The 230686-nt window shown below is 37.6% G+C and carries 208 protein-coding genes, 2 tRNA genes and 2 riboswitches (2 of these 212 cut by a window edge); of the genes, 110 read left to right on the top strand and 100 right to left on the bottom strand.

The window, feature by feature from the left end; translation table 11 throughout:
• Positions 1-169, bottom strand: partial view of a galactokinase gene (locus tag ACN1CD_RS06570; protein ID WP_419129534.1) — the 5' end (the start) only. Its footprint begins 983 nt before the window's first position; only the first 169 of its 1152 coding nucleotides appear in the window; it begins with the start codon at positions 167-169; the stop codon falls past the left edge of the window.
• A gap of 75 nt (positions 170-244) precedes the next feature.
• Between ACN1CD_RS06570 and ACN1CD_RS06565 the strand changes: the two genes are divergently transcribed.
• Both ACN1CD_RS06565 and ACN1CD_RS06560 read left to right on the top strand, forming a co-directional pair.
• Positions 245-1291: an aldose epimerase family protein gene (locus tag ACN1CD_RS06565; RefSeq protein ID WP_419129533.1), complete on the top strand. Its 1047-nt coding sequence runs from the start codon at positions 245-247 to the stop codon at positions 1289-1291.
• Positions 1292-1294: 3 nt separating this feature from the next.
• On the top strand, positions 1295-1690 hold the full coding sequence (locus ACN1CD_RS06560) for a DUF1398 domain-containing protein (RefSeq protein ID WP_419129532.1): 396 nt from the start codon (positions 1295-1297) through the stop codon (positions 1688-1690).
• Between the two features lie 46 nt (positions 1691-1736).
• Here ACN1CD_RS06560 and ACN1CD_RS06555 read toward each other — a convergent pair whose 3' ends face one another.
• The 4 genes from ACN1CD_RS06555 to ribD are packed head-to-tail and all read right to left on the bottom strand — an operon-like array spanning position 1737 to position 5142.
• Entirely contained in the window at positions 1737-2597 is an 861-nt protein-coding gene (locus ACN1CD_RS06555) for a nucleoside phosphorylase (RefSeq protein WP_419129531.1), read from the bottom strand.
• 25 nt (positions 2598-2622) lie between these two features.
• A complete protein-coding gene (locus tag ACN1CD_RS06550) occupies positions 2623-3237 on the bottom strand; it encodes an IMPACT family protein (RefSeq protein WP_419129530.1) in 615 nt (204 codons plus the stop codon).
• Positions 3224-4090, bottom strand: coding sequence for an EamA family transporter (locus ACN1CD_RS06545; protein WP_419129529.1), 867 nt, complete (start codon positions 4088-4090; stop codon positions 3224-3226). The genes ACN1CD_RS06550 and ACN1CD_RS06545 overlap by 14 nt, the downstream gene beginning before the upstream one ends.
• The gene (ribD, locus tag ACN1CD_RS06540; RefSeq protein WP_419129528.1) at positions 4087-5142 is read right to left on the bottom strand and encodes a bifunctional diaminohydroxyphosphoribosylaminopyrimidine deaminase/5-amino-6-(5-phosphoribosylamino)uracil reductase RibD; all 1056 of its coding nucleotides are present in this window, start codon (positions 5140-5142) and stop codon (positions 4087-4089) included. The genes ACN1CD_RS06545 and ribD overlap by 4 nt, the downstream gene beginning before the upstream one ends.
• Positions 5143-5222: 80 nt before the next feature.
• On the opposite strand from ribD, the gene prmC reads away from it, so the two are divergent.
• Positions 5223-6086 (top strand): peptide chain release factor N(5)-glutamine methyltransferase, encoded by an 864-nt coding sequence (prmC, locus tag ACN1CD_RS06535; RefSeq protein WP_419129527.1) that lies wholly within the window; start codon positions 5223-5225, stop codon positions 6084-6086.
• Here prmC and xerD read toward each other — a convergent pair.
• Positions 6061-6957, bottom strand: a complete 897-nt coding sequence (gene xerD / locus ACN1CD_RS06530; RefSeq protein WP_419129526.1) for a site-specific tyrosine recombinase XerD — start codon at positions 6955-6957, stop codon at positions 6061-6063. The genes prmC and xerD overlap by 26 nt on opposite strands.
• Positions 6958-7145: 188 nt before the next feature.
• Here xerD and aroQ point away from each other — a divergent pair, with 188 nt between their 5' ends.
• Both aroQ and ACN1CD_RS06520 read left to right on the top strand, forming a co-directional pair.
• Positions 7146-7568 (top strand): type II 3-dehydroquinate dehydratase, encoded by a 423-nt coding sequence (aroQ, locus tag ACN1CD_RS06525; protein WP_419129525.1) that lies wholly within the window; start codon positions 7146-7148, stop codon positions 7566-7568.
• Positions 7569-7572: 4 nt separating this feature from the next.
• A complete protein-coding gene (locus ACN1CD_RS06520; RefSeq protein ID WP_419129524.1) occupies positions 7573-8295 on the top strand; it encodes a TlpA family protein disulfide reductase in 723 nt (240 codons plus the stop codon).
• On the opposite strand, the gene ACN1CD_RS06515 is transcribed toward ACN1CD_RS06520, so the two are convergent.
• Positions 8281-9300, bottom strand: a complete 1020-nt coding sequence (locus ACN1CD_RS06515; RefSeq protein ID WP_419129523.1) for a glycosyltransferase family 2 protein — start codon at positions 9298-9300, stop codon at positions 8281-8283. The two genes, ACN1CD_RS06520 and ACN1CD_RS06515, sit on opposite strands and share 15 nt — an antisense overlap.
• Complete coding sequence (locus tag ACN1CD_RS06510) at positions 9297-10178, bottom strand: lysophospholipid acyltransferase family protein (protein ID WP_419129521.1); 882 nt, start codon at positions 10176-10178, stop codon at positions 9297-9299. The genes ACN1CD_RS06515 and ACN1CD_RS06510 overlap by 4 nt, the downstream gene beginning before the upstream one ends.
• 39 nt (positions 10179-10217) lie before the next feature.
• On the opposite strand from ACN1CD_RS06510, the gene ACN1CD_RS06505 reads away from it, so the two are divergent.
• The 5 genes from ACN1CD_RS06505 to mgtE are packed head-to-tail and all read left to right on the top strand — an operon-like array spanning position 10218 to position 13935.
• Complete coding sequence (locus ACN1CD_RS06505; protein WP_419129520.1) at positions 10218-10829, top strand: WbqC family protein; 612 nt, start codon at positions 10218-10220, stop codon at positions 10827-10829.
• Positions 10829-11950, top strand: a complete 1122-nt coding sequence (gene corA, locus ACN1CD_RS06500; protein WP_419129519.1) for a magnesium/cobalt transporter CorA — start codon at positions 10829-10831, stop codon at positions 11948-11950. The genes ACN1CD_RS06505 and corA overlap by 1 nt, the downstream gene beginning before the upstream one ends.
• 52 nt (positions 11951-12002) lie before the next feature.
• Positions 12003-12248 (top strand): type II toxin-antitoxin system ParD family antitoxin, encoded by a 246-nt coding sequence (locus ACN1CD_RS06495; protein ID WP_419129518.1) that lies wholly within the window; start codon positions 12003-12005, stop codon positions 12246-12248.
• Positions 12245-12538: a type II toxin-antitoxin system RelE/ParE family toxin gene (locus tag ACN1CD_RS06490; RefSeq protein ID WP_419129517.1), complete on the top strand. Its 294-nt coding sequence runs from the start codon at positions 12245-12247 to the stop codon at positions 12536-12538. The genes ACN1CD_RS06495 and ACN1CD_RS06490 overlap by 4 nt, the downstream gene beginning before the upstream one ends.
• Before the next feature lie 47 nt (positions 12539-12585).
• Entirely contained in the window at positions 12586-13935 is a 1350-nt protein-coding gene (mgtE, locus tag ACN1CD_RS06485; protein WP_419129516.1) for a magnesium transporter, read from the top strand.
• Positions 13936-14225: 290 nt separating this feature from the next.
• Here mgtE and ACN1CD_RS06480 read toward each other — a convergent pair whose 3' ends face one another.
• The 3 genes from ACN1CD_RS06480 to ACN1CD_RS06470 all read right to left on the bottom strand — a co-directional run bounded on the left by ACN1CD_RS06480 (position 14226) and on the right by ACN1CD_RS06470 (position 17683).
• Positions 14226-14636 (bottom strand): organic hydroperoxide resistance protein, encoded by a 411-nt coding sequence (locus tag ACN1CD_RS06480; protein WP_419129515.1) that lies wholly within the window; start codon positions 14634-14636, stop codon positions 14226-14228.
• A 183-nt stretch (positions 14637-14819) separates the two neighbouring features.
• Positions 14820-16979: an FUSC family membrane protein gene (locus tag ACN1CD_RS06475; RefSeq protein WP_419129514.1), complete on the bottom strand. Its 2160-nt coding sequence runs from the start codon at positions 16977-16979 to the stop codon at positions 14820-14822.
• A gap of 350 nt (positions 16980-17329) precedes the next feature.
• Entirely contained in the window at positions 17330-17683 is a 354-nt protein-coding gene (locus tag ACN1CD_RS06470; protein WP_419129513.1) for a response regulator transcription factor, read from the bottom strand.
• Positions 17684-17907: 224 nt separating this feature from the next.
• Between ACN1CD_RS06470 and ACN1CD_RS06465 the strand changes: the two genes are divergently transcribed.
• Positions 17908-18819, top strand: coding sequence for an alpha/beta hydrolase family protein (locus ACN1CD_RS06465; RefSeq protein ID WP_419129512.1), 912 nt, complete (start codon positions 17908-17910; stop codon positions 18817-18819).
• 63 nt (positions 18820-18882) lie between these two features.
• Here the strand turns inward: ACN1CD_RS06465 and ACN1CD_RS06460 are convergent.
• From ACN1CD_RS06460 to ACN1CD_RS06440, 5 genes are all read right to left on the bottom strand, one after another.
• Positions 18883-18972: transfer RNA gene (locus ACN1CD_RS06460), tRNA-Ser, on the bottom strand.
• 94 nt (positions 18973-19066) lie between these two features.
• Positions 19067-20056: a YihY/virulence factor BrkB family protein gene (locus tag ACN1CD_RS06455; protein WP_419129510.1), complete on the bottom strand. Its 990-nt coding sequence runs from the start codon at positions 20054-20056 to the stop codon at positions 19067-19069.
• 3 nt (positions 20057-20059) lie between these two features.
• Positions 20060-20473 (bottom strand): acyl-CoA thioesterase, encoded by a 414-nt coding sequence (locus ACN1CD_RS06450; protein ID WP_419129509.1) that lies wholly within the window; start codon positions 20471-20473, stop codon positions 20060-20062.
• The gene (mltG, locus tag ACN1CD_RS06445; RefSeq protein ID WP_419129508.1) at positions 20473-21528 is read right to left on the bottom strand and encodes an endolytic transglycosylase MltG; all 1056 of its coding nucleotides are present in this window, start codon (positions 21526-21528) and stop codon (positions 20473-20475) included. The genes ACN1CD_RS06450 and mltG overlap by 1 nt, the downstream gene beginning before the upstream one ends.
• Positions 21529-21543: 15 nt before the next feature.
• Positions 21544-22314: a PASTA domain-containing protein gene (locus ACN1CD_RS06440; protein WP_419129507.1), complete on the bottom strand. Its 771-nt coding sequence runs from the start codon at positions 22312-22314 to the stop codon at positions 21544-21546.
• A gap of 212 nt (positions 22315-22526) precedes the next feature.
• Between ACN1CD_RS06440 and ACN1CD_RS06435 the strand changes: the two genes are divergently transcribed.
• The 3 genes from ACN1CD_RS06435 to ACN1CD_RS06425 all read left to right on the top strand — a co-directional run bounded on the left by ACN1CD_RS06435 (position 22527) and on the right by ACN1CD_RS06425 (position 24629).
• Positions 22527-23513 carry a D-alanine--D-alanine ligase gene (locus ACN1CD_RS06435; RefSeq protein ID WP_419129506.1) on the top strand — a complete coding sequence of 329 codons (987 nt, stop codon included), beginning with the start codon at positions 22527-22529 and terminating at the stop codon, positions 23511-23513.
• Between the two features lie 26 nt (positions 23514-23539).
• Entirely contained in the window at positions 23540-24124 is a 585-nt protein-coding gene (locus tag ACN1CD_RS06430; protein ID WP_419129505.1) for a Crp/Fnr family transcriptional regulator, read from the top strand.
• Between the two features lie 97 nt (positions 24125-24221).
• The gene (locus ACN1CD_RS06425) at positions 24222-24629 is read left to right on the top strand and encodes a DUF983 domain-containing protein (protein WP_419129504.1); all 408 of its coding nucleotides are present in this window, start codon (positions 24222-24224) and stop codon (positions 24627-24629) included.
• Here the strand turns inward: ACN1CD_RS06425 and ACN1CD_RS06420 are convergent.
• From ACN1CD_RS06420 to ACN1CD_RS06385, 8 genes are all read right to left on the bottom strand, one after another.
• Positions 24616-25371 (bottom strand): lysostaphin resistance A-like protein, encoded by a 756-nt coding sequence (locus tag ACN1CD_RS06420; protein ID WP_419129503.1) that lies wholly within the window; start codon positions 25369-25371, stop codon positions 24616-24618. The genes ACN1CD_RS06425 and ACN1CD_RS06420 overlap by 14 nt on opposite strands.
• Before the next feature lie 2 nt (positions 25372-25373).
• Positions 25374-25898 (bottom strand): hypothetical protein, encoded by a 525-nt coding sequence (locus tag ACN1CD_RS06415; RefSeq protein ID WP_419129502.1) that lies wholly within the window; start codon positions 25896-25898, stop codon positions 25374-25376.
• A gap of 548 nt (positions 25899-26446) precedes the next feature.
• Positions 26447-27187 (bottom strand): copper homeostasis protein CutC, encoded by a 741-nt coding sequence (locus ACN1CD_RS06410; RefSeq protein ID WP_419129501.1) that lies wholly within the window; start codon positions 27185-27187, stop codon positions 26447-26449.
• Positions 27188-27192: 5 nt separating this feature from the next.
• Entirely contained in the window at positions 27193-28077 is an 885-nt protein-coding gene (locus ACN1CD_RS06405; protein ID WP_419129500.1) for a YegJ family protein, read from the bottom strand.
• A gap of 6 nt (positions 28078-28083) precedes the next feature.
• The gene (locus ACN1CD_RS06400) at positions 28084-29118 is read right to left on the bottom strand and encodes a N(4)-(beta-N-acetylglucosaminyl)-L-asparaginase (RefSeq protein WP_419129498.1); all 1035 of its coding nucleotides are present in this window, start codon (positions 29116-29118) and stop codon (positions 28084-28086) included.
• A gap of 22 nt (positions 29119-29140) precedes the next feature.
• Positions 29141-29944, bottom strand: a complete 804-nt coding sequence (locus ACN1CD_RS06395) for a nitrilase family protein (protein WP_419129497.1) — start codon at positions 29942-29944, stop codon at positions 29141-29143.
• A gap of 20 nt (positions 29945-29964) precedes the next feature.
• Positions 29965-31110, bottom strand: coding sequence for a methionine aminotransferase (locus ACN1CD_RS06390; protein WP_419129496.1), 1146 nt, complete (start codon positions 31108-31110; stop codon positions 29965-29967).
• Positions 31111-31292: 182 nt separating this feature from the next.
• The gene (locus tag ACN1CD_RS06385) at positions 31293-32519 is read right to left on the bottom strand and encodes a multidrug effflux MFS transporter (protein WP_419129495.1); all 1227 of its coding nucleotides are present in this window, start codon (positions 32517-32519) and stop codon (positions 31293-31295) included.
• A gap of 146 nt (positions 32520-32665) precedes the next feature.
• Here ACN1CD_RS06385 and ACN1CD_RS06380 point away from each other — a divergent pair, with 146 nt between their 5' ends.
• Both ACN1CD_RS06380 and ACN1CD_RS06375 read left to right on the top strand, forming a co-directional pair.
• Positions 32666-33436, top strand: coding sequence for a queuosine precursor transporter (locus ACN1CD_RS06380; RefSeq protein ID WP_419129494.1), 771 nt, complete (start codon positions 32666-32668; stop codon positions 33434-33436).
• Between the two features lie 28 nt (positions 33437-33464).
• Positions 33465-33920, top strand: coding sequence for a hypothetical protein (locus ACN1CD_RS06375; protein ID WP_419129493.1), 456 nt, complete (start codon positions 33465-33467; stop codon positions 33918-33920).
• A 79-nt stretch (positions 33921-33999) separates the two neighbouring features.
• Here the strand turns inward: ACN1CD_RS06375 and ACN1CD_RS06370 are convergent, their stop codons facing one another.
• The 3 genes from ACN1CD_RS06370 to ACN1CD_RS06360 all read right to left on the bottom strand — a co-directional run bounded on the left by ACN1CD_RS06370 (position 34000) and on the right by ACN1CD_RS06360 (position 37884).
• Positions 34000-35244, bottom strand: a complete 1245-nt coding sequence (locus tag ACN1CD_RS06370; RefSeq protein ID WP_419129492.1) for a homoserine dehydrogenase — start codon at positions 35242-35244, stop codon at positions 34000-34002.
• Between the two features lie 175 nt (positions 35245-35419).
• Complete coding sequence (locus ACN1CD_RS06365; protein WP_419129491.1) at positions 35420-36508, bottom strand: homoserine O-acetyltransferase family protein; 1089 nt, start codon at positions 36506-36508, stop codon at positions 35420-35422.
• A gap of 44 nt (positions 36509-36552) precedes the next feature.
• Positions 36553-37884: an O-acetylhomoserine aminocarboxypropyltransferase/cysteine synthase family protein gene (locus ACN1CD_RS06360; protein ID WP_419129490.1), complete on the bottom strand. Its 1332-nt coding sequence runs from the start codon at positions 37882-37884 to the stop codon at positions 36553-36555.
• A gap of 301 nt (positions 37885-38185) precedes the next feature.
• Positions 38186-38296: riboswitch (SAM riboswitch) on the bottom strand.
• 214 nt (positions 38297-38510) lie between these two features.
• On the opposite strand from ACN1CD_RS06360, the gene ACN1CD_RS06355 reads away from it, so the two are divergent.
• On the top strand, positions 38511-39518 hold the full coding sequence (locus tag ACN1CD_RS06355) for a hypothetical protein (protein ID WP_419129489.1): 1008 nt from the start codon (positions 38511-38513) through the stop codon (positions 39516-39518).
• 179 nt (positions 39519-39697) lie between these two features.
• Here the strand turns inward: ACN1CD_RS06355 and ACN1CD_RS06350 are convergent, their stop codons facing one another.
• Positions 39698-40813 (bottom strand): trans-sulfuration enzyme family protein, encoded by a 1116-nt coding sequence (locus ACN1CD_RS06350; protein ID WP_419129488.1) that lies wholly within the window; start codon positions 40811-40813, stop codon positions 39698-39700.
• A gap of 120 nt (positions 40814-40933) precedes the next feature.
• On the opposite strand from ACN1CD_RS06350, the gene ACN1CD_RS06345 reads away from it, so the two are divergent.
• From ACN1CD_RS06345 to ACN1CD_RS06330, 4 genes are all read left to right on the top strand, one after another.
• Complete coding sequence (locus ACN1CD_RS06345) at positions 40934-41428, top strand: hypothetical protein (protein ID WP_419129486.1); 495 nt, start codon at positions 40934-40936, stop codon at positions 41426-41428.
• 276 nt (positions 41429-41704) lie between these two features.
• Positions 41705-42898, top strand: a complete 1194-nt coding sequence (gene mqnE / locus ACN1CD_RS06340; protein WP_419129484.1) for an aminofutalosine synthase MqnE — start codon at positions 41705-41707, stop codon at positions 42896-42898.
• 121 nt (positions 42899-43019) lie between these two features.
• Entirely contained in the window at positions 43020-43643 is a 624-nt protein-coding gene (locus ACN1CD_RS06335) for a histidine phosphatase family protein (protein WP_419129483.1), read from the top strand.
• A gap of 43 nt (positions 43644-43686) precedes the next feature.
• Entirely contained in the window at positions 43687-44421 is a 735-nt protein-coding gene (locus tag ACN1CD_RS06330; RefSeq protein ID WP_419129482.1) for a menaquinone biosynthetic enzyme MqnA/MqnD family protein, read from the top strand.
• Positions 44422-44566: 145 nt separating this feature from the next.
• On the opposite strand, the gene ACN1CD_RS06325 is transcribed toward ACN1CD_RS06330, so the two are convergent.
• Entirely contained in the window at positions 44567-44881 is a 315-nt protein-coding gene (locus ACN1CD_RS06325; RefSeq protein WP_419129481.1) for an HPF/RaiA family ribosome-associated protein, read from the bottom strand.
• 276 nt (positions 44882-45157) lie between these two features.
• On the opposite strand from ACN1CD_RS06325, the gene mutS reads away from it, so the two are divergent.
• The 3 genes from mutS (at position 45158) to ACN1CD_RS06310 (ending at position 48918) form a co-directional block, all read left to right on the top strand.
• Complete coding sequence (gene mutS / locus ACN1CD_RS06320; RefSeq protein WP_419129480.1) at positions 45158-47773, top strand: DNA mismatch repair protein MutS; 2616 nt, start codon at positions 45158-45160, stop codon at positions 47771-47773.
• A gap of 60 nt (positions 47774-47833) precedes the next feature.
• Positions 47834-48337 (top strand): C40 family peptidase, encoded by a 504-nt coding sequence (locus tag ACN1CD_RS06315; protein WP_419129479.1) that lies wholly within the window; start codon positions 47834-47836, stop codon positions 48335-48337.
• Positions 48338-48450: 113 nt separating this feature from the next.
• The gene (locus ACN1CD_RS06310; protein WP_419129478.1) at positions 48451-48918 is read left to right on the top strand and encodes a TlpA disulfide reductase family protein; all 468 of its coding nucleotides are present in this window, start codon (positions 48451-48453) and stop codon (positions 48916-48918) included.
• 686 nt (positions 48919-49604) lie between these two features.
• Here the strand turns inward: ACN1CD_RS06310 and ACN1CD_RS06305 are convergent.
• From ACN1CD_RS06305 to ACN1CD_RS06295, 3 genes are all read right to left on the bottom strand, one after another.
• Positions 49605-50441 carry an SDR family oxidoreductase gene (locus ACN1CD_RS06305; protein ID WP_419129477.1) on the bottom strand — a complete coding sequence of 279 codons (837 nt, stop codon included), beginning with the start codon at positions 50439-50441 and terminating at the stop codon, positions 49605-49607.
• 36 nt (positions 50442-50477) lie between these two features.
• Entirely contained in the window at positions 50478-51311 is an 834-nt protein-coding gene (locus ACN1CD_RS06300) for an SDR family NAD(P)-dependent oxidoreductase (protein ID WP_419129476.1), read from the bottom strand.
• A gap of 82 nt (positions 51312-51393) precedes the next feature.
• Positions 51394-52305, bottom strand: coding sequence for a helix-turn-helix domain-containing protein (locus tag ACN1CD_RS06295; protein WP_419129475.1), 912 nt, complete (start codon positions 52303-52305; stop codon positions 51394-51396).
• A gap of 119 nt (positions 52306-52424) precedes the next feature.
• On the opposite strand from ACN1CD_RS06295, the gene ACN1CD_RS06290 reads away from it, so the two are divergent.
• Entirely contained in the window at positions 52425-53012 is a 588-nt protein-coding gene (locus tag ACN1CD_RS06290; RefSeq protein ID WP_419129474.1) for a TetR/AcrR family transcriptional regulator, read from the top strand.
• Positions 53013-53318: 306 nt separating this feature from the next.
• Positions 53319-54569, top strand: coding sequence for a beta-ketoacyl-ACP synthase II (gene fabF, locus ACN1CD_RS06285; protein WP_419129473.1), 1251 nt, complete (start codon positions 53319-53321; stop codon positions 54567-54569).
• 55 nt (positions 54570-54624) lie between these two features.
• On the opposite strand, the gene ACN1CD_RS06280 is transcribed toward fabF, so the two are convergent.
• Positions 54625-55275, bottom strand: a complete 651-nt coding sequence (locus ACN1CD_RS06280) for a YceH family protein (protein WP_419129472.1) — start codon at positions 55273-55275, stop codon at positions 54625-54627.
• A gap of 265 nt (positions 55276-55540) precedes the next feature.
• On the opposite strand from ACN1CD_RS06280, the gene ACN1CD_RS06275 reads away from it, so the two are divergent.
• From ACN1CD_RS06275 to ACN1CD_RS06260, 4 genes are all read left to right on the top strand, one after another.
• On the top strand, positions 55541-56164 hold the full coding sequence (locus tag ACN1CD_RS06275) for a (2Fe-2S)-binding protein (RefSeq protein WP_419129471.1): 624 nt from the start codon (positions 55541-55543) through the stop codon (positions 56162-56164).
• Positions 56161-57144, top strand: coding sequence for an FAD binding domain-containing protein (locus tag ACN1CD_RS06270; RefSeq protein ID WP_419129470.1), 984 nt, complete (start codon positions 56161-56163; stop codon positions 57142-57144). The genes ACN1CD_RS06275 and ACN1CD_RS06270 overlap by 4 nt, the downstream gene beginning before the upstream one ends.
• Before the next feature lie 3 nt (positions 57145-57147).
• Positions 57148-59271 (top strand): xanthine dehydrogenase family protein molybdopterin-binding subunit, encoded by a 2124-nt coding sequence (locus tag ACN1CD_RS06265; RefSeq protein WP_419129469.1) that lies wholly within the window; start codon positions 57148-57150, stop codon positions 59269-59271.
• Between the two features lie 156 nt (positions 59272-59427).
• Positions 59428-59661, top strand: coding sequence for a hypothetical protein (locus ACN1CD_RS06260; protein ID WP_419129467.1), 234 nt, complete (start codon positions 59428-59430; stop codon positions 59659-59661).
• Here ACN1CD_RS06260 and ACN1CD_RS06255 read toward each other — a convergent pair.
• The 4 genes from ACN1CD_RS06255 to ACN1CD_RS06240 form a co-directional block, all read right to left on the bottom strand.
• Positions 59646-61247: a S8 family serine peptidase gene (locus ACN1CD_RS06255; protein WP_419129466.1), complete on the bottom strand. Its 1602-nt coding sequence runs from the start codon at positions 61245-61247 to the stop codon at positions 59646-59648. The genes ACN1CD_RS06260 and ACN1CD_RS06255 overlap by 16 nt on opposite strands.
• 153 nt (positions 61248-61400) lie before the next feature.
• Positions 61401-61997, bottom strand: a complete 597-nt coding sequence (locus ACN1CD_RS06250; protein ID WP_419129465.1) for a DUF4142 domain-containing protein — start codon at positions 61995-61997, stop codon at positions 61401-61403.
• A 54-nt stretch (positions 61998-62051) separates the two neighbouring features.
• Complete coding sequence (locus tag ACN1CD_RS06245; RefSeq protein WP_419129464.1) at positions 62052-62507, bottom strand: GNAT family N-acetyltransferase; 456 nt, start codon at positions 62505-62507, stop codon at positions 62052-62054.
• Between the two features lie 68 nt (positions 62508-62575).
• A complete protein-coding gene (locus tag ACN1CD_RS06240; protein ID WP_419129463.1) occupies positions 62576-63067 on the bottom strand; it encodes a YajQ family cyclic di-GMP-binding protein in 492 nt (163 codons plus the stop codon).
• A gap of 75 nt (positions 63068-63142) precedes the next feature.
• On the opposite strand from ACN1CD_RS06240, the gene ACN1CD_RS06235 reads away from it, so the two are divergent.
• The 4 genes from ACN1CD_RS06235 (at position 63143) to ACN1CD_RS06220 (ending at position 67779) form a co-directional block, all read left to right on the top strand.
• Positions 63143-63778, top strand: coding sequence for a hypothetical protein (locus ACN1CD_RS06235; protein WP_419129462.1), 636 nt, complete (start codon positions 63143-63145; stop codon positions 63776-63778).
• Positions 63779-63877: 99 nt separating this feature from the next.
• Positions 63878-65938 (top strand): polyphosphate kinase 1, encoded by a 2061-nt coding sequence (gene ppk1 / locus ACN1CD_RS06230; RefSeq protein WP_419129460.1) that lies wholly within the window; start codon positions 63878-63880, stop codon positions 65936-65938.
• On the top strand, positions 65938-66825 hold the full coding sequence (locus tag ACN1CD_RS06225) for an exopolyphosphatase (protein ID WP_419129459.1): 888 nt from the start codon (positions 65938-65940) through the stop codon (positions 66823-66825). The genes ppk1 and ACN1CD_RS06225 overlap by 1 nt, the downstream gene beginning before the upstream one ends.
• Positions 66826-67110: 285 nt before the next feature.
• On the top strand, positions 67111-67779 hold the full coding sequence (locus ACN1CD_RS06220) for a hypothetical protein (protein ID WP_419129458.1): 669 nt from the start codon (positions 67111-67113) through the stop codon (positions 67777-67779).
• 101 nt (positions 67780-67880) lie between these two features.
• On the opposite strand, the gene pgl is transcribed toward ACN1CD_RS06220, so the two are convergent.
• The 4 genes from pgl to ACN1CD_RS06200 form a co-directional block, all read right to left on the bottom strand.
• The gene (gene pgl, locus ACN1CD_RS06215; protein WP_419129457.1) at positions 67881-68606 is read right to left on the bottom strand and encodes a 6-phosphogluconolactonase; all 726 of its coding nucleotides are present in this window, start codon (positions 68604-68606) and stop codon (positions 67881-67883) included.
• A gap of 62 nt (positions 68607-68668) precedes the next feature.
• On the bottom strand, positions 68669-70183 hold the full coding sequence (zwf, locus tag ACN1CD_RS06210; RefSeq protein ID WP_419129456.1) for a glucose-6-phosphate dehydrogenase: 1515 nt from the start codon (positions 70181-70183) through the stop codon (positions 68669-68671).
• 28 nt (positions 70184-70211) lie between these two features.
• Positions 70212-71627, bottom strand: a complete 1416-nt coding sequence (gene gndA, locus ACN1CD_RS06205) for an NADP-dependent phosphogluconate dehydrogenase (protein WP_419129455.1) — start codon at positions 71625-71627, stop codon at positions 70212-70214.
• 102 nt (positions 71628-71729) lie between these two features.
• On the bottom strand, positions 71730-72488 hold the full coding sequence (locus ACN1CD_RS06200; RefSeq protein ID WP_419129454.1) for an ROK family protein: 759 nt from the start codon (positions 72486-72488) through the stop codon (positions 71730-71732).
• A 160-nt stretch (positions 72489-72648) separates the two neighbouring features.
• Here ACN1CD_RS06200 and ACN1CD_RS06195 point away from each other — a divergent pair, with 160 nt between their 5' ends.
• The 7 genes from ACN1CD_RS06195 to ACN1CD_RS06165 all read left to right on the top strand — a co-directional run bounded on the left by ACN1CD_RS06195 (position 72649) and on the right by ACN1CD_RS06165 (position 83887).
• Positions 72649-73857 carry a sterol desaturase family protein gene (locus ACN1CD_RS06195; RefSeq protein WP_419129453.1) on the top strand — a complete coding sequence of 403 codons (1209 nt, stop codon included), beginning with the start codon at positions 72649-72651 and terminating at the stop codon, positions 73855-73857.
• Positions 73858-74393: 536 nt separating this feature from the next.
• Positions 74394-77654 (top strand): SusC/RagA family TonB-linked outer membrane protein, encoded by a 3261-nt coding sequence (locus tag ACN1CD_RS06190; protein WP_419129452.1) that lies wholly within the window; start codon positions 74394-74396, stop codon positions 77652-77654.
• Positions 77655-77664: 10 nt separating this feature from the next.
• Complete coding sequence (locus tag ACN1CD_RS06185; RefSeq protein WP_419129451.1) at positions 77665-79233, top strand: SusD/RagB family nutrient-binding outer membrane lipoprotein; 1569 nt, start codon at positions 77665-77667, stop codon at positions 79231-79233.
• A 10-nt stretch (positions 79234-79243) separates the two neighbouring features.
• A complete protein-coding gene (locus tag ACN1CD_RS06180; RefSeq protein ID WP_419129450.1) occupies positions 79244-80749 on the top strand; it encodes a DUF5689 domain-containing protein in 1506 nt (501 codons plus the stop codon).
• A 63-nt stretch (positions 80750-80812) separates the two neighbouring features.
• Entirely contained in the window at positions 80813-82222 is a 1410-nt protein-coding gene (locus ACN1CD_RS06175) for a calcineurin-like phosphoesterase C-terminal domain-containing protein (RefSeq protein ID WP_419129449.1), read from the top strand.
• Positions 82223-82257: 35 nt separating this feature from the next.
• Entirely contained in the window at positions 82258-83166 is a 909-nt protein-coding gene (locus ACN1CD_RS06170; protein WP_419129448.1) for a glycerophosphodiester phosphodiesterase family protein, read from the top strand.
• Positions 83167-83197: 31 nt separating this feature from the next.
• Positions 83198-83887, top strand: coding sequence for a GDSL-type esterase/lipase family protein (locus ACN1CD_RS06165; protein ID WP_419129447.1), 690 nt, complete (start codon positions 83198-83200; stop codon positions 83885-83887).
• Between the two features lie 546 nt (positions 83888-84433).
• Here ACN1CD_RS06165 and ACN1CD_RS06160 read toward each other — a convergent pair.
• Together ACN1CD_RS06160 and ACN1CD_RS06155 are read right to left on the bottom strand one after the other, a co-directional pair.
• Entirely contained in the window at positions 84434-84886 is a 453-nt protein-coding gene (locus ACN1CD_RS06160; protein WP_419129446.1) for a hypothetical protein, read from the bottom strand.
• A gap of 76 nt (positions 84887-84962) precedes the next feature.
• Positions 84963-85739: an XRE family transcriptional regulator gene (locus tag ACN1CD_RS06155; protein ID WP_419129445.1), complete on the bottom strand. Its 777-nt coding sequence runs from the start codon at positions 85737-85739 to the stop codon at positions 84963-84965.
• A gap of 132 nt (positions 85740-85871) precedes the next feature.
• Between ACN1CD_RS06155 and ACN1CD_RS06150 the strand changes: the two genes are divergently transcribed.
• Positions 85872-86222: a GIY-YIG nuclease family protein gene (locus ACN1CD_RS06150; protein ID WP_320465884.1), complete on the top strand. Its 351-nt coding sequence runs from the start codon at positions 85872-85874 to the stop codon at positions 86220-86222.
• Between the two features lie 81 nt (positions 86223-86303).
• Here the strand turns inward: ACN1CD_RS06150 and bla are convergent, their stop codons facing one another.
• The 3 genes from bla to ACN1CD_RS06135 form a co-directional block, all read right to left on the bottom strand.
• A complete protein-coding gene (gene bla, locus ACN1CD_RS06145) occupies positions 86304-87161 on the bottom strand; it encodes a subclass B3 metallo-beta-lactamase (protein ID WP_419129444.1) in 858 nt (285 codons plus the stop codon).
• A gap of 54 nt (positions 87162-87215) precedes the next feature.
• Positions 87216-90389 carry a peptidase MA family metallohydrolase gene (locus ACN1CD_RS06140; RefSeq protein ID WP_419129443.1) on the bottom strand — a complete coding sequence of 1058 codons (3174 nt, stop codon included), beginning with the start codon at positions 90387-90389 and terminating at the stop codon, positions 87216-87218.
• Between the two features lie 146 nt (positions 90390-90535).
• On the bottom strand, positions 90536-92983 hold the full coding sequence (locus tag ACN1CD_RS06135) for a transglycosylase domain-containing protein (RefSeq protein ID WP_419129442.1): 2448 nt from the start codon (positions 92981-92983) through the stop codon (positions 90536-90538).
• Between the two features lie 143 nt (positions 92984-93126).
• Between ACN1CD_RS06135 and ACN1CD_RS06130 the strand changes: the two genes are divergently transcribed.
• The 8 genes from ACN1CD_RS06130 to ACN1CD_RS06095 all read left to right on the top strand — a co-directional run bounded on the left by ACN1CD_RS06130 (position 93127) and on the right by ACN1CD_RS06095 (position 100949).
• Positions 93127-94005, top strand: a complete 879-nt coding sequence (locus ACN1CD_RS06130) for a polyphosphate kinase 2 family protein (RefSeq protein ID WP_419129441.1) — start codon at positions 93127-93129, stop codon at positions 94003-94005.
• A gap of 574 nt (positions 94006-94579) precedes the next feature.
• Positions 94580-94774: riboswitch (cobalamin riboswitch) on the top strand.
• A gap of 96 nt (positions 94775-94870) precedes the next feature.
• Positions 94871-96751, top strand: a complete 1881-nt coding sequence (locus ACN1CD_RS06125; RefSeq protein WP_419129440.1) for a TonB-dependent receptor plug domain-containing protein — start codon at positions 94871-94873, stop codon at positions 96749-96751.
• Positions 96752-96790: 39 nt separating this feature from the next.
• Entirely contained in the window at positions 96791-97390 is a 600-nt protein-coding gene (locus ACN1CD_RS06120; protein ID WP_419129439.1) for a DUF6580 family putative transport protein, read from the top strand.
• Positions 97391-97535: 145 nt separating this feature from the next.
• On the top strand, positions 97536-98477 hold the full coding sequence (locus ACN1CD_RS06115; protein WP_419129438.1) for an ABC transporter substrate-binding protein: 942 nt from the start codon (positions 97536-97538) through the stop codon (positions 98475-98477).
• 9 nt (positions 98478-98486) lie between these two features.
• Positions 98487-99170 (top strand): Sir2 family NAD-dependent protein deacetylase, encoded by a 684-nt coding sequence (locus ACN1CD_RS06110; RefSeq protein ID WP_419129437.1) that lies wholly within the window; start codon positions 98487-98489, stop codon positions 99168-99170.
• Positions 99163-99885, top strand: coding sequence for a diphthine--ammonia ligase (locus ACN1CD_RS06105; protein WP_419129436.1), 723 nt, complete (start codon positions 99163-99165; stop codon positions 99883-99885). The genes ACN1CD_RS06110 and ACN1CD_RS06105 overlap by 8 nt, the downstream gene beginning before the upstream one ends.
• Before the next feature lie 127 nt (positions 99886-100012).
• Positions 100013-100528 (top strand): YMGG-like glycine zipper-containing protein, encoded by a 516-nt coding sequence (locus ACN1CD_RS06100; RefSeq protein ID WP_419129435.1) that lies wholly within the window; start codon positions 100013-100015, stop codon positions 100526-100528.
• Positions 100529-100613: 85 nt separating this feature from the next.
• Positions 100614-100949, top strand: a complete 336-nt coding sequence (locus ACN1CD_RS06095; RefSeq protein ID WP_419129434.1) for a Dabb family protein — start codon at positions 100614-100616, stop codon at positions 100947-100949.
• A 448-nt stretch (positions 100950-101397) separates the two neighbouring features.
• Here the strand turns inward: ACN1CD_RS06095 and ACN1CD_RS06090 are convergent, their stop codons facing one another.
• Complete coding sequence (locus tag ACN1CD_RS06090) at positions 101398-101649, bottom strand: hypothetical protein (RefSeq protein ID WP_419129433.1); 252 nt, start codon at positions 101647-101649, stop codon at positions 101398-101400.
• Position 101650: 1 nt separating this feature from the next.
• Complete coding sequence (locus ACN1CD_RS06085) at positions 101651-102376, bottom strand: DUF3291 domain-containing protein (RefSeq protein ID WP_419129432.1); 726 nt, start codon at positions 102374-102376, stop codon at positions 101651-101653.
• A gap of 115 nt (positions 102377-102491) precedes the next feature.
• Here ACN1CD_RS06085 and ACN1CD_RS06080 point away from each other — a divergent pair, with 115 nt between their 5' ends.
• From ACN1CD_RS06080 to ACN1CD_RS06045, 8 genes are all read left to right on the top strand, one after another.
• Positions 102492-102971 carry a GAF domain-containing protein gene (locus tag ACN1CD_RS06080; protein ID WP_419129431.1) on the top strand — a complete coding sequence of 160 codons (480 nt, stop codon included), beginning with the start codon at positions 102492-102494 and terminating at the stop codon, positions 102969-102971.
• Positions 102972-102981: 10 nt separating this feature from the next.
• A complete protein-coding gene (locus ACN1CD_RS06075) occupies positions 102982-103593 on the top strand; it encodes a DNA-3-methyladenine glycosylase (protein ID WP_419129430.1) in 612 nt (203 codons plus the stop codon).
• Positions 103594-103641: 48 nt separating this feature from the next.
• A complete protein-coding gene (locus tag ACN1CD_RS06070) occupies positions 103642-104130 on the top strand; it encodes a pyridoxamine 5'-phosphate oxidase family protein (RefSeq protein ID WP_419129429.1) in 489 nt (162 codons plus the stop codon).
• A gap of 65 nt (positions 104131-104195) precedes the next feature.
• Positions 104196-105482: a kynureninase gene (gene kynU / locus ACN1CD_RS06065; protein ID WP_419129428.1), complete on the top strand. Its 1287-nt coding sequence runs from the start codon at positions 104196-104198 to the stop codon at positions 105480-105482.
• A 10-nt stretch (positions 105483-105492) separates the two neighbouring features.
• Entirely contained in the window at positions 105493-106359 is an 867-nt protein-coding gene (locus ACN1CD_RS06060; protein ID WP_419129427.1) for a bestrophin family protein, read from the top strand.
• Positions 106352-107257 carry a histone deacetylase gene (locus tag ACN1CD_RS06055; RefSeq protein WP_419129426.1) on the top strand — a complete coding sequence of 302 codons (906 nt, stop codon included), beginning with the start codon at positions 106352-106354 and terminating at the stop codon, positions 107255-107257. The genes ACN1CD_RS06060 and ACN1CD_RS06055 overlap by 8 nt, the downstream gene beginning before the upstream one ends.
• A gap of 86 nt (positions 107258-107343) precedes the next feature.
• Positions 107344-108027 (top strand): pseudouridine synthase, encoded by a 684-nt coding sequence (locus ACN1CD_RS06050; protein ID WP_419129638.1) that lies wholly within the window; start codon positions 107344-107346, stop codon positions 108025-108027.
• A 39-nt stretch (positions 108028-108066) separates the two neighbouring features.
• Positions 108067-108801, top strand: a complete 735-nt coding sequence (locus ACN1CD_RS06045) for a hypothetical protein (RefSeq protein ID WP_419129425.1) — start codon at positions 108067-108069, stop codon at positions 108799-108801.
• 186 nt (positions 108802-108987) lie between these two features.
• Here the strand turns inward: ACN1CD_RS06045 and ACN1CD_RS06040 are convergent, their stop codons facing one another.
• From ACN1CD_RS06040 to ACN1CD_RS06030, 3 genes are all read right to left on the bottom strand, one after another.
• The gene (locus ACN1CD_RS06040) at positions 108988-110373 is read right to left on the bottom strand and encodes an MATE family efflux transporter (protein ID WP_419129424.1); all 1386 of its coding nucleotides are present in this window, start codon (positions 110371-110373) and stop codon (positions 108988-108990) included.
• 491 nt (positions 110374-110864) lie between these two features.
• Positions 110865-111500, bottom strand: a complete 636-nt coding sequence (locus ACN1CD_RS06035) for a helix-turn-helix domain-containing protein (RefSeq protein ID WP_419129423.1) — start codon at positions 111498-111500, stop codon at positions 110865-110867.
• 9 nt (positions 111501-111509) lie between these two features.
• Positions 111510-111995, bottom strand: coding sequence for a DUF4442 domain-containing protein (locus ACN1CD_RS06030; protein WP_419129422.1), 486 nt, complete (start codon positions 111993-111995; stop codon positions 111510-111512).
• A gap of 303 nt (positions 111996-112298) precedes the next feature.
• Here ACN1CD_RS06030 and ACN1CD_RS06025 point away from each other — a divergent pair, with 303 nt between their 5' ends.
• From ACN1CD_RS06025 to hemF, 3 genes are all read left to right on the top strand, one after another.
• Positions 112299-112511 (top strand): coproporphyrinogen III oxidase, encoded by a 213-nt coding sequence (locus tag ACN1CD_RS06025; protein ID WP_419129420.1) that lies wholly within the window; start codon positions 112299-112301, stop codon positions 112509-112511.
• A gap of 100 nt (positions 112512-112611) precedes the next feature.
• Positions 112612-113844, top strand: a complete 1233-nt coding sequence (locus ACN1CD_RS06020) for an MFS transporter (protein ID WP_419129419.1) — start codon at positions 112612-112614, stop codon at positions 113842-113844.
• A gap of 144 nt (positions 113845-113988) precedes the next feature.
• Positions 113989-114885 carry an oxygen-dependent coproporphyrinogen oxidase gene (gene hemF, locus ACN1CD_RS06015; protein ID WP_419129418.1) on the top strand — a complete coding sequence of 299 codons (897 nt, stop codon included), beginning with the start codon at positions 113989-113991 and terminating at the stop codon, positions 114883-114885.
• Here hemF and ACN1CD_RS06010 read toward each other — a convergent pair.
• The 3 genes from ACN1CD_RS06010 to ACN1CD_RS06000 all read right to left on the bottom strand — a co-directional run bounded on the left by ACN1CD_RS06010 (position 114882) and on the right by ACN1CD_RS06000 (position 118792).
• A complete protein-coding gene (locus ACN1CD_RS06010) occupies positions 114882-115580 on the bottom strand; it encodes an endonuclease V (protein WP_419129417.1) in 699 nt (232 codons plus the stop codon). The genes hemF and ACN1CD_RS06010 overlap by 4 nt on opposite strands.
• 178 nt (positions 115581-115758) lie before the next feature.
• Positions 115759-116196 carry a hypothetical protein gene (locus ACN1CD_RS06005; protein WP_419129416.1) on the bottom strand — a complete coding sequence of 146 codons (438 nt, stop codon included), beginning with the start codon at positions 116194-116196 and terminating at the stop codon, positions 115759-115761.
• A 175-nt stretch (positions 116197-116371) separates the two neighbouring features.
• A complete protein-coding gene (locus ACN1CD_RS06000) occupies positions 116372-118792 on the bottom strand; it encodes a TonB-dependent receptor domain-containing protein (RefSeq protein ID WP_419129415.1) in 2421 nt (806 codons plus the stop codon).
• A 209-nt stretch (positions 118793-119001) separates the two neighbouring features.
• Between ACN1CD_RS06000 and ACN1CD_RS05995 the strand changes: the two genes are divergently transcribed.
• Both ACN1CD_RS05995 and ACN1CD_RS05990 read left to right on the top strand, forming a co-directional pair.
• Positions 119002-119679, top strand: a complete 678-nt coding sequence (locus ACN1CD_RS05995) for a response regulator transcription factor (RefSeq protein ID WP_419129414.1) — start codon at positions 119002-119004, stop codon at positions 119677-119679.
• Entirely contained in the window at positions 119676-120929 is a 1254-nt protein-coding gene (locus ACN1CD_RS05990) for a sensor histidine kinase (RefSeq protein ID WP_419129413.1), read from the top strand. The genes ACN1CD_RS05995 and ACN1CD_RS05990 overlap by 4 nt, the downstream gene beginning before the upstream one ends.
• A 117-nt stretch (positions 120930-121046) precedes the next feature.
• Here ACN1CD_RS05990 and ACN1CD_RS05985 read toward each other — a convergent pair whose 3' ends face one another.
• The 3 genes from ACN1CD_RS05985 to gyrA form a co-directional block, all read right to left on the bottom strand.
• Positions 121047-122192 carry a tetratricopeptide repeat protein gene (locus tag ACN1CD_RS05985; RefSeq protein WP_419129412.1) on the bottom strand — a complete coding sequence of 382 codons (1146 nt, stop codon included), beginning with the start codon at positions 122190-122192 and terminating at the stop codon, positions 121047-121049.
• Positions 122193-122297: 105 nt separating this feature from the next.
• Positions 122298-123383, bottom strand: a complete 1086-nt coding sequence (locus ACN1CD_RS05980) for a tetratricopeptide repeat protein (RefSeq protein WP_419129411.1) — start codon at positions 123381-123383, stop codon at positions 122298-122300.
• Between the two features lie 32 nt (positions 123384-123415).
• On the bottom strand, positions 123416-126010 hold the full coding sequence (gene gyrA, locus ACN1CD_RS05975) for a DNA gyrase subunit A (RefSeq protein WP_419129410.1): 2595 nt from the start codon (positions 126008-126010) through the stop codon (positions 123416-123418).
• A gap of 299 nt (positions 126011-126309) precedes the next feature.
• Here gyrA and ACN1CD_RS05970 point away from each other — a divergent pair, with 299 nt between their 5' ends.
• Positions 126310-127521 (top strand): TCR/Tet family MFS transporter, encoded by a 1212-nt coding sequence (locus ACN1CD_RS05970; RefSeq protein ID WP_419129409.1) that lies wholly within the window; start codon positions 126310-126312, stop codon positions 127519-127521.
• Here ACN1CD_RS05970 and ACN1CD_RS05965 read toward each other — a convergent pair.
• On the bottom strand, positions 127518-128240 hold the full coding sequence (locus tag ACN1CD_RS05965) for a hypothetical protein (RefSeq protein WP_419129408.1): 723 nt from the start codon (positions 128238-128240) through the stop codon (positions 127518-127520). The two genes, ACN1CD_RS05970 and ACN1CD_RS05965, sit on opposite strands and share 4 nt — an antisense overlap.
• A 511-nt stretch (positions 128241-128751) precedes the next feature.
• Positions 128752-131370 carry an alanine--tRNA ligase gene (gene alaS / locus ACN1CD_RS05960; protein ID WP_419129407.1) on the bottom strand — a complete coding sequence of 873 codons (2619 nt, stop codon included), beginning with the start codon at positions 131368-131370 and terminating at the stop codon, positions 128752-128754.
• A 116-nt stretch (positions 131371-131486) separates the two neighbouring features.
• Here alaS and ACN1CD_RS05955 point away from each other — a divergent pair, with 116 nt between their 5' ends.
• The gene (locus ACN1CD_RS05955; RefSeq protein WP_088301709.1) at positions 131487-131822 is read left to right on the top strand and encodes a MerR family transcriptional regulator; all 336 of its coding nucleotides are present in this window, start codon (positions 131487-131489) and stop codon (positions 131820-131822) included.
• Between the two features lie 56 nt (positions 131823-131878).
• Here the strand turns inward: ACN1CD_RS05955 and ACN1CD_RS05950 are convergent, their stop codons facing one another.
• Complete coding sequence (locus tag ACN1CD_RS05950) at positions 131879-132319, bottom strand: hypothetical protein (protein WP_419129406.1); 441 nt, start codon at positions 132317-132319, stop codon at positions 131879-131881.
• Between the two features lie 166 nt (positions 132320-132485).
• Between ACN1CD_RS05950 and topB the strand changes: the two genes are divergently transcribed.
• Positions 132486-134339: a DNA topoisomerase III gene (topB, locus tag ACN1CD_RS05945; RefSeq protein WP_419129405.1), complete on the top strand. Its 1854-nt coding sequence runs from the start codon at positions 132486-132488 to the stop codon at positions 134337-134339.
• Here topB and ACN1CD_RS05940 read toward each other — a convergent pair.
• The 5 genes from ACN1CD_RS05940 to ACN1CD_RS05920 form a co-directional block, all read right to left on the bottom strand.
• Positions 134322-134684, bottom strand: coding sequence for a response regulator (locus tag ACN1CD_RS05940; RefSeq protein ID WP_419129404.1), 363 nt, complete (start codon positions 134682-134684; stop codon positions 134322-134324). The two genes, topB and ACN1CD_RS05940, sit on opposite strands and share 18 nt — an antisense overlap.
• Positions 134685-134860: 176 nt before the next feature.
• A complete protein-coding gene (locus ACN1CD_RS05935) occupies positions 134861-136774 on the bottom strand; it encodes an AAA domain-containing protein (RefSeq protein WP_419129403.1) in 1914 nt (637 codons plus the stop codon).
• A 42-nt stretch (positions 136775-136816) separates the two neighbouring features.
• Positions 136817-137200 (bottom strand): DUF3037 domain-containing protein, encoded by a 384-nt coding sequence (locus ACN1CD_RS05930; protein ID WP_419129402.1) that lies wholly within the window; start codon positions 137198-137200, stop codon positions 136817-136819.
• The gene (locus ACN1CD_RS05925) at positions 137178-137969 is read right to left on the bottom strand and encodes a HipA family kinase (protein WP_419129401.1); all 792 of its coding nucleotides are present in this window, start codon (positions 137967-137969) and stop codon (positions 137178-137180) included. The genes ACN1CD_RS05930 and ACN1CD_RS05925 overlap by 23 nt, the downstream gene beginning before the upstream one ends.
• Before the next feature lie 109 nt (positions 137970-138078).
• Positions 138079-138267: a hypothetical protein gene (locus tag ACN1CD_RS05920; RefSeq protein ID WP_419129400.1), complete on the bottom strand. Its 189-nt coding sequence runs from the start codon at positions 138265-138267 to the stop codon at positions 138079-138081.
• A gap of 110 nt (positions 138268-138377) precedes the next feature.
• Here ACN1CD_RS05920 and ACN1CD_RS05915 point away from each other — a divergent pair, with 110 nt between their 5' ends.
• Positions 138378-138758: a hypothetical protein gene (locus ACN1CD_RS05915; RefSeq protein WP_419129399.1), complete on the top strand. Its 381-nt coding sequence runs from the start codon at positions 138378-138380 to the stop codon at positions 138756-138758.
• A 346-nt stretch (positions 138759-139104) separates the two neighbouring features.
• Here ACN1CD_RS05915 and idi read toward each other — a convergent pair whose 3' ends face one another.
• The 4 genes from idi to ACN1CD_RS05895 all read right to left on the bottom strand — a co-directional run bounded on the left by idi (position 139105) and on the right by ACN1CD_RS05895 (position 141839).
• Entirely contained in the window at positions 139105-139614 is a 510-nt protein-coding gene (idi, locus tag ACN1CD_RS05910) for an isopentenyl-diphosphate Delta-isomerase (RefSeq protein WP_419129398.1), read from the bottom strand.
• A 5-nt stretch (positions 139615-139619) separates the two neighbouring features.
• The gene (locus tag ACN1CD_RS05905) at positions 139620-140456 is read right to left on the bottom strand and encodes a phytoene/squalene synthase family protein (protein ID WP_419129397.1); all 837 of its coding nucleotides are present in this window, start codon (positions 140454-140456) and stop codon (positions 139620-139622) included.
• On the bottom strand, positions 140453-141343 hold the full coding sequence (locus tag ACN1CD_RS05900) for a MerR family transcriptional regulator (protein WP_419129396.1): 891 nt from the start codon (positions 141341-141343) through the stop codon (positions 140453-140455). The genes ACN1CD_RS05905 and ACN1CD_RS05900 overlap by 4 nt, the downstream gene beginning before the upstream one ends.
• 229 nt (positions 141344-141572) lie before the next feature.
• Positions 141573-141839, bottom strand: a complete 267-nt coding sequence (locus ACN1CD_RS05895; RefSeq protein WP_419129395.1) for a hypothetical protein — start codon at positions 141837-141839, stop codon at positions 141573-141575.
• A 315-nt stretch (positions 141840-142154) separates the two neighbouring features.
• On the opposite strand from ACN1CD_RS05895, the gene ACN1CD_RS05890 reads away from it, so the two are divergent.
• From ACN1CD_RS05890 to ACN1CD_RS05865, 6 genes are all read left to right on the top strand, one after another.
• Entirely contained in the window at positions 142155-142889 is a 735-nt protein-coding gene (locus ACN1CD_RS05890; RefSeq protein WP_419129394.1) for a LytR/AlgR family response regulator transcription factor, read from the top strand.
• 92 nt (positions 142890-142981) lie between these two features.
• A complete protein-coding gene (locus tag ACN1CD_RS05885) occupies positions 142982-143344 on the top strand; it encodes a response regulator (protein WP_419129393.1) in 363 nt (120 codons plus the stop codon).
• Between the two features lie 4 nt (positions 143345-143348).
• The gene (locus tag ACN1CD_RS05880) at positions 143349-143978 is read left to right on the top strand and encodes a hypothetical protein (protein WP_419129392.1); all 630 of its coding nucleotides are present in this window, start codon (positions 143349-143351) and stop codon (positions 143976-143978) included.
• A gap of 126 nt (positions 143979-144104) precedes the next feature.
• On the top strand, positions 144105-145478 hold the full coding sequence (locus ACN1CD_RS05875) for an exonuclease domain-containing protein (RefSeq protein WP_419129391.1): 1374 nt from the start codon (positions 144105-144107) through the stop codon (positions 145476-145478).
• Between the two features lie 182 nt (positions 145479-145660).
• Positions 145661-146011 (top strand): MmcQ/YjbR family DNA-binding protein, encoded by a 351-nt coding sequence (locus ACN1CD_RS05870; RefSeq protein WP_419129389.1) that lies wholly within the window; start codon positions 145661-145663, stop codon positions 146009-146011.
• Positions 146012-146088: 77 nt separating this feature from the next.
• On the top strand, positions 146089-146505 hold the full coding sequence (locus ACN1CD_RS05865) for a VOC family protein (RefSeq protein ID WP_419129388.1): 417 nt from the start codon (positions 146089-146091) through the stop codon (positions 146503-146505).
• Positions 146506-146611: 106 nt separating this feature from the next.
• On the opposite strand, the gene ACN1CD_RS05860 is transcribed toward ACN1CD_RS05865, so the two are convergent.
• Together ACN1CD_RS05860 and ACN1CD_RS05855 are read right to left on the bottom strand one after the other, a co-directional pair.
• The gene (locus ACN1CD_RS05860; RefSeq protein ID WP_419129387.1) at positions 146612-147055 is read right to left on the bottom strand and encodes an NUDIX domain-containing protein; all 444 of its coding nucleotides are present in this window, start codon (positions 147053-147055) and stop codon (positions 146612-146614) included.
• Positions 147042-148028 carry a cation diffusion facilitator family transporter gene (locus ACN1CD_RS05855; RefSeq protein WP_419129386.1) on the bottom strand — a complete coding sequence of 329 codons (987 nt, stop codon included), beginning with the start codon at positions 148026-148028 and terminating at the stop codon, positions 147042-147044. The genes ACN1CD_RS05860 and ACN1CD_RS05855 overlap by 14 nt, the downstream gene beginning before the upstream one ends.
• Before the next feature lie 110 nt (positions 148029-148138).
• Here ACN1CD_RS05855 and ACN1CD_RS05850 point away from each other — a divergent pair, with 110 nt between their 5' ends.
• On the top strand, positions 148139-149335 hold the full coding sequence (locus ACN1CD_RS05850) for a pyridoxal phosphate-dependent aminotransferase (protein ID WP_419129385.1): 1197 nt from the start codon (positions 148139-148141) through the stop codon (positions 149333-149335).
• 821 nt (positions 149336-150156) lie between these two features.
• On the opposite strand, the gene ACN1CD_RS05845 is transcribed toward ACN1CD_RS05850, so the two are convergent.
• Positions 150157-151401 (bottom strand): ABC transporter permease, encoded by a 1245-nt coding sequence (locus tag ACN1CD_RS05845; protein ID WP_419129384.1) that lies wholly within the window; start codon positions 151399-151401, stop codon positions 150157-150159.
• A gap of 199 nt (positions 151402-151600) precedes the next feature.
• Here ACN1CD_RS05845 and queA point away from each other — a divergent pair, with 199 nt between their 5' ends.
• Together queA and ACN1CD_RS05835 are read left to right on the top strand one after the other, a co-directional pair.
• Positions 151601-152650, top strand: coding sequence for a tRNA preQ1(34) S-adenosylmethionine ribosyltransferase-isomerase QueA (queA, locus tag ACN1CD_RS05840; protein WP_320465828.1), 1050 nt, complete (start codon positions 151601-151603; stop codon positions 152648-152650).
• A 198-nt stretch (positions 152651-152848) separates the two neighbouring features.
• Positions 152849-153514: a 2-C-methyl-D-erythritol 4-phosphate cytidylyltransferase gene (locus tag ACN1CD_RS05835; protein WP_419129383.1), complete on the top strand. Its 666-nt coding sequence runs from the start codon at positions 152849-152851 to the stop codon at positions 153512-153514.
• Positions 153515-153612: 98 nt separating this feature from the next.
• Here ACN1CD_RS05835 and ACN1CD_RS05830 read toward each other — a convergent pair whose 3' ends face one another.
• The 6 genes from ACN1CD_RS05830 to ACN1CD_RS05805 form a co-directional block, all read right to left on the bottom strand.
• On the bottom strand, positions 153613-153771 hold the full coding sequence (locus tag ACN1CD_RS05830; protein ID WP_419129382.1) for a lmo0937 family membrane protein: 159 nt from the start codon (positions 153769-153771) through the stop codon (positions 153613-153615).
• 320 nt (positions 153772-154091) lie between these two features.
• On the bottom strand, positions 154092-154313 hold the full coding sequence (locus ACN1CD_RS05825; RefSeq protein WP_010603503.1) for a DUF2795 domain-containing protein: 222 nt from the start codon (positions 154311-154313) through the stop codon (positions 154092-154094).
• Between the two features lie 85 nt (positions 154314-154398).
• Positions 154399-154947 (bottom strand): cob(I)yrinic acid a,c-diamide adenosyltransferase, encoded by a 549-nt coding sequence (locus tag ACN1CD_RS05820; protein ID WP_419129381.1) that lies wholly within the window; start codon positions 154945-154947, stop codon positions 154399-154401.
• 74 nt (positions 154948-155021) lie between these two features.
• Positions 155022-155780 carry an ABC transporter ATP-binding protein gene (locus ACN1CD_RS05815; protein WP_419129380.1) on the bottom strand — a complete coding sequence of 253 codons (759 nt, stop codon included), beginning with the start codon at positions 155778-155780 and terminating at the stop codon, positions 155022-155024.
• Positions 155781-155881: 101 nt separating this feature from the next.
• Complete coding sequence (gene gatC / locus ACN1CD_RS05810; protein WP_419129379.1) at positions 155882-156172, bottom strand: Asp-tRNA(Asn)/Glu-tRNA(Gln) amidotransferase subunit GatC; 291 nt, start codon at positions 156170-156172, stop codon at positions 155882-155884.
• Positions 156169-156897 (bottom strand): lysophospholipid acyltransferase family protein, encoded by a 729-nt coding sequence (locus ACN1CD_RS05805; RefSeq protein ID WP_419129378.1) that lies wholly within the window; start codon positions 156895-156897, stop codon positions 156169-156171. Before ACN1CD_RS05805 ends, gatC begins: the two co-directional genes overlap by 4 nt.
• A 318-nt stretch (positions 156898-157215) precedes the next feature.
• On the opposite strand from ACN1CD_RS05805, the gene trpS reads away from it, so the two are divergent.
• The 4 genes from trpS to kdsB all read left to right on the top strand — a co-directional run bounded on the left by trpS (position 157216) and on the right by kdsB (position 160062).
• Positions 157216-158214, top strand: coding sequence for a tryptophan--tRNA ligase (trpS, locus tag ACN1CD_RS05800; protein WP_419129377.1), 999 nt, complete (start codon positions 157216-157218; stop codon positions 158212-158214).
• Positions 158215-158281: 67 nt separating this feature from the next.
• On the top strand, positions 158282-158920 hold the full coding sequence (locus tag ACN1CD_RS05795; protein WP_419129637.1) for a deoxynucleoside kinase: 639 nt from the start codon (positions 158282-158284) through the stop codon (positions 158918-158920).
• Positions 158921-158977: 57 nt separating this feature from the next.
• A complete protein-coding gene (locus tag ACN1CD_RS05790) occupies positions 158978-159178 on the top strand; it encodes a DUF5808 domain-containing protein (protein ID WP_419129376.1) in 201 nt (66 codons plus the stop codon).
• Positions 159179-159273: 95 nt separating this feature from the next.
• On the top strand, positions 159274-160062 hold the full coding sequence (kdsB, locus tag ACN1CD_RS05785; protein ID WP_419129375.1) for a 3-deoxy-manno-octulosonate cytidylyltransferase: 789 nt from the start codon (positions 159274-159276) through the stop codon (positions 160060-160062).
• Positions 160063-160160: 98 nt separating this feature from the next.
• On the opposite strand, the gene ACN1CD_RS05780 is transcribed toward kdsB, so the two are convergent.
• A complete protein-coding gene (locus ACN1CD_RS05780; protein WP_419129374.1) occupies positions 160161-160655 on the bottom strand; it encodes a GNAT family N-acetyltransferase in 495 nt (164 codons plus the stop codon).
• Between the two features lie 290 nt (positions 160656-160945).
• On the opposite strand from ACN1CD_RS05780, the gene ACN1CD_RS05775 reads away from it, so the two are divergent.
• The 5 genes from ACN1CD_RS05775 (at position 160946) to ACN1CD_RS05755 (ending at position 170058) form a co-directional block, all read left to right on the top strand.
• The gene (locus ACN1CD_RS05775) at positions 160946-161485 is read left to right on the top strand and encodes a hypothetical protein (protein WP_419129373.1); all 540 of its coding nucleotides are present in this window, start codon (positions 160946-160948) and stop codon (positions 161483-161485) included.
• Positions 161486-161913: 428 nt separating this feature from the next.
• Positions 161914-163530: a CTP synthase gene (locus ACN1CD_RS05770; RefSeq protein WP_419129372.1), complete on the top strand. Its 1617-nt coding sequence runs from the start codon at positions 161914-161916 to the stop codon at positions 163528-163530.
• A 19-nt stretch (positions 163531-163549) separates the two neighbouring features.
• Positions 163550-165346 carry a membrane protein insertase YidC gene (gene yidC / locus ACN1CD_RS05765; RefSeq protein WP_419129371.1) on the top strand — a complete coding sequence of 599 codons (1797 nt, stop codon included), beginning with the start codon at positions 163550-163552 and terminating at the stop codon, positions 165344-165346.
• Between the two features lie 346 nt (positions 165347-165692).
• On the top strand, positions 165693-168554 hold the full coding sequence (locus tag ACN1CD_RS05760; RefSeq protein ID WP_419129370.1) for a prolyl oligopeptidase family serine peptidase: 2862 nt from the start codon (positions 165693-165695) through the stop codon (positions 168552-168554).
• 232 nt (positions 168555-168786) lie between these two features.
• Entirely contained in the window at positions 168787-170058 is a 1272-nt protein-coding gene (locus ACN1CD_RS05755; RefSeq protein ID WP_419129369.1) for a nucleoside recognition domain-containing protein, read from the top strand.
• Between the two features lie 76 nt (positions 170059-170134).
• Here the strand turns inward: ACN1CD_RS05755 and ACN1CD_RS05750 are convergent, their stop codons facing one another.
• From ACN1CD_RS05750 to ACN1CD_RS05735, 4 genes are all read right to left on the bottom strand, one after another.
• Positions 170135-170314: a hypothetical protein gene (locus ACN1CD_RS05750; RefSeq protein WP_419129368.1), complete on the bottom strand. Its 180-nt coding sequence runs from the start codon at positions 170312-170314 to the stop codon at positions 170135-170137.
• Positions 170315-170476: 162 nt separating this feature from the next.
• Complete coding sequence (locus tag ACN1CD_RS05745; RefSeq protein ID WP_419129367.1) at positions 170477-170917, bottom strand: PaaI family thioesterase; 441 nt, start codon at positions 170915-170917, stop codon at positions 170477-170479.
• A 264-nt stretch (positions 170918-171181) separates the two neighbouring features.
• Positions 171182-173635, bottom strand: a complete 2454-nt coding sequence (locus ACN1CD_RS05740) for a TonB-dependent receptor (RefSeq protein ID WP_419129366.1) — start codon at positions 173633-173635, stop codon at positions 171182-171184.
• A gap of 87 nt (positions 173636-173722) precedes the next feature.
• The gene (locus ACN1CD_RS05735; protein ID WP_419129365.1) at positions 173723-174925 is read right to left on the bottom strand and encodes a GTP-binding protein; all 1203 of its coding nucleotides are present in this window, start codon (positions 174923-174925) and stop codon (positions 173723-173725) included.
• A gap of 82 nt (positions 174926-175007) precedes the next feature.
• Between ACN1CD_RS05735 and ACN1CD_RS05730 the strand changes: the two genes are divergently transcribed.
• From ACN1CD_RS05730 to ACN1CD_RS05695, 8 genes are all read left to right on the top strand, one after another.
• On the top strand, positions 175008-175391 hold the full coding sequence (locus ACN1CD_RS05730; protein WP_419129364.1) for a MerC domain-containing protein: 384 nt from the start codon (positions 175008-175010) through the stop codon (positions 175389-175391).
• 77 nt (positions 175392-175468) lie between these two features.
• Positions 175469-175621 carry a hypothetical protein gene (locus ACN1CD_RS05725; protein ID WP_419129363.1) on the top strand — a complete coding sequence of 51 codons (153 nt, stop codon included), beginning with the start codon at positions 175469-175471 and terminating at the stop codon, positions 175619-175621.
• A complete protein-coding gene (locus ACN1CD_RS05720) occupies positions 175618-176244 on the top strand; it encodes an ABC transporter ATP-binding protein (RefSeq protein ID WP_419129362.1) in 627 nt (208 codons plus the stop codon). Before ACN1CD_RS05725 ends, ACN1CD_RS05720 begins: the two co-directional genes overlap by 4 nt.
• The gene (locus ACN1CD_RS05715; protein ID WP_419129361.1) at positions 176244-177455 is read left to right on the top strand and encodes an ABC transporter permease; all 1212 of its coding nucleotides are present in this window, start codon (positions 176244-176246) and stop codon (positions 177453-177455) included. Before ACN1CD_RS05720 ends, ACN1CD_RS05715 begins: the two co-directional genes overlap by 1 nt.
• Positions 177455-177895: a hypothetical protein gene (locus ACN1CD_RS05710; protein ID WP_419129360.1), complete on the top strand. Its 441-nt coding sequence runs from the start codon at positions 177455-177457 to the stop codon at positions 177893-177895. The genes ACN1CD_RS05715 and ACN1CD_RS05710 overlap by 1 nt, the downstream gene beginning before the upstream one ends.
• Positions 177892-178341: a hypothetical protein gene (locus tag ACN1CD_RS05705; protein ID WP_419129359.1), complete on the top strand. Its 450-nt coding sequence runs from the start codon at positions 177892-177894 to the stop codon at positions 178339-178341. Before ACN1CD_RS05710 ends, ACN1CD_RS05705 begins: the two co-directional genes overlap by 4 nt.
• A 9-nt stretch (positions 178342-178350) precedes the next feature.
• Entirely contained in the window at positions 178351-178788 is a 438-nt protein-coding gene (locus ACN1CD_RS05700; RefSeq protein ID WP_419129357.1) for a Fur family transcriptional regulator, read from the top strand.
• A gap of 110 nt (positions 178789-178898) precedes the next feature.
• Positions 178899-178972: transfer RNA gene (locus ACN1CD_RS05695), tRNA-Arg, on the top strand.
• Between the two features lie 319 nt (positions 178973-179291).
• Here the strand turns inward: ACN1CD_RS05695 and ACN1CD_RS05690 are convergent.
• From ACN1CD_RS05690 to ACN1CD_RS05645, 10 genes are all read right to left on the bottom strand, one after another.
• Positions 179292-179639: a hypothetical protein gene (locus tag ACN1CD_RS05690; protein ID WP_419129356.1), complete on the bottom strand. Its 348-nt coding sequence runs from the start codon at positions 179637-179639 to the stop codon at positions 179292-179294.
• 105 nt (positions 179640-179744) lie between these two features.
• Positions 179745-179993, bottom strand: coding sequence for a hypothetical protein (locus tag ACN1CD_RS05685; protein WP_419129355.1), 249 nt, complete (start codon positions 179991-179993; stop codon positions 179745-179747).
• 347 nt (positions 179994-180340) lie between these two features.
• Positions 180341-180865 (bottom strand): hypothetical protein, encoded by a 525-nt coding sequence (locus ACN1CD_RS05680; RefSeq protein WP_419129354.1) that lies wholly within the window; start codon positions 180863-180865, stop codon positions 180341-180343.
• Between the two features lie 232 nt (positions 180866-181097).
• On the bottom strand, positions 181098-181268 hold the full coding sequence (locus tag ACN1CD_RS05675; RefSeq protein ID WP_419129353.1) for a hypothetical protein: 171 nt from the start codon (positions 181266-181268) through the stop codon (positions 181098-181100).
• Between the two features lie 292 nt (positions 181269-181560).
• Complete coding sequence (locus ACN1CD_RS05670) at positions 181561-182016, bottom strand: hypothetical protein (RefSeq protein ID WP_419129352.1); 456 nt, start codon at positions 182014-182016, stop codon at positions 181561-181563.
• Positions 182017-182201: 185 nt separating this feature from the next.
• On the bottom strand, positions 182202-182435 hold the full coding sequence (locus ACN1CD_RS05665) for a hypothetical protein (protein WP_419129351.1): 234 nt from the start codon (positions 182433-182435) through the stop codon (positions 182202-182204).
• Between the two features lie 690 nt (positions 182436-183125).
• Entirely contained in the window at positions 183126-184295 is a 1170-nt protein-coding gene (gene uxuA, locus ACN1CD_RS05660; RefSeq protein ID WP_419129350.1) for a mannonate dehydratase, read from the bottom strand.
• Between the two features lie 72 nt (positions 184296-184367).
• Positions 184368-185192 (bottom strand): SDR family oxidoreductase, encoded by an 825-nt coding sequence (locus tag ACN1CD_RS05655; protein WP_419129349.1) that lies wholly within the window; start codon positions 185190-185192, stop codon positions 184368-184370.
• 20 nt (positions 185193-185212) lie between these two features.
• The gene (locus ACN1CD_RS05650; RefSeq protein ID WP_419129348.1) at positions 185213-186682 is read right to left on the bottom strand and encodes a glycoside hydrolase family 30 protein; all 1470 of its coding nucleotides are present in this window, start codon (positions 186680-186682) and stop codon (positions 185213-185215) included.
• 209 nt (positions 186683-186891) lie between these two features.
• Entirely contained in the window at positions 186892-188721 is a 1830-nt protein-coding gene (locus ACN1CD_RS05645; RefSeq protein WP_419129347.1) for a glycoside hydrolase family 2 protein, read from the bottom strand.
• A 283-nt stretch (positions 188722-189004) separates the two neighbouring features.
• On the opposite strand from ACN1CD_RS05645, the gene ACN1CD_RS05640 reads away from it, so the two are divergent.
• Positions 189005-190021, top strand: coding sequence for a LacI family DNA-binding transcriptional regulator (locus tag ACN1CD_RS05640; RefSeq protein ID WP_419129636.1), 1017 nt, complete (start codon positions 189005-189007; stop codon positions 190019-190021).
• Positions 190022-190874: 853 nt separating this feature from the next.
• Here the strand turns inward: ACN1CD_RS05640 and ACN1CD_RS05635 are convergent.
• Positions 190875-192104 carry an MFS transporter gene (locus ACN1CD_RS05635; protein ID WP_419129346.1) on the bottom strand — a complete coding sequence of 410 codons (1230 nt, stop codon included), beginning with the start codon at positions 192102-192104 and terminating at the stop codon, positions 190875-190877.
• Positions 192105-192274: 170 nt separating this feature from the next.
• Here ACN1CD_RS05635 and ACN1CD_RS05630 point away from each other — a divergent pair, with 170 nt between their 5' ends.
• From ACN1CD_RS05630 to aqpZ, 12 genes are all read left to right on the top strand, one after another.
• On the top strand, positions 192275-192718 hold the full coding sequence (locus ACN1CD_RS05630; RefSeq protein ID WP_419129344.1) for a MarR family winged helix-turn-helix transcriptional regulator: 444 nt from the start codon (positions 192275-192277) through the stop codon (positions 192716-192718).
• 45 nt (positions 192719-192763) lie between these two features.
• Positions 192764-193594: an MBL fold metallo-hydrolase gene (locus tag ACN1CD_RS05625; RefSeq protein ID WP_419129343.1), complete on the top strand. Its 831-nt coding sequence runs from the start codon at positions 192764-192766 to the stop codon at positions 193592-193594.
• 882 nt (positions 193595-194476) lie between these two features.
• Complete coding sequence (locus tag ACN1CD_RS05620) at positions 194477-201511, top strand: SDR family NAD(P)-dependent oxidoreductase (protein ID WP_419129342.1); 7035 nt, start codon at positions 194477-194479, stop codon at positions 201509-201511.
• Positions 201512-201526: 15 nt separating this feature from the next.
• On the top strand, positions 201527-205762 hold the full coding sequence (locus tag ACN1CD_RS05615; protein WP_419129341.1) for a beta-ketoacyl synthase N-terminal-like domain-containing protein: 4236 nt from the start codon (positions 201527-201529) through the stop codon (positions 205760-205762).
• On the top strand, positions 205750-206049 hold the full coding sequence (locus tag ACN1CD_RS05610) for an acyl carrier protein (RefSeq protein ID WP_419129340.1): 300 nt from the start codon (positions 205750-205752) through the stop codon (positions 206047-206049). The genes ACN1CD_RS05615 and ACN1CD_RS05610 overlap by 13 nt, the downstream gene beginning before the upstream one ends.
• Positions 206037-206801, top strand: a complete 765-nt coding sequence (locus tag ACN1CD_RS05605; RefSeq protein ID WP_419129339.1) for an alpha/beta fold hydrolase — start codon at positions 206037-206039, stop codon at positions 206799-206801. Before ACN1CD_RS05610 ends, ACN1CD_RS05605 begins: the two co-directional genes overlap by 13 nt.
• A gap of 15 nt (positions 206802-206816) precedes the next feature.
• Positions 206817-208019, top strand: a complete 1203-nt coding sequence (locus ACN1CD_RS05600; protein WP_419129338.1) for a glycosyltransferase — start codon at positions 206817-206819, stop codon at positions 208017-208019.
• 11 nt (positions 208020-208030) lie between these two features.
• Complete coding sequence (locus ACN1CD_RS05595; protein ID WP_419129337.1) at positions 208031-209233, top strand: glycosyltransferase; 1203 nt, start codon at positions 208031-208033, stop codon at positions 209231-209233.
• On the top strand, positions 209233-210510 hold the full coding sequence (locus ACN1CD_RS05590) for a condensation domain-containing protein (protein ID WP_419129336.1): 1278 nt from the start codon (positions 209233-209235) through the stop codon (positions 210508-210510). The genes ACN1CD_RS05595 and ACN1CD_RS05590 overlap by 1 nt, the downstream gene beginning before the upstream one ends.
• Positions 210511-210514: 4 nt before the next feature.
• Positions 210515-211777, top strand: a complete 1263-nt coding sequence (locus ACN1CD_RS05585) for a phthiocerol/phthiodiolone dimycocerosyl transferase family protein (protein ID WP_419129335.1) — start codon at positions 210515-210517, stop codon at positions 211775-211777.
• On the top strand, positions 211770-212264 hold the full coding sequence (locus ACN1CD_RS05580; protein ID WP_419129334.1) for a hypothetical protein: 495 nt from the start codon (positions 211770-211772) through the stop codon (positions 212262-212264). The genes ACN1CD_RS05585 and ACN1CD_RS05580 overlap by 8 nt, the downstream gene beginning before the upstream one ends.
• Before the next feature lie 250 nt (positions 212265-212514).
• Positions 212515-213222 carry an aquaporin Z gene (gene aqpZ, locus ACN1CD_RS05575; RefSeq protein ID WP_419129333.1) on the top strand — a complete coding sequence of 236 codons (708 nt, stop codon included), beginning with the start codon at positions 212515-212517 and terminating at the stop codon, positions 213220-213222.
• Between the two features lie 348 nt (positions 213223-213570).
• Here the strand turns inward: aqpZ and ACN1CD_RS05570 are convergent, their stop codons facing one another.
• A complete protein-coding gene (locus tag ACN1CD_RS05570; RefSeq protein ID WP_419129332.1) occupies positions 213571-214086 on the bottom strand; it encodes a glutathione peroxidase in 516 nt (171 codons plus the stop codon).
• Between the two features lie 438 nt (positions 214087-214524).
• Between ACN1CD_RS05570 and topA the strand changes: the two genes are divergently transcribed.
• Positions 214525-217089, top strand: coding sequence for a type I DNA topoisomerase (gene topA, locus ACN1CD_RS05565; RefSeq protein WP_419129331.1), 2565 nt, complete (start codon positions 214525-214527; stop codon positions 217087-217089).
• Between the two features lie 90 nt (positions 217090-217179).
• Positions 217180-217584, top strand: a complete 405-nt coding sequence (locus ACN1CD_RS05560; RefSeq protein ID WP_419129330.1) for a hypothetical protein — start codon at positions 217180-217182, stop codon at positions 217582-217584.
• 350 nt (positions 217585-217934) lie between these two features.
• On the opposite strand, the gene ACN1CD_RS05555 is transcribed toward ACN1CD_RS05560, so the two are convergent.
• Positions 217935-218378 (bottom strand): nuclear transport factor 2 family protein, encoded by a 444-nt coding sequence (locus ACN1CD_RS05555; protein ID WP_419129329.1) that lies wholly within the window; start codon positions 218376-218378, stop codon positions 217935-217937.
• Between the two features lie 295 nt (positions 218379-218673).
• Between ACN1CD_RS05555 and ACN1CD_RS05550 the strand changes: the two genes are divergently transcribed.
• Positions 218674-224262 (top strand): alpha-2-macroglobulin family protein, encoded by a 5589-nt coding sequence (locus tag ACN1CD_RS05550; RefSeq protein ID WP_419129328.1) that lies wholly within the window; start codon positions 218674-218676, stop codon positions 224260-224262.
• A gap of 76 nt (positions 224263-224338) precedes the next feature.
• A complete protein-coding gene (gene pbpC / locus ACN1CD_RS05545; protein WP_419129327.1) occupies positions 224339-226720 on the top strand; it encodes a penicillin-binding protein 1C in 2382 nt (793 codons plus the stop codon).
• A 246-nt stretch (positions 226721-226966) separates the two neighbouring features.
• On the opposite strand, the gene ACN1CD_RS05540 is transcribed toward pbpC, so the two are convergent.
• From ACN1CD_RS05540 to ACN1CD_RS05525, 4 genes are all read right to left on the bottom strand, one after another.
• Positions 226967-227659: a lysoplasmalogenase gene (locus ACN1CD_RS05540; RefSeq protein ID WP_419129326.1), complete on the bottom strand. Its 693-nt coding sequence runs from the start codon at positions 227657-227659 to the stop codon at positions 226967-226969.
• Between the two features lie 74 nt (positions 227660-227733).
• Positions 227734-227931: a hypothetical protein gene (locus ACN1CD_RS05535; RefSeq protein ID WP_419129325.1), complete on the bottom strand. Its 198-nt coding sequence runs from the start codon at positions 227929-227931 to the stop codon at positions 227734-227736.
• 304 nt (positions 227932-228235) lie between these two features.
• Entirely contained in the window at positions 228236-229660 is a 1425-nt protein-coding gene (locus ACN1CD_RS05530; RefSeq protein WP_419129324.1) for a glycoside hydrolase family 125 protein, read from the bottom strand.
• Between the two features lie 13 nt (positions 229661-229673).
• Positions 229674-230686 carry the 3' portion of a glycoside hydrolase family 76 protein gene (locus tag ACN1CD_RS05525; RefSeq protein WP_419129323.1) on the bottom strand. It continues 64 nt past the right edge of the window, so 1013 of the gene's 1077 nt are visible here — the last part of the coding sequence; the start codon falls outside the window, past its right edge; its stop codon occupies positions 229674-229676.

Below are 230686 nucleotides of genomic sequence, written 5' to 3'. Positions count from 1 at the left end.
TTGGAGAGATGGCAAGCCATGTTCCAAGGGTGATTGCACAAGGCATTACCAAGCCTCCGTTATAATCAATATGTTCACCAATTAGATTTACGCGGCCCGGTGTTAAATAAACTGCATGAGGATTTGTACCGTATTGCTCCGCAAATTTTTGTTCTAGATTAATCTTCATTTGGCTAAAAATATTTATTAAAGGCAAGTAATAATAGTATGTTTGTTTCGGAAACAAAGCCCTAAGTTACAATTTATGAGCGTTCAGCAAATATCAACAGGTAAATTTATTGATGGCGAAGAAGTATTCGCAATCGAACTTATCAATAGCAAAGGCACTTACGTTAAGATATTTAATTATGGTGCAATCATTAACAAATTTATTGTCGAAAATATCCATGGCGAAAAGCAGGATATTGTACTTGGCTTTGATGAATTTGAGCAATACACTGACCCTGAATACCTGGTAAACTATCCTTATTTAGGTGCAGTAATTGGTCGCTATGCCAATAGGATTAAGGAAGGGAAATTTGAGATAGAGGGAGAAAGTTATCAACTGGCTTTAAATACGGATGATAGTACTTTACACGGTGGCTTAGTTGGATTTGACCGAAAGGTGTGGGATGTTATTGATTTTGATGAAGATCAGAGTGCCGTTACACTGGAGTATGAAAGCCTGGATGGAGAAGAAAATTTTCCTGGTAATTTAATAGTTGGTTTGACTTTTGAATTAACCGAAAACAATGAACTCATACTGACTTATGAAGCTGAAACGGATGCCGCGACACCAGTAAATTTAACACATCACGGTTATTTTAATTTGTCTCCAACTGGTGGAAATATCAGTAAACATAAACAACAAATATTTGCTTCAAACTACCTGGAACAAGATGAAGGCTATTCGGTAACCGGGAAATTATTACCAGTTTCAGGTACACCACTGGATTTTACAAGCTCTAAAGAAATAGCAAAGGACTGGAATGAAGATACTGGTTATGATCAATCTTTCGTACTGGATAAAATTTATGGCGATCTATCATTAGCCAGCAAAACAATTGAAGCAGAAAGCGGTTTAACTTTAAGTGTATACACCACCGAACCGATAGCACACTTCTATACTGCTAAATATTTAGAAGTTAAAAATGGCAAGGGCGGGAAAGATTATGTTGGTTTTGATGCCTTTTGTGTGGAAACACAACACCATCCGAATGCAGTGAATATTCCGGAGTTTCCAACCACTATACTGCAACCAGATGATTTGTATACGCAAACTACCATTTATAAAGTTTCCTTAAACAAATAAATTATGTTTACCAAAGAAGATATTCAGGCTGCAGAATCAAAAATTAAAACGGGTTCAGATTTTCCTCAATTTATAAAAGAGTTAAAGGAATTGGGTGTGGTTAGAAATGATGTTTATGTTTCAAACGGCTTATCTGCTTACTTTGCCAGTGAAGATGAGGTATTACAGGTGCGGCCTGATGAATATCCGGAATTGGTGATTAATGAGGAATCATCTATAGAAAAGTTAACCCATGCTTTAAAAATACATCAAACAGGAGAAACAGATTATATTACCTTTTGTAAGCAAGCTGCTGATGCAGGTGTGGAGAAATGGATTACTGATTTAACCACCATGACTTGTACTTATTTAGATACTACGGGGAATGAGTTAGTAAAAGAAACAATCGCTGCTGTTTAATTCCTTAATATTTAACCTCATCAGTTTTAAACTGATGAGGTTAAATCTATATCCTTTCCAAAACCAATCTGATCGCCTCATCTACTATTTTCTGTGGCTCATTGCTAAACTCAAATTTAACACGACTAGCTAAAATTGCATTGATAGATAAGGCTTTATGGCCTAAAACATTTGCCAGCGCATAAATCCCTGCTGTTTCCATCTCCAGGTTGGTTATGCGGTACTGATTGCTGTTGAAACTATTAATTAATTCTATAAAATTAGGAATCGAATTCTTTGCCCTGACCAGTCTTCCCTGAGGTGCATAAAATCCTGGTGCAGTGATGGTAATTCCTTTAGGCAAATCCTTACCAATCGTATTTAATAAGGTAGGATCAGCTGCTGTTAAATATGGGTTGATGTTTTTAAGATGACCAAAGTGAGACTGAACAGCAATCATCAGGGCTTTTTCTTCTTCTGATGGATCGCTAACATAATAATTCATCAAAGCATCCATTCCGAGGCCATGTGATGAAGCTAAAATTGTCCCCATAGGGATATCTGGCTGTACCGCTCCGGATGTGCCTACACGGATGATATTCAAAGAGGTTAATGTTTTCTTAGCCTTCCTGGTTTCAAAATCGATGTTAACCAGGGCATCCAACTCATTAAAAACAATGTCAATATTGTCTGTTCCAATGCCCGTAGAAATTACTGTAACACGTTTTTTGCCTATATAGCCCGTGTGCGTGATAAACTCCCGTTTACCCTTCTTATATTCAATGCGATCGAAGTACTTACTTACATCGCCGACGCGATCTGGATCTCCAACCGTAATAACGTGGTCTGCGATATCTCCAGGCAACAAATTTAAATGGTAAATGCTCCCGTCTGGATTAATAATTAAGTCACTCTCCGCTATTTTCATGATTTGTTGATTTTAATTCCTTATGCTATACCGTTTCCAGGTATTTCAGTTTCACATCTGCAATCTTTTCAAATCTACCTAAAACCTGATTCAAATGAGACTTTCGTACTTCGAATTTTATGACACAATGGGTATCAAACTGTTGCGCTAAAACCTGCAGATTTTCATCTTTAATCAGTTTCATCACATCATTCATTTGCAGGTAATCGAAGCTTACCTCATAAACATCATTTACAGTTTTTGTGATGATTTTACAATCTTTAATGGCTTCTATACTAGCGCTTTTATAAGCATTAATTAAACCTGGTACACCTAATAGTGTGCCACCAAAATATCGTACAACCACTATTAAAACATTGGTAACGTCTTCTGATAATAAGCAATTCAAGATTGGCCTGCCCGCAGTACCAGATGGTTCGCCATCATCATTTACACGAAAAACAGAACGGTCAGGCGTTAAGCGATAAGCATAACAGAAATGATTGGCCTTACCATGTTCGGCTCTTAGTTTTAAAAGAATGGGTTTAATTTCAGCTTCTGAACGGATTGGATAGGCGTAGGCCAGAAACTTGCTTCCCTTATCACGGAAAATACCTTCTGCAGTATTTTCTATGGTTTTATACGAATCATCGAACAGCATGCTGTGATAATGTAATGAAGATAACTGCCACAAGGGCTAAAACAATACCAACGTAATTTAATTTGCTCAGCTTTTCTTTGAATACCACAATTCCAACTAAGCTCCCAACTACAATAACGCCTAAATTCATTGCTGCGAAAACAGTGGAAGGATTTTCTGACAAAGCTTTGTGGGCTTTCATGTAAAATAAAATGTTTCCAAAATTGAAAAACCCCAGAATTAACCCGCAAGCTAAATTAACCAGTTGTAGTTTTGTTTTTTTAGTGATCACCAGATAGATTACTATAGCCACTGATACTAAAAAAGCCATTGCAAAAACAGTGAAAAGAGAGGTGGTATACGGCAAGCTTTTATACAATGCAATTTGTTTAAAAAGTACATCAATTACTCCGAAACCTATAAATACAACGATTGGATAGATCCAATTATTTGATTTCTTTTCCTGGTCAGACTTACGGATAAAGGTGAGTAAAATAGCTAAAAACCCGATTCCAAGGCCGATTAATTTATATTGATTAAAACCTTCTCTGAAAATAAAATAAGCAGCTAAAATTGGAATAAATAAGGATAATCGCTGTGCAATGTCTGTTTTTACAATGCCCAGTTTTTTTACAGATGCGGCCAGCACTAAGAAAATGGAAGGTAATAAAATGGCTAGTGCGATGTAAATTGGCCAGGGTGCGGATGAAGAAAGCAAATTTACTTCAGGCTTGAAAAACAAAAAACACAAGGTTAAGGCAGTGAAATAATTTACCGTAACGGCCTGGATAATGCTAATTTCGTAACGCTTTGCCAGCTTTAATAATACGGCTACAATTACGCTGCAAAAAACACTTAAAACAATGTATATCATTTATTTGAATTGCTTATATAAATAGAAAGTTGATCTTTTCCAATTTGAATCTGTTCGGTCAGGTTGCCATTAATAGCGGGTGAAAGAACACCCTCGTCCCAGCTATTTGGAGCAGTGAAAATTCTGGCTTCATCCCACAAATCAGCTTCTAAAAATTGCCGTAAAATATGTGCGCCGCCTTCGATAATAACAGACTGGATATCCATTAGATAAAGTTGAAATGCAATTTTTTGAGCCAGATAGAAGTGCATATCTTCCATCTGAATATAATGAATATTGTCTACCACATCTGTTTTCACCTCATTGAATATGATTGTTTTTGCTGCTGAATTGTAAATGTTATTTGTATTGGGGATTTGCAGGTTTTTATCAATAACCAATCGAATTGGATTCTTACCTGGAAATTCCCTGCTGGTTAATTGCGGATTATCCATTAAGGCGGTTTGCTTACCAATTAAAATCGCATCTTCTTCGGTACGCCATTGGTGCGCCAATCGCTTTGCTAAAGCACCACTGATCCATTTTTGATGTCCATCTTTTGTGGCAAAATAGCCATTAGCAGTTTCGGCCCATTTTAAAATGATGTAAGGCCTTTTTTGTTCAATTCTGGTAAAAAAGCGGCGATTAAAATGACGACATTCTGCATCCAATACACCACTAACTATTTCTATTCCTGCGTTTCTAAGCTTTTCGATGCCTTTGCCATCTACTCCATCAAAAGGATCACAATTACCAATAACCACTTTTTTCAGTTGATGTTTAACAAACAGGTCTGCACAAGGCGGAGTTTTACCAAAGTGTGCACAAGGTTCCAGGTTTACGTAAGCAGTGGCTTGTTTTAATAGGTTTTCTGCATCAGCTCCATATTTGTCCATTACACTTTTTACTGCATTCGGCTCTGCATGTGCTTTACCAAACTGTTGATGATAGCCTTCGCCAATGATTTTTCCTTCGACAACAATAACGCAGCCCACCATCGGATTTGGGTTTACATTGCCTATTGCCAGTGAAGCCAGCTCCAAACATCTTTTAAGATAAAACTCATCGCTCATTAGCGCAAAAGTAGTAAAAAAAGCACGATCGATTCGGGTATGCAGCAATGATATGGTTGCAATTAAGTAATTTTACATCAATGAAAATCGGAGACTTAGCAGAACAATATAAAATAGAACTGGAATCGTTGTATGGCGAAGAAGAAGCAACTGCATTATTCGGATTATCTGCAGAACATGTTTTAGGTTTATCTCCAGTAAAACTGAAAATGGCTAAACACACTTTAGCCACCTTTGTAGATTTGCAAAAATTATTGAGCATTCTCAATGACTTAAAAATTGGTAAACCGATTCAGCATATTTTAGGTGTGGCTCATTTTTATGGTTCGGTGTTCCAAGTAAATGAAAATGTGCTGATCCCACGGCCGGAGACTGAAGAATTGGTCGATTGGATGATTAATGACCATGCAACTGTAAGAACGCAAAAGCTGAAAGTTCTGGATATTGGAACAGGTTCTGGCTGTATTCCAATTTCTTTAAAAACTTATCTGCCCGATTTTGATGTCGTGGGTCTGGATATTTCGCCTGAAGCGATCAGTGTTGCGAAAAGGAATGCTGATTTAATTGGTGCAGGAGTGGAGTTTATTGAGGCTAATATCCTGACTTATCAAACTGATACTAAATTTGATGTGATTGTGAGTAACCCACCGTATATCAGGGAACTGGAAAAGCAACAAATGCATAATCATGTTTTGGCTCATGAACCTCATCTTGCTTTATTTGTAACAGATGATGATCCATTAGTTTTCTATCAGGCAATCGCTGATTTTGCGTTAACAAATTTAAATCTTAACGGACGTTTATATTTTGAGATTAATGAATATTTAGGTGCAGAGATGATGGAGATGTTAGCGGGTAAAGGGTTTAAAAACATTGAATTACGCAAAGATATGCAAGGTAAAGATAGAATGATAAGGACTACGATCTCGGGTGGAATTGCGTAATCACTTCACGCAAATAATCACGATCAATATGCGTATAAATTTCTGTCGTGGTAATACTCGAATGGCCAAGCATCTCCTGTACCGCCCTTAAATCTGCACCACCTTCTATTAAATGTGTAGCAAATGAATGGCGCAAGGTATGCGGACTGATTGTTTTTTTTATGCCTGTGGTAATTGCAAGGCTTTTAATCAGGTTAAAAATGGAAATTCTGGAAAGTTTTGCTCCGAATCGGTTTAAGAAGATAAAATCTTCATTCCCTTTTTTGATGTTCATGTGCACCCTCACCTGGTTCATATAAAGATCTAAAAGCTTTAGAGCAACGCCCCCGATGGGTACTAAACGCTCCTTATTTCCCTTTCCAATTACTTTTATAAATTCTATTTGAGGGAAAAGACTGGAAATTCTTAACTCTGTTAATTCAGTAACTCTTAATCCACAACCATAAAGTACTTCCAGGATAGCCTTATTGCGCATTCCTTCAGGTTTGGAAGCGTCGATGGCATCAATCAGTTGGTTGATCTCGTAGATATTCAGGGTATCGGGCAATTTTCTGCTCAGCTTTGGTGCATCAATTAAAGCCATAGGATTATTTTGCACAATATCTTCCAATAAGAGATAAGTGAAGAAAGCTTTCAATCCAGAGATTACCCTGGCTTGTGTACTGGCCAGCATGCCCAATTCATTTAACCAGGAAATAAAGGCCTTTAAATCTGCTGTAGTAATTTCATTTAAATTTGGTGTAGAATTAATGGACTGGAAATATTGCACCAATTTTTCAATATCACCAAGGTAAGCCTCTACAGAATTGCCAGAGAGTGATCGTTCCAACTTTAAGTAAGACCTGAAACCTTTAATATAGGATTGCCACACAGTACCAGGATTAAATTAAAAGAGTCATCATTCAGCTTCAAAGATATAATGAAATTATAATACATCGAATTCATTTATTCGAAATGGATATATTTTTATAAGCATTCCGTATAATTGCAACACAATCTAAGCGATAACTCATTAAATCAGATATCAGCTTAGTGTTTTCCAAATCAATTGATACCAGCATGAAAGTACAAATTATAAATGGCCCGAATTTAAATCTATTAGGCGTTAGAGAACCATCAATTTATGGCAATACCAGTATTGAAGATTATGTAAAAGAGTTAAAAGCCATTTATACTGACATCACTATTGAATATTATCAAAGCAATGTGGAAGGGGAATTGATTAACAAACTTCATGAGGTTGGTTTCAGTTTAGATGGCATCATTTTAAATGCAGGCGGTTATACGCACACTTCTGTTGCGCTTGCAGATGCGATCGCGGCAATCAAAACGCCCGTAGTGGAAGTGCACATCTCCAATATTTACGCACGTGAAGAATACCGCCATGTATCCCTAACCGGTAGAAATTGCCAGGGTGTGTTAACTGGATTTGGAATGAACGGCTACCGTTTGGCCCTGGAGAGTTTATTGATCAAAAAATAAGGATATGTTAAAAAAGGCGCTTCTCTTAGTGTTAATGGTAAGTTCATTTGCTGTTAATGCTCAAACCACGAATACAAAACAAAATGTACTTAACGAAACATCGGTGGTTAGGGCAGAAGATGGGAATGTTTATCCATATTTGGTTTGGCAAAAATTAATGTCGACCGGTAAATATGGTTTAAAAACCAGGGGTACAAAAACAGAAAGTGGTGCAACAGAATATTTAATCTTTGAACTTTCTGAAGCTCAAAAGTTTAGCTACTTCGAAAAAATGCCTAAGCCACGACCAAGTGTTTCTTTTAAGGAGGGTGATGACTTTAAAGGTTTCAAAGCTACAGACATTAATGGCAATAAAATTGATTTACGAGAAGCGACAGGTAAGGTGATCGTTTTGAATTTTTGGTTTATTAACTGCCCCCCGTGCAGACAGGAGATTCCACAATTAAATGAGCTGGTGGCTGAATACAAAAATAATCCTAACGTCGTATTTCTTGCAATTGCCACAGACGAAAAATATGATTTACAAAAATTTCTAAAAACCACTCCTTACGATTATAATGTGGTTCATAATGGGCGCTATCTTGCCAGTAAATATTCGGTAACGTTGTATCCAACACACGCTATTATTGATAAGAACGGCAAGGTAAAGTTTAGCACGGTTGGCCTGGCAGCAAATACTATTCACTGGATTAAAAAGTCTATTGATGAATCTTTAGCTGCTAACTAAGTCTTTAAAATATTTAATTTTTTTGATAAAGAAAGCCCAAACTACGCTGTTATTGTAAACGCCTGCATGTTGTACATAAGGTGTCTGATTGGCCATCCTTTTAAGATTTGTTTTAGCGATAGACTTTAAGAAATGCCAGTGACCTTTGCTTACTGCTAAGGTGAATTTTGGTTTTCCACTCAATAAAAAGTGCCACCAGGCGATAAAATCGATACACATTCGAATAGAAATCCTGAAAACTGCATCAGCAGCCGGCAGGTTTTTCTGCATGATAATTAAGTTATTCCTGAAATTAAGGTAAGTTTTAAATGGATTCTCCGTTTGTAAGGTGCCACCACCAACGTGATAAACTTCCGCATCAGGGCAATACATCACTTTATAATTAAGGTTTTTTAATCGCCAGCAAAGATCAATTTCTTCCATGTGGGCAAAAAGGTCGGCATCTAAACCACCGGTCTCTTTCCAATATTTACTTTTGATAAAAAAGGCTGCACCACTGGCCCAGAAAACTTCAGATTTTTCGTCATACTGACCATGATCTTTTTCGTAAACATTAAACAGGCGCCCGCGGCAAAATGGATAAGCATAAATATCCAGGTAGCCACCTGCCGCGCCCGCATACTCGAATTGATTTTTATTTAGTTGCCATTTAATTTTTGGTTGTGCTGCTGCAATTTTTGTATCACTTTCCATTAGGGAGATTACCGGCTTAATCCAGTTAGGGGTAACTTCAACATCCGAATTAAGCAGAATATAATAATCTGCTTCCACACGTTCGAGTACTTTGTTGTAACCGCCAGCAAAGCCATAATTCTGATCGTTCTTAATAATTTCAACAGTTGGGAAATTTTGTGCTAAAAATGAAACAGAATCATCAGTTGAAGCATTATCACCTACAATAACCCGCAGGTTATCATATTCAGACAGTAAAACTCCTGGTAAAAATTGATTTAGAAATGCTTTTCCATTCCAGTTTAAAATAACAACGGCTACTGAAGGGTTCATTGGGGTAATTCGGGTTTAAATTTCCATCGTTTATGGCTCCAAAGCCAATATTGAGGCTGTTCTCTAATAATGTTTTCTAAAAATTTAAAGTGAAGGTTGGTGATTTCGTATTCCTTCGTATCTGATGGATTTAAACACATCGGTAATACTTCCACATGGTAATAACCTCGTTTAATCACGGTTACTTTGAAATAATAAATAGGTCGGTTGGTAGATTTTGCAATCTTTTCTACACCCAACAAAGCTGCTGTAGGTTGGTGAAGAAAATCTACGAAATACCTCGTTTCTTCACGGGTAGGCGCCTGATCGCTCGCAAAACACAAAAGGGTGGGTTCATTTTTATATGCGGCCACACCCCTCAGGGTTTGCCGCATCGCGATGAAGATATTGCCATATTTGGTTCGCATTTTATCAAACCAAGATTCAAAAACCTTATTGGAAAGTGGTTTAAAAATTACCATGGTTTTAGCAGAAATGCTTAAGCCCAATGCAAGTGTTCCCAATTCCCAGTTTCCATAATGGCCTGTACAGGCTAAAACGCTATCTCCAGCTTTAAAATGAGCTTCGAGCTGCGCTAAACCAGAAAACTTTACCCGTTTAAGTGCTTCCTCCTTAGAAATGGTACTCATTTTAATGATTTCAAAAATCAAATCAGATAAAAAGCGGAAGAATTTCTTTTCGATTTGAATAATTTCAGAGGCAGGTTTTTCAGGAAATGATTGGATTAAATTCTGGTGGACAACTTTTTTTCGATATCCAATTACGTAATAAAGCAGATAATATAGTAATCTTGCAAAAAAAAACAGCAAGGGTAGAGGGAGCAGCGAGATCAGGAATAAAAAAAATACGCCCAAATGCGCAAATCCTCTTTTAATCATTATTTTTAAAACGTTTCAGCTACAAACATAAATTTTCAAATGCAGAATACAGCAATACTTCCATTATTTTATCTTCCACCGGTTGGCTACTTCAGCTTATTACAGGAGGTAGGACAAGATTTTCTAATTGAAAAAAATGAACACTTAGCGAAACAAACTTATCGCAACAGGGCAAGTATTTATTCGCCAAACGGCAAACTGGATTTAACCGTTCCTATAGTAAAAGGTGCCAAAACGCATACAAAAATGAAGGATGTGCGGATTAGTTACGACTTCAAATGGCAACGACTGCATTGGTTAAGCCTGGAAACCTGTTACCGGAGCTCGGCCTATTTCGAATTTTATGAAGATGAACTGGCTCGTTTCTACAACGAAAAATTTGATTTCCTTTTTGATTATAATTTAGAATTACTGGCTTGGTTAACTAAAAAGCTAAAATTACCACATGAGCTAAAGGTTACGGAAAGTTACGAAGATGATATTCCGGAGGCTCTGGATCACAGGGGAATGATGAATCCAAAAAAAGCTGACCAAGTGGCAAACAATAAGCCTTACTATCAGGTTTTTGAAGACAGGTATCAGTTTTTGCCTAACTTAAGTATTGTAGACCTCTTGTTTAACCAAGGGCCGCAAGCCAAAAATTATCTATAATGGGAAAAAACAAACCACGTAATCGGCATAAGCACTATAAAGTACCCGAGCCAGGCACCAGTCCGGGGAGGTATGCTATAGATGAAAATGCGTTGAAACCTAAAATTACGCTTCATACTTACAATAGTTCCAGCTATAAAAAGGAGGAATTGGAGCATATCAATAATATTGATAAACTTATTCAGAATAAGGATTTTAACTATTGGTTTGATATTAAAGGCCTGGCAGATCCCAACATCTTTGAAACACTTTTTTCGAAGTTTGACATCAGCAGATTGGTATTGGAAGACATAACCAGTTCTTATCAGCGACCAAAGTTAGATGAATATGATAACGATAAATATTTGTTTTCAGTAAGCAGGCACTTGTATTTAGGCGAAGATGACGTTTTGTGTAATGATCAAATCTCATTCATTTTATCAGAACGTACCTTAATTACATTTCAGGAATCTTATGCTGACTGTTTTGAGCCCGTAAGAAAGCGATTGGAAATTGGTAAAGGTAATATCCGGATTGGCGGAAGCAGTTACTTAATGTATGCGATTATGGATGTAATCGTGGATAATTATTTTGCCTTATTGAATTTTTGGGGGGAGGAATTAGATGCCATTGAAGATCGGCTTTATGATCATCCCGATAGGCGGATTATGTACGATACGCAAGCAATTAAGCGATCATTGATTACCATTAGAAAGGTGGCCTGGCCGGAAAGAGATAAGCTTAATGATATTATTCGATCAGATAGTGCTTTAATTTCCGATCTGACCAAAACATACATGAAGGATGCTTATGATCATTGTATCCAAATTATCGATTTTATCGAATCGTTAAAGGAGATTGCATCGGCGAATATTGATATGAACTTATCCATCACCAGCAATAGGATGAATGAAATTATGAAGGTATTAACCATCATATCATCCATTTTTATTCCCCTCACATTTATTGCTGGTATTTACGGAATGAACTTTAGCCGTGAAGATCCGGTAACGGGAAAAGTATTGCCCGGTAATATGCCAGAACTTTATAGTCCACATGGTTACCTGTGGACCTGGATTGTAATGGGGGTAATTGCGATCATTCAGATCATTTATTTCTGGAGAAAAGGTTGGTTTAAATAATCTTTGATAGAATACCAATTTTTGGTAACTTTATTTATTCGAAAAAACTGACATGGGAAAAAATACATCAATAGCTTTAGGAGATCACTTTGAGAATTTTATTGATGAAAAAATTTCTGAAGGTCGTTTCAAAAATGCAAGTGAACTTATTCGTGCAGGATTAAGATTACTCGAAGATGAAGAGCAAAAAATTAATTTGCTCCGTTCTGCGCTGAAAGATGGAGAAAACGGTAAAAGAGTGGAAGGTTTTGATTTTGAATCGCATTTAGCAACCTTACATAAAAAACACGTACGGTGACAGCATTGATTTATAGCGAATTAGCGCTTGTTGATCTGGAAAATATTTGGCTTTACACTTATAACAACTGGTCTAAAGATCAGGCAGATCGATATTATTCAATCCTAATTGCAGAATGCCAATACATATCTCAAAACTTTAATCAAGGTAAAAATATAGATTTTGTTTTAAAAGGATATCGTTCCTGGCAGGTAAAATCTCACTTGATATTCTATAAGTTAAATGATGCAGGGAGCGTTGAAATTATCAGAATTTTACACAAAATGATGGACATTAAGAATAGGGTTTAATAAAGCTTTATTAGTAGCTTTAGCAGGTTTTAGGTTAGGTTAACAAGATGCAATCATTCGAAATAGATAAAAGCGACGTACTAAAGGTTAAAAATGCAATTTTAGCCGGGGATGAAATCCTGAAAGAGGTTTTAGATGATTATCACGCTTCAGAAATAGCGATTCTTTTTGAGCGTTTAGATAAATCTGAGCAGCAGCATATTATTAATTTATTGCCTGCTGAAATTGCTTCTGAGATTATTTCTGAGATGGATGAGGAGTCTCACCCTGAAGATTTACTTTTTCAGCTTCATCCTGATAAACGTACCGAGATTGTTGAAGAACTGGATTATGATGATGCAACGGATATCATCTCCCAGCTTGAAGATCATGAGCAGAATGAAATTCTCGAAGACCTGCAGGATGAGCATGCATCTGAAATTAGAAACCTTTTAACTTACGACGAAAAAACCGCTGGTGGTTTGATGAACACAGAACTGATCTGTGTGAACATCAACCTGACTAAAAAGGATGCAATAGACGAAATTATCAGGCAGAGTGAACAGATGGAAGAGTTTTATACCATCTATGTTGTCGATGATGAAGATGTTTTTAAAGGGATTGTTTCTTTAAAAGATATTATCAAAGCAAAACACGATGCAAAAATTACCGAACTGGTAAAAATTGATGCCGTTTATGTACATCCAAACACCGATCAGGAGGAGGTTGCCAACCTGATTTCTCAGTATAATTTAACCAGTATTCCAGTTATTGATGATCACCAGAAGCTTTTAGGTCGTGTAACATTCGATGATGTGATTGATGTAATGGAGGCGGAAAGTACGGAGGATATTTTGAAGATTTCCGGTGTATCTGAAGATGAGGAATTAAGCGGTAACTGGGTAGAGGCTGTGAAGTCTCGTCTTCCATGGCTGGTGATTAACCTTGGAACAGCTTTCTTGGCTTCTTCTGTTGTTCGTTATTTTGACCCTACAATCAAGTTAATTCCATCTTTAGCAGCATACATGACGATCATAGCCGGAATGGGTGGAAACGCAGCCACACAGGCACTTGCAGTAACGGTGAGGCGTATTTCACTTTACGACTTAACGGATAAACAAGCTTATAGAACGGTTTTGAAAGAATTTACTGTCGGATTAATTAATGGGGCAGTGAACGGCTTAATCGTGTTTCTGTTTGCTTTTTTCTTTGATGGAAACCCAATGCTTGGGCTTGTAATCTTCCTTGCAATGACAGGTAACTTGCTTATTGCAGGCATTACGGGTGCAGGAATTCCATTGATATTGAAAAGGGTGGGAATTGATCCTGCCATTGCCTCGTCGATTATCATTACTACATTTACCGATGTTTTCGGCTTCATGCTTATTTTAGGCCTGGCAAGTAAACTTTTATTATAGACTTACATGATGAGGATAGGTGAGGTATAAAAGCTCCTATCCGTCTAGTGGCACCGTTCCCCTGAAAGGGACAGGACGATGAAGAAAATATTTTTCGCACTATGCAATCAGTACAAATTCGATAAACCGTTTCGGTTGGTGAGCCACCAACCATGGATTTGGTGATGGCAAAATGGTTGATGAGCCACCAAACCATGGTTTCGCTATACATCAACGAACGTTGCCTGCATTAAAACAAAAATTCCCGTCATTCTTACGAAGACGGGAATCCTATAAAACTTAATATAGCCTTAAACAGCTGTAACCCTTACATCAATATTGCCTTTAACCGCTTTAGAATATGGACAAGCCCTGTGTGCTTTATCTGCGATAGACTGCGATTCTTCTAATGAAATCCCAGGGATATGAACATCCAAATCTGCTGACAGAACGAATGCATTGTCATCTTTATTGAAGGATACTAAAACTTTAACATTAGCCTCACTCACATCAACACCTGCGCGTTCTGCAACTGAACCCAATGCGCCAAGATAACATGGTCCCCAAGCTGCTGCAAATAATTCTTCTGGATTTGTTGCACCACCCTGACCGCCAAGTTCTTTTGGTTTTCTTAATTCGAAATCTAAAATTCCATCACTTGATTTAACGTGTCCATCTCTGCCGCCTGTAGCTGTAACTTCAGCTGTATATAACTTTTCCATGTCTAATATTTCTTTAGTAAGTAAGCTTAACAAACCAAAGCAGTCATTGTTTGCTATAGCCGATATAGGTGGCCATTATACAAGATCAAGAACCAGTGATGTCAATGATCTTCAATCTTGAAAATATGATGCCTTCCGGTGCATAGGAATACGAATTGAGCCTTCCGATTAAATGATCAGCAACTAAATCTTAATCTTTCCAGTTAGTTTATAAATGTCATAAGCCACTTTCTGAATTAAATCAAATTGTTCCGGTACCAGATCTTGTCCCTTGTGAATTTGAAAGCCGGTGTCTGCAACGCGGATCAGTGGTACATTATCTAACGTTTCTTTATTTTGCTCCAAATTCTCAATCGTCATATCGAATAGGTAATCTGTATTATTCGACATTGGTTTCAAGGCCTCAAAGCTTTCAAAAGTAAATTCGTGTTCCTTATTATACAAAGAAAGCGTGGCAACGTATGAGGATAATAAATGGTTAAGCGTGGTAAACTGGTGCACTTCTTTAATAAATAACTGTTTACTCTTCGGTTCAGAAAACATTCTCTGAAAAAGAGAAGCCAGATTTGCTGTGCTTACATATACCTCTTTTCTAGCCAACTTATATTCTGTTCTGTTGTAATTTTTTTCAAAATATAATGTCGCCACCTGAGCATAGTATGCCTTATTAGCTTTAATAATATTTAACATGGCCTCTTTCAATTTCTCATATTCCCAGGTAGGGAAAAGGGAATAGCTGGCCAAAAGCGCAATTCCAGAACCAATGAAAGTGTCATAAATTCTTTCTCTGGCCAGTGCAATAGATCCCATTCCCAGAAAATCGAAAAGAATTAGGATATAAGGTGTCATGAAAAGTACACTTACTACATAGTTTTTTCTTTGAAAACTGTAACTTCCTATCATACAAATCAATAGAATGCCAAAAAGCGTATGTCGGTCGTGTATGTAAGTCAGCACGCCCATACCTACAAAAGCGCCGACAGTTGTTCCGATTAAGCGTTGATAGTTGCGTTCTTTAGTGAGACTAAAACCTGGTTTGGAAATCACCAGAATAGTGAGTAGAATCCAATAACTGTGAGAAAAATTTAAGATCTCGGCAACAACGAAACCCAATAGCATTACAACTGTAACCCTCAAAGAATGCCTGAAAGTAGAAGAACTATAGGTTAAGTTATCTGTAAAAAGCTGAAAATCGAATTTTTGCCTTTTAATAAACTTTTCTGTATCTACTTCGGCCTGGCGGATGTCTTTACTGGTTCGTACCTTAAAATAACTAAAAATGGTTTTAACTCTGGCTAAAATATTTTCAATGTTAACCTCTATGTTTTTGAGCGCAATAATACCAATGGTATTGTATTCCTGATTGGTATTATTTTTCTCCAGGTGATTGATTTTAATTTTTAAGCGCTCAATTTCAATTAGCAATCTTTTAGAAACAACAGGTTTGCCACCGCTTTTTAGCGCAAATGCAATGTCGTCCAGGGCGTATGAAATGCGTTTAATTGCCATTTCATAATCTTTTAATATCCCTGCTTTATCAAACTGCTCATGCAATTGCTGATAGTTATAATAGGTAGACATCACCTGCTCAAAAAGGTCGACCATGTCTACGAATACCAGGAGCAAAAACCTACCCTCAGGACTGGAATCCCTGACAATTTCCCTGGTTCTGAATAATAATTCTCTAACGGCATCCTGCTTTTCGTGTACCGAAACCTGTAACTGAAGCAGTTCTGCGTATGTTTTATCGTAATTATTATGCTGATGATAGAATTTCGCTTTTTCTCTGAGAAACTCTGCCACTTCGAAAATCGAATCACTTAAAGATTGTTGTACTAAACGAAAGGGACGAAGACGATAAAAGAAATAACTTAATCCTGTATACCAGAGGCTTCCTGCCAATACCATAAATCCATGCTGAATTACTTCCTGCCAGGGACGGATATCATCAATACTCAATACAATAATCAGCAATACTGCTGTTCCGACCGATGCAGCCCTGATGCCGTAAATGTAGAACATCGAAAATACAAAACTGGAAGCCCCAAGAAGGAAGGCTACGAAATATGGGCTTTTGTTGGTTAAACCTGTGAGTATAGAAAACAGGAAAATTAAAACTGTAGTAACCAACATGGCGTTCCGCCTGTGCACCATTGGACCGGGGCTATCTACAATGCTCACGCATAGGGCACCCAATGATAAGGTCATGCCATATTTAAGCATTCCAAACTGCGCAAGAATTAACGAGGGGAGTAGCACACCAAGGGTAATGCGTAGGCCATCCGCGAAATACGTACTCAATAAAAAATCTTGTATGTTTCTGATGGGTTGCCTGATCTGCATGTTACAAAAATAACATTATCGGGAACTTTTTGTTGGGATAAAAATTCAACTTTTTTGAAAGAGGTTTATTTCAATCTAAAGGGTCATGGGATTTTTGATCATCAAGTTTTATAGATCGTTTATGCTTAGACTTCTCCTCTATGCACTACAACCGGGTTAGTTTATCGCCTTAGTTTTTCTGCCCCCTGACTGTCCTTGCGCGAACATTTCCGATCTTTCATCGGTTATGTTCGTGGCAATCTCCTATTTGCTATAGAGCATCTACAGCAATTAGAGGTTGCCATGAAACGAAGAAAAACTGTTTTTCGCAATGACAAGTGTTAGTTTAACGTAATAGCCATCAGATACACCTAAGCCACAAGCTTATTAACTTTCTCCAACAGGTTATTAAGGTCGAAAGGCTTAGCCATGAAATCGTTAGCTGCACAGTTTAAAAAGATATCTGCCGCGTTTGCATGTGCACTCATCATCAATACTGGAATATTGTTATTAATGGATTTAAGTTCTGCACAAACATCCATACCATTTCCGTCCGGTAGCATTACATCCAATATAAAAAGATCTGGAACCTGATTAATGTTTGCCTCCATAAATGTAGTAACCGTTTCAAAACTAATTACTTCATAATTCTCTAACCCTAAAATAAGCTCAATTACGTCTCTTATTCCTTCATCATCCTCTAACAGAAATACTCTCTTACCCATATCTTTTATCTACGTAATTACAATCGATCCGGACCATAGAAAGTTTTAAAAATCCGTTAAAAGTAACTTGGAGCAATACAAATCAACAATAAAATAAGGCCTTCCATCACAAATAATAGCACTTCCATCACATTTATCATGATCAAGATTACCGTCTAGGTATATTGCTTCACATTTTAAATCCTAATGATATTAACTGATTAAAATCTCTTAAATTAAAAATTATGAAACCTTGTTTACTTATTGTGCTGAGTTGCTTAAGTGTTAAGTTGTTTTCTCAAACATCTTCTAATGCTAATCACCAATCTGTTTACACCATTGAAAATGTTCAGTTTAAAAGTATGGGAGTCAGCCTGGCAGGTGCCATTTTTATGCCCAAACATCCTCATGCTGCGGTAATCCTTGTACATGGTTCAGGGCAGGAGAGAAGAATGGTAAACCTGGCTTCAAATTTAGCTAGAAACGGCATCGCAGTGTTAACGTACGATAAACGTGGAGTTGGAGAGTCGGGTGGGGTTTATGCTGGTCCGGAAGTGGGAACCAATAATGTTGATTCGGCCAATCTTAACTTGCTGGCTTTAGATGCAAGTGCTGCGGCTCAAACACTATTGTTGCATCTTCCCGGTAAAAAGGTGCTATTGGGTCTGGTCGGGTTTAGTCAGGCGGGTTGGGTAATCCCTATAGCTGCTGAAAAAAATAGTGAGGTGCGCTTTATGATATTATTTAGCGGACCAGTCGCAACTACACTCGAACAGCTGCGATTTCAATTTTACACGAACGGAAAAACCAGTTTTTGGGAAACTCACTCTGAAGCTGATGTTCGCGAGCACATTAAAAACGACCCTGACCGATATCAGTTTACAGCTACCGATCCGCTTAACTCGCTGATCAGACTAAAAATTCCGGGGCTGTGGCTTTATGGCGGCAAAGATATACAAGCTCCGGTCGGCTTGTCAATAGAACGAATAGATAAGCTTAAAGCGCAAGGTAAGCCTTTCGAGTATCATTTATTTCCCATGCTAGGCCATAACACTGCTTTCTCAAAATCTCAGGAACCGTATAATGCTGCGCTTCAATGGATCAAAGACATCAGCCACTGCTCAAAGAAGAATGGTTATAAGGGAAAATCTAAATAGGTTAATTTGAGGAAGCTTTAAAAGAAAAAAACCTGCAACTAAACAATTGCAGGTTTTCAATTTTGGCGGAGAGTGGGGGATTCGAACCCGCGGACCCTTTAACAAGTCAACAGTTTTCAAGACTGCCGCAATCGACCACTCTGCCAACTCTCCGCTGCAAAAGTACAAACTCCGGCTAAATCTGCAAACTACGCAGACGTTTTTTTTATATTAAGTTGATAATTGCTTAACACAGAGGAAGAAAAAATTATTTCCTACTGATGTTTTCGTCGATTGGGTCGCTTTTTTTGAAGAGATTATAGTTCGGGCGAATAATTTTTACACTTCTTTTGCTTACATCAACACTGGCATTAAGCTCAAAGCCGATCAACAAAATGAATGAATTCAGGTACAGCCAGATCATGACGACAATTAAAGTTCCGATAGAACCATAAACTTTGTTATAAGACGCAAAGTGGTTAATATAGAAAGAAAACCCCCAAATGGTTAAAAAAGCCAGGATGGTTGCCAGCCATGAACCTGCACTGAATAATTTCCATTTCTTGGCGTGAGATGGACCATACCGGTATAAAATAGAGATGGTGAAGAAATACAAGGCAGCCAATAATGCCCATCTGGTAAATTGAATTGCAAAAACGGCTAAACTGGCCTTTAAGTGAAGCTCCTCTTTAATGTATTTCAATAAAACTTCTCCCAAAGCCATGGCAGTAATACAGGCGATGATAGATAAGCAGATAAATACCGTTAAAGCCAATGCAATCAGGCGTTGTTTAATCCATCCCCTGGTTTCGATGATTAAGGAAGATTTATTAAAGGCCTTCATTAAATTCTTCACCCCGTTAGTGGCAAAAAATATAGCCGATAAAAAACCAAAAGATAATAAGCCCGTATTTTGATTTTTTACAATGTCATTCAGCGTAGATTCAAAAGCATCGTAAGCATTGTGTGGCAAAACCAGCTCAATCAGACTTAGCAACTGATCCTGGAAACCATGAATCGGAATGAAGGGGATCAGTGTAAATAAGAAGATAATACCTGGGAAAATGGCCAGCATAAAACTGTAAGCCAGAGATGAAGATTTGTTAACCAGCGTATCTTTACCAATCTCCCGAAAAAAGAACGTTGCAACGGTGTATAAAGGTAGCGGACTGAAACCAGGCAAGACACAACTCTTCGTCCACTCAATAAAGCTTGAGTAAAGTTTAAGATGAAGTAATTGCCTGTGTAACCATTCCATTAATTATGCTGTAAAATATTTTCTAATGCCTTCCATAAAAATTTCTGGTGGCTGACAAGGTTTTCTGGTCGATTTATCTACAAATACCAAAGTTGTTTTGCCAATATTGATCAGTATTTCTTCTTCATTATAGATTTCGTATTCTACATTTAAGCGAACAGAGGGTAATTCTTTAACCAAACATTTGACTTTTAAAACCTGATTATAGAACGCAGGCTTTAAATATTTAGATTGTAATTCCAATAAAGGCAGCATCACACCATCAGCTTCCATAGATGCGTAGGTTATACCTGATAAAGCTTCGAAGCACTCCGTTCGTGCAATTTCGTAATACAGCGCGTAATTGGCATGGTGAACAATTCCCATTTGATCGGTTTCGGCATAGCGGACTTTTACTTTTGTTTCGTGTACAAACATTATCTGAAAATATTTTTCTTGTTTAGTGCTTCACGATATTTTTTCGCATTAATTTCGTGCTGTGCTTTTGTTTCAGCAAAATTATGATAGCCTGAAAAATCTTCCTTCGCACACATATAAATGTAATTGTTATCTTCTTTATTTAATACTGCATCAATGGCATTAATACTCGGCATCATGATGGGGCCTGGAGGCAGGCCTGCATATTTGTAAGTGTTGTATAAAGACTGAACCTGTAACAACTTGCCCGTAACTCTTTTTACTGTAAAATCATTGTTTGCAAATATTACAGTTGGATCTGCTTGCAATAAGATTCCTTTGTTTAACCTGTTTAAATAGAGGCCGGCAATGATTGGCATTTCTTTATCATATAATGCTTCAGCATCTACAATAGAGGCCAGGGTGTAAACCTGCGCAGGGGTGAGGTTTAAACTTGCTGCTTTTTGTTTGCGTTCGGCATTCCAGAATTTGTCGTATTCTTTATGCATGCGCTCAAAAAACGCTAAGGGAGATACATTCCAATACATTTCGTAAGTATTTGGAATGAACATAGCATAAATATTATCCTGATTGAAGCCGTATTTGGTAATTAAATCAGTAGAATCTAATACGCTGATAAAGCTTAGTGAATCTGCCTCTAAATTACTGGCCAGATAAGCTGCAAAATTTTCCTTCTTGCGGATGTTCTGAAATTTAAGTTTCACTGGTTCCTGGTTTCCCGATTTGATTAAATTTACCAAAGTTCGGTTGGTCATTCCTTTTTTTAGGCGATAACGACCAGGTTTTAAGTTTGCAGGCAGATTCATCTTTCCGGCAGCAGTAGCAAAAGACGATATGCTCTTAACGATATCTTTCTTTTTCAGATTTTCCACTAACTGATCGTAGCTGCTTCCTGTTTTGATGTATAAATATTTTTGATTCTCTGTAACGTTAGGCGAAAAATATACCTTGTAAAAATTAAGCGCAAAATAGCCGGCAACCAGTACAATAGCAACAACAATAGTGATTGTTATTTTTTTTCCGGTGCTCAATTTCTTTTTTTCTATCTCAGTCATTTTAAAATGTGCGTATTATTGTTGTTTATTAGATAAGGTAATATTGATTTTTGTTCCGATGGCTACTTTTGTTAAAGAATCTACCGGCATTGGATCCTGTTGCGTAATTACTGCATTGGCACTGTCAGTGATGGCGCCATCATAGATAATATTCCCTAAGCTTAAATTGGAACCTTTTAAACTGAATTTAGCTTCATCTACGGTTAAGCCAACTAGCTGTGGAACGTCAACTTCCTGGCTGCCACGGCCATCGCCTAACACCAGGTTAATTCTAGATCCTACAGGGATAATATCTCCCGGTTGAATGGGTTGTCCGCCAAAAGAAGCTTCTAAAACTACGTCTCTACTTACATCAGGCTTGTAGGTGGTGTCACCCAGTTTTAATCTCGAACTTTCAATGATGGCTTGTGCCTCACGTAATGTTTTAAAAGCAATGTCAGGGAATTTCGTATTTGGAATTTTACCGGCGTTGATGGTTAAATAAATAGTCCGGTTATCTTTTACAAAAGTATTTGGATCAGGATCCTGATCGATCACAATTCCGGCAGGCTGATCCATAATAAATACAGAATCTACCTCATATTTTAAGCCTGCATCTTCGAGTTTCTGCACGGCCTGCTCAAAAGCCAAGCCTTTTACAAGCGGCACATTTAATCCCTGGCCATGCTTGGTGTAATACCGAAGGCTGAAAAAAGCAATAAGAAGAAGGCCTACAACCGTTAAAACTGCAGCTAAAATGTTGTTCCTGAAGGATCTTGTTTTTAAATAATCTATAAATTTAGACATGAATGTTAAATTCTGGGTTATGCGTACAATTCAAATGTAATCATTAATGCGTTAATGAATTATTTCCGGCATTTCGTTAACAATAATCACACCATTAAATACTTTGCTCATTAACAATTCAATTCATCAATAATTAAACTTTGCACAAAGATATTTATATTTTTGAGGATATATTTACAATCAATTTCAATTTATAATTAAGGATTTTCCACATGAAGAAAACGATTGCCCTGTTAACAGGCGGTACCACAGGCGAATGGGTTGTTTCGGTAAAAAGTGCAGCTACCATTGTGCAAAATATTGATGCCGACTTATATGATGTTTATAAAATTATGCTCAATGACCATAGCTGGTTTTATGAACCTGCAGATTCTGTGAAAATTGAAATTGATAGAAATGATTTTTCTTTAACGCTGGAAGGAAAGAAGATAAAATTTGATGGAGTGTTTATCGCCATCCATGGTTCGCCGGGTGAAGATGGGAAGTTACAGGGATATTTTGATATGTTGCAGATTCCTTACACCACCTGCGATGCCTTAACTTCTTCCATCACCATGAATAAAGGTTATACAAAAGCGATCGTAAATGGTATAAATCAATTATTTATCGCCAAATCTGTCCAGATTTTTAAAGGTGGAAATTATCATCCTGATCAGATTAAGCAAGACCTGAAATTACCCTATTTCGTAAAACCAAATAGTGGCGGAAGTAGTATCGGAATGAGTAAGGTGAAGCATGCTAATGACCTGGAAGCAGCACTTGATAAAGCTTTTAAAGAAGATCATCAGGTATTGATTGAAGAGTTTGTAAGCGGTAGAGAATTCTCTATAGGTGTTTTCAAAGCAAACGGCGAAGTGACGGTTCTGCCAACTACTGAAGTGATTCCAGCCAATGAGTTTTTTGATTTTGAAGCAAAATATACCCCAGGTGCTACAGAAGAAATTACGCCTGGAAATATGAGTGATGAGGAATATAAAAGAGTGCATCAGATTGTTAAGGATATATATATAAAGTTAAACTGCAGAGGGATTGTCCGCATTGATTATTTTCTTGAACATGAAACTGGTAACTTTTATTTCATAGAAATTAATACCATCCCCGGACAAACAGCTACCAGTTTTATTCCACAACAAGTGGCTGCAATGGGTATCTCTTTAAAAGAATTTTATTCTAGTTTATTAAAAGAAACCATTGGTTAACTACTGGAACCAAAATCACTAATCTAATGGAAATCCAAAAGCTTATTGAAAAAGGGTTTACTATAAAGAGATTTAGGAGAGATTCAATCATTTATGAACCGGGCATGCAGCCAAAATATGTCTATTTTATAAAAACAGGCGAAGTGCGCATGGTTACCATTAGTGATGAAGGAAAAGAATTTATTCAAGGTGTATTTAAAGCAGGGCAATACTTTGGTGAACCTGCGCTTTTGATTAACCGCCAGTATTTGGCCTACACGATCGTAAATAAAGATTCTGAAATTATCCAGGTGGGTAGAGATGCTTTTTTCACTTTGATTGAAGAGGAGCCAGATTTTAGTATGGCACTTATTAAAACGCTGAGCAACCGGTTATTTTATAAATCAATGATGCTAGAAGAGCTTGCCAACGAAAAGGCAGAGCATCGTTTGCTTACCCTGATCAACTATTTACTCGCTGACGTTGAGGCAGGAGCTCCTTTAAGATTTACCCGGCAGGAACTTGCGGATATGACAGGCTTAAGGGTGGAAACCGTGATCAGAGGAGTGAAGTTGCTTTCGTCAAGAGGACTAATCTCGATGATTAAAGGAAAGATTGTTCGACCATTGTAATAAACATAGCTTTGATAGATTGGTCTGCAGAATATGATGCAGATCATAAACGCACTGTGATTTTAGTGATAAATTTGCATGATTAAACATTACAATTATGGCAGATTTATCAAGTTTTCAAGCTTTTATCCAATGCAAATGTCCCCGATGCCGTAAGGGTGAAATTTTTACCGGAAGTGCATATTCTTACAAATTACAGAAAACAAATGTTTATTGTCCGCATTGTAATTTGAAATTTGAGCGCGAACCTGGCTTTTTCTATGTTGCCATGTTTGTGAGTTACGCTATGAACGTTGCAGAAATAATTACTATTGGCGTAGCCTCTTATGTTTTAGGCTTACCGTTGATTTACGAAAGTTTATGGTATTATGTGGGAATTATTCTTTTTGGAGTATTGCTCTGTTCTCCGATAAATTACCGTTATTCTAGGGTGATTTTATTGCATTATCTTACTCCGGGTTTACACTATGTACCGGGTAGTGGAGATTTAATTAGGAGAGGTTGAAGATTTCACCTAAACATGCCGTTAAATTAAATAAAAAGTGGATCGCTATGCCATACCAGATTGTTTTCTCCTTAATTCTTAAATAACCGAGCAGGATAGCAAAAGGCAAAAGCCAGAAAACTGAAACAAGACTGAAGTGTATAATAAAAAACATAAATGAGCTAATGTAGATCGCCTGCTGATTATCCACTACTTTGGTTAACTTTTCCATTACAAACCCTCTAAAAGCCATTTCTTCAAAAATTGCAGGAAACACGGCGATAGAAATAATCATTAAAATTTTTCCGTATGGATGACTCCTAAATGGTTCGTAAAAAGAATAGTCTTTATTAAAAAGAATCAAATTTAAATGCCCAATTAAGAATTGAACTGTAATTGAACCGAGTATTGTGAGCATACTATAAGAAATCAATTTTAGGAACGAAAAATTCTTCCATTTTAGTAGTATAATATTTTCCTTAAAGTTGTATCCGAAAAACATTAAAACAATAATTGCAGAGAGCAAGTCCATTAAAAATATTGTTGAAATACTTTCCTCTTCAACGGCTAGTGGTAAAAGACAACAAGCAACCTGTATTGCGAAAAACAAGGCAACCTGCTTCAGCAGAAGCCACTTCGAATCTACATCATTAATTTCTAACTGATTTTGAACTGCTCCGCAGAAATTGCAAAATTTATGGTGCGCTACGATATCTACCTTACAGTTTCGACAGGTTTTAGAGATAGAATTATCGGTCTCCACTACTACAGTATATTTAAGTCTTTTTTAATTTTTTCGCTTTCCAGGACAGCTTTTATACCTTTTATCAAATACCCGATAATAATTATTTTAAAGATGATGCCTGAGAATATAGTCATTGGAGAAACAATTGCGTTCAATACCTGAATAATGATATATAGTGAAAGGCCCGAAATTAAAGCGGCAGCTGGTTTTGTTTTACTCCAAACCCCCAACGCACAAAAACCACCAACAAGAATAATATTTATGATTAGAAGTGAAAAAGCATCGTCTGCATTTTCACTTGTAAAGAAACCAATTAATGTCCATAAGCCAATCACACCACCAATCCAATAGAGTGAGTTACGGGCAGACTTGACTTGTCTATCCAGCTCTGCTAGATCTATTTCCTGATTATTTCGTATGGCAATAAATGTTTTTTGCTCCTGCTCTGTACCTTGTAAAGGATATCCACAGCTATTACAGAAAATATCTGCATGAGAAAATGTTTTATAGCAGCAATTGCAGTTATTAACAATTAGTTTTTCCATTATTGAGTGTCATTAATTTGTTAAATATAGTATTCATCGATAAAAAAATACTCATAATAAAATAAATAGCCGTTGCCTTTTTAGGTGAAATCTACCCTATGCTGCAATCTTGCGACGCTTCAACAAACCAATTAGCAGATTAATTACTGGTAAGGTTTGAATGATGGTGAAAGTTAAAATCAGGAGATAAATCGTCCTGCTGTAGCTTTCAAAATACCTAATTGTACCTTCGTTTGATATTTCTACTAATGCTAAACTTTTGTTGAACTGATGAGTAAACCAATAAATTATAGTTAGTATTATAAGTGAAAACACGATATGCAGCCATATTAAAGTTTTGAAATAGCATATTTTTTTAAACAATTTATAGTAGGCTGCAAAGATTAAGATAAAAACCGACGAATACTGCAAGTATTGGCTCGCCGCTATGATAAGGGTATTGAAATTGAACGTAAAATTTATGGTCTCTTCAGGAATTAAGAAAGAAATTAACAATACTGCTATTGCTACAAGGAGAAGGGAATTATAAGGTTGGATAATCTTCTGCATCAAAGTTTTTCGAGTGTCTGAACAAGTTCTTTCACCTTCACTTCTGAGGTTAATTCGTATTGATATTCATCTTCAATACTCCCCATCTTTGCAGCAGTATTCCTATAAGTCATCTTACTTTGAACAAATACCTTTGCTGAAGCATGAAATTCGGTAGCACCCGTTTGCGTGTAAAGGGCTTGAATATTTCCGGTATTGATACCAGCGCCCGGCATAATGGTGATTCTTCCGTTCGCCTGTTTAACCAGTTCGGCTAACGGCTCGATTCCAGAGAAAGCTGAAGTTGCCCCACCAGAAGATAATACCCGAACAATACCCAGTTCAATTAAATCTTCGAGTGCCTTTTCCATATCATTGCTCATATCAAAGGCTCTGTGAAAAGCTACTGGCATGGGTTTGGCCAGTTCGATTAATATTTTACATCTTTCTACATCAATGCTACCATCAGCTTTTAGGATTCCTATAACAATACCTTCACACTGTAATGATTTACAGGTTTTTATATCTTCTATCATTAAGTCGAACTCCAGGTCAGAATATAAAAAGTCCCCACCTCGTGGGCGAATGATCGGCCAAACTTCTATAGTTAGATTTCTTTTAGCTAATGCGATTTGACCATAGCTAGGCGTGGTTCCGCCTTCTGCTAAATTATCGCAAAATTCTACCCGTTTGGCACCACCATTTTGTGCGGCTAATGCAGAGGCATAGGAGTTAGCGCATACTTCTAAAATACCCGACATATTATTTATTCTTCTTCTTCTTCATTAACCGGACCGAGAACTTTCCATCCTGAAGCGGATTTATAAGTATTTAATTTCTGAATGGAAATACCGCCATCTGGAAACCAGCACACTTCAGTAATTACATAATGGGTTTCGTCAATTTTTTCCCTCACCGGAAATGCATTTTGTAAATCGGCAACTTTTGGAAAGCCGTGTTCTGTGAGGTTATTGATGAAAGAGAGTTCCAATACCTCAGCAGTACTCGCAATAATTTCGTGATCGAAATCCATTTTCATGGCTGATAGCATTATCTTTGCTTCTTCATGAAAATCTTTGCAAGCTAAAGCTGCCTCCATATCTTCATTATCATAGGCCCTTTCCAGTGATAGTATTGCACCTTCGGGCGTTTCTAAATCTACTTTAAAATGGTCGACTCCTTCATCGATATAAATTCCAATACTTTGGTCAAACTGCGGTTTATCTGCATCAGGAATACCATCTCTGATGGCCCTGATGGTGTAACCACCAATTAATCTGCCTTGCTCAATAATCATCCAGTCGGAGATATAATTTCTATCTACCCCGATTTTTTGATCAACCTTAACCGTTTTTACATCAACGGGTACGTTACCTACAACACCGAACAGATTTCCAGATTCATCAAAACTAGGTTCGGTAAGCCAGATATGCTCTCCAATTTCGCCATCCATAATGCGAACTTTGATAGAGAAATAAGTTTGATCAGGCTTCGGCTGGATTAAGCTTTCTTCGAAATACCAAAGCGTCAGATTGGCTTTTTCAATAGCCCAAATCATTCTTTCGTCTTCATTTGGCACATAAACCATTGTGGGTTCGCCTGTGCGTTCCGCTACATTCTTTTTGCCAAAAATTTTAGATAATAATCCCATATTGCACTAATAATAGCTCTTTCCTTTAATTAACAGATCTTGTTTTTCTGCATTGCAAACGGCAAAACTAAACCCTTGTTGAATGGCATAAGCGCCATATTCGCCTTTTTTATTTATCGCTAAGAAGCCTACCTGAATATTTTTAGCCGTTTCCGGTTTCTTTTTAATTATCCGCATTACAGCTTCTTTGCAGGCTGCCTCTGGTGTATAACCTTGTCTCATCAGCTCGACTACCAAAAATGATCCAACATTTCGAATCACTTCTTCGCCTACGCCGGTAGAGGTGGCACCACCTACTTCATTATCAACATACAAACCGGCACCGATAATCGGGCTATCACCAATTCTGCCATGAAGTTTATATGCCATTCCGCTGGTGGTACATGCACCAGAAATATTCCCCTTTTCATCAATGGCAAGCATACCAATGGTATCGTGATTATATTGGTTTCCAGGTAACTTTTGAGGTGCAGCTTTATCATAAAGCTTATTTTCGATATTCATCACTGGCTCATATTTGGCAGATTTTAACCAATCTTTCCAGGCCTTTTCACTAGATGGCGTAAGCAGGTTTTCCTTTTTAAAGCCTTGTTCCAGTGCGAATTGTAAGGCGCCATCTCCGGCTAACATTACATGTGGCGTTTTTTCCATTACTTTACGGGCAACAGAAATTGGATGTTTAATGTGTTCTAACGCTAAAACAGCTCCGCAATTTCCCAATTCATCCATGATGCAGGCATCCAAAGTAACTTTACCGTCTCTATCTGGCAAGCCACCATAACCAACTGTCTGATTTTTTTCATCCGCCTCCGGAACCCAAACACCTTGCTCTACGGCATCTAAAGATCGTCCGCCTTTTGAAAGCACTTTCCAGGCATCTGCATTTGCTGTAATCCCAAAATCCCAGGTGGAGATGACAATAGGTAAATTTTTAGCTGGTTGGGATTTAGCTGGAAGGGCATTAGCCATGCTGGATTTATCAAGAGCCAATAAGCCTGCAGAAAGGGCAGAGGCTTTTATGAATTTTCGTCGGTTGAACATTTAAGCGTAGTTATATTTTAGTTTAGAGAATGGTAAATTGATCTGCATCTTTTAAGAAAGGAAACTGGCGTCTAATTTTAACCAGCTCTTCATAATTTATCGTTACGGTGTACATGTCTTCATCTTCAGGCTTATAGTAAACTGTGCTGCCATATGGATCAATGACCATGGAATGGCCACCGTGATAAACCTGATTGCCATCATGTCCTACACGGTTTACACCAATTACATAACTTTGGTTTTCGATCGCACGGGCAGGGATAAGTGCCTTCCAATGTGCGGTGCGACGGTCTGGCCAACTGGCTACAACCAGCAGAATATCATATTCCTCATTCACATTACGTAACCAAACGGGGAAACGTAAATCATAGCAAACCGCCAGGCGAATTTTCCAGCCCTTTAATTCTACAATCAGTTTGCTTTCGCCGGCACTGAAATGATCGTCTTCATCTCCCATTCCAAACAAATGGCGTTTATCATAATATTGATGTTCGCCATCTTTATTCATCCAGACCAGGCGGTTAAAATAATGTCCGTTTTCCTTAATAATTAAACTACCTGTTACAACGCAGTTATATAGATTAGCCATTTTCTGCATCCATTGCATCGTAGGCCCACCCATTTCTTCGGCCAGCGCTTCAGCATTCATACTGAAACCGCTGTTAAACATTTCGGGCAAGATAATCAAATCTGTTTTCTCCCTAACTCCCATAGATAAGCGGAGGGCAAGGTTTACCAGGTTTTTTTCTATATTTTCCCAAAATAAATAAGCCTGAAAGATCGTTACTTTCAGATTTTCTATTTGAGTATAAATAGGTGCTTCCATATTATTTGGTTTGCAAAATATTAAACATTTTTTAGTTTTTCTGCCGCTAAAGCCAGCGTGGTATCTTCTTTAGCAAAACAGAAACGAATAATTTTATGGTCTGTTGCCTTTTGATAAAAAGCGGAAACCGGAATACTGGCGACACCAAACTCCTTAATCAGCCTTTCGCTAAAATCGGTGTCTTTTTCATCGCTGATGTCACTATAACTTACACATTGAAAATACGATCCATGGCAGGGAAGTAATTTAAAACGGCTTTCTACAAGCAGGCTTCTGAAATAATCGCGCTTCTGCTGAAAAAAGTTACCAATTTCGTTATAATTTGACGGTTCCTGAATGTATTGTGCAATTGCCTGTTGCATAGGACTATTTACACTGAACACATTAAATTGATGAACTTTTCTAAATTCTTTGGTCAATGGTTCTGGCGCCAGGCAATACCCTAACTTCCATCCGGTAGCATGTAAAAGCTTCCCGAAAGATGCGACAATGAAACTTCTTTCTCTTAATTCGGGGAAGAGCATCACACTGTTGTGCTTTTGATCATCATAGATCAGGTGTTCATAAACTTCGTCGCTCAAAATCAGAATATCGGTACCACTAATCAGCTTGATCAGCGATTTCATATCTTCTTTTGATAAGATACTGCCCGTTGGGTTTTGTGGAGAGTTCAAAATAATCATCCGGGTACTCGAGGTAAAAAGTTTTTTCACCATGTCCCAATCAATTTCGTAATCTGGTGGTGCGAGTTCGTATGTTTTAACTATTCCACCTAATAATCTGATGGTTGGTGCGTAGCAATCGTAAGCAGGTTCAAAAATAATCACTTCATCACCTGAATTGATAATGGCTGCCAGCGCTGTAAAAATAGCTTGAGTTCCGCCGGCAGTAACCGTAATTTCGGTATCAGGATTGTATTTTATATTGTAAAGATTTTTTACTTTTTGGGCAATATTTTCCTTTAAAAGTTGATTGCCTGGCATTGGGGCATATTGATTAAAACCATCTTTCATAGCTTTATTAACCAATTCAACCAGTTTAGGGTCAGCAGCATAATCAGGGAAACCCTGCGATAAATTAATGGCATTATATTCCGCGGCAAGCTTAGACATCACTGAAAAAATGGTGGTGCTTACGCCGGGAAGTTTTGATTGTATATTTAACATGATATAAGCGAAAATAGCAAAAAAAGCTTAGAAGATCAGTCACTTTTTAGCTAACCGCTTTACATCATATGTTTAAGTATCTTATTCTCAGTGTTTTCGAATCAAGTAATTATTGACCTGATAATTTGTGAGAACCGAATATTATTTAGAAAGGATCAGGCATTGCAATCCTGAGGTTATGGTTAGTGTGCAACTATTGCGGCATCAGCCGAAGCTTCAACTTCTGTTTTAATCAACCTTCTGCCAACTAGTAAGCAAACCATTGCAATCAATGCAGCTGCTGTCATTACAAGTGGCATAGGTATTACGGAATGTTCGCTAAATAAACTCACCAACACCGAAGCCAATGCACCCAATCCCATTTGTAGTGCACCCATTAGTGCAGAGGCACTTCCTGCATTTTTACTGAATGGAGCCAGTGCCAAGGCTGCTGCATTTGGATTGATGAATCCCAGGCAAGATAAAAATAGGGCAATAAAGCCCAATGTTAAATAAAGATTGAGCCAATCGTTTAAGGCAAAAATCAGGAATATAATACTGAATATGCATTGTGCCATTAATGCCCAGGTTACAATTTTTTTACTGCTAAACCACTTCAAAATCAAGCTATTTAATTGGCTCGATCCAATAAAAGCAACTGATAATAACGCGAAGATCCATCCGTAACCAGTTTTGCTTACTTCATAAATCTTCATAAAAACCGTAGGTGATGAAGATACATAAGCGAATAAACCAGAAAAGGTAATGGAACTGATTAAAGCGTAGGTAGAAAACTGAGGCGCTTTTAAAACTGTAAAAAAGCTATTTAAAATTGGCTTGGGTTTCAGCGAATAATTCGGATCGGGCTTATAACTTTCTGGCAATTTAAAGATAGAGGCCAGCAAGATCAGAATGGCCATAATGCCCAGGAATACAAATACATACTGCCACCCAAGTGCAGAAATAAGATAACCACCTGCAGTAGGAGCAAGCATTGGCGAAACGGCAATTACTAACATCAGCGAGGCAAAGACTTTCGGACTTTCTTCTACCGTAAACAAATCCCGAACCATCGCGATAGAGGCTACTGCAGTGGCGCAACTTCCAATAGCTTGTACAAAGCGCAAAACAATGAGTTGATTTACATCTGTAACCAATAGACATAAGAAGGAAGAAAAAATATAAAGTGCAAGGCCAAAGTATAATGGTTTTTTTCGGCCAAATTTATCTAAAAGCGGCCCATAAAGTAGTTGACCAGCGGAGATTCCAATGAAAAATGCAGATAGTGAAAGCGCTACTGATGATTCGTTTGTTTTCAGATCTTTTGCAATATCAACAAAACCTGGCAAATACATGTCAATAGAGAATGGTCCAAGCGCTGCCAATGAGCCTAATATAAGGATGAGAGAGAATTTATTTTGCTTAGCCATGATGATTTAGTTTCCGAGGCGCAAAGATTGGCAGATTTATTTTCTTAACCTACTTTTTAACCCGAATTTTGTAAAAAGATAGATCCTTTAAAAATTAACAGAAGAAATTATCATTCTGATTTGAATTATCTTTAGATTTATGCACTATGACTTTTAAAACCAAAGAAAGCCGCTTGTTTCTCGTTCTGGGATGTTTTTTTGTCGCGAATGCGATATTATCTGAGTTTATTGGAGTCAAATTATTTAGTGTGGAGGAAACTTTAGGAATTAAAAAGTTCGACATCAATCTGCTTGGTGTTAAAAATCTTTCTTTTGTAATGTCTGCCGGTGTATTAACCTGGCCAATTATCTTCATCATGACGGATATCATTAATGAATATTTTGGCGTGAAGCAGGTTCGTTTTCTATCGATTTTAACATCCATTTTAATCGCCTTTGCCTTTTTGGTGGTTTGGGGTTCTATGCATTTGAGCGCCGCCGATTTTTGGGTACATCAGAAGATAAATGGTGAAGATTTGAACATGAATAATGCTTTTTCGGGGATTTTTGGTCAAGGCATGTGGATTATTGTTGGTTCCATTATTGCTTTCATTGTGGGCCAACTGGCAGATGTATTAATTTTCCATCGCATTAAGCGCGTAACAGGAGAAAAAGCTTTGTGGTTGCGTGCTACTGGCTCTACGTTGGTTTCGCAATTAATCGACAGTTTTGTGGTGATATTTATAGCTTTTTATTTAAATCCTCAATATCACTACAGCTGGCAAATGGTTGCCGCCATCGGCCTCGTAAACTATACCTACAAATTCTTGGTGGCTATTTTGATGACACCAATTTTATACATTGTTCATGCCATTATTGATGGATATCTCGGAAAAGAGCTTGCACACAAGCTTACACAAATGGCGGGGAGAGGCTAATGTTTGTTAATTAATAAACTTCTTTAAGATGAGAATAAAATATTTATTACCTGTTATATTGATTTCATTGGTATCCTGTTCAGCTAAGGATGAGAAAACCAATGATTCTACACCCGATATTCAAGGCACATGGCGTTTATTATCTGCCACAACAATTGAAAATGACAGGACTCAAGTCACCGATTTTTCAGGCGATCTCAAGATGATAAAAATTATTAACGGTACGCATTTCGCATTCTTGAAACATAGCGTAAAGCCTAACGATAGTACCAGTTTTGATGCCGGCGGAGGGCGGTTTACTTTCATAAATGATGACTACACTGAACATTTAGATTATTATAAGGACAAAAACTGGGAAGGGAAAACCTTCAAATTTAAAGTAACTTTTGATGGAGATACTTTAATTCAAAAAGGGGTGGAGAAAGTAGAAAAAGCAAAGGTAAACCGAGTAATCATTGAAAAATATATCAGACAGAAGCCTTAATTTATAATGCAAAAGGCCGGAATCGCTCCGGCCTTTATACTTAACAACAAAACAAATAAAAAAATTAACCTTAAAATATCTAAATAGCGGCAAGTTCTTCAGCAAATACATTCTCCGCTACTTGCTCTTGTTTGTAAATCTGTCTGCCGGTATATGCAATAAACACTTCTGTATCGAGGAGCAAATCACGGTTTTTGATGAGGTTTTCTAATTTCACCGTACCAATAACATACTTAAAATTACTTGCGGAATAACGCTCACTGATCCCATCAAATGCCAATAGTGTAATTAAATCTTCATCAGCATAGCGCAGGTAAACTTCCAGTAAAATATCTTCTGTATGTTTTACGCCATTCCCTGAATGATATTTTTTGTATTCATAACGATAGTCATAACGTAAGGCAGCAATATCAGATAATACCGCCGCACCCGTCGGATGCCCGCCAGCGCCTTTGCCAAAGAAGAATTGCTTATCAGCGAAAGCGGCCTGAACAGTTACTGCATTGTATTCATTTTCAACGTTATATAAGAAATCATCTTTCGCCACCAGCTTAGGCAATACATAGGTAACAATGTCAGTTTTGTTCACCTTCCTGGCAGTAGGTACCAATTTAATTTTGAAATTCTTTTCGCGGGCATATTTGATATCGTTCGAAGAAAGATTCTGAATTCCAATATTTAAAATGGCATCAGGGTTTACAAATAAACCGTATGCGTGAGCAGTAGCAATAGACAATTTATATTTTGGATCATAACCTCCAACGTCCAGGATAGGGTCAGTTTCGGCAAAGCCTAAGTCTTGTGCTTCTTTTAAGGCTGCATTATAGCTTTGGTTTTCATTAAAGATTTTTGATAAAATGTAATTCGATGAGCCATTAAAGATTCCGCTTAACGCGTGGAAAAGCTCATTATCATAGTATTCTTCCAAATTTCTGATGATTGGAATACTCCCACAAACTGCACCTTCATAAAGTAGTGAAGTACCATGCTCTTGCTGTAAATCTACCAACTCCTTTAAATGAGTGGCAATCATTTTCTTATTTGCAGAAACTACATTTTTACCGTTTTTTAATGCGGTAGTTACAATTTCGTAAGCGGCATCTGCATCGTTAATCAACTCCACAATGGTATTAATTTCCGAATTATTAAGGATCTCATTGCGATCTGTGGTGAATAGATCTTTATTGAGCGTACGTTTTTTCTTTGGATCTTTTATCGCAATTTTTATAATTTCAAGATTCAGATTCTGACTTTGGATGATATCTAATAATCCTTGTCCGACAACTCCGAAACCAAATAAACCAATTTTTAAATTCTTACTCATGTTTTTTTAATAGTATATAGTACTTAGTATCGAGTATCAAGACCAGGCGATCTTAAGCCTTCCGCTACTAAATTTGTTTTTACGTTATTGTTTTTTTCTTAAGCTTTAAACCTTTAGTCTTTAAGCTTTCATCTCTAAGCTTTCGCCTTTAATCTTTCAGCTCTAAGCTTTTCTTTTATGCAGTATGTTGCAACTTAATAATCTTCTTATCTCTGCTTTCTTTAATAAATGTTCCGATGATGTTGGTTAGAGCATTCGTTTCAATTAAAAAACCATCATGGCCATATTCAGAGTGAATCGCAGCAAATTGTGCATTGTTAATCTGGTCTGCCAGGTATTTTTGTTCCGATAATGGAAACAGAAAATCATTTTCAATTCCGATTACTAATGTATTTGCAGTGATCAACTGTAGCGCTTCTGCAATGCTATTTCTATTGCGGCCAACATTATGGCTATCCATCGCTTTCGTTAAATAATAATAGCTATAAGCGTTAAAGCGGTTAATCAATTTCTCTCCCTGGTAATTCTGGTAAGAAGAAGCCCTGAAATGATCCGTTTTATCGTTTACGCTTTCCACCTGCGTGTTGCCATAAGCATTATAAGTTCTATAGCTTAAAAGTGCAATGCTGCGAGCAGTTTTAAGGCCTTTACTACCGCCATTTGGTTTGTTGGCAAAGAAAGTTCTATCTGTAGCAATTGCCAAACGCTGACTTTCATTAAAAGCAATTCCCCATGGTGAATGTACCGCATTAGTGGCTACAAGGATTAAATTTTCGATCCGTGAAGGCTCAATAATTCCCCATTCAACTGCTTGTTGTCCACCTAAAGAACCGCCAATTAATAACTTAATGGAATCGATTCCCAAATGATTCGCCAATAACTGGTGTGCGGCCACAAAATCGCGAATGGTAAACTGGGGAAAAGCCAGGTAATATGGTAAGCCAGTCGCCGGGTTTATACTTAATGGATTAGTAGTGCCATAATTAGAGCCTAAAACATTAGCACAAACGATATAATGATCTTCCGGATTGAACAAGGCATTCTGCCCAAATAACCCTTCCCACCATTCAAATACATCTGCATTTGCTGTCAAGGCATGACACACCCAGATAACATTACTTTTGCTGGCATTAAGCTCGCCATAGGTTTGATAAGCGATTTGAAGGTTTTTAATCTTTTGTCCGCTTTCTAATTTGAATGACTTATTGTGATGATATGTTGCCGCTAAATGCGCTGAATTGCTATTGTCTATACTGTTTTGCATGTTGTAATGTACTGTAGTTTAAAAAGCCTGAATTATTTGCGCTGTTATGCATGTGTACTTTCTGCATTTATATCAGCGCTGATGGCTGCGAAAGCTTGTTCGAAATCTGCCTTAATATCATCAATGTGTTCAATACCAACCGAAACCCTTAATGCGTTTGGTTTTACTCCGGCTGCCAATTGCGCTGCATCATTCAATTGCTGGTGGGTAGTGGCCGAAGGCTGAATAATCAGGGTTTTTGCATCGCCAACGTTAGCCAGGTGGGAAACTAGTTTTAAGTGATCAATAACCTGACTTGCATTTTCTTTGCTTCCGTTCAGTTCAAATGATAAAACACCACCAAAACCATTGCTCAGGTATTTTTTTGCAAGATTATGATAAGGGCTGCTGGCCAAGCCAGGGTAATTAACTTCCTTCACTAATGGATGATTCTCTAACCAGGTGGCGAGTTCCAAAGCATTGTCTACATGGCGTTGCACGCGAAGCGACAAAGTTTCCAATCCTTGTAATAAAAGAAATGAATTGAAGGGTGAAAGGGCAGGACCCAAGTCTCTCAGACCTTCGACACGGGCACGAATAATGAATTGGATGTTCCCGAAAGGACCGCCGATGCCGAAAACATCATTAAAAACCAATCCATGGTATCCTTCGGATGGTTCCGTGAATTGCGTGAATTTTCCATTTCCCCAGTTGTAGTTTCCACCATCTATAATAACGCCACCAATACTGGTTCCATGTCCGCCGATCCATTTAGTAGCAGATTCTACTACAATGTTTGCACCGTGCTCCAATGGTTTAAATAAATAACCACCAGCACCAAAAGTATTATCAACAATAAATGGGATATCAAATTTCTTAGCAATGGCAGCAATTTTTTCGAAATCAGGAACACTGAAAGATGGGTTTCCTATGGTTTCTAAATAAATCGCCTTAGTTTTTTCTGTAATTTTTTGTTCAAACTCCTCCGGAACATCAGGATTTGCAAAATCAACCTGAATGCCCAAACGTTTAAAAGTGACTTTGAATTGGTTGTAGGTTCCGCCGTAAACGTGCGAAGAGGAAACAATCTGATCACCTGCTTCCAGAATATTATGTAGCGCAATAAATTGAGCCGCCTGGCCAGATGCAACTGCCAATGCAGCCACTCCGCCCTCTAAAGCCGCAATTCTTTTTTCAAATACATCTGTGGTTGGATTCATCAGGCGGGTGTAGATGTTGCCAAACTCCTTCAAAGCAAACAGGTTTGCACCATGCTCGGCATTTTTAAATCCGTAAGAAGTAGTTTGATAAATAGGGACTGCTCTTGAACCAGTTGTTGGATCTATTTCCTGACCGGCATGTAACTGAAGGGTTTCAAATTTATATGAAGCTGACATAATTTTAATAAGTAAAGGAGTGGTTAACTGTTAAAGGAATAAGTTTTTCGTGCTTTCGATGATCATCTTAAGATTTCAAAAAAAGAAAAATCTAGGTTAGGGGCGTATCCTGAATAATCAGGACCTTCCAGTTTGAAAATAAACAAATGAGGAAGTTTTTTAAATTACTATATGCAACAGCACATACAAGTAATTACCTGCATATCGCAACAAATAAACGGAATAGAAGAAATTTCTATTTGTTTTGGTTTAAGACTTGGTTCGCCCTGCGATTGAAAATTTAATGCATTCATCAGTTTTTAATTTATAGCACCAAATAACACCATGTTAATTGGTCAGGAATTGGCACCTTCTCTTTCTGAGGGTTGCCAGTGGGTCATGGAGCCAGTCTCTCGCCACTTCTTTATAAATCAATCTGACTAGATTGACTTTTATTTTAGCTTGCCGCCAAATAATATTTCAAATGTGAGAATTTAATTTGAATACACAAAATAAAATTTTGAAAATTTAATAAATTAATGTTTTTGAAGCTTTTAGTTTCTTAAAAATTGACCTCATCAATAATTAATAAGAAATTAACGGTTAATATTTTAAGTTTGTATAACCTATTTAAATCTAAATTGTTAATGAAAAACGCTAAAATAATCTGTTTTGCGCTGTCAATATTTTTTGCCAGCATCAATAATACCCACGCGCAGTTCGGCGGGCTTAAAGACAAACTTTTAAAAGTGGGTACGGCCCAAGGTGCAAAGGCACTTGGTGTAGATAAATTTTTAAAACAACCAGGTGCAATCACCACCAGTTTTGAAGATGTGAATCGAGAGGGCGAAATGATGCCTGATTTTAAAGCAACCTTAAAAGCCCAACCGCTATATTTATTACCGAAAAATCCGGATGGAGGCTATGTACTTTGTGAAGGACTTTATGAAATGGCCAATAAAAGTTATTGCCTTATGGCAGGTACTTTTGCGCCTTCAAAAGGTGATGGCTACATGTTCGCGCCGGTATTGGGATCGAAAGAGGCAGTAGTTATTGCAATTATTAAAAGTGCAGAAAAACATCCCGAAGTAGAGCAGCATGATATCCAGGCATTGTTATGGACGATTATTGCCCGTACCAGGTTTGCCAATTATAACGGACAGGTGAAGGTTACTGCATTGAAGTTATTAAGTCCACAACAAATTACCATGCTTGAAGGCGGCGCTTTGGGCGTGCTTCCATTTGATGTAATGGAGAAAGCAAAAGACCAGTTGCCATCCGGTTTAAAGGCAGTTTTTGAGGCCGAAAATAACATCCGACAACTGGTATCTTCCGGAAACTATACTTATGCAGATATGGAAAAATATGCCATCATCGCTGGCATGGCACCTCCAAGAGCTGATGTACCAAGCGGAATATGGACAAAACACCCAGATGGTTATTTTGTGCGTTATTTCCCATCAGGCTATTCTATTACAAGGGTTCAGGTATATGTGCCGAAAGAATTAATGGCCTCGGGAGTCAAACTGGTTTATGATGCTGCAGGAGATATTGCCTGTCCTGCAAACACTGGTTCTCAAAGGTTAGCGCAAACCAATGAGCCTTTGAATGCTAATTATAGCCTGAAACTGACAACAGTTTGCAACCCAAAGTAATTCATTAATAAGTGATATAATTTTTAGACAGCTTCTTAATTCGTATTGATTTGGTCATCGGATGAATATGGCATTAATACCATATTCATCCGATGACCAAATTTACCAAGCCTTATTATATTTCTTAAAGCAGTATTTATTCAACGTACCCAGGAACTTCGGTTTGCAATAAGCCTTATTTATGCTAAAGCCTGTGCTAAATCGGCGATAATATCATCCACATGTTCCAAACCAACCGATATTCTTAATAAATTTTTTGGCGTTTTACTATCAGGACCTTCTACAGAATAACGGTGTTCAATCAGACTTTCCACACCTCCTAAACTCGTTGCCTGCGCGAATAATTTAACCTTATTTACCACTCTGCTTGTAGCTTCCACATCTCCTTTAACCAGGAAAGACATCATTCCACCAAAATCTTTCATTTGCTTTTTGGCTATCTCGTGCTGTGGATGTGTTTCCAGTCCCGGATAAAAAACAGCCTCCACATTTGGATGATTAACCAGGTAATCGGCTACAATTTTTCCGCTTTCGCAATGGCCTTTCACCCGATAAGCCAGGGTTTTGATACTTCTGCACAGTAAATAACAATCAAAGGGTGAAGGCACTGCACCACCTGTTTGCTGAATATTTTTGATTTTCTCCCAAAAATCATCTTTTTTTGCAGTAACGATTATCCCGCCAAGTATATCGCTATGGCCGCCTAAATATTTCGTACTGCTGTGCATCACAATATCAGCACCTAATAAAATCGGATTTTGTAAAACAGGCGTACCAAAGGTACTATCGCAAACCAATATAGCGTCATTTGCCTTCGCAATTTTTGCTATTTCTTCAATATCTGTAACCTTCAACAAAGGATTTGATGGTGTTTCAATCCAAATCATTTTAGTGTTCGGTTTGATGGATTTTTTAATCAGCTCCAGGTCTGTCTGATCTACAAAATCAAATTCCAGGGAATCGTTAAAAATGGTAAGCAATTGCTTTTTAATACCCCAATACATATCATCTGGTGCAATAATATGGCTTCCAGGTTTTAGCGCCTGAAACAAAGACATTCCACAATTATTACCCGATGCAAAAGCGGCGGCGTCTTCACCATACTCTAATTTGGCTAAAGTGTTTTCTAAAGCAGACCGATTTGGATTACTTACGCGACTATACATATGTCCGCCAGGATAACCGCCATCTTCATCACGAAAAAAAGTTGTAGATAAATTTATTGGAGGCGTAACATCCCCGGTAGTATTTTTTACAAGATTAGAGGCATGAATAGCAAGAGTTTCTGGTTTCATAATTTTTTTCTTTATATAGGTTAACAGGTTCGCAATTTAATAATTTGATGCAAATTTAATCGTCATAATTGTTTTGGCAAGATTTATGTAATCAGTTCTTCGAAATTAAAAAAAACTAAAATGAAAAGATTATTTATAGCTATCGCAATAGCATGTTCTACTTTGGTTATGTTACAAGGTTGTTCTTCTACTAAAAACGTTTCTACAGGAATTAGTGGTGGAAGAGGTACAGTTACAGGTACTTGGGTATTAAACAATATTGCTTTAGAAGGTCTTCCGGATCAGGCTGTTCAAGGTTTATTTGGAGAAAAATCGTACAAATGTTTTCAGGGAAGTACCTGGAAGCTTACTAATAGCGGAAACGGTTCATATACTTTACCAGCATCAAGTACCTGTGGTGAGGTAATGCAAACCATTTTCTGGTCAGCAACACCAGCAGAAGAAACGTTTCAATTTAAGAAAATCTTTGAAGGTGATAAAGCTAAAAACGTAACTGAAGGTTATCGCTTGGTGTTAACGCAATTATCAAAAGGCAACATGGTAATGAAATCTCCAATTGAATTCGGTGGAAAAACAGCTAATATCGTATTAACGTTCTCTCCAGCAGCGAACTAATATCTACTTACGAAAAACATCATATGAAAGCACTTCTGAAAAGAGGTGCTTTTTTTTGTTAGTGATGGGTATAGTAGTGATTGGTTTATGAGTTAAGCCATTAAGTCAAGTGTAAATCTTCGCTATATTTTAATAAACTTTTAAGCATTGGGTTTAAGCACCCTGACAAATGACTGCTGAACTAATGAACTATTGAACCATCAATGTCCGTTTGTTACAAGAAAATGATTTTCAAATCGCCTCAATATTGTATTTTTGTTCGAAATGAAATCAGGAATGACAACAACTGCAGAAGTTGAGAAAATATTAGCTGATACTAACTTATCAACTGAATTACAAAACATAGCATATAAAACACTTCGTGGCGAGCGAATAACTTTCAACGAGGGCGTTTATCTTTACGAACATGCCGAATTGGGCTATCTGGGTGTTTTGGCAAATTACATTAGAGAAAAAAAACATGGCGATAAGACCTATTTTAATCGCAATTTCCATTTAGAACCTACTAATCTTTGTGTATACGATTGCAAGTTTTGCTCGTATTCCAGATTGATTAAACAAAAAGAAGAGGGTTGGGCTTTAACGATGGAGCAAATGCTCGATATCGTAAAGAAATATGACGATGAACCTGTAACTGAAGTGCATATTGTTGGTGGTGTTTTACCACAATATGATGTTGCTTTTTATTCAGCATTGTTTACTGCTATTAGAGAACACCGTCCTGATTTACATGTTAAAGCATTAACACCGGTAGAATATCACTACATTTTCAAGAAGGCTAAAATAGATTATGCTACAGGCATGAAGCTGATGAAAGATGCAGGTTTACAATCGATGCCGGGCGGTGGCGCTGAGATCTTCCATCCGGAAATCCGGGAGCAGATTGCTAAGGATAAATGTACTGGTGAGCAATGGTTAGCGATCCATGAAGAATGGCACAAACTCGGAATGAGAAGTAATGCGACGATGCTTTATGGCCATATCGAAAGATTCGAACATCGGGTTGACCATATGGAGAAACTTCGCGAATTACAAGATCGTACAGGTGGTTTCCAAACTTTTATTCCTTTAAAATTCAGAAATCAGAATAACCAGATGAGTAATACGCCCGAAGTTTCGGTAATCGAAGATTTAAGAAACTACGCTATTGCGAGAATTTATATGGATAACTTCGACCACATCAAAGCCTATTGGGCGATGATTAGCAGAGAAACCGCCCAATTATCGCTGAACTATGGTGTAGATGACATTGATGGTACTTTAGATGATACCACCAAAATTTATTCTATGGCAGGTGCAGAGGAGCAAACGCCTGCAATGAGCACAAAAGAGTTGGTAAATTTAATCAAGCAAGTAGGTAGAATTGCGGTAGAACGCGATACATTGTACAATGTGGTTACAGATTTCGAACACGTTGTTTTCGAAGAAGATAAGAAGCCTCAATATTATAAGTTGCCAGTAGTAAATTAATTTTGAATGTAAGTTTAGAATGATTGAATATTTGCACAGTCGAAAATTCACTCATTCTCTAACTCAAAATTCACTCATTCATTAATTCACTCATTCATTAATTCTCTAATTCAATCATTAAATGAAGAACATCTATATCATCCGTCACGGCGAAACAGAATTAAATAAGCAGGGGATAGTACAGGGCAGGGGAATCAACTCTGATTTGAATGACACGGGGAGGGCGCAAGCTGAGGCCTTTTATCAGCAGTATAAAAATATTTCGTTTGATAAGATCTATACTTCAGATTTAAAAAGGACCTGGCAAACCGTTCAAAGGTTTATTGATTCTGGATTACCATGGGAAAAACTTTCTGGCTTAGATGAGTTAGCTTGGGGAGTTTGGGAAGGTCAGCCTAATAGTGAAGAAGCCCGGGACGCTTTCCGTGAAATGCTTCAAACCTGGGAGGATGGCAATTATACCGCACATTTTGAAGGCGGAGAAAGTGTACAGGATGTATACGAACGTTTGAAGTACCCAATGGAGGTTTTGTCTACCAGACCTGAAGAAGAAACTGTTCTGCTTTGTATGCATGGTAGAGCCATGCGGGTTTTTCTTTGCTTGTTGCTTGGGAAGCCATTAAGTGAAATGACAGGCTTTCCACATCAAAATACTGTTTTATATAAGATGGGTTTTGAAGATGGAAAGTTTACCGTTCTCGAATTTAATAATGCTGTTCATTTGGATGGTTTAGTAATTGGTTAATTCGCTTAACGCTAAACGCGTAGCGCAAAACATTAATAATACTTTGAATAAGATTAAAATATCGGCGGTAGCCTATACAAATACTAAAGCTTTCATTTACGGATTAGAACATTCGGACATCATCAATAAAATAGATTTAAGTTTAGATATTCCTTCAGACTGTGCTGCGAAAGTAATAAGTGGTGAGGTAGATATGGGTTTAATGCCTGTAGCTGCAATTCCACTGGTCCCTAATGCAAATATCGTAGCTGATTATTGTATCGGTAGCGATGGGGCTGTAAATTCAGTTTTTATTTTTAGCGATGTTCCTGTTGAAGAGATTAAAACCGTAAAGCTGGACGCACATTCCAGAACGTCAAATAACCTCGCTAAAGTACTGCTTAAATTTCACTGGAAACAGGAAGTAGCATTCACCACCAACCCACATGCAAAAACCGATGCTATTGTGTTAATTGGCGACAGGACTTTTGGCAAAAAAGACGATTACGCCTATACTTATGATATGGGTGAGGAGTGGAAGAATTTTACCGGCTTGCCTTTTATGTATGCAGCTTGGGTAGCAAATAAGGAAATTTCTACTGAATTTAAAGCTGAATTTAGTGCAGCCTTAAAACTCGGTTTAGATCATAGAAATGATGTTTTGAAAGATTTACCTGCAACACCTAATTTTGATTTGAAAGATTATTTATACGAAAAGCTTCAATTTGAAGTAACTGAAGACCGTAAAAAAGCGATGAATTTGTTTTTGGGTTATATTGAGCAACTAGAAAAAGTATAAAATAATAAGAGGCTGTATAGTAATTATTAATTTATATTAAGATTTGTCATGTTGAGCTTGTCGAAACACAGTTAAGAACACTTTTTAAAAGTCCTTCGACAGGCTCAGGATTACATTTCAAATTTATAATACAGCCTCTTAATTTCTAATGCGCCTTCAATTTTCCAGCAATCGTTTCTAATTTACTTTTTAACTTAGAAATTGCTCCGCTTAATGCTAAATCATAATTATTCCCTAAGTTAGTTACCGCAACAGGTTCTTTACCAACAATTTTGGCTTCGAGTAGGCAACGTTTATCATCCAAGCCATCCTTGCTTCCATTCTCATCTGATAAATGCACTTCGATACGGGTTATTAAATCCTCGAACCTGCCTAATCCATCGTTAATTGTGCCTTTAATTTTGTCTTCGTATTCCTGGTGTATAGTTAAGTTTTTGTCGGTGTTTAGTTGAATCGTCATAATGATTTTATTAAGTTAAAACTATACTAATCTAACAGTTTTATGCAGAAAACGTTTTAAATGGCAATGGTTAAGTTTTAATTCGTTGATTTTCAGTCGAACATTATTTTAGAATTTTTATTTTTCTCGCCAGAAGAGATTATTTTTAGCTTACACCATAAATTGGCAACAGGCAAAGCCATGTTAAACCGTAAATAATCTTTCAATTTTTCAACAAAACAGCTATAAAAAGCAGAATCGTGTTATCTTTATAGCTTTTGCAAATTAATTTCAGTTTTGGCTAAAGACACGAATAAAGAAACCCCATTAATGCAGCAATACAACGCAATAAAGGCGAAGTATCCAGGTGCATTACTACTGTTCAGGGTAGGCGATTTTTACGAAACTTTCGGAGAGGATGCTATCAAAACATCACAAATTCTAGGTATTGTTTTAACAAGAAGAGGTACCGGGCCAAATGGTGGTGCTTTAGAACTTGCGGGTTTTCCGCACCATTCTTTAGATAACTATCTCTCAAAACTGGTTAGGGCAGGGCAACGTGTGGCCATTTGCGATCAGTTGGAAGATCCAAAAGCAACAAAAACCATTGTTAAACGTGGTGTTACCGAACTCATTACTCCCGGTGTAGCTTATGGTGATAACATTGTAAATCAGAAATCTAATAACTTTTTAGCCTGTGTTTTCTTCGATAAAACACAAATGGGCGTTTCCTTCCTGGATATTTCGACCGGCGAATTTTTAATCGCGCAAGGCAATAGTGATTATATCGATAAGCTTTTGCAAGGTTTTAAACCTACAGAAGTAATTTTTCAAAAGTCTAAAAGGCAAACCTTTACCGAAAATTTTGGAGATCGGTTTTACACTTTTGGTTTGGATGACTGGCCCTTCACTTCCGATTACGGAAATGAAACATTGATGAAACATTTTGATGTAACTTCTCTGAAAGGCTTTGGAGTAGATCGGTTACAAAGTGGAATTGTTGCCGCAGGTGTAGTTTTACATTACTTAGGCGAAACAGAACACCGAAATCTACAACACATTACGTCCATCAGCAGAATTGAGGAAGACCGCTACATGTGGCTGGATCGTTTTACGATTCGCAATCTGGAACTGGTAAATTCTCCAAATGATAATGCGGTTACCTTATTTGATATTTTAGACCATACCTGTACGCCAATGGGCGCTCGTTTATTGCAAAAATGGATTATTATGCCTTTGAAAGAACTGAAGCCTATTCAAGAACGCTTGGGAATGGTAGACTACTTCGTAGTGAATAATGAATTACAGGAAAAGTTCTTAACTCATATAAAACAAATTGGTGATTTAGAAAGATTAATTTCTAAAGTAGGTTTGCAGCGGGTTGGTCCGAGGGAGTTGGTGGCTTTGAAACGAGCACTTTACCATATCGAATCTGTTAAAAAGCTGGCTGCTGATTCTAAAAATCCATATCTGATTAAAATTGCTGATCAGTTAAATCCGTGTTTTGCCATTCGGGACCGGATTGAAAAAGAAATACAGCAGGAGCCACCTGCAGTGCTGATTAAAGGAAATGTAATGGCTGATGGTATTGATGAAGATTTGGACCGCTTAAGAAAGATTGCATTTGGCGGTAAAGATTACCTTGTTCAGATTCAAAAGCGTGAGGCTGAAGCCACAGGAATTCCCTCTTTAAAAATCGCCTTTAATAATGTTTTTGGTTACTATTTGGAAGTTACCCATACCCATAAAGATAAAGTGCCTGAAGGTTGGATTAGGAAACAGACCCTGGTAAATGCAGAGCGATACATTACGCCTGAACTGAAAGAATACGAAGATCAGATTTTGGGTGCTGAAGAGAAAATTCAGGTCATTGAAATCCGATTATACAATGAACTGATGTATGAAACAGCAGGTTATATTAAACCCATTCAGTTAGACTCTTTTCTGATTGCACAGCTGGATTGTTTGCTTTGCTTTGCGCAGCTCGCTGAAAAAAATCATTACAATAAACCGAATGTAACCACTAAAAAAGTGCTTGATATCAAGGGTGGCCGCCATCCGGTAATTGAGAAGCAGTTGCCTGTCGGGCAAGAATATATCACCAACGATGTTTATTTAGATACAGATTCACAGCAGATTATCATGATTACTGGCCCCAACATGGCGGGTAAATCGGCAATTCTGCGCCAAACTGCATTGATTGTACTCATGGCTCAAATGGGTTCTTTTGTGCCAGCCAAAGATGCCGAAGTTGGAATCGTAGATAAAATTTTTACTCGTGTAGGCGCATCTGATAATATTTCGTCAGGTGAAAGTACATTCATGGTGGAGATGAATGAAACCGCTAGTATCCTGAATAATATTTCAGATGATAGTTTAATCCTATTGGATGAAATAGGACGTGGAACGAGCACCTATGATGGTATTTCTATTGCCTGGGCGATTGCCGAGTTCTTACATCAACATCCTACGGCGAGGCCAAAAACACTTTTTGCAACGCATTATCACGAATTAAATGAGCTGGCGAATACCATGCCGCGGATCAAGAATTTCAATGTATCAGTTAAAGAGATGACGAATAAAGTGATTTTCCTTCGAAAATTGATTCCCGGAGGAAGTGAGCATAGTTTTGGTATTCATGTAGCAAAAATGGCAGGTATGCCTCCAAAATTAATTGGTCGTGCAAATGAAATTCTGAAGAAGTTAGAAATTGATAGAACTGAGGGGCAGAGCATTAAGGATAGCATTAAGAAAGTTCAGAATCAGGCTTACCAATTACAAATGTTTGCCATTGACGATCCTGTTTTAGTCAAAATTCGCGATACGCTTAATAACCTGGATGTAAATGCGTTAACGCCAGTGGAAGCCTTGCTGAAATTAGATGAAATACAACGGCTGATAAAAGATAATTAGTTGTAAAGTGATACAAAATCGAAGACTTTATTTTTAGGTACTGATCGAAATACACATCATATGGTTAAAACGAAAAAATGCTATCCTTACCTTGTAATCTTATTTTTTGCGCTCGTTTTAGCGTCTTGCGGAAGCCGAAAGTATACCGTACGAAGCGATACTAAAGCTTCAAAAGCTGCAGATGCCATGGCAAATTTAAAAAGTAAACAGCTTTATAAATTTATTACCGATTGGACGGGCGTAAAATATCGTTTCGGAGGATTAGATAAGCGTGGCATCGATTGTTCGGGCTTTGCTTTTTTACTGGAGAAAGAAATTTATGGCGTTACCCTGCCCAGAATTTCCAGAGACCAGGCGAATTTTGCAAGAAAGAAAAGTTATGGATCTCTTGATGAGGGAGATTTAGTTTTCTTCTCATTTGGTGGAGGAAATGTAGACCACGTAGGTGTGTATTTAAATAACGGTTTCTTTGTGCACGCCAGTACAAACAGGGGAGTGGTTGTTGATGACCTGAGTTTGCCTGCTTATCAAAAGGCATTGGTTAAAACAGGCGCGGTGAATTAATGAACGATGGTATAATAAATTTATATTAGTGCTGAAGCGATGGTTGGATACTTATTTCGCATTCAAAACCGTAAAAACTAACCTGGGGATTAATATTATTTATCAAAAAAACCATGCGACTATTTTTGATCATCTGTTTCTCACTTATCAGTTATGCTGTAACTGCGCAAGTAAAGTTGCTTTCGGTTGATGATTTAGACAAACGTATGGCTAATGGAAAAGACACAACTTATGTAGTTAATTTCTGGGCAACCTGGTGTGCGCCATGTGTGGCTGAGTTGCCAAATTTCGAAAAGCTGCGATTAGCTAATTTAAATAAGCCTGTTAAGGTACTGCTGGTAAGTTTAGATTTTAAATCCAAACTACAAAAAACAGTAATCCCATTTGTTCAGAAAAATCAGATTAATGCTGAAGTGTTCCTTTTGAACGCACAAGACCGACAAGCTGATCTTCAACGTATTGATAAACAATGGTCTGGCGCGATCCCTGCAACATTGTTTGTAAATAAACAGATGAGGAGATTTTACGAGAAGGAGTTTACCGAAACGGAATTGAAAAATACGCTATTTGATTTTAAGTAAGTTAAGTACATCTCTCACTGAATCGTCATTGCGAAGCGGATTCTTCATCTGCTGAAGCAATCTCAATAGAAGAATCGCAAATGAGATTGCTTCGTCATGCCTCCTCGCAAAGACGATTCTACTAGGGGATCGTCCTCCTGAACTTGATTCAAGATCTTATCATTAGTCAGGTGCTGAACTAAATTCAGCATGACGAATTATTTACTGCATCTCTCGCTGAATCGTCATTGCGAAGCTGATTCTTTCATCTGCTGAAGCAATCTCCATCAAAGAAACCGCAAATGAGATTGCTTCGTCGTGCCTCCTCGCAAAGACGATTCTACTAGGGGTCATCCCCCTGAGCTTGATTCAGGATCTTATCATTAGTAAGGTGCTGAACTAAATTTACTGCGTAGCTTTCCGCTGCGCTACAGGTCAGCATGACGATTTATTTAGTGCATCTCTCGCGGAATCGTCATTGCGAAGCTGATTCTTCATCTGCTGAGGCAATCTCCATCGAAGAAACCGCAAATGAGATTGCTTCGTCGTGCCTCCTCGCAAAGACGTTCATGGAGGTGAAAATAGTGCCATAATAACCCGGGTCGTCATTGCGAGAAACGGTTTTTCTCCGTTTCGTGGCAACCTCATTGCTGCTAATAGTGTAAACTTACGAAGTTAGGCCAACTAAACTTCGTAAGTTGAAGAGATTAGAAATTGGTTGCTGTTGCTAAAGCTCTCCAGGTTTCCATGTCTTTCTGAACATCGGTTATTTTAGCTTCTGCAAGTGAATAAGCATCTGGACCCAGGAACAAATGTAATGGCGCATTTTCGCTTTCAGCGGCAGCAATGATCACATCGCAGCCTTTCGCTGGATCACCTGGTTGTTGGTTATTAATGTCATTTTCATGGGCAGCCTGCGAATCGCGAACTTCTTTGTAGGCATCAATTGGATTAGATGGAACCGCTAACGAACCCGAGGCTAGAAACTCCGTTCTGAAATATCCTGGCTCAATAACCGTCGCTTTTATACCCATCGATTTTACTTCAGCCGCTAATGATTCTGTGAAACCAGCAACAGCAAATTTTGTAGCGCAATAGATTCCGAATCCAGGGAAATTACCAGAAAAACCACCAATTGATGAGATGTTGAAAATATGACCAGATTGCTGCTTTCTCATTTGAGGCAATGCTTTCCTGATCACATTCAGTGAACCGAAAACATTCACATCAAAGTTTTCACGAGCTTCTTTGTCACTCAATTCTTCTAACGCACCTACCATTCCATAACCAGCGTTATTTACTACAAAATCTAAATGGCCGAATTTACTTATGGTCTTGCTTACAGCAGTTTCTACACTTTCTTCGTTTAATAAATCTACTGATAACGGAAGGAAGTTTTCGTTTTCTCCAACTGCTTTCGATAAGTCATTTAGATTTCTTGAAGTTGCAGCAACCTGATAACCTATGCTTAATAATTTTTTTACTAATGTTAGTCCGAGGCCTTTTGATGCACCCGTAACAAACCATACTTTCTTATTTTCCATGATTTTTTAATTTTTAATGATTGATCTTTTCGTTATTTAAAAATCTGTCGAAATTGTGATTGCTTTCCAGTCTTTAAATTCTTTTTCTAAAGTTTCGATTTTCGTAGTTGCTCTGGTTAATGCATCATTTCCTAATAATAAATGAATAGGTGGATTAGGCATGGCAGCCAAAGAAATCATAGCTGCTGCAGCTTTCTCGGGATCACCTGCTTGCTGGCCGTCCATTTTTAAATATCGGGCATGTACGGCACGAACATCTTCATATTCAGCAATTGGGTTTTTCGCCAACACTAATGATTCCGCTTTGAGAAAACTGGTTCTGAACGCACCTGGAGCCACAACAGTAACTTTGATGCCAAATTCCTTTACATCTTCAGCCAAAACTTCAGAGAATGCGATTACTGCTGCTTTTGTAGCAGAATAAACAGCCCAGCCTGTTGCACCATTGATGCCCGCAATGGAAGAAATGTTAATGATATGTCCTGATTTTTGTGCTCTTAAGTGAGGAATAGCTTTCCTGATTACATTGAGCGTTCCAAACACGTTAACATCGAAACTATTTCTTGTTTCTTCATCAGTTAGCTCTTCAATACTGCCGCCAATACCATAACCAGCATTATTTATGACCACATCTATTCTTCCAAATTGAGTAATAGTAGCATTGATGGCTTGTTCTACACTAAGTTCATCGCTGAGGTTTACAGTTAATGGAAGAAATTTTTCAGAATTGGAATTTACAGCAGATGTTAATTCATTAATATTTCTGGAGGTAGCCGCAACATACTGACCAGCTTTTAATAATTGGTTCACTAAACTTAGCCCTAAGCCTTTTGATGCACCAGTTATAAACCAAACTTTTTTAAGTCCCATAATTTTATCCTTTTTGTTAAGACAAAATTAAGGTGAGAATTGATATTGGATGTTACACTATTCAAACCGATAATTACGAAATTCAAACAATTCGATAAGAAGTTGGCGTATGCTTGGTCAATTTTTTGAAAAAGTTATTAAAATGCGTGGGTTCTTCAAAACCTAAACAGTACCCAATTTCAGATATGTTCCAATCGGTGTGCTTAAGTAATGCCTTTGCCTCACTTAATAAACGTTCTGTAATATAATGTGTAGTGGTTTTTCCTGTGGTTTCTTTAATTGCCCGGTTCAAATGATTGACATGAACCGAAAGTTGTGTTGCATAATCCTTTGCAGAACGCATGGTAAATCGTTGTGAAGTGGTTTCTATAGGGAATTGGCGCTCCAGTAATTCTGTAAATACAGAAGTTATTCTAGCATTGGCATCAGTATGTTTAAATAATGTTTCTGACGGCTGCATTTTTAGTGCGAAATGTGTAATCTCCGTGATGTAGTTTCTCAGTAAGTCGTATTTGTAAATATAATCGGTATTAATTTCTTCAAGCATCTTGTTAAAAATTGATGAAACTATAGCATCTTGTTTCTCATCAAGGATATATGCTGGTTTACCTCCAAGAGCAAACATGGGTAGATCACCAATGTTGCCGCGAATTTTTTCAGTGAAGAAAGCCTCGGTAAAAATGCAGAAAAAACCAGTTACATCGCTTTTACTACCGCTTGCTAGTTCCCATGTATATGGAACCAAAGGATTAAAAAACATAAGGGCTGTGCCATTTATTTCGATACTTTTATCTGCATAATGATAGATGTTATGACCTCTGTTGAGCGTGATTTTATAAAAATCTCTGCGGTTATAACTTATTTGTTTACTATCATCACGAAGACAATCCTCTAGTTTGAAAACATTAAAATGGCCAACGCCATTCTGCAGGTTCTCGGGTAAAAAGCTAAATTTCTTTAGATAGAAGTCTTCAATAGTTTCCATTGTACTCATAAGACAAAGTTACAAAATTCAAACGTTATGTCATTCCGATTAATACCATGAGTTAAATTATACCGCATCATGACAAATAAAAATACCGATCGGTATATATTTGTGTCTTGTAAATCAAAATGACAAAATCAGAAAAGACAAGGCATTATATCGTTGAGAAAACTGCATCCATATTTAATATAAAAGGTTATTCCGGGACGTCGTTAAATGATATGATTAATGCCACTGGATTGACGAAGGGCAGTATTTACGGGAATTTCGCCAATAAAGATGAAGTTGCTTTGGCCGCTTTCGAACATAATATAAAAACTGTCGAAATGAAAATTGGAGCGGTAATGTCCGAACAAGATTCAACTAAGGATAAGCTTTTAGCTTATTCTGTGGTATATCAAGATTTAATAAAAGGTCAATTTTGTCCAGGTGGCTGCCCGATTCTGAATACTGCTATTGATGCTGATGATACTCATCCGGCGCTCCGGGAAAAAGCTTTGATTGCGTTTTTGGCCTGGAAGAACAGGATTATCAATTTAATTCAAGACGGAATTACTAATAATGAAATAGCACCTAAATCTAATCCCGAACAAATTGCCTTAACAATGATTGCAATCATCGAAGGAGGAATCATGATTTCCAGACTGACCAATATGCTGGAAACGCGTGAAATGCTTAGGGACTCTTTAATAGCATATATTAATAACCTGGGCTGATCACTATGGTAAAGGCCATTTACTATGTGGTCTGATTTTAAAATATAAACAGAAAAACCTCAATACTAATCGATTACCAAATTAGCCTTATGAAGATGAAAAAGAAAAATGACTTTAGGTCTTATTATAATGATATTTGCGCCAAGAATATCAATATTGGCAATCTGGTATCGAACAGCATTTTAGTGCATATTGATGAGCGTATTGCGTAAATCATAATGTATAAAGTTATACTAAGAATATCAATCACCCAATAATTCAAACACTGGTTACTTATTTATTAAAAGCAACCGAAAAAATTATAGCATGAAAAGAGTAGTAGTAACAGGATTAGGTGCGATAACGCCCCTTGGAAATACAGTAGAAAGTTTCTGGGAAAACATTTTAGCTGGTAAAAGTGGCGTTGGTCCAATTACCAAATTCGACACCAGCAAATTTAAAACGCATTTTGCAGCTGAAGTAAAAGACTTCAATCCTGAGTCTTTTTTAGATAAAAAAGAGGCCAGAAAATATGATACGTTTACACAGTACGCTATTGCATCTAGCGACCAGGCGATTAATGACGCAGGATTAGATTTCACCTCGATGAATGATGATCAACTTGCTGAAGTGGGCGTAATCTGGGCAACCGGAAATGGTGGTATTTCTACCTTTGAGCAACAATTAGCAGAATTTCATCAAGGAGATAAAACGCCGAGATTTAGTCCGTTTTTTATCCCTAAAATGATCGTAGATATTGCAGCTGGTGCCATTTCTATCCGCCACAAACTGCGTGGTCCGAATTATTGCACAGTTTCTGCATGTGCATCTTCAAACACCGCAATTATTAATGCTTTTGACACCATACGCTTAGGTAAAGCAAATATTATGGTTGCAGGTGGTTCAGAGGCTGCAATTACAGAAGCCTCAGTTGGCGGCTTTAATGCGGCTCAGGCATTATCTAAAAGAAATGATAGTCCTGAAACGGCATCAAGACCCTTCGATGAGAGTAGAGATGGTTTTGTAATGGGAGAAGGTGCTGGTGCTTTAATTTTAGAAGAGCTGGAACATGCCATTAACCGTGGCGCACATATTTACGCGGAAATTGTAGGTGGCGGAATGGCTGCAGATGCTTATCACTTAACAGGAACTCCACCTGATGGTATAGGTGCTGCTTTAGGGATGAAAAAAGCATTAAATGACGCCGGAATAACTGCAGATAATATTGATTATATCAATGCACATGCAACTTCAACAGGCCTTGGTGATTTGAGTGAATTGAATGCAGTTAAAACAGTTTTTGGAGATTCAAAAGTAATTATTGGTGCATCAAAATCAATGACAGGACATTTATTGGGCGCCGCTGGTGCAGTTGAAAGTTTGATTAGTATTTTAGCCATCAGGGATAGTATCATTCCGCCAACAATTAATACCCAAACACTGGATGAAAAGATTCCACAAGGATTAAATATTGTTCTTGGACAGACTATAAAAAAAGATATCAACTATGTGCTAAACAACACTTTTGGTTTCGGTGGGCACGTAGCCAGTACAATTTTCAAGAAATACGAAGGTTAAGTCGTTGCACGTTTTAAGTTTAAACGTTGTTCGCCCAGGTCAGTCGTTGGTGTCGTTACTTATCCATTAAAAGATTAACCAGTTCCTTTAAATCTTCCACTTCTTGTTCCAGTTTTAAAATACGATTTTCCAACGCTTCATTGGGTTGGAAAATTGTTGTTTCTTGGGCTGGTTGCACTGCCTCCTGAATTTCGACTTGTTCTCCAAGTAAATGAATGAAGCGGGCTTCTTTTTGGCCGACTCTCTTAGGCAGTTGTTTTACGAAAGCTGATGCTCCTTCAGATAATTTCGTAAGTTGCCCCAATACTTCTTCGATGCTATCAAATTCATATAGCTTGCCAGCGTTGCTATTGATTTCGCCAGGTGTTAATGGGCCACGTAGCAGCAGTAAACAAAGTATGGAAAGTTCTGATGGCACCAAAGGGTAAACAATTCCGAGATTATGCTTGTATTTAATTGCCCTGCTTGAACCACCTGTGGCTTTTGATATTAAGCCTTTTATTTTTAATGAATCAAGCGTCAAGGTAACCGTCTCCTCATCGTAGTTTACAACCGGATTTCTGGAGCTTTTTTGGTTGCATGCCGCAGTTAAACTGTTTAAGGTCATCGGGTAATAGTCTGGCGTGGTTCTGCTTTTTTCTATTAGTGATCCCAATACACGTTGCTCTTCTGCTGATAGATCTGGTAACGGTTTTATCTCTTCCATTTTATAAAAATAGAAAATGGCTTCACATTTTCAGGAATTATTTCGCTTATCATTAAAATCTATTCGATTGTGCGATAATAATCATGGCGCTTTTCTAATTCTCCCTCATCCTCAAAGCAAAAAATTTAACCTTCAGTAAGCCATATAAGTGGTGAAATGACACATAAATTTTACCTAATAGAATTATTCTAAATTCTTTATTCAGGATAATCTCCGCATAAGAATGACGATCTTTAAAATTGCACAATACTACAAAACATAATTTATGCAATCATCTGATCAGAAACCGAATCAGGGAGACAGCAGGAGAGACTTCCTTAAAAAAAGCTCGATCATTACTGCCATCGCCCTCACACCAACCGTTGCAGTCAAGGCTGCAGAAAACCAGGCCGATGAGCGTTTCGCCGAACTTTTTGAAAAAATTCCACTCAACTTAACTGTAAACAATAAAGCATATAAAACAACTGTTGAACCGAGAGTAACGCTATTAGATTATCTTCGGGAAGAACTGCACTTAACTGGTACCAAAAAAGGCTGTGACCATGGCCAGTGTGGGGCTTGTACCGTACATATAGATGGTGAAAGGGTAAATTCCTGTTTAAGTTTGGCGGTAATGAATGAAGGCAAAAAAATTACCACCATCGAAGGCTTAGCCAATGGCGAAGAATTACACCCAATGCAGGCCGCATTTATTAAACATGATGGTTTTCAATGTGGATATTGTACCCCCGGACAAATCATGTCTGCAGTAGCCTGCGTAAATGAAGGACATACAAATTCCCGCACCGAAATTAGTGAATACATGAGTGGAAATATTTGCAGGTGTGGTGCTTACCCTAATATTGTTGATGCAATTGTTGAAGTATCGAAAGGAGGAATGAAAGCATGATCAATTTCCAATATTTAAGAACAACGACTTCAAAATCTGCGCTTTCATTAATCTCGAAAGATAAAAATGCTAAGTTTTTGGCGGGCGGCACAAACCTGATTGATTTGATGAAACGAGGCATAACTTCGCCTGAAAAACTGATCGACATTAACCACGTACCCTTAAAACAAATTGAGGCTATTGGCGATAAAATAATTATTGGGGCATTAGCTTCAAATACAGCTGTTGCAGAACATACGTTGATTAAAGAAAAACTTCCTTTGCTCGCTATGGCACTGAATGCTGGTGCGTCTGCACAGTTAAGAAATGTGGCAACCGTAGGCGGGAACATGATGCAACGCACCCGATGTGGCTATTTCTATGATACTGAAATGCCTTGCAATAAGCGGCAGCCAGGCTCTGGTTGTGGCGCAATTGGTGGGTTTAACAGAATGCACGCTATTTTTGGTACATCGGATAAATGTATTGCTGTTCATCCGAGTGATATGTGTATTGCATTAGTAGCCTTGGATGCAACGGTTGTACTTTCAACTGCAAAAGGAGAACGCAAGATATTATTTAAAGATTTTCATCGCCTGGCAGGAGATACCCCACAGCTAGACAATAACTTGAAGATTGATGAAATGATTATCCGATTGGAAATCCCAACCAATAACCTGAGCAAGAACTCTTATTACTTAAAGGTGCGTGACAGAGCATCCTATGCATTTGCATTAATATCTGTGGGTGCTGCACTAGAACTTTCAGATAATAAAATTAAAGATGTACGACTTGCCATGGGTGGTGTGGCACATAAACCATGGCGTTTAACTGCTGCAGAAAACTTTTTGAAAGGTAAAGAGGCATCATTAGAAAACTTTGAGCAAGCTGCAAAGTTAGCCATGACAGATGCAAAGAGTTTTGGAGAGAATGACTTTAAAATTAAGCTGGCTCCAAATTCAATTATCGAAGCGTTAACCGTTGCAAAATCAAAAGCTTAATTCATGGAAAAAAGATTGATAAAAGATGAGAATGACCGAGTAGACGGTATTTTCAAAGTGACGGGAAAAGCTAAATATTTTGCCGAATATGAATTACCTGGATTAACTTATGGCGTTTTGGTTACCAGTACCATAACAAAAGGAAAGATAACATCATTAGATACAAAGGCAGCAGAAAAAGCGCCAGGTGTAATTTCAGTGGTTTCGCATTTGAATAAACCATCAGCTCCAGCCTACGAACAGGAAGGTGGTTCGCCTATGAAGATTTTTTACACTGATCAAGTATTTTACAATGGTCAGCCAATTGCTATTGTGGTGGCTAACACCTTCGAAAGAGCTACTTATGCAGCGTCGCTGGTGAAGGCAACTTATGCGAAAGACGCTTTCAATACTGATTTTGAAAAGGCAGTTGGAGATGTTAAGTCAAAAAAGCTACAAGGCCAGCCAGATTATAAACGTGGGGTAGAGAACGCTTATCAAACAGCTGAGGTTAAAGTTGAGCAGAAATATCATCTTCCCATTGAAACGCATAACCCCATGGAATTGCATGGAATTATTGCAGATTGGAAACCAAATAATCAGGTAGTAGTCTATGCAAAAACACAGGGTGTTAAAGCTACTCAAGGCACTATAGCAAACGTTTTTAAAATTCCTGTCGAGAATATCCAGGTAAATTCCGAATTTGTTGGCGGTGGTTTCGGGATGGCTTTAAGAACCTGGCCTGCAGAAATTGCAACAGTGATGGCCTCCAAACAAATTGGTAAACCTGTTAAACTGGTACTTACCCGTATGCAAATGTTTACCATGGTTGGAAATCGTCCGGCGGCAGTTCAAACGATTGGATTAGGTGCGAAGAAAGATGGAACCTTAACGGGCATTACGCATAGGGCATTCGGCGAAACTTCTGTTTATGAAAATTTTACGGAAGGTGTAGTGAACATGGCAAAATTCATGTATCAATGCGATAATGTAAACACCCAGTATACAGTTGTTCCTGTTGATTTAGGCGTTCCGATCTGGATGCGCGGACCTGGAGAAGCGACAGGAGCATTCGCGCTGGAGAGTGCGATTGATGAAATGGCTCATGCGCTGGACATGGATCCGCTGGAGTTCAGGATTAAAAATGATCCGGAGCGAGATCAACAACGTGATAAACCGTTCTCTGATAAAAATATGAAGGAAGCTTACCGCGTTGGTGCACAAAAAATTGGCTGGAGTGAACGGGAAAATAAACCTGGAAGGTTGGTAGATGGGCAGTGGAAAATGGGCTATGGCGTGAGCATTGGTGTATTCAATGCGAACAGGGGCAGAGCCAGTGTGAAAGGAATTTTAAAAGCCGATGGATCTTTGTTGCTTCAAAGTGCTACGAGCGATATTGGTCCGGGTACGGGAACAGGCATGACACTTATTGCGAGTAGATTATTAAATATTCCTACAGATAAAATAAAATTTGAGTTGGGTGATTCTTCATTGCCTCCAGCACCAAGCCAGGGTGGTTCTGCAACGCTTTCTACTGTAGGTTCTGCTGTTAATGATGTTTGTGTGGCCTTAAAAGCTACTATTGCTGAATTAGCAGCCAATTCAAACATGGATGCGACTTCGAAATTTGTGGATGTATTGAAGAAAAATAATCTCCCGTCGATTGAAGTTACGAAGCAAAGCCAGGCCGGAAAAGAACGTGAAGAATATTCTATGTATTCGTTTTCCATCCACTTTGTAAAGGTTAAAGTACACAGTTTAACTGGTGTGGTGAAGGTAGATAAAATTGTTTCTGTTGGAGATTCCGGAACCATTGTAAGTCCGAAAACGGCACGAAGTCAAATGGTGGGTGGTGCAGTAGGTGGCGTGGGTATGGCTTTAACCGAGGAATCCATTATTGATCATCGTTACGGAAGATACATCAATAATAACTTTGCTGATTACCACGTTCCGGTAAATGCCGATATTCCTGAAATCGAAGTTCATTTTATTAACAAACCCGATCCATATATCAACCCGATGGGTGCTAAGGGAATGGGGGAGATTGCCCTGATCGGTTTTTCTGCTGCTGTGGCCAATGCAGTTTTCAATGCAACGGGTAAAAGAATCAGAACACTGCCGATCACTCCAGATAAAATTTTAGCGTAGTATTGCTATAAGTTAGTAAAGTTAGTCAGGATTTCTAATCCTGACTTTTTCAAATTACGGATTTAAAATCCGTGGTTAGAGAAGGACAATTGTTCAGTTAGTTGGGATCTCTAACCCCGACTTTTCAAATTATGAATTTAAAATCCGCAGTTAAGGATGGACGAGATTACAAATCTTTACCAACAAAATCCTACAAGTAATCACTGTTCAGTTTCTGAATCTCTAATCCCGACTTTTCAAATTACGGATTTAAAATCCGCAGTTAAGGCAGGACGAGATTATAAATCTCAACCAACAGATAGAACGAAGAAGGGCGAATTTCAAAATGAAATTCGCCCTTCTTCAATAAGTACAATTATAATTAAACTGGCAGATTATTTTTTGCCATAAGTAGCCGCTAATTTAAGGGCTTCATAAGCATTTACAATACCACCACTGATACATAAATCAGAGAATGGTACGGAAACACTTTCTGCATTTTCCTCTTCACCTTTTTTGTAAGAAACATTATGGTTTACTTTCGTAACCGATTTAACAATGATTTCTTTTACCTGTGCAGCAGATAATTTAGGATAATAAGAACGGATTAATCCAGCTAAACCAGCAACAACCGGAGAAGCCATACTTGTTCCGTCTAAATCCTTATATTTTGATCCTGGAACGGTAGAGTGAATGCGAACACCTGGTGCAAAAACGTCAACCTGCGTTTTACCGAAGTTAGAGAAACTTGCTTTTAAAGTTTCGTCATCTTTCGGACCTGAAGCACCAACAGTGATCCATGAAGCAATGGTTTTTGCATCTAAATCTTTGTGGTTCGGGAAGTTGTTTTCTGTATCAATGTCTTTATTCTCATTACCGGCAGCTTGAACAATTAAAACATCTTTCGAAGCTGCATATTTCATGGCATCGTTTACAACCGCTTTATCCCAGCTGTAAGCTTTACCAAAGCTCATGTTGATCACTTTAGCACCATTATCAACCGCATAACGAATGCTGTTTGCCACATCTTTATCACGCTCATCACCATTTGGTGTACAACGAACACCCATAATAGCAACATTATCAGCAACGCCCATAACGCCAAGGTTATTGGTCCTGTCGGCTGCAATGATACCTGCTACGTGTGAACCATGCATGGCATCAGGACCAGCTACATCATTATTTCCATAAAATTTCTCTTTTGGATCATTGGGATTATCACCAACAATAGCTCTTGGATCGTAATCTATATTCAGGTTATATTCAGCCTGACGGGTATAATAATCTACACCTTCCTTAATCTGATCTTCATAAAAATCTTTGAAACTTCCAGTTTCCAGTTGCTTTACCAAGACACTCTGAATGCGGCCTTCTACATCAGAAGATGGTTTAAAGTTTTTAATATCTTCTAATGTTGGATCTTCCTTACCAATTTTCTTTACTACTGCATCCAATGCATTTTTGAAACCTGAAATACCAGCCAAGCCCTGTTTAGCCTCGGCCAGTTGTTGCTCTAAATCAGATCTCCTGGCTTTAAAGGTTTCCCAATCTTGTTTATCTTTTTCTGCAACGGTAGCATCGGTTGTATTGGCGAAACGAGCCTGATCGCGTTTTACTAAACGAGTAAGCTCCAGGGTTTCAAAATTTACGGATTCTTTTGGACCGCCAATAAAGTTCCAGCCATAAATATCATCAGCATAGCCATTTTTATCATCATCTTTACTATTGCCGGCAATTTCTTTGGTATTAACCCACATGATACGTTTTAGATCTTCATGTGTAGCTTCAACACCACCATCATTAACAGCAACAATCACTTTTGTAGATTTTTTACCTTTCAAAAGTTCTTTATATGCTTTTTCTGTACTGATTCCAAAGGTAGAATCTGTTTTTAAATCGAGATTTTGCCAGTTCGCTTTTTGTGCGTTAGCAAATAGAGGTACTGCAATAACAAATGCACCAGTTAAGAGTACATTGAAAATTCTATTCTTATTCATTTATGTATTTTTGTAATTAAACGGCGAAAGTTAATTTTAATTTTTTTAATCTGAATAAATTGTATTAAAAATAATATTTAATAAACTTTTAACAAGAAAAAATCCCAAATGGATCCATTTGGGATTGATAAATTATATGATTTCAGCTCAATATTATTTTAAGTCTAATGCGATTTTTTTTGCCATTTCATCATGTTGTTCAATAACGGCAAGTGTTTTCGTAGCCCATTCTTTTAATCCGGCGTCTCTGTTTTGAGTACCGTCTTTAAATAAGGCAACAGTTTTTTCATGGTCAGTAACCATCATACCCATATAATGCTTATCGAATGCTGCACCCTTAATCTTTTTCATTTCGTCCAGGTGAATCTGATCTTCAGCTGGCAAAGCATCTGGTGTAATGACCTTCTTTTTAATGGCAAATTCTTTAAGTTCTTTATTGGCTTTGGTGTGATCTTCCAACATTTTAGCTGCAAAATCCTTCACCTGCTGACTGGAAGCATTTTTTTGTGCAATCTTTGCCGCTTCCACTTCCATAATTCCGCCAACAGCTGCCTTTCTTAAGAATGTAGCGCCAGCTTCATCAATATCCGATTCAACTACTTCAGAACCTGAAACATGGTTCCCATTAACCATTGTAGTATCGCCAGATAAACTGTCTTTTGTTGTAGATGATTTTTTATCTGCTGTTTGACAAGCTTGAAAACTAACAGTAGCAGCAATTATTGTTGATATTAAGAATATTTTTTTCATGTGTCTCATTGTTTTAATGAATAATTAGAACAAGAGACGATGAAAAAGGTTTTTTTAATCTCTTTCAGTATTTATATTTTGATAACAATTTGCAATTACGATTCCCATTTGTCTTTCAGGATTTTTGAGTAGAGAAAAGCCAAATTGGGCATATAACTGATGGGCATCGAGTGTGGCCAACTGATAACGGCGTAATCCCTGCAAATCGGGATGAAAAATCATAAATGACATCAGTTTTTTTGATAAGCCTAAGCCACGATAGGCTGATTCGATGTACACATCACAGAGCCATCCAAATGTTGCTTTATCGGTAATCCAGCGTGCAAAACCCACTTGTTCCTGATTTTTGTAAATGCCAAAGCATAAGGAGTTTTCTATGGAGCGATTTACCAGTTCAATTGAAATGTTTTTCGCCCAATACGATTCTTCACTTAAGTAATGATGAATGGCTTCTACCTGAAGCAGGTTTTTCTGATCTGAAAATATAAAACCGTTTTCGCTTATCTGCATCTGCTACCAGTAAACTTAGCGGATGATTACGTAATAAAATCATCCGCTTAAATAATTTGAAAATAATATTAATTCCTCATGTTAATGAATTGTAAAGGCTGATCAAAATCTTCTCCGCGACAAAGTGTGATCACCGCCTGAAGATCATCGATCTTTTTAGCCGTTATCCGAACCTGATCATCCATAATAGAAGGTTGAACTTTTAGTCCACTGGCTTTAATTTTCGCCACTACTTTTTTTGCAGCTTCTTTATCTAGCCCTTCTTTAATGGTAATTTCCTTCCGGATCATATTACCCGAGGCAATGGTTTCCTTACCGAAATCCATACTCTTTGGATCCAGATCTTGTTTCATCATTCGGGAAATAATAGAACCTTCAATCGCTTTTAAACGCATATCATCCTCTGTAACAATGGTTATGATGTTTGTTTTCTTATCCAGATCGACAGTACTTTTCGAGCCGTTGAAATCAAAACGGTTCAATATTTCTTTTTTAGCATTATTAATGGCGTTATCAAGAGTCTGCGCATCAACTTTACTTACAATATCAAAAGAAGGCATGTTTTTAGCTTTAAAGTAAAAAATTAGTAGATTTATGAGAAATTAAATCGATTGCACAAAAAAACGAAAAATATTATGAAAACCACTAAAGCTAAGCCTCAAAAAAAAGCATTTAAAAAAGATGTTAAGAAACAATTAGAGCAATCTTTAACTACTCAGTTTTTGGAAGTGGTAATGAGTCTCGGCCATGATGCATCAGAGATTAGTACGGAGGTAGCGAAAGCAAGTAAACGTGTTGCAAAGAAATTAACCAAAAAGTTCACGGTGATTAAATCAGATGTAGGACAAAAAATTGACGGGATTTTGCACTCAACTAAAGAGAAAGCAAAAGAAGTTAAAAAACCCATAGAAAAGGCTGTAAATAAAGCAGAGAAAAATGCTGCCAAAGTGGTTAAAAAGGCCATTTCCAAAGCTAAGCCTGTTGTTCAAAGTGTTAAGGTTGCTGCTATTGCAACCGAAGAAAGAGCAGAGAAAGCAATTGCTAAACCAATTAAAGAGGTAAAGGAAGTTGCTAAGAAAACTGAAGAAATAGTTGTTTCTAAAGCAGACGCTGTAAAAGAGGATATCAAAACTGCTCCAGCTAAATCAGCAACCGCTGTAAAAAAAACAGTTGCAAAGACGACTACCGCGGCGAAAGATAATGTAGCAGCAGCAAAAGATAAAATTGCTCCTGTAGTTAAAAAAGTTGTTAAGGCAACGGCAAAAAAATAATTTGTTAACGTTAACTCGTTTATGAATTAACATTGAATTAACAAATTAATATGCAGTTTTGAGCATCCCTGCTTTGACAGGGATTTTTTATTTTTTTAAATGAGCAAGAAGAAGATACCATTTTTAAATCGTGAAATAAGTTGGCTTTACTTTAACGAGCGTGTATTGCAGGAAGCCGCTGATGAAACTGTACCGCTTATTGAACGAATAAAGTTTCTTTCTATCTTTTCATCCAATCTCGAAGAATTTTATCGGGTGCGGGTGGCAACGATGACGCGGCTGACTAACCTGAATGATAAGGCTAAAGCACTTTTAGGTTTCAATCCAAGAAAGATTCTAAACGAAATTAAAAATATTGTTGTTAAGCAGGAACGTAAATTTGATCAGCTTTTCCAGGCAACACTCATCAATGAGCTTGCACAAAACAGGATTTTCATTTTAAATGATACCCAACTAAATGTAAGCCGGGGTGAGTTTGTGAAAAATCACTTCCGGGATAAGATTTTATCCAACCTGGTACCCATTATGTTGGATATGGATAAACCATTTCCAGAGCTTAAGGACAGGTATTTATATTTCTTTGTTAAACTTTCTAAAAAGGATACTAAAGTTAGAGAGAAATATGCCTTAATTGAAATTCCACCTAACTTGCCACGATTTCTGGTGTTACCAGAAACCAATGATCTGAAATTTATCATTCTGGCTGAAGATATTATCCGGTATTGCCTTGACGATATTTTTTACGTTTTTACATATGATAGCCTGGAGGCTTATTCTATCCAGTTAACGCGTGATGCGGAATTAGATATAGATAAAAACATCAACGATAAATTTATTGAAGACTTAAAAAGTAGTCTGGAGAAACGTAAAAAAGGTAAGCCGATGCGTTTGCTATACGACTCCGCCATGCCACTAAATATGCTCACCGTTTTGGTAAATAAGCTAAAACTAGAAGCAGAAAGTTTAATTCCAGGTAACCGGTATCATAAATTCGGCGATTTCATCTCATTTCCCAATGTAGGGAAAAAGGAATTGGAATATGCACCTAACGTGCCGTTAAAAGTTCATGATCTGCATCGGACACAAAGTATGTTTGCCAAAGTAGCACAGCGGGATTATTTGGTAAATCTGCCATATCAATCTTACGATTACATTATTTTATTTCTTCGTGAAGCAGCTATTGATCCGAAGGTTACCGAAATTCAGATTACCTTATACCGTCTGGCAGAAAATTCAAAAGTAATCAATGCATTGATTAACGCCGCTAAAAACGGAAAGATAGTTTCTGTACTTTTGGAACTTAAGGCCAGGTTTGATGAACAAGCCAACATCTTTTGGACCACTCGTTTAATGGAAGAAGGTGTGAAGGTAAATTATGGATTAACCGATTATAAGGTTCACTCCAAAATTTGTCTGGTGAAAAGAATTGAAAAAGAAAAACCTGTTTATTACGCCAATCTCGCGACTGGAAACTTTAACGAAAAAACTGCTGGTTTGTATTGCGACCATAGTATTTTCACGGCAAAAAAAGAAATTACAAATGATTTAGTTAAGCTGTTTGATGCCTTAAGTAAACGCACTGTAACCAATGGATATAAACATTTAATTGTTTCGCCTTTAGAAAGCAGATCTAAACTGGTAAACTTTATTAACCGCGAAATCCGAAATGCGAAAGCTGGAAAGATTGCCTATATCTTGTTGAAGGTAAATAGTTTAGCGGATGAGGGACTGATTTCCAAACTTTACGATGCCAGCAATGCCGGTGTGAAAATTCAACTGATTATTCGTGGAATATGCTGTTTAGTTCCGGGCGTAAAAGGCTTTAGTGAAAATATCACCGCGATTAGCATCATTGATAAATTTTTAGAGCATGCCCGGGTTTACATTTTCAGTAACAATGGTAAAAATGATATGTATCTATCATCAGCCGATCTGATGAGCAGAAATTTCGAGCATAGGGTAGAAGTAGGCTTTCCGGTTTTGGATCCGGATGTGAAACAGGAAATACAGGATATTATAGACCTTCAATTGCAAGACAATACAAAAGCCCGCCAAATTAATGCGTTAAGCAACAATAGATACCATAAAAATAGATTAAGTAAAAAAATACGGGCACAGGTTGATACCTATAACTATTTAAAAACCAAGCACCAATCATAATGTTAAGATACGCAGCTATAGATATCGGTTCTAACGCAGTGAGGCTACTCATTGCAGATATCAGCAAACAAGATGGGAATTACAGTTTCAAGAAAAATACATTGATTCGGGTTCCGCTTCGTTTGGGTGATGATGCTTTTTTAGATAAACATATCTCCGAAAAAAAGGCGGGAGATTTGATTAAAACCATGATGGCTTTCAAAAATCTAATGGATGTTTATCATGTTTCTGAATACCTGGCTTGCGCTACCTCCGCCATGCGTGAAGCACAAAACGGGCAGGATATTGTGAAAATGATCAAGGAAAAAACAGACATCAACCTGGAAATTATCGAAGGCCAGAGAGAAGCAAATATTATTTATGCCAATCATATCGAAGCCGATCTTGATGACAGTAAAACCTATCTCTATATTGATGTGGGTGGAGGCAGTACGGAACTATCTATTTTTGTAAAAGGTACACCAGAGGCCTCACGTTCTTTTGATATTGGCACCATCAGAATGCTGGATAACCAGGACAAGGAAGAAACCTGGGAAGAAATGAAAGAGTGGGTAAAAGAGCATACCAAAGGCCATAAAAACCTGGCCGGAATAGGTACAGGTGGTAATATCAATAAGCTTTTCAGAATGAGTGAAGAGAAAGACAATGCACCGCTTTCACTTCAGAAATTAAATGCACTTTATAATAAATTGATCAGCTATTCTTTGAAAGAAAGAATCAACACGTTAAAATTAAATCCAGATCGTGCAGATGTAATTATCCCGGCAAGTGAGATTTATTTAACCCTGATGAAATGGACTGGAATAAAACAAATTTATGTGCCAAAAGTTGGAATGGCCGATGGGATAATTAAACTACTGATTGAGGAAAATTTAAAAGAAGTTTAACACCATCATTTTCTCAGAAGCTATCTAAAATTATAATTTATCAACTTACGAAATTTTAAAGCCTTTGCGCTTAAGGATTTCTCAGTTTTATTATAATACACCTGTGGTTAGTTAATAATCATCGATAAACTATATAAATCGAGCCTGATTTGAACAATTAAGCTCGATTTCTGTAAAAACAAGTTTTTCTCAATGTTTTTCTAAATTGGAATATACCCGATACTGGGTATTTCTCCCTGATACTTCTAACTGTATTTTTACCGGTATAACCCAGCAAATACAATTATGAAGTCTAAATTAATTATGCTCCTGATGTGTGCAATGTGCACATTGGCCGTAAAGGCACAAACTGTAGAGGTTTCTGCTTCAGAACCCGACGCCAAAATTATTGTGGATGGACAAAGCCTGGGCACAGGCAGTTTGAAGATCAAAGTCCCTAAGAATTCTTGCGTGAACGTGAAAATTCATAAAGCAGGGTTCTTACGTTATGAGCAAACCTATTGCAATAAAAAAGGAATGACAGAGCCTCCTAAAAAACAGTTTTTCGATATGAAAAAGGATGATGCTGAAGAAGCTTCGATTAAGACTGATCAGGCAAATATCGACTTTTCTATTGAAGTAAATAAAAAACTGGATATTAATGATGTTTGGAAGCGTGCCAATCAAATCGTAACAGATTATTTTGATGCGATTGAGGTTGCTGATAAAGAAACTTCTTATCTACGTACCGCCTGGAGTATTCAAAGTTTTGCTCAAAATACCATTCGTACCAGGTTGATTATCAAGTTATCTAAAAGCGATCCCTTAACTTATAAGGTGAAGTTGGTAAGTGAATATTCTGGTATGCCATTAACCAGTGTTAAAGCCGATGAGCAATTTCATGATTGGGATAGGCTGCTTCGAAAATATCAGAATGTAATTTCAGATTTTACCACAAGACTGGGAAATCAGTAAGCACAAATAGTCTTTAAATTGTTTGCCCAAATTTTAACAAAAAACGGAATACACGCCTTGTGTATTCCGTCATTATACTTACGAAAATTTATTTAACTCTTTTATTCTTCCAGTAACTTAGTCGCCGCCTCATCTGTAAACCAGGTCAATTTCCCATCAATCGGATCAATTAACTGAGAAGGATACAAATCAAAATTCTTTTCCTGATCATTAATCACATGCTTCAATGCTTCGGCTTTATTTTCACCAAAAACAAGGAAAGCAACGTTATCTGCCTTATTTATTAATGGAGCAGTAAAGCTAATGCGGTAGGTATTTAATTTTTCTACGAATACCGATGCGATGTCAACTTCCTGATCTTTTACCAGCGTGGTATGTGGGAAGATGGATGCTGTGTGTGCATCATCGCCCATTCCCAAAAGAATCAGATCAAATACCAGTTCTTCACCTTTGAAATGTTGGTCAATTGCTTTCTTATATTCAATTGCTGCTTTTTCTGGAGCAAGCGTAGTATCAACATAAAAAATATGATCTTCTTTAATTCCAAGTGGATCAAGTAAGGCTTTCTTCGCCATTAAGCCGTTGTAATTCTCGTCTGTTGAAGGAACATTTCTTTCATCACCAAAGAAAAAATAAACTTTTTCCCAGTCAATTCGATCTACACATGCTGTCGCCAGTAAATGGTATAATGCTTTTGGAGAACTTCCGCCAGTTAAAACAAAGTTAAAACGATCATTTTCTTCGATCGACATTTCTGCGATCTTGATCACGTAATCAGCTAAATCCTGATTTAATTCTTCCAGTGTTTTGTAAATAAGTAAGTTCATGTGTTTACGTTGTTCGTCTATCGTTGTTCGTCTATCGTTAGAGACGAACAACGAGTTTGGGATTATTCTTTATTTTTAAGTGGTAAATTAAACCAATGGAAACCGTCTCTTGCAATAAGCGCCTCAGCTTCTTCTGGTCCCCAGCTATCTGCAGGGTAATTAGGGAAATTGATTGATTTTTTACTTTCCCAGGTATTTAAAATTGGCATTACTAATTCCCATGCTGCTTCTACCTGATCGCCACGCATAAAGAGTGTTTGATCACCCATCATGGCATCTAAAAGTAAGGTTTCATAAGCTTCAGGCGTATCACCTTCGTAAGTTCCTTTATAATCGAATACCATGTCAACAGGATTTAAAACCATATCTAATCCTGGTCTTTTTGCCTGAACCTGCAAGCGAATACTCATCTCAGGCTGAATGCTGATTACCAGACGGTTCTGTTGCCAGTTTTCGGTTACGCCAGATGAAAAAATCTGATGAGGTACATCTCTGAATTGAATGGTAATTAAAGATGAGGTTTGATTTAAGCGTTTACCGGTTCTTAAATAAAATGGAATACCCTGCCATCTCCAGTTATCGATATGAAATTTAACTGCAGCAAATGTTTCGGTATTGGAATGTGCATCCACACCCTTTTCCTGACGGTATCCAGGCACTTCTTTTCCCTCTACCCAACCTTTACTGTATTGGCCACGCACGGTATGGAAACGGATATCTTCAGCAGAAAACGGACGCATAGCCCTTAAAACTTCCACCTTACGGTTTCTGATTTCATCTGCATCAAAATTAATTGGTGCTTCCATTCCGATTAAACAAAGCAATTGCAAAAGGTGATTCTGAATCATGTCTCTTAAAGCACCAGATCCTTCATAATATCCTCCACGATCCTGAACGCCTAATTGTTCTGTAACCGAAATCTGCACATGATCAATATATGACCTGTTCCATAGTGGTTCGAATAAAGAATTGGCAAAACGGAAAGCCATCATATTCTGAACTGTTTCCTTACCAAGATAATGATCGATGCGATAAATCTGTTTCTCTGTGAAAATGGTACTTAATAATGCATTTAACTCCTTAGCAGATTCCAGATCATGGCCAAAAGGTTTTTCAATTACAATGCGACTATTATTTTCATTTTCGGTGAGTTTATATTTGTGTAAATATTCTGCAATTACCGGGAAAAAGTTTGGAGCTACCGCCAGGTAGAAAATAACCTGCGTATCTGGTCCGTATTCTTTCTGATATTTTTCTACCGCATTTTTTAAATTTTCGAAAGTTTTCGGTTGAGCAAAGTCGGTAGGGCAGTAGTGAATAGTATTTCCAAAATTTTCCCACTTATCCTTTTTAACTTTTCCTGATCTCGAAAATTCATTAACAGCATCTTCTAAGGCAGTTTTGTAACTATCATCTGTAAATTCGGTTCTACCCGTACCAATAATGGCAAACTTTTCAGGCATGTAACCTTCAATAAATAAATTATAGAGGGCAGGTGCTAATTTTCTTTTATTTAAATCACCTGTACCACCAAATATTACAAATATTGTTGGACTTAATGCGGCTTTGGTTTTCATTTTATGTTTGGATTCTTGTCGTTAAAATTTATGATAGTTTATTCCAATCTGCATGGAAAACACCTTCCTGATCAATACGCTCAAAAGTGTGTGCGCCGAAGAAATCTCTTTGTGCCTGAATCAAATTTGAAGGCATCCGTGCTGTGGTAATCGTATCAAAATAAGTAAGGGTTGAAGCAAATGCAGGGATTCCTACACCAGCGTTAACACATGCTGAAATTGTTTTACGGGTTCCTGCTAGGGTATCTTTGATAATATTTTGGATACCTGCATCACCAAACAAGTGCTCTAAAGCATGGTCTTTATCGTAAGCCTGATAGATGTCTTCCAAGAATTTAGCCCTGATGATACATCCGCCACGCCAGATTTTAGCAATTTCCTGTAACTGTAAATCGTATTGGTACTCTTTTGATGCCTGAACCAATAAATGCATTCCCTGTGCATAAGCACTAATCATAGAGAAATAAAATGCATCTTCCAATTCTTCAACAGTGATCTCAATTTTATTATCTTTCTTTCCAAAAGCTTCTTCCAAAGAAACCCTTAAATTTTTAAATTTAGATAAATCACGGTTAGAAACAGCTTCGTTAATGGTTGGAACAGGCAATTGTAATTCCATTGAAACTTCTGAAGTCCATTTTCCGGTACCTTTAGAACGCGCTTCATCTTTAATCTGATCTAAAAGATCGTTTTGAGTAACCGTATCCTTGAATAAAAAGATCTCAGCAGTGATTTCCAATAAGAAAGACTGAAGTCTGCCTTCATTCCATTTTTTAAATACCTTATAGATTTCTTCATTCGAATAACCTAAACCATTTTTAAGTACGCCATATACTTCAGCGATAAGTTCCATAATGGCATATTCGATACCATTGTGTACCATTTTTACAAAGTGACCAGATGCACCCGGACCAATATAGGTAACGCAAGGATCTGAACCCACTTTAGCAGCAACAGCATCAAAAACTTCCTTTACTACATTATAGGCTTTTTTATCGCCACCCGGCATCATGCTCGGACCGAAACGTGCACCTTCTTCGCCACCAGAAATTCCCATTCCAAAGAAATGCAAACCATCTTTTTCCAATTCCTCAACCCTGCGGTTTGTATCTGTAAAATGTGAGTTTCCGCTATCGATAATGATATCACCTTCACTTAATAAAGGTTTCAATTCGGCAATAACACTGTCTACAATGGGTCCGGCTGGAACTAATAAAATTAGTGTTCTTGGTGTTTGCAAACTGCTGATAAAAGCTTCGATGTCGTCAAAACCTTCTAGATTGTGTTTTTGTCCTTCATCTTCTAGCTTTGAGATCATCTTTCGATCCTTATCATAACCAGTTACAGAGAAACCTTTATCTGCCATGTTTAATAATAGGTTGCGGCCCATAGTGCCCAAACCAATCATCCCCAATTTGTATTTTTTTGACTCGTTATTTGACATTTTTAAATTTTTATAGTATCCAAATTTAGAACTTACAAACTAATAAAGTGGATTTTGATGTTAAAAGATTGTAATAATAATTATGACCTGTTAGTGTACAATTTACACATTAGGGTTAACTGTGAAAATATTGTATTTATCAGCCAGTTTCCAAAGTTTAGCACCACCTTTTATACCATCTCTGTTGGTTACGATCGTGATGTTATTTTCGAGTTTAAAATCGATATGTTTTGAGTTGCCACCACCAATATATAAGGCATCATAGTTGAAAACCGTTTTATAAATCTCAATTATTTTTTTCAAACGTTTGTTCCAGCGATCAGAACCGATGTCTTCAAAAGCTTTGTTTCCTATATAATCATCATAGTCTTCAGTTTTATTGATAGGTAAGTGTGCCAACTCCAAATGGGGGAGAAGTTCTCCATCAAACAGGAGTGCTGTTCCAAAGCCAGTACCAACAGTAAAAACGATTTCGAAACCTTTTCCTTTTACCACACCTAAACCTTGCTGATCGGCATCGTTTACCAACCTAACCGGATGATTTAAGGCATTTGCCACACGTTGAGCCAAATCTACATCAGCCCATTTGTTTTTCGCAAGATTTGGCGCAGTTTTAACTATCCCGTTGGTTACATATCCAGGAAAGCCAATAGAAACGCGATTAAATGTTTCTGGTATAGGTTTAATGAGCTCTTGTATGCCCGTTACGATATCTTTCGGCGTTGCACCAGCAGGCGTTTTACTTTTTAAATATTCTGACAGCATATTTCCATCTTCATCCAGTAAAACTGTTTTAATACTGGTACCGCCAATATCAATGGAAAGAATGTTTGTGTGCCCGCCTTTTTTTTCTGCTGCCATATTCTTGTTTTTATATAAAGTGATTTGTGCAAATTAATAGAAACAAAAAATATTAAACGAATAGAATGACAACTAATTTAAAATAGTAAACTACTTAATCTATGTATTTAGTATATTATTTATATGTTTGTAGCATTGATTTAAACATAATGTAGCTCCCATGACAATAAATTATCTCGCATTTGCCATTCCTGCTTTTTTTATTTTCGTATTCATAGAATATAAAGTTGCGCAGCAGCGGAAAAAAGATGAGATTTTCAAGTACGAAAGTTCTGTTGCTAATTTTAGTGTTGGAATTGCCGAGCGGTTGTTGAATTTATTTATTGCGGCAAGCTTCTACCAGGCCTATCAGTGGGTTTATGATAACTATGCGTTGTTTCAAATCTCCAATAGTTGGTATATGTGGCTGTTGCTTTTGCTGGCAACTGATTTTGTATGGTATTGGTATCATCGCTTAGGGCATGAGATTAATTTTTTGTGGGCTGCACACATTGTACACCATCAAAGTGAAGAGTTTAATTTTACTGCAGCTGCCCGGATTACTACAATACAGGCGATTTTTAGAAATGTTTTTTGGTGTGTTCTGCCCTTGGTGGGTTTTCATCCAAATATGATTATCACGATTTTGCTGGCTCATGGTGCTTACTCTTTTTTTACGCATACGCAATTAATTGGCAAGTTAGGCTGGTTGGAAAATGTATTGATTACGCCATCGCTTCATGGTGTGCACCACGCCTCTGATGAAAAATACCTGGATAAAAACTATGGTGATGTTTTTGTTTTCTGGGATAAGATTTTTGGTACTTTTCAGCGGGAAGAAGAGCCACCTAAATACGGCTTGACTCATCCCATTAAGAGTTATAGTTTTTTATGGCAACACTTTCATTATTATCTGGAGATAGCAGAAGCGTATAAAAGGGCGGAAGGAGCTAAGGGAAAATGGAATGCACTTTTTGGAAGTCCGGCGCTGATGGATCAAAATATCAGGTCGATTTTAGAAGAACGTTATTTTCAAAAAAAGGAACAAAAACGAGGTGAATCTAAATTTAAAACTTATTTAAATATTCAGTTAGTTATTGTAGTTGCAGCATTAACCGGCACCACGATGTTTTATCAATACCTCAGCGAAATGGATAAATGGGCAGTGTTGATTTTCGTTTTACTCACTTTAATTAATATCGGCGCATTGCTGGAACAACGGATCTGGATCTACTATCTCGAAGCCTTTCGATTGATATTTTTGTTTGCTTTTTTCTTCTATTCTTTTCAGATATTTGAGTGGGTTATTTTCCCAATTGTGCTATTGGTTGTTTTTGAGCGAATATTCTCCATAAAAACACGGTATAATAAGTATATGTTAAGTATTTAGTAACCTAAAGTACTTTCTTTATCTTTCGATATGGAATGATCATTAAAATGTTACTTAAGGATATTATACTTCATTGCCGCTAAAATTTTTTATTGCGTATCGTAATTATTACGATTTCTGATCACACTGTTATTTTTCTCCAGCTAACAACATAAAAGTTGTAAATAACACTATTTATGAGGTTTATTAGCTTTTTATTATACTAGCTTTTCCATTAGAGATATCAAAATACAGCGCTCTGACAGTTGCTAACAATCATTGATATAGGAAATATTATTTATTATCAATACTTTCGATTTGTTATTAAATTGTCTTTATCGAAAGACATAATAACTAAATAAAAATAAAACGGAATAATTACATTCAGATTCTTATACCTTAATATTTCGTTAACATACTTTTAATGTGGGGAGGCTTACTTTGTCCGCTGATCCGGAACTGGTAAAACGAATTAGGGAACAATTACTAACCGGATATAGCTAATTATGATTAAAAAATTTACTCAAAAAATTTCTTGGCGGCAATGTGTTTTACATTTGAAGAAAAGTCGCAAGAATGATGATCAACAAGTCCTCAAAAGTTCTGGTCATCTACAGAAAGGATTGGCAGCTTTTATCGCTGCTGCACTCATTCCGCTTTTCTTCTTCAGCACCGCAATTGCACAAATTACTCCTGCTACCATCATGGTTAAAGGAACGGTCTTAGATGATGAAGATGGACAAATTCTGGTTGGAACAACGATTACAGATGGCAATAGAAAATTTTTAGGGGTAACCAATGACAAAGGAAATTTCGCCGTAAATATTACGAAAGGCAGTACAATAACCTACAATATGGTGGGTTACAAAGCCGTTAGCCGGGTATTTAATAGCAATGAAACCAATGCGGTTATTAGATTAGCTTCTTCTACAAGCAATTTAAATGAAGTGGTGGTCACTGCTTTAGGAATAAAAAGGGAGGAGAAAGCTTTGGGTTATTCGGTAACTAAAGTGGACAGCACAGCCTTAACAAATGCTGTGGCCAGTAATTGGACAGAATCGTTATCTGGAAAAGTAGCTGGGTTAAATCTGGTTCGGAACAGTGGTCCGGCAGCTTCGAATAAAATTATCTTACGTGGAGAGAACAACCTCACCGGCGATAATGAGGCGCTGATTGTAATTGATGGGGTAGTGGCCAGTAGTTCTGCCAGGCGTACGGCTGCGTCTTCCGGAGGTGTTTACGGTACATCAGGAGATGTGATGCCAGCCGATTTTGGTTCTGCATTGAACGATTTAAATCCTGATGATATTGAGAGTGTTACCGTATTGAAAGGGCCAGGAGCATCTGCTTTGTACGGACAACGCGGTGCTAACGGTGCCATTATCATCACCACAAAATCTGGTAAAGCAAACAAAAAACTCAACATCACATTCACCTCAAACAGCACGTGGGAAACCGTAAATAAAAGCCCTGATGCTCAAAATCAATTTGGTCAGGGCCAATTCGGCGTACCTTATTTCTCTTATGGCACATCGGATGATGGTCCAAGTACGAATGGTACCAGTGCAAGTTGGGGCGCTCCATTCGGTACAGGTGCAAGTTATTTTCAATATGATCCGGCAACAAAAATACGTGGATTAGCCAGAACACCATGGGTAGCTTATCAAAACCCGGTTGATGCTTTCTTTCAAACTGGTTTCGAATCCTCAAACTCTTTAAGTTTAGACGGTTCTTACAAAGGTGTAGGCATGCGTTTTTCTGTCAGTCATGGCGATAACGAGTGGATTGTACCGAATACCGGATTAAATCGTACTTCAGTTTCTTACTCTGCCAATACGGATGCCAGTAAAAAGTTAAGTGTAACGTTCAAAGCAAACTATAACAACAGGAACAGCGATAACTTACCTGCAACAGGTTATGGAAACCAATCTTTAATGTACTGGTTTATGTTTGCTCAACCCAATGTAAATACCGATTGGTACAGAGATTACTGGGCGCCGGGAAAGGAGAATGTTCAGTTTGTGAACATTACCACCACCAATCCTGAAAGTCCATATGCCATTTCTGAGCAGTATATTAATAAGCAACGTAGAAACGGGATCTTGAGTAATATTCAGGCCACTTATAAAATTGCCAGCAATTTAAGTTTTTTATTAAGGGGATCAATAGATTATAATAAAGATATCCGCGAAACACAACGCCCGTGGGATGCCGCCGGAAATAAATTTGCGCAAGGATCTTATCGTGTGCAGAACATTAATTCTTACGAAACAAACGTTGATTTTCTGGTTCGATATGATAAAAAAATCACCAAAGACTTACAGCTAAATGCCAACGTAGGCGGAAGCCAGATGCGGAATGAATATAAAAAATCTGAATTGCGTGCAGATGGATTAGTTGTTCCAGGAATTTATGACCTTACCAATAATGCAAGTCCGCTTGTTTCTGTTCCGGATACGGCCAGATATCGGATTAATAGTTTTTATGCAGCCTTATCCTTCAGTTTCAAAAACTACCTATTTCTTGATTTAACTGGTCGCCAGGATTGGAGCAGCACATTGGCAACTCCATTCAGAACGGATAATGTTGGTTTCTTTTATCCATCAGCCAGTACTTCACTTATTGTTTCAGATTTATTATCTCTTCCCCAGGCAATCAGTTTCTTTAAATTAAGAGCATCAGTTTCTCAGGTTGGAAGCGGCGGAACAACACCATACCGAACCGCTTATAATTATAGTCTTGCTTCGAATGGGGTTTATCCGGATAGCGCAATGACAAATCCGAACGTTTTACCAAACCCAAATTTAAAACCGTTAAAAACCACTACTATAGAATTGGGTACAGAGTTACGGTTATTTAAAAACCGCTTAAATTTTGACTTTGCCGCTTATCTTGGCAATACGAAGAATCAAATCCTAAATAGAATTGTCGATCGCTCAACCGGTTATAATGTGGCTGTTTTTAATGTGGGTCGCGTACAAAATAAGGGGATTGAGATTGCCGTTAACGGAACGCCGATTAAAGGACAGAAATTTAAATGGGAACTTACCGGAACATTTACTGCAAACCGCAACATTATTAAAGAATTAGCAGATAGTTCTGTGGTGCTTAGAACTGGTGCCCTGGGTGGCGGACAAATCGTAGCGAACGTTGGAGGAAGCATGGGCGATTTATATGGAAGGGGATATATGCGATCGCCAGATGGTCAGATTGTTTATGATTCAACTACAGGAAATGCCAAAATCAGTACTTCCGATTTAATTTATCTGGGTAATACCATGCCGAAGTTTAGATTCAGTTTTGGTTCTACGCTAACCTACGATCGCTTCAGCATCAATGGATTATTTGATGCGCAGCTGGGCGCCGTAGCACATTCACTTACTTTCTCCAGGATGGCTGCTTTAGGAAAACTTAACCTCACCTTACCAGGAAGATATAATGGTGTTGTTGGAGATGGGGTGGTTCAAAATTCAAACGGCACTTATCGTCCAAATGACGTGGTAGCAACTAATCTGGAAAGCTTTTATACTTCTCTTTATGGTTCAGACCAGGCAGAAGGCAGCGTATTCAGAACAGATTATTTAAAATTCAGGGAGGCAAACATTACTTATGCTTTCGGGCCAGCATTCTTAAAAAGAATCGGTTTTACCAAGCTAACCATAGGTGCATACGGAAGAAATCTATTTATTTGGTCGCCATGGCCGGCATTTGATCCTGAATTTGGAACGCTTTCTGGCACTGATATCGTGCAGGGTTTTGAAACAGGTCAATTACCATCCACCAGAAGTTATGGTGTTCGTTTAGTGGTAGGCTTATAATTAAAAGACAATGAAAACAAAAAATCAAATAACCAGCTATATCTTTATATCTCTGTTTTGTTTATCGGCTTTCTCTTGTAAAAAAGATTTTAATGAAGTCAATACAGATCCGATTGGGCGTTCTACCACCACAGCAGGCCAGTTACTGGCGCCAGCCTTGGTAAATGTGCTCTCTACAAATATGTCGAGGAATCGAAGTTTTAACAACGAGTTAATGCAGGTTACGGTAGATATAAGTGATGCTGAAGGTAAAGTGTTCCGTTACGATGTTCGCCGGAACTGGGCAGATTATACCTGGAACAATTGGTATGTCGAATTAACTAACTTACGGGATATTTACAACATTGCCAATCAGCCAGAATCATTAAACAACTCTTATAAAGGAATTTCTTTGATTACGCAGGCCTGGGTATTTCAGTTGTTAACTGATGTTTATGGGGATGTTCCATACTTTGATGCCAATAAAGGCAAAGAGGGAATTATCGAGCCTGCCTTTGATAAACAAAAGGATATTTACCTGGATCTTTTAGCTAAGCTCGAAGAAGCAAATAAATTATTATCGGAAGGAAAGGCGATCACCGCTTCTTCCGATCCAGTGTACCAAGGGGATATTAGCAAGTGGCGCAGGTTTGGTAACTCATTATATTTAAGATTATTGCTCCGTATTTCTGGTAAATCAGAGATGAGCGCACAAGCGATTGCTAAAATAAAAGAGATAGCAGATACGAACAAAGCAAATTATCCGATTATGGAGAATAATGCGCACACGGCAAAAATTTTATGGAATGGCACCAATAGCAGTACGGCTGTTTATTCCTCGCCATTTATGATTGGTGTTCGAGCCGTCGACTTCAGAACGCCTGCCATTACCGACTTCTTTCTGGGTAACCTTACGGCCTGGGCAGATCCGCGTGTGAATCCACAGCTGGGAAAAAATAATGTAAATCGGTTTGGAATCGCACCAGGACCCGATGGCTATGTGGGTGTGCCTAGCGGATATGATGCTGGTAATTCAGTGAAAAAGCAATCTTATTTTTATTCTGATGCCACGAATGCACCTTATACTTTACAGACTGATCGTTTTACAGGGATCATTATGAATTGTGCTGAAGTCGATTTTATACTGGCTGAAGCCGCGGCAAAAGGCTGGATTAATGGAACCGGAGAAACCTATTATTTAAAGGGAATTGCAGATGCTGTAAATTACTGGATGCCTGAGCGCTTTACAGGTGCTAGTGATCCGGAGGTAACTAATTATGTAACTGCAGCAGATATCACATGGAGTAACGCTTTGCCTTTAGAGAACCTAACCAGGAACTCGCCAAGCAAAATGCAACTGATTCAGATTCAGAAATATTATGCACTGTTCTTAGTCGATTTCCAACAATGGCTGGAATATCGCCGTACAAAACATCCATTTTTACAAACTGGAACTGGTTTCGCCAATGGCGGTCAAATGCCTGCCAGACTCAATTATCCATTAGTTACACAATCTACAAACCCAACGGCTTACCGCAATGCAGTTGCCGCTCAAGGTGCAGATGACATTAACACACTTGTTTGGTGGCAAAAACCTTAACCGAGAATTTATGAAACACATCATATTATACCTAGCTGCTATTTTTATTTTCGGTAGCACTTTATTGAGCTGCAAACGTGAAAGCGATTATGTGGTGGTAAATCCAAGTCCGTTTATTGCAAATTTTGATCTGCGTAAACTTTATAAAAATGCAGAAGTACAGCTAAACACCACTAACCTGGCGGGAGCCAATAGCATTAGAGGGGTGGTTATTTCTGATCAGACGAACGGAAATGTACCTGCCGGATTACTAATCCTGCAAAATAGCAGAATTACAGGAAGCGGGATTGATTCGTTAAGGGGCATCGCCATTAATATCGGTTCAGAGTCTGTTAAGTACGTTCCGGGAGATTCTGTTCACATCAAAATAGATGGGAGTACATTGAAGCGTGAGAATGGAATTCTTCAGCTTGCCGGGGTAAACGCAAGCGAAATAAAAAAAATAGCTTCGGGCAGAAGTATAAAGGTACAGGCCGTAAACGCCGGAACACTCAACAGCCGTCCTGATTTTTATGAAAGTACATTGATTACGATTAGTAAGGGGGTGGTAGAACCAGAACCTGCAACAGGAGAGGTTTTCGTGGGTGATAAAATGATCAATGATGGTTTTGGCAAGGTGACAGTGCATACCGAAGCGAATGCTTCATTGGCAAAAGCTGCAATGGTTCCATTTGCTGATTTTACCGGAATCGCGTTTAAAACCTCAAACGCAATACAGATTTGGCCAAGATACCTGGATGATGTTTATGAGCTGGACATTATTAAAGTCTCACCATTAGTGATTACGGGATACCTGGTCGACCCAACCAGTTCTGATGCCAATTATGAATACATGCAGTTTAAAGCGACAAAAGATATCAATTTTGCAGTTACACCAATGGCTATTGTAACCACTAATAATGCAGGGATTACGGCAGCACCAGTTTTGGGCTGGGCAATGGGTGGTGTAAGAACATACAAGTTTAATATCACATCTGGAACGGTTAAGAAAGGACAGTTTTGTTATGTAGGTGGTAATAAAAATATCTGGGGTGCTGGTTCAACAAATATCAGCGCTGCTGTATGGATTAAGAGTATGCAATATGCCACCGTGAATGGCGATGGCTTTGGGACAGCAACCTCTAACCTGTTGGCTAACAGTGGTAACGTAGCCGGTATTGCGGTGTTCGATGGCATAAATGTAACCGCTACTTCAATTCCTTTAGATGTAGTGATGTTTGGCGGAGGTGGAAGCATTTATAGTGCTGGTCCGCCAGAAGTGGGCTATCGCATTACCAATACTGATAAATACAGTGTGATTCAAAATAGAAAACGGGTGAGTTTTTATGGAGCAGGCACCAATACAAATAAGTTTGCCTTTCCTGCTGCAACTAATTTTACTATTCTTGGCGGTGTTTATGATGCAACAACTGGCTTATGGAGTACAGGGAGAGTAGCCAGAGGTATTGAACTTAAGGCCAATTCACAGCTTTCCGAAATCGAACAAGCAACAGGCTTCACAACCCTGGTAAATTAATTTAATCGATCAAGCCATCCATAAATAGATGGCTTGATTGATTTGTTTCAACATTTAATATTTATGAATAGAAGATCTTTTATCCAAAAAACAAGTTTATTAACTACCACGCTTTTTGTAAGCTTAAAATCTTTCCCATCATCAATGTTTTCCATTGATGGGGTAGTAAGCGGATCGGTTACCAGCAAAGGTAAAGCGGTGGCAGGCGTGGTAATTTCTGATGGCTATCAGGTGGTACAAACTGATAAAACTGGTCATTATGAAATTAAATTACACGAGCTTGCCCGTTTTGTTTGGATCAGTACGCCATCTGGTTATGAATTTAAAACGGAAAGTAGCATCTCCAGACACTATTATAAACCAGATACTGCCGGAAAATTAAACTTTGATCTTCAGCCTTTAAAACAAAACGATCATAAGCATAACTTCATTATTTGGGCAGATCCCCAGGTAAAAAACAAAAGTGATGTACAGCAGATGATGGAAACGTCAGTGCCTGATACCAGGAAAACGGTTGAGGGAATGGGGAAAACATTGGTACATGGAATAGGCGTTGGAGATTTAGTGTGGGATAATTTTGATTTATTTCCAGCCTATGATGAAGCAATAGCGAAAATTGGCATTCCTTTTTTTCAGGCACTCGGTAATCATGATCAGGATTACAGACAAGGTGGTGATGATACATCTGACAGAACCTTCCAGGCACACTACGGCCCAACTTATTATTCGTTTAATCGCGGGAAAGCACATTATGTTGTTTTAGATGACGTACGCTATCTGGGAACCGAAAGAAACTATGATGGATATATCACGCCAACACAACTAGATTGGCTTGCTAAAGATTTGCAGTTTGTGAAGAAAGACGCACTTTTGATTATTTGTCTGCATATCCCGGTGCATAATTCAGTAAAAAACAACGATGACTTTTATGCTGTAATCAAAGATTTTAAAAATGTTCATATCATGTCTGGCCATACACACTTTAATAAAAATGTGATCAAAAATGGTGTATATGAGCATAATCATGGCACAGTTTGCGGCGGTTGGTGGACTGGGCCGATTTGCGAAGATGGAACACCACGCGGTTACGGCGTATATGAGGTTGACGGAACAAATCTGAAATGGTATTATAAATCAACTGACAGAGATAGAAAAGATCAATTGTCGGTTTACGTAGAAACTTTAACAAATCAGAAACGAGTAATTGCCAATGTTTGGAATTACGACCCGGAATGGAAGGTTGAGTATTTCTTAGACGGCAAAGCAATGGGAACGCTTGCACAGCAGGATGGCTTTGACCCATTGGCAGTTAAATTATACAGGGGCGACAAGTTGCCAAATCCAAGACCTTTTGTAGAAGCCAGATCAACCGACCACCTTTTTATGGCACATTTTGAGCCTGCAGTTAAAAAGGTGAAGGTAGTTGCAATCGATCGTTTCGGCGAAAAGTTTACCACAGAAGTAGACGCTTAAATTTATCTAATTACTCAAAAAATTATAATCTATCAATGATGAAATCAAGCTTATCCGCAATATTAATTACCACTGCCTCCTTAGTAGCAATAAACTCTTACGGTCAAAAGAATATTAAGTTTCCTGCTTTCAGTGCAGAGGCACATCGGGGCGGAAGAGGTTTGGTGCCAGAAAATACGATCATGGCCATGATCAATACCTTGAATATTAAAGGTATAACCACTCTGGAAATGGATACGCATATTACAAAAGATGGGCAAGTGGTTGTTACTCATGATGATTATTTGAGTCCTGCCTTTATGCTTACACCTGATGGAAAAGATATTCCGGAAGCAGATGCAAAGCGATATCCAGTTTTTGGGATGGATTATGCGGAGTTGAAACAATTTGATCTTGGAACAAAATATTTTGAGGCATTTCCAACACAACGAAAGGTGAAAAGTTACATTCCGCTATTGGCAAACTTGATTGATTCTGTTCAGCAGGACATCAAGAAAAATAAACGCCAGCAGGTTTTCTATAACATTGAAACGAAGTGCAGTCCGCAGGGCGATGGCATTACCAATCCTGAGCCGGAAGTTTTTGTTAAGCTATTGATTGAGGTAATTGAAAAAAAGAAAATTGCACCTTTCGTAGTGATTCAGTCATTCGATAAACGAACGATTCAGCTGATCAACAAAAATTATCCTGAGATAAAGACTTCATTCCTGGTGGCAAATAAGAAATCTTACGAGGAAAATATTGCAGATTTGGGTTATAAGCCATTTATTTTAAGTCCGGTTTGGCAAATGGTAAATGAAGAGTTGGTAACAAAGGCGCATGTCGATGGCGTGAAAGTTATTCCCTGGACTGCCAATAAATTAGAAGACATTCAAAAACTAAAAGCTTTAAAGGTAGATGGAATAATATCTGATTACCCTGATATTTTAGTTCAGGCAAAATAATTATGTTTGAAGAATATAATCCAATCCACTTATGAGAAGAACTTCTTTCTACAAATGCCTGATCACATTCAGTTTATTATTTACCGTTGCGACTGTAAACGCACAAACAGTACAATGGGATAGCACTTATCGGCCAGGTAAATATGTTGAGTTGGTAAAGAAGTTTAAAGATGATCCAAAATCGAAGAAAGATATAGTTTTTCTGGGAAACAGCATCACTGCAGGAACAGATTGGGCTAAGCTTTTAGATTTGCCACAGGCGAAAAACCGTGGCATATCCGGCGATATTACTTTTGGCGTTTTAGACAGGTTGCAGGATGTAATTGATGGAAAGCCGTCAAAAGTTTTCATTCTCATCGGGATTAATGATATCTCTAGAAATATTCCAGATAGTATTATTCTGAGGAATTATAAATTAATGGTTGCGAGAATTAGAAAAGGATCGAAGAAGACCCGGATTTACTTCAATACACTTCTTCCCGTAAATAGCTCCTTCGCGAAATTCAAAAATCACTATGGTAAGGATGAACATATTATTTATCTAAACGAGGAAATCAGAAAGCTTAATGCTAAAAATGTTACGGTAGTGGATCTTTATCCGGTTTTCTCGGATCAGGATAAACATTTACGTGCAGAGTTAACTAAAGATGGTTTACACTTGATTCCAGCAGGATATGAAGTGTGGTCTGCATTTTTAAAGAAAAGCGGTTATTTAAAGTAAGAACAGTAATGGCCTAAATTGATTGACTTATACCTGCCCTTTGGGCATTAATTTTTAAATATTTTTGCCCGCTCTTTGCCGCGGAGGCATGGTACTTTGGAGCGCCAAAGTACCCAAAGCGCCCTGTCAATCCAGCTAGGGGCCTTTTAGACAATCCTACACACATCAAAAAAACAGGCACTTCGTTTTGTGTTCAGAATTATCTTAGGCTTCGAATTTGCATTTATGAACACAAAACCACTGCGTTTAAGGTTTGGTAGTGCTATTATATACTATTGTACAACCGTTTTTTTGATTTTCCTGGCCCTTGGGATTGACGGTGCTCTTCGGTAAAACCTGTGCTTTATTAAAGTTGGTTAGCAAAATGCAGAAAAAACCATGTCTAAAAGAAGTATTAACATGATAATCTGAAAGGGAGAAATGGAAATCATAATCCTCTTTTAGAATAGCGGTTGCAAATACTATAATCAGGTTAATAACAAAAATGCCCCAAAATTTACTTCGGGGCATTTCCATATTATCGAATATTGTTATTGCTAAATTTATTTAGCCTTTTACTGGTGGGGTTGGTGCTTTTGGTCCTTTACCTTTTCTATCACCATGGTGCATTCCTTTGCGCATTTTTCCACCTTTTTCTCTTGCTTCAGCGCGGAAAGCTTCCATTTTAGTTCTTTGCTCTGCTGTTAATATGCCGTCGATTTTTGCTTTTTGTTGATCAAGTACAGCCTTACGCTCATCCATTTTTCCTTTCCTTGCACCTTCTTCGGCTTTTCTCCAGGTTTCCATTTTTTTAGCGTTTTCTAATTCAACTGCGTAAATTTTCTTTTTCTGATCTGCAGTTAAGTTCAGCTCTTTCTCTAATCTTGAAGTTGCTTTTTCTGCACGTTGTTCTGCAGTTAATTTAGGCATTTGTCTTCTTGGCCTTTTGGTACTGTCTTGTGCAAACGCAGCAGTAAAACCCATTACTGCTATTGCGATTGTTAAAATTGCTTTTTTCATGTTCTTATTATTTATGTGTTTGTATAATAGAGATGAAAAGCACGAAACAGTTTAATCGGCTATAAGTTAAAAAGTGTTAATTTTTGTTAAGCTGAGAAATTGACTTTTGCATCTGCGCCATCATCTGACTTAAAGTTTCCATTGTTGGGTCTGGTGCAGGTTCTGGTAAGGACGTAGATATATATGCTTTCGCACGCCAGATTTCCAAAATATCATCAGCTGCAATGGTATATGGATCGTATACTTTATTGTCTGAAATTAATTTCAAGTCTTTATTTTCTTTGAATCGGTTTCCGGCACGTTTATAAACAACACCTTCATTTTTACTGATTACGATATAGGTCTCACCAGTTTTAACTTCATTCCAGTTCTCCAGGTATTCACCTATAATAACACTTCCAGGTTGAACAGGTAACATACTATCACCCATAATCTCAAAAGCCCTGAAAGTACCCTGACGAAGCGCGGCGAGTGGCAATTGGAATTTAGGAAGATCGCTGATGTACTGTGGATCTGAAAAACCATTCAGATAACCAGCACTTGCCTTAACGGGTACCAACTCAATGTTCTCCCGATCGTTCTGATCTACTGAAATACTTAATACCCTTAAGTTAGAACCAGAGCTTTTAGGTTTAGGTTTCCAGCTGTCACTTATCTTCTCATTAATGAATTCATCGATGGTTAATTCAAAATATTCTGCTATTTTTTTTAGCAAATCGTATTTTGGTTCTGCTCGATCTTCTTCATAAGCACCAATAAGTGATCTCTTGATTTCCATAATATCAGCGAAATTCTGCTGTGTATGGCCTTTTTTCTTTCTGAGATACTTTAAATTATTTGAAATATTCGACATAAAAATAAAGTTTAAAATAAATTTGGAATTACTAAAATAGTTAGTAATTTTATGCTCATAAAGTTAGTAATATTATTTTGATTTGCAAGAAGGCATACTAAATAGTTTAGTTTAATTAAAAAGTTAAAAATCATGAAAAAATTTGTTTACATCGTTACCGACAGAAATCGCACCAGCATGCATGTAGGCATGAGTTCTGATTTAATTAAAACATTAGACTTCTATAAGCAAATGCCAAATTTGTTTTTCGATAATGGGCAACAATTAACACGTTTAGTATACTTTGAAGAATTTAAAAGCGAGGCTCAGGCACTGGCTCGTTTCAAAATAATTAGCAGGTTTACGAGAATGCAAAAAGAGCGCCTGGTTCGTTCCTGCAATCCGGATTGGATCGATCTTACTATTGGTTTAGATTTTGAAAACATCTTATTACATAGAAACATCACCAACCAGATTAACCTTGCTTTTACGAGTTTATCATAGGTAAAGCGTTTAATCCTAAAAGGTATTCAATACCTTAATTAAAGATTTTGGTAAATGAAGATATGTTCAGGTGGATTAGGATTATTCTTTTACTTTTTCTAAAAGAGTATTTTTTAGATCTTTAATCTTATTCAGGTATTCCGCTCTATCCATAAAAACTTTTGGATTGTAAGCAACTCCTGGTTTACGTTTTTGATGAAGATCAAATTGGCTGGCATGTGAAGCAACCCATACATCAAAATCAATTTTTTGCATGGCATCAAATGTTTTAATGTAATCTTCTTTAATTGTTGGATAATCTTTTATTTCCGAAAATTTTCTATCAGTAATTATTGATGGTAGGTTTGCAATCAGGATACGGTAGCTTCTGTTTTTATCTCTGGTATTAAAAACAAAACTGCATGAACCCTTTGTGTGCCCCGGATGATGAAGCATTGTTAACGTTGTGTTGCCCAGTTTTACCTTGTCATTGTTTTTAAGAAGATAATCAGGTGCGATAGGTTTGAAACTAACGCCAAGTTTTCCAAGTTCGTAATCAGATTTACCACCTGTTTTAAGTTCATTTGCATCCTTCTCATCAACATAAAGTTTTGCACCTGTTTCTCTCTTAATATCAGCCATTGCACCCAAGTGATCAAAGTGCGCTTGAGTTAAAAGCAATATTTTAATTGATTTATAGTCGAAACCCAGCGTTTTAATATTCTCCTTTATTATTGGAAATGAATTGGCTAATCCGGTATTAATTAAAATATTGCCCTGATTAGTAACAATTAAATATGATGCTAAATCATAGGTGCCCACATAATAGAGGTTACCGGCAATTCTAAAAGGCTCTGTTTTTTCAGACCATTCTTTCGGGTTATTTGCAGGCTCAGTAACATCCTGAGCAAAAGCCAGCACCCTAAAAGATAATAATATAATGAGAAAAATATTTTTCATAATGTAAAAATTCTTGCTATTCTGAAACAAATCCATTAGCAGTAAAAAAATCGATTACCAGCCCGGTGCAAAGGTTAAACCAAATACACCGCCATTCACATCCTTCCGTTGGAAAGGAATGGCATAATAAGGCTCTAGTACAAAATAACCAAAAACATTTACCCGTAGTGAGATACCAACACTCATTACAGGAACACGTTCGGTTGTTGATTGGAAGGTAAGTTGTTTACCTTGACTATCTAAAACCGGATTGCCACTGTTGTCTCTTAAGATCTCTGTAGTGTAAGTAGGTTCACTTTTAAATTTCACCTGCGTATCATTGGTCCATGCTAAACCTGCATCGAAGAATAAATTTAAATCACTGAATAAGAATTTGGATGGAATTGCCGCTAATTTTTTAGGGCCGGTAAATGGTAATCTCAATTCAAAATTAAAAACTGCGATTTTACTTCCTGTCAATTGGTTAATATCAAAAGATTCTGAGGATTGTGCCGAAGTTGTTTTATAAATAGAATTTGATTCGTAACCTCTAACTAAATAGGGGTAACCCACATACATCGGATAAAGCCGATCAGCATCATCACCAATTCTTAAGGTGTTGTAAGTTCTCGCTGCTATGGTAACAGGCTTCAATCTCCAATACTTTCTTAAATCTGCAGTTACACCCGAAAAGTTGTAGGTGCCAAAATATTTTTCTGCGCTCACGCGATATCTAAAACCATCCAGCGGACCAGTTAAGCCAAAAATAGAATTGTCTCCAACAAAACCTGCATTCAATTGGTAAAGTGTAAATGAATTAAATGGGATACCATAATCCTGTGAAGCCACTTCATTGGAGATGCGTTTGCGGTCGGAGCCGATAAAATTACCTGCCGAATTATAGTAACTGCTATATCTGTCTACCCTATAACTGTAACGTGAAAATGCACCACCTAATTCGAAACGGTGTATTTTACTAAATGGATAGGCGCCAAATAGCTGAACCTGATCTTCGAAAGTTCTAATGATATCAGTATTTTGAGATAAAGCATCAACAGTGGTATTGTTATCCGCAGGTAGCTTTTCAAAACTCGTTGAATTGAAACCTGATACATAAGGAATATGGGAAACGGCAGCTCCCCAATTGATTCTGCTTTTTTGGTTAATGTAACCCACTAAACCTCCGGCATCGTAGATTTCACCATTTACGGAGATATTGGCAATGATTTGATTCGTACCCAAAATATCACTAAACATTCCCACAATGCCGCCAGAAACTCCGGTTCCGAAACGACTCGAGGAAACTCCTACACCACTATTTGCTAAATAATCTAATCTGAATTTTGGTTTGTAAGCAACTGTTTTTAGAGAATCGGAAACTACTTTTTCAAACCGATCGAAATTGTTCAAGTTAGAATTAACAATGTTGACACCGATATTTTCCATAGGAGGGAGGATCGCCGCATCAAAGTTTTCATCCTGGTTTCCTATTCTGGTTGGTTTGAAACTACTCAGCTTTGCATTATATAAGGTATAACGCTGGTAACGATAATAACTGTAAACGATGTCATCAGTAGTAGATACAGAAATTGCAGGAGAAAATTCGGTGATACCACTTATCCCGGTGAAATAATCTGTTAACTGGTCTACTGTATTGTCTGCGAAGTTGTATTTGTAAAGATTTCTAAATCCATCTCTGTTGGATAAGAAATAAATATTCTGACTGTTTCCTGAAAATTGTGCATTTAAATTATTCGCTCCAGGAAACACATTCAAATTGTTTACTGTATTTTTTTCAATGTCGTAAATGGCTAAGTTAATCGGATTTACTACATTAATATTATTGGCCTGGATCGCTGCACGATCAGAAGAAAAAACAATCTTTTTTCCATCAGGGGAATAATTAGGAGCATAATCGGAGTAGATATCATTAGTAATTTGGGTAACCTTTTTCGAATCCAGGTTATAAGAAAAAATATCACTTTGTCCTTCTACCATTCCCGAGAATGCAATGTCTTTTCCGTTTGGCGACCAGGTTAAATTTCCAAATTGTTGTACCTGTTCCATCGCGGTTTGAGATACAGTTGTTCCATTTGATACATTGATAATCATCATCTGGTTTCGGCCATGACTAAAAATACTGAATGCAAACTGCTTGCTATCCGGCGACCATGCCCCGGCAGATTCAATAAAGTTGAAATCATCAATGTGTCCGTTACTAATCTGACTGCTTAACTTCCGAATAATTCTGCCTGTTTTGGCATCGGCAAGAAAGAGATCAATACCAAACAAATCTTTTTCAGACATAAAAGCCAGGTATTTTCCATCCGGACTTAAAGCAGGGGCAACGTTCATGTTTCCTGCATTTTTATTGTCAATGATTTTCGTACCAGTGATTTTAATTTGCGAACTATCTGCCTTTAACATTGGTTTATAATGCGCATCAATGGAATTTTTCCATAAGCCGGAAAGGGTTTTATCATCATAACCGAAGGTATACCTGATGGCATTTTCATAGCCATACTTGGCCGTATTCTTAAACAATGGAACAATGGTGGTATCTCCATATTGAGAACCTATGTAAGTCCAGAATGCCTGACCGTAACGATAGGGGAAGTATTTATTTGAATTGGTTAAGTCTTTTAATGAAGGGATATCTCTGTTCAGCATCGCATCACGCATCCACATAGAAGTGAAGGCATCTTTTTTTCCGATGGAGAGGTATTCTGCCATCCCTTCAACCATCCAAAGTGGGGTCTGTCCAACATTTTCCATACTGATGGAATCTTTTTCCAATAGCGTGTGGTACTGAAAAGCGTGAACCAGCTCATGACCCAGTACGTGTCTGGTTTGGCTGTTCAACTCCATTATGGGCATGATTACCCGATTTTTTAATGCCTCAGTTACACCGCCGGTACCAATTCCTATTTCACCTTGTAAAGCTGTCGTTTGCTGAAAATCTGGATGGTTATTATATAGGATAATGGGATTTTTCTTTAGAAATGTATCTCTAAAAACTTCCTGGTGCATCTTGTACCAGGTTTCTGCCTCTTGAGAGAACTTTTTTAAGAGTGCTTCATTTTTAAGGTAATAGTAAATCTCAAAATGTGGCGTTTGCAACACTTTGAAATCAAGCTTTTTATACCTTACCTTATTTTGTCCGAAATATTGTGCCTGTGCTGAAACGGAAATAACAAGCAAGATCAACATTGGAAGGTACCTCCTAATTAAAGTAGAGCCTTTTTTCATATGTATGGTTTAAAGTATTATGTTGTAAAATCAAAAGAGACTAAACGGAAATGAAATTAAAACTTGTGATTGTTTCAAGTATTTTAAAAAAATAACCCTTAAAAACTGCTCAAAACAATCATTAATCCATGTTCTCTCCAGAAAATCTAGTTATTTTCGTTGTTTTTCTTTTCTTTTTCTTCCTGCCGTTGCTTTCTTCTCAATTCTCTTTCTTCTTTTCTGGTTAATGGAGCGGTTTGTACTGGCTGGTTTGGAACAGGATCTTGTTTCTTTTCGTCTTTTTTCACCTCTTGTTCGGTAGGTGTTACCGGATTTGCAGGATCTACTGTTTCGGGCACATCAAACTGTGTAGAATCTACAGCCGTGGTATCTACTGTTGTAGTATCCCGAACATATTGCGGACTCGGACAGTTGTAGCTTCTGGTAATTTCGACAGTAGCCTTTGGAAAAGGTCCGTAAGTGTAACCAGTAGACGGATCTAAATAAACCTTCTCCATAAATTTGGCAAAAATTGGAAGCGCTGTTCTCGATCCTTCACCTTGCTCACCATTTTTAAAGTGCGCCGTTCTTTCATCACAACCTACCCAAACACCGGTCACTAAATCTTTGGTTAAGCCCATATACCAAGCATCAACATAATCAGAAGAGGTTCCTGTTTTACCACCAATCTGGTTATTCTTTTTAAATAAATTTGGCCATTCCCATAAAGCTTGTGAAGTTCCTCTTGGTTCTTCCATACCACCACGGAACATATAAGTCATTAACCAGGCAATCTCTTCTGTTAATACACGCTTAGTTTTCGGCTTAAATTCATCAATCACGTTATTGTCCTGATCCGTAATTTTTTCAACCAGAATAGGATCAGTTTTAATGCCTTTATTCATGAACGTACTGTAAGCCTTTACCATTTCATAAACCGTTACATCATTCGAGCCTAAGCTTACCGATGGAACGGATTCCAAATGGCTGTCGATCCCACATTCATGTGCATATTTAACTACATTATCCCAACCCACTTTTTCCGTAACCTGTGCCGTAATGGTATTTACCGATCTCGCCATCGCCCAACGTAAACTCATTTCCTGATAAGTGATGTTGTAATCTGCATTTTTAGGCTCCCAATATTTTGTTTCGCCTTTATCCTGATATTTAATTCTTACGGGTTTATCTGTAAATTTATCGCAAGGACTCATTCCTTGTTCCAAAGCAGTTAAATAAGCAAAAGGTTTAAAAGTTGATCCAGCCTGGCGTTTTGATTGGTTTACGTGATCATATTTAAAAAACTTATGGTCGATACCACCTACCCAAACTTTAATTTTTCCACTTGCCGGCTCCATGGTCATCATCCCGGTATTCATGATCTTGCCATAATAACGAATAGAATCTAGTGTTGAAAAGGAGGTATCCCGATCACCCTTGTAGGTGAAAATCTTCATTTTTTTCTTTTTATTAAAATACGCGGTAACAGAATCAGGCTGATTTGGAAATTTCTTCATCAACATGCTATAAATTGGCAAGTTCTTCATTGCCCGCTCCGGATAGTTTACTTTATTTTTCTCCGAATCATACCATGGATCTTCATTTCCCCAAACACTGTAAAATCTGCGCTGTAAGGTCTTCATTTGGTCAGCCACTGCTTCTTCAGCATACTTCTGAAGTTTCGAATCAATAGTCGTGTAGATTTTTAATCCATCTTCATACAAATCATAACCATTATCAAGGCACCATTTTTCCAGATATTTTGCAACCGCAGCCCTTAAATAAGAATCACCGTCGCTTCCATCTTCCATTTCGCCTTCCTTAAGTTTTATTGGTTCTTTAGAAAGTGCAGTTAAGCTATCGTTACTTAGGTACTTGTATTTATTCATTTGCCTTAACACCACATTTCTACGTTCCAACGCCCGTTCCGGGTTTTTAGTCGGATTATACATCGTGGTACCTTTCAGCATTCCAACCAGCATCGCTGCATCTGCCACGCTTAATGCATTTGCATCTTTATCAAAATAAATTCTACTGGCTGTTTTAATTCCGTAGGCATTATTTCCGAAAGAAACAGTATTTAAATACATGGTAATGATGTCGTTTTTTGAATAATGTGATTCAAGTTTAACGGCTGTTAACCATTCCTTTAATTTAAAAATAACTGTCCTGATCACTGGAATTTTTACCAAAAGTCCCTGAGATTTATTATATCTGGTGCGGTAAAGGTTTTTGGCCAACTGCTGTGTAATGGTACTGGCTCCACCTTTTTCGCCCATTCCAATAATAGCTCTACCTACCGCTTGTGCATCAACTCCCCAATGTTTGTAAAAACGAACATCTTCCGTAGCCACTAATGCATGGATTACACTAGGAGAAATTTCATTGAAATTTACAGGAGTTCTGTTTTCTTTAAAGTATCGGCCAATTAATTTACCATCTGAGGTGTAAAGCTCAGAACCAACCCTTAGCATAGGCATTTTGATGTCGTGCGTACTTGGAGAATAACCAAATAGCCATAGAAAATTGAGTTGAAGTGCGCAAAAGAAAATTATTATGAAGAATAAAAATATTGTTGAATAACGTAAGTACTTGTTTTTTATCTCTTTAAACATATTGGCTAAGATGAACTTTTGATAAATGCTGAAGCGTTAAATATAAAAAACTCTATATGCAAATTAACGTTTTTAATTTACTTATTTTTTAGTTCTATATTTAAAATATAGATACACCGAATTATCTAAAACGATGCATAAGTATGAAGAACGAATTTAAAACGCTAATTGTACAGGGAGATAAAAAGTTTTCTTTGAAAAATTTTGAAACTGACTTTACCGGAACCTACAATAAAGAAAAGGCCAAAGATGAATTAATTAAGACTAAAATTGAGATCAGTCACTTGCAGGAAAAGTTATATGCAGCTGCTAAACATTCTGTTTTAATTATTTTTCAGGCGATGGATGCAGCAGGAAAGGATAGTGCTATAGCACATATCATGAGTGGGTTAAATCCTCAAGGCTGCCAGGTGTTTAGTTTTAAAGTGCCTACGGTGAAAGAATACGAGCATGATTTTCTATGGCGCCATTACCTTGCTTTACCAGAAAGGGGAAGAATTGGTATCCATAATCGTTCTCATTATGAAAATGTATTGGCCTGTAAAGTCCATCCGGAATATATTCTGAATGAAAACATTCCACACATTGATGACGTGAAAAAAGTAAATAAGGATTTTTGGAAACAACGTTATGAAAGCATTCGCAATTTCGAATCACATTTGAGTGCAAATGGAACCGTTGTTTTAAAATTCTTTCTGAATGTAAGCCGTGACGAACAAAAACAGCGCTTCCTGGAGCGGATTGAAGACCCGACTAAAAACTGGAAGTTTTCATCCGGCGACATCAAAGAAAGGGCACATTGGGATAAATATATGAGCGCTTATCAGGATGCCATCAATGAAACCAGCACCGAAGCTTCACCTTGGCACGTCATTCCTGCGGATAAAAAATGGTTTGCCCGTTTAGCTATTAGTGAAATAATTTTAGAACGACTCGAAAAACTCAATCTTGATTTTCCGGCAGTATCTGATGAAGAAAAGTCGAAACTGGAAGAGACAAAAACCATATTAATGGCCGAGTAATCAAATCAACTTGCGAAGTCTCAAAGGCCAATAGCGTGGAAAGACTTCGACAGTTTTAAAAATGATTAAAAACTTCAAGAGACTGACGAAGTTTTCCCAACACGCACAATCCACCCAAACTTCGCAAGTCGAAAAACCAACTTGCGAAGTCTCAAATGGCCTGGAGCGTGGAAATACTTCGACAGTTTTAAGAATGATTAAAAACTTCAAGAGACTGACGAAGTTTCCCTAACACTCAAAATCCACCTAAACTTCGTAAGTCGAAAAACCAACTTGCGAAGTCTCAAAGGCCAAGAGCGTAGAAAGACTTCGACAGTTTTAAAAATGATTAAAACTTTAAGAGACTGACGAGGTTCCCCCAACGCGCACAATCCAACTAAACTTCGTAAGTCAAGGAATCAACTTGCGAAGTCTCAAAGGCCAAGAGCGTGGAAAGACTTCGACAGTTTTAAAAATGATTAAAAACTTCAAGAGACTGAAGAAGTTTCCCCAACACGCACAATCCACCAAAACTTCGTAAGTCGGAGGAACCAAACTATAAGGTTTAAATATTTTACGAATAGCTTTATTTTACTACTTTTGCAGCGCTTTTGGTTTCCTGTGCATTTCGTACTGGAATTAAAAGGGAATGCAGTGTAGTTCTGCAACTGTCCCGCAGCTGTAAGCTCTATAACGGTTTTTAAATCTACGCCACTGTTAACAATATTTAATGGGAAGGCTCAAAAATCGGGAGTAAGTCAGAAGACCTGCCACCAGCATATAATTTCATAGCTTTCGGGGATTGAAGCTAGGATTGGAGTACTTAACGGTTTCGTATTTTCATTTCCTTTTCTATCTGTTGGCTGTGGGCAAAACTCACAATCAAATGAACAAAAAAAAACTAATTATTGCAGCAGGCATTGGCTTGGTGCAATTCGGTATTAGCCAAGCTAATGCGCAAGACTCCTTACGACTTAAAGATGTTGTCATTTCGGCTACCAAAAATGACCAGAAACAATCACAAACTGGTAAGGTGGTGAGTATCATCAGTCGCGAAACTTTAGATCGCAGTAATGGTAAATCTTTACCAGAATTAATCAGTGAGCAGGCCGGCATCATCGTTGCAGGCTCAGGAAGCAACCCAGGATTAAACAAATCGGTATTTTTTAGAGGTGCAGGTAGTGCATACGCAGTCGTTTTAATTGATGGTATCGTTCAAAATGACCCATCAGGAAATGGCGGAGCATTCGACTTGCGTTTATTTTCAATCGATCAGATTGATCACATCGAGATTTTAAGAGGTGGACAATCGACCATTTACGGATCTGATGCAATCGCCGGAGTAATCAACATCGTTACTAAAAAAGGCGGTGCAAAAGGAAATACCATTTTCGGTGTGGCCAGTGCAGGAAGTTATGAAACGTATAAAGGAACTATAGGTTTAAATGGTGCTGTAGATGGCTTCACTTACAATGTAAATTATACGCACCAAAAAAGTGATGGAATTTCTGAAGCCGCTAATCCTGTAGGTAACAATGCGGACTTTGATAAAGACGGTTATAAAACGGATGGTGTGAATGCAACTTTCGGCATTCAGCTAGATAAGCGCTTTTCAATTAATCCATTTGTGCGTTACTACCGTGGAAATTATAAAATTGATGAAGGTGCTTTCTCTGATGGTTTACCGGCAAACAACACCACTTTAAAGAACTTTAGCGGAGGATTGAATACCAAATACGACTTTGGTTCTGGTAAAATAAACCTGAATTATAGCTATCAAAATACTTCGAATAATACATCAAGCAGTTTTGATGGTTTCCCTTACACCAGCATGGGCTCAGGAAGTATCAGTCTGATCGATTTATTTTATAATCAAAAGTTAGGTGAAAAATTAAATCTGTTGGCCGGAATAGAAAATCGTGAAATGCATTTAACTTCCGGCGCTAATCGCCCTGAAACCAATATTTTTGCTGCTTATGGTTCACTATTTCTTCACGATTTAAGCATCTTCAACCTGGAAGTTGGTGGCCGTTACAATAAACATGAACAATATGGAGAAAATTATACTTACACCATCACACCAAGCATCAACATTATTAAAGAAGTAAAATTATTTGGAACGGTCTCTACAGCGTTCAAAATTCCAACGCTTAATATGTTGTTCGGACAATTTGGAGCCAATTTAGGTTTGAAACCCGAAAAATCTCAGAATTATGAGGCTGGTGCAAACTTCAGTTTCGCCGAGAACAAATTCTCCTTACGTGTTGCTGGTTTCAAAAGAGATTTAACCGATGCCATTATTTATGATTTCGCCGCAGGTTATATCAATCAGGAAAGTCAGAAAGTTAAAGGTTTTGAAATTGAACCAGCTGTTAAAATCTGGAAACTAGACCTTAATGGCTATTATTCTTACGTAGAAGGAAATGAATACAATAGTGTAAACAACAGGGTAGAAGATTTCCTTTTCAGAAGACCTAAGCATTCATTTGGCTTAACTGCTGGCATTCAGGCCACTTCAAATTTATATGTAAACGCAAATTATCGTTATTTCGGAAAACGTACTGACGGAAATTTTACTACTTATGCCGTTGAAAACTTACCAAGTTATAAATTGTTAAGTGCTTATGCAGAGTATGCTTTAGCTAAAAAAAGAGTGAAAATCTTCTTTGATGCGAAAAATATCTTAAATGAAAAATATAGTGAGATTATCGGCTATAACACCTTAGGTTTCAACTTTAATACTGGGGTAACTTTTAATATCCGATAAGAAAATATAACTTTGTAAGATAAAAATTTTCAAAAAAGCATGTCCAATCTAAAATTTAATCCACGCAATGTTATTTTGCTATTGATGATATTGGTTATTACAGCATTACGTCTGTTCATTACCTTTAACTCTGATGCACTTCAATTTGCAAATTTTTCCTCCATAGGAGCCGTTGCATTATTTGGTGGCGCTTATTTTAAAGATAACCTGAAAGCATTTGCCTTTCCGTTATTAAGTTTATTTTTAAGTGATTTTATTTTGGCCAGCACCATTTTTAAAGAATACAGTAATGGATTTCTTTACGAAGGTTGGTATTGGACTTATATTGCTTTCGCTTTAATGGTATTGGTAGGTCGAATCTTACTGAATAAGATAAATGCAGTAACCTTATTAGGATCAACACTGGCTATTGTTTTTATTCATTGGATAGTAACTGATTTTGGTGTTTGGTTTAGAAACCCATCATACACACAAGATTTTGCTGGTTTCTGGTTATGCCTGGAAAGGGCAATTCCTTTCGAAATAAGATTTTTAGAAGGAACATTAATATATGGTGCAGTTCTTTTTGGTGCTTTTGAAATTCTGAAATTCAAGTTTCCTGCATTAAAATTAAACAAGCTGCAAACGCAGGCCATTTAGTTAATACTTTATTAGTGATAAATCCTCTTTTGATTCAGTTCAAAAGAGGATTTTTTTTATCTTTAACTTTTAGTGATGCGAATTAAATCAATCACCAAAAAACAAAATCTTGAAATAATCAAGACGACAATCAAAATTCCAGCCCATGAAAGTTGTTTCCTTTTTACCTGCCGCCACTAAGATGATTTATGATATGGGCCTGCAAGAATACTTGTATGGTGTAACTTTCGAGTGTCCGAAAGAAGCCGCAGATCAACCGAAAGTAGTTCGTTGCATCTTAGAAGGTAAAAATTACTCGAGCATTGAAATTGATAGGATTTTCTCGGCATCTAAAGCCCAGGGAAAAAGCTTATACTGGGTAGACGATTCACTTTTGGAAAGCATTGCACCTGATATTGTTTTCACTCAAGATATTTGCGAAGTCTGTAATATCGATACCGTTTGTACGGAGACAGCAGTAATGAAACTCAGCAAACAGCCTGCCTTGGTTCCATTATCGCCGAATAACTTGCAAGATGTTTACGAATGTGCGATCACAATAGCGAAGGCGCTGGGAAAGGAAGAAGTAGCACTTCATTATTTAGCTAATCTTCAACAAAAAACGGATGCAATTTTAGATAAATTAAGAGCCAATAGAGCACCATTAAAGCGGGTAATGATGATGGAGTGGATTGAACCCGTGTACAATTGTGGACATTGGATTCCATTTCAGATTGCTGCTGCAGGTGGTGTAGACATGCTTTCTAATCCTGCCGGAGATTCGATTGTAACACCTTGGGAAAAGATTATAAGATACAATCCTGAAGTGCTGGTGATTGCGCCTTGTGGTTTCGATGTAAACCGAACGCGTGAGGAGATGAACTTAATTACTTCAAAAGCAGGATGGAATAACCTGGAGGCAGTGAAGCAGAATCAGGTTTACCTGGCCGACTTTGACATGTTTACCCAACCCAGTGTTGGAACATTGGTAGAAGGAATTGAAGCACTGGCTTGTATGTTCCACCCAGATTTATTTGAGGCTGACGAGCATATTAGTAGAAAATTCATCAACCTTCATCACGAAGTATCCGTTCATCAATCCGTTTAGTCAATTGCTATGAAATTAGTTGTTTTAACGGGAGCAGGGATTAGTGCAGAAAGTGGCTTAAGAACTTTTCGCGATTCGGATGGACTTTGGGAAGGTTACAATATTGCAGATGTGGCTACGCCAGAGGCTTGGGAACGAGATCCCGAATTGGTTCAGGAATTTTATAATGAGCGTAGAAGACAAGTTGTCGCTGCGCAACCAAATGCTGCTCATTTTTCACTCGCAGAATTAGAACGCAATTATGACGTGGAAATCATCACACAAAATATTGATGATTTACATGAAAGGGCAGGTTCAAAAAATGTAACGCATTTGCATGGCATCATAACCAAATCACAATCAGATATTAAACCAAATCTAACCTATCCAATTTTAGGTACAGAAATTAAAATGGGCGAATTTTGCGAACTCGGTGCCCAGCTTCGTCCACATGTAGTGTGGTTTGGAGAGCCTGTGCCTATGATTGAAGTCGCCGCTAAAATCTGTCAGCAGGCAGATCTATTTGTTTTAATAGGGACTTCACTGGCAGTTTACCCGGCAGCAGGATTAATAGATTTTGTTCCATCTGCCACTACCAAATACATTATCGATCCAAAAACGCCCGATGTAAAGCGTTACAAAAATGTAATTTCCATAGAAAAAAATGCTGTAGATGGTATGGAGATACTTAAGACCATGTTGTTAAATGAATAAAAAGATTTGCATTTTTAACTGGAGTGGCGGTAAAGACAGTACGCTCGCCCTGCATTACGTTCTTCAGGATCCATCAATAGAAATTCGTTACCTCGTTACTACTGTAACCGAAAAATATAACCGTGTTTCCATGCATGGTGTTCGTGAAGCATTGCTAATCGCACAAGCAGAAGGTATTGGCATTCCTCTATATCAGATTCGCCTTGGTGAAATGCCCGATATGGAAACCTACAATCAATCAATGGCTTTCCACCTTGCTAAATTTAGAAAGGAAGGGATTACACATTCCATTTTTGGAGATATCTTTTTAGAAGATCTTCGTGCTTATCGTGAAAACAAATTGAAAGAAGTTGGCTTAAGTGCAATCTTTCCATTGTGGAAGAGGGATACCAGGGATTTAATCGATGAGTTTTTAAAGCTGACCTATAAAACCATCATTGTATGTACACAAAGTGATCTCGAGAATTTCTGTGGAGAAGTAGTTACCAGCACTTTAATTGATGCGCTTCCACCAAATATTGATCCCTGTGGAGAAAATGGCGAGTTTCATACATTCGCCTTTGAAGGCCCGATCTTTCGAAATAAAATCCCTTTCACCATTGGAGAGAAAGTATTCAGAACCTATCCGGCACCAACATCGAAGGCTGATTCTGCCGACGTGTGCAATGCAGAGTCCGGAGTTTCTGGCTTCTGGTATATTGATTTAGTAGCTTAAATTATCAGGTAAAAAATTTTGGCATCATTTTTTCTTAAGTACCGATAATTAACTAAATCACACAAGACAATGAAGCCTGCTAGTGTGGTTAGGATACCGAAGTAAGATTCATTAAAAGAAAAACGTTATGAAAAAGATATTTGTAGTAATCGCATTAAGTTCAGTGATGTTTGCTTGTAACAATAAAGCAAAAGAAGAAGCAGCATTAAAACAACAAGAAGCCGAGAAACAATTGGCCGTTAAAGCAGTTAAAGATAGTTTACGTTTAGATAGTTTTAAAAGAGCTGAAGTTGCAAAAGTTGAAGCGGAAAAAGAAGCTAAACACCAGGCAGAATTAGCTGCAGCGAGAGCGGCAGGTGCTAGATCATCAAGATCATCTAGGTCTTACGCAAGTTCTGGTAGCAGCTCAGGTGGAAGTTCTAGCTCATATGGTGGAACACAACCAACAGCTAAGAAAAAAGGCTGGAGTGATGGTGCTAAGGGTGCCGTAATTGGTGGTGCAGCTGGTGCAGTTGGTGGTGCATTAATTGATAAGAAAAAAGGTAGAGGTGCAATTATCGGTGGTTTAGTTGGAGCAGGTGGCGGTTATTTAATCGGTAGAGGCGAAGACAGAAAATCAGGTCGTGTGCAACCTAAAAACTAATTAGCATATTTGCATTGAAAGCGGTTATTTTTAATAGCCGCTTTTTTTATGCCTATTTTTTTTAACTTGGAATAAAAAAGATAGGATGTCAGAAAATCAACTCCCTAATAACGGACAGATACAACATTTTGTAATGTTCTGGTTAAAGCCGCAATTAACAAAAGCTGAAGTGGCAAATTTTAAGAATTTTTTTGAACACTTGAAGCCAATTAAATACATTAAAACTTTGAATTATGGCTTGGCAGCGAATACACCAACGCGGCCAGTTACTGATAACTCCTTCACGTATTCACTTACTATTACCTTCGATAATATTACTGATCACAATGCTTACCAGGAAGATAAGACACATTTAGATGCAGTTGAAAAATTCTCTGATAATTGGTATAGAGTAGTGGTTCATGATACCGTGATTTCATAATCTTGCCAACCTATATTATTTATATTCAGTTGTAAGTTATCTGAAAATTATATCATCAACTTACGAAATTTTAAAAGCCTGTGCGCTGAAGAATTTCGCAAGTTGATCTTCATTCAGGAAATTTAGATAGTTTCTTAGGGATGTTGAAATCGCTTAGGTAAAATCTATTGGAAATGAGTATTATCACTAAAACCTCATAGGTAATCAAAACCTATGAGGCTTTCACTTAAATAGCTAAACTTATCATTTATTTGGCAATTATACACTTCAGAATAATATTTTGTTATCAAGCAATAGTTTCTGTAAATCAATTACTTAGCTTTACTTTTGTAAAGTAAAATATTATCAAATCGATGAAATTAAGTTTAAAATAACGTGATTTGACGGAATTAAATTCTGAATGATATTATATGTGATTAATTACCAGTTAGTTATGTTGGTTTATTTCCTAAAACTGATGTCTTTTGTATGCAGCAGTAAAATCACTTCTCATCACTTTGAAACGCTCAATTACAGTGGCAATAAATTCTTCATCTAAGATTTCGAATACATCATTTACACCTCCTCCACTTAGATCCAGTTCTGCTAATTTGTAACTTTGCTCGAAGGTGCCCTGCTCAAATTTTACAATGTACTTTTGGTTCATTGAGAAAATGGTAATCTTACATTCAGGGTGTGATAATTCTGCTATAACTCTCATGTTAATTATTATTTGTGTTTGTTTCGCGAAACGGAATATAGTCGTCTACAGCCTTGCCATTGAAAATTCCCTGCATTTGCAAAATCTCAAAGCGTGCAAATAAATCTTCTGAATACCATTTACGTTCTCTGGTTAGCTTGATGATATCTGCATGGTCAAAAGACTTGTAAGCGTAATTTTTCATGCTTTCAGCGTTCTCCCAGATAGAAAAGGTTGCCTGATCAAGAAGCGGATTTTCACCAACTCCGGCAGACAAAATAAATCCATCAGATTTTTTCATCTGATCTGCCGCCCTTTTTATATTGCTTTTGAATTCTTTTAACTTACTAAAATTAATCCTTGCCCGGGTAATTACGGCAATTTTTCTGGTATTTGGTTTATAATTTTGATCCGATTTAAAAGGCTGTTTACCTGACCATAAACCATGACTACTTAAAGGCTTAAGTAAAATAGTGAATTCCTCAAAACCAAAAAACCTGAACCATTTTACAGGGAATGATGTGGCATAGAAATGATCACAACTTTCTTTATTCTCCCAGGTAGTGATGATTGCCCAATGTTTAAAATCTGGCGCAAGATCTACCTGGGCATCTTTACCACTTCCCATCAACTTCCAGAATCTGCAATCCCGGTTAAGCCATAACGGAATTCTCAGTATCGCCATCCCTAAAAATGCGAATGGAATATTGATACCGCGAAACTTGGTAATGGTTAAGGCTGCAATCATGTAAAGAATGTTTTAAGCCTCAAAACTAAGTAAATTAACAGATCATCTCATTCAGTTTTTTGTCATTATCAACCCATGCAAGGAAATTCAAATAAATGATTTTTAACTTTGGTGCATGGCAGAAGATTTAACTATAAACAGAGCAGTATCAAAAACAGAGCAGTATGAATCTTTAATTCCTCAAATCGAAGGATTATTATTCGGTGAAACGGATTTCGTAGCCAATATGGCAAACGTAGCTGCCGCTCTAAAAGAGCAGTTCAACTGGTTTTGGGTAGGCTTTTATCTTGTAAAAGATGATGAATTGGTATTAGGTCCATTTCAAGGGCCTGTGGCTTGTACCCGAATTAAAAAAGGAAAAGGAGTTTGCGGTGCTTCATGGCAACAAATGCAAGCATTAATAGTTCCGGATGTTGATGTATTTCCAGGTCATATTGCCTGTGCTTCAGCATCTAAATCAGAAATTGTGTTGCCGCTCATAAAAGACAATGAAGTGATTGGTGTTCTGGATGTTGATAGTGAATTTTTAAACCACTTTGATACTATAGATCAAATTCATTTAGAGAGAATTATGGCTGTTTTGTTAAACAAATAATTAACTTATTTTGAAATTATCTCCTGAATATTTTCTTAACGAAGATGCGGTAGCGCTGGCCAAAGATATGCTTGGTAAAGTGTTGTATACCCAAATCGATGGCGAGATCACAGCGGGTATCATTGTTGAAACTGAAGCCTATTTTGGGATTAAAGATAAAGCCTCTCATGCCTACGGTGGCAGGAGAACGAATCGTACCGAAACCATGTATAGTAAAGGCGGCGTTTCTTATGTGTATTTGTGCTATGGGATGCATCACCTGTTTAATGTGGTTACCTCAGTAAAGGATGATCCTCATGCAATATTGATTCGTGCAATAGTTCCTTTAATTGGTGTAGATGTAATGGAACTAAGGAGAAATATGCCGGCTGCAAAAGCCGCCATATCATCCGGACCCGGGTCTGCTGCCAAAGCGCTTGGGATTGATCGTACTTTCAACGCCAAAAACTTAACGGGCAATGAAATTTGGTTAGAAGATCAGGGGATTAAATATCAGGATGATGAAATCGCAGCCACTCCACGTGTAGGGATAGCCTATGCGCAAGAGCATGCAATTTTGCCCTGGCGTTTCTTTGTTAAAGGGAATAAGTATGTGAGTAAGCCAAATAAGGTTGCAGAATAAATAAAACATTTTTGCCCTCAACCTGTTTTTTAATCAAATATCCAAAAGATGAAAAACGAAAAAAATATAGCAATTTTAAAAGAGTTAGCGGAAGGTGTTAGAACATGTATGTTTACAACAGTATCTTCCGGCGATGAATTCGGAAGCAGACCGATGAGTACTGCTAAAATTGAAGAGGATGGAAGTATTTGGTTTTTTACAAATGAATACTCCCTCAAATCAAAGGAAATTTCTAAGGAAAATAATGTTTTGCTATCCTATAGCGATCCGTCTAAAAATACATACTTAACCGTTAAGGGAAAAGCAGAATTAGTAGACGATCAGGTAAGAAAAGAAGCTTATTTTTCTCCGTTTGTTAAAGCATGGTTCCCTGATGGTGTGGAAGATCCAAGATTAATTCTAATCAAGGTAGCGCCAGAGGAAGCTGAATACTGGGATTCATCATCATCTAAAATTGTTGTCTTGTTCAGTATACTAAAAGCCGTTGTAACTGGAGATACACCAGATATGGGCAAGCACGATACCATAAAATTTTAAATAAAATCATTTACCTTAAAAAGCAGGATTGGAAACAATTCCTGCTTTTTTTGTAATATTGAATAATGAATTTTGAAAATAATTTAGCGTTTGCTCAGGCGCAGGATCAGATCGATACCTTAAAAAATTTTAGACAACAGTTTTTATTTCCAAAGCATCAAGGAAAAGATTTTATATACTTATGTGGTAATTCATTAGGGTTGCAACCTAAAGCTGCAAAAGAGGTTCTGGATCAGCAATTATCTAACTGGGCAAACCTCGCTGTAGAAGGCTGGTTTGAAGGCGAAGAGCCTTGGATGTTTTATCATAAGGAACTTAAAAAGCTGATGGCACCATTGGTTGGTGCTTTGCCGAGCGAAGTTTGCCCGATGAATACCCTCACTGTGAACTTACACTTATTGATGGTGAGTTTTTACCAACCGAAAGGTAAACGCATTAAAATTATAATGGAAGGTGGTGCTTTTCCGTCTGATCAATACGCAATAGAAAGTCAGGTGAGATTTCACGGACTTCAACCTGATGATGCAATCATTGAAGTTTTTCCGCGAGCGGGTGAAGACACCTTGAGAACGGAAGATATCATTTCAAAAATTAATGAACATGGTGAAGAACTAGCTTTGGTATTGTTTGGGGGAATAAATTATTATACTGGGCAGTGGTACGATATGAAGCGCATAACACAAGCCGGCCAGGCCGTTGGCGCTATCGTTGGATGGGATTTGGCTCATGCAGCAGGAAATGTACCAGTGAAACTTCATGATTGGGATGTTGATTTCGCTTGCTGGTGTTCTTACAAATATCAAAACTCGGGTCCTGGTGGAATAGCAGGCATCTTTGTTCATGAAAAACATTTTAATAATCAGACTTTAAATCGCTTTGCAGGATGGTGGGGTTATCAGGAAAATAAACGCTTTAAAATGGAAAAAGGCTTTATTCCAGAAGCCGGAGCAGATGGCTGGCAGGTGAGTTGCACACAAGTAATGCCAATGGCTTTATATCACGCATCCTTAAAAATCTTTCAAAAAGCAGGATTTATAGATCCATTAAGAAGTAAAAGTATTGCATTAACTGGGTATTTATATTTCATTGTTAATGAAGTTAATAAAGAATTAAATTCAGCACAGTTTAAAATTATTACACCTGAAGTTGCAGAGGATAGAGGTTCACAATTATCCATCATCGCTGCAGAAAAAGGAAAGGAAATCTTTGATGGTCTGGTAGCCAATCATGTGCTCGGCGATTGGCGTGAACCGAACGTGATTCGGTTAAGCCCGATTCCATTGTACAACTCTTTCGAAGATATTTATTTAACAGGACAAACTTTGCTTAAAGTTTGCAAAGCAATTTTATAGCGCTCCCCATATGATCAATTACAATCCAAAAGAATGGTTTACCTATATCTTCCATTTTCATAAGGGAGACACCATTTTAAAACTTTGGCCGCTGATGATCAGCGTGTCTATATTTTCAGCATTTGTTGCTTTTTTAGAACTCAATGTTTTTAAGCTTTCTAAAAGCGATTATGTAAGTAACATAGGCATGATGCACAGCCTGCTTGGTTTCGTGATTTCCATGTTGCTGGTTTTTCGCACCAACACATCTTACGATCGTTGGTGGGATGGACGCAAACTTTTAGGCGGATTAACCAATGTAAGCCGGAACTTCGCCATGAAAATAAAAGCATTGAAATTGCCCGAAGATGATCTGCGCTTTTTTGAATATGGCATTCCAAAGTTTGCTTTCGCGATGAAAGAACACCTGAGGGAGAAAAAATACTTCGGGAAGAATAGCTTTCTGATTGAGGTTAAAGATGGGAAACACATTCCAAACCAAATTGCTAGCAGCATGATTACCCGGATTTATGATCTGCTGAGACGGGATCTAATTTCTCAGGAGCAACTTATCGTATTAACCAACGACATTAACCAATTTACAGATATTTGTGGAGGCTGCGAACGGATCAAGAATACGCCAATCCCATATTCATACAGTGCCTTTATTAAGAAGTTCATCTTCATTTATGTGCTTACGATTCCTATTGGCTGGGTTTTTAGTTTGGGCTATTATCTGGTGCTGATTGTTCCCTTTATCCTCTATGTATTAGCAAGTTTGGAGTTGATAGCTGAAGAAATAGAAGATCCATTTGGGATGGATGCAAACGACTTACCTGTAGATACCATTTGTAATAATATAGAAAAACATGTAGAGGAAATTTTGGGTGATGATTAAAATTGCTTACCACCTTTTGTATGCTCATCCTTTGCCTGAAGGACATCGATTCCCGATGTTGAAGTACGAACTGATTCCAGCACAATTATTATACGAGGGGATTATAGAACAACATCATCTCTTCAGCCCTGAGCCAGTAGCAGAAGAAACCGTTTTACTTACGCATGAAGCACAATATTGGGCACAACTTAGAGATTTAACGCTTCCGGCAAAGGAGCAGAGAAGAATAGGTTTCCCTTTGAATGCGCAACTATTGGAAAGGGAATTACGAATTACCCAAGGCACCATAGACGGGGCTATCCATGCCCTAAATAGTGGTGAAGTTTCTTTTAACGTTGCTGGCGGAACACATCACTCCGGAAGTAATTGGGGTGAGGGTTTTTGTTTATTAAATGATCAGGCAATCGCGGCTAACTATCTATTGTATAATAAATTATGCAATAAAATATTGATCATAGATTTAGATGTACACCAGGGGAACGGAACGGCAGAGATTTTTAAAAATGAATCAAGGGTTTTTACGTTTTCCATGCATGGAGAGAAAAATTTTCCATTTCGAAAAGAAAAGTCTGATCTGGATGTTCCATTGGATGATGGCGTACAGGATGAAGAATATTTAAGCTTGCTAAAGCGACAGCTGGAAATTGCATTTGACCTTGCAAAACCAGACTTTGTTTTCTATTTATCTGGGGTAGATGTACTTTCTACAGACAAACTTGGAAAGATCGCTTTAAGTAAAGCAGCTTGTAGAGAACGCGACAGAATAGTAATTCAAACTTGCAAGAATCAAGGATTGCCCATTCAAATTAGTATGGGTGGAGGCTATTCTGAGCATATTCGCGATATTGTAGATGCACATTGCAATACCTACAAAGTAGCGTTTGATTTATTTAGTTAATTACCAATTTGCTTTCTTGTAAATTTTGGAATATAATTGGCTATCAGATGGCGTTATATGGCCTATATGCTTATCTTCGCGGCAATATGTTGGAGATCATTTACGAAGACGAAAATTTAATTGCCATTAACAAGCCACATGGTTTATTGGTTCATCAATCATCAATAGCCAGGGATGCCACCGAGTTTGCTTTACAAATGCTTCGCGATCAGGTAGGCAGGCATGTAAGTCCTGTTCATCGTTTAGATCGGAAGACAAGTGGAATCTTATTGTTTGCTTTTGATAAGCCAAGTGAAATTGCTATGCATCAGCAATTTATGAATGCAGAAACTGATAAGAAATATCTGGCTATTTTGCGTGGTTTTACGCCTGATGCAATGGATATTGATTATCCACTCGCTAAGGAAAACGGCACCATGCAAGATGCTTTTACATCTTTTAAAACACTGCAACGGGCAGAAGTAAATGTTCCATTTGGTAAACACGCTACATCCAGGTATTCTCTGGTAGAAGCCACTCCTAAAACCGGGAGGATGCACCAATTAAGAAGGCACTTCAGTCACATTCTACATCCTATTATCGGCGACCGTACGCACGGCTGCAATAAACAAAATAAATTCTTTTTGGAGCAATGGAATATGTCTACCATGTTACTTCATGCATCAGAATTAAGCTTTACACATCCAATCACCTCTCAGAAAATTCATTTAAAGGCAAATCTTCATGAAGAGTTTAAACGGGTAATGGAATTTATGAATATTACTGTTTAACACAATTTTTGATTTAAAAATCTGTTTATAAAGACACCTATGATCAAACACCTACGTTTCGCAATACCAGTTTTGGCACTTTTTGCCGCAAGTTGTTCTTCAGTATACATGCCAAATGTTCCCAATACACCAATGTTGAGTAAACAAGGTGAGTTTAGTGGTGGTGGGCATATTTCACTGAAAGGAAATACTAGTATCAATGGCGCATATGCAGTGTCTGATCACATCGGCGTACTTTTTAGTGGTTCAACCATGAACAATGATCGTAAGACTAAAGATTTCGGGCATAAGCTCGTGGAAATTGGAGGAGGATATTTCGATACTTTTGGTCCGGATAATAATAGAATTATTGAGGTTTACGCCGGAGTTGGAAAGGGTTGGAGCGACATTACCTTTAGAGACTACAAGGGTGATGTTTTGCTGAGCAGTGAAATTCAGGAAGTAGATTATCGTAAATCATTTTTGCAGGTTAATTATAGCTCCAAAAAGAAAAATAACCTTCGTTTGTTCGGTACAGACTTCCCGATTAATTATGGTACCGCATTGAGAATAAGCCATGTTAAAATGGATCGTTTCTTTTTAAACGGTGTGGTTCAGCCGAAAGAGGATAATATCTTCTTTGAGCCGGTTTTCTTTACGAGAATGGCATTAAGCAAGGTTATTCAGCTTCAATATACCACCAGTAGTAATATTGGTTTAAAGAATCGAAAATATATGTCAGCAGGAAATTCAATCTTTACGATTGGTATGGTAGTTAATGTTGGCGGGAAATAGATTTAGAATCCTTTAAAACTATCTGAATTTTACGAACAAAGATCAACTGCAAAGCTTTGGTGGCCCTTGTTGGGGAAATACTTCGAAAGTTTTACGGTACGCTCATCAAAACTTACGAAATTCTTCAGCGCACAGGCTTTATAAATTTAGTAAGTTGATAGATAGCTATCTTTTTAGATCAGATAGCTATTTTGCTAATTTACCATCAGTAACTATTTCCATGTTTAATGCTCTTGTTTTGTTTTGAAATCTCAGGAACAACAAGATGGAAGCAGTGAGCAAGCCAAGGGTTAAGCCATACCAGATTCCATTCACGCCTAAGCCGAAGTGAAAACCAAGCACATAACCCACAGGAATTCCAACCACCCAATAAGCCAGAAAGGTAATAAAGGTAGGAATGTTTACATCACCAATTCCCCTAAGTACTCCTAAACCCACTACCTGTGTGCCATCGAATAGCTGAAAAAAGCCAGCGATGATTACCAATTGTGAAGCTATTGCAACTACTTTCAAATCTCCTGTATAGATAAACGGCAAAAGGTTATTTGCCAGGATAAAAATAATCGCCGTGCAAGACATGAACAATAAAATAACATGATAACTTGCTATTGCTGATTTACGAAGATCATCGAAATTGTTTTTGCCAAAATTGTTCCCCGTTTTAATGGTTGCTGCAGATGCGACACCGCTCGCCATCATATAAGTCATGGCGGCCAGGCCAATAGCAATCTGATGTGCCGCCTGTTCTACGGCGCCAATAGTGCCGATTAATATTGCTGCACCACTAAAAGCACTGATTTCGAAAGAATATTGCATGGCAACCGGCGCACCAATTTTAATCAGTTTAAACGCCCTTACTTTATCAATAAAAGTAGCTTTAAAATCGGTAAGGTATTTTTTAAAATGTTTAGATCTTAAAACGTAAATAGCCATTACAATTGCCATTAAAGTTCTATCAATCAAAGTGCTTAAGCCCACACCACTTACGCCCATCGGTTTAATGCCGAACATTCCTTTCACAAAGATTATTCCCAGGGTTATATTGAGCACATTGCCCCAGATAGACACAAACATGGCCTGCTTGGTAAAGCCTAAACCTTCTGCAAATTGTTTAAAGGTTTGAAAAACTAGCAGTGGGATGATCGATGCCGATAGTAAGCCTAAATAGGGCTTCGCATAACTTACCACAGCAGGAGTTTGATTCAGGTGATCTATAACTAACAACACCCCAAAATGCACCAGGCAGTACAAGAAAATTCCGATCAGAATATTAATTATTAAACTATTTGACAACAATTTACCGCATTCTGCATGGTTTTGGCGACCATTCTCTTGTGCAATTAATGGTGTTAAACCATAGGAAATACCTAAGCCAATAACCATGATCAAAATAAAAATGCTATTTACTAATGACACGGATGCCAATTGTGTGGTATCGGTAAAGTGCCCCACAATTATACTGTCAGCCATATGAACTAAAGTATGCCCCACCTGGGAACCCACTATTGGCAAAGCCAGTACTAAATTTTCTTTGTAATAGTGTTTGTATTTATTGTAGATTTTAGAAAGCATATTTTGCAAAGGTCGGATTTTTAAATTTTAATTAAAGCAGAGAAACTAAATTATAATTTAAAGAGAGGCGTCATCAAAGACAATTTCGAAATCTCTTATCAGACTGAGGAAGTTTGTTAACCCGGAATCCCATGGAAACTTCGTAAGTCGAGAGATCAACTTGCGAAGTCTCAAAGGGCATGAGCGCGGAAAGACTTCGCCAGTTTCAACACGCACCAAAATTCTTCATTAGACTTACGAAGTTTGCCAACCCACAATCCCATAGAAATTTCGTAAGTCGAGAGATCAACTTGCGAAGTCTCAATGGGCAGGAGCGTAGCAAGACTTCGCCAGTTTCAACACGCACCTAAATTCTTCTATTAGACTGACGAAGTTTCCCCAAAGCACAAAAGCCACCTAAACTTCGTAAGTCGACTAACTTGCGAAGTCTCAACGGGCAGGAGCGTAGCAGGACTTCGCAAGTTTCAATGTGAATCTAAATCAATAAAATGCTATTTCATATTAACAGCCGTAAAATACTCTTCCTTTTCACTTGTATGTGTTCTGATTACATTGGTAATAATCAAATTAACCAGTATTTTTTGAGCTTTGCGGTAAGAGCAGCGAAGTAATTTACTAAATTCTTTAAGGGTAATCCGTTCTTTGCTATCTAAGTATTCAAGAAGCTTTTTCTCATTCTCAGAATAGGAGATAAGTATGCCCTGATCCTGATGATCATTTTTTAACACGTCTACAATGATTTTACTGGCGAGAACGCTTTTATCATCGATACGGATATAAGCCCACCATTTTTTCTGATCGTCCATGGCGTAGTGTGGCTTTATATCGCTCTCTGGGATATTCACCACCAGAACCAGTTTATCATCAACATAAATTTCTTCAAAAAAAGGTTCAATAGCGGGCTTACAAAGCTGATGTGCAGCAGTTAAGATCATATATTTCTCTTCCTCTTCGGATTTTACACCTTTAATGGTTCCATCATCTGCAACGCCAATTAATAATTTCCCACCTTTATTATTTGCAAAGGCAACCAGGCTTTTAGCAATTTTCTCGGTATTGGTTATGGTCTTTTTGAAATCAAGTTGAACACCCTCACCTTGCAAAATCAAACTTTTAATACTCGGCATAAAATTAAACTAATAGGCAACTGTAGGCGTTTCGCCCTGATGCAGGTTTCGGATATAAACTTCATTCATTACGGTAGCACATAGCTCGCCGTTTTTATTGGTAACTTCCATCGGATAGGCTTTCACAAATCTACCTATCGTTTTTAAGGCCATTTCCGCTTCAGTAATCATTTCATCAGTCAGCTTAATGGTAAAATATAAATTCGACTGACCAGGTTTCAAATATTGGATGGATGCACTTTTAAGCCAAACACGCACTTTAAAACCTCTTCGTTGCATCAACTGATCAAATAACAGAGCATAAAACGGATCTGTAGCAGCGTAGATCGTTCCTCCGAAAATCGAGCCATTATAGTTTTTATTTAGAAAACTCCTGCTGATTTTTACCGTGCAACCTTTAAATTCACCCTCAAAGCGCTGTACCCAAATACGTTGAAAAAATAGCGGTGGATATAGACGCATTACCCATTTAAGCGTATTTTTAGAAATAATCATACATTACTAATATCAGAAAGATTTGCCGCTTTTTAAACTTTTATCCTATGTTTTTTTAACCACTCGGCAAATGGTGTTTGCAAATTCTGATACCAGGTTTGCATACGTAACAATACTGTTGAAAATTCATATACAGGAATAAGATTGGGAGTATAGTGTATATTTTACACTTTAAAAATTGAATATTTCAAAACACAACAGCCTTTAAATCTATAACTTACGTATTCATCTAATGATTTTAATCTAAAAAAACAAAACCAAATGATAACATTGTTGTTAAGATTAGAGATAACAATAAAAACTATGAAAAAAATAATCTTAAGTCTTGCTTTTGCTGGTACGATCATGATTGCCACTTCAGCATGCAATTCGTCTAAAAATATGGCTGGTTCTTCAGATAGTACCATGACGGATTCGACAACTACTGCTCCAATGGACACCACAAAAACTACAACACCGGCGGATACATCTAAAACGATGCCGCCAGATACTACAACAAAAACACCTCCAATGTAGGAGTTATAAAAGCCATCCCAACCGGATGGCTTTTATTTTTCATAACTATTTTTTTTATTTGGTCGATTTTGTACTTTCAGCAAATAAACCAAATAGCTAAATGGATTCCCAAACCCAACCAAACAATCGCAACGTCATATTCCTGGTCATCGTAGCCGCTCTAGGTTATTTTGTAGACATATATGATCTCGTTCTCTTCTCAGTTGTCCGATTAAAAAGCTTTTCTGATATTGGCGTTTCGCCAGAACACATGCGCACGGAAGGCGAATATGTGATCAACATGCAAATGTTCGGTTTGTTGCTTGGTGGATTGTTATGGGGAATAATTGGTGATAAATTCGGTCGCATTAAAGTTTTATTCGGCTCTATTTTAATGTACTCTGTTGCCAACATTGCAAATGGCTTTGCCACAGATGTGCACAGCTATGCGATTATTAGATTGGTGGCCGGAATTGGTTTAGCAGGGGAATTAGGTGCAGGAATTACATTGGTTACTGAAACCATGGATAAAGAAAAACGTGGCTATGGAACAATGGTTGTAGCAGGAATTGGCCTTTTAGGTGCAGCTGCAGCTGCTACTATTGGCAAACACTTCACCTGGCAAACCTCCTACTTTGTAGGTGGTGGGATGGGATTACTACTATTGCTATTGCGCGTTGGAACATTTGAATCAGGCATGTTTAAACACGCGGAGCAATCTAAAAGCGTTTGGAAAGGTAATTTCTTTATGCTATTTTCCGATCGGAAAAGATTCTTAAAATACCTGGCTTGTATCTGTTTGGGCTTACCACTCTGGTTTATTGTAGGTATTTTGGTTACCCAATCTCCGGAAATAGGAAAAGTATTAGGTGCAAGGGAAGTGCTGAATGCAGGAACAGGAATTATGTATACCTACTTTGGGATTGCAATAGGCGATGTAGTTTGTGGTTTCCTGGCTCAAATTCTGAAATCAAGAAAGAAGACGGTTCTCATATTTCAGAGTCTATCGGTAATCACGGTTATTTTATACCTCACCAGCAGTAACTTAACTGAGAATAGTTTCGTGCTCATTTGTTTGGTGATGGGCTTTGGTGTAGGCTACTGGGCTACTTTCGTAACCATTGCCGCAGAACAATTTGGAACCAATATCCGATCTACGGTAACCACTACAGCGCCCAACTTTGTGCGGGGAGCTTTGATTCCAATTACTTTAGTCTTCGAATTTTTTGTTCATCAATACAATATTGTTATCGCAGGTTTTATCATGATGGGGATACTCACTGTAATTGCAATGATCTCTGTAGTGTCACTTAAAGAAAGTTTTAACAAAGATTTGAATTATCTGGAAGAATAAGTGCAAGAATTAAACTTTCTAGTGTCTTCTACAGCTATGAAAATTCTGCTGTTTTCGATCAATGTCAATAAAATGTACTATCTACAGATAAATCATCATTAGCGCATGAATAGCCTTAAGTTTGTATTAAAAGGTGAATAAATCATGATATTTAAAGAAGAGGTAGCAGCGCGTTATAGGCAAATTCAGGATGAAATTTGCAAAGGATTAGAGATTGCTGATGGCAAAGGAAAGTTTGAAGAAGAATTATGGGAAAGAAATGGTGGGGGAGGAGGTCGCACCCGAATTATGCAAAATGGTTCAATTATTGAAAAAGGTGGTGTAAACTTTTCAGCAGTTCATGGCAAATTACCTGAACCCATTAAAAAGGCTTTTAATGTAACAGAAGAGGATTTTTTTGCTACAGGAGTTTCCATTGTGATTCATCCCAATCATCCGCTGGTTCCCATTATTCATATGAACATCAGGTATTTTGAGTTGAATGAAGAGACTCGTTGGTTTGGCGGTGGAATAGATTTAACGCCTCATTATGTATTTGAAAACGACGCTCGTTTTTTTCATCATAAATTAAAAAATGCCTGTGATGAATTTAACCCTGATTTTTATCCCAAATTTAAAGAGCAAGCTGACAACTACTTCTTCATCAAACACAGAGAAGAAACTCGTGGAATAGGCGGCATTTTTTATGATCGTTTGAAGCCTGAAAATACAAATCTATCCTGGGAAGGAATTCTAGATTTTTCCGCTAATATTGGTGAAACATTCTTACCCATCTATACCGAATTGTTGGAGCGAAACCGCGACAAGGAATTCACTGATATTCAAAAAGAGTGGCAATATCAACGTAGAAGCCGGTACGTAGAATTTAACCTCGTTTACGATTCGGGAACTAAATTTGGTTTAGAAACCAATGGAAGAATCGAATCTATTTTAATGAGTTTACCACCACAAGCAAATTGGGGTTATAATGTTCAGCCGGAAATTGGCTCTGAAGAATATCAAACTTTACAATTGCTAAAAAAGGGAATCAACTGGATTTAAAATAAGGTTAAAGGCTGGGTTTTAATATGAAAACCAGCCTTTAATTTGCCGGTTCTAAAATCATTTACCAGATCATGAATTAACCGTGTTGGTTCAGGGATTCTATAATTTCCAATACACCTTTTAATTACTGCTAAAGCTTGTTCAGTTGTAATTAAATGTCCTGCTGAAATATAAACAGGTTTATTATTGTCTTTAGTTCTTAAAGCATAACCCAAAATTTCACCGTGACTTTTAATTTCTGCAGTACTAAACTTAGATTTTTCCGGAAGGTGATTTTCACCATATAAGATACTCTTCGCGCAACCAATAGTTGCCTGATTGGCAAGTACACCAAAATGCGAGGCAACGCCCATTCGTCTGGGATGCAGAATGCCATTGCCATCCAATACCACAATATCAGGTTTTTCAGGGATCAAATCCCATACTTTTAACAGTGCAGGTACTTCTTTAAAACCTAAATACCCAGGCTGATAAGGAAAAGTTGTTTCGTAGGTTTCGAGTGCGTACGACTGCACAATCATTTCCGGAAAGCTTAAAATCACTATTCCGGCATACATGGTTGAACTGCCTTTATCAAAAGAAATATCAGCACCTGCAATGGTCTTAATACTTTTTAGCGGTTGGAAAATCAGTTGCCTGGACAAGGCGATTTGTAAAGTATCGGCTTCAGGGAAGGTGAAATGATCATACATACTAGCACAACAAAAAATCAGGTATTTAGTTGAGCAAATCGGCTAACCATGCGGATTGAAAGCGATTGGAATAATTCACCTTTGGCGATTGGAAAGATGAATATGCTTGAGGATATAAACATCAATGAGCAGTCTTGGATATTAAGACTGCTCATTGATTAAATTAAATGATTGAATTTTATTCCGTCCAGGCAATAGGAACGTAAACGGTTACATAACCATCGGCATCAATCATTTCCGGAGATAAGGTTACGGTGATAGAACCATAACCCGTCCAGTTTCCCTGACCTCTTTCTGCACTGAACTCATACGTTCCTGCAGGTAAACCATTAATCGTACCTGGCAATTGATAAGGTAAAAATGTTCCGAACGAGGATGGTCCATTTTCAACATAATAATCATCGCCGCTTTCCTGGTTATAAATGGTAAAGCCTGGTGATTCTGTGGATACCGATGTAGTTAAACTGCCATCAATATTTCTGTAACCTAAACGCACATTGTAAGTAGTTACTTTAGCTTTGGTGCTGCTAACTGGTTTTGGTACTTCTGGCGTAGCATATGTTGTTAAGGATACAACACATAATACAAGCATGCAAATTGAAATGATCTTTTTCATAATATAAGTTTTTGTACTATAAAGATCACAAAATATTTCATGTTATCTGTTAATTTGGGATTATTAAAGTATTAATAAAATACTTTGAAGTATGTTTAGTTCTAAATCAATAATAATGTATTAGTATACAGATTGTATTGTCTAAAACAAATTTTGAAGAGGGTATAGGTACCTGTTAAAACTTATAATTATATCCTATTCTAAAAACCTGGGTTTCCAAATAGTCAGTACTGATATAGGTGAAACCATTTCCAATGATTCTTCTCTTGGTCTTCAGTGTATTTAATATGTCGGTTCCATTCAAAAATAGTTCGCCCTTTCCTCGTTGTATCTGCTTCTTAATCCCAAGGTCAATCGAAAATCTAGCACCAATTGTTCCCTGAGGGATAATGTCTTTAGCTAAATAGATCCCTGAAAGCTGGATTTGTATCTGATCTTTTAATTTGAACGTGTTATTCAGCTTCACGTTTCCGGAAGTAATATTTTCTTCGGGCATGCTATAGGTGGTTGGTACCGGGTATCTATTGGTTACCGTAAATCCATTGATCTTATTTCGATAAATCGCAGCACTTGCATTGAACGAATACCAGGAGGCAAGTTCTTGTTGTAAAACAAATTCATTACCAGTTTGATAGCTTCTTCCGGCATTCTGAAAAATATTATATAAAATAGTACTGCCCGGCACTTGTGTTGCAATCCTGGTAATTGTTGCATCAATGATTTTATGATAAAACGAGGTGTAGATATTTCCGTTTTTCCAGTTCAAACGATAGCCTAATTCTACGGTATTTGTAAATTGAGGGCGGAGCGTAGGATTGCCAACCTTAAGAAGCTCGGGTTCATCATATTTTGGAAATATGCGAATATCAACCTCATTTGGTCTATCGACTCTTCTGTTATAAAATATTGAAAGCTTATTGTTCTCATCTATTTTTAAAGCTAAACGCAGGTTTGGAAAAGGTCTTGCATAGTCATAACCATCACTTTTGTAAGTATTATGATCAGGATTAATATCATATTGTACATTAACATATTCGAACCTTAGGCCAGCCTCTATTTCGAAATGATTTGTTTCCAGCACGTAATTTGCGTAAGCCGCAGGAATCGTTTCCTTGTAATCGGCCCAGCCACCAGCATTAGCATCAATCGGAGAATTAAGTCCTGGAAAGAACTGCATATTTGTAGGAATAGTTCTTCTCCTTAATTTCAGACCCATTTCTATTCTTCCCCGTTTTAACGGCTTAATGTAATCCAGGTTGAAATCTGCTACATGTTCATCCGACAGCAAGGCAAATGAATCCTCTCCAGTATATAGAGGCATGATGTTGGTGAAAAAATATTTTTCATCTTCTCTATGCCATGTGTAATTGAAACTTGCATTGAGTAAATGTCCAGGTTGTTTGAACTTATGCTGATAGCTGGCAGAACCCGTAACGGTGTATTTTACCTCATCTTCCAGAAATTGCCATAATCTAAGTCTTTGGGAAAAATTTTCGTTAAAATAAGGGATATCTCCCTTATCGATAATCTTTTCTCTATTAAAATAACCAGAAAATGTGAACGAATTTTGTTCATCCGGATTCCAGTCTATGCCGCTTTTTAATGTAGTGTAACTGGTGGTTCGGTTTCTTTTTACCTGTTGATTGATGATGGTGCCATCGCTATAGGTCCTGGTGGCAAACTCATTTCTATTCAAAGTTTGTGTATAAAGGTAATCACCCTGAAAAAAAGTATTGAGCTTATTTTTTCTGTAATTAAGCGATAATGATGGATTGATCTTTGGCGTAGCCTGATATTGTGGACGAATAGTGGGTAGATTTTCTTTTCGCTCCCAAAGCGAACCCAAGCCGGTTGTTAAGGCTATTTTTCCATTAAAATCTTCTTGTTTATTCTTTTTATAGATGATGTTAATAATGCCCGCATTTCCGTTCGCATCGTATTTTGACGACGGATTGTTAATTATTTCAATTCTTTCTATTGCAGAGGCAGGGATATTATCAAGTCCGGTTTGTATGCCAAAACCTGTCATCGCATTTTGTTTTCCATCAACCAATATCGAAACCTTATCATTTCCTCGAAGCAGGATTTTACCATCCTGTAGAGTTACTCCAGGAAGATTCTGCATAGCCTGCAATACTGAACCGCCAGATTGTGCTATATTGTTACCGAGGGTAAAAATTTTTTTGTCCATTTTATCTGAGAGCCCATCTGCGCTTCCTTGCGCTACAATATTAACAGTACTCAATGTTTGTAAATCTTCGGTTATGATCATTTCTCCAAGATCCAGAAAAGCATTAAGTGAGCCAACAATCACGTCTATTTCTTTTTTCTGATATCCAACAATGGAAATTTCCAGCGTATAGTTTCCGGCTAAAAGGTCTACCAATTTGAATCTTCCTTCTACATCGGTAATGGTACCGGTTATAAATTTTTGGTCGGCCTTTTGTTTAATTATGATATTGGCAGACTCGATTGCCTTCATATGTTTTGAATCCTTAATAATCCCGGAAATGGTAACTTTTGTAACCTGTGAATAGGAGATGAATGTTGCCAAAATTAATAACACGAGCAAGAGAAAATACTTCTTAAAAATCATAACTTAATTAATGTGTAATTTTAGTACATAGTTAATGGGTAAATCTGTTGGAATTTAGAAGTTGAATTATTATTTGAGAATTATCTTGCGTAGAGAATCATTCTGTGTGAGCAGGGGAGATCCGAGGAACTGAAAACGACTTAACAAATTATCTTTATCCTATAAGCTGCACCAATTTCCTACAGAATTAAAATGTTATTTTGCAATCAATGAAGATACTGATCATTGAAGATGAACAATCGCTGAGAGAAAGCATTCTTTCCTATCTAAAGGGAGAAGGTAATATCTGTGAGGTGGCAACCACTTATCGGAGTGCGCTGGAGAAGATTAACCTCTACAGTTATGACTGTGTTTTACTTGATCTGACCTTACCTGGAGGTGATGGACTTAAAATCCTGAGCGAAATTAAAAAATTGAATAAACAAGAAGGTGTGCTTATTATATCGGCCAGGCATTCTCTTGATGATAAGCTAAGTGGGCTGGAAATGGGTGCTGACGACTATATGGTCAAGCCCTTTCATTTGTCTGAGCTCAAGGCAAGGATTATGGCTGTGGTAAGAAGGAAAAATTTTAGCGGCAGTAACCTGATGGCTTTTAACGAGATCAATATCGATATATTGGCAATGGAAGTTAAAGTTAATGAAAAACTGATCCACATTACCAAAAAAGAATATGACCTGCTTATCTATTTTATATCGAATCAGGGCAAGGTAATCACCAAGAATGCCATTGCTGAACATCTATGGGGTGATGAAATTGATATGTCTGATGATTTTGATTTTATCTATACACACATTAAAAATCTTAGAAAAAAATTGGTAGAAGCAGGGGCGAAGGACTATATAAAATCTATGTATGGCGTAGGTTACAAACTGGAAAATGTATGAAGTTAGCGCAACGGTATAATAGAACAAATCTTTTTATCTCGTTTATCATATTAATGATTACCGGGGTGATTTATTACATTGCCATACACTTTATCCTAACAGGAAAACTAGACCGGGATCTGGTTATCGAAGAAAAGGAAATTGAGGCATATGTATCGAATTATGGAAAACTGCCAGCTCCGGGAGATTTTTTGCATCAGAAAGTAACCTATCGTAAACTTGCAACCGGCCAGATTATTGAACGTAACTTCCTGTATGAGGACTTTTATAACAAGGCAGAAAAAGAAAATGAAGCTGGAAGAAGCCTGATTACCAGCGTTAATCTAAAAGGTGAAAATTTTCAGGTCACCATTAGTAAATCCAGAGTTGAATCCGATGACCTGGTAAGACTGATCTTCATGATTACTTTAGCCGTTACGGTATTGCTTTTGATTTCTCTTTCGCTGATCAACAGGTTTGTGCTACAACGTATCTGGAGCCCGTTTTATTCGACGCTAAACATGATGAAAGCTTTTAATATTACTCAAAAGGAGGAAATCATTGCTCAGCATACAAAGATAGATGAATTTAATGAGCTCAACACAGCGGTGCTGAGCATGGCCGACAGGGTAAAAAAAGACTATTCTAAGTTGAAGACCTTCACCGATAATGCCTCGCACGAAATAATGACACCGCTTGCCATCATTAATAACAAACTTGACCTACTGCTGCAAGGGAAGCCTTTAGATCTTGAACAAGGGAAATTGATCGATGAAATCTATCACGCTGTAGGTAGACTTAGCCGATTAAATAATTCACTCATATTATTGGCTAAAATTGAAAATAATCTGATTCCAGAGCAGGAAAGTGTTGATCTTAAAGGGCTTATAAACCAAAAAATTGATCAGTTTCAAGAATTATTGGATAATAAAAATATCACTCTTATCAAAGATCTCCAGGATAAAAAGGTGGTTATAAGCAGATATTTGGTGGATATTCTGTTAAACAACTTACTTAGTAATGCAATCCGGCATAATATAGCTAATGGAAAAATTGAAATTAAACTTGACAGCCGTTCACTTAAAATTTCAAATACAGGCTCAGTTGAAGCGCTTGATGGAAATCTTGCTTTTGAACGGTTCTATAAGATCTCAACCTCTGAAGGTATGGGATTGGGACTGGCTATCGTAAAGCAAATAGCAACACTGCACAATTATAGCGTAACTTACAATTTTGCTGAAGGGAGACATATTTTTTCAATAGAATTTTAACCTGCAAATGCATATCTAATCAAACCTAAAATAAAATATTAATTTGTCCTATAATTAATATTATGTTAAGTTGGATATAGAAATACTCACTCCTGATACGTTTCTTCTCCTCTGCTATTATAACTCCTGAAGTTTACGATTTAGTTCCTGAACTTTATCAGTTGCTTTTTTACGAGAATAGATATCCAATAACAACTGAACAGTTTTCTTGTCGTTAGGATTTATTTCATTGGCACGTTGCAATGCAAGCTGTGCTCTGTTAATTAATGAATTGTACTTGGAAACTTTTTCGGCATCGCTTTTCTGCAAAGTTTCGTTCGCTGTATTAATATAAGCTAAACTCAGCTGGTACAATGCATCGAAATAATTTTGATCTGTCGCAAGCGCTTTATCATAAGCTAAAATTGCTGTTGGATTATTACCGCCAGCTTGTTGTAAGTAACCATAGAGAAAATACAATAATTTATTTCCTTTCTCAACTTTCAAATTTCCTTCAATCAAACTTGTTGCTTTCGCATAGTTATCGGTATCCAATAATAAATTGATGTAGTCGTTCGTCAGGTTTCGGTTAAATGGATTCTTTAGCAGACCATCTTCCAGCGTTTTAATAGCGGTTTCATAATCATATTTCGCACTGTACAATTGTGCCAGTTTTTGAAACATTGAAGCATTCCGGATCCCATTGTTTTTTGCCCGATTAAAGTAAGCAATCGACTCATCATAATCCTGAATATTTAATGCACAAATCGCTGTATTTAAGGCTAATGTTGTATCAGTCGGGAAGCTATCACTTACTTCCTTCAAGTCGTCATATGCTTCTTTAAAATCATTGTTGAAATAAGACGAGTTCCCCCTCTCCTGCTTCTTAATCAGGATATTATGATTGGAAGCCTTAATTAGTCCGGAATTATCTTCATACTTATCCAATCCTCGGGCTTGCTTGATAGCCGTGTTGGCGGCTTCGTAAAATTTATCAGAATTAGCAGCGTCCGTATCTATTAATGATGCGTAAGAAGTCAGGTAAGATTTAAGTGACCAGGTTTCGGCCCAATTCTTCGTCTTATTATCTTTTTCTGCAGATTCTATTGCCTTTAAACCTTCTGTAATAATAGTCAGTTGTTTCTTTTCATCTTCTTTATTTGCGATGGAAGCCTGAAGTTTCCCTACTGAATTGCGGGCAATCAAAATCTGACTTTTTTGAGCGAAAGAATTTATTGAAGTGGAAACCAAAAGTGCTATTAATAGCTTAAAACCATTTTGCATAATAGATCAATCTGTAATGATGGGTAAAATACTAATCAGGTAAAAATAAGTAAAAAAAAAGAGTCCTGATAAAATCAGGACTCTTTTTTGAGTTTTTGCATTTAATTATTGCTTAGGTAAAGCATCTAATTTAGCTTTAACATCATTATAATTTTTAGTATCGTTTCTGAAAGCATAAATAGTTTTCAACGTTTCTAATGCACCAGCATTTTTCGGATCAATTTCCATTGCTTTTTTGTAGAATGGCAATGATTTATCCAATAATCCATTCATTCTTGTGGTGATCTCAGCAAATTCCTTCACTTTTTTCTGATCGATTTTGTTTCTATCTGCCTGAAGTTTCAAAGCTTGTGAGAAATAAATGTTACCCAATAATACCTGATAATTAGGATTTGTTGGTTCTTTAGTAGCTAAAGCATTTAACATTTGCTCTGATTTTGCAACATCACCTCTATCGATATAAATCTGAGTTTCAGTTTTGATTAAGTCTACATTCTCAGGATATTTAGCTACCGCTTCTGCAATCAGTGCTAAAGCAGCAGTAGTATCTTTCTGCTTTCTTAAAGTAACATCAACCAATTCGTTATACAAATCTTTAGACTGTGGCGAATTTAAAGAAATTACTTTTTTAAACTGCTGAATCATACCTGGATAATCTTCCACATTTCTAGCTGCAATACCTGCATTTAAATACATGGCAGTATCAGTTGGATTGATTACAGTTGCCTGAACAAATTTAGTATAGGCTGTTTTATAATCCTTTTTATTGTAAGCCATTACACCTGCATTACGCACGGCGTTAGAAATATTGGTTTCAGCTAAAGTGATATTTTCTTTCTCTGCACCTTTGGTATCTAATTTTTTAGCTTCAACAAGCGCATCCTGAGCAACTTTTAAGTTTGCATCTGCATTCGCCACGTTTACTGTATCTAAAATAGCAGCAGAAGAAGCAAATAATGCACGGTAAGTCCATGCTTCAGGCATTACTTTAGATTTTTCATCAGCAATGGCTTTATCAGTATGAGCTAAACCGGTTTTAACAGATTCTAACTTTTTATCTAGTGGTGTTGCACCTTGTGTAGTTAACTGGAAAATTCCCCATGCTTTTTTTGCTTCGTTAACTTCACTTTTCTGAGCAAACGCAGAGCTTGCTGCTCCTGCCAAAATTATACCTAGAAATACTCTTTTCATAATTTTTATTCTAATTTTTATTTTAGTTAATTTTATTTTTCCGTTGCGTCATCGGCATCACTTTCCTCATCGTCTTCTTCAGTTTCTTCTGCTTCAGCAGTTGGATCAGCTTCTATTTCTTCACCATCTACTACCAAAACACTTTCTAAATCAACTGTTTCTTCTTCATCCTCTTCGTGATCAATCTTAGTAACCGATGCAATTTCATCATCACCTTTTAGAGAGATTAAACGAACACCCTGAGTTGCGCGTCCCATTACTCTTAAAGCTGAAACAGGAATTCTAATTACAATTCCAGAGCGGTTAATGATCATCAAATCTTCACTATCTGTAACGTCTTTAATAGAAACTAATTGTCCGGTTTTCTCGGTAACATTGATGGTTTTTACACCTTTACCACCACGATTGGTTACGCGGTAATCTTCAATGTCCGTCCGTTTTCCGTATCCTTTTTCTGATACTACTAACACCGTAACTTCCGGATTGTTTACAGCAATCATGCCAACAACTTCATCTTTGTCATGTGCAAGTCTCACACCACGTACTCCGGTAGCTGTTCTTCCCATCGGGCGAACGGTACTTTCATTAAAGCGAATAGCCCTTCCAGAACGTAATGCCATTACAATTTCGCTCTGACCATTAGTTAAACAAGCTTCTAATAATACATCACCTTCATTGATGTTTATCGCATTGATACCATTTACACGAGGACGTGAATAAGACTCCAGAGAAGTTTTCTTAATGGTACCTTTTTTAGTACACATAATGATGAAGTTGTTCTCCAGGTATTCCTGATCTTTAAGGTTTTTAACTTTGATGTAAGCCTTAATTTTCTCGTCTTTCGGAATATTGATGATGTTTTGTATCGCCCTTCCTTTACTGGTTCTGGAACCTTCCGGAATTTCGTAAACCCTCAACCAGAAACATCTTCCGGCTTCGGTAAAGAATAACATATAATTATGGTTGGTGGCCACCAGCATGTGCTCGATAAAATCTTCATTTCTCGAAGTACTTCCTTTAGAACCTTTTCCACCTCTACCCTGTGCCCTGAACTCAGTTGCTGGCGTACGTTTTACATAACCTTCGTGAGAAATGGTGATCACAACTTCTTCATCATCAATGAAATCTTCCATGCTCATGTCTTCGGCTGAGTGAACAATAGTTGTTCTACGTTCATCGCCGAATTTTTGCTGAATCTCTGCTAACTCGTCTTTGATAATCTGCATTCGCAAACCTTCATCAGCAAGAATAGCTTTTAAGCTTTCGATGGTTTTCATCAGCTCTGCATACTCTTCTTTAATTTTATCACGCTCTAGTCCTGTTAAACGACGAAGCGTCATATCCAGAATGGCACGTGCCTGAAGATCACTTAAACCAAATGTTTCCATTAAACCCATGCGGGCTTCTTCCGGAGTTTCTGATGCACGAATTAATTTAATTACTTCATCTAAATGATCTAAAGCAATTAAATAACCTTCTAAAATGTGTGCACGTTTTTCAGCTTCAGCTAATTCATATTTTGTACGGCGAACAACAACATCATGTCTGTGGTCTACGAAATGCACAATTAAATCTTTTAGATTTAGCATTTGCGGACGACCTTTTACCAATGCAATATTATTTACACTGAAAGATGTTTGTAAAGCGGTGTATTTATAAAGGTTGTTTAAAACGATAGAAGCATTGGCATCACGCTTAATTTCGTAAACGATGCGGATACCATCTTTGTTCGATTCATCTTTAATGTTCGAAATACCTTCTAGTTTTTTCTCGCCTACCAATTCAGCAGTACGCTCAATCATCATGGCTTTATTAACCTGGTATGGAATTTCCGTTACAATGATTACTTCGCGGTCTTTAATGCTTTCAATTTCTGCTTTAGCACGCATAACAATACGTCCACGGCCGGTTTCAAAAGCTTCTTTTACACCTGTGTAACCATAAATGATACCACCTGTAGGGAAATCCGGAGCTTTTACAAACTTCATCAATTCTTCGATGGTAATATCGCGGTTATCGATATAATTTACTATGCCATCTATCACCTCAGTTAAGTTATGCGGCGCCATATTGGTTGCCATTCCCACTGCGATACCAGATGAACCATTCACCAAAAGGTTTGGAATTTTTGCAGGTAACACGGTAGGTTCCTGTAGTGTATCATCAAAGTTTAACTGAAAATCTACCGTATCTTTATTAATATCGGCAAGCATTTCCTCTGCTACTTTAGAAAAACGTGCCTCTGTATAACGCATTGCAGCTGGTGAGTCACCATCAATGTGGCCAAAGTTTCCTTGCCCATCTACCATTGGATAACGTAAACTCCAATCCTGAGCCATACGAACCATGGTAAAATATACTGATGCATCACCATGTGGGTGATACTTACCTAAAACTTCACCTACAATACGGGCAGACTTTTTATGGGGTTTATTACTCGTTACACCTAAATCAAGCATGCCGTATAAAACACGGCGGTGAACTGGTTTCAATCCATCACGCACATCAGGCAAAGCCCTGGATACGATTACCGACATTGAATAGTCAATGTAGGCCGATTTCATCTGCTCCTCTATATTAATTCGGATGATTTTGTCGTTTTGTTGATTTTCTAAATCTTCTGCCATAAGTTATTATTCTCGTTATCGAAAACGATATTTAAAAAAGGTATTGTTATAACCTTGCGAATTTAGCAAAAATATGCCGAAATAAGGCATTTTGGAAAAGTTTTGGCTGTAGTTAAAGGTTTTTAGATGAAAGATTTTTTTGGTGTTCTTACAGTCCTGTTTAAATAAGTTTTTTTTTTAACAGTGGTGACTAGTGCCACCAATCTTTAGAAATCAAGCCAACATATTATTTCTTAATTAAAACAATAACCTTTAAAAGATTAACATCAAAATTCTATTTTTGTATATAACCAAAACCTATGGCTAAGCAGAAACAATCGGCGATGATCTTTATTATGATTACGCTTTTGATTGATTGTACTGGTTTCGGAATCATCATTCCGGTTTTACCAAATCTTATTAAAGAATTTACGGGTGGAAGCACTAGCGTAGCTGCAGATTATGGAGGCTACCTAATGGTTGCGTTTGCTTTACCGCAGTTCATTTTCTCACCCATCCTGGGTGGTTTAAGTGATCAGTATGGCAGGCGACCAATCTTGCTTTTCTCTCTATTTGGACTGGGCATGGATTATCTGCTTCTCTCCTTTGCACCATCAATCTTCTGGTTTTTTATCGGTAGAATTATTGCCGGAATTACGGGTGCAAGCTTCACTACTGGCATGGCGTATATTGCAGATATATCAACACCTGAAAAAAAGGCTCAAAACTTCGGGTTGGTGGGGGCTGCATTTGGATTAGGTTTTATTTTAGGATCAGTTGGTGGAGGCTTGCTCAGTAGCTTCGGGTTAAGAGTACCTTTTATGGTTGCAGCGGGCCTGTCATTACTCAACTGGTTGTATGGTTATTTTATTTTACCAGAATCGCTGGCAAAAGAGAAACGTAGAAGTTTTTCATGGAAACGCGCCAATCCGGTTGGTTCGTTTATCAATGCATCAAAATACCCCGCAATTTTAGGCTTGTTGGCGACTTTATTACTACTCTATATTGCAAGTCATTCCGTTCAATCCAATTGGTCGTATTATGTGATTGAAAAGTTCCAATGGACACCTAAAATGATTGGTTATTCGCTGGCTGTAGTGGGGATTATGGTTGCATTGGTTCAGGGTGGATTGATCCGGATTGTTATTCCGAAAATTGGAAATAGAAAGGCAATCTATTTTGGATTGATGCTTTATGTGATTGGTTTCGTATGTTTTGCCTTTGCGAAAAACGGAACAATGATGATGTTGTTTATTATTCCATATTGCCTGGCTGGAATCGGCGGACCAGCGATGCAGAGCATTATCTCTAATCAGGTGCCTGAAAATGCACAAGGAGAAATTCAAGGGATTACCACAAGTTTACAAAGCCTGGCTGCCATTATCGGGCCCTGGGTGGCCAGCCATATTTTTGTGTATTTTATTCAGGATGGAACACCTTTATATTTTCCGGGTGCTCCCTTTATCTTAAGTGCATTTTTAACACTAATTGGATTGTTTATTGCGATCCGGGCATTGAGGAAATATCATTAATCAGCGCGAAGGATTTTGAATTCATTATAAGCCATCACCACATTATAAACAAGCAATATGCTTCCCGAAGTCAGAATACGTTGATCCTGATCAATCTTCAAAACTAGTGTGAAGACGAAAATAGTTATAAGCAAACCAAGAGATATCAGGAAGACCAATTTGAAAGACTTGTAAAGCATAGATAGCCTAAACAATGTTTTTTGCTTAAACAATACCGGATTTTGAATTAACTGTATGATATTACTAAGTACAAAAAAGAAAATCAGCACAACTGCTATTCCTGATAAAACGCCCTGATTCAAATTTGGGATAACCAGATAACCTTCATATATGCAATAGCCTATAATAGCAATACAGGCTAAACCCTTTAATAACTGCCAGTTTCTATTTTTTAATAGCCAATTGAGCCAGTTAAATTCCTGCTCCTGCGCCTTATCGGTAATTTTTTTTCTCATTTCGGTGGAAAAAGATATAAATGGATTAATAAGAGTGATGATATAAATCAACATGGTGCTTACAAATTGGAAAATCCCATCCGAAATCAGTAAGCCTATACGCGCCTCGCTCATAATTCCAGACCTAAAACACGAGAACAAAATCAGTACAATAATGGTGAGGTGAAAAATTACCGGAAAGTAATTGATGAGTTTGGTTTCGCCGAGATTTGGATTTTCTACCACCGTGGGTTGAAGAATATCTTTATCCAGATGTTTGTTCATTATTTTAATAGCAATAAAAATAAAAAATAACGAAAATCCGGTCCCCATTTAAACTTGTTTAATAGTGAGTATTAATCATGCAATGTAATTATTTTCTGCTGATCTTATCTTTTTTGAGCAAAACGTCCTTAAATATATAAGCGTTAAAAGTTTATTAGCCTGATGGTAGTCAGCACGAAAGTAAGCTATAAATAAGAAATCCTCATACAAACCAATTGCATGAGGATTTAAGATTTTAGAGTAAAATATTATCTATAATTAACTGCAGATTTTAAATCCGCAACTAGAAAAGTCAGAATTGGAGATCCCGGCTAACTAAACGTTGGGTGAGATTTGTAATCTCGCCTATAATTAACTGCGGATTTTAAATCCGCAACTAGAAAAGTCGGGATTAGAGATCCCGGCTAACTAAACGTTGGGCGAGATTTGTAATCTGGCCTATTAATTAACTGTGGATTTTAAATCCGCAACTAGAAAAGCCGGGATTAGAGATCCCGACTAACTATATTTATTATCCTTTTGGAATAAAATCTTCAGCTTTTTCCAGCACCTTTTCTAAACCAGCAGGATTTTTACCGCCAGCTGTTGCATAAAAAGGCTGACCTCCTCCTCCACCTTGAATTTCTTTACCCAACTCCCGAACAATGTTTGATGCGTTCATACCTTTTTTTACAAGGTGATCAGATAACATCACGGTGATGCCAGGTTTCGCATCAATTTCTGTGGTGAAGACTAAAAACAAATTATCAACCATGTCTTTAAGTGAGAAAGCCAGGTTTTTGATAGCGTCGGCACTTTGTAAATCAATATGTCTGGCAATGAGGTTTACCCCATTTATACCCCTTACATGGTGCACAATTTCATTTTTTAAATTCCCTACGCGCTCTAAAGTAGTTTTTTCAATTTCTTTTTTCAATCTGGCATTTTCATCCAGTAAAGCCTGAACTGATGCCGTAAGATCTTTCGAGCCATTTAAGAGTGCTTTTAAATGGCCTAATTCTCTACGTTGATCTAAGAAATACTGTTCCGCTTTATCAGCTGTGATGGCCTCAATCCGGCGAACACCTGCTGCAACGGCACTTTCCGAAACGATTTTGAAAGATCCGATTTGTCCGGTTGCTTTCACGTGCGTTCCGCCACAAAGTTCTTTTGAAAAATGATCATCAAAAGTAATCATCCGAACAAAATCACCGTATTTCTCTCCAAACAGAGCAGTTACGCCACTTTGAATGGCATCCTGATAAGGCACATTTCGCTGTTCTTTTAATTTAATATTTTCCCTGATTTTCTGATTGACAATCACTTCTATCTGCGCCAATTCTTCATCAGTTACTTTCGAAAAATGAGAAAAATCGAAACGTAGATAATCCGCATTTACCAGTGAGCCTTTCTGGTTTACATGCTGCCCCAACACTTGTTTCAATGCAGCATGCAATAAGTGTGTTGCAGAATGGTTATCCTCCGTTAAGGTACGTTTATCTTCATCTACCACTGCCCAGAATTTTCCTTCCAAATTATCAGGAAGAAGATCTGTAAAGTGAACGGTAAGTCCGTTTTCTTTTTTTGTATCGGTAATGTCTACCCAAAACTGGCGACTGTGGTCTTCTAAACGACCGGTATCTCCTACCTGTCCGCCGCTTTCGGCATAAAAAGGTGTTTGGCGTAAAACGATTTGATATTGTTCCTTGCCTTTTGCTTTTACCTTGCGGTATTTTAAAATTTCCGTTTCGATTTCTAAATCATCGTAACCTACAAATTCACTTTGGTCATCAGTATTAACAATCACCCAATCGCCTGTATCAATAGCTGTAGCGGCGCGGCTATCATCTTTTTGTTTTTTAAGCGCTTGTTCATAAGCTTCCAAATCAACAGACCAACCCTTTTCTCTCGACATTAATTCAGTTAGATCGATTGGAAAACCGAAAGTATCTGATAACTCGAACGCGAAATTGCCTTCTACAATGCCATCGGTAGCCTGGTATTTATCAAATCTCTGGATACCAGTAGATAAAGTCCTCAAAAACGAAACCTCTTCTTCTAAAATTACTTTCTGTACAAAATCCTGCTGCGCAACCAATTCTTCGAAAACTCCCTTAAATTGTTCTGCCAACAAAGGCACCAATTGATTCAAAAACGGTTCTTTGAAGTTTAAAAAGGTGTAAGCATAGCGTACCGCACGACGTAAAATCCTGCGGATCACGTAACCTGCTTTATTATTTGATGGCAACTGACCATCAGCAATCACGAATGAGATGGCGCGAATATGATCAGCCATTACCCGCATGGCAATATCTGTTTTTTCATCAATGCCATATGGAGTGCCGGATTTTTCTGCGATAAACTGAATCATCGGCTGAAAAACATCAGTATCGTAGTTGGAAGTTTTTTCTTGTAATACACGTACCAAACGCTCAAAACCCATTCCGGTATCTACATGTTTAGCTGGTAAACTTTGCAATGAACCATCTTTTAAGCGGTTAAACTGCATAAATACATTGTTCCAGATTTCAATTACCTGCGGATGATCGGCATTTACCAAGGTAGCGCCATTAATCAATACTTTTTCCTCATCAGTACGACAGTCTACGTGGATTTCAGAACACGGACCACAAGGACCCGTTTCGCCCATTTCCCAGAAATTATCTTTTTTATTTCCAGGTAAAATATGGCTTTCATCCACATATTGTTTCCAAAGGTCGTAAGCTTCCTGGTCTTTTTCCAGGCCTTCTTTTTCATCACCTTCAAAATAAGTTACGTAAAGTTTTTCCTTCGGAATTTTATAAACTTCTGTTAATAATTCCCAGCTCCAGGCAATGGCATCTTTTTTAAAATAATCGCCAAAACTCCAGTTTCCCAGCATTTCGAACATGGTATGGTGATAGGTATCAATCCCTACTTCTTCTAAATCATTGTGTTTTCCAGATACGCGTAAACAACGTTGGGTATCGGCAACTCTTGGATACTTAATGGCTGCTTCTCCTAAAAACAAATCCTTAAACTGGTTCATCCCCGCATTGGTAAACATTAATGTTGGGTCGTTTTTAACTAAAATTGGCGCTGAAGCAACCAGGTGATGTTGTTTTTGTTCGAAAAAATTAAGGAACGCTTGTCTTATTTCTTTAGCTGTCATTATCGTAAATCTTGGAGGAACAAAATTAAAATTTTATTGCGTTAATCAGGAAAAATCAACCTACATTTGAATACTTTAATTAATCGATGTAAAACCCTAATAATCAAGCACAAGTTATGCCTTATAAAGAAAGAGACATTAATAAAATGTATTATACGATGGGTGAAGTGACTGAAATGTTTAATGTAAACGCCTCTCAAATCCGTTTTTACGAAAAGGAATTCGACATCCTTCAGCCTAAGAAAAACAAAAAAGGCAACCGACTTTTCACTCCTGAAGATATTGAAAATCTTAAAATCATCTTCAATCTGGTTGATGAAAAAGGCTTTACATTAAAGGGAGCTAAAGAGCACCTGAAACATAATAAATCTGATGTAAAGGAAAATCAAAAGATTATCGATTCCTTAGAAAAATTGAAGGGTTTCTTAGTTAACCTTGCAAAAGAATTATAGACAATCTCTTTTTGTAACAGCAATACCCTATTAATCATATTGGCTTAAATTGGAGCCTAAACTTTCAATTTTCTTGCATTTAAATGCTTAGGCAGAATACGAAGAAAAGGTCTTTTGTATCTCGCCAGCAAATCCCAAACCCAACGGTTTCCATCTACGCTTCGCTCGCCACAGTCAACAACTTCGGTACGCTCCAGTAGTTTATTTACCAAATTCTGGATAAATTTAATTTTTACTATTTGATTAAAGCGTAAACCTAAATAATCGCAATAAACATGAACTAAAATCTCTACGATTAATGAATCATTAGTGATGTTGAGCGCCTTTCCAAAGATAGTTACGTATTCATTTTTAATGGTTTCAACCAATAATTCAAATCCTGATTCTGCATCGGTATTTAGAAAAGTCCAAAGTGCTTTATCGCTATACACCCGCACCAGATTTGGTTCCAGGCCAACTTTTATTTTAATGTTATCAAAATTGTATATTTTCTCCATTTATTTTTTAGATCAAAGCTGGCTGCAATTGTTACCAAATTTACCAGGAGCTAACAGCAAATTTAGCAAAATGTTTAACGCACAAGCTTTTACAGTGTGAGTAAAAAATTAGGTTCTTGATGAGTTATTTTCGCGATCTTTGGACTTTGAAAGACAAGCCTGATTCATGAAAATTGTAATTGCAGAAAAGCCCTCTGTTGGTCGTGAACTCGCCAAAGTTTTTGGTGCAACCACCCGGAAAGACGGATACATTGAAGGTAAAGGTTATTCTTTTACCTGGGCTTTCGGGCATCTTTTACAATTGGCTCCACCTCAGGATTATGGCTTTATTGGCTGGAGAAGGCAGCATTTACCGATGTTACCTGCTAAGTTTAAACTGGCTATCCGTAAAATTAAAACGAAGGATGGTTTCGTGGAAGATCCAGCCGTTAGAAAACAACTGGACACCATAAAGAAGCTTTTTGACGAAGCCACCGAAATTATAGTGGCTACGGATGCCGGGCGTGAAGGTGAATTGATTTTCCGCTATATCTATTATTTTTTAAAATGTAAAAAACCATTTAAAAGGCTTTGGATTTCCTCTCAAACGGATGAAGCCATTAAAGATGGATTTAGAAATCTAAAGCCCGGAACAGATTACGATACACTTTTCAACTCTGCGCATTGTCGTTCAGAATCAGACTGGCTGGTTGGCATGAATGCCACGCAGGCACTCAGTATTTCTGCCGGGAACAGAACGGTTTTATCATTGGGAAGGGTACAAACACCTACCCTGGCGATGATTTGCGCCAGATTTCTGGAGATCAAAAATTTCGTTCCTCAAACTTATTTCCAGATCAGTATCCTCCTGGTAAAGGATGAACAAGTATTTAAAGCAGTATCAACCACAAACTATAAAGATAAAGAAGAAGCCTCGAAGTTATTCGCCCTTGTTGAAGATGTACCTTCTGGCTTCCCAACCGGAGGAAATATTACTGCGGTGGAGGCTAAACCACGAAAAGAACCACCACCACTATTGCATGATTTGAGTAGCTTGCAGCAAGAGGCCAACAAAAAGAAAGGCTACACTGCTGATCAGACGTTGGGGATTCTGCAGAATTTATATGAAAGTAAACTGGTTTCTTATCCACGTACCGGTTCCAGGTATATTGGAGATGATGTTTTTGCAGGCGTTCCGGATTTAATTTCCAAGTTTACCAATCACCCTGATTTTGGTAAGCAGGCTCAGTTTTTGCAAACCATTAAGCTAAATAAACGAAGTGTAAATGCAAAAAAGGTGACCGATCACCATGCTGTTTTACCTACCGGAGAAGAAGCTTATGGCTTAAGCAGCGACAGACAAGCCATTTATGATATGGTTGTGGGTAGAATGATTGAAGCCTTTCACCAGGAATGTTTGAAGGAAATTACAAAGATTACGATTCAATCTGGCTTGACATTTTTGGCTAACGGAACCGTGATTCGTTCTGCCGGATGGCGTTCTGTCTTTAATGAAACAGATGAAGATAAAAAAGATGAAGATAATGCGGCTTTACCTAAGGTTGCTGTGGGAGAACAATTGCCGATAACGGAAAAATCTTTTTTAGAAAAGCAGACCAAGCCAAAATCGATGTATAACGAAGCTTCTCTTCTTAAAGCACTGGAAACATGTGGTAAAGAAATTGAAGATGAAGAGTTACGTTATGCTATGAAGGACAGTGGATTAGGTACCCCAGCAACACGTGCATCTATCATCGAAACCCTCATCACCAGGACATATATTACTCGAGAAAAACGAAATTTAGTTCCAACGAATAAGGGGCTTGCTGTTTACGAAGTGGTTAAAGATAAACAAATTGCACAGGCAGAACTTACTGGCCAGTGGGAAAAAAGGTTAGAAGAAATCAGATCCGGATCTTCTGTAAAGGATTTTAAATCTGAAATTACAGAGTATACCAAAATGATCACCAACGAATTATTAATCGCCGGGGCAACAATTTCTGGAAAACTGGAAGATAATAAATTAGAAGTTATTGGCTAACACCTCTTGTAGGGAGTTTGAAATATTCCCATCTTTTTGAATAAAGCCTATGGCACCGGCTTCTCTGTAAGCCTGTTCTAAAGTCTTCTTGTCGTTACCAGAAAACATACAGATCTTGAGTTTATCCTGCAAAGTCAAAATTTCTTTCACGGTATCAGGGTTGCTGTTGGCTTCAGGCATATTGATGTCTAACAATAGAAAATCGAAATTCTCTCTGGCAAGCAGATCAAAGGTATCCGATAAATTTTTAGTTTCGGAAATTTCGGAAGTGGATAGAAATTTCCTAAAAAACCCTTTAATTACAATTCGCATAAGATCGCTATCATCTGCGATTAAGATTTTCAAACCTTGATTCATCTAAAATTATTCTTAATTCTTTAACATAAACCAACGAAGTCTGAGCCAAAATGTTTGAAATAAAATTTCAAATTCATTTTGTAAGTAAACCTTAATCTACGATAATAGGCATAAAACTAATAATTTTATATATTAAAATGAAATCAATCTACTGCATAACTCCTCTATGTATCAATATATTCCCATGCGCTATGGTATGAATTTAAGTTTTCTGCATAACCAATAAAATCTGCATAAAATTTTGACTTAGATAGTGTTGAACTGTCGCCAATAACCACCAGCTTCTTTTTTGCCCTCGTCATGGCTACGTTCATCCTTCGGGTATCTGCCAAAAAGCCGATATTTCCATCCATATTGCTTCTTGTTAAGCTAATATAAACCACATCTCTCTCCTGCCCCTGAAAACTGTCTATTGTATTTACTGCAATCTTATTTTGATATTTAACTAAAAGTTCTTCCTCCAGAACCAACGACTTTAAAATCTGGATTTGTTGTTTATATGGAGAGATAATGGCAACAGTAGGGAAATTCTCTAATGGGTATATTGTTTCTAGTTTTGTAACTACACCAACCAAATGCCTGATTAAGAATGCTGCTTCCTCTGGATTGGTGGTACTGGTGCCATCTAATTTTTCATCATAGCTACAACCTGCAGTATCGATAAAGTTAATCGGCTCATCATCATCAAAAAGCAATCGATCTGCTACCGATTGATGAGCAATTAATTTGTTATCGTAGAAAACTTTTGACGAATACCCCATGATATTTTTATTCATCCTGTATTGCTCATTTAAAAGCACAACAGATTCAGGATGAAGATTAACAAGCTTCTCTAATAAAGTATTACTTAAACCCTTTTGTGATGCTAACGTTGATTTTATGGTGGGCGATAACTGAAAATGATCTCCCGCCAGAATTAACTTTTGAGCCTTTAAAATCGGAATCCAGCAGGCCGGTTCTAAAGCTTGTCCCGCTTCGTCAATTACAACAGTATGATATTTTAAATTTCGAACCGTGTGGTGGTTAGCACCTACTAAAGTCGCTGTAATGATTTGTGCTTTATTAAACAAATTATCCATAATATAGGATTCTGTTTTTTCCACTTCTCTCCCGATTTTGTGGGCTTCATCAAATAGTGCTTTTCGCTGGTCGCGTTCAGCTTTCCCGAAACTTCGCTTATATTTATGAGCCATGTTTTTATACTCATTCGCTTGTTTCTTCAGGGCTTTGATTGTTTTCATTTCCGGATGATCAGCCATTTTGTGATCTAGTGTAGCAGATAGAAGTTTCTCAGAAACACGTGCCGGATTGCCAACCCGAATCACATTCAAACCTTCTATAACCAATTTTTCGGTCAGTAAATCTACGGCAGTATTGCTTGGCGCAACTACCAGAATTTTCTGATCGTGGTGTTTCAACAGCGACTTTATGGCCTGCACAATTGTTGTTGTTTTGCCCGTTCCCGGTGGACCATGAATAATAGCCAGATGGTCTGCAGATACAATTTTATGGATAGCAAGCTGTTGCGATTCATTGAGCTGATTCGGAATCACAAACTTCTCTACCTGCTGAAATGAAGGTTTTACTTCACTTGTGAGGATATTAATCAGTTTATTTTCGGGAGCCTGACCCGAGAGATTTGCTGCTTGCTTAAGTGCATGTTGCATCTCATCATAGCTATTGTTATCAAACAATAAATCTACCCCTAATTTCCCATCTCTCGCCCAATCTGGCAGTTCATCGATCCGAAGGCTCACCTTCATCTTGCTGAAACTCTGGTGGGTGATGATTCCCTCCAGTTTGTCTACTTTGGGATCGTGGTTTGAAAATAAAACAACCGCAGAACCGAATCTGAACTGATGAGAAAAATCTTGATGGGTTGTTCGTTCTAACTCTATACTCAGGTAATCACCCTTACCTATTTCCGTATTTCTGATCGCTATCGGGTACCAGGTTAAACCCAATGCTCTTCTATCAGCTGCTGAAGTATTTGTAGTAAGTTTAAGATAGGATTGTAAATCTTCTTCACGCTCGATATCAAGCAACTCCTGAAGGTTTTTAAAATATTCTTTCGACAATAGAATTTGATTATGTGTTAATTTTTTTTATTTGAATTCCTATTAAAGAACCAGTTCGTTATGCAGTCTCATCATCGTTTCTTCTGCATCGATGCAAAATCCCGGATGAACCTTTGAACATTGTACCACCGTACTCCTGGTAGCAGTTAACCACCTGAATCTTGATGCCTGATCATACTCACCTATTGATCCTGATCCTTTTGCGCCTATACTGATCCGGTGGAAGGCATTTAAATTTGCGTTTAAATCATCGAGATCTATTTCAGAACAGAACGTCTTAATTTTAGCTTCATTCAAGAAAAAAACACTATTCAGAAACTTTTTCTTTGCACAGAATAAAATAATACCAACGTTAAGAAACTCTTCGCGTTCTACCCTGGGCATTACACGAATTACAGCGTACTCAAATAAGTATTTCTCTTGCATGCTGTGCTTCTTTTAAAAATATATGAGAATGGTTCAACCTGGTTTCCAGGAAATATGCGTAAGCTTTTCGGTGCGCTTCTTTTGTTGGAAAGTTAGTTTCGCCCTCCAGCCAAACGTCGGGTATTAAATCAATCACTGCGCCGATTTTTTGGGCATTGAGTATTGAACGAAATTCCTGATCCACCAGTTCCAGCTCTGATGCCCACGGGAGTAAGACATGATCTTTTACCAGGAAAAACGGACGGGTAGCCTGCTCTTCCCAATTCTGCCAGGAATGATGAAAATATAATGCGGCACCATGATCAATTAACCACAACTCTTTGTGCCAAACCAACATATTGGTATTTCGGCAGGTACGATCCATATTGGTTAAAAAACAATCCAACCATACAATTTGTGAAGCAAGTTTAGGGTCTATTGTGGTTACGGTGGCATCGAAGGTAATCGCTCCGGAAAGGTAATGCAAAGCCAAATTTAAACCTACACTGGCTTTCAGCAAATCCTGAATTTCTTCATCAGGTTCTGTTCTGCCAAATGCTTCGTCTAAATTAGCAAATACCAATTCTGGTACACGCAAACCTAAAATTCTGGCAATTTCGCCACCAATTAATTCAGAAATCAAAGCACGCGGGCCTTGTCCGGCACCACGAAATTTTAATACATATAAGAAACCATCATCGGCTTCGGCGATGGCGGGCATAGAGCCACCTTCACGTAAAGGCGTAACGTATCGGGTAACGTTAACGGTTCTGAGTTGAAAATCGTCCATAAGCATCGCTGGAATGGCATATCATAAAAGCATCTTCATCCCAGCATTGCCGCAAATTTAACAGATTTAAATCAATAATCAGGTTAAAGATTTGTAAGCCTTTTAGCGTTTAGTCATGCCCTAGGTACGCAATTCCGGCAGGTGTAATGGAGGCTGTCCACTGTACGGCTTCTCTGTGAATGATAATTAAACCCATACTTTCCAACTCTTCGTAGTCTTCATCTCTCCCGCCTAAAATGGCAGAACTTACTTGCTGATTAATAACCTCAAGAAGGTCTAATATTTCTGATCTTTCCATAATATTTTAAGATTGAATATCTTACTAACAGATCAGCCATCAAAATGTTTATCCGCATCCTAAACATTTGTAAGCCTTTAAGGTTATAATGGAAACAATTTATTCTTTCTATGGAATCACATATCTATTACCTTTTTATACTGGCTATTCCGGTAGCCTGTATTGCCTGGACAGTTACCAAGGAAGAAATATTTAGGGAAGCAAGAGAATTTTGTGTCGATCGGTCGAAAAATTGTGTCCGTTTGGTAAAGCGGAAATTTTTCTACGTTTTTACCTGCGAATATTGCTTCAGTCATTATGTTACCTTAATTATCCTACTAATTACTAGATACACGCTTATTTATCCAGATTGGAGGGGTTACATCATCTCTTTCTTTTCAATCGTTTGGATTGCCAATGTTTACATGAGCCTTTATAATATTATCCGGATTGACTTGAAAAAAGAGAAAATTAGAGTAGCTAAGGAAGAATCTGAATTGCATGCAGATTAAAAACCCGATCGCGTATAGCAAAGATTATTATACCTATGCTATCCCTGTCATTATTAAATACCAGCCAGAATAATAACCTGAAAACGTTATTTAGGTTGGCTTTTAATTATTAATGCGGAAATAATAGTTCAGATAATAAAAAATGTTCTTTTGCATAACTCATTGTATCATAATGAATTATTATAGTTATATTGATAGTAAATACGTTTAATATAATCTTAAAGTAAAATAAGTGTTAAGAAATTTGGAGATTTAAGTTAAGTAACCCTATATTTGCTTCCGAGAGCGTTAATTTAGATACGGGTATATAGCTTAGGCTGTATGCCCGTTTTTTGTTTTTATGCTATTAAAATTGCTCAATTACTTTATCTAAACAAATCCTTAGCCATGGCGTGTATTGGCTCGGATGAATTAAGAGTTCTTGTTTAAGCGTATTTAAATTCATGTATTTATAGCGCTCTACTTCTTCCTTATTGATTATCGGCAGAAGGTCTGATTTACCGAAAAAAACATGGTCATATTCATGCTCGATTAATCCACTTTCAAATTCAGCTCTATAAGTAAAATTAAATACACCAGTCAAATCAGCTTTCATACCCATCTCTTCCATTAATCGGCGATTGGCTGCAGCCAGGTTATCTTCGCCAGGTCGTGGGTGGCTGCAACAGGTATTGGTCCATAACCCACCCGAATGGTATTTATCTAAAGCCCGTTGCTGTAGAAGCAACTCCCCTTTAGTGTTGAAAATAAATATAGAAAATGCACGATGCAGTTCGCCTTTTTGGTGTGCCTCCAGTTTTCCCATCTGCCCTATCGGTGAATCATTTACATCTACAAGAATTACCTGTTCTTCCATCCAGCTTAAATCACATTTAACTTATGCCTGATCATCGAATCGAACATTAAACCAATTTTAAGGTGATTTGGAATTCTAATCCGCCCGGTCATGATTTTTTCTGCACTCAATCCCTTTATTTTACAAAATAGCTTCTTGTAATAAACATAAGACAGGTACACTCCATTTCTTGAACTAAGCGGTAGCATCTTGATGCCAATTAATGCCGCTGCAAATTCATCCTCAATTTCCTTCTCTATGGCACGTTTATCCAGATCACAGAATTTACTCAGGTTCACGTTAGGGAAATAGCAACGGTTGAGGCTTTGATAATCTGTTTTAACATCTCTTAAAAAATTAATCTTTTGAAACGCAGAACCCAACTTCATGGCGGAAGGCTTTAAACGCTGATACTCCAATTCATTACCACTGGTGAAAACCTTCAAACACATCAGGCCAACTACTTCTGCAGAGCCTAAAATATATTCGCCATATAATTCTGGTGTGTATGTTTTTTCAAGAAGATCCATTTCCATGCTGTTTAAAAAAAGCAAAATCAGTTCATGGTCTATCTGATATTGGTTAACCACTTTTTGAAACGAATTTAAAATTGGATTTAAGCTAATTCCAAGCGCGATAGCTTCAAATGTATCCTCTTTAAATTTATCTAAAAGATACTTTTTATCAAATTCATGGAAGCTGTCTACAATCTCATCCGCAAGGCGAACAAAACCGTAAATAGAGTAAATAGGCTGACGCATTTCCTTTCCTAAAAAATAAATGCCTAACGAAAAGCTGGTGCTGTAACGTTTAGTGGTGAGCTTGCTGAAATCCTCTGATAGTTGGTCAAATATTTCTTTCATATGGTGGGATGTTGGATGGTAAATTCAAAATCATCAAGAGATTGGAGGCAATTGATGTGGTCGATATGCTTAAGCTTGGAAATTACCTGCTGATTTCCAGCTAAGTGTATCTGAGCAGATTTGCATACTTCTGATAATTCAGCAATGTATTTTTGTGCAATATCAGGGAGCCTTGTGCGTACGAAAAAAAACAAAACATGATCGATATTAATTGTAGAAAAAACATTCTTAATCGAATCGATCGGAACTTTACTGCCTAAAAAAATAACTTTTTGTTTATTTAATCGAAGCATATAATCCGCAAACAGCAAACCGATCTCATGATCTTCATCTTCTGGCAAAAACAGCAGCCAGGTGGTATTATCCTCTGTTGGGGGAGTAATATCGTTAATGGCAGCAAATAGTTTTTTACGAATGATATTAGCTATAAAATGCTCATGAGCAGGGCAGATATGGTTTTTCCTCCACATGATGCCCAAGCGAACTAATAAAGGATAGATTACCCGACGATAAACCTGGGCAATTCCCAATTTCTGAAAACCTTCTTCGATAATGAGGTTAAACTCATATTCATTATAGGATATACCATGTCTAATCAGCCTTGAAATATAGAATTCGGCTAATTTATCATTAGATGGATAATTGTGTTGTTCATCTAATAATTTTTCAACAGCTTGATCGGATAAACTGCAGATCTTTGAAATTTTAAACCCAGATTCATTAAGACTTACAATATCAAGCAATTTTTTCAAATGCCCGTCGTCATACAAACGGGTGTTACCTTGCGATCGATGCGGATTTAAAGCGTTATACCGATGCTCCCAAATCCTGATGGTGTGAGATTGTATTCCCGAAAGCTTCTCCAGATCTGAAATGGTATAACTCATTTTTGTTTAAATATATCCAATAAAATTTAAACAGAAAATATTTTCAAAAGTTTTGAAATGTTTGATATGACCTTGTTATAGTGATATCTGCAGATGTTGCTCGCTATCAACCAGAAGAAGCTATTTTGAACTTAGACTTTGCAATTGTAATAGTTTTGATAGTTTGGGGAAAAAGGATTGAATAAATGAATGAATAAATGAATGAATGATTAAATATTGAATGAATGCCTTAAAGCACAGTTTCCGTTAACAGAACACCTCTTTCCCCATTTCCCGTTTCAATGGTATGCACATTCTTGTAAGACTGACTAAAGAAATCGTAACCATGTTCCATCATATTAATAGAAACGCTATCTAAAGGGTATTTTCTGTTCGTTTGCATGCAAAGCAAACTGCTATTATTGAGCAGTAGAAAATCGCAGTCATATCCCCGCTCCTGAAGTTCGATGACTTTGTTGGTGATGGATACATTTAACCGGTTAATTTTATTTTTCATGGTTTTTTATGTTTTCAATGGGATGTTTAAGTTTTTAAATCAATATTCATTATTTAATTAAAACCTAATATACTGTATTACAAGTAATTAATGTCATTATTTTTGTTCATTTTTAAAAACAATCATTAATGATACATAAATAGTGCTTTCAATTGATAATAAGATGCCTGCAGATTGCTCTGGTATGAACAGCTTAAAACATAATTTAAGTTTGATGATGCATTCCAAAGATTTATGATCTCATCTTCACTATATTTTACAGATTTTTTTATTAACTATGTTAAATTGTAATTTGCTAAATCTAAACCTCAAAAAATGTCTATAAGTTGCATTGCAATAGATGATGATTCCCATTCCCTGGAAAATTTAATTTCTTATATAGACAAGTTTCCAGAGCTGAAGCTTATTAAAACATTTACCGAGCCACTCCTGGCATTGAGTGAAATATCAGTTTCTGAACCTGTTGATATTATTTTCATTGATGTCGAAATGCCATCACTTTCTGGTATCGAACTGGCTGGCTTATTAACGCAGAAGGCAGAAAATCTTGTATTTACTACTGCACATTCTATATACGCCTTGGATGCATTTAAGGTGCAAGCGGATGCTTATTTACTAAAGCCTTACTCTATTCTACATTTTGCGAAAGCCATTAACAGCATATATCCTGCAGGTTCAACAGAACATACCATTTTCCCGGTGTTTGAAGACCAATTTTTCTATATGCCTTCGCCAGAAAACAGCGATGATTTAATAAGAATTGACTTAAATGATTTGATATCAATTGAGCGGTTTGAAAATGAGATTACTTTAGTAACCCTAAATCATTCGTTCTCTACTTCAAAAATCAGCATAGCCAAAATGATCACCTTATTAAGCAAGAATTTTGCTTTCATAGAGATTAGTGAGCACGTTACTATTGCTAAACGTCACATTGTAAGTGTATTGGATGATCAGGTCTTATTGGCGGGTGAAAAATCATACCAGGTTGCTGATGAATACAAGGAGCGATTTGAGCAATTCGTGGAAAACAATCGCTTGAAGAATTAGCAGCTGTACCTATTATTTCTTTCTTCAACAAAACATTCCAACTAATACTTTGTATTAGGATAGTCCACTTAGTTATTAATTGATTATCCGTTTTGAAAAGAATTTTAGTTGTAGATGATGATCCTGATATCCTGGAAGTATTTCAGCTTGCCTTAGAGGCTGAACATTATGATGTTTACCCTTTACTATCACCCAGATATATTTTTAAGACCATTAAAGATTATCACCCTGATTTAATTATTTTGGATATTATGCTAAATGGCATGGATGGCCGGGCTGTTTTTAAAGAATTAAGATTAAATGCAGAGACCCAGAATATACCGGTAATCATGGCGTCAGCCCGTTATAATGAAAATTACATTGCCTCTCAACAATATCACCCTGATGATTATCTGGAAAAACCATTTAACATGATTGATATGTTACAAAAAGTGAATACACTTACCAACAACTAGACATATGAAACTAAAATTTTTAACTCCGATGATATTGCTATGTGCTGCAATATCTTTTAATGCTCATGCACAAACCAACCGTCCAGACAAGCTTTATAGCATGAGTGGTATTGGTTTTTCTTTCCCGATGGGTGAAACTTCAGACTACTTTAAACCTAAATTCTCTACTTCACTGGGGATCAATCTTGGATTAGGCAATAGTGGACTTTTTCTCTATCCAAAGGCAAGCTTGCATGCTTTTACTTATAATCAGATTACTCCAGACCCAGGTTTTGCCTATACGGTACAAAAAGGCAGATCAACCACTTATTTGCTGAACGTAGCTTTAGGTTATCGTAAAATCGTTAACAAATGGGCCTTTTATGGCTTTGCAGGTGCTGGCGGTGGTTTCATTTTAACACCTCAAGCTGGGGTTAATACCACAACAATGCAGGTGAATATGGATAACAGATCAAACGCTTTGGGAATAGCCGAAGGCGGTGGCGGAATAGAATATAACCTGGGCGGTGCAAATTTATTTGTAGAGGCAAGTTATATGTATGGCTTCAAAAAGATTCAGGATAGAACTTTCAATACTGTTCCCATTTCTATCGGGATAAAACCAAATTTAAGTAAACTGTTAAATAAGCTTTAATAGCTCACCTAATTATATGGAAGCGACTGCATTATTGGTGCAGTCGCTTTTTTTTATGCTAAAGAAAAATTAAAAACATTGCATTGCTAATTATTTTAGTATAAATTTGTATTTCAATTAAGCCTAATGTTATACGCAGTTGTAGATATTGAAACCACTGGTGGCCACGCGTCAGCCAACGGGATTACCGAAGTTGCCATCAATATTCATGATGGTAATCAGGTAGTAGAATCGTTCAGCACGCTGATTAATCCCGGCATTTCTATTCCGGATTATATCACCGCATTAACTGGTATTGATGATCACATGTTAGCGGATGCGCCCACTTTTGATGATGTGGCCTTGCAGATTTATCAACTGTTAGCGGATAAGGTTTTCGTTGCGCATAATGTTAACTTCGATTATTCCTTTCTTAAACATCACCTGGCTAAATCTGGCTTCGATCTGCAATGTAGGAGGTTATGTACGGTGAGATTAAGCCGTAAGCTAATTCCCGGTAAACCATCTTACAGTTTAGGAAAACTTTGTAGCAGCTTAAATATCCCGATTCAGAATCGTCACCGTGCAGCTGGTGATGCTGATGCCACGAGCATTCTGTTCAATATGCTTTTGGATAATGATTTGGAAGGCATCATTGCAGAAATGCTTAAAAAGACATCTAAAGAACAGGTTCTGCCGCCGAACTTAAACAAAGAGTCTTTTTTACGACTTCCAAACCAGCCTGGCGTTTATTACTTTAAAGATACAAAAGGGAAAATTGTGTATGTTGGCAAGGCGAAGGATTTAAAAAAGCGGGTAGCCAGTCACTTTTCAGGCAGTAAACCGAATAAGCAACGTCAGGATTTCCTTAAGAATATCCATCACATTGATTATGTGCTTTGCGGCACAGAGTTGATGGCTTTGATATTAGAGGCAAATGAAATAAAACGCCTTTGGCCGGAAAATAACAGGGCAATGAAACGCTACGAACATAAGTATGATTTATGCGTTTTTGAAGACCAAAATGGTTATTTGCGCCTTGGGATTGATAAACATAAACCAAATAGCAAAGCGATTCAAAGTTTCAATAACCTGCTGGAAGGATATAATTTTTTGAACCTGCTGATTGAGAAACATCAGCTTTGCGATCGGTTGTGCTATTTACAAAAAACAGCTACGCGATGTAAGGCGCATGAAAAGGGACAGTGCTTCGGCCCATGTAGCAGTATAGAAACCGAGGCGGTTTACAATAAGAAACTAAATGCTGCTTTGGATGATATTCAAAACCTGCAGCCAAGCTTTGCCCTGGTGGATGAAGGTAGAGAGGAAGACGAATTGAGCTGTTTATTAATCGAAAATGGTAAGTTTTATGGCATGGGCTATTTTACAGATAAAAACTTTTTGTCTGATGGCCTCGCTCCTATTAAAAATGACCTGGCTGTTTATCAATCGAACAGTTACATTCTGAATTTGATTCTGAATCATGCCGAGCAATTTCCGCAGAAATTATATAAACTGTAATGTGTGCAATTTGGTACCAAATCTTGTTGATTAAAAAAACAAACTTATTTTAAAACACCTGAGAGAGTGTATTTAAACGATTTGATATTTTTTATTTGCTGAAAAAAATCAAAATTGATGTAAGTTTGTTAAATTATTTCCGAGTATCATTCCCTTAAAAGAATAAATTAAAATCTTATATTATGACTCCAGATTCTTTCAGAGATCTTGCGCTATCATTTGAAAATGTAGTTGAAGCACCCAATGCGAACAAAAATTCATTTAAAGTAGATGATAAAATTTTCATCACGATTGATAATTCAAATTTAAAAGCTGTTTTCAGATTGACACCTAAAGACCAGAATAAATTTTCTGATTTAGATCCATCGGCAATTTATCCCGCTCAGGCTGGATGGGGAAAACAAGGCTGGACAATCTTCGAGTTAAGTTTTATTGAAGCAGAAATTCTTCAAGATGCACTAACTAAATCTTACTGTACGGTTGCGCCTGAAGAATTTGTGAAAAAGTATTCAAAGAAAACAGCTAAAAAGTAAAAATGCTTCGATCGTCTGATGAGTTCATTTTGAGGATCATGGCTAGTAATATTCTATCCAAATAAATACAAATCATTATGACAAGATCAATCTGGATCAATCTACCCGTTAAAGATATCAGCAAATCAAAAGAATTCTTTACCAAGATCGGATTTACACTAAATACCAGTTATGGTGTTCGTGATGAATCAGCGTCTTTCTTAGTTGGAGATGATAAATTGGTAATCATGCTTTTTGAAAAATCTTTTTACGAGGGTTTTGCTGGTGTAGATCTTCCAGATCGTTTATCAGGTTCAGAAGTTCTTTTTTCACTTGATGCGGCGAATCCTGCAGAAGTTGATGAAATAGCAAAAAATGTGGTAGAAGCGGGCGGAACAATCTATGGAGAACCTGGTTATAAAGATGGCTGGATGTATGGCTGCGGCTTTATTGATTTAGATGGCCAGCGTTGGAGCGTGCTCTATATGGATACGGAAAAAATGCCGCTATGTTAGGTGATTTGGCGAATGTGTTCAAAGGCAGAACGGATTCGCCAAACCACTTTAATCTTTAACCGATAATTATTTACAGTTGGTTGGGTTTGATACGAAATTAAAAATGCTAAGCAAATTGATCTTTTAGTAGTTGCGCAACAACTTTGTCTGTTTTAAAGGTAATAGCATCAACCTCCAGATCCTGAATTTTTACCCAGCGAAATGCTTGTAGAATCTCCCCTTCTGTATCAAAGTCATATATTTTAGTTTTAAATACCAATTGTAAAGGAGCCTTTTCCTTCACCAGATAATAAACGCTAATCACCTGACTATCATTAAATGACGATTTTTCGAAAAAATCTGTGGTATAAAAGTGACTGAGAATCTCAATTTCGGCATTACATTCTTCCATAAATTCTCGTTTGAGTCCATCTAGTAAACCTTCACCAAATTCCAGTCCGCCACCTGGAAATTTACTAAAACGAATGCCGTACTCTTCTTCATCGCTTACCAAAACTTCATTGTTGTGGTTAATGATTAAACCGTATACCCTTACATTAAAGTAGCTCATTTTCGAAGTGTTTTTTATTTTTAATCACGATCTCTGGTATCCATATAATTTCCTGTTTGAAGGCCTCTGCCCTCACTTTGCATTCGCTCATGTGGCAATAGTGACAACATTCAGGCAAGCATGGATCGGCATGAATAAACAATTCAGCCTTCCGAAATCCTTTTTTATTAATTAGTTCATCTATTTGAGAGATCTCCCGGTGAACCTGATTTAAATCGAAGTAATAAGGCAAAGTAACGTGGCAGTCGATATGAAATTCCGGACCATACTGTTGTGTACGAAGATTATGAACGTCGATCCAGGGATTGTGTCTGTTATTCTGTAAGACTTCTACCACTTCTTCCAAAAGTGTAAAATCGCTCTCATCCATCAGGCCACCTACCGAACCGCGAACTAATTTATAGCCAGAATAGATAATGTAAAAGCCCACCAAAACAGAAAGCAAGCTATCTAACCAAATAATATTCGTTAGCTGGATCAGGATCAATCCAAGTACTACCCCTGCGCTGGTATAAGTATCTGTTAGTAAATGTCGCCCATCTGCTTGCAACGTAACTGAATGCTCGGCTTTTCCAACCTTGATCAGGTATAAACCAACTACCATATTAATTAGCCCGGTAATGCCAATAATGAGTGTACCTTGCAACAGTTGGCTAACTACATGAGGATAAACCAGGTTATATGAAGACTTGAAAATGATGATAACTCCCGCAATGAATATCAAAATTCCTTCTACAAAAGCAGAAAAGAATTCTACCTTTCCATGTCCGTATGGATGGTTTTCATCGCGTGGCTGTGTACTCAAATAAATACTATAAAAGGCAAAACTACCAGCAATTACATTTACAATACTCTCTGCTGCATCGGTTAGAATTGCATTAGAACCAGTAGTAAAATAGGCCGTAAATTTGGCCAACATTAGCACTATGCTCACGACTAATGATAATATTATTGCCTTCTTCTTTATAGACACCACTTTTTTTGACAAAAATACGCTTATCAAATAAATTAAATGATAAAAAGATGTGATTTTTAGTGCAGAATAATATTTGGTTTATATATTTGCGTTCAAAGTAATTAACCATGAGCACCTTATCTAAAAGAATCAACAGTCTATCAGAATCTGCAACACTTAAAATGACGAAACTTGGTCGCGAATTAGCTTCTAAGGGGATTAACATCATTAGTCTAAGCGTTGGCGAACCCGATTTTAATACGCCTGACCACGTCAAAAATGCTGCAAAAGATGCATTAGATGCGAATTACACCCGCTACTCGCCTGTTCCAGGCTACCCGGATTTACGCCAGGCAATTGTTAAAAAGTTGAAGGAAGAAAACAATCTTGATTATGATATTTCTCAGATTGTAGTATCTACAGGTGCGAAACAATCTCTGTCAAACGTGATTTTAACACTTATCGATCCAGATGATGAGGTGATTATTCCAACACCTTACTGGGTTTCTTATTCAGAAATGGTTACACTTGCTGAAGGTAAATCGGTTTTTATTGATACCGATCTGCAAAGTAATTTCAAGATTACACCGGCGCAATTAGAGGCGGCGATTACGCCAAAATCTAAACTGTTTATGTTTTCTTCGCCATGTAACCCAACAGGATCAGTTTATAGTAAAGCTGAACTTGCTGCTTTAGTAGAAGTTTTTGAAAAATATCCAAACATCTATATATTGTCTGATGAGATTTATGAACACATCAACTTTGTTGATAGTCATGAATCGATTGCACAATTCGATAGCATTAAAGATCGTGTAATTGTAGTTAACGGTTTCTCTAAAGCTTTCGCAATGACTGGTTGGAGATTAGGTTACATTGCTGCTAACAAAGAAATCGCTGCGGCAAATGATAAACTGCAAGGCCAAACTACTTCAGGTACTTGTTCAATTGCGCAAAGAGCTGGTATTGTAGCTTATGAACAAGGTTTGGAAAGTGTACTAAAGATGAAGGAAGCTTTTTTACGCAGAAGGGAATTGGTTTACAATTTGTTAAATGAAATTCCTGGTGTAAAAACCAACTTACCTGACGGTGCTTTTTATTTTTTCCCGGAAATCAGTTCATTTTTTGGTAAAAAAGATGTTGACGGAAACGTGATCAAAGACTCTTCAGATTTAGCACTTTACCTGTTAAACGTTGGTCATGTGGCAACCGTTGGTGGCGATTCATTTGGTAACAATAACTACATCCGTTTATCTTACGCTGCATCAGATGAAAGTTTAGTAGAGGCTTTAAAAAGAATTAAAGAAGCCTTAGCGAAATTATCTTAAGCGGATAAAAGGTATAAATTACAGGAGCCTTCGTTTAAATGTACGAGGGCCCTTGTTTTTAAAGAGATTTTCCTGAATGATAAATTAAAAGCGAATCAGTTTCATAAATGATTAACCTGCCATCAGATGCTATTAATTTAAAGAATTTTTAACCACAGATGGATACAGATAAACACGGATTTTTACATCTGTGTCCATCCTTTTCATCTGTGGTTGATACTTTTATGGCTAAGCTTTAGCTTAACTTGATAGCATTGAGCACCCTTACAAAGGACTATCATGTGGACACATCTTCTGGACGTGGTTTTTCTATGCACTTTGCTAACCAACTTTAATAAAGAACAGGCTACACCGAAGAACGCCGTCAATCCCAAGGGCCAGAGAAATCAAAAAAACAGTTGTACAATAGTGCAAATAGCACTAACAAACCTTTAACGCAGTGGTTTTGTGTTCATAAATATAAATTCGAAGCTTAAAAAAATATTGAACACAAAACGAAGTGCCGTTGTTTTTTTGATGTGTGTAGGATAGTGCAAAAGGCCCATAGTTGGATTGACAAAGCGTTTTGGGTACTTTGGCGCTCCAAAATGCGCAGCATTCTTGAACACCGCTAAAAACAATATTAACTGTGAAAAATTACCATGCCTCCGCGGCATAGAGCGGAAAAAATATCTTTACAAATTTATAGTGTCCACAAGATAATTTTTCAGAGAATGGTTGCAGACTGATGTATAAAAAGTAGTTAATAATTATCTTACAGTAAGGTTATTAATCTGTACATTGGATATGCTTATTTTATAAGATTTGATCCTCCAATAGAATTAAGATCTTATCGCCTCAACCGGATCTAATCTTGAAGCTGAATAGGCTGGCCAAAATCCAGATATGGTACCGATAATTATAGAAATTCCAATTCCCAGAATAATATTGTTCAATCCCAGAATAATACTAAAGCCTGTAATTGCACCAATCGCTAAAGCCATCAGGTAAACCAGTATTAACCCGAGCAGACCACCTAGAATGCAAAGCGTAATAGATTCGAAAATGAATTGCAATAAGATAAAATAATTTTTGGCGCCTAAAGATTTTTGAATACCAATAATATTGGTTCTTTCTTTCACTGATACAAACATAATATTGGCAATACTGAATCCCCCAACAAGGATAGAAAAACCACCAATAATCCATCCGGCAATGTTAACCATGGTAAACATCGAATCCAACTGGTTTGAAATAATGGTGGTTTTGTTGAGTGCAAAATCATCTTCCTGGCCGGGCCTGATTCTATGGATCGATCGCATCAATCCCTGAAGCTCACTTTCAATCTCTTCTAATGATACGTTATCATTACCGCGAACAGTAATTTGTGGATCGTAACGTTCATTTTGAATATCTAAAATCCCTTTCGCAAAATTTACAGGCACATTTACGTTTTTATCTAACGTACTTCCAAACATATCTTCGCCTTCTTTTTTAAACACACCGATCACAGTTAATCGTCGACCCAAAATTTGCACTTGTTTGCCAACCGGATCTTCCGATCCAAATAAACCTTCAGCAATATCTGCACCCATTAATAAAACAGGGGCACCGTTGCCACTCTCCGATTCTGTGAAATAGCGGCCGGATTGTAATTCAAAGTTCCACGTTTTATCAAAATCCTGGGAAGCTGCCGTCACAGTTATTCCTTCAACTGAACTGCTTCTATATTTTATGGTTCTATCGCTCGTAGAAATTTCAAATGTGATGCCTTGCGCATTTTCCATTCGTTCCCTTAACATCGAGAAATCGCGGAGTGAAGGTTGCGGGCGGTTCATATATTTCCACCATGGATAATTATCGCCAAAGCTCCATGGCCATTTTTGGATGAAGATGGTATTTGAACCTAGCTTGTCTACACTGGATTGAAGTTTTCCTCGGAAAGTATCCACGGCTGAAAAAACGGTTATAATGGTAAAAATACCAATTGTTATCGCCAGAAGTGATAACATTGTACGCAACTTATTCTGACGCAACGCATCAAACGCAAAACGGAAGCTTTCGCCTATTAGCCTAAAAACTATCATAATTACTGGTTAGATGCAAAGCGGTTGAAAAGGTTACAATACACTATCAAAACTAATTAATTTTTGCTTAAAAGAGGTTCGAAATCATTTTTAAGTTATATAACTACTGGCAAAACATAATATACATTAATTGCGTTTGATAAAATAAGGAAAATAAAAATTAAATTCGTATTTTTGCACCTCAAAAAATTCATCAAGAATGAAATTATCACAATTCAAATTCAACTTACCAGAATCATTAATTGCCAACAATCCGGCAGAACAACGCGACGAAGCTCGCTTAATGGTCTTACATAAAGACAGTGGTAAAATTGAACATAAAATTTTCAAAGACGTTTTAGGTTATTTCGATGACAAGGACGTTATGATATTAAATAACACAAAGGTTTTTCCTGCCCGTTTATACGGAAATAAAGAAAAAACTGGCGCTACTATCGAAGTTTTCTTACTTCGTGAATTAAATAAAGAATTGCGTTTATGGGATGTTTTAGTAGATCCTGCCCGTAAAATCCGTGTTGGAAACAAACTATATTTTGGCGACGACGATTTATTAGTTGCTGAAGTTGTAGATAATACGACCTCGCGTGGACGTACCATTCGTTTCTTATTTGAAGGTACAGACGAAGAGTTTAGAAGAAACGTGGAGATTTTAGGTGAAACACCGCTTCCTAAATACATTAAACGTAAAGCAACTGCCGAAGATAAAGAGCGTTATCAAACCATTTTTGCGAAACATGAAGGTGCTGTAGCTGCCCCAACTGCTGGTTTACACTTTAGCCGCGAGTTGATGAAACGCCTGGAACTTAAAGGTATTGAGTTTGCAGAGGTAACATTACACGTAGGTCTTGGTACTTTCAGAACTGTAGAGGTAGAAGATCTAACCAAGCATAAAATGGATTCTGAACAGTTCATTATTGAGCCTAAAGATTCTGCTATTGTGAACAAAGCATTAGAAGAAAAAAGAAAAATCTGTGCGGTAGGTACGACTTCGATGCGTGCTATTGAGTCTGCTGTTTCTGCGAACAGAACTTTAAAGGCGGCCAACGACTGGACAAGTAAATTTATCTTCCCTCCTTACGAGTTCAGTATTGCTAATTCGATGATTACCAATTTCCATACGCCAGAATCTACCTTATTGATGATGGTAAGTGCTTTTGGTGGATACGAAAATGTAATGAATGCTTATGAAGTTGCAGTTAAAGAAAAATATAAGTTTTATAGCTACGGCGATGCCATGCTGATTATTTAAAATTAGTATCAAGTATTTAGTATCAGGTATCAAGACTGGGTTTTCATTTGATACTTGATACTAAAATCAGGTATCAAACCAGGTCTTTTACTCGATATTTGCTACTCAACACTTGATGCTAAATATCAGGTAACAAGACTGGGTTTTCACTTGATACTTGCTACTTGATACTTGATACTTGATACTTGATACTTTCAAATGAAATACTACGCTATAATTGTAGCAGGCGGTTCTGGCAATCGGATGCAGACAGAAACTCCGAAACAATTTCTTTTACTGAAAAACCTCCCGGTTCTGATGCACACCATCAAAGCTTTTGCACAAAGCGATACACAACCAAAAATTTTACTGGTTTTAAATAAAGATCAGCAAGGATACTGGCGAAGACTCTGTGAGGAGTTTAATTTCCGTATTCCTCATGAAGTGATTGATGGCGGTACGGAGCGCTTCTATTCGGTAAAAAATGCAATTGATAGTATTGATGATGATAGTTTTGTGTCCATCCACGATGCTGTTCGCCCTTTGGTTTCAAAAGAATTGATTGATAACTGTTTTAAACGCGCTGAAGCCATTGGAAATGTAATTGCAGCTGTTCAGTCGAGTGATAGTGTTCGAATGCTTAGAGACGAAAAATCATCTGCTTTGAGACGTGATGAAATCTATTTAGTGCAGACTCCACAAACTTTTAGTCTGAAAATATTGAAAGCTGCTTATCAACAAGATTTTGCCAACCATTTTACGGATGATGCCAGCGTTGTAGAATCATTAAATGAAGAAATTAATATCATTGAGGGGGAACGAAATAATATTAAGATCACCTACCCTATAGATCTGGAATTAGCAGAACTTTTATTGAAAAAATAAATAAAAAGAAAGGGTGTTTCACAATCATGAAACACCCTTTTCTAATTCACCCAGATTGATAAACCTATCAATAAAGAGTAAATGTTCCTAAATATATCTTAGGTTGCTCTGCCGATAACTTTTAGCAAGATTGCAATTATTGCGATTACTAATAAAACATGGATAATGTTACCTACATCTCCAAAGCCGTGGAATAAAAATCCGATTACCCACAATATAACCAATACGACTGCTACTAAATACAATAAATTTCCCATAGTGTTAATTTTTTTTAATTGAATGTTGATGTATTAACACGAGCAAAATAGTTTTGTTTAGAAAATGTAAATATTTTTTTCTAAAAACAGTTAATTGATTATTCTTCAGGGGAATGAAGATTGGAGAAGAATTTAGCTTCTAATCCCTTTAATACACATAAGTCCAATATGAAGCAAATTATCAGGATCAATTAAAATGATCGATTTATTTGGAGCAAGAGATCAAATACCAAATTTTATGGGTGGTATTAACCGCAAAATTTTTAGGTATAAAAAAAACCGCTCAGCTTGTAGGCTGCGCGGTTTATATCTTTTAATCCTTAGTACTCATCCTCATTAAAGAAGAAGTCTTCTTTAGTTGGATAATCAGGCCAGATTTCTTCAATGGTTTCATAAGGCTCGCCATCATCTTCTAATGCCTGTAAATTTTCGATAACCTCAACAGGAGCACCAGAGCGGATACCGTAATCAATTAATTCATCTTTAGTTGCAGGCCAAGGTGCGTCTTCCAAGTGCGATGCTAATTCTAATGTCCAATACATATCTTCAATTCAATTAAATGCTTGTTCTTAATAATGCGCAAAGTATATTAAAATTTTTGAGCAAAACAAACTTATTTTTCAACTTTTAAACACGGGGAATCCAAATGTTTTCTTCCGCCGCAAAATCCATGTTCAGTTTTCGTGCCAAAACGAAGAGATAGTCGCTTAAACGATTTAAGTATATGGTTACCCGCTCATCTACAAAGCTATTTTCTGCAAGTTCAACTGTTAAACGCTCCGCTCTTCGGCAAACACATCTAGCAATATGGCAGTAAGAAACGACAGTATTTCCTCCCGGGAGAACAAAATGCTTTAAAGCGGGGAGCAATTCATTCATTATGTCCATCTCATTTTCTAACAAGGTAATGTCTGCATCATGCAAATCAGGAATTTTCATTTTTGATTTTTCCGGATCAGCTGCCAGTGATGCGCCAATCGTAAATAATCGGTCCTGGATTTCCTTTAACAACTGTTTATATTGTTCATTTATATCCTGACACATGATTAAACCAATGTACGAATTCAATTCATCTACGGTGCCATAGGTTTCAATTCGTAAATGGAATTTGGGTACTCGGGTACCACCAATTAATGATGTTTGTCCCTTATCACCGGTTTTAGTATAGATTTTCATTTTAAAAAGTGATATGTAATAAGTTGTAAGTTTTAAGTCCGAACGTAAAACTTATAACCCACAACTTAAAACCTTTAATTAATCTTTTCCCAGTCGCTACCGCTATCTTTAAGGGCCTGCAAACGAGGAGAAACATTTTTAATTTCTGTATTTAAATAATCGTTTTCGATTAATCCGTCGCGCATTCGCACTATTCTGTGCGCATGTTGTGCAATATCTTCTTCGTGAGTTACTAAAATGATGGTATTTCCTTTACTGTGAATTTCTTCCAGTAAGCCCATAATTTCAATTGATGTTTTGGTGTCGAGGTTACCTGTTGGTTCATCAGCAAGAATGATTGATGGATTGTTAATTAGTGCCCTTGCCACCGCTACACGTTGGCGCTGGCCGCCAGATAATTCGTTTGGTTTATGATCCATCCGGTTACCTAAGTTTACATTTTCTAATGCTTTAGCCGCTCTCGCTTGTCGGTCTTTCTTGCTACTACCGGCGTAAATTAATGGTAAAGCCACATTATCCAGTGCAGTAGACCTTGGCAGTAAATTAAAAGTCTGGAAAACGAAACCAATCTCCTGATTACGAACCTCGGCCAATGCATCATCAGTCATATGACTTACATTCGTTCCATTTAGAATGTAAGTTCCACTTGAAGGGGTATCCAAACAGCCCAAAATATTCATCAATGTTGATTTTCCAGAACCTGATGGCCCCATTAATGCAACAAATTCACCCTTATTAATATCTAAAGAAACCGACTTCAAGGCATGAATAACTTCAGATCCAATGACATATTTACGCCCGATTTCTTTTATGTTGATGAGTGGTTTCTCCATGGTTTTTCTTTTTTAGACAGGCTTGGCAGGCAAGATGTTACACGTGATAGAAAAAATTGCCTTTCAAAAAGTGATTGATCTGCATTCAATGTATTTTTAAACTATTTCTCAATAATTTTAGGTACCATAAAAAACTGATCACTGTGCTTAGCTGCATTTTTTAAACCATCTTCAGTAGAAATCTCTTGTTTTACAATATCTTCGCGCCAAATGTTTGTCGCTTCATTCATATAAACCAGTGGTTTTACATTGGATGTATCCAGTTCATTTAACTTTTCCATGAAGGATAAAATTTTATTCATCTCAGGAATCAAGGTGTCAACCTCTTTTTCTTCGATATGGATTCTGGCTAAATCTGCTATTTTATATATCGTTTTTGCGTCTAAATTCATTTTACTAACTTACTATCTATTAATTTAAAAACCTGCTCTTTTAAAATGTCAGCATCATTGGCGACCAAACCTGTGGTAATAATAGGCTTATGGACGTAAATATCGCAAATTCCCGGCTTACTTCCATATTGAGTTCCATCATCCCAGTTAATTTTCCAAATATTGGTTATACTCACCGGAACCAGCGGAATGTTTTTATCAATAGCAAGGCGAAAAGGACCATTTTTGAATTCTCCTAATTTTGGCGGATAATGAACATCTATTTTCCCCTCCGGAAAAATAACGAGACTCATCCCCTTTTCTAAATTTTCACCAGCTTTCTTAAATGCCCTGAAAGCAGAAATCTTGCTGTCGCGATTCACAGAAATATCAATAGTTTTAAAGAAAATGCCCAACACCGGATTGTTCAACAACTCATCTTTTCCCATAAAATGATACTTTCCGTGCCCCATAATGCAGAAAACCATGATATCTAGGTTAGAGCTATGGTTGGCGCAATAGATATAAGTTTGATTGTGATCTAGCTTTTCTTCATAACTGAAGGAAAAAAATACGCCCGAAAAACAACTGCATAAAAAGCTGTTTAACTTCCTGCAGACATTTAGTATGCCATAATACTTCTCATTTCGGGAAGTGATGTAATAGAGCGGGTAAAACAAGGCAAAAAAGAAAACGATCCAAAAAAGATACCATAATCGGTGAAACTGCCTTAAGAGTTTAATCATATTTGATCAAAAATATAAAATAGCTCGACAAATTCAATTTTGATGTCGATTATTTCTATCATTATGAGATTTTAATGAGTTCAATTTTACTTAGTCAATAAATCAGTTGCATGCAGCACTGGATCATTCGTTCTAATAGATTACATAATTACTTGATTCCATGATCGGTTATTTTTTTGTTTAGCCGTGTTTGATCTTCTACAGATTTTAAAAGATTTTGCAGATTTATCTGGTGTTAACATCAAAGTGAATACTATTGATATAAAATTAACATGATGTTATACATTGCTTGTTTTTTATTTTTAATTTCGTGCCATTATGAAAGAAACAGTGGTGAGTGGCATTCGGCCAACGGGAAAGCTACATTTAGGGAATTATTTTGGTGCAGTAACCAATTTTGTAAAGATGCAGTATGATTATAACTGCTATTTTTTTATTGCAGACCTTCATTCATTAACCACACATCCAACTCCTGGAGATCTACATGGCTATGTGCGTCATGTTTTGGTAGAGTACTTAGCTTGCGGTATTAACCCTGAAGAAACAACGATTTACGTACAAAGCGATGTGCCAGAAGTTTCTGAACTCTATCTATACCTGAATATGAATGCTTATTTAGGTGAACTCGAACGCAGTGCTTCTTTCAAAGAAAAAATAAGATCTAATCCAGATAATGTAAACGCAGGTTTATTAACTTACCCCACTTTAATGGCTGCTGATATTCTTATTCACAGGGCCACCAAAGTTCCGGTTGGGAAAGATCAGGAGCAACATCTGGAAATGACCCGCAACTTTGGGAACCGTTTTAATAGAATGTATAATGCTGATTTCTTTCCAGAATCTTTTGCTTTTAATTATTCCGAAAATCTGGTAAAAGTTCCGGGTTTGGAAGGGAAAGGCAAAATGAGCAAATCTGATGGAGATGGCAACTGCATTTATTTATCAGACAGTCCAGAGGTTATCAGGAAGAAAGTTTCAAGAGCGGTAAGCGATAGCGGTCCAACAGAGGAGAATCAGGAAAAGCCAGAAGCTATTCAAAACCTATTTGATTTAATGAAGATTGTTTCAGCTGCTGATACAATTGAGCATTTTGATGGATTATATAATAAAATGCAAATCCGTTATGGAGACATGAAAAAACAACTTGCAGAAGACATGATTGTTTTCAATTCGCCAATCAGAGAACGTATCGAAGAACTTTCGAAAGACGATCTTTACCTAAGACAAGTGGCAAAACATGGGGCATTAAAGGCTCGTGAAAGTGCACAACAAACCATTAGAGAGGTTCGTAAATTAATCGGATTTAAAAGTTTTTAATTATTATAAATAGATTTGAGAAGCTAGACATTAGATTTGAGACTGTTCTCAAAATCTAATATCAAATATCTCATATCTCATATCTAAAAAAATGCACATAGCAATTGTAGGAAATATAGGCGCAGGCAAGACAACTTTAACAGGTTTATTGGCGAAGAATTACGGGTGGGAAGCTTTGTATGAAACTGTGGACAACAATCCTTATCTGGAAGATTTTTATGGCGACATGAAACGTTGGAGCTTTAATCTTCAAATTTATTTCTTAAACAGTCGCTTTCAGCAAATTACTGATATTGAAATAAATAAACGCAATGTGATTCAGGATAGAACCATTTACGAAGATGCGCATATTTTCGCGGAAAATCTACATGATATGGCCCTGATGACTACGCGTGATCATGATAATTACCGTGCAATTTTTGATAATATTACCTCATTCATTAAGCCACCTGATTTATTGGTTTACTTGCGTGCTTCTGTACCTACATTGGTGAATAATATCCAACGTCGTGGTCGCGAATACGAAGCTGGCATCCGGATCGATTATTTATCGAAGCTTAATGAAAAATATGAAGCCTGGATTAAAGGTTATGACCTGGGAAAATTACTTATTTTAGATAAGGATAAATTGGATTTCACCAATAACCCCGAAGATTTAGGCGCTGTTATTCAATCTATTGAAGCTGAAATAAACGGGTTGTTTTAACCCCCCGGCCCCCTGAAGGGGGAGTGACAGGCCAGATGGAAATGCAAAGTTAAAAAAATGATAAAAGATGATTCTGAGCAAAAAAGCAAAGCAAACTGGAAATTAGGAATCTTCTACTTTAACAAAAATGATTCCCGATTATTTGTACCTAAACGCATAAAAATATTAGGATGGACGCTAAATTTTGCCAACCCTCTCTCCTATCTAATTATAATCTTAATCATTGTATTTTCGATGATTATAAATAGTAAAAGCTAACACAAATGAAGTTTAGAAAAAGTCCTCTTTATTAGGATTTAGTGTATAATACATGTAAACTATATTAACACTATTTTAATTTTAAAAAACTGCAAATGAACGATAGAAAGGAAAAGTCCCCTTTAGGGGATTTAGGGATCATTGGAATTATCCCGGCTCGCTATGCCTCTACGCGTTTCCCAGGTAAACCGTTGGTTGATATTGCTGGCAAAAGCATGATTCAAAGGGTTTACGAGCAAGCTTTAAAAGCAAAAAGTTTATCTAAAGTTGTAGTTGCGACAGATGATCAGCGAATTGCAGATGAAGTTAAAAAATTTGGAGGTGAGGTTGTATTTACTGCGTCGCATCACCAAAGTGGTACAGACAGATGTGCAGAGGTGATTGAACAATTGCCTGGATTTGATATTGTGATCAATATTCAGGGTGATGAACCTTTTATCGAACCTGCACAAATAGATTTGCTGGCCAGTTGCTTTGCCGAAAATAAGGTGGAATTGGCTACCCTGATTAAACCTATTCAGAGTCAGGAAAGTATCTATAATCCCAATAGCCCAAAAGTGGTGATTGACATCAATGGTAGGGCAATGTATTTCAGCCGAAGTCCGATTCCATTTATTAGAAGTGGTGAGCCAGGCGTTTGGGCAGAAAAACATCAGTTTTACAAACATATTGGCATTTACGGTTACAGGAAAGGATCTTTAAAAGCCATTACAAAATTACCACAGTCATCTTTAGAAATTGCAGAGAGTTTAGAGCAACTTCGCTGGATAGAAAATGGTTTTTATATTCAAACAAAAGTGACTGATTTAGAAACAGTTGCCATTGATACCCCGGAGGATTTATTAAAGTTAAATAAGTTTCTGGAGGCATTAAAGTTAGACTAATTTAGCCGCAGATTAGCAGATTAAGAACTGGTATGGCCTGATTGAATTTATTCAAATGATAAATAATTTATATCAAAATCTGCTGATCAGCAGTGTCCTTACTTTATAATCAATTCCATTTGAATGTTGCATCGGGTGTAAGGTGTAGGTTTGCCCGCGACTTTTTGAAAGCCTAGTTTATGATAGAGGTTAATTGCTGGTTTCAAAATCGTATTACTTTCCAAATAAATTTTTGAAGCATGCATTGATTTTGCCTTCTCTATAATAGCCGAAGCCAGCATAAACCCAATATTTTTACCTTGAGCTTTAGGAGAAACAGCCATTTTAGCCAGTTCAAAATCATATTCCCCGTCGTTCATTTTAATTAAAGCACAAACACCCAGAGGCGCTCCATTGTAAAGTGCCACTAAAATACAACCACCTTTATCTAATATATAGCTTTGTGGATGATCTAGCGCCTTGTAATCAGAATCTTCCATGGTAAAATGGGCAGAAATCCATTCCTCATTTAATGATTTGAATGCTTCCTGGTAGGCTGATGTATAATCAACAATTTCTACTATTAAATTATCTCGTTCTTTATTTTCTTTCATTCCTTATTTTAATAAAATTTTAAGCTGATAAAAATGCCCCATTTGCAGATGGCTTCTACCAGGTTTTTCTGTTTTGGCTAATATAATTGAAAGCTATTTGTAATGATTATATTATTTGATCCGTAAAAATACTCAACTGCTTACCATGGCTGAGTTACGCAAATTTAATATTGTCAATTATTATTTCACAAATTGAAATTAAAATAATTGCATGGTCTTATTAATCAATTAATTAGCTGGCTAATTATGATTTATTATTTAACAGAAGTTTTAAATATGTATTTTCGGGAATGAGAAAATTATTGCTCTTAATCATCATCAGTACCTTATTTGTGGCTTGCCAACCGGGCGATAAGGCTAAAAATAATGCTATTAATTTTAAGAATGTTAATCAGCTTGTAACCAGATCATTCTCTGATTTAAATTCACAAGATACCTTCAAAATTGAATTAAGAGGTAGAAAGCCAAAAGACATAATGCTTGTTTTTAACATCAAAAGGGCCGATGGCAAAGAAATTTATAATGTTAAACTTAAAGGCACTGATTTATTAGGAAGCACTGATCCAAATGTAGATTTATCAAAAGAAAAAGATCAAATTGCATTCCTTAAAACCATTGCTGGCAATTTTTTCTTAGAAGATAATTTTCTAGAACCTGCTGTTATGCCGTCTGACAAACCAGATAATTATGTGCCAGATAAGGTATTTTATGAGGAGCTCAAAACGTCAGGTTTAAATGGTTTCAAATACCGCTTAGGTAAAGAAAACAACATGTACATTGCCTGGAGTAAAAAAGAGCAGAAAGTTAAGATTTACTATAACTGCTGTTAATGAAAAGAATTTATTGAGAAAGAATAGGTATAGAAAATAAATTCAGGCTCTTGAATAAACTTGATGCGGCTCTGATTCTTTAACTGATGAAATGCTTGCATTAATCGAAAAAGAGAGTCACGAATTAACGCAATACATTTTCTGAATAAGAAGTTTAACCACTTCTATTATTTATCTATATATGGAAGTGGATTTATAATTTTAAAGCAAAACTGCTATGAATTGCCTAAAATTATCTTTAAATCATTTTTTTATTATGGCTAGATTAGCCAGTGAAAATAAGAATATCCTGTAATTTTCTGAATCACATCACTTTATCATATTTCAATTATCTTCATTTTTAAATCTTTGAAACGAGTAATTTTCGTACCTTTGTATCCCGTACAAAAAGCAGCAATTTTTTATATCTGCTGTAAAAAAACACAAACATGACTAAGTATATTTTTGTTACGGGCGGTGTTACTTCCTCCTTGGGTAAGGGCATCATTTCCGCATCTTTAGCTAAACTTTTACAGGCACGTGGCTACCGTGTAACCATTCAAAAATTCGATCCGTACATTAATATCGATCCCGGAACTTTAAACCCATATGAACATGGCGAGTGCTTTGTTACAGAAGATGGTGCTGAAACCGATTTGGATCTTGGTCACTATGAACGTTTTTTAAACGTTCCAACATCTCAGGCAAATAACATCACTACAGGCCGTATTTATCAAAATGTAATCAGTAAAGAACGTAAAGGCGAATACTTAGGCAAAACTGTACAAGTTGTACCTCACATTACCGATGAAATTAAACGCAACATGCGGATTTTAGGTGATAGCGGGGAATACGATATCATTATTACTGAACTTGGTGGTACCGTTGGAGATATCGAATCTCTGCCTTTTATTGAGGCTGTTCGTCAGTTTAAATGGGAAGAAGGCAGTACCAATGCCATCGTAATCCATTTAACCTTAGTGCCTTATTTGGCTGCTGCCGGTGAATTAAAAACCAAACCTACACAACACTCGGTTAAGGCTTTATTGGAATACGGAATACAACCAGATATATTGGTTTGTCGTACCGAGCACCATATCAGCCCTGAGATCAGAAAAAAAATTGCTTTATTTTGTAACGTTAACATCAATGCGGTAGTCGAATCGATGGATGCATCTACTATTTATGATGTGCCATTGTTAATGTTAAAAGAACAATTGGACAAAACGGTTTTAGCAAAATTAAAATTACCAACCAAAAATGATCCGGATATGGAAAGCTGGAAAGATTTTCTTGGTCGTTTGAAAAATCCAACAGCCGAAGTAAAAATTGGTTTAGTTGGTAAATACGTAGAGTTACCTGATGCATACAAATCAATTATTGAATCTTTCGTTCACGCTGGTTCAAAAAATGAATGTAAAGTTCGGGTAGAATATATTCCTTCTGAAAGTATCTTCCCTGATAACGTACGAGAAAAACTGGGTCACCTGCAAGGTGTACTGGTGGCACCGGGTTTTGGAAGTCGTGGTATTGAAGGTAAAATAGATACGATTAAATATGTTCGCGAAAACAATGTTCCGTTTTTTGGCATTTGCCTGGGCATGCAATGTGCGGTAATTGAGTATGGCCGCAATGTCTTAGGGCTGAAAGGTGCTCATACTACCGAAATTGATACTGAAACTGCACATCCGGTAATTAATATGATGGAAGAGCAAAAAAGTATTGTAAACATGGGTGGTACCATGCGTTTGGGCTCCTATCCTTGCGACATTAAAAAAGGTACCAAAGCTTTCGGTATCTATGGAAAAGCACACATTAATGAACGTCACCGTCACCGTTATGAGTTTAATAACGAATATTTAAAGCAATATGAAGAGGCTGGTATGATTGCGTCTGGAATTAATCCACAAACGAATTTAGTTGAAATTGTAGAGTTAAAGAACCATCCTTTTTTCATCGGTGGACAATTTCACCCTGAATTAAAATCAACTGTTGCTAATCCTCACCCACTTTTTGTTAAATTTGTCGCCGCTGCGATGGAGTTTGCGAAAAAGAAAACGAATTAAAAGAAGTACTAATAGAATAATGGATAGAAATACCTTCACAGGATTATTCCTGATTATGATCATTTTGGCAGGATCATTTTACTTTTTACGGCCAACTGAGGCTGAAATAAAAAAAACCAAAGAAATTGAACGTTTAGATTCTTTGAAAAAAGCTGGTGTTGTGCCTGCAGCAAGAGACACTGCTACAAAACCTGCAGCCATTGTTAACCCAGTAGTAGATTCTCTTGCGCTAAAAGGTCCGTTCGGTACTGCTTTAGCCGGAACAGAATCAAATACCGTTTTAGAAAATGAAAATTTGTTAATCACCTTAAGTAATAAAGGTGGCAGAATTTCATCAGTTCAAATTAAAGGTCAAAAAACTTATGCCGGAAAGCCGCTTATCTTGTTTGCTGGTAATCAGAATAAATTTGGTTTAAACCTGAATGCTGCCGGAAAGACAATTAATACTAATGATTTATATTTTACTTCAACTAAAACTGCGAATACTGTTAGCATGCGTGCTAATTATGGTTCAAATGCTTATGTTGAGTATGTTTATAATTTAAAAGGATTAAGCAACAAGGTAGATTTTAAAATTAATCTGGTTGGTTTGCAACAAGTAATTGCTGGTAATACTATTGGCTTAAACTGGCAGACTACCCTATTGCAACAAGAAAAATCTATAGAAAGTGAACACCGTTATTCTGCACCTTATTATAAGTATGTAGATGGTGATGTTGATCATTTAAGCGTATCGAAAGATGAGAAAGAGGAATTAGCTAAAGGAAAAATCCAGTGGTTCTCTTTTAAACAACACTTTTTCTCTGCCTCATTGATTGCTAAACAACCATTTGAAAAAGGAAGCTTGGAAGTAAAAATCCCAACTGAACCTGGTTTGGTTAAATTCTACGATGCGAATATGCAATTGCCATATACGCATACTGCAAACCAGGCTTACGACATGGAATTTTATTTCGGTACGAATAAATTCTCTGCTTTAAAAGCACAAGGTTATGATTTAGAAAAGCAAGTGGATTTAGGTTACTGGCCGCTAAAATACATCAACCGTTTTATTGTGTTACCTGTATTTAATTTCCTTAACAACTTCGGCTGGAACTTCGGTTTAATCATCTTAGTATTAACCATTTTATTAAAGGTTGCTTTATCACCACTTACTTACAAGTCATATTTATCGATGGCTAAAATGCGGGTTTTAAAGCCAGAAATGGATGAGATTAAAGCTAAAGTTGGAGAAGAGAATGCTACGCTTGTTCAACAGGAATACCTGAAACTTTATAAGAAAGCGGGCGTTAATCCACTTGGTGGCTGTTTGCCGATGGTTTTACAATTACCATTGGTAATGGCGTTCTTCTTCTTCTTCCCAAATTTATTTGAATTACGTGGCGAAAGTTTCCTTTGGATGAAAGATTTATCTACTTATGATGAGTTTATCAAATTCGGATTTAAAGTACCTTTCATTGGCGATCACTTAAGTTTAATGTGTGTATTGATGACCATCTCTACCTTAATCATGACTTATTTTAATAACCAGACATCTGGTGCTACCGGACAAATGAAATATATTGGTTATATAATGCCGGTAATCTTTTTAGGAGTTTTGAATAGCTATCCAGCTGGTTTAAATTACTACTACTTCTTAGCCAACTTAATGACTTTCGGTCAGCAGATCTTAATTCGTAAAATGGTTGATGATGATAAGATTCATGCGCTGATTCAACAAAATAAAGCCAGACCGGCGGATGAGAAAAAGAAAAAATCTAAATTCCAACAACGTTTAGATGATTATATGCGTCAGCAACAACAAGCTAAAAAGTAATCTTTTGATTTACGATAATGAAACCCCTGGTTACTTAAAAAGTGATCGGGGGTTTTTGGTTTGAGCAGCGCGCTAAATCGGTCTTCTGAATTAGGACTCAGAAATAATTCCATCAGCCATTTTACATTTCATATGATCTATCTCCTATTAGGTCTTTCGTTGCACTAAGGATAACAAATATTCATTTGCAATTAGCTGTATCCATTTTCCCTCATCCATTTTCACATCTTACCTCTCTAAAATCTCCTTTTTAATGTAATATTTGGCATACATGTTTCCTAATCAGGTAAAAATTTCCAATTTTAGAATCTTAAATCACAAACGACTAATTAATTTATTTCTAGAAATGCAAAAAAGACTAACAATTATTCTGTTTTTCGTTGTCAGCTTTGCTTATGCGCAAAAGAAACCCTTAGATCATACTGTTTATGATACCTGGGAATCGATTGGAGCAAAGCAATTATCAAATAATGGGACTTGGGCGATGTATGGTATTCTTCAACAGGAAGGCGATGCACAGCTTTACATCAGCAACCTTAAGACCAATTCCAAAATTAATATTCCGAGAGGAATGAATGCGCAGTTTAGCAACGATTCCAAGTTTGCGGCTTTCAGCATCCGTCCCTTTAATAAGGATCTTCGCCAGGCGAAAATAAAAAAGAAAAAACCTGAAGAAATGCCTAAAGATTCGTTAGGTATTACAAACCTAACCACTAATGTAATTACTAAGATCGCCCGGGTAAAGTCATTCAAATTCCCTGAAGAAGGTTCTGGCGTAATGGCTTATCTTATGGATAAGCCAGATACTGCAAAAAAAGTGGTTATTCCGGTAGAAAAAAAGGATACCGATGCTGATTTTTTAGCTGATGAACCAGCAACCAAAGGCAAAACTGAAGAAGGAACTGACCTGGTGGTTAAAAATCTGATTACCGGAACGGATCGTACCTTTAAATTTGTAACTGATTATGCCTTTAGCAAAGATGGCAAGCAACTGGTTTTTTCTTGCAGCGGATCTAAAAAAGATAAAACTGCCCCTCAAGGTGTATATTTATTAAATACAGAGAAAGGTGTGTTAAAAACCCTAATCAAAGGAAAAGGCAGTTTCAAAAATTTTGCTTTTGATGAAGAAAGTGAACACCTCGCTTTTGTAGGTGAACAAAGTCCTGAAAAGCAGGAGATAAAAAATTACAACGTTTATTACAACTCGCTTACTTTAGATACCGCACAAATCATTGTAGATTTTGATATGCCAGGATTACCCGCAAAATGGTCTGTTAATGGCGATGGAAAAGTAAACTTTAGCAAAGATGGTAAGAAATTATTTTTCGGTATTTCTCCTGTTAAAGCACCAAAAGATACGACGATTGTAGATTTTGAAGTAGCAAAAGTGGATGTCTGGAATTATAAAGACGATTACCTGCAGCCTATGCAACTTAAAAATGCAGATCGCGATAGCAAAAAAAGCTACTTATCTGTGATTGATGTGTACAGCAGTGACCCGAAAGTGATTCCTTTAACTGATTTAACTTTACCGGATGCGAATCTAATTGCAGAAGGAAATGCCAATGCTGTTTTAGCAAGCACTGATTATGGACATAGAATCGAATCGCAATGGAGCGGTTCTACTTCGAAAGACTATTACCTTGTAGATAGCAAAACGGGTCAGCGTAAAAAGATTATTTCTGAATTGAATGGCTATGCGATGGCTTCTCCTGGTGGAAATTACGTGTTGTATTTCGACAGGAAAAGTGGAAATTGGTATACCTATAATGTGGCTACTTCAAAAGCTACTGCACTTACCGAGCGTTTAAACGTAAAATTTGTTGAAGAAGATAATGATGTTCCTGATCTACCTTCAGCTTATGGAATCGCGACATGGACCGCAGATGACAAGGCTGTGATCTTAAACGACCGATATGACCTGTGGTCATTCTCACCAGATGGAAAATTTGATCCGAAAAATATCACGGCTGGCTTTGGAAGAGCAAATAAAATAACTTTCCGTTATGAAAGAGTTGAGCAAGATAATAACAGCTTTAACAGACTTGTTGATAACAAATTTGTAAAATCAAATGAAGTGGTTTGGTTAAATGGCTTCAATAACATCACTAAAGAAAATGGTTTTTACCGCACCAATATTGGAGCAGTTAAAGCACCTGAATTGGTGGTAATGTCTAAAAACAAATATTCCAATCTCGCTAAAGCTAAAGATGCAGACGTTTATATTTACGACAAAGCAAGTTACGTGGAATCGCCAAATGTATATGTTACTACAGATTTTAAAACGGAAACCAAATTAACCAATACCAACCCTCAGCAGCAAAATTATAATTGGGGAACGGCTGAATTGGTGAAGTGGACTACACCAAAAGGTTATCAGGCCGAAGGCATTTTGTATAAACCTGAAAATTTCGATCCAAATAAGAAATATCCAATGATTGCTTATTTCTATGAAAAATTAACTGATGGTTTGTATAATTATCAGGCCCCGGCCCCTACTCCTTCCCGCTTAAATATTTCGTTTTTCGTGAGCAATGGTTACCTTGTTTTTGCGCCAGATATCAGTTACGAGAACGGACATCCAGGCCAATCGGCGGTTGAATACATCAACTCTGGTGTTGAAAGTTTGAAGAAAAACAGCTGGGTTGATGCCAAGAAAATCGGTATCCAGGGACAAAGCTGGGGCGGTTATCAGGTAGCTTATCTGATAACTCAAAACGACATGTATGCAGCCGCCTGGGCTGGAGCACCAGTAGTTAACATGACATCAGCTTATGGTGGAATCCGCTGGGAAACCGGAATGAACCGCCAGTTCCAATATGAAAAAACTCAAAGCCGGATTGGTGCAACACTTTGGGAGAAACCAGAATTGTACGTAGAAAATTCACCTTTGTTTATGTTTCCAAAAGTGAATACACCAGTTGTAGTAATGGCCAACGATGCTGATGGCGCCGTGCCCTGGTACCAGGGAATTGAAATGTTTACCGGATTACGCCGTTTAGGTAAACCCGTTTGGATGTTAAATTACAACGGTGAGGCACATAATTTAGTTCAACGTCAAAACAGAAAAGACATTCAAATTCGCGAGCAGCAATTTTTTGATTACTATCTTAAAGGAGCAAAAGCACCTGCCTGGATGACCAGCGGAATACCAGCTACAGAAAAAGGTAAAACCTGGGGTTTTGAATTGACAGACGATAAACCGTAATTGAGTTGGGAGTTTTGAGTTCGGAGTTAAAAGTCTAGCGAATTAGCGCCGAATATGAGTCCTTAGTCTGGAGTCTAAAGTCCATAGTTTATAGTGTAAAAGCTATCGGCTATGGACTTTTTAATTGTATAATGAATTAGTTTTGACTCAGGACTTATGACTAAAGACTTTTACTAAACTTTCATTAAAAAAAGGTATTTTCATCCCATTAAAATAAAACTGAACGAACCTAATGGCATTAAGTAGAATCTGGTCTGCATTTATTATTGTTGCAATTGTTGTGGCAAGTATAAAATGTTTCTTTTTTGGACAAACTGATATCTTCAATTGGATGGTTATTGGTAAAGCCGATGATGCCGCTAATCCGCTTAAGTTAGATGGGATAATCCAGACTTGTTGGGTTTCTGTTGAACTTTGCCTTAAGCTAATCGGAATTTTGGCGCTGTTTATGGGTTTAATGAGCATCGCTGAGAAAGCTGGAGGGATCAGATTATTATCCAGAATCGTAGGGCCTTTCTTTTCAAAATTATTTCCGGATATTCCAAAAGGCCATCCTTCTATGGGGCACATGATTATGAATTTTTCAGCCAATTTACTTGGTCTTGATAATGCTGCAACACCATTTGGTTTAAAAGCCATGGAAAGTCTGCAAGAACTCAACCCTCAAAAAGATACTGCTTCCAATGCCCAGATCATGTTTCTATGCTTACATGCTGCTGGTTTGAGTTTAATTCCGGTAAGTGTAATTGCTATCCGGGCTTCGCAAAATGCATCTAATCCTACAGATGTTTTTATTCCCTGCCTGATTGTTACGTTTGTAGGAACGATGGCCGCGATGCTGATCGTTTCTTTTAAACAAAAAATTAATCTTTTCCAACCAGTGGTCATCGGCTGGATCCTCGGTCTTTCCGCCATAATTGCCAGCCTGGTGCTTTATATCAGGTCTTTAGATGCGATGGGGATTCAATCTTTTTCGGGTCTGTTAAGCAATGGTTTGATTTTATTTATTTTTTTAATTATCGTATTGGGCGCGCTGTATAAAAAAATAGATGTGTTTGATGCTTTTATCGATGGTGCAAAAGATGGATTTAAAACCGCGATAAATATTATTCCTTATCTGGTGGGGATGTTGGTCGCGATCAGCTTATTGCGCACGAGCGGTACTTTTGATGTGGTGATTAACGGAATCAAAAGCATATTTGTTTATTTCGGAACAGATACACGATTCGTAGAAGGTTTGCCTACGGCACTGATCAGGCCTTTAAGTGGTGGTGCTGCCCGTGGAATGATGGTAAGTACAATGGAAACTTATGGTGCAGATTCTTTTCCAAGCAGACTATCTGGTATTTTTCAAGGCGCTTCAGATACCACTTTCTATGTAGTTGCTGTTTACTTTGGATCTGTTCAAATTAAAAACACAAGATATGCCATTGGCTCCATGCTCCTGGCAGATTTGGTTGGTGTGTGTACAGCGATAGGAATTTGCTATTTATTCTTTGGATAAAACCCTATAAAATAAAAAATCCCTGATCGGATGGAGCAAGGATTTCTTCATAATGAGCATTACTTTGGATGGGTTTCTAAGAAACCTGTGGTGGCACAGAAATTCTGTGAATAATTTCGTCAATGGCATCAGGATCGATAGCTACATTTTTCGATGCACACCATTTTTCATTTTTATTGTCTAACCAGACGCAAAATGAGTGGTAACCATCTAAAACTACGGCATAGGTTTCATGAAAATCGTCTTGAATGCGCATGCAAAATCCTTTAAAAATCTTGCCTCTCACAATAAATTGTAGGGATGAATAATTTTCTAACATGGCTCATATATTTTTGGTAAAGATACAACAAGGAATAATACAGAATGTTTCGGCAGTTTTAAGGAATTAATAAATTATCACAAAGCAATCAGGAATAATTTAACCTATGTTTAACATGTTCGAATAACCTCTTGCAATGAGCCGTTTTTTGGATGGTAAAAATACTTCACACTGCAAGTTTAAAATGGTTTTTCCTCTTTTTACTACCGATGTTTCCGCTATAATTTCATCGCCCTCAGCCGCAGGCGCAAAATAATCAATATAATTATTCACAGTGGTATATCGGTCATTTAAACCCATCACATAAATGGTTGCACCAATTAAATCATCTATAATTCCTGCGGTAACGCCACCATGTAAAATTTGATATGGATTAGTCATTTCTTTCCTGATGGTATATTTGCAAACGAGTACACCATGCTCCGCCTTAATCATTTCAGGTGCCAGCCAGTTCATAAAATTTGAAGGTGAATCATTAATTACCTTTCCTATCTGCTGCCTGAAAAAATGCAGCCTTTGTTCACTTAGTGATGCTTCCATTTTTATGTAATGTAAGATGTAAAGATAGGGATTATGGATGATGGAAAAGGTATAATGGAATCCTCCATCTACCATCTTACTTCTTCCATACTTTCTTTTGATAAATGTGGATGATAGAAAAGGTATAATGGAATCCTCCATCTACCATCTTACTTCTTCCATACTTTCTTTTGATAAATGTGGATGATGGGAAATGTAAAATGGAATTTCTTTCTAATCATAAATCCCTCCTTCTACCCTCTACCCTCTTACATCCTTCTCTCTCTAAAACGGTACTACCACCTTAAAACTCATGTTCCTTCCCATATTATAAATTCCTGATCTTCCGTTTGGTGATGATTCGTAATATTCAAAATATTTTAGTCGGTTGAGGTGCGATTGATAGGCCACATTAAAAATATTATCAACCTGAATAAACAGATCCATTAATACCTTGCCATTTTTAGATTTAATTGATGAACCTAATCCTGCATTAATTAAAGTATAACCTTTGGTAAAAGTCTCCGTACCATCCAATGCATAAAACTTATTTTGATCAGCAGAAATAGCAGCATCTACTTTAAAATAAGGTTTATCTAAAAAACCGATGGCTTTTTGCGCTGTTGCTTTTAATTCAGAGCGAATTTGCAGTGGTGGAATAAAGGGTAAATATTTGGCTTCCCTCCCGTGAAGATCAATAAGCGCCTCGTTTTTGTTTAAGCCAACTACATAAGCCAGACTATTGTTAAAACTTAGCCACTTCGTGGCAGACGGATGCAAATTTACACTCAATTCTGCACCATAAAGTCTCGCTTTAGATTGCTGATATTGATAAGTCAGGTTGCCTGGAACAATTACCACCGGATTACCGTCTTCATCAGTTAAGCGCGACTGATAAATGTAGTTTTGAATATCATTATTAAACACTTCGAAACTCAAATCTGCATCTTTTAAATAAGCTATAATACCGAGATCTTGCTGAAGATTAAATTCCGGCTTGAAGGTTCTGTTACCTAAATAAACGATATGGGCACCCGGATCCAAGCCATTGGACCCAATTTCTGTAATATTTGGTGCACGGTAGCCTCTTGCTATATTGGCTTTAATTAACAGTTTTTCTGATAAATTATAGGTTAAGCCTAAACTTCCTGATAAGCCGTAATAATTTTTATCAAATGAAGGAAATTGTAAATCTCCACCAGGATCATTAGCGGTTACTTTTTTACCAAAACCTGTTTGCGTATCGGTACCCACGTAAAAATTATTCCAGGTAATGTTTCTCCGGTCAATCCGCACACCGCCAGAAATATCAATTTTCCCGAATGATTTACGGGCGAAGTAGAAAGCGCCGATATCAAATAAGTCATAATCAGGGATTGGGAAATCAGTGGCATCCTTGCTCCTGTTTCCCTGCAACATCCCATTTATACCCAACGTACTTTCAATTCCGGCGAAATCTGGCAGGTTGTATTTTAGATCATAATTTAAGGTATTCAACACCACATATAGACCGGCCTGATCTGAAGCTGTGGGATGATTATACTCCCGTCGAACACTTTGCTGGCCACCAATTAATACATTTAAATCACTGTTGCCAAACTTAAACTGACTCGTATTATAAAACCGGAAATGCTGAATATGCTGATGCAAAGGATTAATCGAATAGGTTTTCAGTTCTCCATCAGGAACAATTGGTCGGTTTTTGATGTCATCGCCATTGTCCAGAATTTGTCTGGTAAATTTTCTACTAAGGGAATCCCTGCTCCCATCAGGAATTTCCATTAAGTTATCATAATAGGTGATTGCCGTTTTAGAAAATCCCCAACTTTTATCTACACGGGCACTCGCCGATAAATTGTATTCGCGAAAAGCGGTGCCATATACCAAACCATCAACTTTATTTTCATAATTATGAGCAGCTTTGCCTGTTGCCCTGAGTGTATATTTCCAATCGTTTTTTCTAAAGGCCAAACCTAAAGAAGATGCAACGAGCCCATTATTGGTTTGATAATTCGTTGTAAAATCGCCTTTTAATTTTCCATCTTCCATTATCGGGTTTAGCGGAATCATATTGATAACCCCTGCCAAGGCATCCGATCCATAGGTTAAACTTGCTGGGCCTTTCACTACTTCAGCCCTGGAAATGCCATATTCATCAACCTCAATCCCATGCTCATCGCCCCACTGCTGGCCTTCCTGCCTTAAACCATCATATAAGGTGAGTACCCTGTTGTAGCCTAAACCACGAATAAATGGCTTGGAAACATTTGGCCCTGTAGTTACGGCGGTAACCCCGGGAATTCCTTTTACAATAGCGTCGATTAAATTGGTGCTGACATTCTGATCCATTGTTTTCTTAGATAAGACCGCAATCGGAACCGGACTTTTTCGCAATGCCGTTGCCCGGTTAACACCAGTGATTACGACATCATTTAGGTCTGAAGTCTGCGCTTTCAGATCGATATCATACCGAAGGCTATCTCCGGTGATCAAAACCTTTAATTTTGCTGTCTCGTATCCGATTCCAGAAAACTGAATCACTAGATTCTCATTCCCAACAATATTAAGTTTGTAATCTCCCAAACTGTTTGACTTGGTCGATTTATTGGTTCCCGATATTTTAACCGTAATATTATCTACCGGTTTCTGGTCGCTGGTAACTTTACCACTAATCACTTTGCTTTGGGCGAAAACTGTTAGCGTTAAGATAGAAAAGAAAAGAGTAAGAATTGATTTCATGAATTCAGTATAGCTTAAAATTAAATTTAGACAAATCTAAATTTAATTTTAAGCTATACAAATTTTATTTTTAGAAAAGCTTTAATATTAGTGAAGTACTTGTTCGAATGGATTGACAAACAACATGTTATTTCTGTAAGCAATAATCTCAGTATCCGTTAGCAAACATTTTTCCAGATCAACTTTTAACTGTTTCACTTCCATTTCTTGTCCGATGAAAACCAATTCATTTAAACGATCGCCGAAAGTTTCATCCCAATCATTCAAGATCACTTCCCTATTTTCTATAAAATCGGTTTGGCTTAACCTTTCTGCTTCACTCATGCTGGCCCACCAGGTTCCGGCATATTCTATTCGTAAAGATCCACCTGCCTGAGAGAAATTAATCACCACATTTCTCATTGCGGCAATCCAGAATATGCCTTTGCTTCTGATGATATTTGTAGGAAACTCCTGGTTAAGGTAATTCCAGAACCGTTCGGGATGGAAAGGTTTTTTCGCGGTAAACACAGTTGAACTGATGCCATATTCTTCCGTTTCCGGCAGGTGAACTTCATCCAGTTCCTTTTTCCATGCCTCACCCGAAGAAGCCGATTCAAAATCGAAAAGTTTGGTATTTAAAATATATTCAGGATTGAGGTCACTAAAAATTGTTTTATACAGCTTGGCCGTTGGATTGAGTTTTTTAATCAAAGCTTCAATCAGGTTAGCATCGTGAGGCGTTACTAAATCCAGTTTGTTAATGACGATTACATCTGCAAATTCAATCTGATCCGTTAGTAGATTTACAATGGTTCGCTTATCCGTAGAATCATCTGCCCAACTCCTATCCTGCAGTATTTCTGCTGTACCAAAGTCTTTATAAAAATTATAAGCATCCACTACGGTTACCATCGTATCTAAATAACTGAAACGGCTCAAATCAATATTAGAAGCTTCATCAACATAAGAAAAGGTTTGCGCCACCGGAATTGGCTCAGAAATACCACTACTTTCAATCAGCAGGTAATCAAACCTGTTTTCTTTGGCGAGTTTCTCTACTTCTACCATCAAATCTTCCCTTAGGGTGCAGCAGATGCAACCATTACTCATTTCTACTAACTTCTCTTCGGTTTTTGATAAGCTCCCAGCGTGGTCTACCAACTGTGCATCAATATTAATTTCGCTCATGTCGTTTACAATCACTGCAACACGCAAGCCTTGCTTATTTTTTAAAATAGAATTGAGTAAGGTGGTTTTGCCGCTTCCTAAAAAACCACTCAACACGGTAACAGGTAATCTCTTTATCATATCAATGCAATTAAGTTGCAAATATATTAAACGATATTTTAAATGCAACATAATTGCTTTTATATTTGTGATTGTAAATTCTATGATGAAAATGATTAAAGCTTTAAACCTTGATAAAATTGGAATGACCGCATCTACAGCCTGCGCGATCCATTGTGCCCTCCTTCCGTTTGTATTAACACTGCTACCTTTGTGGGGACTGGATTTTTTGGCAGACCCGGCTACAGAAATCTCGATGATCTTATTGTCGCTAATTTTGGGTGCATGGTCTTTAGGAAAATCCTATAGAAAGGTGCATCATCGCTTTTTACCTATTCTTATTTTAATACTTGGCTTTGCATTTATCTTAATCGGACATTTTTCTGGAATAGCGATTTTAGAACCTATTTTGATCCCTGCTGGTGGTTTCGCCATTGCCTCTGCCCACTTCTTAAATTTAAAGCTTGCGAAGAGCTGTACACATTAATAAAATTTATAAGAGTTGATCAATATTATCATGTTAATGCATCATTATTGCATCAATAAAAGAATATATTTGTAGCCATGAATAGAAAGATAAAAGTTTTATTTATTTCTGCCTTAAGTGCAATTTGTATGCTGAACCCCGCCTGCAAACACGGTACTAACGATGGGAAGGAAATTTATCGCCGTTATGCCATTAAAAATATTAGCCTGATATCACCTCGTAAGTTATGATCAAAATTCAATCTTTAGTTCACCAATACCACAATGTACCTGCGCTACAGTTTCCCGATTGGGAAATTAAAGACCGGGAACAATGGCTTTTGCTCGGATCATCTGGAAGTGGGAAAAGTACTTTGCTTAATATTATCGCTGGTTTGCTTAAGCCAAAAAGTGGAAATGTCATTCTGGATGGTACCAGCTTATATGATCTTTCTACCAGGGAAATGGATAAGTTCAGGGGGCAAAAGATTGGAATTATCTTCCAGCGGCCACATTTCATTAAAAGTCTGAATATGTACGACAACATCGCTATAGCATCTACTTTTGCGGGTTTACCGGTTGATGGAAAACGGATTTTAATGCTTTTAGACAGTTTAGGACTCGCCAACAAATCGAAAAGCTATGCTGATGAATTAAGTCAGGGGCAATTGCAACGCGCTTCCATCGCCCGTGCTCTGGTTAATCATCCATCGGTACTTATTGCTGATGAACCGACATCCAGTCTTGACGATGAGAATGCTGAAAAGGTAATTTCTTTATTAACTACCCAGGCAGCATCCAGCGATGCATCTTTAATTGTCGCCACGCATGATAATCGGGTAAGAAACAGATTAAGCAAAGAATATTTATTGTAATGAATATATTAAAATTAAGTGCTAAAAATTTATCCAGAAATAAACTCACAACCTTTTTAAATATCATCCTGGTTGCGTTTGGTGTAGGCATTTTGTCTATCCTTTTTCTGGCTTCCACACAAATTGGCAATAAATTAGAAAGTAACTCAAAAGATATTGATCTTGTGGTTGGCGCTAAAGGTAGTCCACTGCAACTCATTTTGAGCAGTATTTATCATATCGATTTTCCAACGGGAAACATTCCTGCAAAGGATGCACAGGAGCTGATGCAAAATCCGATGGTTAAAAGAGCCGTTCCTTTGGCGCTCGGCGATAACTATCAAGGATACAGAATTGTAGGAACAGATTCTTCATTTACTGGTTTATATGGGTTGAAGCTGGCTGAGGGAAATTTCTGGAACAAAGATCTGGAGGCCACCATCGGAAGCGCCGTTGCGCAGGAATCAAACTTAAAAGTTGGTGATAAATTTTTCGGCGCACACGGATTGAGTGATGCCAGTGATGAACATAAGCAACATGCATATTTGGTTTCGGGAATCCTGACACCTCAAGGCAACGTAACGGATAACCTGATTTTAACGAACATTGGGAGCGTTTATAAAATGCATGAACCCAATCATGAAGAAAGTAAAACACATCATGCGGAGGAAGAAAAAGAAATTAATAATCGGGAGATTACGTCGCTGCTGATCCAGTATAGATCGCCAATGTCTGTGGTAATTTTTCCCAGAATGGTGAATCAAAGTACCAATATGCAGGCCGCCTCTCCGGCAATGGAAAGCGCAAGGTTGTTTTCTTTAATTGGTGTGGGTATTGAGACGTTAAAATGGTTCGCTATTTTAATTATGGCAATATCTGCGTTGAGTGTTTTCATTAGTTTATTTAATTCGATGAAAGAGAAAAAATATGATCTGGCGATTATGCGCTGTTTGGGTGCTTCAAAAGCTAAAATATTTTTACTGGTGATGTTAGAAGGCCTCCTGATTACCGTAACAGGTGCCATCATCGGTTTAGTAATTGGTCATGTGGCACTTAGCCTGATCGGATATTTTCAGGAATCATCACAAGCCAGACTTACGGGAATTTATTTTGTGATGGATGAACTTTATTTAATTGGTGCAGGCTTGGCGATTGGCATTATCGCAGCGATTATTCCTGCCATTCAAACTTATCGGGTTGATATTGCGAATACTCTTTCAAAAGATAAATAATGAAATACATATTATTGATAGCGCTATTTTTCTCCAGCTTTTTCAGCTTACAGGCACAAGTGAAGGTTCATAAAGATATGCGTACCCCTACCTGGAATTTAGTCGGCCTGCGTTATGATAAGCAGGTTAAGCCATTAAAGTGGGTTAGTATTTTTCCACCTGAACTTATGGCTTTAAATAACAAGGTGATCGAACTGCCGGGCTATATTTATCCAACCAAAGTTGGGGCGAAATTTTCCGAATTTTTATTGTCGATTGTACCAATAGAATCTTGTCCGTTTTGTGGCACCGGAGATATCCCTTCGATGATTGAAGTGAAAATGGTGTCTGCCATTCCGTTTACAGATAAGCCTATCAAAATTAAAGGGAAATTTGTAATTAATGATTCTGGCGATGATCGTTCTGAATTCTTTTTATTAGGTGCAAAACAAGTTCCATGAAAAAGTTAACGATAATCTTATTGTTTTTATGTACGAACATTGGTTTCGCGCAACAGAAGCCACACCGACCGGGCGATGAGCTTAGATCGTTAAATTGGGATGTGATTGGAACTGTTAAATTTGAGTTGACAGAAAAAAATGAACTTTTACCTATTTATAGTGCAACGATTAATCGATTTAAAGATGCCGAGTTTGATTTAACTGGCTACCTGATCCCTATCAAAAGTGCAAAGAAGCAACAAAAATTTTTATTGGCCACTTTACCGATAAATCAATGTTACTTTTGTGGGCAAAATGGTGTTCCGATCATGATTATGGTTGAACTAATTAGTCCCGTTGATTTTACAGAAAAACCGATCCGCGTGAAGGGCATTTTGAAACTGGCCAATACCAATGCCAGCTATCAACCACCGGTTTCGATTACGAATGCCAAAGTAATTATTTAATTTTACGTTATGGAGCAAAATAAAACACAGCAATACGAAGATCTTTTGGTAAAAAATGGCCTGAAAAGAACTGGCGCTCGTTTACAGGTTTTAGATATATTATCACACCGGGATTCTGCAACGTCACAGCCCTACCTGGAAAATGTGGTGGGTAAGGAAATCGACAGGGTTACGCTTTACCGGATTTTAAAAACTTTTGAGGAGAAAGGTATCATTCACCGGGTTTTAGACAACCACGGGACAGCTAATTATGCCATTTGCTCTAATTCCTGTACCGAACATAACCACCATGATGAACATGTACACTTCAATTGCAATAACTGTTTACGCGTTTATTGCCTGGATGATGTGAAGATTCCGGCCCTGAAAATCGAAAAAGGATTCAAAATTGATGATATGAACCTCGTTGTTTCGGGAATTTGCAAAGAATGTAACAAGGCTAATTAATTAGTCCTTAAATGGTTATTCAACCAAATAAAAATTGATTGAAAATTCTTTAAAATATATTTTCGCTTTATAGATAGAACTTCTATATTTGCAACTCGTTAAAAAAATGAGCCTCGGTAGCTCAGCTGGATAGAGCGTCGGTTTTCTAAACCGAGGGTCAGGGGTTCGAGTCCCTTCCGGGGTACGTTTAAAGGTCTTTAGTTTAATCTAAAGGCCTTTTTTTATTTCCCATCTATGCTGTTTTATTTCGCATTTGGCGCGCAACTGGCGCGCTAGTTTAAAATTGTTTAATTAAATCAAAGTTATTTCGTTTGGTTTTCATTTCCAAATTATTCAAATCATCTCCTCATCTGCAAAGCTGTAATAGCTTTCTTCACCCAAAACTATTCTGGGTAGCCAGAGACTAACTTATGAACGTATGCCCTGAAAATAGAGCGAGGGTAAGTGCAGTAGAGCTTCACAGAAGCGATGCCGCGTTATATTTATGCAATAAAACACTCAGCTTAGCCATGTTTTTCTAAAAATTCCAACCACTTTTCTAAGATCATCTTAAAATCTCGTAATGGTATGGTTTGTAAAACTCCAGCAAAAACAGATGAAAGTCCTGTTATCTCAACCCTATCATCCGTTAAGCGAGCAGAAAAGACATTATAAGAAAACCAGTCCTTTTCGTAGTGGTTTGGAGCTCCTTCTAATTTCTCAGCGCACCTATCTATAATCTCGGGGAGGAAATCTGCATCTTGAAGATCGTTAAGAAACCAAGCTAATCCTCGGCCTTTAGCATGGGTCCATCCTAGACCATCCACACCGAAATTGATTTCGTGTAATTTTAATAGCTCATTAATATTCATTTATCAATTTCTTCTTGATTAAACGCAACGTTAGTTATTAATTAAGAGTTGCTCCAACCTTAAAGGTATGTAGAAAGATGCAACAATATGTTTAGCAGTATATGGTTATTCTCCAACTAAGTCATAAGCAGACTCAAACTTCTTCAAGTTATCCACAAGAAAGATTACATTGCATGAAAGACCTTGGCCAACCCAATTGCCATGTTTAACATTATAATCCTTTAAATATATAATCAGGTTTTTCGCATCATTATAGAGGAGTTCAAAATCGCTTTTTAAGGTTACCCCTAGTTCAGAATCATGGGCATTGACTATACCAGTAGTTTCTGTTTTGTAGATAAATGTGAATGTCAATGAATTATGTAATGAGACTATAGGGCTTGCCACTTGTCTTTTAAAGTACTCCAAAGTCATATTTATGCTAATTGATTATGTGTCCGTAAGATAAGGATTTTAGCAACGCGCACCACTTGCGAACTGAGAAAATGTGTGAGAATTAGTAGCTGTGAAACAGCGAGATTCGATCTATGTTTTTAACAAATAAAGGAAATCATCAAGCAAACCTAAGCTTAGATGATTTGAATATAAATAAGGCAACTACTGCTTGTAATTGCGGAAAATGCATTTTTTTAATGTGCAATATACCCATATTGAAGGTTAGAATGTTACATGCTCGCCCGGTCGTTTTCTAATGCCTAAAATTATTCAGAATAAACTATGGTGCCACCGATTGATTTTGCAAACTGCTCCATCTTCTCGTAAATATTTTTCATCAGTAAGGTTTTTTTATAAACCGCACTTTCATAATTATCCGTGTCTTGCGGTGTATTCACTATTCGGAGTTGTTCGGTTTTCTTTATCCTGCCTACAATTGTAATGCTCCCTTTTCTATTTAAAACATAAAGAGACATTAAACGAACAGATCCTTCTCCATATATTTTGCTTCCGCCAGTATAAAGCTGATAAAATTCTTTATCGCTTTTATCAATCATATAATTTTGATCCAGCAGTTTCTCCGCGGTGAGCGTGTAGTTATCAGCTGCGCTATTATTATTCTGTATAATTATTTTAGTTGCTCCGACAAACGGAGTCGCTTCCTGTTTTTGCGCGAAAACTGCAATTGGCAATAATGCGAGAATTGTTAAAATAGATTTTTTCATAATTATAGTAACCCTAAAAGGGCGTTCTTGGTTATGTTTCACACCACAATTAAATTCTTTAAACATACCGAAATTTATGTCACCAGATAGCCTAAACTATTTCAACCCTTCTTCTTCGCTTTAATGAAATTTGCATCACCATGATCAACAATAAGTAAGTAATCGAACAGCCCAAATATGAAAAATTCTTTTTTCTGTTAATAGTGATTCATCAATAATAATCACTTTTGGGTAAACAAAAAAAACCGCCTGGAATAATTTCCTTGCGGTTCTTAACTTAATTCATTTGTGTTTGAAATTACATTTTTGCAGCAGCAGCTTTTTTAGCTTTGTGGTGATGTTTTTTAGATGCTTTTTTAATTGTTGTTTTTTCTGTTTTTGCTTTTACTGGTTCTTTAGTTTGTGCACTTACTGCGTTTACTGCAAAAGTAGCTACCAGGGCGATCATTAATACTTTAATTGCTTTCATGTTGATATTTATTTAGTGGTTAATAAACCTTGTGATTTGTTTAATAAATCTCGAAATATCAAATGAAGAATTAATGAAGTTATGAATGTGAGTTTGAAAATATAATTAGATATTTTTAACCTTAATAAATAAGGGTTTCAGCTGCATTTACTTATTAAAATACTATTTACTTTTCTTTTTAAATGATCTCCTTTGTAAACTTTGGCAAAAGTAGTAAACTGATCACCTATCATTCACGATGCGCTATTAAACTAATAAATCCTGCGCGAGATGAAATTGATCAATTAATGGTTTAATCTATAGGTATAAATTGATTAAACTTCGCTACAGTGGGTATCGGTGCATCTGCAGGATAAGTGGTATAATTTACACTAAGCACATGATTGTCAATATTAAACTTCCCGTTTTCAAATAAAACATAATTTATTGGGGTATTTGTAATGATTTTACCGGTAGACGATTTCTCGAGATTACTACTGATATTAACAATTAATCGGTCTCCTGATATGGAATATTGTCCTATTACTTCATTACTCCAGTATTGATTACTCTGATCCCTAATTTGCATGGAGAACTTACCTCCTAAGCTGAATGATAATCTTCTACTGTATGCTTTTTGAGGAACCTCTTCCCATCCACCAGTTAGCACATCAGGTGATCCCGCAGATGTTTTGTCTTTTTTGCAGGAAATTGTAACAAAGGAAAGTAACATCAATAACCCACTGATTAAGAATAGTTTATTTTTCATATCTATTGTAATTTATATGAATAAACGGATCTACTACCCAAAACGCTACAGGAGATAATTAAAGAATTCAATATAAGTTTAAGACTGGAAAACTTGGTGTATACCTGAATTATCAAGTTGAAATACTTTTACCAGGAATTAATCAAAAGTGGATTATTGTGAAGTTCTAAAAACTTACGTTCTCATTAAGCATCCTCACCATTCCAAACATCATCATCTGCATGTTTAATCTCATCATGACTTGAAACTGTGGATTTGAATTCTTCATGGTGATAATTGCGTTCAGGATTTTCGGGTAACAGGTCATTATGATTTGGGGCCGCTTTCCTTAAGTGTTCCGGCTTTTTTACCTCAGGCAAATCATCATGAATTACTGAAGGCGTTAAAATCTTTTTTTCGGGATGCAGGTTCTTTTCCATAATGATTTCAAAAGGGGCAAATTTCAAGCCACAACAAAGATGAGTTTAATATCTTGTTAAAAGTGCATAAACCGCAAGTAATGTCAAAATATCATTTCGGAAAGTTTGTGATTTGGCTAACGTATCTACACTATTTTCTCCTCAGATATAAAGGAATCAACTTACGAAGTTTAGTTGGCCTGTGCGGAGAAAAATTTCGTCAGTTTAAAACCAGGAATCTTTTTTTTACAATTAGAGGTGATCGTGAGCTAAGAGGCAATCTCGTTTTTCTTAAAAGATATAACGATATCTTTATTTTCCCGCAGATTTAAGAAGAAAAAATTCGCAGATATAAGGAATCAACTTATGAAGTTTAGTTGGCCTGTACGGAGGAAAACTTCGTCAGTTTAAAACCAGGAATCTTTTTTTACAATTAGAGGTGATCGTGAGCTAAGAAGCAATCTCGTTTTCTTAAAAAGATATAACGATATCTTTAGTTTCCCGCAGATTTAAGGAGAAAAAATTCGCAGATTTAAAATGAAAAGTATGAACGCCTAAATCTGCGAAATCCCTGAAATAAGCGGGATATTTATTGAAGAGGTTTTAACTTATCGTTAGTTAGAATTGTCGAAAGATTTTTCAAAAAGCTTTGAGATCTTTCGACAAACTTAGAAGTAAATTATATGTGATAAACCCTCTTCTCCAATCAATCTAGTAGTTACCTGTTACGCCAACTTCCAATCCACGCAATTCTGCCAGGCCCCGTAATCTGCCAATAGCAGAGTAGCCTGGGTTACTTTGTTTGGCCAAATCATCCAACATCTGGTGCCCATGATCCGGGCGAAACGGAATTGGCTGTTCACGCAAAGCATTTTCTTCTGAAATGGCTTTCATAATTTCATACATATTTACATCGCCACCCAGGTGATCGGCTTCATAAAAGCTTCCATCCTCGTCTTTCGTAACGTTCCGCAGATGGGCGAAATAAACGCGTTCCTTTACGGCATCAAAAATCTCCAATGCATCGTTTTTCATTCCTGCGCCCAAAGATCCGGTACAGAAACAAACGCCATTAAAAGCCTGATTAACTTCGCTGATGATGTACTCAAAATCTTCCAGTGTGCTGGCGATCCTCGGTAAGCCCAAAATCGGATATGGTGGATCATCGGGATGGATGGTCATTTTGATGCCTTCTTCCGTACAAACATCTGCTATGGAATTAAGAAAATATTTCAAGTTCTCTTTCAAACCCTGTGTTCCAATCGCTGCATATTCGTTAATACTTGTCCTCAAGGTTTCCAGCTCAATTTCTTTTTCATTCGGAATTCCCATTAAAACATTTATCCGAAGATCAGTCAGTTCCTGCTCATTCAGATTTGCGTATTTTTCCTGGGCACGTTTTAAAATAGATGCTGAATAATCCTGATCGGCGTTTACCCGCTTCAAAATATAAAGATCAAAAATGGCAAGGTCAATCCAGTTGAAATAAAGAGCTTTCGAACCATCTGTCATTTCTAAATCCAGCTGTGTACGTGTCCAGTCTAAAACTGGCATAAAATTATAACAGACCGTTTTTATCCCACATTGTGCCAGGTTGCGAAGAGATTCCTTATAGTTTTCCAGATACTGATCGGCATCTGCTCTGCGGGTTTTAATTGCCTCATGAACAGGCACGCTTTCTACTACAGACCAGGTTAAGCCAGCAGTTTCGATAATCGCCTTTCTTTCCTGAATATCTACCAGCGGCCAGACTGCGCCATGTGGAATGTGGTGTAATGCCGTTACAATACCAGTTGCACCAGCCTGCTTTACATCCTGCAAGCTTACGGGATCATTTGGGCCATACCAACGCCAGGTTTGTTCTAATTTTTTATATTTCATATTCTATTTGGTTCGTCTATTTGGCGCAAGCCAGTTCAGGTCTTTTACTATTTTATAGATTAAGAAGATTAATTAAACGCCAGAGAAGGCACAAAATCCACCATCAACAGTAAGGTTTTCGCCATTCACAAACTTAGAAGCATCACTTAACAGGTAAACCAGCGCACCGATTAATTCTTCAGGAGCACCAAAACGCTTGAATGGTGTTTTCACAATAATAGCCTCTCCCCTTGCTGTTAATGAACCGTCTGGATTGGTAAGTAAAGCCCTGTTTTGATTAGTGATGAAAAAGCCTGGAACAATGCCATTGATTCTTACTTTATCCTGATAACGATTAGCTAATTCAACCGACATCCACTTGGTATAACTGTCTACAGCTGACTTTGCCATTGAATAACCCAATACACGGGTAATGGCTTGTGTTGCAGAAACTGATGAAATATTCACAATACTGCCGCCATTTTTGGCAATTTCTTTTCCGAAAATTTGAGTCGGGATGATTGTTCCAAATAAGTTTAAATCGAAAACCTGTTTTAGCGCAGAAACGTTCAGGTCAAAAATATCGCTTCCAGGTTGGATCACTGCTTCTGCAACATTACCTCCGGCTGCATTAACTAAAGCGTCTACTCTGCCGAAAGTTTCAAGAGTCTGATTTTTTGCGGCTAATAAAGCTGCTTCATCCAATACATCAGCAATGATGTAAATGGCTTTGCCTCCTGCCTCTATTACTTCTTGCGTACGAAGTTTAGCTACTTCCTCATTTCTACCAATCACAACAATTGTTGCCTCCGCGGCCGTAAGTCCTTGTAGAAAGGCTTCTCCCAACACGCCAGTGGCACCAGTAACTACAACAACTTTATCTTTTAAGGTAAACAGATTTTCGATTTTTTTTATCATTACTTAGATTTTTATTTGGTTTATTCCACTACTAGAGTGGTGATAGAATGTGGCAAACTGGTAGTGGTTGCGGCATGTTGTTTAATCCACAAACTATATTTTAATTTCTCGTCAGATTGGTTCATTACCACCACGACTAATTTTCCATCGGTATTTAAGAAAGCAGTACTTTGCAGTTTATCCCTGCTTGATGCTGCGCCAACCCTTTTAGCACCCGGGCGAATAAATTTCGAGAAATGGCCCATGTAATAGTAGGCATTGGTATAAATCAGTTTATCTTTTTTCGTATCTGCATGTACGGGTGCGAAGCAGAAATTTCCAACATGGTTTGGTCCACCTTTTTCATCTAAAAGGATGTTCCAATCTGTCCATGCTGCAGTTCCGGCATTAAAATCATTGATCATAGAATAAGCATAACGCTCACCTAAAGTCCAGTCATCTAATTTATTTACATCGTATTTTTCCTGGCATCCTTCTGTAAAAATTAAGGCTTTATCCGGGTAAGCTTCATGTGTTTGACGGAGATTTCCGAATTGCATGCCACTGCCCGTCCATGTTTCATACCAGTGGAAACCAATTCCCCACACGTATTTTGCAGCATCTTTATCATTTAAAATGGTGCTTGCTCTCTGGAAAATCTGATCACGGTTATGATCCCATGCAATTAATTTCTTTGATGCTAAACCTGATTTCTGCAAAGTTGGACCTAAGAAATTTTTGATAAAATCGCTCTCTTCTTCTGCAGTGTAAATGCAAGATTCCCAGATTTGTTTTGCCATTGGCTCATTCTGAACGGATAAACCCCAAATTGGGATACCCATCTGCTCGTATGTTTTAATAAACTTCACATAATGATTGGCCCAACTCTGGCGATACGCTGGCAATAAATGGCCTCCCATGATTAAACTGTTATTGTCTTTCATCCACGCTGGTGGCGACCATGGACTTACAAATAAAGTTAATTTACCCCCTGCTGCTGCTGTTGCCTGCTTAATTAATGGGATTTTAAATTGCTCATCGTGTGCCACACTAAATGTTTTTAAATCTTTATCATTCTCCTGCACGTAGCTGTAACTGCCGCTAGAAAAATCACAACTGGCAATATTAGTACGGGCTAAAGAATAGCCAATTCCCTTGTCTTTGCTATAGTAAGCTTCCAGTAATTCCTGCTGATTTTTCTTTGATAGCTTCGCGAAAGTCTCTGCTGATGCATCCGTTAAGGCACCACCAATTCCAACCAATGTTTGAAATTTTAGCGAAGGATCTACAAAAATACAAGGCTCTTTTTCAAATGGTTGCCTGTTCTCAACAAAATTTAAGGTTTCCGTTTTGCTGATGCGAAAATCAGACTTTTCGGCAGTGGTGTATACCGTTACTTTTTTAGTTTCTACCTGATAGTTTTGGACTGCTGCTTTAGCCGGTTTCTTTTTTTGAGCCGATACACTAAAAGCCGTTGCCAAAATCAATAAGATGCTCAAATTTTGTTTCATTATTATTATCATTTACGTTTAAACGCCTGTATAAGGCGATCTTCTTTTTATTAGGTGTCCAATTTCCGAATAAATCAATCAATTAGTTCCATATATAAATCATTCTTACGTATCTTTTTCATTGCCAGGAAAGCTGATGATTGCTAACTTTTTATTCCTCAGCGAGATAAATCTGTGGGCACAAAAATACTTTGCTAAACCATCAGGCTTTATTTATATTTTGTTTGCATCTGATCATAAAAATCCTTCACTACAAAAAAGGCTTTCTTTTTCTTTCCCGTTTCGCTGATTAATCCCTTGCGGTTCCAGAAATTCTGGTAAACTGGGTGTTGCCTTCTTGGCGACCTGAAATCTGCTAAAATCCATGGCGTAACACCGCGTAAAGCACTAATTTTGCTCAACATGGTAAACTGATTTTTATAAAGCGATTCCTGGTACTCCTCACTCCATCTGGTATTCTCATCACCGTGGAAGCCACCTAGAGCATCGCCACCAAATTCGCTGATCACCACTGGTTTATTATATTTAATGTCGAAACTATATTTAGCAAGTTCTGCCGGAGAGCCGCCCCAATACCAACCTGCGTACTCATTAAAGCTTACTAAATCAATCACTTCGCCCAACGGATCATTTAAAATCATTGTATTTCCATCTCGGTGTACTTCAAGTGCGGCAGCTACTAAACGGGAATCATCTAAAGTACGTGCAGTTTCGGCCAGGTTCTTCATAAAACTTAAACGGGCATCGCTCAATGGGGTTTCATTTCCAATAGACCAGATTACCACGCTTGCCCGGTTTTTGTCACGAACAATTAAATCAGTTAACTGCTGTTTTGCATTGGCATAAGTAGATGGATTAGTCCAGCTAATGGTCCAGTAAACCGGAACTTCGGCCCAAACCATGAGGCCCATTTCGTCTGCTAAACGAATCATCTCTTCATTGTGCGGGTAATGTGCGAGGCGAACATAGTTGCAATTCATATCTTTAGCCCACTGTAACATCATGCGCATATCGCCTTCTGAGCGCAAACGACCAGCCAAAAGTGGATTCTCATCATGAATAGAAACACCACGCAAAAAGGTGTTCTTGCCATTCAACAAGATGCTATCGCCCTTCACCTGAATGGTTCTGAAACCAATTTTATCATTAATATCTTCTTTATCACTTTTAATGTTTATGCCATATAATTTTGGGCTTTCCGGCGACCATAAAGACAAATTATTCCAGGTAAATTCATCACTAATCTTTCCTTCTGCATCCGTTTTATATTTCTTTTCTAGCTTAAGTTCCGGAATGGATAAGGTAATGTCTTGTCCCGCACTTGCATCAGCCAGTTTCATCGAAAAGCTTAGCAAATTATTGTTTCCCTTAACCAACTGAAGTTTGTAATCACTAATAAAATGATCTGGAAATTCAGCGAGGTAAACATCGCGGGTGATCCCGCCATAATTCCACCAATCGGTATTTACGGTAGGAATTTCATCTTGTTTCCGGGTATTGTCTACCTTTAAAATTAAAGTGTTCTCCCCCACTTTAAGTCTGCTGGTTACCTCGAACTGAAAAGGTGTAAACCCACCTTTATGGGTGCCCAGCTTTTTACCATTCAAATAAACATTGGCTTCGTAATTTACTGCTGCGAAGTACAAGTAGTACTTTTTGCCTTTTTCGGGTTTTGCATCAAACTTCCGGCGCAGCCAGACATTCCCCTCATAAAGTGAGAGTTGCTCTGATTGTGAATTCCAATCTCCGGGAACATTCATTTGCGGCGAAAGATCAAAATTATATTCAATCAGTTCTGTTTTATCTTTTTGCACCCGATCATCGAAATATCCACCAGTACCGCTTTTTGATTGATCGAAAGGCTCATGGCGATAATCATAATAACCATTTTCGTAAGGATCGACGATATAATTCCATTTTCCATTCAGGCTCTGAATTTTTCTGGCCTGGATATTCTGGATCGCATTAACCTGAGCATGGGTAATGGAAGTAAAGAGCGAAAAGCAGATAAAAAGTAAGGTATAACTTGATCTAAGCATAACTGGTATTTTGATATGTTAATTAATTGACTGTTTCAAAACTAACAATTAATTAACGGACGGTGTTTCTGAAAACGATCTAAATCAATACTTTTTATCTCTCTGGCACATAAACTCATATTTACAGGCGTTTTGGTTAGCATATCCGCTAACGAAATTATAAAAGTGTTGCCCAAAATTAGTGCTGAGGGCAAAAGAAAACCTGATAATTGGATTGCGGCATCATTTCAAACGTTTGAAATAATAGTGAATTTTGCTTAACTATGCCTAGAGATTGGAAAAGATGATTCGCAACACACCGGTAACACTTAAATTCCTGGCTGAAAAATTAAAAATGTCGGTATCTACCGTGTCTAAAGCACTTAATGATTACCCAACCATTAATGAGTACACTAAGAAACGTGTTCAGGAGATGGCGAAAGATTTACATTTTACGCCCAATAAATCTGCCATCAATTTAAAGGAACGGAAATCGCGGATTATCGGTATTATTCTTCCGAACCTGCTGGATCATTTTTTTACCCGCAGTATTTATGGTGTGGAGCAATTTGCTACGGCGAATGGTTATAATGTAATCATCAGGCAAACTCATGATGAGTTGGAGAAAGAGATTCAAGCTGCTAACATGTTGCTGAAAAGCCGGGTTGACGGCCTGATCATCGCCATTTCAAAAAACACACAGGATTTTACTCACCTGGATCAATTTGAAAATATAGGAACACCGGTAGTTTATTATGCCAGGAACCCGAGTTTTAATTTAAATTGCCATAAGGTTTTAGGAAATACTTTCCAGGGGAGCTACGAGGCGACAAAGTTTTTAATCAAAAGGAATCATCAAAAAATAGCTTACCTCGGCGGACCGAAGATGATCAACTTCACCCATGATCGTTTCAATGGATATATCAACGCCCTGAAAGATTACCAGATTCCTTTTGCAGCTGATTTGGTGGCTTATACTGATTTTGATAAAGAAAGTACCATCACTGCCATTCAGAAATTGTTTTCAAATTCAGAGAACATGCCAACTGCTTTGGTTGCTTTTAAAGAACCTATTTTGTTTGATGCAATTAAATACCTGAGGTCTGTCAGCCATCCAAATTTTTCTGAGTTGGAGTGTATAGGTTTTGGCAACAATGCTTTCATCACTTATCTTGATGCTCCGCCTATTGCATCTGTTGAAGAAAATCCTGAAGCTGTGGGTGAAAATGCAATTAAATTGCTCTTGCAGTTGATTGATCAGGAGGTTGAGCTTTTGAATTACCAGAAAATTATGGTTGATTGTAAACTTGTTATTCATTAGGTTTTCATCACCTGATTTCGATAATTATCTTTTGCGTGTACACCTCCTCGTTCTGCAATCAATTCAGATGAAAGCTATCGTGTGGACACAATTAATTTATAAAGATCTTTTATCCGCTCTTTGCCGCGGGGGCATGGTACTTTGGAGCGCCAAAGTACCCAAAGCGCTATGTCAATCCAGCTATGGGCCTTTTACACCACCCCACGCACATCAAAAAAACAACGGCACTTCGTTTTGTGTTCAATTCTTTTTAAGATTCGAATCTGCATTTGTGAACACAAAACCACTGCGTTTAAGGTTTGTTAGTGCTATTTATGCTATTGTGCAACTGTTTTTTTGATTTCCCTGGCCCTTGGGATTGACATCGTTCTTCGGTAAGACCCGTGCTTTATTAAAGTTGGTTAGCATGATGCATAAAATCCATGCCCAGAAGAACTATCCAAACGGTAGATCATAGGAGTGTAATTGCGACCGCTATAACTACTTAGAAAGGCCAAACCACTGTTTCTTCGTTCTGCTCTTAGACCGGCATGGTGAATTTTTCGGGATTGCACTGACCAAGCCTGCCTACTGACTTCAATAGAAAAATGGCACAGCCCTCATGAATGCAAATAAATTATAAAAACTAAATGAATAATTGCGAGCCGGCACTTTTGTATTTTCACATGTGTTTATTGTTTTTGGTGTTCAAGCTAGCGACGCTGGTCTTTTGGTGTCAAAAGAAAAAAGGCCTGTCCGGCTAGGACTAGATGAATCTCTTCGAATAAAAATAATGCAAATCAATGCTGCCTTGTAACCAACCCGTTTTTCAGCCTCTCTTTCAACGCATTATCTTTAGATTTATAACTTCACTTTACCCCATAAACGATAATTTATCTTTCGCATGACTGCGGTTTTTCTCATGGTAAACAAAGGCACCTACAATAAGTAAACCCGCAACGCCTTCAAACGCTACAACGATCTGCGTACCGAACTGATGCGCAAAATAACCCATCAATAAACTTCCGACTGGTAAAACACCCTGGTAAGCCATAATGTAATAACTTAAAGTTCTACCCCGCATTAAATCATCAGCATGTGTTTGTAAATAGGTGTTGATGGATGAAGTTTGTGCCATTAAACCTAATGCTGCTAAACCTGTACAAATCAACGCTGTGATCAATGTTGGCGAAATCGCAAGTGCCATTACTGCAACAGCCAATAATACTCCGGAAACGACTACGATTTTTTGAAGATTCTGTCCTGCTTTTCTGCTGGCCATATAAATGGCACCAAAGAATGCACCGAAACCTGCAGCACTTTCAAACCAACTAAAAGTTGTGGCATCACCGTTAAAAATATCTTTAGCAAATACGGGAAGTAAGGTGGTAAAAGGAATTACTAATAAGCTGGATGCAGCCATCATCAAAATCATGGAAGATAAATCGGGTGATGTGGTCAGGTAATCATAACCCTTTTTTAAGTCAATCCAAATATTTTCCTTCGGTTTCTCCTGAGCGGTAAACTTCAATTTCATCATCATCATGCAAACCAATACCCCGATAAAACTTATGAAATTAACAAGGAAGCAGATGTCTTCACCTAATGTGCTTAATATTACGCCAGCCAAAGCAGGACCAATCAACCTGGTGACGTTAAACATCGAAGAATTAAGGGCAATTGCGTTTGGCAAATCTTCCTTATCGTCAATTAGATTTACCATTAAAGATTGACGTGCAGTTACATCAAATGCGTTAACTAATCCCTGTATGAGGGATAGTGCCGCGATCCAGAACATATCGTATACTTTAAACCAGATCATTACCGCTAATGCACCCGCCTGTAACATTAATAAAACTTGCGTAATCACGAGAATCTTATATTTATTGTGCCGGTCTACATAACTTCCGGCAAAGGGCGCCAAAATCAATGAGGGGATTAAACTTAGAAAAGTCATCAGTCCGAGTAGAAATGCCGATTCTGTTAACCGGTAAACCAACCAGCTTACGGCTACGCGTTGCATCCATGTTCCAATAAGCGAAATTGCTTGCCCTGTGAAGAATAATCTATAGTTGTAGTGTTTTAGTGAACGAAAAATACTCATATTTAAAATTAGTAAAGTAACTTTACAAAATTAGAAAAATTATAGCATATTCAAAACCAGCTAAGGTTTATTTTTATCACCTCAGAATCATAAAACAAGACCTAAACCCTGTAAGAGTATTTACCCATTTAAATAATTATCTTTGTATTCGTAAAGTTCATTTACCAGTTATGGCGAAACAAACACAGGATATTGCAGCGAAGTTAAGAAGCACCGTAACCCGCCTTACGAGGCAATTGCGCAAACAAAATGTTAGTTCAGAATTTAGCAATGCTGAATTACTGACAATGTCGCTGTTAGAACAGCATGGAAAACTACTTTCCACCGAACTGGCAGAGATGGAGAGGGTATCAAAACAAGCCATCTCTCAGATCATCAATCGCCTGTTCGAAGCCAATTGCGTGGAAAGATTTCCTGATGAAGGCGACAAGCGTAAAATATACATCAGCTTGACTAAACTTGGCGAAAAATATATCATCGCCAGCCGGAAGATAAAAGAAGAATGGTTAGTACAAACCATGGAGAAAATATTTTCACAGGAAGAGATTAACCTGATTCAGGCATTCCTTCCCTTACTCACCAGACTGGTGGAATATAACGGATCGAGGGTATAGTTTTACTTTCTCATTATTTAAATAAGCCGTAACTTGCGGTTTCAAATGGCATTATACTTTACCTCTATCAATTCTGGCAGCAATGGAAATTGCTATTACATTGGCAACGAAAACGAAGCGGTTTTGGTTGATGTGGGTCTAACCTGCAAAGAGGTTGAAAAAAGAATGTCGCGATTAGGGCTTTCCATAGAAAAAGTCAAAGCCATTTTTATTTCGCACGAGCATAGTGACCATATTAAAGGCCTGGCTGTGTTAGCAAAGAAATACAAGCTCCCTGTATATATTAGTGTAGCCACTTTAAAGAGCAGCAAACTGCTGCTCGATGAGCAAAATACTTTTGGTTTAAGTCATACGCAGAATATTCAAATCGGGAGCTTGCGCATCACGGCATTTTCCAAATTTCACGATGCAGCAGATCCTTACTCCTTTACTATAGAGTGTAATAAAGTACGGGTGGGTGTTTTCACAGATATTGGTTCGGTGTGCGATCGGCTGATTAGTCAGTTTAAACGTTGCCATGCCGCATTTTTAGAATCCAATTACTGTGCAAATATGCTCGCCAATGGCCAATACCCTTATTTTCTAAAAAGACGGATTACCAGTGGTTATGGTCATTTAAGCAATGCACAAGCCTTAGATTTATTCTTAAATCACCGCCCGGATTACATGACGCATCTTTTATTGAGTCACTTATCAAAAGACAATAATGATCCGATCCTGGTAGAGAAAATGTTTAATAGTGTTGCCGGAGATACGCTGATAAAGATTGCTTCCAGAGATCAGGAAACTGAAGTTTATTATGTATGTAATCAAGATACCGAAACCTATAATTTTGATCCGAGTCTGTATCAGCCAGAGCAACTGAATTTATTTTAAACACTCCGCCCCTACACTAAAGCACTTCATCTTTAGCACTTCATCTTTTTATTAGAAATGTTACCAAAAAACTGTTAGTTATTTTTGAGCTATAATACTTTAGAAATAACCGCACCGGTTGATGCCCTCCTATTACTTGAGTATTTCAGTAATCTGCTGTATTAATTCATTTTATTCACACTAAAAGCATAATATTTCTCCATTCAATTCCATATTTTAAATAATATAGACTTCTATGTGTCTCAAGCGATTTCAGTTTCGATCAATCACCCAAATCTTCCCCTTTAAAACAAAAAGAAACAACTAGTAAGTGTATTTTTTACAATAAGCTTTTTATTGTCTTATTTAATGATACATATTTGTATGTTTAATAATTCATTCGAAATCAAAAGAAAAGTATATATTTCATTGCTAAATAATAACAAATAATCTATTTTAATGTAGATGATATTATACGTGTGTAATGATTTATCATTCATGATTTTAGTCTAATAATTTTTTCTAAAATTCTATTAACATGCTTCAAATGCATTTAATTAATGATTAGATAACAAAAACATAACTTAAACACTTCATTAAGTTTTATCGCCATAAACTATATTTGTATAATAATTTAGTTAAAAAAGTATTTTTTATTGTCTTTTAATATTTTATTTATACATTTATATTGTATTTTTAGTAAGCTATTCACTTTATTCATTATCTACGAATAGCAATTGATTGCCATATAAGATTAATACATTAGTTGTATTAATAATACACACAAATAGATAGCTTAACTACTATTTAAATGTGTGAAATGAACCAGCAAACCATCTTTTTCATCACTCAATATTGGTTACATCCAGCTTGAGTGATTATTGAACTAAAGACCTTCATACCATGAACAAACACCTTCTACTTGGGATCACACCCTTCGAAATCCCGGATGCAAGACTAGTATCTAGTTTAGCAAAAACCTCTTGCTTCCCTATTCTTTGTCTTGGTCATGACCAAGACAAAGCTGAGCAGGCATTAAAAAGCCTGAGCGAACAAGCGGCAATTGATTATGGCGTTTGTTTTAACACTGATGAATGGCAAAATCTTAATTTACCTGATCAGGTGAGTTTAATTATTGCACCTTTTGGCTTCGAGTTTAAAAATAAACCTTCCGTAAAAGTAATCTACCAGGTCTTTGATCTTGAATCTGCAATAAAAGCGAAGACAGCAGGTGCAGACGGTATTATTGTAAAAGGAAATGAAGGTGCGGGAAGAGTAGCATATGAATCATCATTTGTACTGTTTCAGCGAATTATTAAAGAAGTTACAGATCTGCCCGTATGGGTTCAAGGGGGCGTTGGCCTTCATACTGCTGCATCATTAGTTGCTCAGGGTGCAGCAGGGGTAATTTTAGATAGTCAGTTTGCGCTTTTCCCAGAATGTTCCGCTCCTGCAGAATTAAAATCAATCTGTGGTAAACTAAGCGGAACGGAAACTAAATTAATCGACAATCATCGAGTGTTGGTTCGTCCAAATTCCCCACAATTAGCTGAAAACGATCAGAATTACCAAAATCTTAAAACTTATTTCGGTGGCTACGATTTGAATGCAAACTACCTGCCGATGGGCCAGGACATTAGTTTATCTATAGATTTATTTGAAAAATACAAAAAGCTGGAAAAACTCATATTTGGTTTCAAAGCATCCATTTTTGGTCATTTAAAACAAGCAAAATCTTTAAACGCCATTAGTGCAAATAATGCACTGGCCAGAGATCTGAACATCAAATATCCAATTGCCCAGGGCCCGATGACAAGGGTAAGTGATGTACCGCTTTTTGCCGATGCGGTTTCAGAAGCTGGTGCTTTATCATTTGTGGCACTTTCACTCCTTAAAGGCAATACAGCTAAACACCTCATCGATCAAACCAAAGAATTAGCAGGAAGTAAAACCTGGGGAGTTGGTATTTTAGGCTTCGCCCCGCAGGAGCTTCGCGATGAACAGCAGGAATACATTTTAGCGGCCAAACCATCGGTACTATTAATTGCTGGGGGAAGACCTTCGCAGGCTAAACCCTTTGAAAAAGCAGGGATCAAGACATTCTTACATGTTCCATCTGCTGCCTTATTGGATATGTTTTTAAAAGAAGGGGCAAAAAGATTCGTATTCGAAGGTAGAGAATGTGGTGGTCACGTTGGTCCGTTATCCAGCATGGTGCTTTGGGAGAAACAAATCGAACGTCTTTTAAAAGAAGAAAAGCCTGAAGAAATCAGTGTTTTCTTTGCTGGTGGTATTCACGATGCATTTTCAACCGCATTTATCTCCATTATGACTGCTCCGCTTGCAGCCAAAGGAATGAAAATTGGCGTGCTTATGGGTACAGCCTATTTATATACCAAAGAGGCGGTGAGCACAGGTGCTATTCTTAATAAGTTTCAGGAAGAAGCCATGCAGGCTCAGGAAACGATTCTGCTTGAAACCGCCCCAGGACATGAAACCAGGTGTTTAAATTCCGCTTTCGCGAATTATTTTAATGAAGAAAAACTCAAATTACAGGCACAGGGAATTGATAAAAAGTTGATCTGGGAAAAACTGGAAAGCCTGAACGTTGGCAGATTAAGAATAGCGGCTAAAGGAATCGAAAGACAAGGTGATCAGCTGATTGAAATGAGTGAAACAGAACAGACTGAGCTCGGTATGTACATGATTGGTCAAATTGCACCAATGCATAAGGAAGTTATTTCCTTGATAGATTTACATGAAGATGTTGCAACTAAAAACTACGATTACATTGATCAGGCGATTCTTTCTGCACCACCAGAAAATAAAGACAAATCATTAGATGTTGCTATTGTGGGAATGGCTTGTATTTTCCCGGGAGCTAAAAACCTTGATGAATACTGGCGCAATATTATTCTTGGAAAAGATTCTGTAACTGAAGTACCTGATGAAAGGTGGAACAAGGAGCTTTATTATAATCCCGAGTCTACCGCCGGAGATATGTCGCACTCCAAATGGGGTGGTTTTATTCCGCGAATAGACTTCGATCCACTGGAATTTGGTATTCCTCCACAATCGCTTGCTGCCATTGAACCTACCCAACTCCTCACCCTTTTGGTTGCAAAACAGGCCATGCAACATGCTGGTTATGGTGATCAGGGTGTTGATAAAGAAAATGTTTCTGTAATTATCGGTGCCGAAGGAGGAAACGACCTGGCCAATAGCTATAGCTTCAGGTGTTTTTATAAACAAGTGTTTGGCGAAATGCCACCTGAAGTTGATGCTGCACTTCCTAAAATGACAGAAGATTCTTTCCCGGGGATTCTGGCTAATGTAATTTCTGGCCGGGTAACGAACAGGTTAAATCTAGGTGGACGAAACTTCACCGTTGATGCCGCCTGTGCTTCATCTCTTGCAGCTATTGATCTGGCTTGCCAGGAACTTTTCCTGGAAAAATCAGACATGGTACTGGCAGGTGGTGCCGATCTTCATAATGGGATCAATGATTATTTAATGTTCTCCAGCACACATGCCTTATCAAAAAAAGGAAGATGTGCCACCTTCGATGCAGAAGCTGATGGAATTGCCCTTGGTGAAGGGATCGCCATGGTGGTGCTGAAAAGACACGAAGACGCACTAAGGGATGGAGACACTATTTATTCGGTAATTAAAGGTGTAGGTGGCTCAAGCGATGGCAAAAGCCTCGGCTTAACCGCTCCCCGCAAAAACGGACAAATTAATGCCCTGGAAAGAGCTTACAGTCAGGCTGGAATTATGCCTTCTGGCGTTGGCTTGATTGAAGCACATGGAACGGGTACGGTTGTAGGCGACAAAACAGAAGTGAGCGCTTTAACAGATATGTTGAATGAAACCGGCGCAACTGCCGGGCAGACACATTTAGGCTCTGTAAAAACGCAAATCGGTCATACGAAATGTGCCGCCGGTATTGCTGGTTTAATTAAGACCGCACTTGCAGTTTACCATGGAATTAAGCCGCCAACCATTAATCTAAAAACACCGAATAGCTTCTATAATGCTAAAACGAGTCCGTTTGCTTTCCATACTGAAGCAGGTTTATGGCTGGAAGAAAAACGTTATGCTGGCGTAAGTGCTTTTGGTTTTGGTGGAACAAATTTTCATGCCGTGCTAGAAAGCAGCAAGAATGTAGAAGACCAATATCCAATCTTGAAATCGTGGCCTTCTGAACTGTTTGTTTTTAGAGGTGATACTTATGAAGAAGCAAAAACATTGCTTACAGATATTAAAACGCTCCTGGAAATAAATGATCAGCTGGCGCTTAAAGATATCGCTTTTAGCTTGGCAACAGTTTCTCAAATGGAAATCCAGCTAAGCATTGTCGCCAATAATGCAGAAGACCTGGTGATGAAAATTGATTTGGTTTTATCAGGTATCGAAAGTAAAGACACCTACAAAACCAATGTAAAAGCAGGCAAGGTGGCTTTTTTGTTCCCAGGTCAGGGCAGTCAGCGGATTAATATGGCCAGAGATCTTTTTGTGGTTTTCCCGGAGATGAGAAAATTGTTGAAGGACTACCCTGCTTACGAAAAAATCCTTTTCCCAAGTACCGTATTTGATCCGGAATCTGCTAAAATTCAAAAAGAAAACATTAAAGATACGCGAATGGCTCAGCCATTACTCGGTATTGTAGATCTGGCGATTGCAAAACTGCTCCAATCATTAGGTATCCAGCCAGATATGGTTGCAGGCCACAGTTATGGCGAATTGCCTGCGCTTTGTTTTGCAGGTGCTTTTGAAGATAATCAACTGGTTAAATTAAGTGCAGAAAGAGCACAATCGATCTTAAATGCCGTAACCGATGGTGATCCGGGAAGTATGCTTGCCGTGAGCGCCAAGCGTGAAGATTTAAACGAATTGTTGTCGGGAATAGATCATGTTTATCCTGTAAACTTCAATGCACCAACCCAATGTGTAATCGCAGGATCGACGCCAGGTATCAAAAATCTATCTGCCAAACTCAAAGAAGCAAAGATTTCTTTCCGCCAGTTGGAGGTAGCCTGCGCCTTTCATAGTCCGGTAGTGGGCAAATCGAAAGAACTTTATCAGGAAGTTTTATCTAAGGTTACCTTCCACAATATTGAGTTGCCTGTTTGGTCAAATACCACTGCAAAAGAGTATCCAAAAACTGCCGACGCTATTAAGGAGCGTTTAACAGATCATTTGGTTCAGCCGGTACTTTTTGTAGAGCAGCTGACCGATATGTACAATGCTGGTGCAAGGGTCTTTATCGAAGTTGGACCGGGCAAAGTGTTAAGCGGACTTGCAAAAGCTTGTATTGGCAAGGATGAAACCATCTTCCACACGGAAGATCAGGGGCAAAATAAATTGAGCAACCTGCTCGGAACGCTTGCCAATTATATTTCCACCGGAAGAACGATCAACCTTGAAAAATTATTTGAAGGAAGGTCTACACAATTTATCCAGATAAATAACCCAATACTTTATAAAAAGAGTCCGGCCATCTGGTATGTAAACGGTCAACATGCTATACCATCAACTGGAAAACTACCTGAAAACGGAGCCGCCCCAATCACCAAACCGATTATCCTTATGAAAGAAACGCAAAGCCAGCACCTTAACCAACAGGTTCCATCATCAGCAAAAGATATGATGATGCAAGAGTACCTGCACAGCATGAAAGCTTTAATTCAGGCACAACGTGATGTGATGCTTTCCTTTTTAGGTCAAAATCCATCGGTACAAATGCCCGCTTATCAGCAACAGCCACAAACCAACTATCAACCCCAACAACCCATCAAAATTGAAAATCAGTTGATTGGCCAGGTAGAACTTTCACCTGTGATGGAAGTGAAATCTGCGATGTTGGTACAGAAAGATATTAAACAAGTATTGCTACAGATTGTGAGCGATAAAACAGGTTATCCGCAGGAAATGCTGGGCATGGAAATGGATTTGGAAGCAGATCTGAGTATCGACTCCATTAAACGGGTAGAAATTATTGGTGCATTGCGTACAGAACTGGGCGGTTTTTCTGAACTAAATCTTCCGGAAGATAAAATAATGGAGCAGCTGGCAGGTTTAAAAACACTGAATAGTTTAGTACACTGGATTACCGACAATACGCAGCAACAAGCTCCTGAAATTCAGGTAGTAATTTCCACAAAAATCGCAGAACCACAAAAACTTTCTGTAGACCAGTTAACAGCTGCCATACTAGATATTGTGAGTGAAAAAACAGGCTATCCTAAAGAAATGCTGGGGATGGATTTAGATCTCGAAGCTGATTTAAGTATAGATTCGATCAAGCGGATGGAGATCATTGCCTCACTTAAAGAAACTGTCGGTTTCGGTACTCAAGGTGATCAAAATGATGATTTAATGGAAAAGTTAGCAGCCATTAAAACACTGAATAGTTTGGTAAACTGGATTGCTGATATCGAAACTGAAAGTACCGAAGTACTGATAGAAGCTAAAAAAATAATAGAAGATAGTATTGATGACCAAACAGTTAAAGAAAAACTTTCGCGTTTGCGTTTCGAACTCACACCTGCCGCCCTCACCATTACAGAAGCTGCGATCTTAAAAGGACAGCGTTTTGCATTAACCAATGATGGCGGCGGACAGGCCCTAAAAATTAAGGCGATGCTCGAAAAACATGGCGCCATTGCAGATGTGGTAAGCTTTGAAGATTCATTAGACAATTATCAGGGCTTAATCATCCTCAACATGTTCGAAGCTCAGAAAAAGGTTGGTATTTTGGATCATTTCTCTACCATTAAAAAACTAAACTTCGAAAAAGTAAAATGGGTATACCTGATTGCAGATACAAAAAGATATTTCAATGCAGAATCAGACATTTCCTTCCTGAGAAATTATCAGGGCTACTCTGGTTTCTTCAAAAGTCTTGATCGGGAATATGAACACACAAAATGTCGCTTTATCAGCCTGGAAACTAAAATGTCGGCAGATGAAATCGCTAATGTAACACTGAATGAAATTCTAAATCCGGATAAACCGTCAGAAATCATCTATAATGATCATAAAAGACACATTATGGAATTGGTACCTACACAACTCACTACAGATACCGGTGAAGATCACATCACATTAGATCAGGATGCCGTTGTAATGGTTTTAGGTGGAGCTCAGGGAATTACAGCAGAACTAATGATTCATTTTGCGAAGGATTATCCATGTAAATATATACTGGTCGGGCGCTCTGCAAATCCTCAGCTAACTGCTCACGAAGAGACAACGAAGTTGGAAACTAAAGATGAAATCAGGCAGTATATCATCAAGCAGGGGCAATTTGCTAAACCGGTTGAAATTGAACAGGAAACCAACCGAATTTATAAGAACAATCAGATTCTCCGCTGCATTTCCATGCTAGAAGATGGTGGTTCTACTGTGGTTTACGAATCACTGGATTTAAGAGATGAAGACGGTTTAACCCGGTTAATCAATCAGGTTTACCAGGAATATGGAAGAATAGATGGTGTGGTTCATGGTGCTGGTTTATTGGAAGATAAGTTATTCAGCAGCAAAACATCGGAGTCTTTTGAACGGGTTTTCGACACCAAAGTAACGCCATTACGTGTATTAGCCGAACAACTCAGACCCGAAACACAGTTTGTGATTCTTTTTTCAAGCATTGCATCAGTTTATGGCAACCGTGGACAAACCGATTACGCAGCTGCTAATAGTGTGATGGATAAATATGCCTGGGCATTGAAACAGAAAATTAAAGGCAAAGTAATGGCTATAAACTGGGGACCGTGGAAAGGTGCCGGAATGGTTTCGCCTACGCTGGAGAAAGAATATCAACGTCGTGGAATTGCCCTTATTCCCCTGCAAGATGGAATGGAAACCTTCCTTAATGAATTAAAATATGGTAATGAAAGTCAGGTGTTAATCATGGCTGGCAATACCTGGACTTAACAGAACTCAGTTAGTATGATGAAGAAAAGCGATGTTGCGATTATTGGGATGTCCTGTATTTTTCCCGGGGCGAAGAATGTGCAAACGTTCTGGGAAAATATACTCAATGGCATTGATTCTACACAAACTGTTCCAGCCGATCGCATTGATCCGGTCCATTTTGATAAGTCTGTTACTAGCGTAGATCGTTTTTACTGTAATAAAGGAGGTTTCATACCTGAATATAGCTTTGATCCTCAACGCTTTGGGATTTTACCCCTGGCTGTGGAAGGTACGGAGCCCGATCATTTGATTACACTCGATCTGGTGCATAGTGCCATGGAAGATGCGGGTATTTTTGAAAGAGATTATAACCTGGATAAAACGGGGATAATCATTGGTAAAGGTAACTATACAGGTCCGGGAGCTACAAGAGCGATCGAAATTGTAAGAACCGGAGAACAGATTTCAAGTTCGCTAAGAGATCTTCTTCCCCAGTTATCCGAAGCAGACCTCGAAAAAGTAAAACATGAATTTCAGTTGAGAAAAGGTCGTTTCAGCGCAGATACTGCGATGGGATTAATTCCCAATTTGGTTGCATCACTGGTGGCTAACCGATTCAATTTGGGTGGCTTAGCTTTTACGCTGGATGCTGCTTGTGCCAGCTCGCTTCTGGCCATCGACCATGCCGTACAAGAACTGAATAGCGGCCGTTGCGATATGGTAGTTGCCGGTGGCGTACACTTAGGACAAAATGCCGCATTCTGGAGTATTTTCTCCCAACTGGGCGCACTGTCTAAACAGGAAAAAATAAAACCTTTTGATCAGCATGCTGATGGATTAATTATTGGTGAAGGTTGTGGATTTGTGGTGTTGAAAAGATTGGAAGATGCCATTCAGGATAAAGATAAAATCTATGCGGTGATTAAAGGAATCGGCGTAAGTAGTGATGGCAGTGGTACAAGTGTGATGAGCCCATCTGTTAAAGGTCAGATTAAGGCCGTTGCACAGGCCTGGGGAAATTCAGCACTCGAACCCAAAAATATCGGCTATCTGGAAGCGCACGGAACTGGAACGCCGCTTGGTGATAAAACCGAGATTGAAACATTAAAACAATTTTTTGGTCAGGATGAAAGTTTGCCAAAAGCAGGAATTGGCTCTGTAAAATCTAACATTGGCCACGCCATGCCAGCTGCAGGAATTGCCGGATTAATTAAAACTACCTTGGCCTTATATCATGGTGTAATCCCTCCTACCTTGCATTGTGATGAACCATTGGCACAGCTGAAAGAAACCAGGTTTTCAGCCGTCCAAAAGACAATCAATTGGGAACAGTCTGGCCTGCCGAAACTGGCTGCGGTAAATGCGTTTGGCTTTGGCGGTATTAATGCGCATGTTGTTCTCGAAGCATTTGATCAACCCAAAAAAGATGAAGTTGTTGTACTCTCCCGCCATACGCATCAGGAATTAGTTGCAGCGCTCGAAAACGAGGATTATAGTCCTGGAGCAGGAAACTTTCGGATTGCGATATTTAATCCTACAACCGACAGAATCAAAAAAGCGATTAAAATTGTCGCGAAGAATATCCCCTGGAAAAACAAACAAGACATTTGGTACAGCAATAATCCATTGCTTGATGGAGCTGGAAAAATAGCTTTTGTTTTCCCGGGCTTAGATGGTTTATCTGGCGGAGAAGTAAACACTGTGGCTGATTATTTCAATATTAAGATCGGTCAGCAGGAAACTAAAGATGGCTTGTTAAGTGACGCGCTTCAAACGTTAAATAAAAGCAGTGTTTTGGATCAGGCATTGAAAACCTTGGGGATTAAATCAGATATGAATGCTGGCCATAGTTTAGGTGAATGGCTTGCAGCAAGATCTTCAGAACTTGCCGAAGAAAGTTCAGTGATGAATTTACTTAAAATATTAACTCCAGAAACTTTCGAGCTTAAAGAATCCCGTTTCATTGCCATTGGCTGCGGTATAGAAGCGCTTGGTACTGTTATAGAAAGTATTCCCGAATTGTATGTTTCAAATGATAACTGCCCGCAACAGGTCATTCTTTGTGGAAGCAAAAATGCATTGGAAGAACTGGTTCCGGTTTTAAAAGAAAAACAGATTTTTCATCAGATTTTACCTTTTCAATCGGGATTTCATTCTCCTTTTGTAGCAGATAAATTAGAGTTGATTTTATCGGGCATGCAGGATATGCAGTTCAGAAAAACAACCACGCCACTATGGTCGGCCACTACGTTGGAAACTTACCCGGAAGGTTTTGACGCCATCCGCCAGTTAAGTGCAGAGCATCTGATTAAACCAGTTCGCTTCCGCGAGTTGACGGAAAAACTGTATCAGGAAGGTGCAAGAGTATTTATCCAGGTAGGTTCTGGTGGTTTAACTGGCTTTATAGATGATACCCTGAAAGGCAAAGAGATCAGCACCATTAGCGCAAATGTTCCCATCCGGTCGGGTATCACACAATTGCAAAGGGTGATAGCGGCCTTATTTGTAGAAGGAAAAGAAGTTGGACTGGATTTTCTGGGTCATATAAAATCCAGTCCTGTAGAAATAAATAAGGGAATTAAACTTGTGCTTGGTTCCCCGATTATCCATAATCTCCAAACGCTTAAAGGGTTAAGTATTCAGAATCAGCCGAAAGCAAAACCTGTATTTGCAGATACCCTTCATCCTGTTTTAAACGCATTTAATGAGAATGTGCTGGAGATGATCAATATGCAGGAGGAAATGATCGAACATTTTGGAAAGATCAATTTCGATCCGCAAAACAATACTAATTTTCTACCTCAGCAAGATTTAAAACAGGAACGGAAGCCTTTCACTGAAACACTTGATGTGAGTTTAGATAACTGCCCGTATCTGATTGATCATTCGCTGCTGCGGCAGCCAAAAGGATGGCCAACGGTAGAAGATATGGATCCGGTAATCCCTATGACGATGATCTTTGAAGTTTTCGCTGAAATTGCCAATGCGCAATCTCCTTCAGAAAAGGTTCACAAAATCATGAATATGCGCGTTTTCCAATGGATGAATGTGGTAAAACCGTTTCAGGAAACCGTTATTGGAGAATGGAAAGATGAGGAAACTGTTTACCTCAACCTGGATCGCTTTGCGAATGCCGAAGTAAGGCTTTCTCAACATTTTAATGCGGCACCAAACCGTGATTTCAATATTGGCGAAAAGTTAAATATTGACCGGACAACTGAAGAAATTTATGATGCACACATGTTTCATGGCCCTGGCTACCAGGGTATTAAAAAACTCGTAGCAGTGGGTAAAAACGGAATCACCGGATTAATCGAATCTGCTGGTGGCAAAGGTTCTTTATTGGATAATGCCGGACAACTTTTTGGTTTATGGCTCCAGCTTACACTAGAGAAAGATCGCATTGCTTTTCCTGTGAAGATCCAGGAAATAGAATTTTTCGGTGATATGGCCGATCAGGATGGCACTTTTGAATGCACTTGTGTACTAACGGATTTGAACGATGAATTTGCAACTGCTGATATCGTAATGAAAAAGGAAGGCAAAGCCTGGCTAATCATTTCCGGATGGCAAAATCGCCGCTTAGAGATCGATGAACCACTTTGGAATGTATCTATGTCACCACTGCGCAACCGCTTATCGGCAGAAATTGCGCCTGGAGTTTTCCTATTTGGAAATGCCTATTCGAGAGTGGTATCATGGGATTTTATTTTGAAAAGGTATTTCAACCAGACCGAGAAAAAACACCATAACAGTCTCTTACCAAACAAAAGAAAAACGTGGATGATCAGCCGGGTGGCCGCAAAAGATGCCGTTAGAAACCTGTTGAATACACAGAAACAAGAAGCCTGCTATCCCATCACTTTCGAGATTTATTCAGATGAATTTCGCAAACCTTTTGTGAAAGGTGGTTTGACAGATGGCATCCATATCTCTATTGCACATAAGGGAACAGATGCCGTTGGCATTGCCAGATTTGACAAGCCGGTTGGAATAGACATAGAAACCATCGAAGAAAGAAGTCCTGCATTTTTCGATCTGGTTTTTAACAACCACGAACTCAAACTGCTGGCGCAGCAAGAAAGAACAGAATGGGCAACCCGTTTCTGGGTAGCTAAAGAGGCTTACGGCAAATTTTTAGGGAAAGGCTTACAGGGAAACCCCAAGGCTTATACCGTAGAGAAGATAAATGGTGAAGAATTGACCATTAACAACATTACAATCAAAACAATTAAACATAAAAACTATATCATCGGATGGACACTTTAACAACTACAAAATTAAGCAGCGAAGAGATTTTTGATCTCATGAAGAAATTTATTACGGAGGTAATTGGTGAAGAGTTTGTGGAGGAAATGGACATTACACCAGAAAGTTCTTTTACCAAAGATCTGGAAATGGATAGTATTGAAATTGTTTCCTTTTCAGAAAAAATTAAAGCCCATTTTGGTGATCAGATCGATTTTACAGGTTGGTTGTCATCAATGGATTTGGATCAGTTGATCAATCTGAATTTAGCAATGATTATCTCTTACATCGAAGAATGCCAATCTTAAACATAAATAATAAATCAGTACATGTTCAGGAGCTCAACGAAAATGCACCTGAAACCATTGTATTGGTACATGGCATGTTCAGTAATTTATCTGTGTATTATTTCAACATTGCCCCTATTCTGGCTACCCGGTTTCATGTGGTGCTGTATGATTTGAAAAGTCATGGGATGAGTGAAAAAACGCTGACAGGTTATGATTTGGATAGCATGACTGATGATTTGTTTGCTTTGATGAATGTATTAAAATTAACGCAGGTTTATTTGGGTGGATACAGCTTTGGTGGTTTAATCGCCTTAAAAATGGCCCTGCGTTTTCCAAGTCTGATCAAAAAACTGGCTATAATTGAAGCTCCGGATCCTAGTGATGAAAAAGCCAGAGGCATTATTGAAGAGTACAGTCGGGAATTTTTAGAAAATTATGTAGAGAATTTCACGGATACCACCAAGGTTAAAATGGGAAAGCGACAAATGGAAAAGAACCACCGGATGTATGAATATCTCTTCTATCAAACTTCGATTAAAGATGATATGATTTTGGAAAAAGATTTCTTTGAGGATGGTGGCATTAATCAACTCGGTCAGGATGTGCTATTGCTTTACGGTTTGACATCAAACTGTCTTGAAGCTGGTAAAAACTTAAACCAAAAAATTAAAAATTCATCAATGCAAATTATTGATGGCGACCATAACATTCCGATACAGGAACCACAGCTTATTGGGGAAGCGCTATTGGATTTCTTTGAACGAAAATAAAAAACATTAAGGCGTATGGCAAAATTTGTATTCATTGTACCTCCATTAACCGGCCACATTAATCCAACACTAAGTTTGGGTACTGTTTTATTGGAACGCGGTCATCGGGTCGGCTGGATAACCTTAGATAAATCACTGACCGATAAACTACCGCTTGGTGGCGAACTCTTATTGATTGCTTACGATGAAAATGATCAGCAAAAAAAAGAGGCAGAAAAATACCTGGACATTATCACTAAAAAAATAGTTTACGGAATTGATAGTGTTAAATTTTTGTACGAAGAAGTGTTAATTCCACTTAATAGACATAGTTACGAAGGAATTGCTACCCTATTGGATCAGTTTATGCCAGATTTGGTCATTACAGATCATCAAATGTTTGCTGGTGCAATGGCCGCATTTAATAAAAATTTGCCCTACGCTACTTCCGTTACCGCTCCTGCAGCAATAAAAGTAATGGATGAATTGCCTAAAGTTCACGAGTGGGAAGTGCTTCAAATCACTGCTTTGCAACAGGAATTTGGCATTCATGAATCAAAGAACCTTGCTACTTCCGAACTGCTGACCCTTATTTTTACCTCCAGAGATTTTTTCGGAGAAATGGCGTTGCCAGATCACTTTAAATTTGTCGGACCTGTTTTTAACCGTCGGCAAGTTGAAATTCCATTTAATTGGGAGGCTTTCCATTCCATTAGCCAACCAAAAATTCTGGTAAGCATTGGTACCACCTTTGATCATGAGCATAAAAAAAGCTTTTTCAGCAAAGTTATTGAGGCATTTGCCTTCGAGAATCTTCATGTAGTTGTGGTTTCTGACCCAAATTTATTTGACGAATGGCCAGATAACTTCACGGTTCAAAAGCAAGTCCCTCAGGTAGAATTGTTACCTTATTTAGCTGCTGTGGTATGCCACGCCGGCCACAATACGGTTTGCGAAAGTTTAATGCATGGTCTGCCACTCATTGTGATTCCAATCGCTTACGATCAAAGTCATGTGGCTGGAAGAGTCTTTAGAGTAGGCGCCGGAGAACGCTTAAATTTCAATCGCTTTAAAGCTAAACACTTATTAGAAGCTACAAATACCATTCTTGAAAACCCATCTTACCAGGAAGCTGCCATAAAAATTAAGCAATCATTTATCAATGCTGGTGGCAATGAAACTGCTGCCGATTTACTGGAAAATGCCAGTCGTGAAGTCATTAAAACATTCATCAGTTAAACCAAATCTATATGTCGAAATTTCTATTCGTTGTTCCTCCTTTTTTTGGTCACATTAGCCCAACGCTAAGCATTGGTGCAAGTTTACTTGCCCGCGGGCATGAGGTAAAATGGTTCGGAATTACCACTTTGGCTGAAGCCCACCTCCCTCAGGGTGGCGAATTTATTTATCCAAAGGAAGATTTATCGTCCTATGCAGAAGAAATTGACCGGATTTTAAAACGCCAGGATGATGGACCAGCATGCTCCGGTCCTGAGGTGATGAAACTGGCCCTCGAAGAAACCTATGTTCCTTTTGCCAGAATGATGATGCCTGGACTGAATAAATACGTTGACCAATGGAAGCCAGATGTTATTATAAATGATTGCATCACTTTTGCCGGTGCGCTATGTGCACATTTGAAAGGTATTCCATCAGTTACAACTACTCCGGTACCACCAGATGTTATGGGTGATACTGCGACTAGTGCTCCGAAAATTTTTGAATGGCAGCAAAACCTGATCTTCGGTTTACAGCAGGAAGTTGGGATTTACAGCGATGAGATTCATATTCATTCCCATCAGTTGAATATGGTTTTCACTTCTCAAACTTTTGCAGGCTTTAATGAGAAGCTTCCACACATGCAATTTGTAGGCCCCGTAAAAGGTAGGCCAAATCAGGCACCTTTCGATTGGGATAGATTGGCAAAAGCCAAAACGCCAAAGGTTTTTGTCTCTTTAGGTACTTTATTAGTTGATATCCGTGCGGCATTTTTTCAAAAATTAATCGATGCCTTTGCCAATGAACCGATTACTATTATTGCGGCAACCAATCCGGATATTTTCGAAAGATGGCCGGATAATTTTATTGTAAATGGCTTTGTTCCGCAGTCTGAATTGATGCCGCATATGGATGCCGTGATTTGTCATGGTGGCTTCAACACTGTAAACGACACCTTCACAAATGGCCTGCCGATGTTGATTACGCCTATTGCTTATGATCATTTTCATACCGCAAAACTGATTGAACAGGCGGGATGTGGAATCAGTATCAGATACAAAAGACTTCGGATTTCAGATTTAAGAAATACCGTTTTCGAACTATTGGAAAATCCGAAATACCGTCTGGCCGCTCAAAAAATCAGGGAGACCTTTATTGCAGCCGGAGGAAACGACAAAGCAGTTGAGTTATTGGAAGATTTCGCGAAAAATAACAGCGTTTTAGAACCTGCCTGATGAATCAAATGAAAAGGAAATTACTCTTCGGTGAAAGGATGCTTTATGGGGATGGAAAGAGTCCGTTTAATATGGTTATTCCATTTAAAATAAAAGGACAAATTGCTGAAGACAGACTCAATCTGGCGCTCTTAAACATTCAAAAAAAACATGCGTGGTTAACCGCATCTATAGAATTTAATGAATTTAAAACACCTTGGTTTATAACTAATTCACCAGAATCATTTAAAGTTTCTGTTCGTATCATTGAACGTGTAAGTGAAGAGGATTGGAAGCGGGAATCGGAACGGGAATGGAATATCTCTTTTGATGCCACAAAGTCGCCACTTTTTAGGGTTGCCTGGATTAAGGGCGAAGAATTTTCGGAGTTTTTACTGGTTTTTCACCATTGCCTTTGTGATGGCACAGCAGGCCTTTCAATCTTGAAAGAACTCCTTTTATTGCTCGACAATCCTGAGGTTAAAATCGGTGAGGAAATCGCTATTCAAAGTATCAAAGATATTGTTCCTGAGCAGGTATTAAATAGTTATCGGAAACGAACAAAAAATAGAATAATTGGCAAGATCGCGACATTAGCCTTATGGATTATTCCGGTTAAAAAAGTAGCTGTTGACAGAAAACGCGACTTTCTGCTCCATTGGAAACTGGATGAGCAGCTAACCAGTAGCATTTTGGTTTTTTGTAAATCGCAGGGATTTACGGTGAATACCTTTCTCAGTGCGATTGTATTAAAGGCATTTAAAGAAGTGCAGGCAGATAAATCATTTAATAAAATATCTCTTCCCGTTGATATCAGAAACCTGAACCCATTAATAAAAAAGGATCATGTTTTTGCTTTTGGGTTGATGATTGTGCTCTCTGCCGGAAAGCAAAACGATTTCATAGATGGTGTGAAGCAACTTCAGAAAGATGTTGACCGTAAACTGGCAAAACTCGATCCGTATGCTTTAATGATGATGATGGAAGCCTGCCATCCTTCTTTAGATAATTTTAGCAACCTTTTAAAGTATGGCAAAACCAGTAACGATTGTATGTTCTCGAATTTGGGAAAGCTGGATTTTCCGGATAATTATGAAAACTTCGAACTGGAGACCATTTGCAGTCCTTCTGTAATCGGGCCATTAGGGAATACCACCACGATCCTTACCTCAACTTTTAGAAAACAGATGGATTTTTCGTTTGTGGCCAGTGAGGGTTACGTTGCCTTTAAGGATGCAGAGCTAATTAAAGAAAGAGTGATTTCGCTCCTTAAAGAAAATATTGGCACATACAATTAACGATATGAAGAGACAATTAATTTTAGGAGAAAGAATCATGTATGTTGATCCGGCAACTCCGTTAAACTGTGTTTTTACAGCAAAAATACTTGGCGAGTTTGAAGGACACCACTTAAGGCTTGCACTTGATCAGATTCAAAAGAAACATCCACTGCTGAGGATGAATATAGAAACGATTAATAAAACGCCACATTTCGTACTTAACGAAGCCATTGATCAAATCCCAATACGGGAAGTTGATTTCCAGACCGATCAGGATTGGTTAAGGGAATCTAAAACAGAATGGTATAAACTGTTTAATCAAAACAATAAGCCACTAGCCCGACTAGTGTGGATAAAAGGCCATTTGGAATCTAACTTAATGCTGGTTTTACCGCATTGCATCTGTGATGGTACCTCGATTGTAAACCTCATGCAGGAAATGTTAACGCTGATTGACAATCCAAATCACGAACTCCTTCCCTATCATTCATTTTCTCTCATTAGCGAATTATTACCAGAAAACTATTTACCCAGCCATTATATAAAACGTAAAACCTTTGCCGCTTTAGGCAGATTATTCTTTCTTTTTAAACCAACATCTGGAAAAAGATGGAGCCAAAGCAATTACGCCATTAACTGGAAACTAAGCAAAGCCGAAACCCGTTCGTTTATTAATAAATGCAAGGCTGAAAAAACAAGCGTCCATGCTGCCATTTGTGCCATTTTCATAGCTGTATTTAAAGGGCTAAAAAATGATAAGGCACATGGAAAAGTGATTTGCCCTGTAGACATCAGGCGATTTATTCCTGGCATCAAAGCAGATACCATGTTTGCCTTCGCGCCAATTGCCGAGCTTAAAGTTTCAGAAAAAGAGGATAACGTTTGGCAAAATGCAAGAGCAATAAAAGCTGATCTTGATAAAAAGATTAGCGAAATGAATGTACCACGGCTTTTACAGATGAGTGAATCTTTCCACCTACTTGCAAATAAAATGATTGGCTTTCTCCGGTCTACAAACGGTTCTCATGACATTACGTTGAGCAATATGGGTTTGCTGAATGTTAAACAGCATTACAAGACTTTTAGCGTAGAAACCATTTACAGCCCTACAGTTGCCTTTCCCTGGAAGAATGCAAATACTTTGGTTGTCAGTACATTTAATAATCAATTAGATTTCTCATTAATGTCTGATGAAAGTTTTTTAAGGGAATTTGATGCAATGTTAATTAAAACCAGGGTTGTGGAATTGATGACTGCACACATAAACGCCCTCGCCAGTGCCTGATTTTACCGAAAATAATAGAATCAGATGGAGGAAATTTGTTCGCAAGAACTTACTATTATACTTCGTTCCAAATGTGTTGCTAAACACTGTAATTCCCTATTTTGTACTAAGTGCGCAACCTTATGTTTATTTATTTAACGGTGAGCAAAATCTGGCCCGTTTTCTATTACCTATGTCGTTGTTACTACCATTTCTCATCACTATAGATGTTTTGAAAAAAGTGAGGGCATTAAAAAATGATGATGCCTTCCATTTTGTAATGAATAAAGAATTCGAAGAAAAACGTAAAATGTTCAAATTAGCTGGCCTGCATAGTTTTTATACGATCTTGATCGTATCCATTACCTTATTTATCATTCATATAAGCTTTCCAGCTCATTTTGATTTTGGTGTGACCGCCTCGGTAGCATCTTCCGGTATTTTAGCTGGCTTTTACTCCATTGCATTTTTCTTTTTATCCATCAGGAAAATAAGAGTTGTTAATTAGAGACTTATTGAAATCCTATTAAGACTGATAAATTTTTATTCATCTGTTATCAATATTTTTAGTTATTTCTTTACTTCAAAAATAGTTTGTTTGGTTAATTTGGGGCTTGAGGATTTGAGCCCCTTAACTATTATAGACGAATTTCAACCCATAAATTTATTTCACGAAAATATTTAAAAATATAAAATTTAAACTACTTTTACGATGAATCTCCCCCTATTCGTTTTTCTAAACTTCTAATTTAAATTATATGGAAACGAGTAAATTCTCAAAATTTAGCGCCGAATTTTTAGGCACTTTGGTATTGGTATTAATGGGTTGCGGTAGCGCTGTAATCGCGGGGGCAGATGGTACAACAGGTGTAGGTTTATTGGGTATTTCTTTTGCTTTTGGCCTTTCGGTTGTGGCAATGGCTTATGCCATAGGTCACATTTCAGGTTGTCACATTAATCCGGCCATTTCAATCGGGATGGTAGTTGCCGGGCGGATGAAAGCAGGTGAAGCAGCATATTATATTGTGGCCCAAATACTGGGTGGTATTGCCGGAGCAGCGCTCCTCTATCTTATTGTAAGTAACCAGGCCAGTTTCGAAATGAAAGAATGGGCATTAGGTGCTAATGGGTGGGGCAAAGGCTATCTAGCAGAATACAACATTATCGCAGCTTTCGTAGCAGAAGCCATTTTTACCTTTATATTTTTACTGGTAATCTTTGGCGCAACTTCTACAAAAAATATTAATGGCGGTTTTGCTGGTTTAGCAATCGGACTTTCACTGGTGCTGATTCACATTGTCGGAATCAAGATTACAGGCGTTTCGGTAAATCCAGCCCGTAGCATTGGGCCTGCAATATTAGCATGTGGCAAAGCTTTGAACCAAATTTGGTTATTTATTGCTGCTCCCATAGTTGGCGCAGTTTTAAGTGCAGCCGTTTGGAAAACTGTTTTAGAGAAAAACTAAAGAAGAGGGAAAGGAAAGGTAAAAGGTGAAATGGATGATGGAAAATGGAGCCTAACAAATCGCTTTAAATGTCAATTGTTAAAATGGAAAATGGGAAACGGATGATGGAAAATGGAGCCTAGCAAATCGCTTTAGATGTCAATTGCTAAAATGGAAAATGGGAAACGGATGATGGGAAATGGAACCTAGCAAAGTGCTTCAGATATTAGATTTTTAAACTAAAAAAGGGTAAAATGGAAACATGGATTAATACCATCTACCATATTACCCTTTTAAATTTATCATAGACAAGAGAAAATCATTCCATTTCCCATCTCACATCTTCCATTCTCATACACCTTCCATTCCTTATAGGTTTTTTACAATTGCCTCATCCATAGGCTTGGTTTTCGAACGGAAACGATGTACCAATTCTCCCTTTTCATTAATCAGGAATTTTTCGAAATTCCATTTAATATCACCTTGCTCTTCTGTATTGGTTTGCGAAGTTAGATATTTAAATAAAGGACTGATATCATCACCTTTTACGCTGGTTTTTTCAGCCATCAAAAAGGATACGTTATATTTTCCTGTACAAAATTCTTTAATTTCTGCATTGGTAGAAAATTCCTGTCCACCGAAATTACCCGCCGGAAAACCAATAAGCACTACTTTTTTGCCATATTGTTTCTGAAGTTTTTCAAGATCTTCATACTGTGGCGTAAAACCACATTTTGAAGCGGTGTTAACTATCATAATTTTCTTGCCTTTAAATTTTGATAGTTTTACTATTTTACCATCAATGGTTTTAAAGCTGAAATCGTAAACAGTTTTTGGTGGGTTTAGCACCAAAAAGTTTAATAGGATTAAGATTGTGCTGATCATCGTTTTTTATTTTATATACGAATATAGGCACAAAAAGGTTTCATCTCCGCTATGTTATTGTAAATATTGTAAAAAGCCCCTATCCGCCTAACGGCACCTTTCCCCGGGAAGGAAAGGATTAAGAAAAGCATTCTTCACACCTCGCGATCGACGACCTGCCAAGCGGCCTAGGAGATGATGGAAGGAGAAGCCGTTGAAAACTTAATCCCTCCCGTTCAATTACCTTCAAGCCAACAGCAGCAAATTGTCGCTAAACCAATATAGTTTGAATTGGTTGGTATTGGTTAGTGAGTCACCAACCAAGGGTGGTAATTTATAGCTGATTTTTATATAATCAGACCAACATTACTTTCCAACTTCAAAAAAAATCGTATTAAATACTACGCATGTTTTGATTTATGCTTTAATTATAGCTTTATTTGCACAAAATCGTATTTCATGGCTAAAAACTTACTCATCGTCGAATCACCCGCAAAAGCTAAAACCATAGAAGGTTACTTAGGCAAAGATTTTCTTGTAAAATCAAGCTATGGTCACATTCGGGATTTGGTGAAGGGCGATATGGCTATTGATATTAAAAATAATTTCGCCCAGACTTACGAGGTACCTGCCGATAAGAAAAGCATGGTCGCCGAACTTAAAAAACTTGCTAAGGAAGCCGAAATGGTATGGCTAGCATCCGATGAGGACCGTGAGGGAGAAGCCATTTCCTGGCACTTATTTGAAACTTTAGGCCTTAAAGAAGAAAAAACCAAGAGAATAGTATTTCACGAAATTACGAAACCTGCTATTTTAAAAGCAATTGAGAGCCCGAGAAGTATTGATTATAATTTAGTAAATGCGCAACAGGCCCGCCGTGTTTTAGACCGATTAGTGGGTTTTGAACTTTCTCCTGTTCTATGGAAAAAAGTTAAACCATCATTATCTGCTGGTCGGGTACAATCTGTTGCGGTGCGCTTAATCGTTGATAGGGAAAGAGAAGTGTTAAATTTCAACGCTTCAGCCGCTTTCAAAATCACCGCTCAATTTTCAACAGGAAAAGGCCGCGAAGTTGTTAAAGCTGAATTACCACAACGTTTTGACAGTGAAGCTGATGCAGAAAAGTTTCTTCAGGATTGTGCTACAGCTAAATTCGATATTACGAGTTTGGAGACCAAACCCGCGAAACGAAATCCTGCTGCACCCTTCACCACTTCAACCTTACAACAGGAAGCTTCGCGAAAATTAGGTTTTTCTGTTGCCAGAACCATGCAGGTAGCGCAGCGATTGTATGAGGCTGGAAAGATCACTTACATGAGAACGGATTCGGTAAACTTATCGGATACGGCTTTAGGAGCTGCTGAACAAGAAATTAAATCGGCTTATGGTAATCAATACCACCAGCCAAGAAAATATAAAACAAAATCTGCAGGTGCGCAAGAGGCTCACGAAGCCATCCGCCCAACTTATTTCGACAGGCATACCGTTGATGGCGATATTTCGGAGAAACGTTTATACGATTTGATCTGGAAGCGTTCCATTGCGTCGCAAATGAGTGAAGCCCTATTTGAAAAAACAACAGCACAAATTACCGCATCAACCAGAAAGGAACATCTGGTTGCTGAAGGTGAAGTATTGAAATTCGATGGTTTCCTTAAAGTATATTTAGAATCTACTGACGAGGAAGAAGGCGAAGAAAAAGAAGGTGGCTCTATCCTACCCCCTTTAGCTAAAGGACAAGAATTATTTTTAAATGAAATGCAGGCAACAGAACGTTATTCTCGTCCGCCGGCAAGATATACTGAAGCCAGTTTAGTAAAGAAATTAGAGGAATTGGGCATTGGCCGTCCGTCTACTTATGCACCAACTATTTCTACAGTTCAAAATCGTGGTTATGTGGTTAAAGAAGACAGAGATGGTAAACCACGTAAGTTTACAGCGATTGTTTTAAATAACGGAACAGTTACAAAAGAAATTAAATCTGAGATTACAGGTGCTGAAAAATCAAAACTCTTCCCTACTGATATTGGTGAAGTCGTAAATGATTTTCTGGTTGAACACTTTAAAGGTATTGTAGATTTCAATTTTACCGCTAATGTAGAGAAGGAATTTGATGAGATTGCACAGGGTTTACAGGAATGGACCAAAATGCTACACTCTTTCTACAATCCATTTCATTTAGAGGTTGAAAACACTTTAGAAACCGCAGAACGTGCAACTGGAGAGCGTTTACTTGGTTTGGATCCGGCTACTGGCAAAAATGTGTATACGAAAGTTGGTAAATTCGGTCCGCTCGTTCAAATTGGTGAACAGGATGATGAAGAAAAACCGCGTTATGCAAGCTTAATGCGAACGCAATCTGTTGCAACGATTCAGCTTGAAGATGCGTTGGAATTATTCAAACTCCCTTTCTCTTTACCTGATTTTGAAGGTAAAGAAGTGATGATTGGTATTGGCCGTTTCGGACCTTACGTGAAATGGGGAGAAAGTTTTATTTCGCTTCCTAAAAATGAGGAACCTTTATCAGTTACCTATGATCGGGCTGTAGAGATCATTCGCGAAAAGATGGATGCTGATGCACCAATCGCACATTATCAGGGTTTAGGGGTTACAAAAGGCAAAGGTCGTTTCGGTCCGTTTATTAAATGGAATGATTTGTTTATCAATATTCCTGCTAAAGGCTACGATTTTGATAATTTATCTCAGGAGGATATTGAAACGCTGATTGGTAAAAAAGTTGAAAAAGAAGCCAATCGTTTCATTAAAACCTGGGAAGCAGAGAAGATATCCATCGAAAATGGCCGCTGGGGACCGTTTATCCGTTTTGGAAAGCTAATGCTTAAATTGAGAAACAACGAAGCCACAAAACAAAAATATACGCCTGAAGAATTGGTTGACATTGATTTAGAGGTAGTGAAGAAAATGATTGTAGAACAAGTGCCAAACGCGTTCGAAACAAAGAAAAAAGCACCAGCTAAAAAGAAAGCTCCGGCAGCGAAAAAGGCAGTGGCAAAGAAAAAGTAATATCGGAACAAAGAATAAGGAGCAAGGATAAAAGATATAGTTTTCAACCTTTACATCCTTATTCTTTACTCTTTTATCTTTAATCTAAAAATGAAAGCAGATTTACCAGAAAATACAGTTGAAGATATTGCGATGGCCGTTGTACTGATGGGTGAAACTCCGGAGGTAAAAAACTGGAACGTTTACTTGGTCAATTTAAAAAATGAGCCAATTACGAATGTATTAATCAGTTCGAAGGGTTACGGTGAAAAAGATGGAAAGCCGGTTAAAACTTCAATTTTAAGGCATTTCATTGGCGATATGGAAGCTCAGGATTTCAAAGGCGTTGAAGCGATTGACCCTGAAGTTTTCGGCTTAACAAATGAATACTGGCTGAGTTATTATATCGGCGCTACCATTTATGATAAAAAATTCATCTTCCTTCCAGAAAGTATTGTCGATACAAATCTGATCAAAATTCCATTGGTGAACAGACCGGGGGTGATGATTAAATAAGAGGTTATAGGGTTAGGGGTTTAGTGGGTTAGAGAGAAATCGCATTTCGAATTTAAATGCAGAACATCTATGCAACCAAAGCTCTCAATTTAAGCTTAAAAACTTTAGTTTACACACTCCAAAACCTCAACTCAAAACTTCCTCTGCTCCCTGGACTGAAGACTAAAGACTTTCAATTTACTATTTAAATGGTTATAAGGTTAGAGGTTTAGTGGGTTAGAGAGAAATCGAATGTAAACGTAGAACATCTATGCTCCCAAGACTCCCAACTAAAAACTCACCACTCCAAACTTCCCCCGCTCCCAAGACTCCGGACTATTGACTAAAGACTCCGAACTAAAAACTCCCAACTACTTTTCCGGCACTTTAACCGCCTGTCTGCCAAGCAACTTCCAGCCTGTTTTTTCTTTACTCCAGATTAGCAGAATATATAAATTCACATTCCCTCTTACACCTTTATCATTTGTTTGTGCCATTAATTTATGTCTAACCAGTGCTGTCTTGCCCTGAATAACGGTTTTTGGATCGCCCAAAATAATATTATCAAGAAAATCTGATTCACCAGAAAGCAGGGAATGCATAAACTCTTGTTTAGTTTGAATCTTCCCACTCGAATGTCCATAACTTAAATTATTCAGCAGCAATTGATCCAGCTTCAAACTATCCGGCGTAATCATTAATGCGATTAGTTTATTAACGGCAATATCTACTTCTTTCTCGGCTTTAGTTTTTTGAGCCATAGACATATTAGTCATCATGATCAGGCTCGCAAAAATTAATAATTTCTTTATCATAAGTGGTTAAATTAGGTTGATGGAGTAAACTTATCCAAATCAAAGCAAAGGAACAAACTTAAAATTTCAATCTGCCAGATTTAACTTTTTGCGTATTCATAGTTATTTGAAAATCTCCATAAAATTGTAATTTGAAAAATACAACATAACAACTGCGATTTATTTAAACTATTCAAATATGCTAACTTTCAGATTAACAGCATGATGCTACTTTGTCTAATTCCCTAATTTTCAACATCATTCCTTATTAACGCGAATTTTAATTAATTTTCTCCATCTAAACTATAATTTCAAAATGGAACAACCATCTACCTACCAATCATCATCCAAAAAGAAATTTATTTTTATAGGCTTATTAGTCGTTTCTATTGCGGCAATACTCTTTATTTATTTCCGGCACAAAAGGAAATCGAATGAAGATAATCAGGCTTATGCAAAATACATTGAAGCCTATACATCAGGCACAATCTCTAAAAAAAGTTTTATACGGGTGCATTTGGCCAACGCGGCAACTGGAATGCAAGATTTAGGAAAGGCTGATTCACGGGAGTTATTTGATTTCTCCCCGTCAATTTCAGGAAAAACCTATTGGATTGATCCACAAACAGTAGAATTCAGACCAGATGAAAACCTAAAACCCGGTAAAGAGTACGAAGCAAGCTTCAAATTATCAGAAGTTTCAGCTACCGAAAAAGGTCTGGAAGATTTCGATTTTGAATTTAAGATAATCACACCAGGCATTATGCTCGCTCAAAATGGCCTGGTTTCGCAAAATAATACCTCGTTAGATTACATGAAATTAACTGGCGAAGTGGCAACTGCGGATGCGGAGGAAACTTCGAAAATTGAGAAAATTATTGAAGTCGATTTCGATCAGAAACTCAAAATAAAATGGCAACATGATCCGGCGAAAAACATTTCAAAATTTACTATTGATAGCATCAAGAAAAAAGCAGCAGATCAAACCCTGAAATTAGATTGGGATGGCGATGCAATTGACGCTAACGAAAAAGGTAAAGAAGAAATTCGTATTCCGGCGTTAAATAAATTTGAAGTGCTGGATATCAAAGCAATTCAGGGAGAAGAAGATTATGCCTTGGTTCAATTTTCAGAACCAATTGGTGTAGGTCAGGATTTAACAGGGATGATTTCTCTCGGGAACCTGAGTGATTTAAGATACACCATTGATGCCAGTCAGGTAAAAGTTTATGCTGCTGAAGAGCTTAAAGGAAATTACGCGTTAAACGTTAACAATGGTATTGAAAATATTAATGGCAAAACACTCGTTGGTGGAAAGACTGCTAATTTAGTTTTTGAAGACAAGTTACCAGCAGTTACCATTTCCGGTGCGGGAACGATTCTTCCCAATTCAGATAAACTGGTATTGCCGTTTGAGGCAATCAACCTGAAAGCCGTTGACGTTACGGTTATTAAAATTTACGAGAATAATATCCCTCAATTTTTTCAGTCTAATAGCTACCGGGATGGTAACGAACTTCGACGTGTAGCGAAGCCAATTCTTCAAAAAACCATTCGTTTGGATGAGGATAAAGCTTTGAATCTTCATAAAAAGAATCGTTTTACCCTGGATTTAGATAAGATGATTCGTACAGAGCCAGGAGCGATGTATAGGGTGACCATAGCTTTTAGAAGAGAATATAATGCTTATAACTGTAAGGCAAACGATGAAAAAGCAGAAGACGGTGATGATAGTTATTATGGCGAGAACGAAGGGTACGGTGAGAAAATAGATGAAGATGATGATTTCTGGCAACGATATAATAGCTACTACCCTACCAATTACCGTTGGAGTGACCGCGATAACCCATGCACTCCATCATTTTATTCCAACCAGCGTTGGGTAAGCCGAAACTTATTGGCTTCGAATATTGGCCTGGTTGCCAAACGTGGCAATGACAATAGTATGCTTATTGTAGCGACAGATTTACTTACAGCAAAACCATTAAGCGGTATTGAACTGGAATTAATGGATTACCAAAAGCAAATCATTTTTACAACGAAAACAGATGGCGATGGCTTTGCCCGTTTTGACTTAAAACGTCAACCCTTTTTGCTAATTGCAAAAAATGGTTCGGAACGCGGATATCTAAAACTAGATGATGGAAGTTCGCTCCCATTGAGCAGATTTGATGTTGGCGGCGATGTGGTACAAAGTGGAATAAAGGGTTTTATTTATGGTGAACGCGGGGTTTGGCGACCTGGTGATAGTTTATTCGTTTCTTTCGTTTTGGAAGATAAGTTGAAGAAATTGCCGGCCAATTATCCGGTTACAATGGAATTATCTAATCCTAAAGGGCAATTATATAAACGTTTAATTAATGGCAAACCTGTAAATGGTTTCTATACTTTTAAAACGGCTACTGAAAGCACTTCTCCTACAGGAAACTGGACAGCAAAGGTCAAAGCTGGTGGTGCAACATTCACGAAAACTTTGAAAATTGAAACGGTGATGCCAAACCGCTTAAAGATTGATTTTAATGTTGGCAACAGGCCTTACTTAAAAGCTGGAACATCTGCTGCTACCCTATCAGCTAAGTGGCTCTTTGGTGCGGCAGCTCAAAACCTGAAAGCGAAAGTTGATGTAAATTTAAATACCACAGAAACTAAATTTAAAGGCTTTGAAGGCTACAGTTTTGATAATCCTACGGTTAATTTTGAATCGCAGGTTAAAACTATTTTCGAAGGATCATTAAATGCAGCAGGAACAGCTCAGATTAATACTAATTTAAATGAGAACAACACCGCACCAGGTGTCTTGAGGGCAAATTTCACCACTAAAGTTTTTGAACCAGGTGGTAACTTCAGCATCGACAATTTTAGTATTCCCTACCATGTTTATAGTAGCTATTTAGGTATTCGTCCGGAAAAAGGCGATAAGCTAAGCGGCATGCTGGTAACTGGTAAAGACCATAAGATTGAGATTGTAAATGTAAATACAGATGGGAAATTACTGGCGGAAAGCAAAACCGTTCAGGTTGAATTATACAAAACACAATGGCGCTGGTGGTGGGAACAGGATGATCAATACACCTTCGCGAACTTCACGCAAAACGAATATAATAAGCTGGTAGAAACCAAGCAGGTAACTTTATCAAATGGTAAAGGAAGTTGGAATTTAAGGGTTGATGAACCAGAATGGGGTCGTTACTTAATTTTAATTCGCGATTTGAATGGCGGTCATGTTACCGGGAAATCCGTTTATGTAGATTGGCCAGGTTGGGCACAGCGCGAACAGGGATCGAATCCGACTGAAGCATCTATGCTGTCGTTCACGGCCAATAAAGAAAAATTCACGGTTGGTGAAGATATCACTTTAACCATTCCAACTGCTGAAAATGGACGGGCGCTGGTATCCATTGAAAATGGAAGTCGGGTTTTAAAAACTTTCTGGATCGATACAAAGGCAGGTCAAACACAATATAAGTTTAAGGCAGAAAAAGAAATGGCTCCAAATGTTTTCGCGAACATTACGCTGTTGCAACCACATGCGCAAACGGTGAACGATTTACCGATCAGGATGTATGGTGCCATTCCGATTTTAGTAGAAGACCCGCAAACGATCTTGAAGCCAACCATCAAAATGTTGGATAAAATCAAACCAGAAACAGATAATACTATCACAGTTGGCGAACAAAACGGAAAGGCAATGACTTATACCATCGCTTTGGTTGATGAAGGTTTGCTTGATTTAACGCGATTTAAAACGCCAGATCCGCATGGTGCATTCTATGCACGCGAGGGATTAGGGGTTAAAACATGGGATTTATTTGATTATGTTTTAGGTGCCTGGGGTGGGAATTTAGAAAGAATCCTGAGTATTGGTGGTGATGGAAGCATCAATAAAAACTTAAATCCTGCAAAAGCAAATCGCTTTAAAGCAGTGGTAAAATTTATGGGACCATTTACCATTGGTAAGGGCGAAAGCAAAACCCATAAATTCAAATTACCACAATATATTGGAGCAGTTAGGGCAATGGTTGTTGCTGGTCAGGATGCGGCGTATGGTTTTGCAGAAAAATCTGTGCAGGTGAAAAAGCCTTTAATGGTTTTGGCAACGTTGCCGCGGGTAATCGGTCCGGGTGAAACGTTTACCCTACCCGTTACCGTTTTTGCCACAGAAAAAAATCTTAAAAATGTTTCTGTTCAGCTTCAAGCCAGTAACCTGATTGTTCAAGGATCGAACAAACAGCAACTTTACTATAAGCAAACTGGCGAACAAATGGCTTATTTTGAGGTAAAGGCACCTAATACAGTTGGCATTGCTAAAGTGAAAGTTATTGCACAAAGTGGCGGTGAGCGAACGGACTATGATGTGGAAATGGATATTCGAAATCCAAACCCTTATGTAACCAATGTAGTTTCTGCAACCGTTGAACCTGGTCAGAAATGGGCAATAAATTATTCACCTATCGGGATGACCGGAACAAATTCAGGTGCGCTTGAAGTATCTTCTATCCCATCGATTAACTTAAAGAAACGCCTGAGTTACCTGATTCAATATCCGCATGGATGTATTGAGCAAACTACTTCAGGTATTTTTCCACAATTATACCTGGATAGATTAAGTCCTTTGAGTGAACAGCAAAAAGCCATGACAGAGAAAAACATCAAGGCTGGAATTACCAGAATAAAAGGTTTCCAAACCACTGATGGCGGATTATCTTACTGGCCTGGAGATGGCAATGCCGATGAGTGGGGCAGTAACTATGGCGGACACTTTTTAGTAGAAGCACAAAATGCAGGTTATACTTTACCTGTTGGATTGCTCGATGAACTCTTGCGTTACCAAAAAACAAAAGCAGCCAATTGGGCACCAAATAGCAACAACTTCTATGGTGGTGATTTATCTCAGGCATACCGTTTATATATGCTTGCCCTGGCTAAAAAACCAGAAATGGCAGCGATGAACAGATTAAAAGCTTTTGAATATTTGTCTGTTTCTGCGAAATGGCGTTTGGCAGCAGCTTATAAACTTGCCGGTCAGAATGATGTAGCACAAAATATGATTCGTGGTTTAGATACTTCCATACAGCCTTATAAACAACTGGGTGGAACTTATGGCTCTGATGTTCGTGATCAGGCAATGATTTTAGAGACATTAACTTTGTTAGGACAAAAAGCTAAAGCCGCCAGTCTCTTGCAACCTTTAGCCGCAAAACTGGGCGAAAATACCTGGTACAGTACACAAACAACAGCCTATAGTTTATTGGCAATTGCAAAATTCTGTGGTGCGAATCAATCGTCGAATAAATTGCAATATCAATATGTTTTAGATGGAAAGTCTGCGCCAGTTAATTCAGGTCAGTACATTAATAGTACCGCTGTAAATTTCAAAGGAAACACCGCTTCCGTAACCAATAAGGGAAATAATGTGTTATTCGTTCGTTTAGTGTTGGAAGGACAGCCGGTTGCCGGACAGAATAATTTCTTACCAAATCGTCCGGATGTATTGGACATGAACGTGATCTATAAACGTTTAAACGGAACAACTTTAGATCCAACAACTTTAAAACAGGGAATGGATTTTTATGCTGAAGTAACTGTTAAAAATCCTGGAAGAATGGGCTATTATGAGCAAATGGCGCTGACTCAGATTTTCCCATCCGGATGGGAGATCATCAATACCAGGGTGAATGATAATCAGAGTATCCTCGCCTCTTCTCCTTTCACCTATCAGGATATTCGCGATGATAGGGTTTTCACTTATTTCAATATCCGTGAAAATGAAAGCCTGGTTTACAAGGTGTTGCTGAATGCTTCTTATTTAGGAAAATATTATTTATCAGCAGTGCAATGTGAAGCGATGTATAACAATGATATTTCGGCAACACAAGATGGTAAATGGGTGCAGGTAGTGAAATAGCCCTATTTAATTTATTCATATCTCCAAACCTCACAGGTTTTAAAAACCTGTGAGGTTTCTAATTTTCTAAAATTAAATGAACAAAACCCCAAGAGCATTTCTCTTTTCTGATATCATTTGCCTTGCTTTTCTTTTGGTTTTCATTTTTTTATTACCTGTTAAACTCTTTAAATCTCCAACCTCATTTGTAATAGAGGCCAGCAATGGCAACTTATTAAGCGCTGCAATTGCCTCCGACGGACAATGGAGGTTTCCAGTGGCTGATTCTGTGCCTGTAAAATTTAAGGACTGCATTATCGCTTTTGAAGATAAACGATTTTACAGCCATTTCGGAGTTGATTTTTTGGCAATGAGCCGGGCAATGCGACAGAATTTAAAAGCTAAAAGCGTAGTGAGTGGTGGAAGTACCTTAACAATGCAGGTAATTCGTTTATCCAGAAAACAGGATCGAACAATCTGGCAAAAACTGTACGAAATTATACTGGCCTTTAGATTGGAATTAAGATCTTCCAAAGACAAAATTATAGGCTTATATGCTGCGAATGCTCCGTTTGGAAGTAATGTAGTTGGTTTAGAAGCTGCGAGTTGGCGGTATTATGGTCGCAATGCTAAAACGCTTTCCTGGGGTGAAATGGCAACTTTAGCTGTTTTACCGAATAGCCCTTCACTGGTTCATCCAGGAAAAAATTCCAACAGATTAATCAAAAAACGTAACAATCTACTGGATAGATTAGCCAGCTTAAAATATATCGATCAAAGTACGGCCAACCTGGCTAAGCTCGAACCCATTCCCGGTAAACCGCTCCCCTTACCACAAAATGCACCTCACCTTCTAAACCGTTTCAAAGCTGAAAGGGCTCTGCTGGAGATCAATTCAACCAGGATTACATCTACTTTAAATGAAGATGTTCAGTTAAAAGTGAACTCCATATTAAAACGTTACAATAACCGATATCGGGCCAATGATATTAATAACATTTCAGCGCTGATTCTCAATGCTAAAACAGGTAATGTGGTGAGCTATGTAGGTAATATCTATCAACCCGAAAATATTGAATTGCTGAGTCATGTAGACATGATTAAGGCACCACGAAGTCCGGGGAGTACGCTGAAGCCCCTGTTGTATGCGAGTATGCTCAATGATGGATTCATTCTCCCGCATACTTTAGTGCCGGATGTACCAACACAAATAGCGGGTTATTCTCCACAGAATTATGATCTTGGTTATGATGGCGCTATTGCTGCAGATAAAGCGTTAAGTCGCTCTTTGAATATTCCTGCAGTAAAAATGTTGCAGCAATATAAGTACGAACGATTTTACGACAGGCTCAAAAAGTTGGGTATCGGAACCTTAAATCAGCCTGCTGATCATTATGGCTTATCGCTGATTCTTGGTGGCAGTGAAGTAACCATGTGGGATTTAGCCAACACTTACATGGGCATGGTGAGAACGTTAAACCATTTCAATGCTTATAAAGGATTATATGACCCTAAGGATTATAAACAAGCTACCTACTACAGTAAAGCACAGGAAGATGAAAAAGACTATCAGCGCAATTCATTTTTAGATCACGGGGCCATTTGGGCAACTTTCAATGCTATGGAAGAGGTAATGCGACCTGGGGACGAAGGTTTATGGGAGCAATTTTCATCATCACAAAGGGTAGCCTGGAAAACCGGAACAAGTTTTGGCTTCCGTGATGCATGGGCTGTTGGCTTAACACCAAATTATGTGGTTTGTGTTTGGGTTGGTAATGCCGATGGCGAAGGCAGACCTGGTTTAGTAGGAATAGAAGCAGCCGCTCCTGTGCTATTTGATATTTTTAGATTACTTCCAAACGGAAAATGGTTTGAAACGCCAAAAACAAAATTAAAAAAACTAAAAGTTTGTAAGCAGAGTGGTTATAAGGCTGGAGATTATTGTCAGGATGTAGTTGAGGAGTGGGTGCCTGTTGCTGGCGAAAAAACTGTTATTTGTCCGTTTCATAAACTTATCCATTTAGATAGAACCGGAACATATCGGGTAACTGATCTGTGCGAAACCGTCACCAATATGCAGCATAAAAGCTGGTTCATTTTGCCTCCCGCAATGGAATATTATTATAAGATCAAAAACAGCGATTACAAGGCATTGCCTCCATTTATGAGCGGTTGTGAGAATGCTGGAGGAAATAGTGTGATGGAACTGATCTATCCTAAAAACAACGCCATAGTATACATTCCGCTGGAACTTGATGGAACAAGAGGAAAAATAATATTGAATGCGGCACATCGAAATCAGCGTTCAAAAATTTATTGGCATCTTGATAATGAATATTTTGCTACGACAACTAATTATCACCAGATAGCCGTTAGCCCACCACCGGGCAAACACACGCTTACGCTGGTAGATGAAAGTGGAGAAAGACTGGTGCAGGTTTTTACTGTGCTGGATAAGGATAATAAGCATAAAAATTGATGTACCGTTTTTAACCGAAGAATTTGAAGATCATCGCAAAGAATTCAAAAGCTTTTTACCACCGAGCTCACAGAGATTTACACAGAGAAAGATGAGAAAAAGCATATCTCCGTGTTCTTCGTGACTTTTCTCGGCGCTACTCTGTGGTTAAACTTTCAACAAAATAGAATACCACGCGTACTTTGCGCCTTAACTCTGCGTGCTTTGCGGTTAAATCCAGTAAATAAATTTAAACCTCCTTACAAACTATATCTCCGTTTGCTTCACCACCAATTCCCTCACCACTGTTCCATAAACAATCAGATATTGAGCTAACATATAGCTAACCATAATCAATACACCAGCTTGAGGAATCGGTCGGCTAAACTTATCTATTGCCAATACACTATCAGACAAAAGAAAAAATAATGCACCAGTGAGAATAAGTTGAAAACTAGATAGATTAACTTTCCCATAACGATTAAGTGCCATAATCATCATAAATGTAATGATGATGGCATACACTAAAATAGCAAACTGCCAGGCACCGAGGTAAGGTTGTAAATAAAAGAATAAGCCCATGCAAAAAATGATCAAAGCACCTGCACCCCACAAAAAGAACGGATTTCTAAAATCTGGGTTTGACTTATGATCAAGTGTAAATGCCCTGATATAAAAAATGTGACAAATCAAAAATGCAATCAGGCCATAATTAAAAAAGCTCATGTTCTCAGATTGCAACATCAAAAAGACATCACCAGCCAAACTAAAAATTAAACCTGTGAATATTCTTTTATGGAAACGACCTTTAAGACGAGTAGCTGAATACAACCAAACCAATAAAGTAATTACAATGAACGGTTTAGAAACATGACTCAATAAAGTATTGCCTGATGTTTCTGCATACCATTGAACAATGAATACCAGGGAAAAAATGAAGGCAAAAAGTTTTGTTTTCATTAAAATTTATGAATTGAAGAACAAATTTAATGTTATTAACTTAATGCCTGAAAATTGTAATGAAGATATTCTGGTTAGCACACCTGGCGAAGTTTTTTCGTCTTGATTTCGCCACCTTCCTGAAGTCCAAAAATTAACATTAAAAATTCATCAGTTTCTTGAATGGCAATATTAACTACCACACCTGACAATCCATTATCATCACTTATCGTGTCGCCCACCTTAATTTCCAATAGTGTTGATGTTGGAATGTTATCATTTAAAACTGTCATGATATTGATATATTTAAAATAAAATTAATTGATGGGTAAAAGCAAGCTAGATAGTTGACCTTGTAAGTTTTCCATCAAATTAAAAGCGACTAGGCCCGTTTACCCCTAAACGCTGACAAAATTGAACATATTTTTGATAAGGCAAGGCATTAAACGCGAAGAAATTTGGTTTTCTTGACAAGCCAGTGAGATGGTTTCAGTAGAAAATTAATCACTTCCGTCATAAAATGAGATGATAACCGATGGGTGTTTTCGAAGCTAAAGGCCTCCACAATAAGCGAATGGCCTTTAGCAAAATATTATATTAAACCATTAAAAGCGCTGGTTTCTCATGGTAAGTTTTCCATAACAATTCACCAAACAAGGTATTAGACCAGGCGAACCAGGCTCTTGTAAAGTTTGCAGGGTCATCTTTATTAAAAGATTCGTGCATAAAGCCCTTGCCAGCATGTGTTTTTTGTAAGGTATTAATACAGTGTTTAATTTCTGCTTCATCCTTAGAAGTTAATGCCCTCATGGTAATACTCATCGGCCAAATCATATCCTGCCCAACGTGGGGTCCTCCTATTCCTTCGCCAGCTGTACCTTTAAAAAAGTATGGATTATCTTTAGACAACACAAATTTTCTGGTGTTTTGATAAATCGGGTCTTCCGCACTCATCGCACCAAGATATGGCAGACTTAATAAACTAGGTACGTTTGCATCATCCATCAAATAATTACTTCCGAAGCCATCTGTTTCAAAAGCATATATTTCACCATATGTTGGGTGCGTTACAATGGCATGCTTTTTTAAGGCCATATTTACTTCATCAGCCAGATTAAGCAAATTACTCTCTAATTTTTGATCACTTTGAAGTGCCTTAATCATTTCAGCAGCCTGTTTTAAGCTAGATACAGCGAAGAAATTTGAAGGTATTAAAAATGGGAAAATTGTAGCATCATCACTTGGGCGAAAGGCCGAACAAATTAAGCCCACAGGGTTTACCGGAAAACCATATCCGGCCATCGGCAACGAATCCGTTGGCTTATGGGTTACACGCTGAAAATGATACGGACCGTGATCAGTTTTACGTTGCTGCTCCTTAAAAGTTTTCAAAGTGGTTTCAATTGCTTTCTTCCAATCTAAATCAAAAGGGGCTTTATCACCTGTTTTTTTCCAATAATGATAAGCCAAACGAATGGGATAGCACAATGAATCTATCTCCCATTTGCGCTCATGTATACCCGCCTGCATAGCTGTATCATCTGTTTTCCATTCACCAACTTTATTGGCATCACCATAAAATGCGTTGGCATATGGATCTTTTAGCACACACTTCGTTTGATGATTGATTACGCCTGCAATTAATTTTTTAAGGGCTACATCTTCATTTACAAATTGTAAATATGGCCAAACCTGTGCAGAACTATCGCGCAACCACATGGCATCGATGTCTCCGGTAATTACGTAAGTGTCCGGACGGCCATCTTTTTCTGAATAATAAACTGTGGTATCTAAAGTATTAGGAAAGCAATTTTCAAAAAGCCATGCCAATTCAGGATTTTTAACATTGGCCTGAAAAGTTTTTATGGCCGCACTTACCGCCTTACTCTGAAAATGTCTCTTTCCGGCTGCAACACGCACCACTGGAAATTCAGGTGCCAATTCGGCCGCAAATGAAAACTTAGAGGCAACCACGCCTGCACCAAGCAATCCGGTATTTTGAATGAATGTTCTTCTTTTCATTAAATATATATTTTTATGATTTGGTTAAATTTAAAGCCGCCAGCCTCGCATATATTTCTAAAATCCCTGCTTGCGACAGCAAAGTTTTATCTGATTCCCTTCCTAATAGATTTCGATCATCACGCTCATTATTCCACACACGATTTGCGTCATCAATAAAAAAGCTAAAACGGGAAGCATCTTTCTCCACGACATACAAGGCTAAATAGCCGCGCAATAATACTGCATTAAACCAATAATGACCAGGTAATTTTCCGTTTTTGTAAAATCTTTTTTCAGCAGCAGTAGCTATAAGCTTTGCTTCTTTAAGGTATTTAACGTCTTTAGTGATTTGGTAAAGCATTACGTTCGATTCCAACATAGTGCCTGTATTATAAGTGTAAACAGCCGAATCTATTTTTAAAGATGAAACGTTAATGGCATCATAAAAAATCCCATCATTGCCCCTCAGGTTTTTATTCGTCCAATTGTAAACCAGCAAAGCTGTATCCAGATATTTTTTCTCTTTTGTTGCCTGATACAATTCCAGGGAGACTAAGATATTCGGACCGTTGGAACAGGTATTTTTAGAAGTTTTTTCATCTTCTTTCCAATATAAACCACCTCCTGTTTTCTCATCATAGCCTGTTAATAGCCAAGTATAGATTTCTTTGGCTTTGTCAAAATAGATTTTCTTTTTCGTGCGTTCGTAAGCATTAAGGTAAGCGATTGCAATCCACTGATTATCATCATAAAAGCGAGAACTTTTTTCTACATAAGATTGATAAGAAGGCGCAGGCGATTCTTTGGTATAATACTGATCGATAGCCTTAATTACAGGTTGCATACCACTATTTTTCTTTAAAGCTTCGGTTTCATTTTTAGCCTGGATCAGTGCACAAAGCGGCCACAGATAAGAATATGGTTTTTCGTGTTTCCCTATATTTTCAAGGTATAATCCACGATCTTCGGCGACGAAGTACTTTTGTATATTTTGTTCAATGACATCAATTCGTTTTAAATATTCCTGCTTGGTGGTTTGGGCAA

The sequence above is a fragment of the Pedobacter sp. N23S346 genome (assembly GCF_048515415.1).
GTDB lineage: Bacteria > Bacteroidota > Bacteroidia > Sphingobacteriales > Sphingobacteriaceae > Pedobacter.
Note: the sequence above shows the minus strand (reverse complement) of the source record. Positions and strands in the feature narration are given on the sequence as shown.

What these genes read in the sequence shown, in the direction of transcription:
- ACN1CD_RS06565 (WP_419129533.1), top strand. Translation starts at nt 245, where the DNA reads ATGAGCGTTCAGCAAATATCAACAGGTAAATTTATTGATGGCGAAGAA.
- ACN1CD_RS06560 (WP_419129532.1), top strand. Translation starts at nt 1,295, where the DNA reads ATGTTTACCAAAGAAGATATTCAGGCTGCAGAATCAAAAATTAAAACG.
- ACN1CD_RS06555 (WP_419129531.1), bottom strand. Translation starts at nt 2,597, where the DNA reads ATGAAAATAGCGGAGAGTGACTTAATTATTAATCCAGACGGGAGCATT.
- ACN1CD_RS06550 (WP_419129530.1), bottom strand. Translation starts at nt 3,237, where the DNA reads ATGCTGTTCGATGATTCGTATAAAACCATAGAAAATACTGCAGAAGGT.
- ACN1CD_RS06545 (WP_419129529.1), bottom strand. Translation starts at nt 4,090, where the DNA reads ATGATATACATTGTTTTAAGTGTTTTTTGCAGCGTAATTGTAGCCGTA.
- ribD (WP_419129528.1), bottom strand. Translation starts at nt 5,142, where the DNA reads ATGAGCGATGAGTTTTATCTTAAAAGATGTTTGGAGCTGGCTTCACTG.
- prmC (WP_419129527.1), top strand. Translation starts at nt 5,223, where the DNA reads ATGAAAATCGGAGACTTAGCAGAACAATATAAAATAGAACTGGAATCG.
- aroQ (WP_419129525.1), top strand. Translation starts at nt 7,146, where the DNA reads ATGAAAGTACAAATTATAAATGGCCCGAATTTAAATCTATTAGGCGTT.
- ACN1CD_RS06520 (WP_419129524.1), top strand. Translation starts at nt 7,573, where the DNA reads ATGTTAAAAAAGGCGCTTCTCTTAGTGTTAATGGTAAGTTCATTTGCT.
- ACN1CD_RS06515 (WP_419129523.1), bottom strand. Translation starts at nt 9,300, where the DNA reads ATGAACCCTTCAGTAGCCGTTGTTATTTTAAACTGGAATGGAAAAGCA.
- ACN1CD_RS06510 (WP_419129521.1), bottom strand. Translation starts at nt 10,178, where the DNA reads ATGATTAAAAGAGGATTTGCGCATTTGGGCGTATTTTTTTTATTCCTG.
- ACN1CD_RS06505 (WP_419129520.1), top strand. Translation starts at nt 10,218, where the DNA reads ATGCAGAATACAGCAATACTTCCATTATTTTATCTTCCACCGGTTGGC.
- corA (WP_419129519.1), top strand. Translation starts at nt 10,829, where the DNA reads ATGGGAAAAAACAAACCACGTAATCGGCATAAGCACTATAAAGTACCC.
- ACN1CD_RS06495 (WP_419129518.1), top strand. Translation starts at nt 12,003, where the DNA reads ATGGGAAAAAATACATCAATAGCTTTAGGAGATCACTTTGAGAATTTT.
- mgtE (WP_419129516.1), top strand. Translation starts at nt 12,586, where the DNA reads ATGCAATCATTCGAAATAGATAAAAGCGACGTACTAAAGGTTAAAAAT.
- ACN1CD_RS06480 (WP_419129515.1), bottom strand. Translation starts at nt 14,636, where the DNA reads ATGGAAAAGTTATATACAGCTGAAGTTACAGCTACAGGCGGCAGAGAT.
- ACN1CD_RS06475 (WP_419129514.1), bottom strand. Translation starts at nt 16,979, where the DNA reads ATGCAGATCAGGCAACCCATCAGAAACATACAAGATTTTTTATTGAGT.
- ACN1CD_RS06470 (WP_419129513.1), bottom strand. Translation starts at nt 17,683, where the DNA reads ATGGGTAAGAGAGTATTTCTGTTAGAGGATGATGAAGGAATAAGAGAC.
- ACN1CD_RS06465 (WP_419129512.1), top strand. Translation starts at nt 17,908, where the DNA reads ATGAAACCTTGTTTACTTATTGTGCTGAGTTGCTTAAGTGTTAAGTTG.
- ACN1CD_RS06455 (WP_419129510.1), bottom strand. Translation starts at nt 20,056, where the DNA reads ATGGAATGGTTACACAGGCAATTACTTCATCTTAAACTTTACTCAAGC.
- ACN1CD_RS06450 (WP_419129509.1), bottom strand. Translation starts at nt 20,473, where the DNA reads ATGTTTGTACACGAAACAAAAGTAAAAGTCCGCTATGCCGAAACCGAT.
- mltG (WP_419129508.1), bottom strand. Translation starts at nt 21,528, where the DNA reads ATGACTGAGATAGAAAAAAAGAAATTGAGCACCGGAAAAAAAATAACA.
- ACN1CD_RS06440 (WP_419129507.1), bottom strand. Translation starts at nt 22,314, where the DNA reads ATGTCTAAATTTATAGATTATTTAAAAACAAGATCCTTCAGGAACAAC.
- ACN1CD_RS06435 (WP_419129506.1), top strand. Translation starts at nt 22,527, where the DNA reads ATGAAGAAAACGATTGCCCTGTTAACAGGCGGTACCACAGGCGAATGG.
- ACN1CD_RS06430 (WP_419129505.1), top strand. Translation starts at nt 23,540, where the DNA reads ATGGAAATCCAAAAGCTTATTGAAAAAGGGTTTACTATAAAGAGATTT.
- ACN1CD_RS06425 (WP_419129504.1), top strand. Translation starts at nt 24,222, where the DNA reads ATGGCAGATTTATCAAGTTTTCAAGCTTTTATCCAATGCAAATGTCCC.
- ACN1CD_RS06415 (WP_419129502.1), bottom strand. Translation starts at nt 25,898, where the DNA reads ATGGAAAAACTAATTGTTAATAACTGCAATTGCTGCTATAAAACATTT.
- ACN1CD_RS06410 (WP_419129501.1), bottom strand. Translation starts at nt 27,187, where the DNA reads ATGTCGGGTATTTTAGAAGTATGCGCTAACTCCTATGCCTCTGCATTA.
- ACN1CD_RS06405 (WP_419129500.1), bottom strand. Translation starts at nt 28,077, where the DNA reads ATGGGATTATTATCTAAAATTTTTGGCAAAAAGAATGTAGCGGAACGC.
- ACN1CD_RS06400 (WP_419129498.1), bottom strand. Translation starts at nt 29,118, where the DNA reads ATGTTCAACCGACGAAAATTCATAAAAGCCTCTGCCCTTTCTGCAGGC.
- ACN1CD_RS06395 (WP_419129497.1), bottom strand. Translation starts at nt 29,944, where the DNA reads ATGGAAGCACCTATTTATACTCAAATAGAAAATCTGAAAGTAACGATC.
- ACN1CD_RS06390 (WP_419129496.1), bottom strand. Translation starts at nt 31,110, where the DNA reads ATGTTAAATATACAATCAAAACTTCCCGGCGTAAGCACCACCATTTTT.
- ACN1CD_RS06385 (WP_419129495.1), bottom strand. Translation starts at nt 32,519, where the DNA reads ATGGCTAAGCAAAATAAATTCTCTCTCATCCTTATATTAGGCTCATTG.
- ACN1CD_RS06380 (WP_419129494.1), top strand. Translation starts at nt 32,666, where the DNA reads ATGACTTTTAAAACCAAAGAAAGCCGCTTGTTTCTCGTTCTGGGATGT.
- ACN1CD_RS06375 (WP_419129493.1), top strand. Translation starts at nt 33,465, where the DNA reads ATGAGAATAAAATATTTATTACCTGTTATATTGATTTCATTGGTATCC.
- ACN1CD_RS06370 (WP_419129492.1), bottom strand. Translation starts at nt 35,244, where the DNA reads ATGAGTAAGAATTTAAAAATTGGTTTATTTGGTTTCGGAGTTGTCGGA.
- ACN1CD_RS06365 (WP_419129491.1), bottom strand. Translation starts at nt 36,508, where the DNA reads ATGCAAAACAGTATAGACAATAGCAATTCAGCGCATTTAGCGGCAACA.
- ACN1CD_RS06360 (WP_419129490.1), bottom strand. Translation starts at nt 37,884, where the DNA reads ATGTCAGCTTCATATAAATTTGAAACCCTTCAGTTACATGCCGGTCAG.
- ACN1CD_RS06355 (WP_419129489.1), top strand. Translation starts at nt 38,511, where the DNA reads ATGAAAAACGCTAAAATAATCTGTTTTGCGCTGTCAATATTTTTTGCC.
- ACN1CD_RS06350 (WP_419129488.1), bottom strand. Translation starts at nt 40,813, where the DNA reads ATGAAACCAGAAACTCTTGCTATTCATGCCTCTAATCTTGTAAAAAAT.
- ACN1CD_RS06345 (WP_419129486.1), top strand. Translation starts at nt 40,934, where the DNA reads ATGAAAAGATTATTTATAGCTATCGCAATAGCATGTTCTACTTTGGTT.
- mqnE (WP_419129484.1), top strand. Translation starts at nt 41,705, where the DNA reads ATGACAACAACTGCAGAAGTTGAGAAAATATTAGCTGATACTAACTTA.
- ACN1CD_RS06335 (WP_419129483.1), top strand. Translation starts at nt 43,020, where the DNA reads ATGAAGAACATCTATATCATCCGTCACGGCGAAACAGAATTAAATAAG.
- ACN1CD_RS06325 (WP_419129481.1), bottom strand. Translation starts at nt 44,881, where the DNA reads ATGACGATTCAACTAAACACCGACAAAAACTTAACTATACACCAGGAA.
- ACN1CD_RS06315 (WP_419129479.1), top strand. Translation starts at nt 47,834, where the DNA reads ATGGTTAAAACGAAAAAATGCTATCCTTACCTTGTAATCTTATTTTTT.
- ACN1CD_RS06310 (WP_419129478.1), top strand. Translation starts at nt 48,451, where the DNA reads ATGCGACTATTTTTGATCATCTGTTTCTCACTTATCAGTTATGCTGTA.
- ACN1CD_RS06305 (WP_419129477.1), bottom strand. Translation starts at nt 50,441, where the DNA reads ATGGAAAATAAGAAAGTATGGTTTGTTACGGGTGCATCAAAAGGCCTC.
- ACN1CD_RS06300 (WP_419129476.1), bottom strand. Translation starts at nt 51,311, where the DNA reads ATGGGACTTAAAAAAGTTTGGTTTATAACTGGTGCATCAAAAGGCTTA.
- ACN1CD_RS06295 (WP_419129475.1), bottom strand. Translation starts at nt 52,305, where the DNA reads ATGAGTACAATGGAAACTATTGAAGACTTCTATCTAAAGAAATTTAGC.
- ACN1CD_RS06290 (WP_419129474.1), top strand. Translation starts at nt 52,425, where the DNA reads ATGACAAAATCAGAAAAGACAAGGCATTATATCGTTGAGAAAACTGCA.
- fabF (WP_419129473.1), top strand. Translation starts at nt 53,319, where the DNA reads ATGAAAAGAGTAGTAGTAACAGGATTAGGTGCGATAACGCCCCTTGGA.
- ACN1CD_RS06280 (WP_419129472.1), bottom strand. Translation starts at nt 55,275, where the DNA reads ATGGAAGAGATAAAACCGTTACCAGATCTATCAGCAGAAGAGCAACGT.
- ACN1CD_RS06275 (WP_419129471.1), top strand. Translation starts at nt 55,541, where the DNA reads ATGCAATCATCTGATCAGAAACCGAATCAGGGAGACAGCAGGAGAGAC.
- ACN1CD_RS06270 (WP_419129470.1), top strand. Translation starts at nt 56,161, where the DNA reads ATGATCAATTTCCAATATTTAAGAACAACGACTTCAAAATCTGCGCTT.
- ACN1CD_RS06265 (WP_419129469.1), top strand. Translation starts at nt 57,148, where the DNA reads ATGGAAAAAAGATTGATAAAAGATGAGAATGACCGAGTAGACGGTATT.
- ACN1CD_RS06260 (WP_419129467.1), top strand. Translation starts at nt 59,428, where the DNA reads ATGGACGAGATTACAAATCTTTACCAACAAAATCCTACAAGTAATCAC.
- ACN1CD_RS06255 (WP_419129466.1), bottom strand. Translation starts at nt 61,247, where the DNA reads ATGAATAAGAATAGAATTTTCAATGTACTCTTAACTGGTGCATTTGTT.
- ACN1CD_RS06250 (WP_419129465.1), bottom strand. Translation starts at nt 61,997, where the DNA reads ATGAAAAAAATATTCTTAATATCAACAATAATTGCTGCTACTGTTAGT.
- ACN1CD_RS06245 (WP_419129464.1), bottom strand. Translation starts at nt 62,507, where the DNA reads ATGCAGATAAGCGAAAACGGTTTTATATTTTCAGATCAGAAAAACCTG.
- ACN1CD_RS06240 (WP_419129463.1), bottom strand. Translation starts at nt 63,067, where the DNA reads ATGCCTTCTTTTGATATTGTAAGTAAAGTTGATGCGCAGACTCTTGAT.
- ACN1CD_RS06235 (WP_419129462.1), top strand. Translation starts at nt 63,143, where the DNA reads ATGAAAACCACTAAAGCTAAGCCTCAAAAAAAAGCATTTAAAAAAGAT.
- ppk1 (WP_419129460.1), top strand. Translation starts at nt 63,878, where the DNA reads ATGAGCAAGAAGAAGATACCATTTTTAAATCGTGAAATAAGTTGGCTT.
- ACN1CD_RS06225 (WP_419129459.1), top strand. Translation starts at nt 65,938, where the DNA reads ATGTTAAGATACGCAGCTATAGATATCGGTTCTAACGCAGTGAGGCTA.
- ACN1CD_RS06220 (WP_419129458.1), top strand. Translation starts at nt 67,111, where the DNA reads ATGAAGTCTAAATTAATTATGCTCCTGATGTGTGCAATGTGCACATTG.
- pgl (WP_419129457.1), bottom strand. Translation starts at nt 68,606, where the DNA reads ATGAACTTACTTATTTACAAAACACTGGAAGAATTAAATCAGGATTTA.
- zwf (WP_419129456.1), bottom strand. Translation starts at nt 70,183, where the DNA reads ATGAAAACCAAAGCCGCATTAAGTCCAACAATATTTGTAATATTTGGT.
- gndA (WP_419129455.1), bottom strand. Translation starts at nt 71,627, where the DNA reads ATGTCAAATAACGAGTCAAAAAAATACAAATTGGGGATGATTGGTTTG.
- ACN1CD_RS06200 (WP_419129454.1), bottom strand. Translation starts at nt 72,488, where the DNA reads ATGGCAGCAGAAAAAAAAGGCGGGCACACAAACATTCTTTCCATTGAT.
- ACN1CD_RS06195 (WP_419129453.1), top strand. Translation starts at nt 72,649, where the DNA reads ATGACAATAAATTATCTCGCATTTGCCATTCCTGCTTTTTTTATTTTC.
- ACN1CD_RS06185 (WP_419129451.1), top strand. Translation starts at nt 77,665, where the DNA reads ATGAAAACAAAAAATCAAATAACCAGCTATATCTTTATATCTCTGTTT.
- ACN1CD_RS06180 (WP_419129450.1), top strand. Translation starts at nt 79,244, where the DNA reads ATGAAACACATCATATTATACCTAGCTGCTATTTTTATTTTCGGTAGC.
- ACN1CD_RS06175 (WP_419129449.1), top strand. Translation starts at nt 80,813, where the DNA reads ATGAATAGAAGATCTTTTATCCAAAAAACAAGTTTATTAACTACCACG.
- ACN1CD_RS06170 (WP_419129448.1), top strand. Translation starts at nt 82,258, where the DNA reads ATGATGAAATCAAGCTTATCCGCAATATTAATTACCACTGCCTCCTTA.
- ACN1CD_RS06165 (WP_419129447.1), top strand. Translation starts at nt 83,198, where the DNA reads ATGAGAAGAACTTCTTTCTACAAATGCCTGATCACATTCAGTTTATTA.
- ACN1CD_RS06160 (WP_419129446.1), bottom strand. Translation starts at nt 84,886, where the DNA reads ATGAAAAAAGCAATTTTAACAATCGCAATAGCAGTAATGGGTTTTACT.
- ACN1CD_RS06155 (WP_419129445.1), bottom strand. Translation starts at nt 85,739, where the DNA reads ATGTCGAATATTTCAAATAATTTAAAGTATCTCAGAAAGAAAAAAGGC.
- ACN1CD_RS06150 (WP_320465884.1), top strand. Translation starts at nt 85,872, where the DNA reads ATGAAAAAATTTGTTTACATCGTTACCGACAGAAATCGCACCAGCATG.
- bla (WP_419129444.1), bottom strand. Translation starts at nt 87,161, where the DNA reads ATGAAAAATATTTTTCTCATTATATTATTATCTTTTAGGGTGCTGGCT.
- ACN1CD_RS06140 (WP_419129443.1), bottom strand. Translation starts at nt 90,389, where the DNA reads ATGAAAAAAGGCTCTACTTTAATTAGGAGGTACCTTCCAATGTTGATC.
- ACN1CD_RS06135 (WP_419129442.1), bottom strand. Translation starts at nt 92,983, where the DNA reads ATGTTTAAAGAGATAAAAAACAAGTACTTACGTTATTCAACAATATTT.
- ACN1CD_RS06130 (WP_419129441.1), top strand. Translation starts at nt 93,127, where the DNA reads ATGAAGAACGAATTTAAAACGCTAATTGTACAGGGAGATAAAAAGTTT.
- ACN1CD_RS06125 (WP_419129440.1), top strand. Translation starts at nt 94,871, where the DNA reads ATGAACAAAAAAAAACTAATTATTGCAGCAGGCATTGGCTTGGTGCAA.
- ACN1CD_RS06120 (WP_419129439.1), top strand. Translation starts at nt 96,791, where the DNA reads ATGTCCAATCTAAAATTTAATCCACGCAATGTTATTTTGCTATTGATG.
- ACN1CD_RS06115 (WP_419129438.1), top strand. Translation starts at nt 97,536, where the DNA reads ATGAAAGTTGTTTCCTTTTTACCTGCCGCCACTAAGATGATTTATGAT.
- ACN1CD_RS06110 (WP_419129437.1), top strand. Translation starts at nt 98,487, where the DNA reads ATGAAATTAGTTGTTTTAACGGGAGCAGGGATTAGTGCAGAAAGTGGC.
- ACN1CD_RS06105 (WP_419129436.1), top strand. Translation starts at nt 99,163, where the DNA reads ATGAATAAAAAGATTTGCATTTTTAACTGGAGTGGCGGTAAAGACAGT.
- ACN1CD_RS06100 (WP_419129435.1), top strand. Translation starts at nt 100,013, where the DNA reads ATGAAAAAGATATTTGTAGTAATCGCATTAAGTTCAGTGATGTTTGCT.
- ACN1CD_RS06095 (WP_419129434.1), top strand. Translation starts at nt 100,614, where the DNA reads ATGTCAGAAAATCAACTCCCTAATAACGGACAGATACAACATTTTGTA.
- ACN1CD_RS06090 (WP_419129433.1), bottom strand. Translation starts at nt 101,649, where the DNA reads ATGAGAGTTATAGCAGAATTATCACACCCTGAATGTAAGATTACCATT.
- ACN1CD_RS06085 (WP_419129432.1), bottom strand. Translation starts at nt 102,376, where the DNA reads ATGATTGCAGCCTTAACCATTACCAAGTTTCGCGGTATCAATATTCCA.
- ACN1CD_RS06080 (WP_419129431.1), top strand. Translation starts at nt 102,492, where the DNA reads ATGGCAGAAGATTTAACTATAAACAGAGCAGTATCAAAAACAGAGCAG.
- ACN1CD_RS06070 (WP_419129429.1), top strand. Translation starts at nt 103,642, where the DNA reads ATGAAAAACGAAAAAAATATAGCAATTTTAAAAGAGTTAGCGGAAGGT.
- kynU (WP_419129428.1), top strand. Translation starts at nt 104,196, where the DNA reads ATGAATTTTGAAAATAATTTAGCGTTTGCTCAGGCGCAGGATCAGATC.
- ACN1CD_RS06060 (WP_419129427.1), top strand. Translation starts at nt 105,493, where the DNA reads ATGATCAATTACAATCCAAAAGAATGGTTTACCTATATCTTCCATTTT.
- ACN1CD_RS06055 (WP_419129426.1), top strand. Translation starts at nt 106,352, where the DNA reads ATGATTAAAATTGCTTACCACCTTTTGTATGCTCATCCTTTGCCTGAA.
- ACN1CD_RS06050 (WP_419129638.1), top strand. Translation starts at nt 107,344, where the DNA reads ATGTTGGAGATCATTTACGAAGACGAAAATTTAATTGCCATTAACAAG.
- ACN1CD_RS06045 (WP_419129425.1), top strand. Translation starts at nt 108,067, where the DNA reads ATGATCAAACACCTACGTTTCGCAATACCAGTTTTGGCACTTTTTGCC.
- ACN1CD_RS06040 (WP_419129424.1), bottom strand. Translation starts at nt 110,373, where the DNA reads ATGCTTTCTAAAATCTACAATAAATACAAACACTATTACAAAGAAAAT.
- ACN1CD_RS06035 (WP_419129423.1), bottom strand. Translation starts at nt 111,500, where the DNA reads ATGCCGAGTATTAAAAGTTTGATTTTGCAAGGTGAGGGTGTTCAACTT.
- ACN1CD_RS06030 (WP_419129422.1), bottom strand. Translation starts at nt 111,995, where the DNA reads ATGATTATTTCTAAAAATACGCTTAAATGGGTAATGCGTCTATATCCA.
- ACN1CD_RS06025 (WP_419129420.1), top strand. Translation starts at nt 112,299, where the DNA reads ATGAAAAAAATAATCTTAAGTCTTGCTTTTGCTGGTACGATCATGATT.
- ACN1CD_RS06020 (WP_419129419.1), top strand. Translation starts at nt 112,612, where the DNA reads ATGGATTCCCAAACCCAACCAAACAATCGCAACGTCATATTCCTGGTC.
- hemF (WP_419129418.1), top strand. Translation starts at nt 113,989, where the DNA reads ATGATATTTAAAGAAGAGGTAGCAGCGCGTTATAGGCAAATTCAGGAT.
- ACN1CD_RS06010 (WP_419129417.1), bottom strand. Translation starts at nt 115,580, where the DNA reads ATGTATGATCATTTCACCTTCCCTGAAGCCGATACTTTACAAATCGCC.
- ACN1CD_RS06005 (WP_419129416.1), bottom strand. Translation starts at nt 116,196, where the DNA reads ATGAAAAAGATCATTTCAATTTGCATGCTTGTATTATGTGTTGTATCC.
- ACN1CD_RS06000 (WP_419129415.1), bottom strand. Translation starts at nt 118,792, where the DNA reads ATGATTTTTAAGAAGTATTTTCTCTTGCTCGTGTTATTAATTTTGGCA.
- ACN1CD_RS05995 (WP_419129414.1), top strand. Translation starts at nt 119,002, where the DNA reads ATGAAGATACTGATCATTGAAGATGAACAATCGCTGAGAGAAAGCATT.
- ACN1CD_RS05990 (WP_419129413.1), top strand. Translation starts at nt 119,676, where the DNA reads ATGAAGTTAGCGCAACGGTATAATAGAACAAATCTTTTTATCTCGTTT.
- ACN1CD_RS05985 (WP_419129412.1), bottom strand. Translation starts at nt 122,192, where the DNA reads ATGCAAAATGGTTTTAAGCTATTAATAGCACTTTTGGTTTCCACTTCA.
- ACN1CD_RS05980 (WP_419129411.1), bottom strand. Translation starts at nt 123,383, where the DNA reads ATGAAAAGAGTATTTCTAGGTATAATTTTGGCAGGAGCAGCAAGCTCT.
- gyrA (WP_419129410.1), bottom strand. Translation starts at nt 126,010, where the DNA reads ATGGCAGAAGATTTAGAAAATCAACAAAACGACAAAATCATCCGAATT.
- ACN1CD_RS05970 (WP_419129409.1), top strand. Translation starts at nt 126,310, where the DNA reads ATGGCTAAGCAGAAACAATCGGCGATGATCTTTATTATGATTACGCTT.
- ACN1CD_RS05965 (WP_419129408.1), bottom strand. Translation starts at nt 128,240, where the DNA reads ATGAACAAACATCTGGATAAAGATATTCTTCAACCCACGGTGGTAGAA.
- alaS (WP_419129407.1), bottom strand. Translation starts at nt 131,370, where the DNA reads ATGACAGCTAAAGAAATAAGACAAGCGTTCCTTAATTTTTTCGAACAA.
- ACN1CD_RS05955 (WP_088301709.1), top strand. Translation starts at nt 131,487, where the DNA reads ATGCCTTATAAAGAAAGAGACATTAATAAAATGTATTATACGATGGGT.
- ACN1CD_RS05950 (WP_419129406.1), bottom strand. Translation starts at nt 132,319, where the DNA reads ATGGAGAAAATATACAATTTTGATAACATTAAAATAAAAGTTGGCCTG.
- topB (WP_419129405.1), top strand. Translation starts at nt 132,486, where the DNA reads ATGAAAATTGTAATTGCAGAAAAGCCCTCTGTTGGTCGTGAACTCGCC.
- ACN1CD_RS05930 (WP_419129402.1), bottom strand. Translation starts at nt 137,200, where the DNA reads ATGCAAGAGAAATACTTATTTGAGTACGCTGTAATTCGTGTAATGCCC.
- ACN1CD_RS05925 (WP_419129401.1), bottom strand. Translation starts at nt 137,969, where the DNA reads ATGGACGATTTTCAACTCAGAACCGTTAACGTTACCCGATACGTTACG.
- ACN1CD_RS05920 (WP_419129400.1), bottom strand. Translation starts at nt 138,267, where the DNA reads ATGGAAAGATCAGAAATATTAGACCTTCTTGAGGTTATTAATCAGCAA.
- ACN1CD_RS05915 (WP_419129399.1), top strand. Translation starts at nt 138,378, where the DNA reads ATGGAATCACATATCTATTACCTTTTTATACTGGCTATTCCGGTAGCC.
- idi (WP_419129398.1), bottom strand. Translation starts at nt 139,614, where the DNA reads ATGGAAGAACAGGTAATTCTTGTAGATGTAAATGATTCACCGATAGGG.
- ACN1CD_RS05905 (WP_419129397.1), bottom strand. Translation starts at nt 140,456, where the DNA reads ATGAAAGAAATATTTGACCAACTATCAGAGGATTTCAGCAAGCTCACC.
- ACN1CD_RS05900 (WP_419129396.1), bottom strand. Translation starts at nt 141,343, where the DNA reads ATGAGTTATACCATTTCAGATCTGGAGAAGCTTTCGGGAATACAATCT.
- ACN1CD_RS05895 (WP_419129395.1), bottom strand. Translation starts at nt 141,839, where the DNA reads ATGAAAAATAAAATTAACCGGTTAAATGTATCCATCACCAACAAAGTC.
- ACN1CD_RS05890 (WP_419129394.1), top strand. Translation starts at nt 142,155, where the DNA reads ATGTCTATAAGTTGCATTGCAATAGATGATGATTCCCATTCCCTGGAA.
- ACN1CD_RS05880 (WP_419129392.1), top strand. Translation starts at nt 143,349, where the DNA reads ATGAAACTAAAATTTTTAACTCCGATGATATTGCTATGTGCTGCAATA.
- ACN1CD_RS05875 (WP_419129391.1), top strand. Translation starts at nt 144,105, where the DNA reads ATGTTATACGCAGTTGTAGATATTGAAACCACTGGTGGCCACGCGTCA.
- ACN1CD_RS05870 (WP_419129389.1), top strand. Translation starts at nt 145,661, where the DNA reads ATGACTCCAGATTCTTTCAGAGATCTTGCGCTATCATTTGAAAATGTA.
- ACN1CD_RS05865 (WP_419129388.1), top strand. Translation starts at nt 146,089, where the DNA reads ATGACAAGATCAATCTGGATCAATCTACCCGTTAAAGATATCAGCAAA.
- ACN1CD_RS05860 (WP_419129387.1), bottom strand. Translation starts at nt 147,055, where the DNA reads ATGAGCTACTTTAATGTAAGGGTATACGGTTTAATCATTAACCACAAC.
- ACN1CD_RS05850 (WP_419129385.1), top strand. Translation starts at nt 148,139, where the DNA reads ATGAGCACCTTATCTAAAAGAATCAACAGTCTATCAGAATCTGCAACA.
- ACN1CD_RS05845 (WP_419129384.1), bottom strand. Translation starts at nt 151,401, where the DNA reads ATGATAGTTTTTAGGCTAATAGGCGAAAGCTTCCGTTTTGCGTTTGAT.
- queA (WP_320465828.1), top strand. Translation starts at nt 151,601, where the DNA reads ATGAAATTATCACAATTCAAATTCAACTTACCAGAATCATTAATTGCC.
- ACN1CD_RS05835 (WP_419129383.1), top strand. Translation starts at nt 152,849, where the DNA reads ATGAAATACTACGCTATAATTGTAGCAGGCGGTTCTGGCAATCGGATG.
- ACN1CD_RS05830 (WP_419129382.1), bottom strand. Translation starts at nt 153,771, where the DNA reads ATGGGAAATTTATTGTATTTAGTAGCAGTCGTATTGGTTATATTGTGG.
- ACN1CD_RS05825 (WP_010603503.1), bottom strand. Translation starts at nt 154,313, where the DNA reads ATGTATTGGACATTAGAATTAGCATCGCACTTGGAAGACGCACCTTGG.
- ACN1CD_RS05820 (WP_419129381.1), bottom strand. Translation starts at nt 154,947, where the DNA reads ATGAAAATCTATACTAAAACCGGTGATAAGGGACAAACATCATTAATT.
- ACN1CD_RS05815 (WP_419129380.1), bottom strand. Translation starts at nt 155,780, where the DNA reads ATGGAGAAACCACTCATCAACATAAAAGAAATCGGGCGTAAATATGTC.
- gatC (WP_419129379.1), bottom strand. Translation starts at nt 156,172, where the DNA reads ATGAATTTAGACGCAAAAACGATATATAAAATAGCAGATTTAGCCAGA.
- ACN1CD_RS05805 (WP_419129378.1), bottom strand. Translation starts at nt 156,897, where the DNA reads ATGATTAAACTCTTAAGGCAGTTTCACCGATTATGGTATCTTTTTTGG.
- trpS (WP_419129377.1), top strand. Translation starts at nt 157,216, where the DNA reads ATGAAAGAAACAGTGGTGAGTGGCATTCGGCCAACGGGAAAGCTACAT.
- ACN1CD_RS05790 (WP_419129376.1), top strand. Translation starts at nt 158,978, where the DNA reads ATGATAAAAGATGATTCTGAGCAAAAAAGCAAAGCAAACTGGAAATTA.
- kdsB (WP_419129375.1), top strand. Translation starts at nt 159,274, where the DNA reads ATGAACGATAGAAAGGAAAAGTCCCCTTTAGGGGATTTAGGGATCATT.
- ACN1CD_RS05780 (WP_419129374.1), bottom strand. Translation starts at nt 160,655, where the DNA reads ATGAAAGAAAATAAAGAACGAGATAATTTAATAGTAGAAATTGTTGAT.
- ACN1CD_RS05775 (WP_419129373.1), top strand. Translation starts at nt 160,946, where the DNA reads ATGAGAAAATTATTGCTCTTAATCATCATCAGTACCTTATTTGTGGCT.
- ACN1CD_RS05770 (WP_419129372.1), top strand. Translation starts at nt 161,914, where the DNA reads ATGACTAAGTATATTTTTGTTACGGGCGGTGTTACTTCCTCCTTGGGT.
- yidC (WP_419129371.1), top strand. Translation starts at nt 163,550, where the DNA reads ATGGATAGAAATACCTTCACAGGATTATTCCTGATTATGATCATTTTG.
- ACN1CD_RS05760 (WP_419129370.1), top strand. Translation starts at nt 165,693, where the DNA reads ATGCAAAAAAGACTAACAATTATTCTGTTTTTCGTTGTCAGCTTTGCT.
- ACN1CD_RS05755 (WP_419129369.1), top strand. Translation starts at nt 168,787, where the DNA reads ATGGCATTAAGTAGAATCTGGTCTGCATTTATTATTGTTGCAATTGTT.
- ACN1CD_RS05750 (WP_419129368.1), bottom strand. Translation starts at nt 170,314, where the DNA reads ATGCGCATTCAAGACGATTTTCATGAAACCTATGCCGTAGTTTTAGAT.
- ACN1CD_RS05745 (WP_419129367.1), bottom strand. Translation starts at nt 170,917, where the DNA reads ATGGAAGCATCACTAAGTGAACAAAGGCTGCATTTTTTCAGGCAGCAG.
- ACN1CD_RS05740 (WP_419129366.1), bottom strand. Translation starts at nt 173,635, where the DNA reads ATGAAATCAATTCTTACTCTTTTCTTTTCTATCTTAACGCTAACAGTT.
- ACN1CD_RS05735 (WP_419129365.1), bottom strand. Translation starts at nt 174,925, where the DNA reads ATGATAAAGAGATTACCTGTTACCGTGTTGAGTGGTTTTTTAGGAAGC.
- ACN1CD_RS05730 (WP_419129364.1), top strand. Translation starts at nt 175,008, where the DNA reads ATGATGAAAATGATTAAAGCTTTAAACCTTGATAAAATTGGAATGACC.
- ACN1CD_RS05725 (WP_419129363.1), top strand. Translation starts at nt 175,469, where the DNA reads ATGAATAGAAAGATAAAAGTTTTATTTATTTCTGCCTTAAGTGCAATT.
- ACN1CD_RS05720 (WP_419129362.1), top strand. Translation starts at nt 175,618, where the DNA reads ATGATCAAAATTCAATCTTTAGTTCACCAATACCACAATGTACCTGCG.
- ACN1CD_RS05715 (WP_419129361.1), top strand. Translation starts at nt 176,244, where the DNA reads ATGAATATATTAAAATTAAGTGCTAAAAATTTATCCAGAAATAAACTC.
- ACN1CD_RS05710 (WP_419129360.1), top strand. Translation starts at nt 177,455, where the DNA reads ATGAAATACATATTATTGATAGCGCTATTTTTCTCCAGCTTTTTCAGC.
- ACN1CD_RS05705 (WP_419129359.1), top strand. Translation starts at nt 177,892, where the DNA reads ATGAAAAAGTTAACGATAATCTTATTGTTTTTATGTACGAACATTGGT.
- ACN1CD_RS05700 (WP_419129357.1), top strand. Translation starts at nt 178,351, where the DNA reads ATGGAGCAAAATAAAACACAGCAATACGAAGATCTTTTGGTAAAAAAT.
- ACN1CD_RS05690 (WP_419129356.1), bottom strand. Translation starts at nt 179,639, where the DNA reads ATGAATATTAATGAGCTATTAAAATTACACGAAATCAATTTCGGTGTG.
- ACN1CD_RS05680 (WP_419129354.1), bottom strand. Translation starts at nt 180,865, where the DNA reads ATGTTTAAAGAATTTAATTGTGGTGTGAAACATAACCAAGAACGCCCT.
- ACN1CD_RS05675 (WP_419129353.1), bottom strand. Translation starts at nt 181,268, where the DNA reads ATGAAAGCAATTAAAGTATTAATGATCGCCCTGGTAGCTACTTTTGCA.
- ACN1CD_RS05670 (WP_419129352.1), bottom strand. Translation starts at nt 182,016, where the DNA reads ATGAAAAATAAACTATTCTTAATCAGTGGGTTATTGATGTTACTTTCC.
- ACN1CD_RS05665 (WP_419129351.1), bottom strand. Translation starts at nt 182,435, where the DNA reads ATGGAAAAGAACCTGCATCCCGAAAAAAAGATTTTAACGCCTTCAGTA.
- uxuA (WP_419129350.1), bottom strand. Translation starts at nt 184,295, where the DNA reads ATGAAATATAAAAAATTAGAACAAACCTGGCGTTGGTATGGCCCAAAT.
- ACN1CD_RS05655 (WP_419129349.1), bottom strand. Translation starts at nt 185,192, where the DNA reads ATGATAAAAAAAATCGAAAATCTGTTTACCTTAAAAGATAAAGTTGTT.
- ACN1CD_RS05650 (WP_419129348.1), bottom strand. Translation starts at nt 186,682, where the DNA reads ATGAAACAAAATTTGAGCATCTTATTGATTTTGGCAACGGCTTTTAGT.
- ACN1CD_RS05645 (WP_419129347.1), bottom strand. Translation starts at nt 188,721, where the DNA reads ATGCTTAGATCAAGTTATACCTTACTTTTTATCTGCTTTTCGCTCTTT.
- ACN1CD_RS05640 (WP_419129636.1), top strand. Translation starts at nt 189,005, where the DNA reads ATGATTCGCAACACACCGGTAACACTTAAATTCCTGGCTGAAAAATTA.
- ACN1CD_RS05635 (WP_419129346.1), bottom strand. Translation starts at nt 192,104, where the DNA reads ATGAGTATTTTTCGTTCACTAAAACACTACAACTATAGATTATTCTTC.
- ACN1CD_RS05630 (WP_419129344.1), top strand. Translation starts at nt 192,275, where the DNA reads ATGGCGAAACAAACACAGGATATTGCAGCGAAGTTAAGAAGCACCGTA.
- ACN1CD_RS05625 (WP_419129343.1), top strand. Translation starts at nt 192,764, where the DNA reads ATGGCATTATACTTTACCTCTATCAATTCTGGCAGCAATGGAAATTGC.
- ACN1CD_RS05620 (WP_419129342.1), top strand. Translation starts at nt 194,477, where the DNA reads ATGAACAAACACCTTCTACTTGGGATCACACCCTTCGAAATCCCGGAT.
- ACN1CD_RS05615 (WP_419129341.1), top strand. Translation starts at nt 201,527, where the DNA reads ATGATGAAGAAAAGCGATGTTGCGATTATTGGGATGTCCTGTATTTTT.
- ACN1CD_RS05610 (WP_419129340.1), top strand. Translation starts at nt 205,750, where the DNA reads ATGGACACTTTAACAACTACAAAATTAAGCAGCGAAGAGATTTTTGAT.
- ACN1CD_RS05605 (WP_419129339.1), top strand. Translation starts at nt 206,037, where the DNA reads ATGCCAATCTTAAACATAAATAATAAATCAGTACATGTTCAGGAGCTC.
- ACN1CD_RS05600 (WP_419129338.1), top strand. Translation starts at nt 206,817, where the DNA reads ATGGCAAAATTTGTATTCATTGTACCTCCATTAACCGGCCACATTAAT.
- ACN1CD_RS05595 (WP_419129337.1), top strand. Translation starts at nt 208,031, where the DNA reads ATGTCGAAATTTCTATTCGTTGTTCCTCCTTTTTTTGGTCACATTAGC.
- ACN1CD_RS05590 (WP_419129336.1), top strand. Translation starts at nt 209,233, where the DNA reads ATGAATCAAATGAAAAGGAAATTACTCTTCGGTGAAAGGATGCTTTAT.
- ACN1CD_RS05585 (WP_419129335.1), top strand. Translation starts at nt 210,515, where the DNA reads ATGAAGAGACAATTAATTTTAGGAGAAAGAATCATGTATGTTGATCCG.
- aqpZ (WP_419129333.1), top strand. Translation starts at nt 212,515, where the DNA reads ATGGAAACGAGTAAATTCTCAAAATTTAGCGCCGAATTTTTAGGCACT.
- ACN1CD_RS05570 (WP_419129332.1), bottom strand. Translation starts at nt 214,086, where the DNA reads ATGATCAGCACAATCTTAATCCTATTAAACTTTTTGGTGCTAAACCCA.
- topA (WP_419129331.1), top strand. Translation starts at nt 214,525, where the DNA reads ATGGCTAAAAACTTACTCATCGTCGAATCACCCGCAAAAGCTAAAACC.
- ACN1CD_RS05560 (WP_419129330.1), top strand. Translation starts at nt 217,180, where the DNA reads ATGAAAGCAGATTTACCAGAAAATACAGTTGAAGATATTGCGATGGCC.
- ACN1CD_RS05555 (WP_419129329.1), bottom strand. Translation starts at nt 218,378, where the DNA reads ATGATAAAGAAATTATTAATTTTTGCGAGCCTGATCATGATGACTAAT.
- ACN1CD_RS05550 (WP_419129328.1), top strand. Translation starts at nt 218,674, where the DNA reads ATGGAACAACCATCTACCTACCAATCATCATCCAAAAAGAAATTTATT.
- pbpC (WP_419129327.1), top strand. Translation starts at nt 224,339, where the DNA reads ATGAACAAAACCCCAAGAGCATTTCTCTTTTCTGATATCATTTGCCTT.
- ACN1CD_RS05540 (WP_419129326.1), bottom strand. Translation starts at nt 227,659, where the DNA reads ATGAAAACAAAACTTTTTGCCTTCATTTTTTCCCTGGTATTCATTGTT.
- ACN1CD_RS05535 (WP_419129325.1), bottom strand. Translation starts at nt 227,931, where the DNA reads ATGACAGTTTTAAATGATAACATTCCAACATCAACACTATTGGAAATT.
- ACN1CD_RS05530 (WP_419129324.1), bottom strand. Translation starts at nt 229,660, where the DNA reads ATGAAAAGAAGAACATTCATTCAAAATACCGGATTGCTTGGTGCAGGC.